Genomic DNA, 225,293 nt, shown 5'->3' with positions numbered 1-225,293 from the left:
GTGGGGTACCAATGGCATCGGCTACAACGTCGAGAAGGTCAAGGCCGCGCTGGGCATCGACAAGGTCGACTCCTGGGCCGTGCTGTTCGAGCCAGAAAACCTGAAGAAACTCAAGCAATGCGGCGTGGCCTTCATGGACTCGCCTGACGAGCTGTTCCCGGCCATGCTCAACTACCTGGGCATGAACCCACGCAGCGAAGACCCGAAAGACTACGCCAAGGCCGAAGCACGGCTGATGGAGCTGCGCCCGTACATCACCTACTTCCACTCCTCCAAGTACGTCTCGGACCTGGCCAACGGTGACGTGTGCGTGGCCTTCGGCTACTCCGGCGACGTGTTCCAGGCGGCCAACCGCGCCGTGGAAGCCAAGAACGGCGTGAAAATCGCCTACAGCATTCCCAAGGAAGGCAGCAACCTGTGGTTCGACCTGCTGGCCATCCCGAAAGACGCCAGCAATCCTGACCAGGCCCTGGCCTTCATCAACTACCTGCTCGACCCGAAAGTGATCGCCAAGGTCAGCGCCACGGTCGGCTATGCCAATGCCAACCCTGATGCCAAGGCGTTCATGGACAAATCGCTGGTGGAGAATCCCGAGATCTATCCGTCCCAGGAGGTTCTGGACAAGCTCTACGTCTCCAGCACCCCCAGCCCGCAGATCATGCGGGTGATGACCCGCTCCTGGAGCAAGATCAAGTCCAACCGCTGATTCGAGTGTTTCCAATGCCTCATCAAACCGAACACACCGCCTCCTACTACGCCGCCACGGCCCGTGCCACGGCGCCCTACCCCGAACTCGAAGGCGAGTTGAGCGCCGACGTGTGCGTGGTCGGCGGCGGCCTGACCGGCGTCAACACCGCGCTGGAGCTGGCCGAGCGTGGCCTGTCGGTGATTCTGCTGGAGGCCCGCCGCATCGGCTGGGGCGCCAGTGGGCGCAATGGCGGGCAGCTGATCCGTGGTATCGGCCATGACGTCTCGGGCTTTGCTCGCTACGTGGGCCAGGACGGCGTGCGTTACCTCAAGCAGGCAGGCCTGGACTCGGTCGAGCTGGTGGCCAGGCGCATCGAGCAGTACGGCATCGAGTGCGACCTGCGCTGGGGCTTCTGCGAGCTGGCCAACACCCCGGCGCAGTTCGCGGCGTTCAACGACGAACTGCAGGACCTGGCCGAACTGGGCTATCGCCATGAAACCCGGCTGATCGCCCCAACGCGCATCCACGACATCGTCGCCAGCGACCAGTACGCCGGCGGCCTGGTGGACATGGGCTCCGGCCACCTGCACCCACTGGACCTGGTACAGGGCGAGGCCCGCGCCGCCAGCAGCCTTGGCGTGCGAATCTTCGAGCAGAGCGCTGTGCAACGCATCGAACACGGGCCCACCGTCACCCTGCACTGCGCACGCGGCAAGGTACGGGCCAAGAGCCTGGTGCTGGGGTGCAATGCGCACCTGGACGAGCTGGAGCCGCGCTTGACCGGCAAGGTGCTGCCCGCCGGCAGCTACGTGGTGGCGACCGAACCGCTGCCCGAGGCTCTGGCGCGCAGCCTGATTCCGCAGAACATGGCGCTGTGCGACCAGAAGGTCGGCCTTGACTACTACCGCCTGACCGCCGACCGCCGCCTGCTGTTCGGTGGCGCCTGCCACTACTCCGGTCGCGACCCGAAGGACATCGCCGCCTACATGCGCCCGAAAGTGCTGAAGGTGTTCCCGCAACTGGCCGATGTGCGCATCGACTTCCAGTGGGGCGGCATGATCGGCATCACCGCCAACCGCTTCCCCCAGGTCGGCCGCCTGAGCCAGCATCCGAACGTGTATTACGCCCAGGGTTACTCCGGGCATGGCCTGAACGTGACCCACTGGACCGCCAAGCTGTTGGCCGAGGCCATCGCCGTCGGCCACAGCCAGGGCCTGGATATCTTCAGTGCCGTACCGCACCTGACCTTCCCCGGCGGCAAGGCCCTGCGCTCGCCGCTGCTGGCCCTGGGGATGTTGTGGTATCGCGTGCGGGAGGTGCTGGGGTGATCAGAGGATGGCCTGCAGGCCCTTGTCGGCAATGACATTGAGCAGTTTCAGCGCTGGCCCGGCTGGCCGTGTTTCACCCTGCTCCCATTTGCGTACGGTAGACGCACTGGTATGCAAATGCAGTGCGAAAACCGGCTGGCTGAAATTGAGCGCTTCGCGCAGGCGCCTGATATCTAAAGCGGTGAAGTCCCTGACAGGCGCAGGGCAGATGGCTTCGAATTCACGCATCGTCACCTTGCCGACAGCACCAGCCTGGTAAAGCACGGACAGATCGTCACGCAACGACTCAATCAACTTGCTGGTCACAAAGAGATCCTCAAAACATACCCGTAACGGGCATATATTTGCAGTCTTGCCGGTAATGTGACAGTACGACGGTTGAAGATTTCATGTGGGAATTCACATCACAGAACCAAGGGCGCATACCACTCCACCTGCAAACTGGCCAATCGCCAAGCACCTGCTAGCGTTGATCTGGCCTCCCCCTCAATGGACGCTACCCATCATGAAACCGCTGCCTCGCGCCACCCTGCTGTGCGCTGCCGTGCTTGCCCTGGCCGCCTGTTCCAGCAACCGCGTCGATCCGAGCCAGTATTCCGGGTTTCTCAAGGACTACAGCCGGCTCAAGCCGGCGGAAAGTGTTTCCGGGGCACCGGTAATGCGCTGGATCGACCCTGGGATCAAGGCCAGCCAGTATCGACAGGTCTATATCGAGCCCAGCCAGTTCTACCCCAGACCACAACCCACAGCGGTGATCTCGGCGCAGACCCTGCAAGCGATCACCCGCTACTTCGACGACGCCATGCGCCGGGAACTGGGCAGCGTGCTGACGGTGGTCAGCGCTCCTGGCCCGGGAACGATCGTGGTACGCCCGGCGATCACCGCGGTGTCAACCAAGACCGAGGGGCTCAAGCCCTATGAAGTGGTGCCCATCGCCCTGGTGGCCGCAGCGGTGAACACTGCGGCCGGTGGTCGTGACCAGGAAGTGGACATCGCCGTGGAGGCGGCCTTCCTCGACGGCGCCAACCAGAAGGTGCTGGCCCAGGTGGTGCGCAAGGGCACCGGCGAGGCGCTGGAGAACGATACCGCGCAGCTCAAGCTGGAGAACGTCAAGCCGGTGCTCGATGGCTGGGCCAGCGACATGCGCCGTAGCGTCGTGGAACTGCGCAAGAAGGGCCAGTAAACGGCGTCGGATCAGTCTTTCGCCACAGGCATGCCCGAGGTTTCAGTCGTGGTCTGGGCGCTGGCAACCGCGCCCGGGCTGCGGCTGATTACCGCCAACCGGTCCCTGTCGAGTTCGCCCTCCCAGGCTGCAACAGTCAGGGTCGCGACCGCATTGCCGATGATGTTGGTCAGAGATTGGTATTCGGCCATGAAGCGGTCGCCGCCCAGGATCAGCACCATTGCCGCGACCGGTACGCTCGGCACTACCGCAAGGCTTGCGACCAGCGCAACGAAACCCGCGCCGACAGCCCGTATCAGGCGTGCAGCAGGAACGGCAGGGCGTGCTCGAGCAAGGCTTGCGGGGCTTCTTCAGGAATGTAGTGACCACAGGGCAACTCGCTGCCGCGCACGTCCTCGGCACAGGCGCGCCATTCCTTGAGCGGTTCGAAGCACTTGCCGATGACGCCGTCACGACCCCACATCACCAGCAGCGGGGTCCTGACCGTGTTCCCGGCATCGAGATCGGCCTGGTCATGCTCCAGGTCAATGCCTGCAGCCGCCCGATAGTCTTCGCACACGCCACGCGCTGCGCCCGGTAGCGACAGGCAACGACGGTACTCGGCGAACGCCTCGTCGGTGAACGGCGCAAGGCCGGCGCTGCGTCCGCCCATGACGCTGCGCAGGTAGCCTTCCGGGTTGGCTTCGATGAGGGTTTCAGGCAGTGGCGCCGGGCGAATGAGGAAGAACCAGTGCCAGTAGGCACGGGCGAAGGCTTCGTTGGTCTGGCGATACATTGTCAGTGTTGGCGCGATGTCCAGCAGCACCAGGCGGGACAGGCGCTGGGGATGGTCGAGCGCCAGGCGGTGCGCGACCCGCGCGCCGCGGTCGTGGGCCATCAGGGCGAATTGCTCGAACCCCAGGGCATGCATGAGCCCGACCATATCTGCGGCCATGCGGCGCTTGGAATACGCCTCATGCCGGTCGTCGGCCTCAGGCTTGGCCGAATCGCCGTAACCGCGCAGGTCGGCAGCGACCACAGTGAACTGCTCGGCCAGCTTCTCGGCCACCTTGTGCCAGATCACATGGGTCTGCGGGTGGCCGTGCAACAGCAGCAACGCCGGCCCCTTGCCGCCGATACGGTAGGCGATCTCGATACCTTCGACGTGCTGGAAGGCTTTCTTGAAACCCTGGAACATGCCAATCACTCCGTTCGTGTGCACTCGGGCCGCAAGGCGACCCTTCAGGTGCCGAGCATAGCTGCGGCACCGAAGGCATCAAGAACACAAATGCAGAGCGAAGCAACACGAATCGTGAAGCATGGCCTCAGGCAAAGAAGCCGTAGAAAATCGCAGACAAGGTGATCAACCCCACCAGCACGACGAACACGTTCGACAGCGCGCCCGAGTACTTGCGCAGCGAAGGCACCTTGCGCACGGCATACATCGGCATCAGGAACAGCAGGCACGCCAGCACTGGGCCACCGAGGCTTTCGATCAGTCCGAGGATGCTCGGATTGAGGGTCGCCACGATCCAGCAGCCCAGCACCATGAACAGCGCGGTCACCCGCTCCAGGCGCTTGGCCGACCAGCTTTTACCGCGGCTGCGCAGGCTCTTGACGATCATGCCCTGGAAGCCTTCGCTGGCCCCGATGTAGTGACCCAGGAACGACTTGGTGATCGCCACCAGGGCAATCAGGGGGGCGACGAAGGCGATGACCGGCGTCTGGAAGTGGTTGGCCAGGTACGACAGGATCGAGATGTTCTGCACCTTGGCCGCTGCCAGGTCGGCAGGGCTCAGGGCCAGTACGCAACTGAAGCAGAAGAACATCACCGTCAGCACCATCATCACGTGGGCGGTGGCCAGGGTACGGCCGCTCTTGCGGTCGGCATCGGCGCCGTAGCGATGCTTCTGGTCGACGGCGAAGGCCGAGATGATCGGCGAGTGGTTGAACGAGAACACCATCACCGGAATCGCCAGCCACAGGGTCAGCAGCAGCTTGGAGGTGCTCAGGCCTTCGCTGGCCTGGGCGAAGAAGGCGCCGTTCCAGTTGGGGATCAGGCTCACGGCCAGCAGCAGGAGCGAGGCGACGAAGGGATAGACCAGCACGCTCATGACTTTGACGATGATCTGCTGGCCGCAACGCACCACCACCATCAGACCGGCGATCAACAGCAGCGACAACAGTGCACGCGGCGGCGCGGTCACATGCAGTTGGTGCTCGAGGAAGCTGGTCAGGGTATTGGTCAGGGCCACGCTGTAGACCAGCAGGATGGGGAAGATCGCCAGGAAGTAGAGCAAGGTGATGAGCTTGCCGGCACCCACGCCGAAATGCTCCTCGACCACCTCGGTGATGTCTTCATTGCCGCCACGGCGCCCGGAAAGCACGAAGCGGGTCAGCGCACGGTGCGCATAGAAGGTCATCGGGAAGGCCAGCAGCGCGAGGATCAGCAGCGGCCAGAAGCCCCCTACCCCGGCGTTGATCGGCAGGAACAGGGTACCGGCACCGATGGCAGTGCCGTACAGGCCCAGGGCCCAGGTGGTGTCGTGGCGGTTCCAGCTGCGCGTGGCTGTGGTCGAAGCCGGCGCAGCCGAATCCGCACGAACGGTCGTGGTGTTGTGTACATCAGTCATGGGTTTCGCCTTTGTAGTTGTTTTTGTTGCTCGGTGCAGCGGGTGTTGCAAATGGGTTCAGGCTTGTGGAGCCGGACGCCTACAGGAGCGGGTTTGAAGCAGAGAACTCAGCACTCGACAAAGGCAACGGCCAGGCCGCCGCGCGAGGTTTCCTTGTAGTTGGCGTGCATGTCCGCGCCGGTGTCGCGCATGGTGCGGATCACCCGGTCGAGGGAGATGAAATGCTCGCCATCACCCCGCAAGGCCATCTGCACGGCATTGATCGCCTTCACGGCGGCGATGGCGTTGCGCTCGATGCACGGCACCTGGACCAGACCGCCGACCGGATCGCAGGTCAGGCCGAGGTTGTGCTCCAGGGCGATTTCAGCGGCGTTTTCCAGTTGCGGCGGGGTGGCGCCGAGCACTTCGGCAAGGCCTGCAGCAGCCATGGAGCAGGCCGAACCGACCTCACCCTGGCAACCCACTTCGGCGCCGGAGATCGATGCGTTTTTCTTGCACAGGATGCCGACCGCCGCAGCGGCCAGCAGGAACGCCACCACGTCGTCGTCGCAGGCCGCGGGGTTGAACTTCATGTAGTAGTGCAGCACCGCCGGGATGATGCCGGCTGCGCCATTGGTCGGTGCCGTGACCATGCGCCCGCCAGCGGCGTTTTCTTCGTTGACCGCCAGCGCGAACAGGTTGACCCACTCCATCGCGCTCAGGGTCGAGCCGATCACGTTGGGCTTGCCCAACTCCTGCAAGCTGCGGTGCAGGCGCGCAGCGCGGCGCTTGACCTTGAGCCCACCCGGCAGGATGCCTTCATTACGCAGGCCGTTATCGACGCATTCGCGCATGGCGGCCCAGATGCTCAGCAGGCCGCTGCGGATCTCGTGTTCGCTGCGCCAGGCGCGCTCGTTGGCCATCATCAACTGGCCAACGGTCAAGCCATGGGTCTTGCACAGCGCCAGCAGCTCGGCGCCTGAGGAAAACTCGTACGGCAGCTCGACGTGCACGTCGGCACTGGCCGGCGCATCGATTTCGGCCTGCTCGATGATGAAGCCGCCGCCAACGGAGTAGTAGGTCTGGGTCAGCAGGCTGCCCTGCCCGCCCAGTGCTTCCAGGCTCATGGCGTTGGGGTGGTAGTCCAGGCTCTCGTCGAGCAGGCGCATGTCGCGGCTGTACTGGAACGCCACCGGATGCGAGCCATCGAGCATCAAGCACTGCTCCTGCATCAACTGGTCGATGCGCGGCTCGATGCTGTGCGGGTCGATGCGGTCCGGCCACTCGCCCATCAGGCCCAGCAGGCAGGCGCGGTCGGTGGCGTGACCGATGCCGGTGGCCGACAGCGAGCCATACAGGCGCACCTCCACCCGCTGCACCTGGGCCAGCAGGCCATGTTCGCGCAGCCGTTGGGCAAAGGTGGCGGCGGCACGCATGGGCCCCACGGTGTGGGAGCTGGACGGCCCGATGCCGATCTTGAAGAGGTCGAAAACACTGATAGCCATGCTAATGCCTGACCGCTGCGACGTTGTTTGCCGCTGCGCGGTCCTCCGGAAAAATTGATGGGTATTGCGAATTTGCGCGATACTGCCGCGCTCGCCTGACGATGACCAACGAAAATTCCTAAGCAAGCCTTTAGCGGGACTAAACAATGAAAGGGCAACTCAACGGCCAGGTATTCGTCTGGCTGCATGTGTTCTCCTGTGCGGCGCGGCATCTGTCGTTTACCCGCTGTGCCGAAGAACTGCACATCACCCCCGGGGCGGTCAGCCAGCAGATGCGCCAGCTTGAAGAGCGCCTGGGCTTCGCCCTGTTCCTGCGCCGCGCCCGTGGTGTGGAGCTGACCGCCGAGGGGCAGCGCCTGGCGCAGACTGTCGCCGAGGCCTATGGCAGCATCGAAGCCGAATTGCTGCGCCTGGACGCGGGTGAAATTCGCGGCACCTTGCGCCTGCGCTCGATCCCTTCGTTCCTCGCCAAATGGCTGACCCCGCGCCTGCCACGCTTCCAGCAGCGCTACCCGGACATCGAGCTGCGCCTGGTGGCCGAAGACAGCAAGCAGGCCCTGCATGACGGCGACTTCGATCTGGCGATCGACCTCAATGACGGCAGCTACCCCGGAATGCTCTCGACGCCGCTGCTGGACGAGCAGATCTTTCCGGTCTGCTCTCCCGCCCTGCTACGCGGTCGCCCGCCGCTGCACGGGCCGGCCGATCTGGTCCACTATCCGCTGCTGCACGACATCACGGCCTGGCGCGGCAGTTCGGAATACGCAGAGTGGGAGTTCTACCTGGAGGGCATCGGCGCGGGTGGCCTGAACGTGCGCCGCGGCCACACCTTCAACCGCAATCACCTGACCATCGAGGCGGCGATTGCTGGTATCGGCGTCGCGATTGCGCGCCGTACCTTGCTCAACGATGAACTGGAACGCGGCACCCTGATCGTGCCTTTCGGGGTGTCGATCCCCAATCACAAACGCTATGTGTTGCTCTACCCGCCAGGCGGCCTGACCCAACCCGGCGCCCGCGCGGTGCACGATTGGCTGGTGGAGGAAGCGCAGACCTTCCGGGCCCTGCATCCGCTGATGTAGTACCTTGGAGGTTCACAAGCGTCGCAGTGGGGCGCGCTTCCCCACCGCCACTCCCCTTTATCGGGAATCACCTGCGCAGCGCGTACTGGTTCACCGCCTTGGGCAGGCCAAGGTGCTCGCGCAGCGTGCTGCCCTGGTATTCGCGCCGAAACAACCCGCGCCGCTGCAGCAACGGCACCACTTCCTCGACGAACACCCGCGCGCCTGAAGGAAACATGTCAGGCATGATGTTGAAGCCATCTCCCGCCCCCGCCAGGAACCACTCGGCCAGGGTGTCGGCGACTTGCTCGGGCGTACCGACCGCCAGCCGATGGCCTACCAGGATGCGTCGCGACAACTGGCGAATGGTCAGGTTTTCGCGCCGGGCCAGGTTCAGTTGCGCCTCGAGAAAGCCATGGGAACCCTGCTCGAACGCAGCCACCGGGCCGATCCTGGCCCAGGGCAAGGGCGCATCCGGGTCCAGCTCGCGCGCATCGATACCGATGCGTCCGGCCACTTGCTGCAACAGGCCATGCTCGCCATGCCAGGCGTTGAGCTCGTCGAAACGCGCATGGGCCTCAGCCTCGGTGCTGCCGATCACCGTCGACAGGCCGGGCATGATCTTCAGGTGCCTCGGGTCTCGCCCCCAGGCCTTGGCGCGGGCTTTCATCTCCCGGTAGAAGGCCTGCCCGTCAGGCAAGGTGGTCTGGGTGGTGAAGATCGCATCGGCATAGCGCGACCCCAGCGCCTTGCCGCCTTCGGAAGAACCGGCCTGGACCAGGACCGGACGCCCCTGGGGCGAGCGCGGCAGGTTCAGCGGACCCTTGACCTGAAAGTGCCGGCCCTTGAAGTCGACGGTATGGACCTTGTCCGGGTCGGCGAAGCGCCCCCCTGCCCGGTCCCCGATCACTGCATCCTCTTCCCAGCTGTCCCACAGCTTGAGCGTCACCTCGAGAAATTCCTCGGCGCGGCCATAGCGATCGACATGCAGCGGCGCACCCGCCAGGCCGAAATTCTGCGCGGCCGCGTCGCCGGCGTTGGTGACCACGTTCCATGCGGCGCGCCCACCACTGATGTGGTCCAGCGAGGCGATGCGCCGGGCCAGGTTGAACGGTTCGTTGTAGGTGCTCGAACAGGTGGCGATCACCCCAATGCGCTCGGTGGCAGCGGCCACGGCGGTCAGCAGCAGGGTCGGCTCCAGCCGCCCGCCCGGCTGGCTGGCGACATCACCGGGCAGTGCCGGGCCATCAGCGAGAAAGATCGCATCCAGGCAGCCCTTTTCCGAAAGCCGGGCGATATCGCGGTAGTAGGCGACATCGACATATGCATCGATGGCCGCCTCGCCCTGGCGCCAGGCCGCAGCATGGGCGCCGAACCCGAGGATGTTCATGCCCAGGCTCATCTGCGCTTGATCTGTGCTCATGAGGCTCTCCCCGCACTCAGAATCGGAAGGCAACGCCAGTGGTCACGTTGAACGCGTCCCCTGGGTAGAAGTTCGCAGAGTCGCGCCCGCCTGCGTCATAGGCGGTGTTGGTGGCGCTGGCATAGCGCTGGTTGGTGAGGTTGCGCAGATCGGCGAACACTTCCCACTTGCGGCTCGGCGCCTGGTAGCCGAACTTGGCGCCCCACAGCAGGTACGAGGGCGTCTGCCAGGTGTTGGCGTAGTCGATGTAGTAGCTGGACGCGGCACGCAGGTTGAGCGAGGCGTAGAAACCGCTGGCCTGGCGATAGGCGAGCTCGGCCTGGTAGACCTGACGCGGCAGGCCGGGCAGTTGGTTGTCGCCGAAGCGTTCGTCGTGGCGGTACTTGAAGTCGTTGAGGGTGTAGGCCTGGCGCAGGTCGAGGGTGTCGCCGTTGGCACCGGTCCAGAGCAAGGCATTGAGCCCCGCTTCGATGCCTTGATGAAGGGTCGGGCTGGCATTGGAGGTGGCCGTGAGCTGGTCCTGGGTGGCGGTTGCCTGTTGCACGACCACGGTCAACAGCTCTTTCTGCACCCAGGAGCGGTACAGGGTCAGGCTGCCATCGAAGATCCCATGGCTGCCGCGTACCCCCACCTCGAAGGTCGTGGCCTTCTGCGGCCGGACATCGTAGAGGAAAGGATTGCTGGTGCTGCCCAATTGCCAGGTCACCGGCGGGTCGATGCTGCGGCTGACGTTGCTGAACAGCTGGAATTCGGGGTTGATCTGGTAGCGCAGTCCCAGCCGCGGCGCCAGGTCGTTCTCGACGTATTCGACGCGGGTGGGGAAGTTGCTGGGGTTGGCCGCGGTCAGGGTACTCGCCTCGATCTCGCCCTTGCGACGGATGTTGACGAACGACAGCCCCGACGACAACCACAGGTCATCGGCCAGTTGCAGCTCGTTGGCCAGTGTCAGCACGGTATCGCGCGAGCCGGTGTAGTTGGTTTCCTGGGTCTTGAGCCCGGTGGCGCGGCTGTGCGCCTTGACATCGGCCAGGTAGGCGCGGGTGTTGCTGAAGATCACGCTGCTGTCACTGGGCAGGCCGAGGAAGGTGTCGCCGGTACGCAGGTAGCGCAGGGTCAGGTTGATATCCTTCGAGCGCCAATCCTGCGGCGCCAGGGCATAGCGCCAGCCATTGAGCAGCGGGTAGTTGTTGTACGACGCGCCGACTTCGAGCCTGGCGCCATCGTCGAAGGTGTAGGTGGTCTTGTTGCCGATGAAAGTGGTGCCGTCCTTGCGCCGCCCAGTGGGCACCAGGTTGCTGCGCGGGTCATGCTTGAGCTGTGCGCGGGTCAGGGTGTTGCCGTTGATCAACTGCTCTTCGCGGTACTTGAAGAACATGCGGGTCTGCAGCTTGGGGCTGAATACGTGGCCGAAGTTGGCGGCTATGCCGCGACCTTCGTTACTGGCGTGATCCTGGTAACCGTCGCGCTCGTTGTGCAGCACGTTGATGTAGTAGTCGGTGTCGCCCACCACACCGCCCGTGCTCAGCTGCTGCTTGCGGTAGCCATAGCTGCCGACCTCGAAGCGTGCATAGTTGCCAGGGTCGGTACGGCCGGTCTTGCTGACCATGTTGATCGCCCCGCCCAGTGCCAACGCGCCGTACTCGTAAGCGTTGGCGCCGTAGAGCACCTCGGTGTGATCCACCGCCTGCATGTCGAGGAAGTCTTCCTGGGTGCCACCGGGGCCGGTGATCGGCAGGCCGTCGAAGAGAAACTTGGTGCCCAGTACATAGCCTTGGTAGAAGGTGTTGAGCCCCGAGCCGCGGATCGAGATCTTGTTCGCAGCCGTGCCGCTGGTGCCCTGGGCGAACACACCGGGCTGCAGCGCCAGTACGTCCTCGGCGTTGGCCGCACGGCCCTGCTCGACTTTGCGGTTGTCGACCACCGCCGTATTGCCAGCAACCTTCTGCAGGCGCTTCTGGTCCTGCTGGGCGCCGGTTGCCGCGGCGCCGGTGACCGTCACCGTGCCCAAGGTGGATTCCTCGGCGGCCAGCGTTGCCGGGCTGAAGGCAGCCAGTAACAACGGCAGGCTGGCGGCGGTCACCAGGCTGAAACGCGGCTGAGTGGAAAATCGAACTTTCGCACGCACTACTGATACTCCCCATTTATATATAAGGCCGTGTTTCGCTGTTGTTCACGAAGTACGGTCGGGCATTCAAATGGGGTTATTGCAGTTGTTGTGCCAAGGCACTGAATACACTATTTCAGCGATTCGCTTGTTGGAGGACGGGCTATTTGTGCAACCCGCTGTTCAATAAACAACAGTTCAAGGCCACACCAGGAACTTCAGCTGTGATTCGGGTATTTCGATATAACGACCGCTGTTCGAAACTCAACAACCGGTCAACAGAAGTTCTCTGGGAACACACAACGTTCAATCCTTCGCGCGCTGTATTGGGCGTTCCGGCGCTTTCGCGGGCAATCGAGGCGCCAAACCGCCGCACTGCAGCAGGTGGTGACCTGTCTGCAGGGGCGGGTTCATCAATCAACGCTGCTCGAACACCGGATACGACGCCTGCTCGATCGCTACCATGGCCTGCGCCTCGGTCATCACACCGGACTCGGCCAGGATCGCCAGCAGCGAGCGCCCTTCACGCACCGACTGACGCGCCAGCTTGCTGACCTGGGCATAACCCAGGCGCGGCACCAGGGCCGTCGCCACCGCCATCGAATCGGTCAAATGCGCCAGGTTGCGAGCTTCGTCAGCCTGGATGCCGGCCACGCACTTCTCACGAAAACGCTGGATGCCCTGAGTGAGCAAGGTGATGCTGTCGAACACTCGCGAGGCCACCACCGGCTCGAAATGGTTGATCTCGAGCTCGCCGTACTGCACTGCCTGAGCCACTGCCACATCGTTGCCAATGATCGCGAAGCTCAGCTGGATCATCGCCATCGGCAGCACCGGATTGACCTTGCCGGGCATGATCGAGGAGCCGGCCTGGGCTTCGGGCAGCTTGAGTTCGCCCATGCCGCCCACCGGCCCCGACGACAGCTTGGTCAGGTCGGCGGCGATCTTCGCCAGCGAGGTGGCGCAGGTACGCAGCTCGCCAGATACGCGGCCGAACACATCCATGTTCTGCATCGCATCGAAGGGGTTGGCTGGCGACTGGTAGGCGACACCGGTAATCGTCACCAGATGCCGGTAGACCGCCGCGCGGTAAGCCTTCGGCGCGCCGAAACCGGTGCCGATGGCGGTGCCGCCCAAAGGCAGTGTGTGCAGCTTTTCACGCACGGCGACCAGTTCGTCGGCCAGGCGGTGAGTCAGCGCGGCGTACCCCCCGAACAACTGCCCCAGGCGCATGGGCTGGGCGTCCTGCAGGCAGGTGCGGCCCAAGTGAAGGATATCGGCGAACTCCAGCGCCTTGGCATCGAACACCTGGGCCAGCAGGCGTACCTGCTCGATCAGCCCGGCAAGCATGGCGTGGGTGGCGATCTTCAACGCTGCCGGGTACACGTCGTTGGTGGACTGCGAGATGTTGACGTGGTCGTTGGGGTGCACCACCTCGTAGCTGCCCGGCGCATGGCCGAGGAACTGCTGGGCGCGGTTGGCGATGACTTCGTTGAAGTTCATGTTGGTCGAGGTGCCGCCTGAGCCTTCCAGCAGATCGACGATCAGCGAGTCGTCACATGCACCGGCGATCACCGCCTGGCAGGCTTGGGCAATGGCGTCGGCCTGGGCCTGGGCGATCACCCCGCATTCATGGTTGGCCAGCGCTGCGGCCCACTTGCACTGGGCAAAGGCATCGCGAAAGGCCGGGTAATGGGCGATGCTCAGCGGCGACACGCTCAGGTTGTCGAAGCCGCGCAGCGAATTCACGCCATAGAGCTTGTCGGCAGCAATGCGCACTTCGCCCACATAATCCTGCTCGACGCGTGCATCGAGGCGATCAAAAGTACTCACGGGTATTTCCCTCATCGAATTTGACTAATGCCTCGACGCCCTTGCCCAGCGCCGCCAGGCGCGGCAGGAAGCCATCGAGGATGACAGCACGCGCCGACTCGCAGGCATCTGCGAAGAAGGCACCGTATTCGTTGCGCCGCGCCACCAGGTAGAGCGAGCGCTCCAGGCTCAGCTCAGGGGTCAGGTGCGCGGTGACGTTGTCGACCCAGGGCATGGCCTGCAGAAAGCACATCGGGCTGGTCACCGCCCAGCCGATGCCTTCGGCGACCATCGCGGTCAGGGCGTCGGCGTTGTCCAGTTCCAGGCGGTTGGGCACCCGCACATTGAGGCCGCGCAGGTGCCGCTCGATCTGCAGGCCGACCTGCGACAGGCGATTGAAACGCACCACCGGCAGCACATTGGCCAGCGCCCGCACATCGTCGAGGCTGTGCAGCGCTCGCCCCAGCGCCTTGGGCGTAATCACGAAATAGCGCTCGGTGAACAAGCGATAGCGGATCACGTCGTTGGCATCCATCAGCGGATCGCTGGTGACGATCAGGTCCAGGTCGCGGCGCAGCAACGACTCGCCCTGCTGCGGGCTGAGGCCGGTACGCACCGACAACTGCGTGACCTGGCCAAGCATCTGCCGGGTGAACATCGAGCCACAGGTAGCGGCGAAGGAATCGACCAGGCCAATGCGCAGGTCGGGTTTGACCCCGCGCCCGGCATCGAGCACCTGCGCCTTGAGGTTGGACAGCTCCTCGCTGAGCAGCGCGCCTCGGTTGCGCAGGGCCAGGCCGAACGTAGTCAGGGTCAGCGGCCGCGTGGTGCGGTCCACCAGCACCACGCCAAGATCGTCCTCCAGCTGGCGTACCAGCTGCGATACCCCGGATTGGGAGATGCCCATGCGACTGGCCGCACCGGACATGCTGCCCTCCTCGGCCACAGCGATGAACACCTGGACCGCGTACATGTCGATGAGTCTGTTGCCAGGCATGCTCAAGCTCCCGTGTGGGTGATCAATGGGCGTTCAACGGCCGCTCTTCAGGTTTGCCGTCGCCCTCCTCCGGCGTGACCGCCGCCAGGCGCTCCTGGCTGGTTTCCGGGGCGAACAGGTGGCAGAACACACCGCCGAACAGCAGCACCCCGACGCACACGCCCAGCGCCGTGTGCACCCCCAGATGCTGCACGGCGATCGGCAACAGGAAGGTGGCGAACGCCGAGCCGAAGCGGCTGGCGGCCACGGCCAGGCCGATGCCCGAAGCACGCAGGTGGGTGGGGAACAGCTCCGGCGGGTAGACGAACTCCAGGTTGACCGCTGCCGCCAGCACGCACGCGAAGAAGCCGAACGCAATGATGGTGCCCAGCGCCCCGAAGTTCGCCCAGGCCAGTACGGCCAGGCCCACGGCGCTCAGGTAGAAGGTGCCGATCAGGAAGCTGCGGCGCGAAATGCGGTCGATGATCAGCAGGCCGAACAGAGCGCCCAGCATCAGCAACACGTTGTAGACCAGCCCGCCGACGAACTTGTCCTGCACGTTCAATGCTTCGAGCACACGCGGCGAGAAGGTGCCCAGGGCGAAGAAGGGAATCACCTGGCAGGTGTAGAACACGCAACCGACCAGCGTGTTCTTGCGCCAGCGGCGGCTGAACAGCTCGCTGAAGCTGCCGCGTTGCTGCGCCGCTGCCGGTGGCGCGACGGGCAAGGTCACGTGCGCACCGAACTTGGCCTGGACGATGGCCAGCGCCTCGGCACTGCGACCGCGCGCCATCAGCCAGATCGGCGATTCCGGCACACCCAGGCGCAACGGCAGGATCAACAAGGCCGGCACACCGCTCAAAGCCAGCATCAGGCGCCAGGCGTCCGGGCCGATATCACGGATGGCGAAGCCCACCAGGTACGCGGCGACGTAACCTGCGGCCCAGGCGGCGGCCAGTACACTCAGTAAACGCCCGCGATAACGGCGTGGGGCGAACTCGGTGACCAGCGACTTGCTCACCACATAGTCGAACCCCAGCACCAGCCCGAGCAGCAGGCGCAGGGCCAGAAGTTGCTCGGGCGAAGTAACGAAGAACTGCGAAGCTGAAATAACCGCGAACAGCAACATGTCCCAGGCAAAGATACGGCGCCTGCCGAACTTATCGGCCAAAGGCCCTGCAAACAAACTGCCGAGAAACAGACCGGCCAGTGACGCCGCGCCGAGCAAACCCATCCATAGCGCATTCAATTGCAACGGCCCCGCCGCCATGCTGACGGCAATGCCGATAATCCCTAGCACGAATCCGTCACTGAATTGACCGCCCGTACCACTGAACACCGTCTTGATATGAAAACGGCTGAGTGGGAGGTCTTCGAACGAAACTTGGCTACTCATTCGTGTCTCCACTTGCTTCTTGTAGTTGTGAGCCGGCTCGGGTGGCCGGTTACGAATAAGTCTACGGTCACAACTTCAGCAAAACAGCAGGTGCGCTGACAGTATCAAGAATGCTGATAGTGTAAGCCGCAATTGTTGATGAAGTCGGGCGGCCGATATGCGGTCGCTCGTCTGGCAATTGCTCGCAGGGGGAACTCTGGCCAATGGCCGCACCTCTTAATTGCATGCACGAGATCCCTTGGGCTGTGATGCTTCTGGAGGACTGATCATGCGTTATTCACTGCTTGTTCCGGCACTGCTGCTGTGCATTCCCGCAGGGTCCGCCCTGGCCCGTGTCGACGCGGGCGATGTGGCCACCTCGGCAGGGGTTTCTGCTTCGCTCTACTCCACATTCAAGGATGACAAACGGATCATTCCGGCGCGCGACGAGCTGTCTGCGTTCGTGGCCAGTGGCGGTGCGATTCGCGGGGCGTATGTGGAGTCGGCGCTGGAGCAGGTACGCCAGAGCCATCCAGGATTGCAGGCCAGTGATGAAGAACTGGCCAAGGCGCTGTTGTCGCAGGATGAGGTTGTCGCGGATCATTGATGACTGTGGTGTTCTTTTCGCGGGCAAGTCGCAGCGGCGGTTCACAGCTGCGACGTGCCCGCGAAAAGAATACCCATGATCTCAGGCTTCTCCACGCCACTGCGAAGGGCTCACCCCGGTCTTGCGCCTGAACACTCTCGCCAGCGCCGAAGGGCTCTGGTACCCCACCTCATCCGCCACCAGCGCCAGCGGCCTGCCCTCGCGGATACGCTTCTGCGCAAGCCCGATGCGCCAATCTGCCAGGTAATCCCCCGGGGTACTGCCCACCACCGCGCGAAAGTGCGCGGCAAAGCTCGCCCGCGACATCCCCGCCAACGATGCCAGCGCCTCCACGCTCCAGTTGTGCGCAGGGGCGTCATGCATCGCCACCAGCGCCCGCGACAGGCGCTTGTCGGCCAGCCCGGCCAACATGCCTGAAGCCATCTGGCCATCGCCGAGCAACTGTCGCAACAGCTGGATCACCATCAGCTCGAACAACCGGTTGAGCACCAGTTCGCGTCCGCAATCATCGCCGAAGGCTTCGGTGAACAGCCAGTCGCTGCTGGCCTGCAACCCGGTCAGGGCGCTCAGCGGGCTGACCAGCGCGTCCGGCAATGCACGGGTCAGCGGATTGTCCGGGCCACCGGTGAACGCCAAGGTGGCGCAGACCAGTTCGGCATTGTCCGACTCGCTGGCCAGCAGTTGGTGGGTCTGCGGACGTATCAGCAAAATCAGGCTGGGTTCTTCCAGCACCTGCTCGTGCCCGGCCGGGCCTCTGAAGCGCAGGCGCCCGGCGCGCAGCAGATGCACATGACCACTGCGCTGCTCGCCATCGAAACGCGAGAGGCCGCAGAAGCCGCCCTGATGGAACGTCGAGGCGTTGAAGTCGAAATGGTTGAGCAGCGTGGCGAGGCGGTCCATGGCAGATCCATATTTAGACGATCAGTCGCATAAACTGGACGATATGAACCCGAAAGGCAATTCCTGCTGGGTAATCTGTACCCAAGCTTGAACAGCAAGCTCCCACTCAGACAGGAGATTCACCATGACTCGCATTGCCGCCCTGACCATCGAACAAGCCCCTGAAGCCGCCCGCCCAGCCCTGCAAGGCGTGGAAAAAGGCCTGGGCTTCCTGCCCAACGCCTTCGCCACCATGGCCCACTCCCCAGCCGCACTCAACGGCTACATGGCCTTGGCCCAGGCCATGGGCAAGAACAGCCTGACCCCGGCCGAACGCGAGGTCGTGGCCCTGGCGGCATCCCAGGTCAATGGGTGTGAGTACTGCGTGGCTGCGCACAGCTTCTTCGGCGGTAAGTCGGGGCTGAGCGAGGCTGATATCCAGGCAGCACGCGCCGGCACCCTGAATCCGGTAGCCGTGCTTGCCCGCGCGGTGACGCTGAATCGCGGCCAGGTGCCCGACGGTGTGCTGGCCGAGGTACGCGCCGGAGGGTTGGACAATGCGCGGATCGTCGATGTGATTGCCCAGGTGACGCTGCTGACCTTGACCAACTACCTGAACAATGTGGCGCGGACCGAAGTGGACTTCCCACCACGCGGTGCCTGATCGGCCAAGAGCAGCAGCCCTCTCGCGGGACAAGCCGCGAGGGGGCTGCTCTGTCAGCGCACACTTTCAAAGAAAAGCCGAAAGTCTAACTTCCATAACGATGTTTTTCAGCCAAACCACGTTAGCTAAGGTATTCCCATCGCCCATCGATACCCAAGGAACCCCCATGAAAGCCATCGTCTTCACCGAACATGGTCTGCCCATCGACAGCGCCCAAGCCCTGTTCGACAGCGAACTGCCCCACCCCACCCCAGGCCCACGCGACCTGCTGGTGGAGGTCCAGGCCATTTCAGTCAACCCGGTCGACACCAAGATCCGCGCCGGCGCCGGCAAGACGGCCCCGCGGGTGCTGGGTTGGGATGCGGTCGGGACCGTCCGTGAAATCGGCACCGAAGTCACCCTGTTCCAGCCCGGTGACCAGGTCTATTACGCCGGAGCCATCGATCGCCCCGGCAGCAACAGCCAATTGCACCTGGTCGACGAACGCATCGTCGGCCACAAGCCACGCAGCCTGGACAACGCCAGCGCCGCAGCATTGCCGCTGACCTCGATCACCGCCTGGGAATTGCTGTTCGACCGATTGGGTGTCGTTGAAAACGCAGGCCACGGCCAGAGCTTGCTGATCATCGGCGCGGCTGGTGGCGTGGGTTCGATCCTGCTTCAATTGGCACGCCAGCTCACCGGCCTCACCGTGATCGGCACCGCCTCTCGCCCCGAAACCCGTCAGTGGGTGAGCGAGCTGGGCGCGCACCATGTGATCGACCACAGCCAGCCGCTGGTCGAGCAACTGAACGCCATCGGCTACCCCGAGGTCGACCTGGTGATCAGCCTGACCCACACCGACAGTCACTTTGCGCAACTGATCGCGGCGCTGCGCCCGCAGGGCAAGCTGGCGCTGATCGACGATCCGGCCAGCCTCGACGTGGTGCCGCTCAAGCGCAAGTCGCTGTCGCTGCACTGGGAACTGATGTTCACCCGTTCGCTCTATCAGACCAGCGACATGATCAAGCAGCACGAGTTGCTGGAGCGGGTGGCGAAGCTGATCGACGATGGTGTGCTCAAGACCACGCTGGGTGAGCATTTCGGCACCATCAATGCCGCCAACCTGCGCCGAGCCCACGCGCTGATCGAAAGTGGCCGGGCCAAGGGCAAGATCGTGCTGGAGGGGTTCGGGGACTGATTTCAGTCATGCGGTGAGGGGGTCGCGAGCACGTCGCAACGCCGCTGCCCCCCACTGCCACATGTGTCGCCATCGATAAACAGGCTCGACATATCATTCCGCGTGATAATGACCTTCGCGCCATTCGATTCGTTCCTGTAACGCAACACACTCATGATCCGCCCACTATCAATACAGTGGCGGAGTTCTCCATGGAATATTCATTCAAGGCCCTGCGCTATCCCCTCGCTGCCCTGGCAGTGGCGGTGATCAGCGCTTGCGGTAAAACCCCCGACGCCATGCAGGCTCCCGCCGCCCCCAAGGTGAGCGTGGCCAAGGTGATCGAGCAGCCGATCAACGAATGGGATGAGTTCACCGGACGCCTGGAAGCCCCGGAAACCGTGGAAGTCCGCCCGCGCGTCTCCGGCCAGATCGACCTGGTGGCCTTCACCGAAGGCGCTCAGGTCAAGAAAGGCGACCTGCTGTTCCAGATCGACCCGCGCCCGTTCCAGGCTGAAGTCCGTCGCCTCGAAGCCCAATTGCAACAGGCCAAGGCCACCGCCATCCGCAGCGCCAACGAAGCCCGCCGTGGCGAGCGCCTGCGCGACAGCAACGCCATCTCCGCCGAGCTTGCCGAATCGCGCACCAGCGCCGCCGCCGAGGCCCGCGCCGGGGTGGATGCGATCCAGGCCCAGCTCGACCTGGCCCGCCTGAACCTGAGCTTCACCCGCGTCACCTCGCCGATCAGTGGCCGCGTCAGCCGTGCCGACTTCACCGCTGGCAATATCGTCACCGCCGACGTCACCCCGCTGACCAGCGTGGTCTCCACCGACAAGGTCTACGCCTACTTCGACGCCGACGAGCGCGTGTACCTCAAGTACACCCAGCTTGCCCGCCAGGGCCAGCGCGGCCAGACCACCCCGGTGTACCTGGGCCTGACCAACGAGACCGGCAACCCGCACCTGGGCCAGATGAACTTCGTCGACAACCAGGTCAACCCGCGCACCGGCACCATCCGTGGTCGCGCCGTGTTCGACAACCGCGATGGCCAATTCACCCCAGGCCTCTACGCCCGCCTCAAGCTGGTCGGCAGCGCCAAGTACGACGCCGTGCTGATCAATGACGAAGCGGTCGGCACCGACCTTGGCAAGAAGTTCGTGCTGGTCATGGACAAGGACAACAAGGCCGCCTACCGCGCGGTGGAACTGGGTCCGAAGCTCGAAGGCCTGCGTATCGTGCGCAGCGGCCTGAGCAAGGACGACCGCATCGTGGTCAAGGGCCTGCAGCGTGTGCGCCCAGGCTCGCCGGTCACCCCGGAGGAAACCCCGATGGCCAGTGAAGAAACCCTCGCCACCCTCGCCCGTCAGCGCCAGGCGCTGGAAGCCAGCAATCCGGCACCGGCGGTGGCAGGTTCGAATGTGAAAGTCGCCAGTGCCCAGGCACCGCGCGGTTAAGGGACAACATCGATGAACTTCTCGAAATTCTTCATCACCCGCCCGATCTTCGCCGCCGTGCTCTCGCTCGTGCTGCTGATCGCCGGTGGCATCTCGCTGTTCCAGTTGCCGATCAGCGAATACCCTGAAGTGGTGCCACCGACCGTGGTCGTGCGCGCCAACTTCCCGGGCGCCAACCCCAAGGTAATCGGCGAAACCGTCGCCGCACCGCTTGAACAAGCCATTACCGGTGTCGAGAACATGCTCTACATGTCCTCGCAGTCCACCGCCGATGGCAAGCTGACCCTGACCATCACCTTCGCCCTGGGCACCGACCTGGACAACGCGCAGGTGCAGGTACAGAACCGCGTGACCCGGACCCAGCCCAAGCTGCCCGAGGAAGTGACGCGCATCGGTATCACCGTCGACAAGGCCTCGCCCGACCTGACCATGGTCGTGCACCTGACCTCGCCGGACCAGCGCTACGACATGCTCTACCTGTCCAACTACGCCATCCTCAACATCAAGGATGAGCTGGCGCGCCTGGGTGGTGTCGGTGACGTGCAGCTGTTCGGCATGGGCGACTACTCCCTGCGTGTGTGGCTGGACCCGAACAAGACCGCCTCGCGCAACCTGACTGCCAGCGACGTGGTCGCGGCGATCCGCGAACAGAACCGCCAGGTCGCTGCCGGTCAGTTGGGCGCACCGCCCGCCCCCGGCTCGACCAGCTTCCAGTTGTCGATCAACACCCAGGGCCGTCTGGTCAGCGAGGAAGAGTTCGAGAACATCATCATCCGCGCCGGCGCCGACGGCGAGATCACCCGCCTGAAAGACATTGCACGCGTCGAGCTGGGCTCCAGCCAGTACGCCCTCCGCTCGCTGCTGAACAACCAGCCGGCGGTAGCGATCCCGATCTTCCAGCGCCCTGGCTCCAACGCCATCGAGATCTCCGACGAAGTGCGGGCGAAGATGGCCGAGTTGAAGAAGGACTTCCCGGAAGGGATGGACTACAGCATCGTCTATGACCCGACCGTGTTCGTCCGCGGCTCGATCGAAGCGGTAGTGCACACCCTGTTCGAAGCCCTGGTGCTGGTCGTGCTGGTCGTGATCCTGTTCCTGCAGACCTGGCGCGCCTCGATCATCCCGCTGATGGCCGTACCGGTCTCGCTGATCGGTACCTTCGCGGTGATGCATCTGTTTGGCTTCTCGCTCAACGCCTTGTCGCTATTCGGCCTGGTCCTGGCGATCGGGATCGTGGTGGACGACGCGATCGTCGTGGTGGAGAACGTCGAGCGCAACATCGGCCTGGGCCTGCAGCCCATGGAGGCCACGCAAAAAGCCATGAGCGAGGTGACCGGCCCGATCATCGCCACCGCCCTGGTACTGTGCGCGGTATTCGTACCGGCGGCGTTCATTTCCGGCCTTACCGGGCAGTTCTACAAACAGTTCGCCCTGACCATCGCCATCTCGACCGTGATCTCGGCGTTCAACTCGCTGACCCTGTCGCCGGCCCTGGCCGCGGTACTGCTCAAGGACCACCACGCGCCCAAGGACCGTTTCTCGCGGTTCCTGGAAAAACTGCTGGGCAGCTGGCTGTTCACGCCGTTCAACCGCTTCTTCGACCGTGCCAGCAACAGCTACGTCGGTGGCGTACGCCGGGTCATTCGTTCCAGCGGCATCGCCCTGTTCGTGTATGCCGGCCTGATGGGCCTGACCTACCTGGGCTTCTCGTCCACCCCGACCGGCTTCGTCCCGGCGCAGGACAAGCAATACCTGGTGGCTTTCGCCCAGTTGCCTGACGCCGCAAGCCTCGACCGCACGGAGGCAGTGATCAAGCGCATGAGCGAAATCGCCCTCAAGCAACCCGGCGTTGCCGACTCGGTGGCCTTCCCGGGCCTGTCGATCAACGGCTTCACCAACAGCCCCAACAGCGGCATCGTGTTCACCCCGCTCAAGCCGTTCGATGAGCGCAAGGACCCGAGCCAGTCGGCACAAGCCATCGCCGCAGCGCTGAACGCGCAGTTCGCCGATATCCAGGACGCCTACATCGCGATCTTCCCACCGCCGCCGGTACAGGGGCTGGGCACCATTGGCGGCTTCCGCCTGCAGATCGAGGACCGCGGCAACCTGGGCTACGAGGCGCTGTACAAGGAAACCCAGAACGTCATCGCCAAGAGCCGCAGCGTGCCTGAGCTCGCCGGGTTGTTCACCAGCTACCAGGTCAACGTGCCGCAGGTCGATGCTGCCATCGACCGGGAAAAGGCCAAGACCCATGGCGTGGCGATCACCGACATCTTCGACACCCTGCAGGTCTACCTGGGCTCGCTGTACACCAACGACTTCAACCGCTTTGGCCGGACCTACCAAGTCAACGTCCAGGCTGAACAGCAGTTCCGTCTCGACGCCGAGCAGATTGGCCAGTTGAAGGTGCGCAACAACCTGGGCGAGATGATCCCGCTGGCGACCTTCCTCAAGGTCAGCGACACCTCCGGTCCCGACCGCGTGATGCACTACAACGGTTTCATCACCGCCGAAATCAACGGTGCCGCAGCCCCAGGCTACAGCTCTGGCCAGGCCGAGGCGGCGATCGAGAAGCTGCTGAAGGAGGAACTGCCCAACGGCATGACCTACGAGTGGACCGACCTGACCTACCAGCAGATCCTCTCGGGCAACACCGCGCTGTTCGTGTTCCCGCTCTGCGTACTGCTGGCCTTCCTGGTGCTGGCTGCCCAGTACGAAAGCTGGAGCCTGCCACTGGCGGTAATCCTGATCGTACCGATGACTCTGCTGTCGGCCATCACCGGCGTGATCATCTCCGGGGGTGACAACAACATCTTCACCCAGATCGGCCTGATCGTACTGGTGGGCCTGGCGTGCAAGAACGCGATCCTCATCGTCGAGTTCGCCAAGGACAAGCAGGCCGAGGGCCTGGACCCACTGGCCGCCGTGCTGGAAGCCTGCCGCCTGCGTCTGCGTCCGATTCTGATGACCTCGATCGCCTTCATCATGGGTGTAGTGCCGCTGGTGTTCTCCTCCGGTGCCGGTGCCGAGATGCGTCATGCCATGGGCGTGGCGGTGTTCTCGGGGATGATCGGGGTGACCGTGTTCGGCCTGTTCCTGACGCCGGTGTTCTTCAACCTGATCCGCCGTCACGTCGAACGTCGCCAGGCCCGCAAGGCCGAGCGAGTGCAAGCGCTGGAGAATCATGCATGAACCTGCTCAAACCCCTGACTCCTAGCCTTCTGGCGCTGGCCCTGGCGGCCTGCGCGGTAGGCCCGGACTACAAGACCCCAGACACCCAGCCTGCGCGTTTCGATACCGAAACGCCGGCCAAGGCCCTGGACCGCAGCCGCTTCGAGAGCAGCTGGTGGAAGCAGTTCGACGACCCGACCCTGAACCAGCTGGTGCAGGCATCGCTGCAGGGCAACCGTGACCTGCGCGTGGCCTTCGCCCGCCTCAAGGCCGCACGCTCGATCCGCGAGGACGTCTCCAACGACGACCTGCCGGTGGTCACCAGCCGTGCCAGCAGCGACATCGGCAAGGGCCAGGTACCCGGCCAGACCGATCGCCGAGTCAACACCGAGCGCTATGACCTGGGCCTGGACATGGCCTGGGAGGTCGACCTGTTCGGCCGCATCCAGCGTCAGATCGAGGCCAGCAAGGCTCAGGAGGACGCCGCCGAAGCCGACCTGCAACAACTGCAGGTCAGCCTGATCGCCGAGCTGGTCGATGCCTACGGTCAGCTGCGTGGCGCCCAGTTGCGCGAAAAGATCGCCCTGGCCAACCTCAAGACCCAGCAAGACTCGCGCAGCATCACCGTGACCCTGCGCGACACCGGGGTCGGCAACGAGCTGGATGTGGTGCGTGCCGATGCCCGCCTGGCGGCGGTCGAGGCCACCGTGCCGCAACTGCAGGCCGAGCAGGTGCGGGCACGCAACCGTATCGCCACCCTGCTGGGTGAGCGCCCGGACGCACTGAGCGTGGACCTGTCGCCCAAGCAACTGCCTGCAATCGCCAAGGCGCTGCCGGTGGGTGATCCGGGTGAACTGCTGCGCCGCCGCCCCGACATCCGCAGCGCCGAGCGTCAACTCGCCGCCGCCACCGCCAATGTGGGCGTCGCCACCGCCGACCTGTTCCCACGGGTCAGCCTGAGCGGCTTCCTGGGCTTCACCGCTGGGCGTGGCTCGCAGATCGGTTCGTCCGCTGCCAATGCCTGGGCACTGGGCCCGACCATCAGCTGGGCCGCCTTCGACCTGGGCAGCGTGCGTGCCCGCTTGCGCGGCGCCAAGGCCGACGCCGAAGGCGCGCTGGCGACCTATGAGCAACAGGTACTGCTGGCACTGGAAGAGTCCTCCAATGCGTTCAGCGATTACGGCAAGCGCCAGCAGCGCCTGCTGTCGCTGATCCGCCAGAGCGATGCCAGCGGCAAGGCGGCAGAACTGGCCTCGGTGCGCTACCGCGAAGGCACGGTGGATTACCTGGTGTTGCTCGATGCCGAGCGCGAAAAGCTTGCCGCCGAAGATGCCCAGGCCCAGGGCGAAGTCGAGCTGTATCGCGGCATCGTCTCGATCTACAAGGCCTTGGGTGGCGGCTGGCAGCCAGACACCGTGGCCAGCGTGAAGTAACCCTCACGCGACCCGTTGCAACGACTCCTTTGGTTGGTCCCTCCCCCAACCCTTTGCCCCGCCGACCTTGGTCCGCGGGGCTTTTTTTTGCAGCCCTGGCCGTGCGCACCGGCGTCAGGCTCATGACACCGCACGGATCAATGCCAGGATGTCGTCCCGACTTACCACCGTGCGGCTCAGCGCATTGTGAATGGTGAAGCCTTCGATCAGCGCATCCAGCGCCCGCGCGGTCTTCTCGTCGAAATGCACCTGCAACGCCGCCCGCGAGCGGGCCATCCAGTCGTCCATGATGTAGGTGTAGTCGGGGTGGCGCGAGACGAAGGCATAGAGTTCGAAGATCAGCAGCATCTGCCCGGAAGCTTTCCACAGCTCGCCACAGATCAGGTCGGCCAGCAGTTCGCGGGCATGCTCGGCATCACGCGCATCGCCCAGGCGGGTGAAGTACTGATCGGCGATGCGGTTGGTCATCTTGACGAAGGCTGCCGCGACGATCTCTTGGATGGTGCTGAAGTGGTAGGTCATGGTCCCTGGCGAAACCCCGGCCTCGCTGGCGATGCGCCGGTAGGTGGCGCACACCGAACCGTCGCGCTGGATCACCCGCAATGCGGCATCGATGATCTGTGCCTTGACGTCGCTGTCGCTGCTGTCCTGTTTTCGCGGCCTTGCCATGGTGGTCTCTTGAGGTGGGTTCGCTGCAGAGCATACCAGCCAGGACGCTCGCCCGGCATGCTGCACGATTCGTGCAGCACAGCATTACGTTGGCTGCGTTGTTCCACGATTCGAACGGAATAAGCTGGACCCAGGCGCTTACCGTGACGCCTACGCCCATGACCATTCGATCGCGAGTGACAGCCATGCATCGCCCCAGAACCCTCTACGACAAACACCTCGACGCCCACACCGTCTGCACCCTGGACGACCACGGCCATGTGCTGCTGTACATCGACCGCCAAGTCGCCAACGAATACACCAGCCCCCAGGCCTTCAGCGGCCTGCGCGAAGCCGGGCGGCAGGTCTGGCGCCCGGCCTGTACGCTGGCGGTGGTCGACCACGTCAACCCCACCGCCCCCGAGCGCATCGCCACCATGCCTGACGCTGGCGGCGCACTGCAGGTCTCCTACTTCGAGCAGAACTGCCGCGACTTCGGCATCGAACTGTTCGATGTGCTGGACAAGCGCCAAGGCATCGAGCACGTGGTGGCGCCCGAGCAAGGTTTCATCCTGCCCGGCATGGTGGTCGCGGCCGGCGACAGCCACACCACCACCTACGGCGCGCTGGGCGCCTTCGGTTTCGGCATCGGCACCTCGGAGATCGAGCACCTGCTGGCCACCCAGACCCTGGTCTACAAGCGCCTGAAGACCCTGCGCGTCACGGTGACCGGCGAACTGGGCGCAGGCCTGGTCTCCAAGGACATCATCATGCAACTGATCCGCCGCATCGGTGCCTCCGGTGCGACCGGCTATGCCATCGAGTTCACCGGCCCGACCATCAGCGCCCTCAGCGTCGAGGCGCGCATGACCATCTGCAACATGGCCGTGGAAGCCGGTGCCCGAGGTGCCTTCATGGCGCCCGACCAGAAGGTCTACGACTACCTTGCCGACAAGCCCCGCGCGCCCAAGGGCGAACTCTGGGAGCAGGCAGTGCAGCGCTGGCGCGACACGCTGTTCAGCGACCCGGGCGCGCAGTTCGATCTTGAGGTTGCCCTCGATGTCGGCGAGCTGGCGCCCATGGTGACCTGGGGCACCAGCCCCGACCAGGCCGCCCCTATCGACCAGCAGGTGCCCGACCCGCTGCACGAACCTGACCTGATCCGCCGCCAGGACCTGCAACGCGCCTTGCGCTACATGGACCTGACACCCGGCATGCAGCTTGACCAGATCCCCATCAGCCATGCCTTCATCGGCTCGTGCACCAACGCCCGCATCGAAGATCTGCGCGATGCCGCCCGCGTGGTGCGCGGACGCCAGGTCGCGGCAGGGGTGCGCGCAATGATCGTGCCCGGCTCCACCCAGGTGCGCGAACAGGCCGAGCGCGAGGGCCTGGCGCAGCTGTTCGTCGATGCCGGTTTCGAATGGCGCCAGTCGGGCTGCTCCATGTGCCTGGCAATGAATGACGACGTACTCAGCCCCGGTGACCGCTGCGCGTCGAGCACCAACCGCAACTTCGAGGGCCGCCAGGGCGCCGGTGCACGTACGCACCTGATGAGCCCAGCGATGGTCGCCGCCGCAGCCGTCAGCGGCCACCTGGTCGATGTCCGCACTTTTTCCCTGGAGGCCTGAGCCATGCAACCCTTCCTCACCGAAACGGGCATCGCCGCCCCATTCCTGGCCGCCAACGTCGACACCGACGTGATCATGCCCAAGCAGTTTCTCAAGGGCATCGATCGCAATGGCTTGGACCGTGGGGTGTTCTTCGACCTGCGCTTTGCCGCGGGCGGCGCGCCGAACCCTGAGTTCGTGCTCAACCAGGCACCCTGGCAGGACGCGCGCTTTCTGGTGGTCGGCCCCAACTTCGGCTGCGGCTCGAGCCGCGAACACGCGGTATGGGGCCTCAAGCAACTGGGGATCCGCGCGTTGATCGGCAGCAGCTTTGCCGGAATTTTCTTCGACAACTGCCAGCGCAACGGCGTGCTGCTGATCCAGCTCGAGGAGGCCCAAGTCAAAGAGATCGGGCAATGGGTCAGCGAGCCCGGCAGCGCTGAACTGAGCATCGACCTGGAGCGACAACGGATCGCGCTGCACGACGGTCGCAGCATCAACTTTGAGATCGATCAGTTGCGCAAGCAGGCGTTGCTGCTGGGGCTCGATGCCATCGGCAGCACGCTGCAACGTACCGAACAGATCCGCGCCTTCGAAGCACGGCATCTGCAGGCTAATCCGTGGCTGGCCTGAGCCGCCAGGGACGACACAAGCCCGCCCGGACACGGGCGGCGCTTCACGGCTCCTCGTACAACAACAAATAGAGGACATGCACATGAACAAGACTCTGGCGCCCAGCGCCGAACACACGCCCGTCCAGCGCCGGCTCAACGCGCTGCTCACCTACCCGATCGGTGTGATTCCCCTGCCCTATTTCATCGGCATCGCCCTGATCGTGTTCTGCTCGGCACACTTCGGTTACCTGCCCAAGACCATGATCGGCGGCCTGGCGGTGATCATGACCATGGGCGTGTTCTTCGGCCAGCTCGGCCAGCGCCTGCCACTGCTCAAGGAAATTGGTGGCGGTGCGATCCTCTGCCTGCTGTTGCCCTCGGTGCTGGTGTTCCATGGTTTCTTCGGCAGTGCCACGCTGGATGCGACGAAGATGCTGATGAAGGATGCCAACTTCCTTTATTTCGTCATCGCAAGCCTGGTGGTGGGCAGCATTCTGGGCATGAACCGCTTCATCCTGGTCCAGGGCATGATGCGCATGTTCGTGCCGCTGGTGGCCGGCACCCTGGCGGCGATCGCGGCGGGAATACTGGTGGGCGTGCTGTTCGGCTATTCGGTCCACCACACCTTCTTCTACATCATCGTGCCGATCATCGGCGGCGGCATCGGCGAAGGCATCCTGCCCTTGTCGCTGGCCTATGCACACATTCTCGGCGGCAGCCCCGAGCAGTACGTTGCGCAACTGGTGCCAGCAGCCGTGGTGGGCAACATCGTCGCGATCATCTGCGCCGGCGCCCTCGCGCGCCTGGCCGGCAAGCGCCCGCAGCTCAGCGGTGACGGCATGCTGATCCGCGCTCGCGAAGAAAACGACAAGTTCAAGGAGCAGGCCGACGACGAGGCCATCGACTTCCGCTACATGGGCGCTGGTGTGCTGCTGATCTGTACCTTCTTCGTCCTCGGCGGCCTGCTGGAGAAGCTGGTGCACATTCCGGGGCCGGTGATGATGATCGTGGTCGCGGTCCTGTTCAAATACCTGCGCGTACTGCCCACGCACCTGGAAAAAGGCAGCAAGCAGTTCTACAAGCTAGTGTCGACAGCCTTCATCTGGCCGGTGATGATCGGCCTGGGCATGCTCTATGTACCCCTGGAAAGCGTGATGGGCGTGTTCTCCATCGGCTATGTACTGGTCTGTGCCTCAGTGGTACTGGCCATGACCCTGGCAGGATTCCTGATCGGCAATCTGCTGAACATGTATCCGGTCGAGTCGGCCATCGTCACCTGCTGCCACAGTGGGCTGGGCGGCACCGGCGATGTGGCGATTCTTTCGGCGTGCAACCGCATGGGCTTGATGCCCTTCGCGCAGATCTCCACGCGCCTGGGCGGCGCCGCGACGGTGATCGGCGCAACCCTGCTGCTGGGCCTGTTCAACTGAACGCAACAGGGGCCACCCCGTGGCCCCTGGCTTCACCCCAGCAACACCTTGAAGTGCCGCTCGAGAAACTCCACGCACACGCGCAGTTTCGCCGAGTCCGCCAGGCGCGTCGGGTACACCGCCCAGACGTTGGCACTCTGGGTGTAGTCGTGCAGCACCTGCACCAGCCGACCGCTCTCCAGCAGTGGCCGTACATCCCAGTACGAACGCAGCAGGATGCCCCGCCCGCCCAGCGCCCACTGCAGAACGATCTCACCATTGTTCGACGATAGCGGCCCGCTGACCCGCACCGTTTCTTCGCGACCGGCATGCTGCAACTGCCACACACCGAACGGGTTGTTGCGCTCCTTGAGCACCAGGCAGTCGTGATTGTCGAGATCCTTGAGGCTCAGCGGCGTACCACGCTGGGCAAGGTATTCGGGCGTGGCGCACAGCACCCGCTGGTTGCTCGCAAGCTTGCGCCCGATGTGCTGTGCCGGCAGGTCGTCGCCGATACGGATTTCAAGGTCGAAGCCTTCGGCAACGATATCCACCACGCGGTCGAACACGTCCAGGCGAATCTCCAGGGCCGGATACGCCGCCGACAACTGCGCCACCGCAGGTGCGACATGGTTGCGGCCGAAGCCGAAGCTGCTGCACAGGTGCAGCACACCGCGCGGCTCCTGGCGTACCTGTTTCATCTCGCCGACGAAGTCGTCCATGTCGCCGAGAATGCGGATGGCCCAGCGCTGGGCACGCTCTCCGGCGTCGGTGAGGGCAATGCTGCGGGCGTTGCGGTGCAGCAGCCGCGTGCCCAGCGCCACCTCCAGCAAGCGGATGCGCTTGCTGACATAGGCTGGCGACAAGCCCAGTTCGTCCGCCGCCGCTGCAAAACCTGACTTGCGGATCACCGTAAGGAAGACCCGCAGGTCTTCCGGCAGCGGCGATTCGGCACGAGGTGTGTTCATTGGAGGGGCTCCCGAAGCGATTGATTCACGCTTCGGGCATGATGCCAGCCCTACCGGTTAGCGACAATCGATCCGATCGGGCCTAAAGCACCATCGCCGCTACCCAGCCAAACGCCAGCAGCGGCAGGTTGTAATGAATGAAGGTCGGCACCACCGTGTCCCAGATATGGTGATGCTGGCCATCGACGTTCAGGCCCGAGGTCGGCCCCAAGGTCGAGTCCGAGGCAGGCGAGCCAGCGTCGCCCAAGGCACCGGCCGTGCCGACGATGCACACCGTGGCCAGCGGGTCGAAGCCCAACTGCACACACAGCGGCACGAAGATCGCGGCAAGAATCGGCACGGTGGAGAAGGACGAGCCGATGCCCATGGTCACCAGCAACCCCACCAGCAGCATCAGCAAGGCACCGATACCCTTGCTGTGGTCGATCCACTGCGCCGAGGTCTCGACCAGGCTCTTCACCTCGCCGGTGGCCTTCATCACTTCGGCAAAGCCCGAGGCCGCGATCATGATGAAGCCGATCATGGCCATCATCTTCATGCCCTCGGTGAACAGATCGTCGGTCTCGCGCCAGCGCACGATGCCCGACAGCGAGAAGATCAGGAAACCGACCATCGCACCGATGATCATCGAATCCAGCCACAACTGGATGATGAACGCCGCAGCGATGGCTGCGCCGGCCACCAGCAACGTCAGTGGGTTGTACTGCACACTGACCTGCTCGACCTCTTCGATGCGCGCCAGGTCGTAGTCACGCTTGCGCCGGTAGCTGATGAACACCGCCACCAGCAGGCCAACGAGCATGCCCGCCGCCGGGATGGCCATGGCGTGGGTGACGTTGACGCCGCTGATGTCCACGCCCGCGCGGCTGACGTTGGCCAGCAGGATCTGGTTGAGGAAGATATTGCCAAAACCCACGGGCAGGAAGATGTACGGAGTAATCAGGCCGAAGGTGATCACGCAGGCGATCAGGCGCCGGTCGATGCGCAGGCGTGTCAGCACGTACAAGAGCGGCGGCACCAACAGTGGGATGAAGGCGATGTGAATCGGCAGAACGTTCTGCGACGACACCGCTACCACCAGCATCAGGCCGATCAACAGCCATTTGAGCTTACCGCCCTGTGCTTGCCCCTGGCGGTCGATCATCGCCAGGGCGCGGTCAGCCAGGGCATGGGCCAGGCCTGACTTGGCGATGGCCACGGCGAAGGCGCCGAGCAACGCGTACGACAACGCCACCGTCGCGCCACCGCCCAGGCCGCCATTGAAGGCCGCGAGCGTGCCCTCGATCCCCAGGCCACCGACCAGGCCCCCGGTCAGGGCGCCAACGATCAGGGCGATGACCACATGCACGCGGGACAGGCTCAGTACCAGCATGATACCGACCGCGGCGATCACTGCATTCATGGTGTGCAATACCTCATTACGACAGACAAAAAGCGGGCGCTCCGGCGACAAGCTGCGCTGGGCAGCGGCCGGACCAGGGGTGTTGTTATGGAGGGCGCACACTCTGAAGCACTGGGGGGAGGATGTCAAAACTGCCGAGGGATGGCGTTTGTATAGACGCTTTTATCTTTATTGAACGTTCATATAAAGAAAAACCCTATTGCGCCGAAACAGTCGTCAGCCCCAGCTCTACTATTACAAGGGATGTACACCATGCCGTTGCGTCAACTTTCCATCCAATGGAAGATCACCCTGCTCGCCGGGCTGTGCCTGGCCAGCATCGTCACATTGCTCGTCGGCCTCTCGTTGTATCGCATGGACCACAGCTCGGATCTGGTCAAAGCCAGCAGCTCGCAGATGCTCACCGAATCCGCCCAGGCCCGCATCGAATCTCAAGGCGAGGTCCAGGCGCTGAGCATTCGCCGTCAGTTCATGGACGCCTACCAGTACGGTGCTGGCTTCGCACGCCAGGTTCTGTTCCTGCGCGAACAGGCCGAAAAGCGCTTCATCGACGCCCACGACCTGCGCCAGGACATGACCGCCCAAGTCCGCGCCGCCCTGCAGGCCAACCCCGACCTGCTCGGTCTTTCGCTGGTATTCGAAGCCAACGCCCTAGACGGCAAGGACAAACTGTTCAGCGGCCTCGCCGAGCTTGGCAGCAACGAAACCGGGCGCTTCGCCCTGTACTGGTCGCAGCCGCGCGCGGGCCAGCTGACCGCCATGGCGTTGCCCGAGCGTGATATGGCCAACACCCAGATCGGCCCCAGCGGCGAGGCAGCCAATACCTGGTGGACCTGCCCGCGCAGCACCGGCAAGGTCTGCGTGATCGAGCCCTACTTCTATGAAATCGCTGGCCAGCAAGTGCTGATGACCAGCATCGTCTTCCCGCTGATGGTGGACGGCAAGGTGATCGGTACCTTGTCCATCGACACCAACCTGAACAGCTTGCAGGCCCTGAGCGAAGACGCCAGCCGCAGCCTCTACGAAGGTCGCACTAAGGTCGGCATCCTCAGCCCCGCGGGCCTGCTGGCCGGCTACAGCCCGGACGCCGGCAAGCTGGCCGAGCGCTTCGACCAGGTCGATACCCGCCAGGGCGCCGAGCTGGTGCGCAAGCTGACCGCCGGCAAGCTGCAGGTGCTCCACGACCAGCAACGCCTGAAGGTACTGGCCGCGTTCGCACCGATTCCCGGCGGCAAGCCTTGGGGTGTGCTGCTCGACGTACCGGAAAGCGCCCTGACCGGCCCTGCCGACGCGCTCAAGCGCGAACTCGACGTGCTCAACACCAGCGGCACCCTGCTCGAGCTGGGCCTGGGCCTGGCTGCGGCGATCGCCGGCCTGCTGGCGGTGTGGCTGATGGCGCGCGGGGTGACCCGGCCGATCCTCGGTGTAGCAGCGATGCTCAAGGATATCGCCAGCGGCGAAGGTGATCTGACCCGTCGCCTGAACTACGACAAGCGCGACGAACTGGGTGAGCTGGCCGGCTGGTTCAACCGCTTCCTCGACAAACTGCAACCCACCATCGCTGAGGTCAAACGCTCGGTGCAGGCAGCACGCGGCACGGCCGACCAGTCTGCTGCCATCGCCAGCGAAACCAGTGCGGGCATGGAGCAGCAGTACCGCCAGGTCGACCAGGTCGCGACAGCCTCCCACGAAATGAGCGCCACCGCCCAGGACGTCGCCCGCAGCGCGGCCCAGGCAGCGCAAGCCGCGCGCGATGCCGACCAGGCCACCCGCGAAGGCCTGGCCGTGATCGATCGGACCACTGACAGCATCGATGCGCTGGCCGCCGACATGAGCAGCGCCATGGCCCAGGTCGAGGGGCTGGCGCAAAACAGCGAGAAGATTGGTTCGGTGCTGGAGGTGATTCGCTCCATCGCCGAGCAGACCAACCTGTTGGCTCTCAATGCGGCCATCGAGGCCGCGCGCGCCGGGGAAGCCGGGCGTGGTTTCGCAGTGGTCGCCGACGAAGTCCGCAACCTCGCGCGGCGTACCCAGGAGTCGGTGGAAGAGACCCGCCAGGTGATCGAGTCGCTGCAGGCCGGCACCCGTGAAGTGGTTGGCGCCATGGACAGCAGTCATCGCCAGGCCCAGGGCGGCGTGGAGCAGGTCGGCCAAGCAGTCACCGCGCTGCAGCGCATCGGCCAGGCGGTCACCGTGATCAGCGACATGAATCTGCAGATCGCCTCGGCCGCCGAGGAACAGAGCGCGGTGGCCGAAGAGATCAACAGTAACGTGGCCACCATCCGCGACGTGACCGAATCGCTGTCAGGTCAGGCCAATGAGTCGGCGCGGGTCAGCCAGTCGCTGAACAGCCTGGCCAACCAGCAGCAGGGGCTGATGGACCAGTTCCGGGTCTGAACACGCCTGCGCGGTGCCAGCCTGGCATCGCGCAGGGATCGGCGCCAGCCGCCGAACCAAGCCACTGCCCTCGTCGTCTACACTTTGCCCGACCCCACGAATTGGCAATCGACGAGGCCATCATGAAGAAAATTCCAACCTTGCTGGCCGGCCTGATGCTTGCGCTGGGCCTGGCCAGTACCGACAGCGCCGCACGCGCCGAGTCAGCCAAACCCATCCAGTTCGGCGCCATTGGCTGGGAAAGCGGCGCCCTGACCACCGAAATCCTGCGCCTGATCGTCGAGAACGGTTACGGCTACCCCACCGATACCCTCCCCGGCAGCACCGTCAGCATGGAAGTCGCGCTGGCGAAAAACGACCTGCAAGTGATCGCCGAGGAATGGGCCGGACGCAGCCCGGCCTGGGTCGAGGCCGAGAAAAAGGGCGAGGTGTTCGCCTTGGGCGACACCGTGAAGAACGCAGTCGAAGGCTGGTATGTGCCGGCATACGTAATCGAAGGCGACCCGGCGCGCAACCTGAAGCCGCTGGCGCCAGAACTCAAGAGCGTCGCCGACCTCAAGCGCTATGCGCAGGTATTCAAAGACCCCGAGGCGCCGACCAAGGGTCGCTTCCTCAACAGCCCAAGCGGCTGGACTTCAGAGATCGTCAACAGCCAGAAGCTCAAGGCCTACGGGCTCGATGGGCTCTACAGCAATTTCCGCACCGGCTCAGGCGCCGCCCTCGACGCTGAGGTCAGCTCGGCTGTTCGCCGTGGCCAACCGGTGCTGTTCTATTACTGGAGCCCGACGCCACTGATGGGCCGCTTCGATTTCGTGCGCCTGGAAGAGCCCCCTTATAACGCCCAGGCCTGGGCCACCTTGACCGACCCGGCCAACCCCGCCCCACGTGGCAGCAGTTCGCTGCCCGCCAAACTGTCGATTGGTGTGTCGAAGGCCTTCAAGACCCAATACCCGGACCTGGTGGCCTTGTTCGAAAAGGTCGACTTGCCGATCGACACCCTCAACCAGGCCCTGGCCATCATGAGCGAGAAACGCCAGGACCCGCGGGAGGCGGCCAAGGTATTCCTGCGCGAACATCCGCAGGTCTGGAAAGCCTGGATGCCGCCCGCAGTGGCGCAGAAAGTCGGCGACGCGCTCGGGAAACCGTAATCAGGCAAAGAAATGTAACACCCCTCCCCCTTGGCTCCGGCACTCCATGGACTAGGCTTACACCCATGTGATGCCGGGCCCCTCTGACGGTTTGCGCCGCCATGTCGGAATCACTGTTGCCATGCAACGTCGACAATCAAGGAGGGGCTCATGACAGCTCTGCAGACATTCCTTACAACACCCCTGCTCGGCACCAGCACCTGGCTGTGGCTGGTATTCGTCACCATCGTCATCGCCCTGCTGGTCCTCGACCTGGGCGTGCTGCACCGCCAGGAACGCGAAATCGAAATGCGCGAAAGCCTGCTGCTGTACTCGGGCTATTTCAGCGTGGGCGTACTGTTCGGGGTATGGGTGTGGTACGAGCTTGGCGCCCAGTCGGCACTGGAGTTCTACACGGGCTTCCTGGTCGAGCAGTCGCTGTCGATGGACAACGTGTTCGTCATGGCGATGATCTTCAGCTTCTTCGCCATCCCTCGCCGTTACCAGCACCGCGTGCTGTTCTGGGGCATCCTCGGCGTGGTAGTCCTGCGTGCGATCATGATTGGCGTGGGCGCCGCGCTGGTACAGAACTTCGCCTGGGTGCTCTACCTGTTCGGTGCTTTCCTGCTGTTCACCGGGGTGAAGATGGCGCTTTCCAAAGAAGACAGCCATCCGGACCTGGCCAACAACCCGGTGCTGCGCTTCGTGCGCAGGCACATGCGGGTCACTGACCAGATCCACGGCAAGCACTTCTTCGTCCGTCTCACACCACCCGGCCAGAGCAAGGCGTTACGTTACGCCACCCCACTGTTCCTCGCCCTGGTGCTGATCGAGCTGGCCGACCTGGTATTTGCCGTCGACAGCGTGCCGGCGATCTTCGCCATCACCCAGGACCCGTTCATCGTCTACACCTCGAACATCTTCGCCATCCTCGGCCTGCGCTCGCTGTACTTCGCCCTGTCAGCCTTGATGCACCGCTTCGTCTACCTCAAGTACGCCCTGGCGTTGGTGCTGATCTTCATCGGTTGCAAGATCTTCTACCACGGGTTGGTGGGCAAGGTGCCGGCGCTGCTGTCGCTGGGCGTGACATTCGGGTTGCTGCTGGGCGGCGTGGTGCTGTCGCTGTTCAAGACCCGAGGCAGCGAAGGGCAAGAACCTGCCTTGGCCCAGGACAGCCCGAGCAAGGCCGAAGCTACCGCTGGCGACGCTGCGCCGAGGTCATCCACGGCCTCTACCACGAATCACACAGGTCCTTGACCGCAAGCACCTGCCCAGCGGGCTTACTGCCCGCCGCGCAGCATCTCCTTGGGCACATACTTGCCGATCTCGTACTTGCCGATCGCCGCCCGATGCACTTCGTCGGGCCCGTCGGCCAGGCGCAGGGTGCGCTGCATGGCATACATGTAGGCCAGCGGGAAGTCGCCGCTGACACCGGCACCACCATGAATCTGGATAGCGCGGTCGATCACCTTGAGCGCGACGTTCGGCGCCACCACCTTGATCTGGGCAATCTCGCTACGCGCCACCTTGTTGCCGGCGGTGTCCATCATGTACGCCGCCTTGAGGGTCAGCAGGCGCGCCATATCGATTTCCATCCGCGAGTCAGCGATCTTGTCGACGTTGCCGCCCAGCCGCGCCAGCGGCCGACCGAACGCGGTGCGGCTTACCGCACGCTTGCACATCAGCTCCAGGGCACGTTCGGCCATGCCGATCGAACGCATGCAATGGTGGATACGTCCCGGCCCCAGGCGCCCCTGGGCAATCTCGAAACCACGCCCTTCGCCCAGGATGACGTTCCCGTAAGGCACGCGCACGTTATCGAACAGCACCTCGGCATGACCATGGGGCGCATCGTCGTAGCCGAACACCGGCAGCGGGCGAACGATCTTCACCCCGGGCGCATCGGTAGGCACCAGCACCATCGAATGCTGCTGGTGGCGCGGGCCATCGGGGTTGGACAGCCCCATGAAGATCATCACCTTGCAGCGCGGGTCGCAGGCGCCGGAGGTCCACCACTTGCGTCCGTTGATTACCCACTCGTCACCATCACGCACGGCGGTGGCAGCCATGTTGGTGGCATCGGAGGAAGCCACATCAGGTTCGGTCATGGCAAAGGCCGAGCGGATCTCGCCACGCAGCAGCGGTTCGAGCCACTGCTGCTTCTGCGCCTCGCTGCCATAACGCACCAGCACTTCCATGTTGCCGGTATCCGGCGCCGAGCAGTTGAACGGCTCTGGCCCCAGCAGCGAGCGCCCCATGATCTCGGCCAGCGGTGCGTACTCCAGGTTGGTCAGCCCCGCGCCGTACTCGGACTCAGGCAGAAACAGGTTCCACAGCCCTTCAGTCCGGGCCTTGGCCTTGAGCTCTTCCATGATCGCGGTGGGCTGCCAGCGGTCACCCTCGGCAACCTGGCGCTCGAACACCGCTTCGGCGGGATAGACATAGGCGTCCATGAACGCAGTGACGCGCTCGCGCAGAGCCTGGACCTTGGGCGTATAGGCGAAATCCATCTGGGCTACCTTTGCGGAATGAAGAACATGCAGCAGAGCCTAGAGCAGTGCAGGTCAATCCACCTAGTCTATTTTCGGCGTGTATTAACATTCATAACCGATATATGATCGGCGAATAACATCAACAACACGTGGCGCCCTTATGAACCTCAGCAAGGTCGATCTCAACCTGTTCATCGTCTTCGACGCCATCTACACCGAAGCCAACCTGACCCGTGCCGGGCAGATCGTCGGCATCACTCAGCCTGCCGTATCCAATGCCCTGTCACGCCTGCGCGAAACCTTCAACGACCCGCTGTTCGTGCGCACCGCCCAAGGCATGGTGCCGACACCGATGGCACAGAACATCATCGGCCCGGTGCGTAATGCCCTGGCCCTGCTGCGTACCTCGGTGCAGGAAAGCCGAATCTTCAATCCGCAGCAGGCCAGCAAGACCTTCCGCATCAGCATGACCGACCTCACCGAAGCGGTGGTCCTGCCGCTGCTGTTCCAGCGTTTGCGCCGCCTGGCGCCGGGCGTGGTGATCGAGAGCTTCCTGTGCAAGCGGCGCGAGACCACCAAGGAGCTGGCCGCAGGTCGCCTGGACTTCGCCGTCGATGCCCCGCTGAACACCGATCCACAGGTGCGCCACGTCAAGCTGATGCAGGACCGCTATGTCTGTGCCCTGCGCCAAGGCCACCCCTTGGGCGAGGCCAAGCTGACCCTCGACAGCTACCTGGGCATGACCCATATCCATATTTCCAGCCGTCGCAACGGCCTGGGCTACGTCGATCTGGCACTGGGCAAGATGGGCGTGCAGCGCAAGATCGCGCTGCGCTCTCAGCACTACCTGATGGCCTCGCAGGTGCTGCAGCAGACCGACATGGTGATGACCGTCCCTGAGCGTTTCGCACGCCGCCATCAGTTGCGCTACCTGACGCTGCCGGTAGAAGTCCCGCCACTGGAAACGCACCTGTACTGGCATGAAAGCACTGACCAGGACCCGGCCAACCGCTGGATGCGCGAGCAGATCATCGAACTGTGCCAGCAGGTGGTGGCGCAGGATGAGCGAGAGATTGCCGCGCAGGCCGCTGCCGACTGAGCGAAGGCGGTGCATTCGATGATGGCACACTGGACGAACGGTGCCATCACCTCTAGCATCTGCGCCGCCCTCACCCAACGCTCAAGGACGATCATGCTCGCCACCGCAGCACGCTCCATCACTCTGGTTGCCGCTTGCGCACTGCTCGGCGCCTGCAGCTTCAACGGCACCTACCAGGACAGCAGCCGCACTGACGCGGCAAAACTGCGCTACGTCTCCAACACCTCCAACTCGACGCTGGATGTCTACCGGGGTCCCCGATGCGAGGGCAGCACCACCGGCCTGCTCAACAACTTCCTGGCCAGAGACACTCGCCGTCGCGCCGACATGCGCGTGCCGCCCGCCGCCGACACCCGTGGCTACCTGGAGATCCGCCTGGAGCCCGACCAACCACTCTATCTGTTTGTCAACACCTTGAGCACCGGTGGCGCGCCCTGCTCGATCGGGGTCACCTTCACCCCCGCCGCCGGTTCGGAGTACGAAGTGAGCGTCGACCGCAGCGACGGTTACTGCATGCTTCAACTCACCCGCCTGCAACGCATCGACGGCAAGGATGTACGCATCCCCTACCCGCTGAACGATGAGCCCCTGGCAAGCTGTAGCGGCACCTCGCCGCTGTTCCCGCTACCGCCCACTCCGCTGCCTGCCTCCGTGCAACGCAGCGCGATGATCGAAAGCCTCATCAATGACAGCCTGGCCTCGTCCGGCGCAGTGATCGACATACTGCAAGCCAGCAACCTGCAGCAACCTCCGGCCGATCAGCAGATCGCCGAACGTCGCAAGGCCTTGGGCAATGCCACGCTGCCCGATGCCTACTGGGACCAGTACCGCGCCAATCTGCAGCATTTCGAGCAAGCCCTTGGCCAGGTCAAGCCCCTCGCCCAGGCCAGATTCCGCGACAATAACCGAAAGTACCTCAACAGCGTGCAGGACCAGCAGTTGCAGATCTGGGCGGGTCTGGAGTTGGGTAACCGCTACAATAGCCGCGAGGTTCGCATGCGCGACATGAGCCGTTACTACGCGCGGGTTTACCGCCAGATCACCGCTGAAGCGAAGCTCGAACACCTGCGGGCCATGGCGCAGCTTGACCGGCAATACGGGGTTTGCGAACGCTTCGAAGGGTGCTGGAGGCTTTGATGCAACGGTCAGCCAGAATAGTTTTCTTCTGGCTGACCTAAAGGAGAAAAATATTTCTACTGAACACTGAGAAAGTCGAAAACAAGAAAAACTTCTTCCCTCGCGGCTCCCCTAGCATGCTCACATCATTCTTCAGCCTCTGCTCGCACGGACCCACCCATGCACAACTCGCCGCTGTACCTCGACTACGCCGCCACCACCCCAGTCGATGACCGGGTCATCGAAACCATGCTGGCCTGCATGGGCCGCCAGGCGCATTTCGGCAATCCTGCGTCCAGCGGTCACGCCTTCGGCCAGGCCGCCCGCGAGTTGGTGGAACAGGCCCGTCGCCAGGTCGCCGAACAGGTCGGCGCGGCGCCCGAATCGCTGGTATGGACGTCCGGTGCCACCGAGTCGAACAACCTCGCCCTCAAGGGCATCGCCCAGGGCGCCGGCCAGCCCGGTCACTTGATCACCAGCCAGTTGGAACACAAGGCCGTGCTCGACACGGCCGCCGAACTGGAGCGCCAGGGCTGGGCGGTCACAAGGCTGGCGCCGGATGCACAGGGGCTGATACAGCCCGCAGCCGTCCAGGCCGCCCTGCGTGCCGACACCCGCCTGGTATCGCTGATGGCGGTCAACAACGAGCTGGGCACCACCACCGACTTCGGCCGGATCGGCGAATGCGTACGCGCACATGGCGCACTGCTGCATGTGGATGCCGCCCAGGCCGTGGGCAAGGTCAGCATCGATCTGGCGCGCCAAGCCGTCGACCTGATGTCGTTTTCCGCCCACAAGGCTTATGGCCCCAAGGGCATTGGCGCACTGTACGTCGGCAGCCGCGCGCGCCCCTGCCTGCAGGCGCAGATGCATGGTGGCGGCCATGAAGGCGGGCTACGCTCCGGAACGCTGCCGGGGCATCAGATCGTCGGCATGGGAAGTGCCTTCGCGTTGGCCGGCGCCCTGGCCGCAAGCGAGCACGAGCGGATCAAGGCACTGTCGCAACGCCTGCGTGACGGCCTGCTGGCCTTGCCGGGTGTGAGCCTCAACGGTTGTGCCGAACAACGTATCCCGCACACCTTGAACCTGTGCATCGAGGCCAAGGGCTTCAGCAGTGCGGCATTGGCGAGCGAACTGGCCATTTCCACGACCTCGGCGTGCAACTCGGCCAGTAACGCTGCATCCCACGTGCTGCTGGCCCTGGGGCTGAGCGAGCAGCAGGCACGCAGCAGCGTACGCATCAGCCTGGGGCGCTACAGCACCGAGGCTGATGTGGACAAAGCGCTCGAGGTGTTCGGGCGGGTCATTGCAGCGGGCGCCGTGGCGCTCTGGTAGCGACGCCTTCTGTCAGGTACGGACAGTGAAGAAAAACCCACTGCCATGGCATCCGGCGCCGATTACTGGCATCTTGGCGCTTTCCCCTGCGAAGGACCGCGTTCCATGGCACTGCATCTCTGGCTGACGTTTTCCCTGGCCTACCTGATCACCTCGCTCACCCCGGGCCCCAACGTCCTGCTGACCGTACGCAACGCCCTGCGTTACGGCCCGTCCGGCATGGGCATGACGCTGCTGGGCAACCTCAGTGCGCAGTTGCTGCTGATCAGCGGTGTGGCGATGGGCGTCGGTGCGTTGTTGATCTCGCTGCCGGCGGCATTTCTGGCGTTGAAGCTGGTGGGTGCGGGGTATCTGATCTATCTGGGCCTGCGTCAGTTGCTGTCACGGGACAAGCCCAAGCTGCCCGCAGGCGAGATCCCCCCGGTAGCGCCGCGCGCGAAATGGCGGATCGGTGTCGAAGCCTTCCTGGTGTCGGCGAGCAACCCCAAGACCTTGGTGTTCTTCTGCGCCTTCCTGCCACAATTCCTTGAACCTGGCCGGCCAATCTTCGGCCAGTTCGCAGCAATGTTCATCAGTATCGCGGCCATCGTCGGGCTGGTGCATTCGTTCTACTGCTTCACCGCCTACCGCTTCGGCCAGCGCCTGAAGGCCTCGCGCCTGGCAGCCTGGTTCAAACGCGCCACCGGTGCGCTGTTCATCGGGCTGGGTGTGCGATTGCTCAGCACCAAGGCGGTGTAAGGCGCGTTATCTGAGCAATGCCTGGATCTGTTCATGCAGGGTGTCGAGGTCGAACGGTTTGGCCAGGATCGGCGCCTTGCGCGCGATCGGGCTGCCAGACTCGAGGATCTCCGCGGGATAGCCGCTGATGAAGATCACCTTGAGGTCCGGGCGCAGCTTGACCGCAGGCTCGGCGATATCAACCCCGGAAATCCCGCCTGGCAGGCGAAAGTCCGTGACCATCAGGTCCAGGTGCGGCTTGCTCGCCAGAATCGCGAACGCCTGCTCACCATTCTCGGCCACCAGCACGTGATAGCCCTCGCCCGCCAGGTAGTCGCGCAGGATCATCCGGATGACCGGTTCGTCCTCGACCACCAGCACCACATCTTGTGCATCTTCGCTCATGACAACGCCTTGAATTTCAAATAGTTGGCCATCTGACCACCAGGTCACACAGAGGTTGCCTGCGCCTGGTCACTTTGTTGATCGGCCGTCGCCAGCGGCAGCAGGATACTGAACGTCGCACCCTGCCCCTCTTGGCTCTCGACCTGGATTCGTCCACCGTGGGCCTGCACGATCTGCTCGGAAATATACAAGCCAAGCCCCAATCCACCACTGGCCTGGTGCGCCGCAACCCGCTCGAACTGCTGGAAGATCCGCTGCTGGTTGGCGGCACTGATGCCGATGCCGTGATCCTGGACCTGCACACAGGCCATGCCGGTTTGCTCGAACACCCGCACCTGGACCGGGCGTCGCTCGCCATAGCGCAAGGCATTGGATAGCAAGTTGGCGAGCACCTGCTCGATACGGAACTCGTCCCACTCCCCCTGCAGCGCGTCGCAGCGTTGCAGCTCGATGTGGGTGTCCAACGCCGTTGCCTGGGCCGAGAAGTTCTCCACCAGGCCGCGCACCAACTGCGACAGGTCGAACAGCCGCGGGCGGATCGACAGCTTGCCGGTGCGGATGCGCGACACGTCGAGCATGTCCTCGATCAGCCGAATCAAGCTGTTGATCTGCCGTTCGTCACGCTCGACCATCGCATGCAGGTGGCTTTCGCTGAACGCCGCGAGGTTGCCCCGCGACAAATGCATCTTGCGCAGCTGGGTCTCCAGGATCAGGCCGTTGAGCGGCGTGCGCACTTCGTGGGAAACGATCGACATGAAGTCATCGCGCATGCGCACCGCACGTTCCAGCTCGCTGCGTGCCACCTGCAGCTGGGCAAGCAGTTGCTCCTGCTCCTGCCGGCTGCGCTCGAGCGCTTCCAACTGACGCCCGAGCACCTGGCGCTGGCGATAAAGGTCGACGAACACCGACACCTTGCTCTTGACCGCCTGGGTGTCCAACGGCTTGTGCAGGAAGTCCACCGCGCCGCTCTCGTAGCCCTTGAAGGCATAGTTCATCTCGCGGCCAGCAGCGCTGACGAAGACGATCGGAATGTTCTTGGTCTTCTCCATGCCGCGCATCAGCTCGGCCAGCTCGAAACCATTCATGCCCGGCATCTGCACATCGAGGATGGCCAGGGCGAACTCGTGCTCGAGTAGCAGCGACAAGGCCTGCTCGGCCGACTGGGCGCGGTGCACCTCACGGTCCTCACCCTGGATCAGGGCATCGAGGGCCAGCAGGTTTTCCGGCAGATCGTCGACGATCAGCAGTTTGGCGATGATGTGGCTTAGCATGCGCTGGGTTCCAGGGTGGCGAGCAACTGCCCGATACCGCTCAGAGAAAGAATATGGTCGGGGCGATGCAGGGCCAGTGCGGCCTCGGGCATCAGCGCAACCTGTGCGTCGCGGGGGTCCTGGACCACGGTCCGGCCTCCGCACTTCTTGATGTAGGCAAGGCCCTCGGCGCCATCTTCGTTGGCACCGGTGAGCAGCACGCCGAGCAGCCCTTCGCCATAGGCATCGGCAGCCGAGGCGAAAAGGAAGTCGATCGCCGGGCGCGAAAAGTGTACCGGTGCCTCCTGGCTCAGCGACAGGCTCAGGTCGCGCTCCACCGACAGGTGATAACCGGGCGCTGCAACATAGATCTGCCCGGCCTCGATCCGTTCCTTGTCACGAGCCTCGCGCACCGGGCGATGCAACCGGCGCTGCAGCACCTCGGCCAGTTGGCTGTGGCGGTCATCCGGCAGGTGCAGCACACACAGCACCGGCTGGGCGAAGCCCTCTGGCAAGCCGCCAAGCACCTCGAACAAGGCCGCGACGCCGCCGGCCGAGGCGCCGATGACCACTGCGCGCACGCCGTTCATGTCTTGCGGTAGATCCGCTCGGGCCTTACCAAAGGCTCGAAGCGGTCGCTATAGGCCGAAAAATCCACCGATTCCTTACTGCCCAGGAACAGGAAGCCGCGATGGCACAACGACTCGTGGAACAGCCCCAGGGCACGGTCCTGCAAGTCTTTGTTGAAGTAGATCAGCACATTGCGGCATGACACCAACTGGGTTTCGGAAAACACGCTGTCGGTGGCCAGGCTGTGGTCGGCGAAAGTCACGTTGTCACGCAGGCTGCTGTCCATGATGGCGTTGCCGTAAGCAGCAGTGTAGTACTCGGAGAAGTCGCGCCGCCCTCCGGCCTTGCGGTAGTTCTCCTCGTACTCGCGCAGGCTTTGCATCGAGTAGATGCCCTGCTTGGCCTTCTCCAGCGAGCTGGGGTTGATGTCGGTGGCGTAGATGATGGTGCGCTCCAGCAACCCTTCCTCGCGCAGCAGGATGGCCATGGAGTACACCTCCTCTCCAGTGCTGCAACCGGCGATCCAGATCTTCAGTGAGGGCCAGGTGCGCAGCAGCGGCACCACCTCCTCGCGCAAGGCGAGGAAGTGGTCGGGGTCGCGGAACATCTCGCTGACCGGGATCGTCAGGTATTGCAGCAACTGCATGAACATGCCCGGGTCGTGCAGTACCCGCTCCTGCAGCGCAGTCACGGTACGGCAGTCGAACTGTCGCAGGGCATGGAGGATCCGGCGCTTGATCGACGCGCCTGAGTAGTCACGGAAGTCGTAGCTGTACTTGAGGTAGATCGCCTCGATCAGCAGCCGGATCTCGATATCGGTGTTGCGTTCGCTAGTCAAATTCGCTCCAGTTGCGGCAGCCAGACGCGGATCAGGGAGAACAGGCGATCAAGGTCGATCGGCTTGGCCAGGTAATCGTTGGCACCCGCCTGCAGGCAACGCTGCTGGTCATCCTTCATGGCCTTGGCCGTCACGGCGATGATCGGCAGCTTGCGCCAGCGGGGCTGCTGGCGGATCAGCCGGGTCGCTTCATAGCCATCCATTTCCGGCATCATCACGTCCATCAGCACCAGGTCGACATCATCGTGCTGCTCAAGGCGCTCCAGCGCTTCACGGCCGTTGCGCCCGATCTCGACGATAGCGCCCTTGTGCTCCAGGGCACTGGTCAGGGCGAAGATGTTACGCACATCGTCGTCCACCAGCAGGATCTTGCGCCCCTCGAACACCTTGTCGCGGCTGCGCGCGGTCTTGAGCATGCGCTGGCGCTCGTGGGACAGTTGCGACTCGACCTTGTGCAGGAACAGCGTCACTTCGTCGAGCAGACGCTCCGGCGAGCGCGCGCCCTTGATGATGATCGAACGCGAGTACTTGAGCAGGTCGGCTTCTTCTTCGCGGGTGAGGTTCCGCCCGGTGTAGACGATCACTGGCGGGAAGCTGCGGATGTCTTCGGCCGTCATGCGCTTGAGCAGCTCGTTGCCGAGCATGTCGGGCAGCTTCAGATCGATGATCATGCAGTCGTAGATGTTCTCGCGCAGCAGCTCCAGGGCCTCCTGGGCCATGGCCACGGCGGTGATCTCGATGTCGTCGTCGCCGATCAGGCGGGCGATGCTCTCGCGCTGCAGGTCGTCGTCTTCCACCAACAGGATGTGCTTGAGCTTCTGCGTCAGCTTGGCTTCCAGGCGGTTGAACACCTCCTTGAGCTCCTCGCGGCTGGCCGGCTTGACCGCGTAGCCCACCGCGCCCATGTGCATGGCGGCCTCGACGCGGTCTTCCACCGAGATGATGTGCACGGGGATGTGCCGGGTGTTGGCCTGTTCCTTGAGGCGCTGTAGCACAGTGAGCCCGGAATGGTCGGGCAGACGCATGTCCAGCAGCACGGCATCAGGCACGTACTGTGCCGCCAGGGCGAAGCCTTCGTCGGCGCCATGGGCGACCAGGCAGTTGTAGCCCAGTTCATGGGCCAGGTCGTAGAGGATCCGGGCGAAATTCGGCTCGTCCTCGATCACCAGGATGCAGCGATTGGCGAACGGCGCCTGCTCGCGATCGTCGGCAAATGCGGGAATCGGCAGCGGCTGTTGAGGTGCAGCCAGCGCGCGCGGTGGCGGCGGCAACTGATCGAGGGTCGGGCGCAGGCTGTGGGCCTCTTCCTGTCCATCCACCGATTCGTAGCGCTCGGGAATGATCAGGCTGAACACGCTGCCCTGGCCGGGACTGCTGTCGACGCTGATCTGGCCACCGAGCAAGTGCGCCAGGTCGCGTGAGATCGACAGGCCCAGACCGGTGCCACCATAGCGGCGGTTGCTGGTGCCGTCGACCTGATGGAAAGCACCGAAGATTGCCTGTTGCTGGTCGGCGGCGATACCGATGCCGCTGTCACGCACGGCAAAGACGATGCCCATGCCGACCTGATGACTGATGTTCAGGCTCACCTGGCCACGCTCGGTGAACTTGATGGCGTTGGACAGCAGGTTCTTGAGGATCTGCTCCAGACGCTGTCGGTCGGTGAACAGGGTCGCCGGCACCTGCGACTCCAGCTTCACCTCGAAACTCAGGCCCTTGTCATCGGCCAGCGGCTGGAACATGCCGCGCAGTCCTTCGACCAGGCGCACCATCTGGGTGGTCTCAGGACGCACTTCGAGCTTGCCCGCCTCGACCTTGGCGATGTCGAGAATATCGTTGATCAGGTTGAGCAGATCGTTGCCAGCCGAATAGATCGACTCGGCAAACTTGACCTGTTCCTGGCTGAGGTTGCCCTCGCCATTCTCGGCCAGCAGCTTGGCCAGGATCAGCGAACTGTTGAGAGGCGTGCGCAGCTCGTGGGACATATTGGCGAGGAATTCGGACTTGTACTTGCTGGAACGCTGCAAGTCCTCGGCACGCGCCTGCAGTTCCACTTGCGCAGCATTGAGCTCGCTGTTCTTGCGGTCCAGGGCGACGGTGCGCTCGGCCAGTTGCTCGTTGGTCTGCTCGAGCTCGGCCTGCTGGGTCTCCAGGTGGGCCTGGGACTCCTTGAGCACCCGCGACTGCTCTTCAAGCTCCTCGTTCGCCGTCTTGAGCTCCTCTTGCTGGACCTGAAGTTCTTCATTCAATTGTTGAGTTTCGGCAAGCACTTCCTGCAGGCGCTGGCGATAGCGCGCGCTCTCCAGGGAGATGCCGAGGTTTTCGCTGATCCGTTCCAGCAATTCGACATCACGCTCCTGCAGCGGTCGCAGGAAGCCCAGTTCGAGTACGCCATTGACCTGGTTGTTGTCACTGGCCGGCGCCAGCAAGGCACTGCGCGGCAGCCCGCTGCCCAGGCCGGAGCTCAGCCGGTAGTAATCCTGCGGCAGGTCATCCAGACGCAGCACGCGACGCTCGCGCACCACCTGGGCCAGCAGTCCATCGTGCTCGGCCATTACCTGCTCGCGCCCCTGCTGTTCGGCATCGAGCCCATAGCTGGCCACGCGCACCAGGCGCCCATGACTGTCACGGATATACAGTGCACCGACCACACTACCCAAGTAGCCGGCGAAGAAGCGCAAGATGTTGTCCCCCAGCATGGTCAGCGTCAGTTGCCCAATGACCTCCTGCCCCAACTGGGTCTGCCCGTTGCGCAACCAGGCCTGGTGTTCCAGACGCTCGGCCGAACGCTGCTGCGCCTGCAGGTTGCTGACATAGCTTTCGGACAGCGCCAACAGGTCACGCCGCCCCAAGTAGGCCAGCAGCGCACTGAGGCCGACGATGAACAGCACGAATGCGCTGATAGCGGTGATGGTGACCGTGCTGACCTTCTCGTTGCGCGCCATGCGCAACTGCTGTTCGGTGGCAACGAAGTCGTCGAATTCCTTGCGGATCTCGTCAGTGATGCGCTTGCCGCGACCATTGCCGATTATGCCGCGAAAATCGCCCTGGTCGCGGCGCACCTTGATCAGTTCGCTACCGAACTCGTTCCAGGCACGCTGAAGGGCCACCAGCCGGTCGATGCGATCGACCTGCGGTGGGTTGTCCAGGACCATGCCACGCAGGCTGTCCAGACTGCTGAAGATTCTCGGCTTGGCCACCTCGTAGGGGTCGAGGAAGCGCTCGTCGCCGGTGATCAGAAAACCGCGCATGCCGGTTTCCATGTCGATCGACAGCTTGACCGTTTCGTTGGCATTGCCAATCACCCGATCGGTGTGCTCGACCCACTGCATGGCCGAGAGCAAATAGTTGATCACCGCAACGAAGGCGACGGCGCCCAGCAGGCCGACACCCAACGGGAGGCCGACGTTACGGCTTAGCAGCTTGCGAAAACTGCGTTGATCCATGGAGGCTGCTTGAATCATCTGATAACGCCCGAGCGAAATAAGTCCATTGAACAGTGTGTGGCCACTACATTCAGTCATTGTTGTATGCCGCTGCCACCCCCGCACCTGGGGCGAGTCTAACCAGCTTTGCCTGATCTGACAGGGCATTTAGCCAGTATTTGAAGCTATCCGCAGCCAATCGTTCCATCCGATTGCAGGGGCCGCTATCCTGACGGAACTTCTGCCTGTGCAACAGGCACAGAGTAAAGACATTTCCCTTACGTGACAGGATTCAAACCATGCACCTTCTGGTAGTCGAAGACGACGACATCGTTCGTATGCTGATGGTCGACGTGCTCGACGAATTGGGCTACACCACCATCGAGGCGCAGGACGCCACCACAGCCTTAAGGATTCTCGAGGATGGCACGCAACCCCTGTCGCTGCTGATGACCGATGTCGGCCTTCCTGACATGCGCGGCGAAGCGCTGGCCGCCAAAGCCCGGGAAATCCGGCCGCTGCTGCCGGTGCTGTTCGCCAGTGGCTACGCCGAGAACGTCAATGTCCCCGAGGGCATGCACCTGATCGGCAAGCCATTCAGCATCGACCAACTGCGCGATAAGGTCGTGGAAATCCTCGGGACGCCCTGACGCGGGCCTCACCCCTCACGGCGCAACAGGTAGGTATCCATGATCCAGCCCTTGCGCCGCCGCGCGTCCTCGCGCACTTGCACGATCTGTGTCTTGACCTCCACCAGCTTGCCCGCCACCAGGATCTCGTCTGCCGTTCCCAGATAAGCCCCCCAGTAGATCGTCAGGCCCGGGTCGTCCAGCGCGGTGAACGCGCACTGTCCATCGAGCATCACCACGACGTTGTCGATCACTGCCTGCTCGGCCAGGCGCCGCGCCGGCAGTACGATCAGGGGTTCGCCAATGCGGTTCAGCGCGATCCGGTGTCGCGCGGCCAAGGCCTGGACACTGCTGATCCCAGGGATGATTTCAAGCTGCAGCGCCACCCCGCGTTCGCGCACCAGGTCAAGAATGCGCAAGGTGCTGTCATACAGCCCCGGCTCGCCCCACAACAGGAAGGCGCCGATATCGTCGGCTGCCAGTTCATCCTCGAGCATGCGGGCGTACAGGGCTGCGCGCGCGCGGTGCCAGTCCTGCACCGCACCGACATAGTCCTGGTGCTGCCCGTCCCGCCGCGGATCCTCCAGTTGCACCAGGCGATACCCACCCTCGGGGACATAGCGCTCGAGCATGAGTTTGCGCAGTTGCAACAGCTCATGCTTGTCGCCACCTTTATCGAGTACGAAGAACACCGTGGCGCGGCGCAACGCGTCGACGGCCTCGAAAGTGACCTGACGGGGGTCGCCCGGGCCTATACCGATCAACAGAAGTTGCTTCATGGCATTGCCTCGCTGCCCGTACCGCCGATCATTGTTCATCGCCCAGGGGTATTTGGCAAAGTGCGTCAGAACACCGCGAAGTTGTAACTGACGATGACCCGTGTCTCGTCCATGTCACGCGCCCATCGTTCGTAGTTGCTGCGATACGTGGAGTTGCGCAGACGCACGCTGAGATCTTTGAAGGTGCCGCTCTGGACCTGGTACTTGAGTTCGCTGTCACGCTCCCATTCCTTGCCTTGGGCGCTGCTGCCCGGCACCTGGATATGATCACCGTTGATATAGCGAGTGAAGAAGCTCAAGCCAGGAATGCCCAACGCCTTGAAATCGTAGTCATACCGCAATTGCCAGGAACGCTCACCGGCGGCTGCGAAGTCGTTGACCTGAGCATAATTGACCAGATAAGGGTTGCTGCCATCCAGATAAGGCATGGCGCTGTCGCCATACATGCGTTGCCAGCCGGCACTGAACTTGTGCCCGCCCAGGCTGTAGCCGAGCATGCCGCTGAACGCCCGATGCTCGATCTCACCGGCGCGTGCGTTGCCGATATCGTCGCTCTTGATCAGGCGCACGTCCGCAGAAAGCGCGCCCACCGCCAAAGGTTGCGTGGCGACCAGCCCGAGGAAGTGCTGGCGGTAGATATTCTCGAGCTTCGACACCTGGTACTGGGCACTGAGGCGATCATTGACGCGGTAATCGACGCCCGCCAGATCGAAGTGGTCGGCCTGGATATCGCAGGCGTAACGCTTGTTCTTGCAGTGCACGCGAATATCCTGGCGATCACTGGAGTCTCGCGCGGTGTACTTGTCCAGACGGGCCACGGTGAACTTCAGGTCGCGCAACTCTTCGGACGTCAGCATTGCACCGTGGAACATGGTGGGCAGCAGACGACCATCGTTGTACTTGAGCAGCGGCACGTCCGGCATCATCGCGCCATAACGCAGTACCGTCCGGGACACCTTCATCTTTGCCGCCACGCCCAGCTTGGCGTATTGATCGGCAGAATGGCGCGGGTCATGCCCACTCGAGGGCAGCAGACCACTGTTGCTGTCGGCGGGGCTGGAATCGAGCTTGAAACCTAGCATGCCCAGCGCATCGACACCGAACCCGAGCGTGCCGTCGGTGTAGCCGGAACGGGCATCGAGAATGAAACCCTGCGCCCATTCCTCGCGCTTGGAAGCACCCTGGGCGGAACTGCTGTGGCCGTCACGAAAGTCCCGGTTGAAATAGACATTGCGCGCCTCGACCTTGGCGTGACTGTCTTCGAAAAAACCATCGGCCTGCGCACCGGCTGCCGCGCACAACAAGGACAGGCCGGCAATACTGCGGCCAGGGGCGAGAGGAAAGGGAGAGCACATGCAGGGGAACATCCAGAAGAGGCGAGAAACATGCCGATGCACTATCGGGCACACATGCCGCGAGGCACTCGACATTAAACGAAGACGACGCGCCATTTTCACGCGGGCGCTCTAGTCGGGCCATTGGACCATGGTATGAAAGCTGTTGCAGAGGCCTGGAAAGCGCACTGAGTTTGCGGTTCGTGACGCCCAGAAAGTTCCTTACTTGCCGCTAAAAGTTTGAGGTTTACCGAACACTGGGCCACGTCTACACTCTTGTTCAGCGAACAGTTTCACCCATCCGCGTGGCCGGCGTTTATTACTGTTGCATGTTCGTCACGCCATGCCACGGCCGACTGACAGGAGTGATGAAAGTGTCCAGACTTGCAGAGTTTCGTGCGGCCGAAAAAGCACTTCAGGAGCAAATCGCGCAACTGGAGACAATGAAAAAGGATGCCAGCCTTAAACGCGAGATCGAGTTCGAGCAGAAACTACTCGGTCTGATGAAAAGCTATGACAAGGGCTTGCGCGACATTGTCGCGATCCTCGACCCCAAGGGCCTGAAAGCCAGCGCGAAAACCTCGACCAGCCCCGTCAAGCAGCAACGCCGTCCGCGCGTGGTCAAGGTCTACGAGAACCCGCACACCGGCGAGCTGATCGAGACAAAGGGTGGCAACCACCGTGGCCTGAAAGCGTGGAAGGAACAGTACGGTGCGGCCACGGTGGAATCCTGGGTACGCTGATGAAACATCCACGCCTGCTTCACAGTTTTTTCACATCGGCTGGGCGAGTATCGAACCAGCTAAAGGACTAGCGACCCCATCACGCGCCCGCACATGCGGGCCTCTAATTCCAGCGCCCTGCCTTCGTGCAGGGCGCTTTCATTTGCGCAATCGCTTCACTGCCGTATCATGGCCGTCCTGTTTTCACCGTCGGCGCGGTCTGCGCCGGCCTTGTCTCTGGAGCCCCCATGAGCCTGAACGATCTGCAAACCCTGCCCGGCGTCACCGCCCAGCCCGACACCGCCACCGCAAAATTCGTCTTCAATCACACCATGCTGCGGGTCAAGGATATCGAGAAGTCGCTGGACTTCTACACCCGCGTGCTGGGCTTTCGTCTGGTAGACAAGCGCGATTTCCCCGAAGCGAAGTTCAGCCTGTACTTCCTGGCCCTGGTCGACCCGGCGCAGATTCCTGCCGATGACGCCGCACGCCACCAGTGGATGAAATCCATTCCAGGCGTGCTGGAGCTGACCCACAACCACGGCACCGAGAGCGATGCCGAGTTCGCCTACCACAACGGCAACACCGATCCGCGCGGCTTTGGCCACATCTGCATCTCGGTGCCGGACGTACGTGAGGCCTGTGCACGCTTCGAAGCGCTGGAGGTGCCCTTCCAGAAACGCCTGCAGGATGGCCGCATGAACCACCTGGCGTTCGTCAAGGACCCGGATGGCTACTGGGTCGAAGTCATCCAGCCGACCGAACTGAAGGGCTGACCGACGCAGGTCACGCTCGTCGGGGCCGGGAACTTCCGGCCCCTCGCCGTGGTACATAGAGGTGAGCGCTTCCAAACCAGCACAGCGAGGTAAGGACGATGCAAACCCTTCACTGTGAGTACCGTGAGCACACCATCACCGCCAGTGTGATGCCCCACCCCGACTCTCCTCTGCCCTACGCCGCCGGCTGCCTGATCACCGATCCCGAAGGCCATACCAGCAGGCGCCTGTCGATGCCCATGAAGTTCTTCTCCGACCTGGAAAACGCCCAGCACGTTTCTCTGGCGCACGGCCGCGCCCTGGTGGACGAGCGACTGGATAAAGGGCAGAGGGTGTTCTGAGGGCATTCAAGCCATCACGGGGATCCCCGTGATGGCAACCGTTCAGGCTTCACGGGCGTAAGCGACCGCGGCCTCCACTTGCTCTACGGTCGGTCTGATACCGGTGTACAGCACGAACTGCTCCAGCGCCTGCAACGCAATCACGTCGAGCCCAGTGATCACCGGCTTGCCCAGCTCCTGGGCGAGAACGATCAGCGGGGTCATGGCCGGCATGGCCACTACGTCAAATACGAGTTGCGCAGCATCGACCGCCTCACGTGGGAAGGCCAGCTCCTGCGCCTGCGGCCCGCCGGCCATGCCAATGGGGGTCACGTTGACCAGCATCGGCGGACAGAGGTCGCCCAGCTCGCGCTGCCAGCGATACCCGCAGGTATCTGCCAGCTGCCGCCCGGCCTGCTCGTTGCGGGCAATGATCAGGCCCTCGCTGAAACCTGCGTCACGCAGCGCACTGGCCACCGCCTTGGCCATGCCGCCGCTGCCGCGCAGGGCAAAGGCGGTGGCCGGATCGACCTGGTGCGACTCCAGCAGTTGGCGCACAGCCAGGTAATCGGTGTTGTAGGCCTTCAAGTGACCGTTGGTGTTGACCAGCGTGTTCACCGACTCGATGGCTGCCGCGGAGGGATCGATCTCGTCCACCAGGGCCATGCACGCCTCTTTGTAGGGCATGGACACACCGCATCCGCGGATACCCAGGGCGCGGATGCCACCCACTGCCGCAGGCAGGTCCTGGGTGGTCATGGCCTTGTAGTAGTAGTCCAGCCCCAACTGTTGATAGAGGTGGTTGTGGAAACGCACGCCGAAAGTGCCCGGACGTCCGGCAAGGGAAATGCACAGTGTCGTGTCCCTGCTGGGTGCAATCGCCATATCTGCTCCTGTCGTTGATGACTGAATCGTTTCTGCGAGCGTATCAGACCTGACCGTCAATCGCCCCTTACACAACCTTTACCTTGCACCTGTGCTCTCTTTACCGATTTCGCGGTCTTATTGATAAGCCCCAAGTGTGGGGTTATCGCGAGGATTCATTCATGAACCGTCTCATCCCCGGAATCGCCCTGCTGGTCGGCGCACTGGCCGTCAGCGGGCAGGCAGCCGCCCATGGCGGCGGTTGGGGCCCAGGCCCTGTACTCGGTGCAGCCGTGGTCGGTGCCGTGGTCGGGGCAGCAGTATCCGGCGGCCATGACCGCACCGTCTATGTGGAGCGCCAACCGGCCTATTATCCGCCGCCTCCGGTCTATGTGCAGGCGCCACCGCCGCCGGTGTATTACCAGCCCTATGTCGTCGAGCGCTATGTACCCGCGCCGCCGCCAGTGTATCGCCGCTACTACGGCCCGCCGCCGGTGTACTACGGCCCGCCGCGCTGGTGACCTGCACTTGTCGTTGAAAAAAGTAATGACCACTATCGAGCAAGTTGATTTCAAACAGCGTCGGCTGCTGCGTAAGGTAGGGCCATGTTTCACAGGAGGTCCAACATGGCCACTATCCACATCATGTCTGTCGTCGGCAGTGCTGTCCCTGCTCCCTTGCGCGCTCAAGGCCTGCTGGCCTGCTGGTACCTGATGCGCAACGGCGAGCCCGTCAGCGGCCCTCTGGATTCCCGCGCCAAGGCCCAGGCCATGGCCGAACAGCTGCAGGCCGGCACCCTTACCGCCTGACCACCGTTTTTGTTGACCGTTTCATGTGTTGTGCGTTGCTCCTTACGCTTCTTTCTGCCCGCCTCTGGCGGGCTTTTTTTCGCCTGTGCGAAAGCGCGGGGACCATTTGTCGCAACAGGCGGGAAAAACCGATACAGCATGAAGGTTTTTTCATTTCGACGCTGGGACTGGACGAGCAATCGACAGCCGCTGAGCCATACTCCACAATGCAGCGGTTTTCGGGGGAAACCCTTGCACAGCCAACGACATACCAACTATTAGTGAGCCTCAACGTGAAAACTTCCCTGTCCATCCTCAGCCTGCTGCTGGCGCTCACAGGAACCGCGATCCTTCCGTCGACCGCTGCTGCACAATCCCCGGCCCAGGCCCAACGCGATCCTTCCAAACTGCACCTGGCTTCCGGCAGCGCCTTGCTGATCGACCTGAATACCAACAAAGAGCTGTACTCCAGCCACGCCGACCGCGTGGTGCCCATCGCCTCGGTCACCAAGCTGATGACCGCCATGGTAGTGCTCGACGCCAAGCTGCCGATGGACGAGATGCTCACCATGACCATCGCCAACAACCCTGACCTCAAGGGTGTCTTTTCCCGCGTCCGCCCCGGCAGCGAGCTGAACCGCCGCGAGACCCTGCTGATTACCCTGATGTCGTCGGAGAACCGCGCGGCCAACACCCTGGCCAACCACTATCCCGGCGGCTATGGCGCGTTCATCAAGGCGATGAACGCCAAGGCCCGCAGCCTGGGCATGACCCAGACCCGCTACGTCGAGCCGACTGGCCTGTCGACGCACAACGTCTCCACTGCCCATGACCTGGCCAAGCTGCTGATCGCCTCGCGCAACTACCCGATGCTCAGCGAGCTCTCGACCACCCGCGAGAAGACCGTAGCCTTCCGCAAACCCAATTACACCTTGGGCTTTCGCAACACCGATCATCTGGTGAACAAGAGCAACTGGGATATCAAGCTGACCAAGACCGGCTTCACCAACGAGGCGGGGCACTGCCTGGTACTGCTGACCAGGATGGACAACCGCCCGGTGGCGATGGTGATTCTCGACGCCTACGGCAAGTTCACCCACTTCGCCGATGCCGGGCGCCTGCGCCAATGGCTGGAAACCGGCTCGGCCAAGGCCGCGCCGGCGGTGGCGATGCAGTACAAGTCAGACCGCCAGAACCGCTCGCGCGTGGCGTCCGAGTAAGTCACCACGTTCAGGGCGGCCCGTTGCGGTCCGCCCTGCCCTCACCCTCAGGCAATGGTGCTGATCAAGTTGCCGGAGCTACTGCTGTTCAGCTTGCTCAAGGCCTGCAGCAACTGCGCGGTCGCCTGCTGGATCTGACCGCTGATGGTCGCGATCTGCGCCTGGACACCCGCCACCGCAGCCAACTTGGCCTTCTCGTCCATCGGTTGCGCCTGAACTTCGGACAGCCGCTTCTGGGCGTCGGCCAGTTGCTTCTGCATTTGCTTGATCAGCTCACGCAACTGGCGGATGTGTGACGGCTCGCTGCTGTTGTCGCTGCTCTTGGCCTTGTCGGCCTTGTCAGACGGTGCCGGCATGGCGACCTGGGCGCCGCCAGCCGCGCTGCTGCTCTTTTCAGTGTCGCTGGCCTGGGCGGCCGTCTGCAACGCAGACGATTGCCCATTCACGCCGGTGACATTGACACTTGTGATCCCTACCATTTCCCTTCTCCGCAAGGATTTTGACCTGACAGCTGTATCGGCCGCCAAACGCCATGCTTGAGCCTTCATGCTTCCGGCAACAGGCTGCGCTCGAACAGAAAGGGACCCACGCCTTGCGGCAGGTGCTCGTAAAGCTGTTGCGGCCGGCCCAGTCGCGGCTGATTGCGTTCGCCTGTATCACGCACCCAGCCTGCCTCCCTCAGACGCTCCAGGCGCTTGCGCAACGACGTGTTGTTCACCGGCCGCCCCAGGCACGCCTGCGCCGCACTCAACGCATCGAGCACCGTGAAACGCGTCGGCAGCAAGTACAGCGGCAGGCTGCTGTACAGGCTCTTGGCCGCCAGCCGCTCGCAGGTGCGCTGCACCAGCAGCCCATGATCGAACGGCAACAGCACTTTGCGGGTCGACAGACTGTCGAGGTCGAAAAAGGCCAATTGCTCCCCCGCGATGAATTGATCCGGGTCGAGCAATGCCAGGTAGTAGGTACTCAACGACCACCCGCGCGGATCACGAAAAGCGTTGCCTTCTGTACCGACCTGCTCCATGTGCCGAGGCAGAACCTGTGCCTTCTCTCGCAGCGCCCGCTCGGCCGCCGCATCCAGGCTATTGTCCGGTGTGCTGCCGTTGACGATGACACCCGGCAAGGCCCACTGGCCTCGATGCGGCTCTCGCTCGCGGCGGTGCAACAGCACCTGCAACCCCTGCAAGTCCGGGGCAAGGCGCAATGCAACGATGTCCACGCTGGCCAAGACTTCAACTGCGCTCATGTCGACTCCTTGTTCAATACGCCATATTCCACCAGGTGTTTTTTGTGATGCAAGCCCTAATCCCGAAAAAAGGCTGCTTGACACACTTATGATACCAGGTGAAATATATAGGCATTCCAGTGGAGGAACCTCCTGATGAAGATCGCCAGTTTCGACGTCGATGCCCAGAACGGCTTTACCGCTAACGCCCCGCAGGAGCTGCCGGTACCCGGCGGCCACCTGATTGCACCGGCGCTCAATGCCATGGCCCGTCGTGCTGACCTGCGCCTGGGCAGCAAGGATGCTCACCCTGCCAATGCCGCCTGGGTGGTGAGCGATGCCGCACAGATGCTTCAGCCACTGGCATTGACCAACGCCGACCTCACCTGGGTCAGCCACTGCGTGCCCGGCACACCCGGTTTCGAACTGCTGCCCGGCCTGCCTGCCCCGATCGATTACGACTATTTCGTCTGGAAAGGCGTGGAGCCTGACCTGCACCCCTACGGCGCCTGCTACCACGACCTGGCCGAGCACCGCTCCACCGGGGTCATCGAGTACCTCAAGGTTCACGCCGTCGAGGTCGTGCTGGTCGGCGGCCTGGCTTTGGATTACTGCGTGCGCACCACCGCGCTGCAACTGAACCGCGCCGGATTCCAGGTGCTGCTCTACCTACCGGCCTGCCGAGCACTGAGCGACGCCGGCGCCCAAGCTGCCTGCAGCGAGCTGGCTGCCGCCGGGGTAGTACTGTGCGCCAATGAGGAAGAGCTGGACCGCCAGCTCGCACTGTTCAAGGAGCCCCGCCCATGAGCGACGACGTTTTTGCCCCACGGATCATCCAGAACCTGCTGGATACCGACTTCTACAAGATCACCATGATGCAGGCGGTGCTGCACAACTACCCCAACGCCGAGGTGGAGTGGGAGCTGCGCTGCCGCAACGACGAAGACCTGTCGCCCTACCTTGCCGAAATCCGCTACCAGATCGAACAGTTGGCCGAGGTCTCGGTGACCCACGACCAGCTCGCCTACCTGGAAAAAATCCCCTTCATCAAGCCGGACTTCATCCGTTTCCTCAGCCTGTTTCGCTTCAACCTGCGTTATGTCCAGGTCGGACTGGACGATGCCGGGCAACTGGCGATCCGTATTCGCGGCCCCTGGCTGCACGTGATCCTCTATGAAATCCCGTTACTGGCAATCATTTGCGAGGTGCGTAATCGCTACCGCTATCGCGAAGTGACGATGGCACAGGTGGGCGAGCGCCTGTACCAGAAACTCGACTGGCTCAAGGCGCACGCCAGCAGCGATGAGCTGGCGGGCTTCCAGCTCGCTGACTTCGGTACCCGCCGACGCTTCTCCTATCCCGTACAGGATCAGGTGGTGCATATCCTCAAACGCGACTTCCCCGGGCGTTTCGTCGGCACCAGCAATGTCCACCTGGCCCGAGAATACGAACTCAAACCCATCGGTACCATGGCCCACGAATGGTTCATGGCCCACCAGCAGCTCGGCCCGCGCCTGGTCGATAGCCAGGTCGCAGCGCTGGAGTGCTGGGTGCGTGAATACCGAGGGTTGCTCGGCATCGCCCTGACCGACTGCATCGGCATGGACGCCTTCGTGAAGGACTTCGACCTGTATTTCGGCAAGCTCTTCGATGGTCTTCGCCACGACTCCGGCGATCCACTGGCCTGGGCGGAAAAAGCCATCGCCCACTATGAGCGCCTGGGCATCGACCCGCTGAGCAAGACCCTGATCTTCTCCGACGGCCTGGATTTCGCCAAGGCACTGCAGCTCTACCGCGCGCTGCACGGGCGGATCAACGTCAGCTTCGGCATCGGCACCAACCTGACCTGTGACATTCCTGGCGTGAAGCCGATGAACGTGGTGATCAAGATGACCGCCTGCAACGGAGCCCCTGTCGCGAAGATCTCCGACAGCCCTGGCAAGACGCAGTGCCGGGACGAAAATTTCGTCGCCTACCTGCGCCATGTGTTCAAGGTGCCCGCCTGAGCCATCGTGCACTGGCAATTGCCCAAGCGCCGAATCTTTGCCTCTCCCCCTCGTTGCCGCGTGCAATTGTCGGTATGGTGTTGTCAAAGAAGGATGTTTTACCCGCACAGGAAAGACTTAGATGCCCCAACGCAATGTCATCAACGCCTCCGTCAGCCCCAAAGGCAGCCTGGAGACGCTGTCGCAACGTGAAGTCCAGCAACTGAGCGAAGTCGGTACCGGCAGTCTCTACACCCTGTTCCGCCAGTGCGCCCTGGCTATCCTCAACACCGGCGCCCATGTCGACAATGCCAAGACCATCCTCGAGGCCTACAAGGACTTCGAGGTCCGCATCCACCAGCAAGATCGCGGCGTGCGCCTGGAATTGCTCAATGCCCCGGCCGATGCCTTCGTCGATGGCGAGATGATCGCCAGCACCCGCGAAATGCTGTTCAGCGCCCTGCGTGACATCGTCTACACCGAAAGCGAGCTGGCCAGCCAACGCATCGACCTGGAAAGCTCCCAGGGCATCACCGACTACGTATTCCACCTGCTGCGCAACGCACGCACCCTGCGTCCGGGCGTGGAACCGAAGATGGTGGTGTGCTGGGGCGGTCACTCGATCAGCAGCGAGGAATACCAGTACACCAAGAAAGTCGGCCATGAACTGGGCCTGCGCAAGCTGGACGTCTGCACCGGCTGCGGCCCGGGCGTCATGAAGGGCCCGATGAAGGGCGCCACCATCGCCCACGCCAAGCAGCGCATGCACGGCAGCCGCTACCTGGGCCTGACCGAACCGGGCATCATCGCTGCCGAGGCGCCGAACCCCATCGTCAACGAGCTGGTGATCCTGCCGGATATCGAGAAACGTCTGGAGGCCTTTGTCCGCGTCGGCCACGGCATCATCATCTTCCCCGGAGGCGCAGGCACGGCCGAGGAATTCCTGTACCTGCTCGGCATCCTCATGCATCCGGACAACCATGACCTGCCCTTCCCGGTCATTCTCACCGGCCCGCGCAGCGCCGAGCCGTTCCTGCAGCAACTGCATGCCTTCGTCGGTGCCACCCTCGGCGAAGCGGCGCAGCGCCACTACCAGATCATCATCGACGACCCGGCCGAAGTGGCCCGGCATATGGTCGAGGGGCTCAAGACGGTCAAGCAGTTCCGCCGCGAGCGCAACGACGCCTTCCACTTCAACTGGCTGCTGAAGATCGACGGTGGCTTCCAGCACCCGTTCGACCCGACTCACCAGAACATGGCCGATCTTGCCCTGCGTCGCGACCTGCCGCCCCATGAGCTGGCCGCCAACCTGCGTCGAGCGTTCTCGGGAATCGTCGCCGGCAACGTCAAGGACAAGGGCATTCGCCTGATCGAGGAGCATGGCCCGTACCAGATCCGCGGCGACCAGGCGATCCTCGACCCGTTGGGCAGGCTGTTGCAGGCCTTTGTCGACCAGCACCGGATGAAGCTGCCCGGCGGCGCGGCCTACGTGCCGTGCTACCAGGTCGTGACCTGACTCCGGTCGCGGCTCCAGCGCCAACCTGCGCGGATCAATCGCAGCGGTGAACTGCCACTGCGATTGATCCGCGCACGCGTCACCCCATCAGCAAACCTGTTAGCTGCAATATCTTGCAGACAATTCCCACCCAAAGCAGTGAACCTGCCTACAAAAAAACGGTCTTTCGCTGACGGTCAATCCACCGACCGCTTCACGGCCCAGTCACCGGGCCTCCAACCGTACTGTTTCAGCGAAGACCACCATGCCCGAATTCCGCCGCGCCACCCTCGCCCTCGCCGCCCTGCTCGCCACTGCCCCGTCCATCCACGCCGAAGAATCCTCCAGCGACGCACGCTGGGTCAGCGACAGCCTGAGCACGTATGTGCGCAGTGGTCCGACCGATGGCCATCGCATCGTCGGCACGCTCAAGTCCGGGCAGAAGGTGTCGCTGATCGGCACCCAGGGCAACTACAGCCAGGTTCGCGGCCAAAGTGGCGATCTGGTGTGGATTCTTACCAGCGACCTGCAGACGGTCCCCGGCCAGAACGAACGCCTGCCGCAACTCGATGCCCAGGTCGCAGACCTGTCCGGCCAGCTCAAGACCATCGACGACAGCTGGAAGACGCGCGTGCAAGGCATGCAGGAAACCCTGGATTCGCGCAAGGCGCTGATCGATGAGCTGGAGTCGCGCAACAAGGCCCTCAACGAACAGCTCGAGCAGTCGCAGTCGAGCCTGCGCGACACCCAGGCACGCCTGGGCGACGAGAACAAGCAGGTGATGATGCGGTACATGGTCTACGGCGGCAGCATCGCCAGCGCCGGCTTGCTGGCCGGTCTGATCCTGCCGGCGCTGACCCGCGGGCGCAAACGCAACGACCGCTGGTTCTGAAGCCCTCAGCAGGCGGGTAACTGCCCGCCCGCCACCAGAAAGTCGATGAACAGCCGCACCCGCAGCGGCATGTGCCGCGCCTGCGGATAGATCAAGGTGAATGGCCGCGCCGTGCCACCGAAGGCCGGTAGCACTTCGACCAGCTCACCGCTGTCCAGGGCGTCCTGCACGGTGAAGCGGTACGCCTGCATCAGGCCGGCGCCATGTCGCGCGAGGGTGGCGGTGGCGAGAAAGTCGCCCAGGCAGGTGATCGAGCCGCCGACCTCGATCTCCACCAGGCCACCGTCACGGCGAAAGGTCCAGGGCGCACTGCGTCCGCTGCTGGGGATCTCGAACAGGATGCACTCATGCCGCGCCAAGTCTTCCGGCACCTGCGGATGGCCTGCTCGCGCCAGGTAGCCCGGGGTGCCCACCACTACCAGCTCGGCGTTTTCCAGGCGCCGTGCCACCAGGCGCGAATCGGCAGGCTCGCGTCCGCGGACGGCCAGGTCGAACTGCTCTTCGGCGAAATCGACATTGCGATTGCTGACATGCACGTCCACCTGCACTAGCGGGTAGCGCTCGCGAAAACGCGGCAGCCAGGGCAACAGACGGTGATGGGCGTAAGGCGTCGGCGCACTGACCCGCAGGCGTCCACGCGGCTCGATCTGGCCACCTGAAACTTCGCGCTCGGCCTCTACCAGTTGCCCAAGCGCCAGGCGGCACTGCTGGTAGTACGCCTGGCCAGCATCGGACAGGCGCATCTGCCGTGTAGTACGCACGAACAACCGTACACCCAGGCGTTCTTCCAGGCGCGCCACCGAGCGGCTGACCGCCGCGGGCGTGACCCCGGCCTCGGTGGCGGCGGCAGTGAAGCTGCCAGTATCGGCAGCCAGGCAGAACAGCTCGAGGCTGCCCAGTTGAAGATCATCGAAATGGCGGGTCATGATGGCTCTATTGATTACATGAGGTATCGATTGAAATGCCATCCGCCTTATTTTTCAACTTCAGATGAGGTCTTAGAGTGGCTCCACCCACGAACCAGCCGGTTCGCTTATCTGGAGACCCACCATGAGCACTGCTAGAACCATCGTCATCACCGGCGCATCCAGCGGCTTGGGCTTTGCCCTGGCCAAGGCCTTTATCGAACGGGGCGACAACGTGGTCGGCAACGCCCGCACCCAGGCCCGCCTCGATCAGGCCGCCATCGAGCTGGGCAACCCGGCAGCCTTCGTCGGCGTCGCTGGCGACATCGCCGACGCCAGTACCGCACAACGCCTGTTCGATACGGCGCTGCAAGTGTTCGGCCGCGTCGATATCCTGGTCAACAATGCCGGGATCTTCATTCCCAAACCGTTCACCGACTACACCGAGCAGGACATCGACGCGCTGTTTGCCACCAACCTCAAGGGCTTCATCTACCCCTCCCAGGCCGCAGCGAAGACCATGAGCGCCCAAGGCCATGGACACATCGTCGCGATCACCGCCTCGGTCGCCATGCAGCCTAACGTGCGGGTACCCGCAGCGCTGCCGATCCTCGTCAAGGGTGGCCTGAACCAGGCGGTCAGGGGCCTGGCGCTGGAACTGGCCGGTAGCGGCGTACAGGTCAACGCCGTGGCTCCGGGGATCATCGAGACGCCCCTGCACAACAACGACGTCGCAGGCCTGGGTGTCTTGTCGCCGAGTGGGCGCACCGGCAAGCCGCAGGACATCGTCGATGCCGTGCTATACCTGACCGACGCACGTTTCGTCAGCGGCGTCGTACTTCCAGTAGACGGCGGCAGTACCGCCGGTACCTGGCACTGAAAACCCAAGGAGCCTGCCATGCCATACGTTCATATCCGTGTGACCGAAGAAGGGGTCACTGCCGAGCACAAGCGTCTGTTGATCGAAGGCACCACCGAACTGCTGCAACGGGTGCTGAACAAGCCGCCAGCGAGTACCTTCGTGGTGATCGAGGAAGTGCCCACCGACAATTGGGGAGTGGGTGGTGAGACGATAACGGCGGTGCGCAAGCGCGAGCGGGGTTGACCCACATCATCGCCGTGGTCTTTTGGCGGGCAAGCCTGGCCAAGGACCACGGCGGTGCATGCCCGTGTTGGCAGTCGACACAGACGGTCATTGCCGCAACCGTTCCAACGCCTCCAGCACATGCCCCGTGGCCCGCTCCACCTCACCTTCGCGGCAAGCGATTCCCAGCGCACGCCACAACCCCGGTCGCAACGGGCGTCGAGCGATGCGCCGATCCAGCTCAGGCGCCTCCCCCTCCTGGGGCAGTAATGTCGCACCATACCCCGCAGCCACCAGGCTCTTGATCGCATCGTTGTAGTTCAACTCGATGCGCGCCTCCGGGTACAGCCCGGCCGCCGCGAACCAATCGCTGGTCACCCGCGAAAGCTGCGTGCTGCTGTCGTTGAGAATCAGCGCGCGCTGCCCGAGCCAGGCCGGTGTGACCCGCGCCGGAGGCTGCCAGTCGGCAGGCAGGTAGGCCATGATCGGGTCGCGTCGCCACGGGGTGAGTTTCACCCCCTTCACTGCCACCTGCGGCAGCGCCACCAGGCCGATGTCCAGGCTCCCCTCACGCACACGCGCCAGTGATGCTTGCGACGTGAGCACCTGAACCTGCACATCGATCCCCGGATGCTCACTGCGCAGGGCCGCCAATGCACTGGGCAACAGATGAGCGATGGCGCCAGTGGAGGCGCCCAGGCGCACCCGCCCGGTCAGCCCGGCCACCTGGCGTTGCACTTCATCCAGCGCCTGGTCTGCATCGGCCAGCAGCCGACGGGCACGCGCCAGCAGGGTTTCTCCGACCACCGTGGGCCGAACCTGCCCGCGGGTACGGGTAAGCAGCGCAGCCCCCACCCTCGCTTCAAGCTCGGCGACATGCAGGCTGATGGTCGGTGGTGCCAGGTTCAACTGGCGAGCGGCCTCGGCGAAAGAGCCAAGGTCGGCGATCACCACCAGTGTGCGCAGGCGGTCGAGGCTGATTTCTCGCAGGGTGCTGCTCCTTATGCTGTTGAACGTCGTGATTCATTTAATCTGAACATCGTCGTCATGATATTCAAATTTTCTTCAGATAAAACAACAGCGAGGATACACCCACTTCCTTCCTGAACGGATCCCCACCATGCACCAGCCCCTGATATTCATCGACGGCGACCAGGGCACCACCGGCCTGCAGATCCACGCCCGCCTGCACGGTCGCAGCGACCTTCGCCTGCTGACCCTGCCCGAGACCGAGCGCAAGGACCCGCAGCGCCGCCGCGAGGCCATCAACAGCGCCGATATCGCCCTGCTCTGCCTGCCCGATGCGGCCGCACGCGAGGCCGTGGCGACGATTCACAACCCGGCAGTACGGGTGATCGACGCCAGCTCTGCGCACCGCACCACCCCAGGATGGGTCTACGGCTTGCCGGAGCTGGACGAGCAGCAGGCCGAACGCATCGCCCAGGCCACACGGGTCAGCAATCCCGGTTGCTACCCGACCGGTGCCATCGCCCTGCTGCGGCCGCTGGTGCGCGCCGGCCTGTTGCCTGCGGACTACCCGCTGAGCGTGCATGCCATTTCCGGCTACTCCGGTGGTGGTCGGGCTGCGGTCGAGCGTCATGAGCAGTCGGGTGGCGATCCTGCCCCAGCGCTGCAGCTCTACGGCCTGGAGTTGGCGCACAAGCATGTCCCGGAGATCCAGGCCCATGCTGGCCTGAGCGCACGTCCGGTGTTCCTGCCGGGCTATGGCGACTATCGCCAGGGCATCGTGCTGAGCATCCCGCTGCAGTTGCGGCTACTGTCGCCGGGCGTCACCGCCGAGCACCTGCAGGCCTGTCTCGAACAGCACTACCAGGGCGCGCGCCATGTCCAGGTAATGCCCCTGCACAAGCAAGGCCCAGCGACACCCTTGGACCCGCAGGCGCTGAACGACAGCAACGACCTGCGCCTGGCACTGTATGCCAACCCCGAGCACGGGCAGGTCCTGCTGACGGCCGTGTTCGACAACCTGGGCAAGGGCGCTTCGGGTGCCGCAGTGCAGAACCTCGACCTGATGCTGGCAGCGATGCGCCAGTGAGGCCAAGCCGGTAAAAGCGGTTAGACTGTGCACCCCGCGTCATTCAGGCGCGGGGTGAGTTCAACCGCCGGAGCCTGTCCCCCGATGTTCATCCTGAGCCGCCTCGACGGCGTGCCGCCCGAGTCCTTCCAGAACCAGATCCGCCAGCTGGTGATCGAACATGTCGGCGCGCTGAGCAGCGTCGCCATCACCGCAGACAACCCGCTGTATCCGCTGTACCAGTACGGTGTCGGCCTCGAAGTCCACCAATACCTGCAGGCCCTGGACGGCACCCGGGGCCTGGCCGTGGAGCTGGTCCTGGCGCTGGACGCCGACGCCCCGGACCAACTGCTGGGTTTCGCCCTCGCCTTGCCCGCCCAGGATGACGCACACGCCTGTGTTCTGGCGTTTCTCGCCGTATCTCCTGCCCATCGTCGCCAGGGTATCGCCCGCGGACTGCTGACAGACCTGCGGGCACGCTACCGTTGCGTGGAGATGAGCGCGTTCGCCCACGCCGTGCCCTGGTTCGAGGCCATGGGCCTGCAGGTCGTGAGCGCCACCGGGCCGCAGGTGCTGATGAGCAGCACCGGCAAGGCCAGCGGCGCGCTGGTCGGACGCTTGGACATCGCGCCCATCTACCAGACCCTGGAAGTGCGCCAGATTCACGCCTACCTGCTAAAGCAGCATGGCGAAGAGGCGATGATCGACGCCGAACGCCAGCGCGATGAGCACCTTGACGAACTGGCGTTGCAGGCCCAGGCCTGCGTGGCGATGCGCAAGCGCGTGCATTGAGCCGAAATCGGTCGCCGCTCGCGGCAATGGCCTGTGATGCCATCACCGCAGCGGCGACAGTCAATCAGCGAAGCGCGGTATGGCCAGCCCCAGGCTCTCCCTCAGGGTCGTCCCTTCGTAGGCCGTGCGGTAGACCCCTCGTTCCTGCAGCAACGGCACTACCTCCTGGGTAAAGCGGCGGAACTGCTCCGGATGCCCGATGTAGATATTGAAGCCATCCAGCGCCCGCGCTTCGAACCAGTCGGCCATCTTCGCCGCCACCGTCTGCGCCGAGCCCACGAAGGCACCCGGGCGTAGCTGGCGGCCGAACTCCACCGCCTGGCGCAGGCTGAAGCCCTTGTCCCGGGCCTGGTCGGCGATGCGCTTGGCATTGGTGAAGAAGCTGCTGCGGGCAAACTCAAGGCTCTGCTGCGGGAACGGCGCATCGAGGTCGTACTGGCTGAAATCGTGCCAACCGAAGTTACGCCCGAACTCCTTCAACGCCAGCTCGAAGCTGTGATCGGCCTGATGATAGTGACGCTCGATCTCACGGGCATGCTCGTCGGTGTCACCCACGTAGATCTCGGCGCCCGGCAGCACCAGCACCTGCTCAGGGTCACGCCCCAGGCGTGCGGCGCGAGCCTTCACGTCGCGGTAGAACGCCTGGCCCTGCTCGACGCTTGCGGCATGGGTGAAGATCACGTCCGCCGTGGCCGCCCCCAGGTCACGCCCCTGCTCGGAATCCCCGGCCTGGAAGATCACCGGCTGGCCCTGGGGTGAGCGCTGGATGTTCAACGGCCCGACCACCGAGAAGTGCTCACCCTTGTGGTTGAGGGTGTGCAGCTTGGCGGGGTCGAGGAAGCGCCCGCTCTGGCGATCCCGCGGGAAGGCATCGTCTTCATAGGAATGCCAGAGTTTCTGCACCACCTCGACATGCTCGTGGGCGCGGCTGTAGCGGGTGTCGTAATCGTAATGCTCGTCCAGCCCGTAGTTGCCAGCGGTGCCGGCATCGCCGCTGGTGACCACGTTCCAACCGGCACGCCCCTTGCTGATCAGGTCCAGCGAGGCCAGGCGCCGAGCGACGTTGAATGGCGCATTGTAAGAGGTGGTCAGGGTGCCGACCAGGCCGATATGACGGGTGCTGACGGCCAACGCCGAGAGCAATGTCAGGGGTTCGAGACGATTGAGGTAATGGGACGGCGAACCTGGCGTGATGAACTGGCTGTCGACGATGAAGATCAGGTCGAACAGCGCAGCTTCTGCCTGGCGGGCAATATCGATGTACCAGTCGATGTTGACGCTGGCGTCGGCAGGCAACGCCGGGTCCAGCCACAGGTTGTGCCGCCCTGGGCCGCCGCAGCCCATGGTCAGGGCACCCAGTTTGATCTGTCGTTTGCTCATGCCGGGGCCTCAGTGCTGGGTGACGGCGCTGTCCTGCAGCGCCGCCGAGAAGGAGGTGTCGAACAGACTTGCGGCCGGATAGCCCTTGATCAGGCCGATTCCGGCAAAGAAGTCCACGGTCTTCTGTGCATCGGTGATCACCTGTGCGTTGAGTGGTGCCAGGTCGGTGCGGGCGCGGGCGAACCAGGCGCGGGCGATGTCGCCGTCGGCACGGGTACGCTTGGCCCAGGCGTCGGCGTACGCTTCGGTGTGCGCCGGATCGCTCAGGGTCCATTGACGCGCCTTCTTCAGGCGCTGGAGGAAGTCGGCGATCTGCGCACGCTTTTCCTGCACGGCCTTGGCATTGGCGACCACGAAACTCTGCGCTGGGATGATGCCTTCGGCGGTGGCCAGCACCCGTGCACCCTGGCGCTCCTGCTGGGTGACATAGGGCTCCCAGGTGGCGATCACGTCGACCGATCCGCCATCCAGCGCGTGGGAGGCGTCCAGGGCGCTGAGGTAGCGCAGCTCCAGTGCATCGCGGGGTACACCGGCCTTGTCGAGGGCGCTGAACAGCAGTTGCTGGCTCCAGGAACCTTTCCAGATCGCCGCGCGCTTACCCTTGAGGTCGGCCAGGCTGTGGATGTCGGAATCTTTGCGCGCGAGGATCGCCACGCCCTCGAGGTTCTGCCGCGACACCGCCACCACCTTGATCGGCGCACCGAGTGCGCCAAGGAACAACGGTGGCGCATCCCCCAGCAGGCCCAGATCGAGACTGCCGACATTGAGTGCCTCGGCCACTGGAGAGCCGGCAGTGAACTGCTTCCATTCCAGGGTGTAGGGCAAATCTTCAAGCACACCGGCCGCTTCCATCACGGCACGGGCGTTGTAGCTCTGGTCGCCGACCACCAGGGTCTGCGCAGCCGCCGCAAGGCTGATCGAGGTGGCCAGCACACCGGCGGCCAGTTGTTTGAGATAACGCACGTTCGTCTCCAGATGCCACTTCGGGCAAGTCAGGGCGATCCGCGCGTGCGGTCTCGTCGCGTGTAACAGTGAATATCAGGCGTTGCGCGCTGCCACCTTGGCGCGGGTCAACGGGATCAGTTCGCGGCCATAGTCCTCGGCGTCAGCCAAAGGGTCGAAGCCGCGGATGAGGAAGCTGGTCACGCCCAGGTCGTAATAGGCCAGCAAGGCATCGGCGACCTGCTCGGCGGTCCCCACCAGCGCCGTGGAGTTGTGACCGCCGCCCACCAGCGCAGCGATGCCGGTCCACAGGCGTTCGTCGACCCGCTCCCCCTTGGCCACGGTGTCACGCAGGCGCTGGGCGCCCACGCTCTGCGGCTTGCTGGCGATCACCGGCCCTGCCAGCTCGAGGCGCTGACGAGCCTGACCGAGGATGCCCTCGGCCTTGGCCCAGGCCGCCTCCTCCGTGGCGGCGATGATCGGCCGGAAGGACACACTGAACTGCACCTGGCGACCATGACGCGCAGCCTGCTCGCGCACGGCGGCGATGGTTTCGGCGGTTTGCTCCAGCGATTCGCCCCACAAGGCGTATACATCGGCGTGCTTGCCCGCCACCGCCAGGGCCGCAGGCGAGGAGCCGCCGAAATAGATGGGCAGATGCGGCTGCTGCAGCGGCTTGATCGCCGAAAACGCCCCCGCGGCCTGGTAATGGTTGCCGTCATGGTCGAACGGCGTGTCATGGGTCCAGACCTTGCGCACCACATCGAGGAATTCATCGGTGCGGGCATAGCGCTGGTCGTGGGCCAGGTGGTCGCCGTCCTTGCGCTGCTCGATGTCGCTGCCGCCACTGATGATGTGCACCGCCAGGCGCCCGTCGAGCAGGTGCTCAAGGGTTGCCAGCTTGCGTGCGGCCAGGGTCGGTGCGACGAAACCCGGACGGTGCGCCAGCAGGAAATGAATACGCGAGGTGGCAAGCCCTGCCAGGGCAGTCACCAGGAAGCCGTCAGGCTGGTCCGACCAATAACCGACCAGGATGCGATCGAACCCAGCCTGCTCATGGGCCTGGGCAAAACGGGTGATGTAGTCCTTGTCGAAGACGGGCCCGCTGGGGGCCAGGATCTCCGATGACAGGCGATGGCCGATCATGCCGATGAATTGAACGCTCATTGCAGGTGCCCCAAGGTCAGAAAGGGTTTTTATAGCGTTTGAATCTAAATGCCGACTGACTTATACGCTAACCACTTGTTCACACCCTGTGAAATTCGTTTTAGGCATAACCTAATGCATTCAAAATGCAGAACTTGCAGATAATACTTCATCGTCGGTAAATGCTAGATTTGCATATTAGCTTATGAATAATTTGAATTTTGAGAATATTCAGGCAGTTGCTAGGGTTTGCCCATGACCGTCAGCCCGAGCCTGAACCATGAGCCAGACACTGCGCCTCGAGCGCCTGCGCCACTTCATTGGCGAACTCTCCGACCTGCTGGACCGCCACCCCGACGAAGCCACCCTGCTCGACCAGGGCCATACCCTGCTGCACAGCCTGATCGCCCATGACGACTGGTTGCCCGAAGCCCTTGCCCAGCCGGATCCCGCCCGCTACCAGCAATACCTGCTGCATTGCGATTCGCGCCAACGCTTCTCGGTGGTCAGCTTCGTCTGGGGGCCAGGCCAGAGCACGCCGATCCATGACCACCGTGTCTGGGGCTTGATCGGCATGTTGCGCGGAGCCGAGTACGCCCAAGGCTTCACCCGCGACGCCCATGGCGCCCTGGTGGCCCAGGGCGAGCGGCTGCGGATCGATCCTGGCCACGTGGAAGCGGTGTCACCGCGCATCGGCGATATCCATCAGGTCAGCAACGCCTTCGACGACCGCGTCTCGATCAGCATCCATGTCTACGGCGCCAACATCGGTGCGGTCAGCCGCGCCGTCTACCTGCCCGACGGTAGCGAGAAGCCGTTCATCTCCGGTTATTCCAACTCCAGCCTGCCCAACATCTGGGACCTGTCCAAAGAGAACCCTGCCCCATGACCCGCCTCAGCACACGCAGTTTCCATGACATTCGCTCCGCCCTGCTGGCCCACGAAGAAGTCGCGCTGATCGACCTGCGCGAAGAAGACCCCTTCGCCCAGGCGCATCCGCTGTTCGCGGCCAACATCCCGCTCTCGAAGCTGGAACTGGAAATCTTCGCCCGCGTGCCACGCCGTGACACCGCCATCACCGTCTATGACGATGGCGAGGGGCTGTCGGCCATCGCTGTCGAGCGTCTGCAGGCACTGGGCTATAGCGATGTGGCGGTGCTTGAGGGTGGGCTTGGCGGTTGGCGCGATGCCGGCGGCGAGCTGTTTCGCGACGTCAACGTACCCAGCAAAGCGTTCGGCGAGCTGGTGGAGAGTGTGCGCCACACCCCCTCGCTGGCCGCCGAAGAGGTCCAGGCCCTGCTCGACAGCCAGGCCGACGTGGTGGTGCTCGACGCCCGGCGCTTCGACGAATACCAGACCATGAGCATTCCCGGAGGCATCAGCGTGCCTGGCGCCGAACTGGTGCTGCGCGTCGCCGAACTGGCACCCGATCCGGCGACCCGGGTGATCGTCAACTGCGCAGGGCGCACCCGCAGCATCATCGGCACACAATCGCTGGTCAACGCCGGCATCCCCAACCCGGTGGCGGCGCTGCGCAACGGTACCATCGGCTGGACACTGGCCGGTCAACAACTGGCCCACGGCCAGGCGCAGCGCTTCGCCGAGGTCGGCGACAGCACCCGCAGCAGCGCTGCCGAGCGCGCCCGCGCCGTTGCCGACCGGGCCGGAGTGCAGCGCCTGGACCGTCAAGGTCTGGCCACCTGGCAGGCAGAGACTGCGCGCACCACCTATCTGTTCGACGTGCGCACACCCGAGGAATACGTTGCCGGTCACCTGCCCAACAGCCGCTCCACGCCCGGTGGCCAGTTGGTGCAGGAAACCGATCACAACGCCAGCGTGCGCGGCGCCCGCATCGTGCTGGTCGATGACGACGGCGTGCGTGCCAACATGAGCGCTTCGTGGCTCGCGCAGATGGGCTGGGAAGTGGCGGTGCTCGACGGTCTGAGCAAGGCCGACTTCAGCGAAACCGGCGAATGGCAGGCACCCCGCCCGGCACTTGCGCGCAATACCGAGATCGACGTCGAGCAATTGCAGGCCTGGCTGGCCGAGGAAGGCACCGTCTTGCTGGACTTCACCGCCAGCGCCAATTACGTCAAGCGCCACATCCCAGGTGCTTATTGGGCGATCCGCGCGCAGTTGCCCGAGGCCCTGGAGCGCCTGCCCAAGGCCGAGCGCTACGTGCTGACCTGCGGCAGCAGCCTGCTGGCAAGCTTTGCCGCCACCGACCTGCAAGCCCTGACGCGCACACCGGTCTATCTGCTGGCAGGCGGCACGGCAAGCTGGATCGCCGCCGGCAAACCCCTGGAATCAGGTGAAACGCGCCTGGCAGCGGAGCGTACCGACCGCTATCGCCGGCCATACGAAGGGACCGACAACCCGCGCGAAGCCATGCAAGGCTACCTGGACTGGGAGTTTGGTCTGATCGCGCAACTCGAGCGCGATGGCACCCACGGCTTCAAGGTGCTGTGACCTGAAGCGCAACGGCTGCAGGCGTATCCGCTCACGCGAGATAGGCCTGCAGCCGTTGCGCCAGAAACCCATGCAAGCGCCGCACTGCCGGGCTCAGCGACTGTCGGTGCGCGCATACCAGGTGCAGTGGCGCCGCCTGCCCTGCATGGTCCGCCAGCAACTCCACCAACCTTCCGGCGCGGATGTCCTCGAGCACATCCAGGCGCGACTTGTAGACCACACCAAGCCCCGCCACTGCCCAGCGTCGCACGATATCGGCATCGTCGCTGCAGCGATCGCCACTGACCAGCACCGTGCTCGTTGCCCCTGCATCCTCAAAACTCCAGCGATCGTGGGTCTGCTCCCCCATCACATAACGCAGGCAGTTGTGCCCGGCCAGCGCCTGCGGAGTCTGCGGCGCGCCATGCCGAGCGATGTAGGACGGTGCCGCGCACAACGTGCGGCGGTTATCGGCGGCCAGCGGCAAGGCCACCAGGCTGGAATCCCCCAGCAGCCCGTAGCGGATGCTGGCATCCAGTTGCTCGCCAAACAGGTCGGCCACCTGGTCGCTGACTCGCAGGCGCATGTCGAGTCGTGGGTATTCGGCCTGAAACTCCGTCAGCCAGGGCAACAGCAGGTTGCGCCCCAGGTCCGACGGCATCGACAGACGCAATGGCCCCGCCAGTTCGGCGCGTGCCTGCTCCAGCGCCATTTCGCCATCGACCAGCGCGTCCAGGGCCTGACGCGCGTGGGGCAGATAGCGCTCGCCATCGTCCGACAGGCGCAGCCGGCGTGTCGAACGCACCAACAGACGAATCCCCAGGCTGTGCTCCAGGCGCTGCAACGCGGCGCTGGCCAGGGCTGGCGAGATGTCCAGCTGTCGCGCTGCAGCTGAAAGCCCACCGGCCTCGACAGTGGTGACAAACACCTGCAGGTCGTCCATGCGCACCCGTTTCTTCATGCCACGACTCCTTCACGCCCCACGCGCCGTGCATCACGACGTATCGCCTGGGGCGGAATGCCGAACCCGCGTACAAAGGCCTCGCGCAAATGCCGACGGTCGCGAAATCCTGTCTCGCGCGCCACCACATCCAGGCTGTGCCGACTTTGTTCGATCATCAGCCGCGCCGCCTCCAGGCGCAGGCCCTCGATGGCCCGCGCCGGCGATTGCCCGGTTTCGGCACTGAACACGCGGCTGAACTGGCGCGGGCTCAGGTGCGCAACCTCGGCCAGCTCCTCGACGCTCAGCGGCCGCTGCAGGTGCTGGCGAGCGTAGTCGAGCACACTCTGCATGCGGTCGGTGCGCGGTGCCAGGTCGAGCAGCTGAGAATGTTGCGACTGGCCTCCCGAGCGGCGCTGATGCATCACCAGCCGATGCGCAACGGCTCGTGCGAGCTCATGGCCCTGATCCTGCTCGAGCATGCCCAGGGCCATGTCGATACAGGCGGTCATGCCGGCGGACGTCCAGATGTTGCCATCGGCAATGAAGATGCGGTCGTCCTCAACCTGGATCGCCGGGTGCATCTGCCGCAGCTCCCGGGCGTAGGCCCAATGCGTGGTCGCCCGACGCCCGTCGAGCAGGCCGGCTGCCGCCAAGGTGAAGGCCCCCGTACAGATCCCGGCGGTACGGCGCGCCTGCTCGCCCAGCCGACGCACCAGGTCCACGCTGGCCGTATCGGCAGGTGAAGCGATCGGCGACAAGGTGCCCGCCACCAGCCAGGTGTCGGCATGCCCCGGCGTATCGACCGCCTGGGTCTGCAACTGCATGCCCAGCGACGACACCAGCCCACCGCCGGCCACGCTGTAGTTGCCCAAGGCGTAAAGACGCTTGCCCGTCAGCACATTGGCGAACTCGAATACCGACTGCGACGCCAGCGCCATGACCTGGAACCCTTCACACAACAGATAGCCGACCCGATGCATGGCCCACCTCGCTTTATGTCCTGAAAACGTACTATATGCGTCATTTGCGCCACAATCAAAGGCGCGCATCATCGCTGCAACCCAACCCACGGAGCAGCAACCATGACTCGTACAGCCCTCATCACTGGCGCCTCTACCGGCATTGGCGCACTCTACGCCGAACACCTGGCCCGCCGCGGCCACGACCTGATCCTGGTCGCCCGCAACCGCGAACGCCTCAATCAACTGGCCTCTCGCCTGAGCAGCCAGACCGGACGCAGCGTCGAAGTCCTGCCGGCAGACCTGGCCGACAGCCAGGACCTGGCGCGCATCGAAACCCGTCTGCGCGAAGATGCCAGCATCGGCCTGCTGGTCAACAACGCGGGTATTGGGACCCACACCGCACTGCTGGAAAGCGACGTCGAACAGATGACCCGCATGATCGCGCTGAACATCACCGCCCTCACCCGCCTGACCTATGCCGCGGTGCCTGGCTTCGTCGAGCGCGGCGAGGGTGCGCTGATCAACATCTCCTCAGTGGTCAGCCTGCTGCCGGAACTGCTCAATGGCGTGTATGGCGGCAGCAAGGCATACGTCACCGCCTTCACTCAGAGCCTGCACAAGGAGCTGGCCGACAAGGGTGTGCAGGTCCAGGCCGTACTGCCAGGCGCCACCGCCACCGACTTCTGGAGCATCGGCGGCCTGCCGGTGGAGAATCTGGATCCTGCGATCGTCATGACTGCGCAGGACCTGGTGGAAGCGGCACTGGCCGATTTCGACGCCAAGCGCCTGATCTCGATTCCGTCGCTGCACGAAATCGAACGCTTCGAGGCGTTCGAGGCCAGCCGCCAGGCGTTGAACGGGCACCTGTCGAATCAACAGTTGGCGCCACGTTATCGTCAGGGTTGATCTGGGTGTGCGTGGGTAGGTTTTGTGATAGCAGGTTCTGTGGGGGCAGTCCATTTTGTGGGAGCGGGCTTGCCCGCGAAGCAGGCTCCGCCGATTTTCGAGCATTGAGCAGACTGTAGGCCTTTTCCAGGTTGAGATTCTGGAAATCATCTCAAGGTGTTCGAATGTGATCGCGTGAGGGCTGACAGGTGTTCGCCGACAGCTTTTTAGGGCCTGTGAGATCGAGCGCCGCCCGCGCGGCGCTTCGCGGGCAAGCCCGCTCCCACAGTTTGTTTCGGGCCAATGAGTCCTGTGGCATTTTCGCGCGACCCCTTTGGCGCACCGCGCGATATCGAGTCGTACACACCAGGCGGTCGCGCGCCTATGGCACAGGCATAACTGGCCCGAAACAAACTGTAGGAGCGGGCTTGCCCGCGAAGCGCCGCGCGGGCGGCGCTCGATCTCACAGGCGCTGAAGAACTCCCGCCAAGCAACAAAACTTGCGAGCCACCCCCCAAAATCGCAAGCTAGGCCGTCCCCCCATCCGGATAGCCCCATGGAACTACACATTCGCCTGGAGGGCCGCAAGGGCCTGGCCGAGCAGCTCTACCAGCAGCTGCGCAGCGCCATCGACAGCGGCCACCTGGCCGCCGGCACCCAGTTGCCGCCCACGCGCCTGCTGGCCGAGCAGTTGGGGATATCGCGCAAGACCGTGGCCGAAGCGTACTCGCGGCTGACCTACGACAACCTGCTCAGCGGCGTGGTCGGGCGTGGCACCTTCGTCAGCCCACGGCGGGCCCTGCAGGCCAGCGACGTCGAGCCGATTGCCCTGGCCGCCGCCAGCAGCCTCGAACGCTGGCAGCAACGCACCACCGTGCTCGGCCGCTCCGCGCTCGAGGCGCCCTCGCGTTACGACTTCGTCGGCGGCGTATCGGCCAAGAGCCAGTTTCCCTTCGACCAATGGCGCGCCTGCATGCAGTACGCCCTGCGCTGCAGCCAGCGCCACAGCGAGCGCCAGTTCCCGGCCCAGGGCCTGCCCGAGCTGCGCGAAGCCATCGCCCATCACATTGCCTTCGCCCGCGGCGTGCACTGCAGCGCCGCCGATGTGCTGGTGTGCAACGGCGCCCAGCAGGCGCTCGACCTGATCGCTCGGGTGCTGGTCGAACCCGGTACACGCGTGGCCATGGAGGATCCCGGCTATCCACCGGCACGCCAGCTGTTTCTGGCGATGGGCGCTGATTTGCAGTCGGTGCCGGTGGACGATGAAGGGCTGTGCGTCGAGCTGATCGCAGACGGCACCCGGCTGATCTACGTGACGCCCTCGCACCAGTTCCCGCTCGGCATGCCGATGAGCGAGCGGCGCCGACACGCTCTGCTCGCCCGCGCCGCTGAACTCGGAGCGCTGATCATCGAGGATGACTACGACTGCGAGTTTCGCTATCAGGGCCCGGCCAGCGATGCGTTGCAACGCCTGGATCGACACGGGTTGGTGGCCTATGTCGGTACCTTTTCCAAGACCTTGCTGTCGGAGCTGCGCCTGGGCTATGCGGTACTGCCTCCCACCGTCCTGCGCGCCGCCTGCGTGGCCAAGCACCTGAGCGACTGGCACAGCCCGAGCCTGCAGCAATGGGCGCTGGCGCGCTTCATCGGCGAAGGCCATCTGAACCGCCATATTCGTCGTTGCCACGACATCTATGCCGCACGGCGCGAGCGCATCCTCGCACGCCTGGAAAGCGACCTGGCGCCCTGGCTGAGCGCCGTACCGGCCAGCGCCGGCTTTCACCTCAGCGCCCTGGCCGCACCTGGAGTCGATGTGGAGCTGCTGGTCAGGCTGACTCGCCGGGTCGAAGTCGGCGTCTATTCACTGGCGCCGTTCTTCAACGACGTGCCAGTGCGTCCCGGGCTGCTGATGGGCTTCGGTGCCATCGAGCGGCTGGACATCGACCCGGCGCTGGACCGCGTCCGCGATGCCCTGCAGCAGCTCAGTTGAGCGTCGTCGCCTGCATCGAGCGCCCCCGCCGCGCCACGGCAGCGGTGTAGCCTCGGGGGGCAAAGCGTGCGGTCACCAGCAGCATCGCCACCACGGTCAGCGTCAGCAGCGTCCAGGCAGCCTGGAAATCGCCGGTGAACGCACGCAGCCAGCCCGTCACATAAGGCACGGTACCGGTGACGATGAAGCCGACACCCTGCACGAAGGCAGCCAGGCTCCCCGCCTCGCCCGGTGTTTTCAGATGCTCGAGGGTCAGGGTAAGGCTGAGGCTGAAGCACGCACCCAGCCCCAGGCCGATCAACGCCACCCAAAGCCCCATGGCCTGGGTAGGCGCCAGCAGCAAACCGAGAAACCCACCCAACTGGATCGCCAGCGCCAACCACAGACCAGGCCGCCGGTCATGCAGGCGCCTCAGCAGCAATGGCAGCCCCAGCGCACCACTGACCTGGAAGATGGTCATCAGCCCCACCAGCTCGCCACCGCCCTGAGCCGTACCGCCGTGCTCCAGGTGATAGGCCGGCAGCCAGGCGACCATGCTGGTATAGCCGCCGTTGATCAGGCCGAAATACAGCGCCAACAACCAGGCACGGCGATTACCGAACCAGTGACCGCCGCTGGCCGCGGCCAGGTGCGGCGTGTCGTGGCGCGGGCGTAGCCAGGCCCAGCCGCACAGCGCAAGTAGCGCGGGCACTGCCCAGATGCCAAGCCCCGCCTGCCAGCGCCCTGCCACCTCGCTGACAGTCGGCCCGAGCACCGCAGCCAGGCCGCCGCCGCTCATCAACGCTGCCGAGTACAGCCCCATCGATGCAGCCAGGCGGCTCGGGAACCAGCGATTGACCAACCCCGGCATCATGCCCTGCACCACCGCCACGCCAAGGCCGGCGACCACGGCGCTGGCGATCAGCGCCCAGGCGCTGTCCAGTTGCAGCCGCCACAGGCACGCCAGGGCGATGGCCGAAAGTCCGGCGAGCATCCCGCCATGCTCACTGATCCAACGCCGCAGCCAAGGCTGCAGCAAAGGCACCAACCCCATGCACAGCACCGGTAGCGCCGTGAGCAACGCCGCTTGCTGGTAGCCAAGCCCGGTGCTGCTGCGCATGGGTTCGAGCAAGGGGCCGATGCTGGTCAGGATCGGCCGCAGGTTCAGGGCCAGCAGGATCACCAGCAGCAGGTTCAACGCGCCTCTCATACCGGGTTCGCCTGCCGCCACTGCTGGTAGAGGCCGGCCTCACCCTCAGGCTTGAGCACGTGCAGTGGCAGGCTCTGCTGCTGCGGTGCACGTGCCATCTGCGCATAGACCGCTGCCGTAGACAGCCCGTAAGGCTCGCCCTCGTCGTTGTCATAGGCGAACCATGCCCGCTCGATGCCGCACAGGTGCATGGCGGCCAGGCACATCGGGCACGGGTGGCCGCTGGCGTAGATTTCGGCACCGTCCAGACGCGACCTGCCCAAGGCCTGGGCGGCTTTGCGGATCGCCTGCAATTCGGCATGGGCAGTCGGGTCCTGAGTGCTGTGGATCTCGTTGACCGCACGGGCGACGATCTGGCCCTGGTGCACCAGCACCGCACCGAACGGGCGACCACCCGCTTCGATATTGGCGCGGGCCAGTGCCAGTGCTTCACGCATGAAGGTTTCGTTGGACATGAATCGATACTCCTCGAACAACAGGCGGCCATTATCCCGGCTGCTGGCGCGCGGCAGAAATGAAGAGATTGGATGCAGGTCAGTGGCCGCACGAATGCCGGCATTGGTCTCCCGGCAAATAGCGGGATTGGCTATCGGGCCCTGCAGGCAACGGCGCTACGCTGGCACCACGAATCACCCCTGACTTGAACTGACTGGAGAATCACCATGCACGATCGAATCGAATGGGCCAGGCACGCCCCTGAAGCCTACAAGGCCATGGTCGGCCTGGAGCAGGTCCTGGCCAAGTGCGGCCTGGAGCATTCACTGCTCGAACTGGTGCGCCTGCGCGCCTCGCAGATCAATGGCTGCGCCTATTGCGTGAACCTGCACGCCAACGATGCGCGCAAGGCGGGCGAAACCGAGGCACGCTTGCAGACCCTGAGCGTGTGGCAGGAAACCCGTTTCTTCACCCCGCGTGAACGCGCCGCACTGGCCTGGCTGGAAAGCCTCACCCGCTTGCCTGAGCGCGGTGCACCGCAGGTCGAGTACGAAGCGCTGCTGGAGCATTTCGAACCGAGCGAGGTCGCCAACCTGACCCTGGCGATCGCCACCATCAATGCCTGGAACCGCTTTGGTGTCGGCTTTGCCATGGTGCCGGCTTGAGGTGAGCCTTTGGGGCCGCTATGCGGCCCCGGCGGTCTACGGGCTCACACCCAGCCGGGTCCGATAACTCCCCGGACTCTGCCCCGTCCACTTCTTGAACGCCCGGTGAAAGGCGCTGGGCTCCTGGAACCCGGTCTGCTCGGCGATCTCGGCAATGCTCAGTTGCCCCTCGCGCAAACGCTCGAACGCCATGGCCCGACGCACTTCGTCCTTGATCTGCTGGTACGAGCGCCCCTCGCGCTCCAGTTGCCGGCGAAAGGTACTGGCGCTCAGACCCTGGCGCTCGGCCATGGCCGTCAGGGTCGGCCACTGTCCGTAGCCACGGCTGCGCAGATGGCGATAAACCTCCGCCACCAGGTCGCCCTGGTTGCGAAAACGGATCACCAGGCCCTGCGGCGCGCTGCGCAGGAAGGTCTTGAGCGCCGCCAGGTCCTGCACCACCGGCAGGCGCAGCCAGGCGCTGTCGAACTCCACCTCGGTACGCCCACTGCCCAGGCGCAGGTCCGGCCCCCACAGCAGCGTGTCGTCGTCCTGCGCCGGGCGCGCCACGGCAAGCTCGGTGCGGTCGATGCTGATGCGTCGTCCGGCCAGCCAGCACAGCAGGCCGACCACCAGCACCAGGAAGGTTTCCTCGGCATAGACCCGTGTCAGCGGATCGCCGATATTCGACTGCACGCTGATCACCGCACGCCCGCCGCGCACCGCGAAACTGCCGCGCAAATCGCGCAGGAACAACGCGAAGTTGCCCAGGCACTGGCGCAGCGCCTTTTCCAGGGTCGGTTCCTGGATCAAGCCACGGCAGATCAGGGCGAAGCTGCCCATCGGCATGCCATGGCTGTCGAGACGGAAGAACTCGTCGTCCAGGTTTTCGATCAGCGCCAGCCACAGCCGGGCGAACGCCTTGGCCGGTACCCGCGCCTGGGGGCGGGCCAGCAGTGCCGGGTCGATGCCGACCGCACGCAGTTGCGCATCGCGCTCCTCGGGGCGATCGCGCAGGGCGTGGAGCATGGCATTGAGAAAGTACACCGCGACCGAATCGCTTTCGCGCATGACGGATATCCGCTGTCTATGCTGAGTGGCAAAAAATGCCAGGTTGACTGAGCAGTTTCGGCATAGGCCCGTTCCCGGCCTTTGCCTAGACTCGGACCCCATCCGCAACGGTCGCCATTCTCGCAGAGCCCGGCACCGTCCCGCCACGCCTTCGCAATCGGAGCTATATATGAGCAGCGCAGAAATCTATGTCGTCAGTGCAGTGCGTTCGGCCATCGGTGGTTTTGGTGGCTCACTCAAGGACCTGCCGCTGGCCGACCTCGCCACCGCCGTGACCCGCGCTGCCATCGAGCGCTCGGGCGTGGCCGCCGAGCAGATCGGCCATGTGGTGATGGGCAACGTGATCCCGACCGAACCACGCGACGCCTACCTGGGCCGAGTGGCGGCGATGAACGCCGGCATCCCCAAGGAAACCCCGGCATTCAACGTCAACCGTCTGTGCGGATCGGGTCTGCAAGCGATCGTATCCGCCGCCCAGGGCCTGCTGCTGGGCGATACCGACATTGCCCTGGCTGCTGGCGCCGAGTCCATGAGCCGCGGCCCTTACCTGCTGCCGCAAGCCCGTTGGGGGGCACGCATGGGTGACCTGCAGGGCATCGACTACATGGTCGGCATCCTCCAGGATCCGTTCGAAGGCTTCCACATGGGTATCACCGCCGAGAACGTCGCCGCCAAGCACGGCATCACCCGTGAAATGCAGGACGAACTGGCGTTGACCAGCCAGCGCCGCGCCGCCCGCGCCATCGCCGAAGGTCGCTTCGACAGCCAGATCGTGCCGATCGAACTGAAGACCCGCAAAGGCAGTATGCAGTTCGCCATCGATGAGCACGTGCGCGGCGATGTCAGTGCCGAGCAGTTGGCGGGCATGCGCACCGCCTTCAAGAAAGACGGCAGCGTCACCGCCGGCAATGCCAGCGGCATCAACGACGGCGCCGCCGGCCTGGTCCTGGCGACTGGCGATGCGGTGCGCCGCCTTGGCCTCAAGCCGCTGGCAAGGCTGGTGGCCTACGCCCATGCCGGTGTCGAACCTGAGCTGATGGGCCTGGGCCCGATCCCGGCCACGCGCAAGGTACTTGAAAAGGCGGGCCTGTCGGTCAAGGACCTGGACGTGATCGAATCCAACGAAGCCTTCGCCGCCCAGGCCTGCGCTGTGGCCCAGACGTTGGGCTTCGATCCGGAAAAGGTCAACCCCAATGGTTCGGGCATCTCGCTCGGCCACCCGGTCGGCGCCACTGGCGCGATCATCGCCACCAAGGCCATCCACGAATTGCAGCGCATTCAGGGGCGCTATGCGCTGGCGACCATGTGCATCGGTGGCGGCCAAGGCATCGCCGTGGTCTTCGAGCGCGTGTGACGGGAGCATTGACATGACCATCCAGCAGATCGCCGTGATCGGCGCCGGTACCATGGGCAACGGCATCGCCCAGGTGTGCGCGATAGCCGGCTTCCAGGTGTTGCTCATCGATGTCAGTGACGCAGCGCTTGAGCGCGGTGTCGCCACACTGAGCAAGAACCTGGAACGCCAGGTCAGCAAGGGTACCCTCGAGGCGGACACGGCCGAAGCCGCCCGGACGCGCATCCGCACCAGTACCGACTACGCGCAGCTGTCGAGCGCGCAACTGGTGATCGAGGCCGCGACCGAAAACCTGGCGCTCAAGCAGCGCATCCTCCAGCAGGTGGCCGCCAGTGTCGCTGCACAGTGCCTGATCGCCACCAATACCTCATCGCTGTCGGTCACTCAGCTGGCCGCCAGCATCGAGCACCCTGAGCGGTTCATCGGTGTGCACTTCTTCAACCCAGTGCCGATGATGGCCCTGGTCGAGGTCATCCGTGGCCTTCAGACCAGCGACACGACCTACGCCCAGGCGCTGCTGGTCACAGAGAAGTTGGGCAAGACACCGATCACTGCGGGCAACCGCCCCGGCTTCGTGGTCAACCGCATCCTGGTGCCGATGATCAATGAAGCGATCTTCGTGCGTCAGGAGGGCCTGGCCAGCGCCGAGGATATCGACACGGGCATGCGTCTGGGCTGCAACCAACCGATCGGCCCGCTGGCACTGGCCGACCTGATCGGCCTGGACACCCTGCTGGCGATCATGGAGGCCTTCCACGAGGGCTTCAACGACAGCAAGTACCGCCCTGCACCGCTGCTCAAGGAGATGGTTGCCGCCGGCTACCTCGGGCGCAAGAGCGGCCGTGGTTTCTTCACCTACTGAGGAGCGCGCGTCATGCCGGTCACCGCTGCCCTGCGCTGCGCCAATTTCGAGGAACGCCGCGACAGGGCCATGGCGCTGTTCGCCGAAAAAGGCTTCGGCCAGGTCAGCATGCGCGAACTGGCCGCGCATGTCGGGCTGACGGCGGGCTCGCTGTACCACCATTTCCCGAGCAAGCAGGACCTGTTGTTCGACCTGATCGAGGAGCTGTACGAAGAACTGCTGGCCACGCTCGACCAAGGCCGCCGCGCGCTGGCCAGAGGCAAGCCGGCATTGCCTGGCCTGATTGCCGCGCACTGGCAGTTGCACAGTGAGCGGCCCTTGCAGTTTCGTCTGGCAGAGCGGGATTTCTGCTGCCTGAGCGAGGCTCAGCAGGCACGCCTGGGCGAGCTGCGCCACGACTACGAAACCGGGTTGTTGCAATTGGTCGCGCCCAAGGCGCGCCATGGCGGCGAGGTGCTGGCAGCGGCCGGGCACGTGCTGGGCAGCTTGCTGAACCAGCTGCCGGGCGTGCTGCAAGCGCGTGGCGTGCCCGAGCTGCAAGGCGTCGGGCTGATGGAGAGCCTGGTGGCGGGCGGGATAGAGCGAGCGTTGGTGTGAACGGTACGCGCTTCGCGTCCCGCTCACACCACCCTCTGCGTCAGGACGCCGCCGAAGCTTCCTCGCCCACCACTTCCCGCGCTGCGTAGCGCTGCGCCAGCACCGCACACACCATCAGCTGGATCTGGTGGAACAGCATCAGCGGCAGGATCATCGCGCCGATCCCGCTCCCCACGAACAATACCTGAGCCATCGGCACCCCGGTGGCCAGGCTCTTCTTCGAGCCGGCAAACAGGATGGTGATGCGGTCTTCGACGCTGAAGCCCAGCACGCGCCCCAGCAAGCGGGTACCGAGCAGCACCACCGCCAGCAACACGCCGCAGGCGACGAACAGACCCAGCAGGTGCTGCGGCGAGACGGTATTCCACAAGCCCGTCACGACCGCTTCACTGAACGCGGTATAGACCACCAGCAGGATCGAACCCTGGTCGACGATCTTCAGCCAGCGTGCATTCTTCTTGACCCAGGCGCCGATCCAGCGACGGGCGATCTGTCCCGCCACGAAGGGCACCAGCAGTTGCAGGGTGATCTTAAGTACCGCATCGAGCCCCGAACCGGTATCGCCGTCAGCACCCAGCAACAGCATCACCAGCAGTGGCGTGAGGAAGATGCCCAGCAGGCTGGAGGCCGCCGCACTGCAGATCGCTGCCGGGACGTTGCCGCGTGCCAGCGAGGTGAAGGCGATGGCCGACTGCACGGTCGCAGGCAAGGCGCACAGGTAGAGCAGGCCCAGGTACAGCTCGTTGCCCACCAGCGGCACGAACAGTGGCTTGAACGCCAGGCCCAGCAATGGAAAGAGTACGAAGGTGCAGGAGAACACCAGGATGTGCAGGCGCCAGTGGCCGGCACCGGCGATGATCGCCTCGCGTGACAGCTTGGCGCCGTGCAGGAAGAACAACAGGCCAATCGCCAGGTTGGTCAGCCAGCCGAAGGCCACCGCGCCGTCACCCGAACAGGGCAGCAAGGTCGCCAGCAGGACCACCGAGAGCAGGGTCAGGGTGAATTTATCGAAAAGCATGCGCAGGTACTTCATGAAGTGTCCGTCTTGTCATGGTGCAAGGCCTGACGATAAGGTCTGCGCTCTCTCGGCGCTAACGCCGGAACCCCCGCCAGTGTCGCTGAACGGACATTGGCCCTCTTCCAGGCAAGGAAACCTACCGATGTACAACCTCCGCCCCGCCCTGCTCACCCTGGCCCTGGCGATGACCGCAACCCCGGCGCTGGCCGACGACCTGCAACACCAGGTCGACGCCATCGTCCAGCCACTGATGCAGGCACAACGCATTCCCGGCATGGCCGTGGCGGTCTACGCCAATGGCCAGGCGCACTACTTCAACTACGGCGTGGCCGACAAGGCCGACAATCGCCCCGTGACCCGCGACACGCTGTTCGAAGTCGGCTCGGTGAGCAAGACCTACACCGCCACCCTCGTCGCACTGGCCAGCGCCCGAGGCAAGCTCGACCTCGATGCCCCGGCCAGCCGCTACCAACCGGCACTGGAAAAGTCCGCGCTGGGCTCGGCGAGCGTTCTGGAACTGGGCGCCTATAGTGCTGACTGCCTGCCGTTGCAGTTTCCCGACGAGGTGAGCAACGACGCGCAGGCGCTGGTGTTCCTCCAGCAGTGGCAACAGAAAACCGAGCGCGGCACCCGCCGTTGCTATTCCAATCCGAGCCTGGGACTGTTCGGTAACCTCGCAGCGCAGGCGCAGAAACGCCCGTTTGCCGAACTGATGCGCCAGGACCTGCTCCCAGGCCTGGGTCTGAAGCACACCTACCTGCAGGTCCCGGCAGCAGAGCGCAGCCACTACGCCCAGGGCTACGACGCCAATGAGCGCCCGATTCGCGTCAGCCCGGGGGCCTTCGCCGACGAAGCCTACGGCATCAAGACCAGCGCCACCGATATGCTCGCCTACCTGCGCGCGCAGCTCGACCCGCAGGGATTGTCGGCCGATATGGCCAAGGCGATCGCCATCACCCACGGCGGCTACTTCCAGGTGGGCGACATGACCCAGGGCCTGGGCTGGGAACGCTACCCCTATCCGGTCGCACTCGACACTCTGGTCAAGGGCAACGGTGTGCAGATGATCCGTGAGGCACAGGCCACCAAACGCCTGCAGCCGGCGCAGCCGGACGCTCCTGGGTACTGGTACAACAAGACCGGTGCCACCACCGGGTTCGGCGCCTACGTCGCCTTTGTGCCTGCCAAGGGAATCGCGATCGCGCTGCTCGCCAATCGCAATTACCCCAACGATGAACGGGTTCGTGCGGCCCACGCGATCGTGTCTGTCGTAGCGCCGTGAGTGGCATGCCTTTCAAGGTGGTTGCGTAGAGGCTGGGAGGGTTCGCCGAAAGATTTTCTGCGCCTATGAGATCGAGCGCCGCCCGCGCGGCGCTTCGCGGGCAAGCCCGCTCCCACAGTTTGTTTCGGGCCAGTTATGCCTGTGCCACAGGCGCGCGACCGCCTGGTGTGTACGACTCGATATCGCGCCGTGCGCCAAAGGGGTCGCGCGAAAATGCCACAGGACTCATTGGCCCGAAACAAACTGTGGGAGCGGGCTTGCCCGCGAAGCGCCGCGCGGGCGGCGCTCGATCTCATAGGCGCTAAAAACCTCCCGGCAAGCACCTACCCGCCCTCACACAATCACCTGCGAACTCCTTGAAAGCAATAACCTCAAGTACACGCTATTCCCCTGAAAAAGCAGGATTGTCCGACAAGATGTAGTGAGAAAAAATTTTCACTACAAAACCATTGACGCCCTTCCCCAGCCTTGTGCATGATGAGGCCGTCTCCCTGATCGGGAGCGGTGGCAAGGGTATTCCAGACGGCCTGCGCGGTAACGCAGGCCGTTCGTGGAGAGGGAAACTGTCCAAAAGGCAGCGTGAGAAAGCCCCTGTTGCGATGCTGCTGTAGCAGCCTTGGTAGAGCGCTACACCGCTGTGGCGCCAACTGTGAAAATCACCAACGAATGGGTAATGGGGGCTTTATGATGAACTTGAACAACAATCCTACGATCGACCAATTGGCCCAGCTGTTCGCCGCGCGCAAGGACAGCCTCGACGACCACCTGCTGTGGGTCAGCCAGACCGGCGAGGTCCGCCTCGACCGCCTGCCGGCCAACACCGTCGAAGACGAATCCGACCTGCATATGCCCGACAGCATGTGCGCCCGTTTCAAGGTCTACCGCCGTGGCCAGGGCTACGTCGGCAAGAAGGCCGCCGCTGACACTCAGTTCGTCGAACGCGTGCTCATGACCCTGCAACAAGAATGGCCCGCTGCCCGTGAGCAGCAGGCCGTCAAGGTGATCGACCCACTCAACTGAGTTGTACACCGCTACTTGAGCCCGGCCCGCAAGGCCGGGCTTTTTCATGCCTGGCGCGGTCTCCCGCAATGGGATCAATGAGGCGTCAGGATGACTTCTTGACTGGCACCCGTGGCGTGAAACGCCCTTTCTTGCTGCGCTGCAAGTGGGCCGGCTGAAGCTGCTCGGATTCGTCGAGGGTCATGTTGGCAAAACCCAGGTGAAAGGCCGTCTGGCCGCAACGCACCTGGTTATTGATCGGGAATGCGTCGTTCAGGTCTTCGATATAGGACTCGCTCATGCCCTGTCTCCCTCCAAAGGCGTCCGCGTCGGCAAGCAACCTGCTTGCCCAGAGAAACACGGTCCGTAGAAATGAGACTAGTCGGTCATTTGCAGACCACTCGGACGAAAGTCCTTTGCCCGACCAATGGCACCTGGCCGCTATCTAAGGCGCACAGCCGTGCCGGTGGCGAACACCACGACCATTCCGCCCTGCACGGACGGCATGCTGATTTCGAAGTCCACGCCAACCACTGCATCGGCCTGCAAGCGACGTGCCCGCTCCAGCAGTTCCTCGGTGGCCTGCTCGCGCGCCTGGCGCAATGCGCTTTCCAGGGTTTGCGAGCGACCGCCGAAGAAGTCGCGCCAGCGTGCGAAGAAATCGCGCACGAAATTGACGCCCTGCACCGATTCGGCGCTGACCACGCCGAGGTACTCGGCGATCGGGCGACCTTCGAGCTGGCTGGTAGTGGAAATGATCATGGGCGCGGCTCCGTGGTTCTGGGAAACCCCAGATCCTAACAGAGCCTTGCACTGAACAACGCTAGTGCGCGCTGGCAGCTCGCAGGCGCTGGCTCAGGCGAGGCCCGAAGACATTGATCAGCAGCCCCAGCATCACCAGCAGCGCCCCCCAACCCTGCGCGGCGCTGAGGCGCTCGTCGAGCAGCCAGGCCGAGGAGCTCAGGCCGATCACCGGCACCAGCAGCGAAAATGGCGCGACCTTGCCGGCCGGGTGACGCGAGAGCAATTTGCTCCACAGGCTGTAGCCGAGCATGGTGGCGACCAGCGCCAGGTAGAGCAGCGCCAGCACCGAACTCATGCCGATGTTGGCCAGCGCATGGCCGATGCGCTCCGGCCCCTCCAACCACCACGACAGCGCCAGGAACGGCAGCGGCGGAATCAACCCGCCCCAGATCACCAAGGCCACCAGATCCACCGAGCCAAAGCGACGGGTAATGATATTGCCCATGCCCCACATGGCGCCGGCGCACAGGGTCAACAGCAGCGCCACAAATGGCACATGGCTGCTGTCTTCGCTGCCGATCACCGCAAGGCCGCCGGCCGCCACCAGCAATCCGAGTACACTGGCCGGGCGCAAGCGCTCGCCCAGAAACAGCGCGGCGAAACCCAGGGTGAAGAACGCCTGCGACTGCAGCACCAGCGAAGCCAGACCCGGGGGCATGCCGCTGTACATGGCCTGGAACAGGAAGGCGAACTGCCCCAGCGAGATGGTCGCGCCATAGGCAATCAGCCAACGCCAGGGCAGGTTCGGACGCTTGATGAAGAGGATTGCCGGAAACGCCACCAGCATGAAACGCAAGGCACCGAGCAGCATGGGCGGAAGGCCGTCGAGCCCGACCTTGATGACCACGAAGTTGACGCCCCAGGCAATGATCACCACCAGAGCGATCAGCAGGTCCTTGACTGGCATTTCGGTGTTCCTTCTCTCAGGCTTTACTAGACATATTTCGTTACAGCATAAGGGTATTCCGTCGACAGCGACCAGCACAGTTGCGGCCCAGGGTTGCGCAACAGTCAGCTGTTTGCGCAAGGGTTGAGCGGTTTTGCAGCGGTCGTCTCGCGGCAAGTCGGAGCGCCTAATCGCTGCTTGTGTCCGGAAAGGTGCCGCGTAGCGGGTCCAGGATCTGTGCAGATACACGGAGTATCAGGGGCTGCTGCGCAGCCCTTTCGCGACATGAGGCCACTCCTGCAGGGCCGATGGCCGTCGAGGGCAGAGACCGAAGTCACCCCGGCAACCGATACCGTTCGGCAAAGTACTGCCGGAAGAACTCCACCGCCACCCGCACCTTGGCCGATCCGGCCAGGGGCGCGGTGTACACCGCCCAGATGTCCGCCGCCTGCTGGTAATCCTCCAGTACCTGTACCAACCGGCCATCGACCAGGTTGTCGTGCACATCCCACCACGAGCGCAGCAGGATTCCGCGCCCATCCAGGCACCACTGGTGCGCCACCTCGCCATGGTTGCTCGACAGCGGCCCGGTCACCCGCACGCTTTCTTCGCCACTGGGGCCCTCCAGGTGCCACAGACCGAACGGATGATCGCGTTCCTTGATCACCAGGCAGTCGTGGCTGGCCAGCTCCGCCAAGGTGCGCGGTGTACCGTGCCGGGCCAGGTAGGCCGGCGCCGCGCAGAGCACCCGGCGATTGCGCGCCAGAGGCTTGGCAATCAGGTGCGGTGCGATGACGTTGCCCACGCGAATGTCCAGGTCGACACCTTCGGCGATCAGGTCCACCAGCCGATCGTGCACGTCCAGACGGATGTCCAGGCGCGGATAGCGCGCCGCTAGCTCCGACAGTGCTGGTGCCACGAAACGTCGCCCCAGCCCCAGGCTGCTGGCGATGCGCAGTTGCCCGGCAGGCTCGCGCTGGCCGGCGTTGAGATCGTCGTCCATGCCCTGGAGCGCATTGAAGATCTGTTGTGCCCACTGATAGACCCGTTCGCCCTCCTCGCTCACCGTCACCCGTCGCGTGGTGCGATGCAGCAGGCGTACGCCCAGGCTTTCTTCGAGCAGCCGGATACGCTTGCTGACGAACGCCGGCGACATGCCGCGCTCGTCCGCCACTGCAGCAAAGCTGGCACGACGGGCCACGTGCAGGAAGATATCGAGGTCGTCGAGGTTCGGCAGATTATTCACGATACGTACACTAAGAATAAATGAATGGATGGATTATCTCTGAATCGCCTCCTTATAGCATGAGCCACATCTGTTCCCACACACGAGATGCACGTCATGACCAAGACCTTCAAAATCGCCGCCATCCCGGGTGACGGCATCGGCAACGAAGTCCTCCCCGAAGGCATCCGCGTGGTCGAGGCCGCGGCACGCAAGCACGGCCTGGACCTGCAATTCGAGTTCTTCGAATGGGCCAGCTGCGACTACTACCTGGCCCACGGCAAGATGATGCCCGATGACTGGTTCGAACAGCTCAAGGGCTTCGATGCGCTGTTCTTCGGTGCCGTCGGCTGGCCAGACAAGGTTCCCGACCACATCTCGCTGTGGGGTTCGCTGCTCAAGTTCCGCCGCGACTTCGATCAGTACGTCAACATCAGACCCGTGCGCCTGTTCCCTGGCGTGCCCTGCCCACTGGCCAACAAGCAGCCGGGTGATATCGACTTCGTGGTGATCCGCGAGAACACCGAGGGTGAGTACTCCTCGCTCGGCGGACGCATGTTCGAAGGCACCGACAACGAATTCGTGTTGCAGGAGTCGGTGTTCACACGCCGCGGCGTCGACCGCATCCTCAAGTACGCGTTCGAAGTCGCCCAGACCCGCGAGCGCAAGCACGTGACTTCGGCGACCAAGTCCAACGGCATGGCCGTGAGCATGCCCTACTGGGACGAGCGCACCGCCGCGATGGCCGCGCACTACCCCGAGATCAGCTGGGACAAGCAGCACATCGACATTCTCTGCGCACGCTTCGTGCTGCAGCCAGAACGTTTCGACGTGGTGGTGGCCTCCAACCTGTTCGGCGACATCCTCTCCGACCTGGGTCCGGCGTGCGCTGGCACCATCGGCATCGCGCCCTCGGCCAACCTCAACCCCGAACGCAAGTTCCCGTCGCTGTTCGAGCCGGTACATGGGTCGGCGCCAGACATCTACGGCAAGAACATCGCCAACCCGATCGCGATGATCTGGTCCGGCGCGCTGATGCTCGAGTTCCTCGGCAAGGACGGCGACGACGCGCGCTACCAGGCCGCCCACGACGACATCCTCAAGGCCATCGAGACCGTGATCGCCAACGGCGACACCACCCGCGACATGGGCGGCAGCCGTTCCACCCAGGAGGTCGGCAATGCCATCGCCGAACTGCTCGGCGCCTGACCAGCAGTATGGATATCCGTGAGAGCGGCGGGTCGCCGCTCTCATAGGGATAGAGCGGGCTTCGCGCGCTCACCGGAACTGCACCAGCCGCGCTTTGACCACATCGCCACAAAACCCGCCATCAGGATTGTCCGACGATCCTCTTGCGGCCCTCGACAAATCCATGCACACTTTTCGTTAACCAATGGATTTGTGTTAATCAGTGGTTAACAGAGTAAAAAAGCCTCACCGATACGGACTTCCCCAACGCCTGACTCCTACTACAAGAAAAGCTCCAGGAGACAATTGATGTCCCCCGATAACAAAAAGATCGACGTGTTCCTGATTGCCATGAGCCTGCTTGCTGTACTGCTCACCGTGATCGGCCTCGCAGCCTTCCCTGTTCAGGCAGAAGGCATGGCCAACCAGCTGTTCGAACTGTCCACCCGTACCTTCGGCACCAGCGTTCAGGTGCTGGTGTTCGCCAGCACCCTCGCGGTGCTGTACATCGCCTTCAGCAAGTACGGCAACATCCGCCTGGGCAGTGGCAAACCCGAATATGCCACCACCACCTGGGTGTTCATGTTCATCTGCGCTGGCATGGGGTCCTCGACCCTGTACTGGGGCGTGATGGAATGGGCCTACTACTACCAGACACCCGGCCTGAACATCGCACCGATGTCCGCCCAGGCCCTGGAATACAGCGTCAGCTACTCGTTCTTCCACTGGGGCATCAGCGCCTGGTCGATCTACGCCTTGGCATCGCTGGCCCTGGCCTACCACTTCCACGTACGCAAGAAGACCGGCCTGAACCTGGCCTCGATCATCGAAGCGGTGACCGGCTTCAAGGCCACCGGCCCCGTTGGCCGCGCAGTGGACCTGATCTTCCTGCTGACCATGATGGGCGCGCTGACCGTGTCGCTGGCATTGACCGCCTCGACCCTGACCCGCGGCCTGTCGGACCTGGCCGGCACCCCCAACACTTTCACCGTGCAACTGCTGGTGATCGGCGCGGTGGCGCTGCTGTTCTCGCTCAGCTCCTACATCGGTATCGATGGCGGCCTGCAGCGCCTGTCGAAGATGGTCTGCATCGGCGCCCTGGTGTTCGCCGGCGTGGTGCTGCTGGTCGGCCCGACCCAGTTCACCATCAACAACACGGCCAACGCCGTCGGCCTGATGTTCCAGCACTACGTGCACATGAGCCTGTTCACCGACCCGGCCGGCGACGGCGCCTTCACCCGCAACTGGACAGTGTTCTATTGGCTGTGGTGGGTATCCTATGCCCCAGGCGTTGCCATGTTCGTCGCCCGTGTATCGCGCGGCCGGCAGATCAAGGAAGTGGTGTTCGCCCTGCTGATGGGCGGCAGCTTCGGTTGCTGGTTCTTCTTCGGCGCGCTGGAAAGCTACAGCATGCACCAGTTCATCAACGGTCAGATCGACGTGCCGAAGATGCTCAGTGAACTGGGCGGCGAAGCAGCGGTAACCGACCTGCTGCTGGCGTTGCCGTGGGGCACGCTGTTCCTGGCGGCATACCTGTTCATCATGGCCGTGTTCTGTGCCTCGCACATGGACGCCGCCGCCTATGCCGTGGCCGCGACCAGCACCCGCAACCTTCGTGAAGGCGATGATCCAAGCCCGACCCTGCGCCTGTTCTGGTGTGTAGTGCTGACCCTGGTACCGCTGGCCATGCTGTTCGCCAAGGCCTCGCTGTCGACCATGAAGACCGCAGTGGTCCTGACCGCGATACCGTTCATGGTGATCCTGCTGGTGAAGATCTACGGATTCTTCAAATGGCTTGCCGCGGACTACGGCGACATGCCGGCCTACCGCATCGAGGAAGAAGCGGCACGCCTGGCCGGTGAGCAAGCGCCCGCGAAAGCACCGCGCAGCGCGGCGACGGTTCACTGATCGCCGGTGAGTATGTGGTGAGTGGGCGGGCCCTTCGCGGGCAAGCCCGCTCCTACGAAGATGCTCGACACGGGATCGAAAATTTTTTTGCCCTGATTGTTAACTGACAGATACGCGTTAACCAAAATAAAACCGAGAGACAGCCATGAACGATTTCAAACGCCTGCCCGCCGACTTCTGCACCAACCCTGAAGAGGCCTATACCCTCCCGGCCAACTTCTATACCAAGGCCTCGGTGTTCGAGCACGAAAAGGAAGCGATCTTTGCCCGCAGCTGGATCTGTGTCGGCCACGGTAGCGAGGTTGCCGAGAAGAATGCCTACATCACCCGCGAAGTGATCGGCGAAAGCATCATCGTCGTGCGCGGCCGCGACGATGTACTGCGTGCCTTCTATAACGTCTGCCCGCACCGCGGCCATCAGTTGCTCGAAGGCAGCGGCAAGGCCAAGAACGTCATCACCTGCCCCTACCACGCCTGGACCTTCAAGCTCGACGGCGAACTGGCCCATGCGCGCAACTGCGAGAACGTGGTCAACTTCGACAAGCAGAACTCCACCCTGGTGCAGCTGCGCGTTGAAGAGTACGCAGGCTTCATCTTCATCAACATGGACAACGATGCAGGCTCCGTCGAAGGCCAGCTTCCAGGCCTGCAGCAGCGCATGCGCGCGGCCTGCCCGGTGATCGACGACCTGCACCTGGCGGCGCGCTTCGTCAGCGACACCCCGGCCAACTGGAAATCCATCGTCGACAACTACCTGGAGTGCTACCACTGCGCCCCGGCCCATCCTGGTTTCTCCGCGTCGGTCGACGTCGGCCAGTACAGCCATAGCCTGCACGGCAACTGGACCCTGCAGTACGGGGTGGCGACGCCCTCGGAGCAGTCGTTCACGTTCGACGAATCGGTCAAGGATCCGTCCTTCGCCGGCTTCTGGGCCTGGCCGTGCACCATGTTCAACGTCCCGCCAGGAGCCGACTTCATGACCGTGATCTACGAGTTCCCGGTCGATGCCGAAACCACCCTGCAACACTACGACATCTACTTCCTCAACAAGGACATCAGCGAAGAGCAGCAAAAACTCATCGACTGGTACCGCGAAGTGTTCCGCCCAGAAGACTTGCGCCTGGTGGAAAGCGTGCAGAAGGGCCTGAAGTCCCGCGGCTACCGTGGCCAGGGCCGGATCATGGTCGACCAGCAGCGCAGCGGTGTCAGCGAGCACGGTATTGCCCACTTCCACAACCTTATCGCCGTCGCCCACCTGGACGACTGATTTCCCTGAAGTTCGTCCCGCGCCAGGGCCTGGCGCGGGGCTTTGCTGTCGAGGTACGCCATGGCCAAGCAATACGAGATGTTCAAGGTAAAGGTCACCGGCGTGGAGCAAGCCACCCCGCTGATCAAGCGCTTCACCCTGGCCCGCGCCGACGGCGCCGCCCTGCCGGCCTTCACCGGTGGCAGCCACGTCATCGTGCAGATGCAAGGTGCCGACGGGCGCCAGTTCAGCAATGCCTACTCACTGATGAGCGATCCGCGCGAACTGTCCAGCTACCAGATCGGCGTGCGCCTCGAGGAGCAGTCCAAGGGCGGCTCGGCGTTCATGCATCACCAGGTGGAGGTGGGCAGCGAGCTGACCATCTCCAGCCCCAACAACCTGTTCGCCCTGGAGCCGGAGGCCGGTCGCCATGTGTTGATCGCCGGCGGCATCGGCATTACCCCGTTCCTGGCGCAGCTGCACGAACTCGAAGGCGGCGCGACGCCCTATGAATTGCACTACGCCTTCCGCGCCCCCGAGCACGGCGCCTTCCAGGCCGACCTGGAAAATGGCCCGCATGCGCACAGCACACGGTTCTACATCGACAGCCTCGAGCGCAAGCTTGACCTGGCCGCCCTCTGCGCCAACCTGCCCGATGATGCGCACCTTTATGTCTGCGGCCCCAAGCCGCTGATCGACGCAGTGATCGCCAGTGCCGCAGCGGCCGGGATCGCCGAGTCACGCGTGCACTGGGAGCAGTTCGCCGCTGCCGCCCCTGCCGCCGGCAGCGCTTTCACCGTGGTGCTGGCGCGCTCGGGCACCGAACTTGAAGTCGAGCAAGGCATGACCATCCTCCAGGCCATCGAGAAGTCCAAGGCGGCCAAGGTCGAGTGCCTGTGCCGCGAAGGTGCGTGCGGCACCTGCGAGACGGCCATTCTCGAAGGCGAAGCCGAACATTTCGACCAGTACCTGAGCGATGAGGAAAAAGCCTCGCAGCAGACCATGATGCTGTGCGTGTCGCGCGCGCGCAGCGCACGGCTGGTGCTGGACCTGTAAGGTACGCCACCCGGCAGCTCGGCACCGCGGCCTCGCCCGCGGTGCAGTACCATGTAGACGTCCTTCCAGCGTCGACATGCTCATGACCCATCCCGCCAGCTTCCCGGATACCCCCCACGTCTGCCACGACCTGCCGCGTCGGGTGCTGTTCCTCGCCTACCCGCAAATGGGCCTGCTTGACCTGACGGGCGCACAGACCGTGTTCTGGGCGGCGAGCAAGGCCCGCAACGAACGAGGGCTGCCAGGCTATGAAGTGCGTACGGCAAGTCTTGGCGGCGGGCTGATCACCACAGCCGAGGGCCTGGCGGTGGCCAGCGAATGCCTGCAAGTCCTGCTCGATCAGGCCCTGGATACGCTGGTGGTGCCCGGTGCTCCGCAGATGATCGGGCTGCTGCCCGACCAGGGCGAGTTGATCGAAGCCCTGCGACACGCCAGCCACAAGGCACGACGCACGGCATCGGTGTGCAGCGGCACCTTCCTGCTTGCCGCGGCCGGATTACTGCAGGGGCGTCGTGCCGCCACCCATTGGGCGATGTGCGACGACCTGCAGCGGCTGTTCCCTGAGGTACAGGTCGATGCCGAGTCGATCTTCGTCGAGCAGGAGCATTTGTGGACCTCGGCCGGCGTCAGCGCCGGCATCGACCTGGCACTGGCCTTGGTCGAGGCCGACTGTGGCCGGGAGGTCGCCATGCAGGTGGCACGGGAACTGGTGGTGTTCCTCAAGCGGCCCGGCGGCCAGACCCAGTTCAGCCAACTGCTCAAGGTCCAGGGTGAAGACAGCGCCGCCTTCGAAGCCTTGCACCTATGGATCAACGACAACCTGGGCGACCCGCGCCTGAGCGTGGAGCGCTTGGCGGACCAGGCGAACATGAGCCTGCGCAACTTCACCCGGGTGTACAAGCAAAAGACCGGTCGCACCCCGGCCAAGACCCTCGAGCTGTTTCGCGTGGAAGCCGCGCGCCGCCTGCTGGAGACCTCCGCGCAGCGTATCGAGCAGATCGCCCGCCTGTGCGGCTTCGGTAACGAAGAACGCCTGCGCCTGGCTTTTCAGCGCCACCTGCAGGTCAGCCCACGCGACTATCGCGCCCGTTTCGCCCGTAGCGTGCCACTGGCCGAAATCCAGGGATCTTTGACCTAGGGCCGCCCCGCCAGCGCACGTAGCATCGCCGTGACAGATCGAGCCTTGCGGCTACGCCTGTCGGGCCACGGCCGTGCAACGCCAGCAAGCCTCATCATCGACTTCGGCCAGTCAGGCGAACCGCACTGCGCCGCCAGCCGTTCGAGCGACCCTTCCTGCGTCATCGCATGCCATGCCCGTTTCCGACAACACCCATAATTTGCGGTATCCGGAATTTTCCAGGAGCACAACGATGAAACAGATCCTGATCCTCGGCGCAGGCTTTGCCGGCCTCTGGAGCGCCCTGGGCGCTGCGCGCCAGCTCGACCTGCACGGACGCGACGACGTCCAGATCACGGTGCTCGCACCACAGGCCGAGCTGCACATCCGCCCACGCTTCTACGAGCCTGACGTTCACCAGATGGCTGCACCGTTGCAGGCGCTGTTTGACGCAGTAAACGTGCGCTTCGTACAAGGTACGGCCCACCACATCGACGAGGCAGGTCAACGCGTCGGCTATCGCAGCGCAGATGGCAGCGAGGCGACCCTGGCCTACGACCGGCTGATCATGGCGTGCGGCAGCATCCTCAATCGTCCGGCGCTTGCGGGCATCGAGCGGGTATTCGATGTCGACAAGATCGACAGCGCCACACGCCTGGAAGAGCATCTCAAGTCGTTGCCGGCCCAACCCGATACACCGGCGCGCAATACCGTGGTGGTTGCCGGGGGCGGTTTTACCGGTATCGAGACGGCCACTGAACTCCCCGCGCGGCTGCGCAAGATCCTCGGCGACCCGGTGAAGCATCGTGTGGTGGTGGTCGATCGCGGTGCACGGATCGGTGCTGCGCTGGGCGACGGCATCAGCCCGGCAATCGTCCAGGCATCGCAAGCGTTGGGCGTGGAGTGGATCTGCGGCGCATCAGTAACCGCAGTGGACGCCGCCGGCGTCACGCTGGACGACGGGCAGCGCATCGATGCCAATACCGTGATCTGGACCGTCGGCTTCGTGGCCAACCCACTTACCGCACAGGTCAGCGGCGAGCACGACCGTCAGGGCCGTCTGCACGTGGACGGCACCCTCAAGGTCAAGGGCAATGCGGCGGTCTACGCGGCAGGTGACGTCGCCTATGCCGCCTGCGACGAGGTGGGCAATTTCGCGGTGATGTCGTGCCAGCACGCCATCCCGCTGGGTCGCTACGCCGGCAACAACGCCGCCGCCGAGTTGATCGGCGTGGCGCCGATGACCTACAGCCAGCCCAAGTACGTGACCTGCCTGGACCTCGGTGCGTGGGGCGCGGTATACACCGAAGGCTGGGACCGCAAGGTCAGCCCGCCGGAAGACAAGCACGAGGCCAAGGCACTCAAGAGCCAGATCAACAGCATCTGGATCTACCCACCAGCGGCCGAACGCGCGGCCGCCCTAGCCGCAGCCGACCCCTTGATCCCCGTGGCCTGATGCAGACCGCTGCGCGTCTGCAAGCCCCTGGCAGCCGCGCATCGGTTATAACCCCTGCGCAATACTTCACTTCCCTTGACCACTTCTCCTGCCCTAGTCTTGACCCATCGCACCCTGATCGCATCAGGCGATCGCAATGGGATCGAAGACCATCAGGAGATTTCATCGGATGAGCAACAGCCCCTACGTCCCACCGAAGGTCTGGAAGAACGACGCCGCAGCCGGCGGCCAGTTCGCCAGCATCAACCGCCCGATCGCCGGCCCCACCCACGACAAGGACCTGCCCGTCGGCAAGCATCCCCTGCAACTCTATTCGCTGGCCACGCCCAACGGCGTCAAGGTCACGGTCCTGCTCGAAGAGCTGCTGGCCCTGGGGCACAGCGGCGCTGAATACGACGCCTGGCTGATCCGCATTGGTGATGGCGACCAGTTCTCCAGCGGCTTCGTCGAGGTCAATCCGAACTCCAAGATCCCGGCCCTGCTCGACCGCAGCGTCGAGCCGCCGGTGCGGGTGTTCGAGTCCGGTTCGATCCTGCTGCACCTGGCGGAAAAGTTCGGTGCCTTCCTGCCGAAAGACCCAGCCGCCCGCGTCGAAAGCCTGAACTGGCTGTTCTGGCAGATGGGCTCGGCGCCTTACCTGGGCGGTGGTTTCGGCCACTTCTACGTGTATGCGCCGGAAAAGATCGAGTACGCCATCAACCGCTTCACCATGGAAGCCAAGCGTCAGCTCGACGTGCTCGAGCGACGCCTGGCGGTGAGCCGTTACCTGGGTGGGGACGAGTACAGCATCGCCGACATCGCCGTATGGCCGTGGTACGGGCAGCTGGTGCGCGGCAACCTGTACGGCGCGGCCGAATTCCTGGCGGTGGACGAATATCCGCACGTACAGCGCTGGGCCGAAGAAATCGCCCAGCGCCCGGCCGTGCAGCGCGGCACCCGGGTCAACCGCACCTGGGGTGACGAGCAAAGCCAGGTGCCGGAGCGGCACTCGGCGGCAGACCTGCGGTAACGGCTCTACCCGCGAAACCGGCCATCGTGATGGCCTTTTCGCGGGTAAACCCGCTCCCACAGGTACGCGTCAACGCACCAGGTGCAGGAAGTGCAGGTGCCGTTCGAAGTGATCGAGAATGTCGCCGATCACTTCGTCCTTCGACCAACCCATCACATCGTGGTCCTGCCCGCCCTCACGCAAGTGCACTTCGGCACGGAAGTACTTGCGCTCCTCCCCGGCGGCATCGCTCAGGACGAAGCTGGGCATGGCATAGGCGCGTGGGCGAATCTCGTAGACGAACACCTCATCGCTCGGCCCGACCTTGAGCGTCACTCGGCCAGCCTCGCCTTCCTCGACACTGCATTCATAACCCTGGCGACGCCACTCCTCGGCCACCGATTGGCAGGCCGGCAGCGCTACGTCAGCGATGAAGCGCTGCACATGTGAACGACGCGGGAACATCGCCAGGGTGCGCAGACGTCGCTGCCAGTTGCCCGCAGCACGCGAAGCGGTTGGCGAGATCGCCAGCGCCTGGTAGCGCAGGTCACGCTTGGTGGCGTCGAGCTTGAGCGCCTTGAGCAGCCCGCGCATGCTCAGCAGCAACGCCAGGGTAAACGGCAGCGCACTGGCGATGGTCGCGGTCTGCAGCGCCTTGAGGCCGTCGGCCAGCAGCAGTGCGATGGCGACGATACCCATGCTTGAGGCCCAGAAGATCCTCTGGCGGATCGGTGTGCCTTCCTTGCCGCCGGAGGCCAGCATGTCCACCACCATCGCGCCGGTATCGGCCGAGGTGACGAAGAACACCACCACCATGATCACCGCCAGGGTGCTGATGATGCTGGCGAAGGGGAAATGCTCGAGGAAGGCGAACAGCGCCAGCGACGTATCCTGCTCCACCGCCGCGGCCAGGTCGGTCAACCCCTCGTCAAGGATCATGTGGATCGCTGTGTTGCCGAACACCGTCATCCACAGCAGGGTGAACGCAGTCGGCACCAGCAGCACCCCGGTCACGAATTCACGGATGGTGCGCCCGCGCGAGATGCGCGCGATGAACAGCCCGACAAAAGGCGACCAGGCCAGCCACCAGCCCCAGTAGAACAGGGTCCAGCCGCCGATCCAGTCGGTGGGCTGATAGGCGTAGAGGTTGAGCGTGCGACTGACGATCTCGCTCAGGTAGCCACCCGTGTTCTGTACGAAGGTCTGCAGGATCAGCACGGTCGGCCCTAGCAGCATCACCATCAGCAACAGCAGCACCGCCAGGCCCAGATTTAGCTCGGACAACCGCCGAATGCCCTTGTCCAGCCCGGACATCACCGACAACGTGGCCAGGAACGTAGTACCGATGATCAGCGCGATCTGCACCGGAATGGATACCGGCACACCAAACAGGGCATTGAGCCCGGTGTTGATCTGCGACACGCCAAAGCCCAGCGAAGTGGCGACGCCGAACACCGTGCCGATGATCGCAAAGATGTCGACCGCGTGCCCCAGTGGCCCGTGGATGCGCTCGCCGATCAGCGGGTAGAGTGCCGAACGCAGGGTCAGCGGCAAGCCATGGCGATAGCTGAAATAGGCCAGGATCAACGCGACGATGGCGTAGATCGCCCAGGCATGGAGCCCCCAGTGGAAGAAGGTGATACGCATTGCCTCGCCCGCCGCCAGCACCGTGCCGCCCTCACCCAGCGGTGGCTTGAGGAAGTGCATCACAGGCTCCGCGACACCGAAGAACATCAGGCCGATGCCCATGCCTGCGGAGAACAGCATGGCGAACCAGGTGGCATTGTTGTAGTCGGGGGTGCTGTGGTCGGGGCCGAGCTTGATATCGCCGTAGCGACTGATGCCCAGAAACACCACAGTGCCGAGAATCAGCGCCACACCGAGAATGTAGAACCAGCTGACATTGACGATGATCCAGCCCTGGATATGTGCGAACAACGCCTGTGCATGGGCCTGGAACACGCTGGCGTACAGCACCAGAATCAGCAGCAGGACCGCGGAAATCCAGAAAACCGGTGGGTTGATGGTGGGCTTGCGAGGTTGTTCGGGCGGACTTGCCATGTACGGGTAATCTCCATCAGGGCGCTTCATGCGCACGGTTAGCTACGACAAACGGTAGACGCTGATGGTTTTGCCCGTCGTGACATATCGGATGTTTCTGAATTTTTCAAAGCGCGCCCTCCTGAGCACACGCCCTCCTGCCCGCACATGCCGTGCTGCAAACAGGTTTTTCCCTGGTGCAAACCTGCGCCCGCGCAGGGCTTCTTGTACACTCGCCTGCATAAAATCCACCTGTACATTTTGGTGACAGCATGATCGAGGTAACCGAGGTTTCCATTGCCGAGCTGCGCAACGCGCTCGAGTCCGGCCGCACGACGGCGGTCGAACTGGTCAAGGCCTACCTGGCCCGTATCGACGCCTACGATGGAGCCGACACCGCCACCGCGCTGAACGCCGTCGTGGTGCGCAACCCCGAAGCGCTCAGGGAGGCCGAGGCCTCCGACGCCCGTCGCGCCGCCGGCACCACGCTTGGCCCGCTGGACGGCATCCCCTACACCGCCAAGGACAGCTACCTGGTCAAGGGCCTGACCGCCGCCTCCGGCAGCCCGGCGTTCGAGCATCTGGTCGCCCAGCGCGACGCGTTCACCGTCGAGCGCCTGCGCGCTGCAGGGGCGATCTGCCTGGGCAAGACCAACATGCCGCCCATGGCCAACGGCGGCATGCAGCGCGGCGTCTACGGCCGCGCCGAAAGCCCGTACAACGCGGCCTACCTCACCGCCCCCTTCGCCTCTGGCTCCTCCAACGGCGCCGGTACCGCCACGGCGGCCAGCTACAGCGCCTTCGGCCTGGCCGAGGAAACCTGGTCGAGCGGTCGCGGGCCGGCGTCGAACAACGGCCTGTGCGCCTACACCCCATCGCGTGGGGTGATCTCGGTGCGCGGCAACTGGCCGCTCACGCCAACCATGGATGTGGTCGTGCCTTACGCACGGACCATGGCCGATCTGCTGGAAATTCTCGACGTGGTGGTGGCCGACGACGCCGACACCCGTGGCGACCTGTGGCGCATGCAACCCTGGGTGCCAATCCCGGCAGCCTCGAGCGTGCGCCCCGCCAGTTACCTCGACCTGGCCGTCGGCGCCGGCGCGCTCAAAGGCAAGCGCTTTGCCGTACCGCGCATGTACATCAATGCCGACGCCGAGGCCGGCACGTCGGAAAAACCCGGCATTGGTGGCCCGACTGGCCAGCGCATCAACACCCGCGCCAGCGTCATCGACCTCTGGGAGCAGGCCCGCAAAGCGCTGGAGGCGGCAGGCGCCGAAGTGGTCGAAACCGACTTCCCGTTGGTCTCCAACTGCGAGGGTGATCGTCCGGGTGCGCCGACCGTGTACAACCGCGGTATCGTCAGCAAGGAATTCCTGCATGACGAGCTGTGGGAACTGTCCGGCTGGGCCTTCGACGATTTCCTGCGCGCCAACAACGACCCCAAGCTGAACCGCCTGGCTGACGTCGACGGGCCGAAGATCTTCCCGCACGATCCGGGCACCCTGCCCAACCGCGAAGACGACCTGGCGGCCGGCATGGACGAATACGTCAACATGGCCAAGCGTGGCCTCAAGTCCTGGGACCAGATCGCTACCGTCCCGGACGGCCTGCGCGGCCTGGAGCAAACGCGCAAGATGGACCTGGAAGACTGGATGGACGAGCACAAGCTGGACGCCGTGCTGTTCCCCACCGTCGCCGATGTCGGCCCGGCTGATGCCGATATCAACCCAGTCTCGGCAGACATCGCCTGGAGCAACGGGATCTGGGTCGCCAATGGCAACCTGGCAATCCGTCATCTGGGTGTGCCGACAGTGACCGTGCCGATGGGCGTGATGGCCGACATCGGTATGCCAGTGGGCCTGACCTTCGCTGGCCGGGCCTATGACGACAGTAACCTGCTGCGCTTTGCCGCAGGTTTCGAAGCCACCGGCTCGCGCCGGGTGATTCCACCGCGCACGCCACCACTGAGCTAACGTTCGAGCGCAATCCACACTCGCCAGATTCAACTATTTGTGTAAAATTCAACACAATTAAGAATCTGGCGATTTCCCATGCCCGCACTCCCCCTTCAGCAAGAACGCCATCTCACCCTCACCGTCCTCAAGGCTGCGCTCCAGGCCTTGGGCAGCGTTGCGCCGCGCAACCTGGAAATCCTCCTGCACGACCTCGACAATCCCGAGCACTCGGTGATCGCCATCGTCAACGGCCATCTTTCGGGCCGTCGAGTGGGCAGCCCGATCCTGGCCGCACCGGAACAGGACCAAGGCTTCAAGGCACTGATGCACGCCGGCCGTACTCAGGACGGCTGCGAGCCGGTGGTGCTGCCGGACTACCCCACAACCCTCAAGGGGCGCACGCTGCGCAGCGCCACGGCAATCTTTCGCGACAGCGGTGGCCACCCGTTCGCCAGCCTGTGCGTGAACACCGACATCACCGGGCTCGATGCCGCCATGACCTTTCTCCAGCACTTTCAGCCACTCGGTGCCCTCCCGGACACACACCCGCCCCGTGAGGCGGCCGACATGACGCTGCTGATGAGCGAAATCATCCAGGACTCGCTGCAGCGCTCAGGCCGAGGGCGGATGAACAAGCAAGCCAAGGTCGAGGCCGTACGAGTGATGCAGGAGCGCGGCCTGTTCATCGTCAAAGGTGGCGTGGAGAAGGCTGCCGACGCTCTGGGCGTGACCCGCTACACCATCTACAACTACCTGGAGCAGCTGCGCGGCGACGCCACGCCGGCTGCCCGCGAACGCTGAATGCGGAGCCCGCCATGACCTTGCATATCCAGACCCCTTTGATCGAATCCCGCCCGCTGTCACTGGCCGCCGGCCTGTACCCTGTGGCTCAAGCTCGAGGCCCTGCAGCCCTCTGGCTCGTTCAAGCTGCGCGGCGTAGGCCATGCCTGCGAAGTGCACCATGCGCGTGGCGCCCGGCACTTCGTGTCGTCTTCCGGAGGCAACGCCGGCCTCGCCGTGGCCTATGCCGGGCGCAGGCTCGGCGTGCCGGTAACCGTGGTGGTGCCGGAAACCACCAGCACGCGCGCCATCGAACTGCTGAAACTCGAAGACGCCCAGGTCGTGGTCAAAGGCAGCTCGTGGCAAGAAGCCAACCAGCATGCGCAAGGCTTGCTGGGCGCGGGTGATGCATTCATCCACCCGTTCGACGACCCGCTGCTGTGGACCGGACATGCCAGCATGATCGACGAAGTCGCCCAGGCCGGACTCAAACCCGATGCAGTGGTGTTGTCGGTAGGGGGCGGCGGACTGCTCAGCGGCGTGGTCGAGGGGCTCAAGCGCAATGGCTGGCACGACGTGCCTGTGCTGGCGGTGGAAACCGACGGTGCCGCATCACTGCACGCCGCCATCGCTGCGGGCCATCCGGTGGAACTGCCGGCCATCACTTCGGTGGCCACCTCGCTGGGCGCCAAGCGTGTGGCGGACCAGGCGCTGGCCTGCGCACAAAACCACCCACTGCACAGCGAGCGAGTAACCGACCATGCGGCGCTCCAGGCCTGCGAGCGCTTCCTGCACGATCACCGAATACTGGTAGAACCTGCCTGCGGCGCAGCGCTGGCCCTGGCCTACGCACCCGAGCGCCTGGCGCAGTACAGCAACGTGCTGATGATCGTCTGCGGTGGCGCGACTGCCACGCTGGAGCAGATTCGCGACTGGCTTGCAGCCTAGCGGCCAGTGCTCGCGAAACAAGGCCACTCCTGCAAAACCTGCAGGAGTGGCCGTTTCTTCAGGCGTGGTTGATATCCCGGTCCTTGGTCTCAGGCAGGAAGAAGATACCCAGCACCGCGGTCATCACCGCGATGACGATCGGGTACCACAACCCGTAGTAGATATCCCCCGTGGCCGCCACCATGGCAAAGGCCACCGTCGGCAGGAAACCGCCGAACCAGCCGTTACCGATGTGGTAAGGCAGCGACATCGAGGTGTAGCGGATACGCGCCGGGAACAGCTCCACCAACCAGGCAGCGATGGGGCCGTAGACCATGGTCACGTAGATCACCAGAAGGGTCAGCAGCAGCAACACCATCGGGTAATGGATCTTCGCCGGGTCAGCCTTTTCGGGATAGCCGGCCTCCTTCAGCGCGCCGGTCAGGGTCGCGGTGAACGCATCGCCCTGGGCCTTGAGCTCGGCCGCCGCCAACCCTGTGCCTTCGAAGCTTGCAATGACCCGTTCACCGATACGCACCTGCGCCACACTGCCGGGCTGTGCACGTTCGTTGTCATAGGGAATGGCCCGCTTGGCCAGCAGGCTCTTGGCGATATCGCAGGAACTGGTGAATTTGGCCTTGCCCACGGGATCGAACTGGAACGAGCACTGCGCCGGGTCGGCCACCACCACGACGGGATTCTGCTCCTGAGCGACGAACACGTCCGGGTTGCCGTACTCGGTCAGGCCCTTGAAGATCGGGAAATAGGTGAGCGCGGCAATGATGCAGCCCGCCATGATGATCTTCTTACGCCCGATGCGATCGGACAGGCTGCCGAACAGGATGAAGAACGGCGTGCCGATCAACAGCGAACCTGCGATCAGCAAGTTGGCGGTCTGGGGGTCGATCTTCAGGGTCTGCAACAGGAAGAACAGCGCGTAGAACTGCCCGGTGTACCACACCACGGCCTGGCCGGCAGTGCCGCCGAGCAGCGACATGATCACCACCTTGAGGTTATCCCAACGCGCGAAGGATTCGGTCAGCGGCGCCTTGGACGCCTTGCCCTCGGCCTTCATCTTCAGGAACACCGGCGACTCGTTGAGCTGCATGCGGATGTACACCGAAATCACCAGCAGCAGGATCGAGATCAGGAACGGAATCCGCCAGCCCCAGGCTTCGAACGCTTCGGTACCCATCACCGTGCGGCAGGTCAGGATCACCAGCAGCGACAGGAACAGGCCCAAGGTGGCGGTGGTCTGGATCCACGACGTGAAAAAGCCACGCTTGCCAGGCGGTGCGTGCTCGGCCACGTAGGTCGCTGCGCCACCGTACTCGCCGCCCAGCGCCAGGCCTTGCAGCAGCCGCAGGGAGATGAGAATGATCGGCGCCGCCACGCCGATGCTGGCATAGCTGGGCAATATCCCGACCACGGCAGTGGACAGGCCCATGATGATGATGGTGATGAGGAAGGTGTGCTTGCGCCCGATCATGTCGCCGAGTCGGCCGAACACGATGGCCCCGAACGGCCGCACGGCAAAGCCTGCGGCAAACGCCAGCAAGGCGAAGATGAACGAGGTGGTTTCGTTGACGCCGGCGAAGAAGTGCTTGGCGATGATCGCCGCCAGCGAGCCGTAAAGGTAAAAGTCGTACCACTCGAACACGGTGCCCAGGGACGAGGCGAAGATGACCTTGCGCTCCTCCCGACTGATGCCGCGTTGGGGCGCACTGCCCGTCGATGTGCTGTCGATTGCCGCCATGGGTTGCCTCCGTCTTGTTCTTGTCAGGCCGGAGTACCTCAGAAAAACAGCATCGCACCCTGGCCCCGGGTCTAAGCAGGACTACGGTTGCGCGAAGCACGACAGGGCGGGCTGCCCAGAATCGCAGCAAGGTACGTTGAAGCATAATCGGGATTACGCGGATATCCACTGCGCCCTTGATGACGCTAGGGACGGGTAGCCTGCTCGCCAACAGGCCCTTTCAGCTCGACCTGGTTGCCATCGGGGTCATAACAGTAAAGCGACAGGCCCTCGCCCTCGGCGCCGTATCGCACTTCGGCGGCATCGACCGTAACCCCGGCGGCTTGCAGGTAGCGGGTCAACGCCTGCTCGTCGAACGGTTCGATGCGCAGGCAGAAGTGATGCAGGTTACGCCCGCTCTCGCCTGCCGCAGCACCGCCCGGGCGTCCCAACTCACCGTCCAGGCTCACCAGATCGATCATCGCGGTACCGGTGGCCAGATGGATCATGCCCAGGTCCGGCCGCTCCTTGCTCACCCGGCAGCCAAGCACGTCACGGTAAAAGGCGACACTGCGCTGAAGATCACGCACTCGCAGCACCAGATGATCGATATGACGAATAGCAAAGGGACGCATGGGGGCAGCTCCTGGTCGTCGCTTCGAAAGGGCATCGCAGCACCATAACCGATCCCTCGCAGACAGGACAATTCACGATCAGGTGCTAACCATCTACAGGCGCGCGCGCCCTGCAAGCCAGCCTTTCGGAGCGGAAGGGCATCAGCGGTTTCTGTCGCACACGAGGCGGCATACAACGCGCTGCGCGAAGAGCAGGCCAGCGTCGAGCGCGGCCTGTTCGACAGCCTGACCCGTGAGGTCGAAACCCCCTGACACTGTCCACCCTCACTGGCCGCGCAAGTCCTCGAAGAAGGCTTGCCGGCCCTGTACCTGGCTGGACGCACGATGCAGCGCCGCCGCCTCGCCGCTGACAGCGTCCACATGCCAATAGCAGTGCCTGATCGCCCGCGTCACCCCGACGTAGGCCAGGCGCTGCGCTTCGTCTTTCTGCGCGCTGTCGAACGGCTGTGCATCCCCGGTACGCCCTAACCCAGCCATGCGATACACCTGGTTCTTGTACGGTGAACTGGTCAGGTACTGACAATCACCAAGCATGAACACGGCATCGGCCTGCAGGCCCTTGGCGCTGTGATAGGTGAGCTGACGCAGGCGACGCTGCTCAGGTGGCAAGCTCGAATCAACCCTGACAACCGTTTCTATATGGTTTGAAATCAATAACTTATCGCTGCTTTTTCGAAACAACATCATCACCGTTTCGCCCCGTAGGTAATGCTCGATCAGGGTCTGCCCGAGAGCCGCTTCGTCGCGCTCGAACACCTTGACTGGCGACAGTGGCAGCGCGGCGGCACCACCGCAGGCCCTGGCTTTCTTGCCGTTGATCGCCGTTGTACCGCGCACAAGGTGTTCGGCCGCATCGATGATGTGTTGCTGGCTCCGGTAGTTCTCGACCAGCATCACCCGGGTATTGGCCGGTGATGGGAAGGTCTTGCCAAACTCCATGAAGTACTTCGGAGAACTGCCGCGCCAGCCATAGATCGACTGCCAGTCATCACCCACGCACATCAACGACGAATGCCCGGCGTTGCGCCCGGTATGCATGCCAGGGCCACGCCTGCGGATCTCGCCCAATGTAGCGCGCAGCCAACTGACGATCTGTGGCGAGACATCCTGGAACTCATCGATCATCAAGTGCGCCAGCGGGCGTAGCAGCGGGTCTGGCAACAGTTGCAGGTTCTCGGGGTTGTTCTCGCCGAACAGGGCGAACATGCGGTTATAGGTCATCACTGGCGGCGACTGCCCAAGCAGGTGAGCTTCCAATGCCTTCCAGTACAGGGCCAGGGCTTCGAAAAACGGCGCATCGCTGTCGCCTGGCGCAAAGCTCATGCGAGCCACGGCGCTCCCCACCTCGAGCCCCAGGTTCTCGATGAAGCTCGCCGCACCGACGAAGGCATCGAGCAACGGCGCAGGAGCCAGTTCGCCCTTGACCTTGAACTCGAACCCGGGCCCCGCCACCGCATCACCCGCCAGCGACGCGGCGAGACGTTTTGCCGAAGTATAGTTATCAAGCCAAATCAATGGCTTATCACAGAAAGCTTGAAACAACGTGCGCTTTACAGCCCACTCGGCACGCACCGACAGCTTGGCGTTGGCACGCTGGTACTGGGCGCTTTCCGACGGATCGAAGCCCAGCACCACCCAGGCATCGAGCCCTTCGAGACGCCCGTGCACATGGAAACGCTGGCCACGGATCTGCACGGTTTCCCGACAGGGCTCGATGCCCTTGATCGGCCAGGCGCCCGCAGCGAACCACAGGTCTTCGATCACGTCGCACAGTTCTTCGTCGCGCTGGGCAGCCAGTTGAGTCACCTGCACGCGCTTCTGCACATCGGGATGATCCGGATCGAGGGGCTTGAGCTGCAGGGCCTCGCGGCGCATCGTCGCGACCAGTTCGACAAAGCGTGGGCTGTCACGCAGCAGGTTGCTATAACACAGATTGAGCTGGTGGCGCTGGGCATCGTTCAGGCGCAGGTCGAAAGGATTACCTTCGCTCTCGGCTTCGCTGCCAGCCGGTAGGTCGTTGCCCAGTGTCTCGAATGCGCGCAGTTGGGAGAACCCCGGCAGGCTGCGCACCAGCGGCAGGATGCGCGAATGGAAGGTGCGAACCAGGTCACGAGCACGGGCCGGCGGCAGGTCGATCTGCCAGATGGCGAAGACCTGCACCAGCCGCTTGATGAAGTCCTTGCGCGACTCACGCGTGAAGGTGACCACGGTCATGGCGTCCAGCTCGAAGCCCAGGTAGTGGCGCAGCAGCAGGATACGCAGCACCAGCGAAGTGGACTTGCCAGCACCGGCACCCGCCACCACGCAGGTAGATGGCGTGTCGCTGAAGATCAGCTTCCATTGCGCGGCGCTGGGCTGGGCGTCGGCAGGCAGGCGCTGGACGACATCGGCCTTGAAGCGTTTCTTCAGCTCTGCTGTCAGCGGCAGGCGCCAGTCGTCGAACAGCTTGTCATCCTGGCCTGGCACTGCAGCGCTGTCAGGGCGGCTGTCGCGGATCACCAGGACCTGCCGCCCGGCCTCGTACCCTTCGGCACGGCCACGTTCGTAGCCGTCACGCAGGCCATCGGCGTGCCCGCTGCGTTGGCCGGTGGCGTGGCCGAGGAACCATGAGTCGCGGTGCTGCGCCTGCAAACGGCTCAATCCTCGCCCAAGCAGGCGTGCGGCCAGGCGGCGCAACCAGGGTAATTGCGCGGGCGGGGTCAGGTCCGGTGGCGCCGGGGGCTGCTCGAGAGACACGGTCACTCCATTGCTAATCGAATCAGTGGAGCATGTTCCACCGAACTGCTGAAAAGTGCCAGCTAATGCTTGCAGATCATGGGATTAGGCGATGAAACGCAGAAAGTACCATAACGAAAAACATCTATTTATCAGATAAAAACAAGCCGATATTTACGCTTATTTTCGATACTTAAAAGAGGCATCATGAGTCCATTCCCATCTACCGAGGACCCTGATCATGCTGCAACTGCGCCCCTTCGAAAGCCTCGGCCATGCCAACCACGGCTGGCTGGACGCCCATCATCACTTTTCCTTTGCCGAGTACTACGACACAGAACGTATGCACTGGGGCAACCTGCGCGTGTGGAACGACGACCTGATCGCCGCCGGCAGTGGCTTCCCGCCGCATCCGCACCGGGACATGGAGATCATCACCTACGTGCGCGAAGGTGCAATCAGCCACCAGGACAATCTGGGTAACAAAGGCCGCACCGAAGTCGGTGACGTGCAAGTGATGAGTGCGGGCACGGGCATCGTGCACAGCGAGTACAACCTGGAGAAGGTCGGCACCCGCATCTTCCAGATCTGGATCGTGCCGGACAAGGTCGGAGAGGCGCCGTCCTGGGGCACTCGGCCCTTCCCCAAAGGTGACCGCGGCGAAGGCTTCGTGACCCTGGCCAGTGGCCGTGTCGAGGATCAGGATGCCTTGCGCATCCGCGCCGACGCCCGGCTGGTGGCCGCGACCCTGCGCGCCGGCGAGAGCGCCGAGTACCGCTTCGATGCCGGACGACGTGGCTATCTGGTTCCGGCCAAAGGCGTGGTCGAGGCCAATGGCGTGCGCGCCAAAGCCCGGGACGGGGTTGCCGTGGAGGGTGAAGAAGTGCTGCGCGTCACGGCGCTCGAGGACAGCGAGATCGTGCTGGTGGACGTGGCCTGAGGCAGATGACCGAACCGTGCTTTTCGCGGGCTGGCCCGCGAAAAGCACGGTTCGGCATGCGCGTAGGCAATCAGCTGATGGCCGCATCCACCAGTGCCTGGGCCTCTTGCACCAGGCGCTGCAGATGCGCCTCGTCAATGAAGCTTTCGGCGTAGATCTTGTAGATGTCCTCGGTACCCGAAGGACGCGCGGCAAACCAGCCATTGGCGGTCATCACCTTCAGGCCGCCTATGGCCTGGCCGTTGCCCGGTGCGTGGCTGAGGATCTGCTGGATCGGCTCGCCGGCAAGCTCGGTGGACTTCACCTGCTCAGGCGCCAGCTTGCTCAGCAGCGATTTCTGCCGCGCATCGGCCTTGGCCTCGACGCGGGTGGCGTAGGGCTTGCCCAGGGCTTCGGTGAGATCGGCGTAGGCCTGGCTCGGATTACGTCCTGTGCGTGCAGTCATCTCGGCCGCCAGCAAGGCGGGAATCAGGCCATCCTTGTCGGTCGCCCAGACGCTCCCGTCCAGACGCAGGAACGAAGCACCGGCACTCTCCTCCCCACCAAAACCGAGCGAGCCCTCGAACAAGCCCTGGGCGAAGAACTTGAAGCCCACCGGCACTTCATGGAGCTTGCGCCCTAGCCGCTCGGTAACCCGGTCGATCATGCCGCTGCTGACCACGGTCTTGCCGACAGCGGCGTCGTTGCGCCACTGCGGGCGATGGCGGAACAGATAATCGATGGCCACGGCGAGGTAGTTGTTCGGCTGCAGCAGGCCGTCACTGGTGACGATACCGTGGCGGTCATGGTCCGGGTCGCAGGCAAATGCCACGTCGAAACGCTCGCGCAGGCCGATCAGGCCCTGCATGGCGTGTGGCGACGAAGGGTCCATGCGAATCTGCCCGTCCCAGTCGACGGTCATGAACCGGAAGGTCGGGTCGACCTCGGTGTTGACCACTTCAAGGTTCAACTGGTATCGCTCGGCAATCGCCGACCAATAGCGCACGCCCGCGCCACCCAGCGGATCTACACCCAGGCGCAGGTTGGCATTGCGGATGACCTCGAAATCGATGACGTTTTCCAGGTCTGCCACGTAGCTGTTCACATAGTCGTGACGCTGCGTGGTGGCAGCCTGCAGAGCCTGGGCGTAGTCAATGCGCTTGACACCCTCAAGGCCTGCGGCCAGCAGTTCGTTGGCCTTGGCTTCGACCCACTTGGTCACATCGCTGTCGGCCGGGCCACCATTGGGCGGATTGTATTTGAAACCACCGCTCTGGGGCGGGTTGTGCGAGGGGGTGATGACGATCCCGTCGGCCAGGCCCTGTTGACGCCCGCGGTTGTAGCACAGAATCGCATGGGACACCGCCGGGGTCGGGGTGTACTCGTCGTCCTTGGACAACCGCACCTGCACGCCATTGGCCGCCAGGACCTCCAGCGCGCTGGCCGTGGCCGGCGCCGACAAGGCATGGGTGTCAGCCCCGATGAACAGTGGGCCATCGATGCCCTTCTCCTGGCGGTACAGGCAAATCGCCTGGGTGATCGCCAGCACATGATGCTCGTTGAAGCTCAACTCGAACGAGGTGCCTCGATGTCCGGAAGTGCCGAAGGCCACGCGCTGCGACGCGACCGTAGCGTCCGGGCGACCGGTGTAGTAGGCGGTCAACAGGCGGGGAATATCGACCAGCACGCTGGCCGGAGCCGGCTTGCCTGCCAAAGGACTGAGCGTCATGCAAAACCTCGAGTTCAACGGATGTAGATGTTGGAACGCGCAGTGTACTGGGAGTTGCAACGGCGCGCGATGGGGCTGGGTCAGTTGATAGCGGTCTGCCACCAGATGGGAAACATCTGTTGCACCCGCGGCTCCTTGAAACGCTCATCGATCAGGAACAGCACGCCACGGTCCTGGTCGCCGCGAATGACCCGACCGGCAGCCTGGATCACCTTGCGCACGCCAGGGTACAGGTACGCGTAGTCGAACCCGCTGCCAAACTGCCGGGCCAGACGTTGCTTGAACTGTTCGTTGACCGGATTGACCTGAGGCAACCCCAGGGTGGCGACAAAAGCACCAATCAGCCGGGTGCCTGGCAGGTCCACCCCTTCAGCGAAGGCCCCACCCAGCACGGCGAAGCCTATCCCTCGCCCATCCGCCACGAAACGCGCCAGGAATCCCTCGCGTGCGGCCTCGTCCATGCCCGGCGCCTGCCGCCAGTACGGCACTTCAGGATAGCGTTCGGCAAACAGGGCCATCACCTGCTCCAGGTATTCGAAGCTGCTGAAGAACGCCAGGTAGTTGCCCGGCTGACGCTGGTACTGCTCGCCGATCAGCCCGACGATCGGCGCGAGGGACGCATTGCGCTGCTGAAAACGGGTCGAGATCTCACTGACGATACGCACCTGCAGCTGCTCGGCACGAAATGGCGCGGCCACATCCAGCCAGGCGGTATCTGCCGGCATGCCCAGCAAGTCGGCGTAGAACCGTCGTGGCCCCAGCGTCGCCGAAAACAGCGTGACACTGCGCGCCGCAGCCATGCGTGGGCCGAGCAGGCGCGCGGGCACCACATTACGCAGCGTCAGCGTCGCCAGACGACGGCTGCGCGGGCCGTTGCGCAGGCTGATATCGAACAGGAAATGCTCATCGAACAGCTCGGCCATACGGCTGAACTGCAGAGCCTGGAAGTAGAACTGCAGAACCTGCGGCTCGATGTGCGCAGGCGCCTGCTCCATGCCCTCCTGAATCAGGCCGATGCACTGTTGCAACGCCCGCAGGAACGCCTCGGGCAGTTGCTCACTCGCCTGGTACGGTGCCACCTGAGCCTTGTACAGCGCATTCCACTGGCGATTGAGACGATCCAGTGCACCGTTCAAGCCCGCCGGCTTGGTCTTGCGCAAGGCCAGCAGTTGCCCCTGGTCGAGGCTGGCGCTGTACATGGCGCGGCCGCGTTCCACCAGGTTATGCGCCTCGTCCACCAACACGGCGACTCGCCACTGGTTGAGCTGGGCCAGGCCGAACAGCAGCGCATGGGCGTCGAAGTAATAGTTGTAGTCAGCGACCACCAGATCGACCCAGCGCGCCATCTCCTGCCCCAGGTAGTACGGGCAGACCTGGTGTGCCAGCGCGACCTCGCGCAACCCGGCCCGGTCGAGCAACACCACCTGAGAGGCCGCTTCGCGAGCCGCTGGCAGCCGATCGTAGAACCCCTTGGCCAGCGGGCAGGACTCGCCATGACAGGCACTGCCCGGGTATTCGCAGGCTTTGTCCCGGGCGATCAACTCCAGCGCTCGCAGGCTAGGCTGTGCGGTGGTGTCGGTGATCTGACGCAGTGCATCGAGCGCCAACGCCCGGCCTGGTGTCTTGGCGGTAAGGAAGAACAGCTTGTCCAGTTGCTGCGGGGCCATGGCCTTGAGCAGCGGGAACAGGGTGCCGAGCGTTTTGCCAATACCGGTGCTGGCCTGGGCCATCAGGCAGCGACCGGTGGCCACCGCCTTGTACAGGGTTTCTGCCAGTTGGCGCTGGCCCTGGCGAAACTGTGGGTAAGGGAACGCCAGCCCCTGCAGGTCGTTGTCCCGCAGGCGCAGCCGTGCGGCCTGGGCCTGTGCCCAGCCAAGAAAGCGCTGGCACAAGGCCTCGAAGAACTGCTGCAACTGTGCGGCATTATGCGGTTCGCTGAACAAGGTCTGCCGGTCGCTGTCGACATCCAGGTAAACCAGCGTGACCTCGATCCGCTCCAGCCCACGCGACTGGCACAATAGCCAGGCGTAGACCCGGGCCTGCGCCCAGTGCAATTGCCGATGGTTGTCCGGCTGACGGTCGAGACTGCCACGGTGAGTCTTGATCTCTTCCACACGATTGCGCAGCGGATCATAGCCATCGGCTCGCCCCCGCACCCGCAATCCCTGGTACTCGCCCTCCAGCGACACCTCCGCCTCGTAGCCAGCCCCGCGCCGGGCAACGACCCGCCGATGGCCATCGATGCCCTGCTGGGCGGTGGGCGACGGCGTAAAGCGCAAGTCCAGGTCGCCGACCTTGGCAGCAAACTCACACAGCGCGCGCACCGCCACACTCAGACTCACGGCGCAACCTCGCACCACCGCACATGACATACCGCGACCGGCATGCCGTGCTCACGGCAGAAGTCCAGCCAGCGCAACTGGTTATCCTGCAGGCGATCACCCGGCCCCTTGACCTCGATCATGCGGTAGCGCCCTTGCCCCGGCCAGAACTGGACGAGGTCGGGCATGCCTGCGCGGTTGTTGCGAATATCCTGCAGCAGGCGCTGGAAACACCGCTTCAGATGCTCGGCAGGAATGCAGGCCAAGGCCTGCTCGAGCAGCACCTCGTTCAGTACCTGCCAGAACACGAACGGTGACTGCAGGCCGTGCTTGGTGGCAAAACATTCGCGTATCGCCTGTCGGTAGCTGCCATCGTCGAGCCGCCCCAGACAGGTTTCGAACAGCGCGGCGCGGCGCGTCAGGAAATCACTGTCGTGCAAATCCTGCGGCGCCGCCTGATAAGGGTGAAAGAAAGCGCCGGGCAGTGGCGCGAAAATCGCCTCCCAGCACAGGAGGCCGAACAGGCTGTTGAACAAGGTATTCTCGACATAGTGGACCTCGCCGTCAGCGTGCGCCAAGTGTAAGCGCACCGCCTCCTCCACACCCCGTTCGGCCATTTCCACGGGCAACTCCAGTTCGATGAGCGTTTGCGCGGCAGGCGACGGGCGGCGTCGGGGCGGCCCTCCGAGCTTGCGTGCAAGGCGCGGCAGCATGCGCGCCAACGCCTGGCTCTCAAGAGGATTGGCCACGGTCTGGGCCATGTGCGACGCCAGTGCCTGCGCCCTCTGCCACTGCTCGCTGCGCTCAAGCACGCGCACCTGACGAATGCGCGCCTCGGGGTGGTCGAGCCCATCGTAGACGCTCAAGGCCAGGTCCCACTGCCCAAGCCGCTCGCAGCGCTGGCCAATTGCAAACAGCAGACGTGCACGACGCCGGGCCAGCCAGGGGTTGGTGCTGTCGACCCGCTCCAGTGCCTGCAGCAACGTACTCGGCGCCTCTCCCTGCTCCAGACGCTCGGCGCAAGCATGCAAGGCCATCGCCAGATCGACCTCATCGCGCTGGCGCAAGGCGCGTGAATCCGCACTGAAGTTCACCTGCTCGTAGCGCAGCACGCCCAGGTCGGCCAGTACGAACTCCGACCAATCCTGATAAAGATTGCCAAAGAACAACAGGCGCAGGCGGTCGCACAGGGGTTGCAGGCGCCATTGCAGGATCTGCACCGGCGCCTGCGCGAACCAGGCAGAAAGAGGCCTGCCCGGCAGATCCAATGGCCGCAGCGTGGCCAGCAACTGGGTCTTGGTCGCGCGAGGATGGGCCAGGTGATCGGCAAAACAGGTAAGCAGTTCGTCCCGGCGCAACAAGGCGAACAGCTGTTCCAGACCCAGTACCGGCCTCGGGCAGACCCATCCCAGGGTGAGCAAAGGCTGCAAGGCCGCGTCCGTGTCGCCGATCTCGGCATACTCGAGCCGGTCGCCGCGAAACAGCTCGCCTTTGCGCATGACCATGCGCACCAGCAGTGCCTGCGTCGGCTGGGCTAGCCCGCTGAAGACTCGGAGAAAGTCTTGCTCGTGCGAGTCAAGGATATCGGCGTATCGGTGTTCGACCCACCTCAGTACCTGGCGGAAGTTATGCAGGTAATAGAGCGGATCTTCGACGGAATGGGCAATCACGGCATGGCGTCGCAGGCTGGCATGAGCACTGGTTATACATACAGATATAGCCGCCTGGCAAGCGCGCCGGATCGACGGTCAGTCCGACCTGTCCTTTGCGTTGGCACGCAAGCACTGCAACCGCTGCCCGAGTTCCCCGAGTGCATCCTCCAGCTCGCCTGCATCGTCCCCCTGCCAGGCCAGCAGCAGGTGGCGATCGTAACTCTCTTGCAAACTGAACAGATTTCCAGGCGCCGCCAGCAGCGCCGGGGTACTCGAGGCCTCCAACAACTGACGCACATCCACTGCCAAGTCCAGGCGACACCAGAGCACGCGTCCGCCTTCAGGCACACTGAACGCCAACAGGCTGCCCAGATGCTGTTCGACGGCATGGCATAAAATCGCCATGCGCAACTCCAGCCGGTCGCGCATTTGCTGCAGATGGCTGTCCACATCGCCTCGGGTCAGCAGACAGGCCACAGCCTGTTGGCGCCGAGGGGGCAACAAAAAGCTGCGGCGCACGAAAGCCTCACACACTGCTGGATGCCGACTCAGCACATAGGCATAGGGCGCTTCGGCACCGATCATTCCTTCCAGCGAACCCATGACCAGCAGCCAGTGCGGATCGACCCAGTCGCGCAGGCGTGTCGCTGGTGGCGCGGCAAAACACTGCTCGCTATCCAGGTCATTTTCCAGCAGCCATGTCGGATATCCCGCGAGCAGACGCGCCACTTCACGCTGTTCCTCAAGCGACATCAGGCGTCCGGGAGGTGTCGCCAGACACGACGGCATGAGCAGCAGGCGCACGGTTTCGCGCTTGAACAACTGCGCCAAGGTACCCAGGTCCAGCCCCCCCTGGTTATCCAACGGCCACTCGATAACCCGCATTCCCAGCTGTTGCAAGACCTGCAACTGCTGCCAGCAACAGGGCGTCGCCACCAGCACCGTGCCGCCCTGCAAGTCCAACGCAAGCAGCAATGTCTGCAGCAGCGCCTGGACATCCGTCGCCAGATGCACGTCCTCAGCCCGCCAGAACTGCCTGGAAGAACGGGTATGGCGGGCCGCCAGCGCACTGCGTAACAGCGCGTTGCCGGACTGCGTCGTCGCGGATTGACGCGCCAGACGCCGCTCATGCGCCAGCAACAGCGGCTCGAGCGCCCCACATGGCAATGGCGGGAGAATGAACGGTGCGCACTGGCCAGATCTGGCAATTGCCCTCGGCGCACTGGCACGTCCATCGACCGGCACCAGTGCAAAATATCCGGACTTGGGCACCGAATGTACCCGTCCCTCGCGCTCCAAGAGGCTGTAGGCATACTGCACCGTGGCCAGGGAAACCCGCAGGCGCCGGGCCAGGTCACGCAGCGATGGCAAGCGCGGGTCCCCTCCTTCGCAGGCATGGCTGATCAGCGTTTCGAGGTAGCGATAGACCGTTTGATAGGCGAACTCGCGCCGCACGGAACGGCCCATCAACTGGCGGCCTGCGCCATCTCGGCCCGGGGCGAGGGGCGCCCCAGCAATCGCAACCGCACATCGCGCCGTGTCAGCTTTGCCATCAGGCGAGATGCCGTCTGCGGCAGCTCACCCGAATAAATGACCCGCAGCTGTGCCAGGCTCAGCCCGCTGGTGCCAATCAGCCAATGGACCACGGATTCCGGGCAGGGTTGCCCCTGAAGCGCGCGGTGCAGATAAGGCAGTGCGACACGCATGGCCGGGTGACAATGCTGCAGGAATACCGGCAATCCACGGCCTTGCTCGGCGAACGGGGCCCACAACAGACAGGTCAACTGGTTGTCGTCGATCGCAAAGGCCTCCTGAAAAAGATGCCGGCCCTCCCCCGAGCGGACGGCGTCGCACTTGCCCAACTGGCATTGATCACGCAGCCGCTGCAGGTGTGTCAGGTACATCGGGTCGAAAAACGCGGCCAGCGGCTCTTCACAAGCCGACACAGGCAACTCGATACCCAGCATGTGAAACAACGTGTCGTCCGCTCGACTGTCATTGATCAGGTCATCGACCGCGATCACTCGCAAGGTTGCCTCGCACTGGCATGACGGAACTCTTGCCTCGGCATGCTCCCTCGGCCTGGCGACCAGCGTTCGCAGGCGCCCCAGCGTTTCGCACAACACCGCGGCGCACTGGTGTATGGCATGGCTTCCGCGCTCGCCGGTCAGGCGCATGAGCGTGCGACTCCACGCCAGGTACCGACGCCGCTGCCGCACCGGGATCGCCGTGACCAGCGCGCTGGGGAGCGTCCCTTGGGACAGGACGCAGCGCAGCGTCTCGGCCAGTTCAAGGTACAAACGGCTGCCTAGCAAGGATTCCGGGCGTCCGGCAGCAAGATGACCGAACGTCAGCAGCGCCTCGCGCCCCAGCGGTGTGCCGGCAACTGTCGCGGCGTGGCGGCTGAAAGGCTGCAGTTGTTGGCCGCCAGCCAGCAGTAACTCCACACGGGGGTCATCCTGCAGGAACAGTGCATTGAAGGTGCTCTCCAGGCCGCGAAGCACTGCTGCCCCCGGTGCGGGCTGGCACGCGACCACTACTTGCAGGCGAAAGGTATCGGGCGCTCGCAGCGCGATGCTCAGTTGCGCAGCACGTAAAAATGCCAGCAGGCGTGTGTTACATCGGTCATGCCCGTGTATGACCAGCACGCGAAAGTCCCCGATGTACTCCACGCCACCTGCCGCCACCAGCAGACGCTGGATCAGCAATTGCACGCAGGCCCGTTGCGCCTGGGACATATGCTCCAGCAGACGATCCAGTACCTGCTGATATATGTAGTGCATGGCCTGCTCATGGATATTACTCATATAGCCCACTCCATTCCTTGAGCACAAAGAAAGCCGGCATTAACCGACATAAGAAACAAGTAGCGATTCACTTCAAAGAACTTTCCCACAAACCATTAGGAAATTTCTAAGCAACAACAGGCCGGCATTCATTGGAAGCAAAGGCATTTACCATGCCCCTGCATGCGCCCTGTGCCTCAACAGCAGTGGCCACGTACTTGATTCCGCCGAGCCGCGCCAAGTATCACAGCGCCATTATCGAGGGTTGTCGACTGAATAAAAGATACAGATCCTGGTAAAAAAACCATTCAGTAGAGCAGCATTGATCTACAGACAATAAAGAAAAACCCAAGCGTGGAATCATGGCCGCAGTGGCAATTAACCGTCGTTGCCGCGGCAGTGTTATTACGTCGGATAGTTATTAATTTTTTGTAGGAAATATCAGAAAAAAACCGGGCCTAAGCCCGGTTTTTCATGCAACTCGACGCGCTGGAATCACGCAGATCCCATGTCCAGCACAATCCGCCCACCACATGGGCATTCATCCATCAGGCGATGGGCCTCGACAACCTGCTCGAACGGGTAGACCTTGATGATCTGTGGCGTCAGCAGCTTGTCGGCGGTGAACTGATTGATGTCTCGCAACGCCCGCTGCAGCGCGACCTGGTCCTGGGCAATACCCAGCTCCGGCTTGCCGGTGAAGTTGCCAATGCAGTGCACGTAGAACTGGATGTTCTTCTGGAATGCCGCACAAGCCGGGAATGGCGTCTGGTTACCACCCTGCAGGCCGTACAGCACCAGGCTGCCACGCGGCGCAAGCACATCGCCGAGCAGCGACATCTGCGGCCCACCCATGCCGTCCAGGACCATGTCCACGCCGCGGCCATCGGTGTATTTGCCGATCTGCATCAGCAGGTCCTGCTCCTCGGTGACGATCACCTTGTCAGCCCCCAGACCCAGCAGGTATTCACGCTGCTCCGGCTCCTTGGTGGCGGCGAACACCTTCAGGCCCAAGGCCTTGCCCAACTGCACGAAGGCGGGCCCTGCGCAATGGCTGGCATCGGTAACCAGCGCCGTCTGCCCAGCCTTGGCCCGCGCCAGGTCGACGTAGGCGAAGTAGGCGATCAGCAGCGGTGTGTAATGCACACTGGCCTCGACCGGGGTGAGGTGCTCGGGATAGCGGGTAATGGCCGTGCGGGGGAGCACGATCACATCCCCATAGACCGGATGCTCATTGGGGCTGGTCGCCGGGAAACTGGCAACACGGTCGCCCACGACGATATCGTCGACACCCTCCCCGACCTGCGTGACCACCCCGGCCATTTCGTGACCGATCCCTGCCGGCAGGCGCGCCTGCGACGGTGCCAGGTTCTGGCGCCAGAGCACGTCATACCAGCTCAGGCCGATGGCCTCGACGCGCACTTGCACCTCGCCCGCTGCGGGAGACGGCTCGGCCTGCTCCTCGCAACGGAGCACATCGGCCGGGCCGAACTTGTGGAAACGGATCATGCGGGACATCGCATACCTCGCCTTTGTGAACCTCGTATTACCACGGACTTTATCCGGGCTTTGCACGTTAGACCATCAGTGGCCGTTAATAGTCGACATGCCTGTCATTGATTGGGCTACGGGCAAATCGCTGCATTGGCACCCGTAAACCCGTGCAGGGTAACAGCCTTTGGCCTTAATATTCACCCCGACCCACCTGAGCAAGGCGAAACGCACCGATGAATCGTAACGACCTGCGCCGCGTAGACCTCAACCTGCTGATCGTGTTCGAGACGCTCATGCATGAGCGCAGCGTAACCCGTGCAGCCGAAAAATTATTTCTCGGCCAACCGGCGATCAGTGCGGCACTGTCACGTCTGCGCAACCTGTTCGACGATCCACTGTTCGTCCGTACCGGGCGCAGCATGGAGCCCTCGGCTCGCGCCCACGAGATCTTCGCCCTGCTCTCACCGGCCCTGGATTCGATCTCCACCGCCGTCAGCCGCGCCGCTGACTTCGACCCAGCCACCAGCACCTCGGTCTTTCGCATCGGTCTATCAGACGACGCCGAGTTCGCCTTGCTGCCGCAGTTGCTCAAGCGCATCCGCGCCGAAGCGCCAGGCATCGTCCTGGTGGTACGGCGAGTCAACTATTTGCTGATGCCGACGCTGCTCGCCTCTGGGGAGATCTCGGTGGGTGTGAGCTATACCGCCGACCTCCCGGCCAACGCCAAGCGCAAGGTGCTGCGGCGCAGCAAGCCGAAACTGCTGCGCGCCGACAGCGTACCGGGCAACATCACCCTCGACGACTTCTGCGCCCGTCCGCATGCACTGGTCTCGTTCGCCGGCGACCTCTCCGGCTTCATCGACGAAACCCTCGAGGAAATCGGTCGCAAGCGTCATGTGGTGCTGGCCGTGCCGCAGTTCAACGGCCTCGGTACCCTGCTCGCCGGCACCGACATCATCGCCACGGTACCGGACTATGCAGCAGAAACCCTCACCGCCGCCGGCGGCCTGCGCGCCGAAGACCTGCCATTGGATGTGCGTACCTTCGAACTGCACATGGCTTGGCGTGGGGCGCAGGACAACGACCCGGCGGAGCGGTGGTTGCGGTCGCGGATACAGATGTTCTTCGGGGATCCTGACAGCCTCTAGAGGACAATGTCACCGCGCATGCGCTTCCTGCTCTTCTGGGCCGTTGCCAAGAACGTCTGGTGATGTACTCGTGCAGAGAGGTGACAGAACCGCTCACCAAACAAGCCATTGAGGCCATGCGTAAGTATCACTAGCGGGGCCAGGAGTTCTACCCAAGCCAGGGCGGGCATTGATCGGCTTCGATGCCGCCCGTTGGGTGACGTGCCGCGAGCCGCCAGGCTGTGGCCTTCTGAAGCCGAAAAAAAGGCCCGCATCGAGGCGGGCCGAAGACCTGATGTGGAGAGTCGAACGAACTCTACAACTGTTCTGACGAACGCACTCATCAATGGTTTTGCATATCCGCGTCCCCCTCCGACGGGCGGATAACGCTTGATTGCCGCGGCATGGGTTGCGCTGGCGCGCTAACCCTCCCCCAGTCGGCCGAGTGCTGCAGTCTGATGACAGTGGGGGGGTCAGAGGCAGATGCTGAAGCCCCCAGTAGAGGATCTCCTCCCAGCGTTGCTGGAATTGCAAAATGCCCGTCCAGATTAAAGACCGATCAGATGGAGACTACCTGAGCCGTTGCGCGGCTCGAGCTCGGCAAGCGGCTCCAAACGCCTCGAAAATCGCGCGATATTGCGGATAGAACATCACCTGCCACTCCGGATGCCACTGCACCCCAAGGGCGAATGAGCGACTGTCTTCCACCGACAACGCTTCGACGAGGCCATCCATTGCCACAGCCTCAATACGCAAACCTTCACCGACCCGTTCTATACCTTGCCCATATACCGAGTTGACTTCGATCACCTCGGGAAACCCCAACCCGTGTAACACCCCACCTGATCGTACCGTGAGCCTGTGAGCGGGCGCGTACTGGTCTTCAATAGGTTCGTTGCTTGGGGGCTCATGCTCTACCCCAGGTTGATGGAGCTGCTGAACGAGCGTGCCGCCGAACGCCACATTCATCTCCTGAAAACCCCGACACACACCTAGCACTGGCAGCCCTTCTTTTATTGCCGCACGCCAAAGCGGTAGCGTGAGGTGATCACGAGCAGCATCTTTTTTAGTACCAGGCGGGCTCGGGGGGCCATCGTAATGGTGAGGCTCGATATTGGACGGTGAGCCGGTGAAGAACAGCCCATCCAGTCCATCGATTATGTCTGCAATGTTCAGCAACTCTGGAAACATTGGCAGAATCAACGGTAATCCATTGGCAGCAGTGGCTACTGCCCGGGCATTCTTGTCGTCATTCAATTGCACTGCATGCGGGCCGACCTTATAACTACAGGCCGTCACCCCGATTATTGGCAGCCGAGACATCTTCTCCCCCTAGTCATGTCTCCTGTCGGTGCAGCCGGTGCGCATGGCTGCACTCTAGTAATCAGCACCGGCAATTGCTTTGAGAAAGGCCCTGTCTGCGAGCTTGCGCAGGTCTCGCCATTCGCGCCAGTCCACCAATCCAAGGCGGTCCATTTCGTCGGCTTGACGCAGCAGTTCTTCATGATGGGTGCTGGGGCAATCACGTCTTTGCTCCACGTCGTCGTAACGCAGAAACCACCTATTGATCGCAACGAGTCGGCGCTCTTCCTGGTCTATCTGTCCGCTGATCGCGTTCATGCTGATAACCCGTCAGGGTTGCTAGTGGTGTCCTGGCGATGTGCCGGGCTTGTGGTCATGCACGACACGCTGAACTTGCACATCGGTGAACGATGACGCTTCGTTACGATGCAAACCCTGTAAATACTCGCGCGCAGCCTCGCGAGTAAAGCCCTCCTCGTGACTCCGGAACTCGCAGGTGTCCGGTTGGTTGTCGAAGATGTAGCTGATCAAGTACAGGTATTTGGCCATTTTGAGGATCCCACGGCAGAGATAGAGTGAGACGCGATCTACTGGGTTGAGCCTGACGCAGTGGCATCCGTTCACCCCGATTGACGATTGGCGTATCCGCAACGCTTCCATGGGCCGTACGTGCGTGGTTCATTAGAGCTATGGCTTTCAGCCCCCCAACGGCGACTCGGTCCGCAGCTTCATGGCTTCAAGTACCAAATGATCAGGGGCTGACAGCTCTACCGAAGCAGCGCCGTCACCACCATCAACGGCAGAGAAAGGATTTTCGACGTACTCCCACGCCTCCCCTTAATTCCAAGGGGCCCGCCGTCTGGTCCACCCGACATATTGAAATACTTATTGGTGGATAGGCGTGTTGAAGAAAGAATTGGGTGCAAAGCGCAATCAAAAACGAACGGAACACGCGAGAAAGTTCAGATCGGCTACGCAAATAAGCCGACCCAAATAGTTTGCGCGCCAAACCATTCGTCAGGCCACTTGAACACGTGCTGGCGACAGAAATTCTCAATTACTCTGGCATAACGGAGAACTATCATGACTCAGCCTACCGAGAACCTTCTTGATTGGTTGCGCGACGCCCACGCAATGGAACAGCAAGCGGAAAAAATGCTTAAAGCCCAAGCGGAACGGCTGGAGCATTACCCAAAATTGCGCGAGCGTATTGTTCAGCACATCACCGAAACCGAGGGGCAACAGCGATTGCTAGTTGAGTGCATTGAACGCTTGGGAGGAAGCACCTCAACCCTGAAAGACCTGGCAGGAAAGCTTATGGCGTTTGGACAGGCTGTGGGCGGCATGACGATGAGCGATGAAGTGGTCAAGGGCGCGATGTCCGGTTACGTGTTTGAAAATCTAGAGATCGCTTCTTACACCGTGCTTATTGAAGCGGCCAACTTCTCTGGTGATGAGCTGACCGCAGAAGCCTGCCGGTCGATTTTGAAAGAAGAGATCGCCATGGCTGACTGGTTAAGGGAGCACCTACCCGAAATAACTCGAGCGTTCCTTAGCCGCTCGGCTACACCCGGGGAGGAAGCGAAACGGTGAGCAGCGCTCGCGGCCGCATCGCATGCTCATGCGTGCGGCCAACACACCAATTGAAGGGCCGAAGATGAGAATCTCAAAAAGAAAGGCCCGCTATGGAAAACCTTGAGCTTCAGCGTCCTGCACTTCGGCATCGCGTTCACAGTCGCATACTTACTCACCGACTCGGCCCTAATAGGCGGACTGATAGCTGTAATTGAACCCGCCTGCAATACTGTCGCTTTTTATTTCCACGAGAGAATATGGCGCCAGCTTGAGCATAGTTAAAAAGACACGCGAAATTGCACATTGGTAATGCAACATGAACCAGCATGTTCACCACTCCTTGAGTACCCAAAGACTAGCACTGTCAAGCCGCAGTCCTGTAGCGAGCATGCTCGCTCCTACAGCCGTGTGTGTTCCCGTTGCAGGGTCGTGCATTAAGTTTTATTCGGCAGAGAAGCACCCCGGCCCGACGCGACGAAATCTCCTGTTGCGTGTATCGCAATGTATCCACGCAGCCCTCCGATACAGTCCCCGTAATTTCCCAGCTTCCCCGAACACAAAGTAGATACAAAGCTGCGCTGAACTATGCAGGCTGTTTGACCGTTCTCGGGCTGCCTCAGCCGGCAGCCGTTCGCGCCTGATTCCCAAGGGGACCACAATGACAACGCCTGTTCCTGATTCCACCCTCAATGTCACGCCGGTCGACCGCCTGCGGGTCGATCAATACACCCATGGAATCATCGGGCCGAGCCTGGCTATGCTCGGCCCGCTGGCTGATGGCGGTACCCTGATCACCGGCACTCCGCCGGGCTGCTGGGGACCGATGATCACCCCGGACTTCGAGGGCGGCCATGAGGTGACGCAACCGGTGGCCATTGACGGCGCTGAAATCGGCGATGCCGTGGCGATCAAAATCAAAACCATGCGCGTCACCTCCCTGGCCACGTCGTCCGGGGTCATGTCGTTCGTCGAGGGTCGCTACAATGGTGATCCGTTCGTTTCCAAGTTCTGCGCCAATTGCGGCACCGAACACCCAGCCAGCCATGTCGAAGGCATCGGCGAAGACTCGATTCGCTGTAACCACTGCGGCGCCGAGGTCAGTGCGTTCCGCTTCAGCCATGGTTACGTTATCGTGTTCGATGCGCAGAATCAGGTCAGCCTGACGGTCAATCAGGACATCGCCAATCGTCTGGCAGGCAAGGCGTCTGAAATGTCAGCACTGCCGGAATTCGCCGCCCAGCATTCGATCCTGTCCCTAGCCCGCGCCGATATCCCTGGTGTCGCCGCGCACATGCGGCCGTTTCTCGGCAATATTGGCACCCTGCCGTCGCGAGACTTGCCCGATTCCCATAACTGCGCGGATTTCGGCCAGTACCTGATCAGCGCCCCGCACCGTTTCGGTATGACAAGAGAAGAGCTGCACGCGGCCAAGACCGATGGCCACATGGACACCAACTCGGTCCGCGAGGGTTGTGTGCTGATCTGCCCGGTGAAAGTGCCAGGCGCCGGGGTGTACATGGGCGACATGCACGCCCAGCAGGGCAACGGTGAAATTGCCGGGCATGCCACCGATTGCTCCGGGGAAACCGAAGTGGTGGTGGAGGTGGTGAAGAACCTGACGCTGGAAGGTCCGATCCTCCTGCAAAACATCGATGATCTGCCGCCGATGGCGCGGCCGATGAATGCCCGTCAGCGCGCTGATGTCCGTGCGCTGAGCGAGCACTGGGGCCAGCAGGAAATCGAGCAGAGCGGTCCGATCACCTTCATAGGCAGCGGCGAAAATCTCAACCTGGCTGTGGAAAACGGCCTGCAGCGCGCCGCTAATGTCACTGGCCTGCCGTATGACGAAATACTTAATCGCGCGACCATCACCGGCTCCATCGACATCAGCCGCCTGCCCGGTACGGTGCGCGTGACTTTTCTGTGCCCCATGAGCGTGTTGGAACGCATGGGCATCGCTCATCTGGTGCGTGAGAAATACGATTTGGCGTAATGGCCTAGTCCGAGGCCGAGCCGTCAGCGCCCGGTGATACCGATTCATTGCTGGAGCGTCCGTTGACGGTATCGCCCCAAGGCCTGCCCCTTGGCATCAAGCGTGTCTGATCGGCCCGGTGACACACAGACTTGCCAGGCAAATCAAAATCGAAACCAACTGGATACGCTAGTGAAATTGGCTGGCGCCCTACCCTGATATTCAGAGCTTGCTGACATGATCATTCGCTCGAAACTCAAGACCGCACGCATCCCCACCGGCTGGATATCAGCTCTCGCCTTGATCGCACTCCATTCGCAGTTTTCAGCGGCTGCCACTTCACCTGGCGGCGATGCGGTCGTGACAACCACAAATGCGCCAGCCGCCATAGGGCCCTATTCACAAGCGATTCGCGCTGGAGATACGCTTTATCTTTCTGGGCAACTGCCAATTGACCCGGCGACCGGAAGCCTGCCTATAGATGACACTATCGAATCACAGACTCGGCAATCACTGGAAAACATCAAATCCATTCTTGCAGCCGACAGGCTGAAGATGAGCGACATCGTGTCCACCACCGTCTACCTCACGGACCTGGAAGATTTTGGCAAAATGAACGAGGTGTATGGCACCTATTTTTCAACTGCCTATCCCGCCAGGGTCACTGTTGGAATCACACGCCTGCCGAAAGGGGCGAAGGTCGAGATCGCATCGGTTGCAAGCCGACATAAATAATCCAAGGCCGAGCCAAGGAGCTCGACCTTCACCGCTTTAGCTGTCTAACTGTCAAGGCTACAGCCATACCGAAGTGGCCCGTTCGAAAGGCTTCTTCGGGTCGGCACTGCGCCGATGGGTTAATCAGCTTCAGCAGGAGCGCGGCGGCGTTCTTTGCCGAGTTGAGCACAATGTCGATAGCCTGGTCAGGACGGTCATTACACTGGGTCTGGCCCCCTGGTTCAGCCAGCCCAGTACCGAAGACCCCGGAGAATGATACGGGATCATTTCACGCCGGCGTGGGTTCGTTGGTGAACTGGTCCACGACCTTCACCAACCCCTGAACAGCCATCATCACCAACTGCCGGCCCTTTTCCGGCGAAGCCTGGCCTGGGTCAGACCCCATTCGCCCGTCCGGGTGGCGCGCGCGAAAATCCAGTGCTTCGCGGATGGGGCCCCAGTTGGCGACCTGCGGCGCATAGTCGGCTGTCTTGATACACGCTGGGTATGCCCATTGGGTCACGGCAATTTCCGACGGCGTGGCATGGATGCCATGCCCGGTCGGGAACTGTTCCTTGACGAGCGCTTCCACCCCGTCCAGATCCCACCAGTTGCACAGCTTCAAAGCAAACCCTGCCGGTCGGCCGGCAAAGCTGGCCTCGGTGTAGATTTCCGAAAACGCCGCCTCGATCGAGGCCACGTTGCCGCCATGGCCGTTGAGAAAGAGGATTTTCTCGAAACCATGCACCGCCAGCGAGCGGATCCAGTCGGTGATAGCGGCAATGAAGGTCGATGGTCTGAGCGAGATCGTGCCGGGGAAACCGAGATGGTGCTGGGCCATGCCGATGTTGAAGGTCGGGGCGATAAGGATGTCGGCCGTCTTCTGCGCCTCAAAAGCGATGATTTCCGGGCACATCCAGTCGGTACCCAACAGCCCCATCGGCCCATGCTGCTCGTTGGAGCCGATCGGGATGACGATGGTTCGGCTGCGCTGTAGGAATCGTTCGGTTTCAACCCAGGTCGATTGATGTAGGAGCATCTTGGTTTTCTCTTGGGAAAGGTGGTTGACCGGTTACGCCTGCCCAGTGATAGCACCCTCACACCTGGCCCGACAGCATACGAAGGTATCGATGCCGCTCCCGCAATCCGCGGCTAATAACAGCTAACAGCAAATAACGGGCAGTCCGCTGCCTGGCGCCTCACGCTGGAGGCCAGAGTACGGATCACGAGAATTACCCATGCTGAATGTCGAAAAATTTCTGTACAGCGCACGCACCCAGCCCTGCTGGTGCAGGCGGCCAACCAGAATTGCCCCTCCCCCAAGGCGACACGGGACAACATTACCGTGACGCTGAGCCTTGCACCGACACCTTGATGTAATGGCGCAACACTCAGGCAACCGCTAGAAGTGCGTGCCTCAAGGTTCAAGACGCAAAAGGTAGCGCAGATGGAACACGTGGATCACATCCTGATCGTAGACGACGATCGCGAGATCAGGGAGCTGGTGGGCAACTACCTGCGCAAGAACGGCCTGCGCGCCACGGTCATGGCCGACGGCAGGCAGATGCGCAACTTCCTGGAGTCAAACCGTGTCGACTTTATCGTGCTTGACATCATGATGCCTGGCGACGATGGCCTGGTGCTCTGCCGCGAACTGCGTGCCGGCAAGCACAAGGCTACGCCAGTGCTGCTGCTGACCGCGCGCAACGAAGAGGCCGACCGCATCGTCGGCCTTGAGATGGGCGCGGACGATTACTTGGTCAAGCCTTTCGCCGCCCGCGAACTGCTGGCGCGCATCAACGCGATACTGCGTCGCACGCGCATGCTGCCACCCAATCTGATCGTCAGCGAGGCCAACCGGTTGCTGGCGTTTGGCGCCTGGCGGCTGGACACTACGGCGCGTCACCTGCTCGACAGCGAGGACACCGTCGTGGCCTTGAGCGGCGCGGAATACCGCCTGTTGCGGGTATTCGTCGACCATCCACAGCGGGTGCTGAGCCGCGACCAGTTGCTCAATCTGACCCAAGGCCGTGATGCCGACCTGTTCGACCGCTCGATCGACCTGCTGGTCAGCCGCCTGCGCCAGCGCCTGGGCGATGACGCCCGCGACCCGGCCTATGTGAAGACCGTGCGCAGCGAGGGCTATGTGTTCTCCTACGCTGTGCAGATCCTGGGGGAACCCGCATGAAGCCCACGCGCTGGCCACGCACCCTCGCCTCCCGACTGTCGCTGATCTTCCTGGTCAGCCTGGTGATCGCTCACGGTCTGTCTTTCGGCCTGCAGTTCTATGAGCGCTACCAAAGCGCCAAGACCCTGATGCTGGGCAACCTGGAGCAGGACCTGACCACCACCGTAGCCATGCTCGAACGCCTTCCAGCCGAAGAGCGCCAGGCGTGGCTGCCGCGTTTCGTACACCCCAACTATCGTTACCAGCTGGATGAGGGCTTACCCGGCAAGCCTCTGGACATGGCGTCGTCGCCCGAATTCGTGCGATCCATGGAGGCGACCCTGGGCCGCGAGTACACCTTGAACTACATCCAGCTGGAAGACCTGCGCCCTCACTATCAGGCCCACTTGCGCTTGCACGACGGCAGCCCCTTGACCATCGATGTGCGACCTTCAATTTCACCGCTCTCAGCCTGGCTGCCGCTGGTGCTGGTCGGCCAGTTGCTACTGCTGCTGGGCTGCACTTGGCTGGCGGTGCGCACGGCCATTCGCCCGCTGACGCACCTGTCGAAAGCCGTCGACAGCCTCGACCCAAACGGCGCCGGCACACGCCTGGATGAGTCGGGCCCGGTGGAGGTCGCCTACGCCGCTGTCGCCTTCAACACCCTGCAAGCACGCATTGCCGCCCATGTGAAAGAGCGTATGCAACTGTTGGCGGCCATCTCACATGACCTGCAAACGCCCATCACGCGCATGAAGCTGCGCGCCGAGCTGATGGACGATTCGCCCGAAAAAGACAAGCTGTGGAGCGACCTGAGTGAAATGCAGCATCTGGTCCAAGAGGGCGTGGCCTACGCCCGCAGCATGGATAGTTCGACCGAAGTAAGCCGCCGCATTGATGTGCAGGCTTTCCTGGAGAGCCTGGTGTTCGATTACCTCGACACCGGCAAACACATCAACCTCGACATGGCTTGCGAGGCTGTACTCGACACCCGCCCCCATGCCCTGCGTCGGCTGCTGGTGAATCTGCTGGACAACGCCCTGAAATATGCTTCAGACGTCGAGATCGCGGTAACGAGACCCGGCGCTGGGAGCCTGACCATCCAGATTCTTGACCGTGGCCCCGGCATTCCCGACGAGTTGCTGGCCGAAGTGCTCAAGCCTTTCTATCGCCTGGAGAACTCTCGCAACCGCGACACAGGCGGAACCGGGCTCGGCCTGGCCATCTCCCAGCAACTGGCGATATCGCTGCAAGGCACGCTGGTGTTGCGCAACCGTGAGGGCGGTGGGTTGTGCGCTCAGTTGAGCCTCCCTGCCCTCGTTACCGAGCAGGTCAAAGCGTTGACCAACAGCTGACACCGTCTTCAGCGCGCAGCCATGAACGCACTGGGCGAATCACCCATCACCCGACGGAACATGCTGCTGAACGCGCTGACGCTGGAATAACCGAGCGCCTTCGCAACGACGCTGATCGCCTCGCCATTGTCGAGCCGGTCCAGGGCGCTGGCCAAACGTACCTGCTGTACCCAGCTGCGGAATGTCATGCCGGTCTGTTTGAGGAACAGACGGATCAGCGTGCGCGAGCTGGCTCCGACCTTGTCCGCCCAGTATTCGATGGTACGGGCATGCCCTGGTGCCTCAAGGATCGCATTACAGATCACCAACAAGCGTCGATCGGCCGGCCAGGGAATCTGCAGCGGCAAGGTCCGGGCAGACTCCAGTTCACTGAGGATCAGCGCGACCACGTGGGCATTACGCCCCTCCAGGTCATATTCGATGGGTTGGCTGGCCAGGATAAGGATCAGCTCGCGCAACAGCGTGGAAACCTCTAGCACCCGGCAGCGTTCACCGTAGCGGGCGGCGAGATCGGCCTGGATGTAGATAGAGCGCATGCTGACCGCACCCAGCATCAGCTGGTCATGCACCACGCCCGCCGGGATCCACAGGGCGCGCCTGGGAGGCAAAAACCATAGCCCGTCGTCCGTCGCCACGCGCATGACACCATGAGTGGCGTAGAGCAATTGGCCGTGGCGGTGGGTATGCGGTGCGTTGCAGGCGCCGGCGGGCTGGTTGCGCAAGAGCGCCGTCATCGGCAGCGCGACGTCCTGATAGTCGCGATAGTCCTCACTACGCCCACACAACGCATCGGTGTCGTCCCGCGCCCGTGCTTCTTTGTTCATCTCATACCCTTTGAGGTTGTCACTTGGCCGATACATTTTGGCACTTATCATCGCCAATGCCTCGTTACGATCCTTTGCAACCACCCGATACAAGGCGCGTCAACATGGCATCCGACAAACATCATCTACAGGCCGTCATCGGTCTGCTGGTGCTTTCCCTGGCACTGCGCCCGGCGATCGTCTCCATCGGCCCGATCCTGCTGCCGATCCAGCAGCACTTCGGCCTGAGCTTCACCCAGGCAGCCTTGCTAACCGCCATCCCGGACGTGTGCATGGGCCTCATGGCCTTGCTGGCGCCCAGCCTGGCCCGACGTCACGGCACCGATCGCTGCGTGGTTGCCGCACTGGTTCTGCTCGGCGCCGCTTGCCTGCTGCGAGCGTTGGCCGACACCACGATGCTGCTGTTGTTCAGCACCTTCCTGGTCAGTGTCGGCATCGCCATCGCCGGAGCGCTGATCGGTGGCTGGATCAAAACACACTTTCCCCAGCGTCCGGCATTGTTCATGGGTATTTACGCCGCCGGCCTGAGCGTCGGGGCCAGCCTGTCAGCAGTCCTGACCGCGCCCATTACGGCGCTTGCGCAAAGCTGGCGCGTAGGCAGCGGGATTTGGAGCATGCTGTGCGTGAGCGCGGTGCTTAGCTGGCTGTGGATGGGCAGGCGCTTGAGCGTAAGCACTCCGATAGTCGCACCGCTCGACAACCAGCCGACCAGGTTGCCCTGGACCGAGCCGCAAGCCTGGCGGGTAGCGCTGCACTTCGGCGCCAGTCAGTTCGTGGTCTATGCGCTGTTCGCCTGGCTGGCGCCGGCGTCCAGTGAACGGGCGCTGACATCCCTGCCTCCCGGCATTCTGCTCGGCCTGTTCACTGCGGTGTTTGCCGTAGCGAGCATCGTCGCCGGAGTGGTTCCCGGTAACCCCGAGGACCGTCGCGGTGTGCTGGCGCTGTCGACCTTGCTTGCCCTGGCCGGCGCTGCCGGCATGGCTTTCGCCCCTGCCGCAGCGCCGACGCTGTATGTGCTGCTGGTCGCTACCGGTCTGGGCATGGGTTTCACCGTGGGCATGACGCTGCCACTGGACCATGCGCAAACACCTGCGCAGGCCAGCGCCTGGACCGTTTTCATGCTGTTCATCGGCTATCTGATCGCCGCACTGGGACCCATCTGCTTCGGCGCCCTGCGCGATTACACCGGCAACCATGACCTTGGGTTCGAGCTGCTGTTTGCCGTGCTCGTCTTGATGCTGTGCCTCACCACGGCGCTCAAACCGGCCCGCTCAGGCGCAGAAGGATTGAATCAGCTAACAGAAGCTGACAGGGCATAACGGGTAGTCGCCGGCATCGGCCCTCACTCTGGGAACTCGCCACTCTGTGCGCTGGCAAGCAGTGGCATCGACCTGTTACTTGCCATCGGACGACTGTGCGAAATTCTGTCGCCCAGCGTGGCCTGCTTGCTACTCGAGGCCCAGTGGACATCACAGCATCTGCTCAATCTGTACACCGCCAGCCTGCTGTTGGCGTCCCTGCTGGTCTGGTGCAGCTACCGGTCGCGCAGTGACACCTAGGTATCTATCGGCACATTTCCCGCCGCAGTGCACGCTCACTCGGCGGTGCCCGCAACACAGAGAATCGTCATGCCCAACGAACCAGACCTAAGCCACCTAATCAATGCCGTGCCCGGCTTCGTCTGGAGCGCCGACGCCAATGGCGAGGTCAATTTCATTAACCAGCGCTGGTGCGATTACACCGGCATGTCGCAAGAGCAGGCACGTGGCCAAGGCTGGACCGCATCGCTGCACCCGGACGACGCCGGAGGACTGCAGCAGTACTGGGTGGCCTTGATGCAGGCTGGCACGCCAGGTGAATACGAAGCTCGGCTAAGACGCCACGACGGTGCCTTTCGCTGGTTCCTGATCCGCGCCGTGCCGCAACGTGATGACGACGGAGCAGTGGTGTGCTGGTACGGCGAAAACACCGATATCGAAGACCGCAAGCAGGCTGAAGAAGCGCTGGACAAAGTCCGATCGGAAATGGCCCACCTGGCACGGGTAGCAAGCCTCGGCGCGCTCACGGCCTCCATTGCCCATGAGGTCAATCAGCCGCTGGCAGGCATTGTCACTAACGCCAGCACCTGCCTGCGCATGCTCGGTGCCACCCCACCCAACGTCGATGGCGCGATGGAGACCGCGCGGCGCACCATTCGTGACGGCAACCGTGCTGCGGATGTGATCACGCGCCTGCGCGCTTTGTTCGCCAGGCAAAGCGTGATGACCGAGGCAGTCGATGTAAACGAGGCAGCGCACGAAGTCATCACATTGCTGCTCGGCGAGCTACGGCGCAACGGCGTTGCGCTACAGGTGCAGTTTGCCAAGGGGCTGCCAGCGGTCATGGGGGACCGCGTGCAGCTGCAGCAGGTGATCCTCAACCTGATCATCAACGCCATCGAAGCCATGCGCAAAGCGGCCGGCACCGCACGGCAGCTGCTGGTGACCACGGTTCTGGACGGCCAGCATGGCGTGCACCTGGCTGTACGCGACAACGGCAGCGGTTTCGACCGCCAGGCCATGGAACGCATGTTTGAGACGTTCTACACCACCAAGGAATCCGGGATGGGTATCGGCCTATCCATCAGCCGCTCGATCATCGAACGCCACAATGGGGAGCTCTGGGCCACACTCAATGATGGCCAGGGGGCAACCTTTCACTGTGCCATTCCTCTGCCGACAGCCAGCAGCGAAGCAACAGCCGACGGTGTCACCAAGGAGGTAAACGGATGAAAGGGCCCTTGCTCGTAGCAGTGGTCGATGACGACGAGTCGGTCCGCGAGTCACTGCCCGACCTGCTTAGAGAGTTCGGGTTCGCGGTAGAAGCATTCGCCTCGGCCCAGTCTTTCCTGAGCGCGTCTGGCCTGCAGCAGATCCGCTGCCTGATCCTGGATGTGCTGATGCCCGGCATGTCAGGCGCGGAGCTGCTCCAGGCCCTGCAAGCCTGCGGCAATGCCATGCCGGTGATCCTCGTCACCGCCAACACCGATGCTTGCCGGGACCCGCGCCTGCAGGGCGCCGGCGTGGTCGACTGCCTGGCCAAGCCTTTTAGCGAGGCACAACTGCTCAAGGCACTGAGTGCCGCGTTGCCGGTTGGTTGATCAAGGACTTCAAGGAGCTGACCCGATGCTCGCCCGCCCCCTCACAGCCCCCGTGACGGCCACGGCAACGCCTGTGGTGTATGTCGTGGACGACGATATTTCCGTGCGCGAGTCGCTGGAACCGCTGATCCGCTTCGCCGACTGGCAGCCGCGGCTGTTCGCCTGTGCCCAGACCTTTCTCGCTCACCCCCGGGAGGTCGTGCCCAGTTGCCTGGTGCTGGATATCAATCTGCCGGGCCTGAACGGCTTGGACTTGCAGGCCAACCTGACCGGCGCGCAGCCGACCATGCCGATCATTTTCATCACCGGCTACGGCGATATTCCAGGCACGGTTCGCGCCATGAAGGCCGGCGCGCTGGAGTTCCTGACCAAGCCGTTCGACGCTGACATTCTGCTCGCGGCCATCAGCGCCGCGCTGGAAAAAAGCCGCAGCGCGCTGGAGCGCGAAGAGCACCTGCACGACCTTCGCATGCGCCATGCGTCATTGACCCCTCGCGAGCGGGAGATCATGAACCGGGTGGTGGCTGGCTGCATGAACAAGGTCATCGCCGCGGACCTCGACATCAGCGAAATCACGGTGAAGGCCCACCGCGGCAAGGTCACCCGCAAGATGAAAGCACGTTCGGTGGCTGAGCTGGTGCGCATGGCGTCACAGCTGACGGGGCCCACTGCTGACGAACAGTGAGCCCCGCGCCTGCGTGGCAGGCGTTGGTGGTTCCGGGTTTACCAATTCATGGCTGCGCTCCTGTAGACGGATCGAGTCGGTTGTTGATTTCAGTTTTCACCGATGCAGTTACTGGAAAGGGTACGGTAGTTCATCACTTGGGTCTGATTGTGCGAGTCGAGGTAGGTCAGCCGGGCATTGACCGGTCCGCAGGTCGGCGCATCATCCTGGCTGGTCGACACCACCTTCTTGATATCCAGCGGAGTGCCGTAGGTGTAGTTGCGCACGTTGTCGGCCGCTTCTGCGCGGGCAGCCAGGGTGCAGACATTCAGTGCGGCGAACAGGCAGGCGGCGTAGACGGTTTTGCGGTTCATGGTCGGGTTCTCCAGGCTTCAATGGGCTGTTCGTTTGAACCGAGGCGTTGCTGCTTCGCTTCGATGGAGCCCATTTAAAGCCGGCAAAGTACCTGGCCTGTGTCACGAACCCGGATTAATCGATCACAAGGTATCAACGCCGCCTGCCAATACGCTGTGATACAAACCCGCTGATACTGCTCGATCTAAACCAAAAACGAATCTGTCGAGCAGACTGCGGGCGTCCAGTCACCCCAAACCCCAGGTAGCGGAAAATCTCGCTAAGCGCTAACCGGGTTTAGCGCCCGGTCACCTGAGCGGATATTCAAAGGCGGGCTTTCCTGTCGACCTCGGCCAGACGCTTTTCAATCTGGCGCGTCTTTTCCTCCTGTTCCTTGATGGAGGTGGGCGTAATGATCTTGTCCACCGCCTCGGTATCCCGATCCGGGCGCTCAAGCACCGGGCCTGGCACCCGCTCGCCTTGCTGTGCTTCTTCAGAAGAGAGCGGCCGTGGGACTTTGTCGCCGTTCTTGCCATCGTCAGCTTTCATGGGCTGTTCCTCGCGGTCTAATGTGTTCTCAGAAGAGCCCTAATGCAGCCAAAAAGTTTGATCCGGTTTGCATCAGCGCAGATACCGCTCAAGCGTCAGCGCGTTACCCAGTGCTGCACCGGAGGCGGTGTTGTCGAAGATGCACCAGGTATCTACACCTGCAGCGTGGCTCCGCTGCAGCCGCTCAGCCAGCTGTTGCAGGTATTGTTGGGAATACTCGCTGTGGTAGATCCGCGGCTCGCCGTGCAAGCGCCAGTAGACCAATCCAGGCCAGCCAGCGGGTTGTGCGTCGGCAGCGAAGCGTGAAGGGCTCGCCGCCACCTGGGCAATACGCAAGTCGATCAACATTGATTGCGCCGCTTGCCAACTGGCGTGCCTGGGCTCGACCGCGACCGGCCCGGCATAGTGTTCGCGCAGGACTTCAAAGAAACGCCGGTCGCGCCCGGCATCATGGGCGAGCGACGGCGGCAACTGAACGAGCAGGCAACCCAGACGGTCCCCCAATTGCCGGCACTGGCCAAGAAACGCATCAAGCGCAACCTCGCAACCTTCCAGGCGTAGCTCGTGGGTGATGAGCCTGGGCAGCTTGACGGCGAAGCGAAAATGTTCCGGAACCGAGCAAACCCAACGCGCATAGGTCGCAGGTAGATGCGCACGGTAGAACGAACTGTTGATCTCCACGGCATCAAGCCGCGCGGCATAGCGCTGCAGGTGGCTGCCCGGCAGCCGGAACTCGTCGGCGTACTGGCGGGACAAGCTCCAGCCCGCGCACCCCAGATGAATCATCATGGCATTCCAAATGCACTGTGTTGCTGCAATGGAGTCGTCAAGGTACGTCGTCGTTCAATAAGCGCAAAGCGCCGAGCAAGAGGCGCCAGAGACGAGTCGGCGCTCTGCCTGGCTTATTTCGATTATCGCGTTCATCCCGGCAACCCCTCAGGGTTGCTGGTAGTGTCCTGGCGATGTGCCGGGCTCGTGGTCATGCTCAAGACGCTGCACTTGCACATCGGTGAATGAAGAAGCCTCGTTGCGGTGCAGGCCCTGCAAGTATTCGCGCGCAGCTTCGCGGCTCAGGTCTTCCTGGTCACTGCGGAACTCGCAAGTACCGGGCTGGTTGTCGAGGATATAGCTGATCAAGTACAGGTAGCTGGGCATTTTGAAGGTCCTAGGGCAGGTGGAGTGAGAAGCGAATCTTCCAGGTTGAGCCTGACTCCGTTGCCTCCGTTCACCCCAATTGACGACTGGCGTTGCCATAACGGCTTAATGCGCCATACCGCAGGGGTCCAACTGCTGCGCCTGCCCCTTCACCATGCTCTCAGGTTGTCGAGGGAACCAGCTTCGAAGTGTTTGTCACGTCATCCATGCCTGCATCACACCACCACTGAACCAGTTGCTCTGAACTTTGCCCGCCTAACAGCCTTCCCCTGCATACCCCCCACGTTTTAGGGAGCTTGCACCATGATTGATCAAGCAACAGGCATGAAGCCAGGTGAACGGTACAACGTTGAAAACCTTGAACGCGCCCATCAGTTCCCAGGCTTTTTCCAAGACGGCAAGTATTACCTCAGCCCAGAGCTTTTGACGGCTATCGGATGGCTGGAAGGCGACCGATTCATCTACGACAGTCTCGATGCTGAAGGCGAGCCCATTTTCCCTGGGCGGGTGGCCGGCACCATCAGCGACTTGACCTTGAATCTTGTGGACGGTACCTCCCTCCAGCTCTCGCGCATCGAAGCCAGTGAGACCTTCACGGCGCCGATAAGCGAGCCCATTTCACCCGCCGATGAGCCGCCCCCGTTGACTCACTCGCCGATCAGAGGCCCGCTGCGCGGCAAGGTGGTGGTGATCACCGGAGCGTCCAGTGGCATAGGCCGCGCCGCAGCCCATGCCTTTGCCTGCAAAGGCGCGCGTCTGGTTCTGGCCGCACGAGATGAGCAGGCGTTGTTCGAAACGCTGGATGAATGCACCGATTGCGGCACCGATGCTGTCGCCGTAACGACCGACATGACCCAGAGCGATCAGGTACTCGCCTTGGCGGAACGTGCTGCAGAGTTTGGTCATGGCCGAATAGACATCTGGATAAACAACGCGGGCGTGGGTGCGGTGGGCAGTTTCGAGGAGACGCCGCTCGAAGCCCATGAGCAGGTCATCCAGACCGACTTGGTGGGTTACCTTCGAGGGGCCTACGTAGCGCTCCCCTACTTCAAGAAACAGGGCAGCGGTACGCTGATAAACACCTTGTCGCTAGGGAGCTGGGTTGCACAACCCTATGCCGCAGCCTACTCAGCCAGCAAATTCGGCTTGCGCGGGCTCACTCAGGCACTCAGGGGCGAGCTCACTGAATTCCCCGACATCCACGTCTGTGACATCTACCCAGCCGTAATGGATACCCCTGGCTTCCGCGATGGCGGCAACTACACAGGGCATGCGCTCAAACCGCCAGGGCCCATCTACGATCCAGAGCTCGTGGCAAAGGCGATGGTGGCCTGCGCTATTGCACCTCACGCCAACACCACTGTCGGTGCAAGCGCCCGCCTCGCGCATTTGGCCAGCTATCTGATGCCCGGGTTACCGGCGCTGTCGGGATGGCTCACGCGCTGGGGATTGAACCGTAGCCCTGGCGCAGCGAAGTCTTCAGGCAACCTCTTTGAACCGCCGATTGGTCGGCGAAGTATCGAAGGCGGATGGAGAACCCCGAAGGCCAGACCCCCTTTGCTGCTGAGTGCCGCAGTGATCGGGTTCCTCGCCGGGTTCGTCATTACCCATGCCCAACGTCGGCGCCGGTGAACGATCTTGATGACGCAAAGATTCGGCTGGCCAGCTGATCTCGCCTGGGTTTCTCTCAAGCGGAAATCCAGGCGTTCTTTTGACGCGTTTGCTGCTGATCACTGCCAGAGCCTCATCAGCGCACCATGTACGCCCGTCACCGGGTCTTGCTCCGGGTGCGGCACTCGGGCAATACGCGCCAGCGCCTGCTGGTGAGCGCCGGTTTCGGGTCGCTGGGTATCGTAATCTTCCTGCCCCTGGGGATAGGCGCCCACGACCAGGAATTCGTCGCTGGACGAGATGCAACGATGGCCTGTCCCTGCCGGCAAAACCAGAACATCGCCCGCCTTGACCGTCAGCGCCTGACCCGCTGCGCCGCCCAGCATGATCCGAGCCTGGCCGCGGGCAACGCCGAGCACCTCGTGTGCATTGGGGTGGAAATGGTGGTAGTCGAAAATCCCGGCACGCCACAGCGGGGTCCACTGATGAGCGGCGAACAAGGACTCGAACGCGCTGGCGTTGTCATGCGCAGGCGCAAGTTGCAGCTGGTAGAGCAACACGGGGAAACGGCTATTGGGTGTCGCGCCGTCGTCCTCGAATCGCAAGGCCTGGATGGGCTGGGCGCTACTGTCGATGGCAATCATGAGGGCATCCTGATCAGGCTGGTAATGTCCTTGAGAAGCCATACCCGTGCCGAGGTTCCTATGGACTGACCACCTACAACCTGTTGAAACTTTACCCTCCGCGGCCCAGTCCAGACCCTATTGATCACAGATAGGGAGAAGACGATGACAACGACGGTAGGCGACTTCCTGGTCGAGCGCTTGTACCAGTGGGGCGTTCGACGCATCTTCGGCTACCCGGGGGACGGCATCAATGGCGTATTTGGTGCATTGAGCCGAGCCAACGGGAAGATTGAATTCATCCAGGCCCGCCATGAAGAGATGGCCGCATTCATGGCCAGCGCTCACGCCAAGTTCACCGGTGAGCTCGGTGTGTGCATCGCCACTTCCGGACCCGGCGCCTCGCACCTGCTGACCGGCCTCTACGATGCACGAATGGATCACCAGCCGGTACTGGCCATCGTCGGCCAGCAAGCGCGTGCGGCGCTAGGCGGGCATTACCAGCAAGAGCTCGACCTGTTGTCGATGTTCAAGGATGTGGCCGGAGCCTTCGTACAGCAGGCCTCGACCCCGGAGCAAGTGCGGCACCTGCTCGACCGTGCAGTGCGTACCGCCGTCGGCGAACGTCGGGTCACCGCCATCATCCTGCCCAATGACTTACAGGACCTGCCCTATCAGGAGCCGGCGAGGGCACACGGCACGGTGCATTCGGGCATCGGCTACAGCAAGCCCAAGGTCGTGCCGTTCGACGCTGACCTGCAGCGGGCGGCCGAGGTGCTCAATGCCGGGAAAAAGGTGGCGATCCTGGTCGGTGCCGGCGCCTTGCAGGCCACCGAGCAGGTCATCGCCGTCGCCGAAAAGCTCGGCGCCGGCGTGGCCAAGGCACTACTGGGCAAGGCCGTGCTGCCTGACGACCTGCCCTGGGTCACCGGTGCCATCGGCCTGCTCGGTACGGAACCGAGCTACCAGTTGATGAATGAGTGCGACACCTTGCTGATGATCGGCTCAGGCTTTCCCTATGCCGAGTTCCTGCCCAAGGAAGGTCAGGCCCGTGGCGTGCAGATCGACCTGCAACCGGACATGCTCAGCCTGCGCTATCCAATGGAAGTCAACCTGGTCGGCGATGCCAGCGAAACCCTGCAAGCATTGCTGCCCTTGCTGCAGCACAAAAGCGAGCGGCGCTGGCGCGGCAAGGTCGAACGCTGGCGCACACAGTGGGACAAGACCCTGGAAAAGCGCGCGCTGGCCAAGGCCGACCCGATCAACCCGCAACGCGTGGTGTGCGAACTCTCCCCGCGCCTTCCGGACCACGCCATCGTCACCAGCGACTCTGGGTCGTGCGCCAACTGGTTCGCCCGCGACCTGAAGATCCGCCAAGGGATGCAGTGCTCATTATCCGGCGGCCTTGCCAGCATGGGCGCGGCGGTACCTTATGCCATCGCGGCGAAGTTCGCCCACCCTCAGCGCGCGGTGGTGGCGTTGGTGGGTGACGGCGCGATGCAGATGAACAACCTGGCCGAGCTCATCACCGTGGCCAAATACTGGCGCCAGTGGGACAACCCGCAGTGGATCTGCGCGGTGTTCAACAACGAAGACCTCAACCAGGTGACCTGGGAACAACGGGTCATGGAAGGTGACCCCAAATTCGAGGCCTCGCAATCGATCCCGGACGTGCCCTATCACCTGTTCGCCATTTCCATTGGCCTGCAAGGCATCTATGTGGAGCGTGAAGAAGACATTGCCAGCGCCTGGGAGCGCGCCCTGGCAGCCGACCGACCGGTGCTGATCGAGTTCAAGACGGACCCGGACGTCCCGCCGTTGCCACCCCACATCAAGCTTGAGCAAGCGAAGAAGTTCGCCAGCGCGTTGCTTCATGGCGATCCGAATCAGGGTGGTGTCATCGTCCAGACTGCCAAGCAAGTGTTCAGCTCAGTACTGCCGAGTAAAAAATAGACCCTGCCCGAGACCCGCGCTCAGGCGCGGGTTGCGGTTCAGCTATCCGGGGCGGCGCTCATCTTGTGGATGAGGCGTCGGACCGCTTGTCAGGATGCGGATCTATCAGATATTCGACGAGCGTGACGGCACAGGCCGAGATTCCTTCCAGCAGGACCATCTCGAAACCATGGGTATTTTCGGTCGGGATCGCGATGCAGCCAGCCTTGGCATCAATACCTGTACTCAACACCGCGCTGGCATCGGATGCAAAATCTACCAGCAATGCGGTTTGAGGAACGTACCCTGCCCGCCGAGCGGCGGTCATCAGCGCCTGCACCACGGTGCGGCTGTAGTATCCCTTCTGATCGCCGGTATTGATGATCGGGTTGGCCGTCAGCTCCGTTCCATATTCTTCAAGCACCGGCCCGACCTCGACCGCAATGGTGGTCTCTCCCGGTAACCTGGCTGCGGCGTAGAGCGCACCGGCATTGGATTCCTCTTCCAGCGTGGTCAAGACGAACCACACATCCTGGTGCAATTCCTCACGCCTTGCTCGCAGCAAACGGGCGCACTCGATCACCGCAGTGAGCGGTGCACGGTCATCAAGAAAATGGGCAGCCACACAGTCATGGACAGTGAACGGTTTGCGCCAATGCTGACTGAGCACCACGCGGGTGCCGGGGCGCACGCCAGCGCCTTGCAGCTCGCGCTTCGACATGCGCGTGACTACGTATACATCCTTCCACTGAACATTGCCTGCGAGCACATCTCTCCCGTTGGAAGTCCGACCACTGTTGTGCATCGAGCCATAGGACAGAACACCGGGCAGGTTTTTTTCATCGCCAAGGATATCGACAGGGCAGACACCGAAGCTGATCGGCTGAGCACCACCCAAGGCCAAAACTTCCAGCGTTCCGTTCTCGCGGACGTTCTTGACGATCATTGCAATCTCATCAAGGTGTGCCATGACCCTGATGGCGTCTTCTGGATTACAGGAATGCCCCGCTCGAACCACGCCCACGACATTGCCAGCCCCGTCAATACGCGCATCGTCGCACGAAGAAGCCAATTCGCGCTGACAGATGGCCCTTACCTCATCTTCCTGGCCGCCAGGGCCGCGAGCATTCAGCAGCTCGGTCAATAACGCATGGATTTCCACCGCTCACCCTCCTCACTCCATCGCCAGTTGTTGACCCTGCCCCACCAGCCCGCGTTCAGCCGATTGGCTGGTATTGCAGGCATTTCTTTGAGCAACCACCTTTGGTGGAAACAATGCCAGAGGACTCATGAGTAGCGCTCCAGGCTACTTGCGGCGCAGGCTCTAGGACACATGAAATAAAGCGCCTAATACTTCATGCGTTTCGTCCGGTGGATGCGAATTTGTGGGAGTGATTGCCTCCAGGCTAGCGGTCGAAGTTGAACACAGACTTTCCTGTGTGACTGACATGAGGTGAAAGATCATGGCTAACAACCAAACCAATCGCGGGCATCAAGGCGGCACTGCACAGAATAACCCCGGCAATTTTGCCAACGACCGAGAGAAAGCGTCCGAGGCGGGGCGCAAGGGTGGCCAATCCTCGGGCGGCAACTTTGCCAACGACCGTGAACGCGCCTCGGAGGCTGGCCGCAAGGGCGGACAAAACAGCCACGGAGGCGGTCGCAACAGCTAAGGCCGCTGGCCAATGTTGAAGGTGCCAGGGCGAGAACTCGCCCTGGCGCTCTTCAGAGAGATTGGCCATCGTCTTCGATGTCTTCCTCAGCCTCTGCAGCACCAGTGGCGTCAGCGTCATTCAAAGGCGGTGAAGTCGGTTTTTCCGGATCGTTGATGAACGGCACACCACTTGGGCCGTGCTCTTCAAGACCTTCGGTTTTTGGTTGCATAGCAAAGCCTCCCGGCAATATTACTCATGTGCCTGTGAGGGACGAAGGACGAGAAAAATTCAAAGGAAACGCTAGGCGGCAAAATACGACGCCACGCCAGCAATCACGCCTGCAATTTTTTTCAATTGCTGCCCATTGGTCAGCTTGACGCGATTCGAAGCATCGTCTTTGAACTTCGCGGGTGATGGAATGGCCTTCCCTTTCAGGTCCATCGTAAACGGAGAATTCACAATGAATGCGCAACTGAGCGGCAAACGCGTGGCTTTCCTGGTCACTGACGGGTTTGAACAGATAGAGCTCACCGGCCCGCGTGACGCCCTGGAAAAAAGTGGCGCCGTGGTCGACATCCTGAGTGACAAGGAGGGAACTGTACGCGGCTGGAACCATGACAAGCCGGCAGACGAGTTTGCCGTGGATGCAACGTTCGACAGTGCCCACCTGGATCTCTATGACGCCATTGTGCTGCCGGGCGGCGTGCAGAATTCCGACACCATCCGACTGATACCCGGCGCCCAGAAGCTGGTGAAAAGCCACGACTCTGCAAACAAGCCATTGGCGGTCATCTGTCATGGCGCCTGGCTGCTGGTGTCGACCGGCCTGGTCCAAGGCAAGCGGATGACCAGCTACAAGACGCTGCAGGACGATATTCGCAATGCAGGCGGTGACTGGGTTGATGAAGAGGTAGTGGTGGATGGCAACCTGATCACCAGCCGCCAGCCGGACGATATCCCGGCATTCAACGAGCAACTGATCAAGATGCTGGTCGGTTGAGCCCTCTCTCAGCACACCGAAAAAGGCAAGGCGCGCTGACACCATCAGCCTTAAAAAATCCGTGGCACAACCGCAGGAGCTTTTACCATGCGAGACTTCCCTACGCCGCCCTTTCCTTCGCAACCGCAAAGCGTCCCCGGCTCACAACGCAAGATGGAGCCCTATCCAGATTGTGGTGAGCACTCCTATACCGGCCACAACCGCCTGGAAGGCAAGATTGCGCTCATCACCGGTGCTGACAGTGGCATCGGGCGGGCAGTCGCTATCGCCTATGCACGCGAGGGTGCTGACGTCGCCATCGCTTACCTCGACGAACATGAAGATGCGCAGGACACTGCGCGCTGGGTCGAAGCAGCAGGTCGAAAATGTCTTCTGCTCCCTGGAGACTTGGCGCAGAAACAGCACTGCCATGACATCGTCGAGAAGACCGTCAAACAGTTCGGGCGCATAGACATCCTGGTCAACAACGCTGCCTTCCAGATGGCCCATGAGACCCTGGAGGAGATCAGCGATGACGAATGGGTGAAAACCTTCGATACCAACATCACCGCTATCTTCAGGATCTGCAAAGCAGCATTACCCTCCATGCCCAAGGGCAGCTCGATCATCAACACGAGTTCGGTCAACTCCGACGACCCATCCCCCAGTTTGCTGGCCTACGCCACGACCAAGGGCGCCATTGCCAACTTCACGGCTGGGTTGGCTCAGCTACTAGGGAAGAAAGGGATTCGAGTCAACAGCGTTGCGCCCGGCCCCATCTGGACGCCTTTGATCCCGGCTACCATGCCCGACGAGGCCGTAAGAAACTTCGGCTCCAGCTACCCCATGGGGCGGCCAGGACAGCCGGTGGAGGTCGCGCCAATCTACGTGCTGCTCGGCTCCGACGAGGCGAGCTACATCAGTGGTTCACGGTACGCCGTTACCGGCGGGAAACCGATCCTCTGACGAAAAAGAGGCTCGCCGAAGGCGAGCCTACTTCCTGATTTTCGGGATGGAATCAGCGTTGTGCTACCCCTCCTCACGTGCTGGTTTTTGCGCCGTGGACACCGATTGCGCTGAACCAATCACCGCTTGATTGCGTCCACCGCACAACAACAAGCGAGTCATGTCTTATGGCAAGCGAACCCGTATTGACTGCCCTCAGCTATCTCAAAGACAACAAGTTGATCCTGACGACCGCAGAGTCGTGCACGGCAGGCTGCATGGTGGCGCTTCTGGCTGCGGTGCCAGGCACCGGGGAGGTGCTGGAAAGTGGCTATGTGGTCTACTCCCCCAGCGCCAAGAAACGCTTGCTTGGCGTCAGCGCCGAAACCATCGAACGCTACGGCCTGACCAGCGAGCCAGTAGCCTGGGAAATGGCGCTGGGGGCCTTGAGAGACAGCGATGCCAATGTCGCGATCGCTACCACTGGCGTCGCGGGGCCCGCGCCTGAGTCTGGTGTGCCACCGGGCACCCTGTGCTTTGCCTGGGCTTTTGCCGGGGAGCCCACAGCCGTATTTACCCGTACCCAACGTTTCTTCGGTGAGCGGTCTGAGGTCATGCGCCAGGGAGCGTTGTTCGGGCTGACGCGGCTTGCTCACTATCACCAACGCTGGCTTCGCGGCGAGCGCGCCTGAGGGCAAGGGATCATGCCGGAAGACGAATGGGCGTCCAGACGCAATCCTGTTCAAGAAGACATGTCGATGCAGCAACGCGTCTGGCGCTTCGAGCGCGTTGGCTGGTATGTGCTCGTCATCGTCGTCCTGCTGGCCTTGGCAGGGCTGTTCGGCAACGGCCCGCTCAGCGATGCTGAGGTGGTCAGCCCGGATGGTCGTGTCAAAGTCGAGTATCAGCGCCTCAGTCGCAGTGGTACGACCGACAACCTCTACATCACTGTTCGAGGCGAGCCTGGGCAGCCGGTAGAGGTAGAGCTCGAGGGCTCTTTACTTCGCGCAGCCAGTATCGAGACCATGCAGCCGGAACCGCAACGTTCGATGTCGCACGGACCTGCCCTGTTACTGCAACTGGGTACCCGCAACGACGGCGTGGCCACCTTGTACCTGACGCTTCGAAGTGATCACGTGGGTACCCTGGAGGGCGTCGTCAGGGCAGGCCCCCGAAGCGCTGTCCACTTCTCCACATTCCTTTACCCATAGGAGTGCGTCATGGATTCGATCCTCCGCGCAGCTGGGATGTACCTGGCCCTTATGCTGCTATTCCGCGTAGCCGGACGACGCTCTCTGGCCGATTTGACCACCTTCGACTTCGTCTTGCTGCTGATTATTGGGGAGGCGACTCAACAGGCGCTGCTGGGTGAGGATTTTTCGTTCACCAACGCCATGCTGGTGATTGCTACGCTGATCGTCCTCGACGTAGGGCTGTCATTGGCGAAGCTCAACTCCAAGCCCTTGGCGCGGCTTCTGGATGGGCACGCTACCCTGGTCGTCGAAAACGGGCGCTTTCTGCATCACCGAATGCGCCGCGCGCGCCTCACGGAAGACGACATTCTTGAGTCGGCGCGGGATAGCCAGGGTATCGAGAACATCGAGCAGGTGAAATTTGCCATCGTGGAGCGCAATGGCAAGATCTCGATCATTCCAGCCGACTAAAGCACCCATATCGCCTGGGCATGATCGATGCTGGGAACGGGCATCCTGTCGCGATGGGACATCAACCACTCGCACATACGTTCGGCATCGAAAATCTGCCCCTCTTCCATCATCATCAGAATGAGTGAATGGGACATCCGGTAACAACCACATCGGGAGCATCGCCGCTCCTCCCAACCGCTGATGCATTCGACGGACTCAGCCTGACCCGCGCAGATTAGACAGCTCATGTAAGCCCCCTTTTGTTCTTGTTCAGTTGAGGGTGGGTGAAAGGATCTGGCGCATTCAATGTCTCTCGCATGACATATGATTTCCACGCCACGCCTAAATTCCTTCTACTTGGCACCCCATCACAAGACCTTATCCACCTGGCTGTTAATCGGGCAGCGCTGGTCATCGCTGATCAGTGCCCGGATCGCTTATGCCACCCATCGTGAACGTTGAACCCCGCCGCTTCGCCGTGACTCAACCCCAGGCAAGTTTTGTATTCTCAACCCGTGATGAGGTAACGCCATGAACGCTATCGATTTGCTGATTCAGGATCACAAGCTGGTGAAGAAGCTTCTTGAAGAACTGTCCGCCACCACAGAGCGAGCCGTGAAAAAACGTGCCGAGCTACTGCAGAGAATCGAGCAGGAATTGCAGATTCACACGGCGCTCGAGGAGGAAATCCTCTACCCGGCCATCAAGGAAGCCGGGGGCAAGGAAGAAGCGAAGATGTACTACGAGGCCAAGGAGGAGCACCGCACTGTCGACTCCCTCGTCATCCCTGACCTTCTCGGCACTGACACCGGCACCGTTGAGTTTGCCGGTCGGGTCAAGGTCATGAAAGAGCTGCTGGAGCATCACATCGAGGAAGAAGAAGGCGAACTCTTCCCGACCGCCAAAAAACTCCTTGGCAAAGACATGCTGGAACAGCTCGGGCAAACCATGGAAACCCAGAAAAAGTTGCTCAAGGGCGAGCAGCGGGCCGCCTGATGGGGCCATTCCCTGCCAGCCTGATGAAGCTGGCAGGGAATTTCTCATCGAGCTTGTGTCCCAGGAGGCAGTTGCAACGGCTCAGGCAGCAGGTCTGAGCGCCCCGAGCTGGCTTGCTCAGGCGCTGGGGGTGAGCTTGATGCCACCACAGCGACCCCGAGTCAGCAGGTAATCCACCTGCCTGGCCCGATTGACCGCCACGCGGATTTCACAGCTGGCCGAGTTGACCACATCGCCCCAATACTCGGTATGCACCAGTTGGCCGTTCTGCGGACCGGTGTAGGTACCCAGCGCTTCACGCGACACATAAGAGGTGTCGCGGCGATAGATCAGCACCACCCAGTCCTTCTCCGGTGCCAGCGCGATCTCGCTGGGTGTACCGAAGTGATCGACCGCCTGGGCCACCGGGCGGTTCTTCCAGTAACTGCGGGCCTGGGCTTCGGGCAGGGTCGGAATGGCAGAGCAGCCGACGAGCAGCAGTGCGGTGATCATCAGCGAGAGCAGTGTTTTCATCGCACCACCTCCTTGGCAGGTGCATTCCGGGCGGGCATCTGGTCGAAGGCCTGATCGACCATCTTCAGGATGAGGTCCCTGCCATGCTCTCGGTTACGCAACTGGAACAGGCCTGGAGCGGTCGCCACCATCTGGGTGGGCAGCATCTTGCCCATCGGAATCATGAACTTGGCCTGGCGCTGGCTTGGCTGGCAAAGAAAGTCACGGCTCTGCGCCAACCACGTCTCGGGCTTCTTCTGCCACTGAGTGGAGACCTTCACCGGCCGGATATCGTTGTAGAACTTGTCGACGTTCTGCGCACCCTTGAGGCGCACACGATTTTTGGCGCAATCGACCTCGACGTCATAGGCGGTCATGGTCGACTTGGCGCCCTCTTCGTAAAGCCTGAATACCCCAAGCGAACGGATACCGCCCGGGCGCTGGAAGATATTGGCAGGCTCGCCATCGACGACGAAGGCTTCGTTCTTGTACATGCCGCCTTGCTGGTGGATGAGCCAGTAGTCGCCGACCGAGGAAGGTTCGGCTTGTGCAGTAACTGCACCGCAGCAGAGCAATGCCGCAAGCCCGTGCTTGAGGGAAATGGTCATGACGCAACAGTCCTTGTCAGTGTTATCGCCCAGACGCAGCGCATCGGAGGAAGTAGGCATGGAAAGCTAGTTGCCTGACAGGGTTACGTCAAATCAAGTGTCGACGACTGTGAGCGGGAGCACACATGGTTGCGGCGTCAGCATGCTGCGAGCATCACTTGACGAAGCGCGCATACCGCCGAGCAATCAACGAAGCGCTATGCCAACATATGCCCCCCTGACCCGTACCACAGGCTCACCCATGCTCTACGTAGTCATGCTCGGAGGAAGACATCCTCGGGCCAGCATCGAAGTCCACGACGTGGTCTTCGCCCACGCCGACACGCTCGACCAGACCTACCCGCAGCTGCGCAGCGCCTGGTTCGGCAGCCGCAAAGGCCTGCACATCGATTCCTGGCTGGAAGTCCACGGTGTGGATGGCTATCGCGTCGAGCTCGGCCACGCCGCACCACCGCCCGGCGCCATGCGCTTGTTCTTGCTGAACCTGGGAGGCTACGCACCTGGCGTGTTTGGCGAGGATCACCGCTACTTGCTGGTAACGGCTACCGACAAGGCCGCCGCCAAGCAGATTGGCAAGCGACGCATGGCAGCCGGTTGGCTGAAGCCGCATACCGACACAGTGGTGGATGTCGACGACTGCCTGCCGGTGGACCTGGTCGACGGTCGCTACGTGCACCTGGTCGAGGGCGAACATCGAGGCACGTTGCAGCGCAGCGACTACATCGTCATCTGAGCGACGGTATCGACCGAAACGCTGACCGCTAACGTTGCTGGCGGCGCCTGCCCAGTTCGATCCAGACCGGCGCATGATCGCTGGCCTTGGCCTCGTTGCGTACCCAGGCATCCACACCCGCCCGTTTCAGATAGCGGGCGAGGTCGGGATTGAGCAGCAAGTGGTCGATCCGCAGTCCGGCATTGCGTGCCCAGTGATTGCGAAAATAATCCCAGAACGTGTAGATGCGCTGCTCTGGGTACAGGTGGCGAACAGCATCGACCCAGCCTTGCGCCAGCAACTGCTCGAAACACGCCCGTGACTCAGGTTGCAGCAGCGCGTCCTTCAGCCACGAACGTGGGTTGTAGATATCCAGATCAGTCGGCACGACATTGAAATCGCCCGCCAGCACCGTGGGATGGCTGCTGCCATGCAGTGCCTGGGCATGCTTGATCAGGCACTCGAACCAGCGCAATTTGTACTCGAACTTCGGGCCGGGTTGCGGGTTGCCATTGGGCAGATACAGACAGCCCACCAGCACGCCATGCACCGCAGCTTCGAGATAGCGGCTCTGCTCATCGTCCTCCATGCCGGGCAGGCCACGACGGACCTCCAGTGGTTCGCTATCGCGCCCCAGGATTGCAACGCCGTTCCAGGAGGGTTGCCCTTGGTAAAGGCAGCCATAACCCGCCGCTTCAAGCGCCTCGCGAGGAAACTGTTGGTCGGCCGCCTTCAATTCCTGCAGGCAGACGATGTCCGGTTGCTCCCGCGCCAGCCAGGCCAACAACGCGGGCAGGCGGCTGCGGATGCCATTGATATTGAAGGTGGCAATCTTCAGCGCTTTCATGCGTCAGGGTCGTTCACATGGGCCTGGACGGCGTCTTCCAGTGCCCGGACATGGGCCTGATCGGCCAACGCCTTAAGCGCCAGCCAGTCATCCCAGTCGATGGCACCATCGTCACGCAGCGCCTCGGCGGTGCGAACCAGTTCATGGTGGTAGGCATCCGGCGACTCGCGCCGGTAACTGACGTCGTCGTACTGTGCGTACCAGGCTTCAAGTTCAGGAATGCTGCGTTCGATGCTCATGATGACGGCCTCGTTGTACCCCTCTTTGTGAGAGCCCGCCCTGCGCGCAACGTTCCAATGAGCATTGGATCGGGACCGCTGGTGCTGGCCGGATGCAGCCTGTTCCCGCTTACCCCGATCGAACAGAAGCCGCTATTTAGTGAGTCAGTATTTAGCACCACCGGACTTACTCACCTGAACTTTGCTGACTGTCATGGCTTCCCCTGCATACCTACCACGCAAACATGCACTTGCAGGAGCAGACACTCATGAGAGCATTGACCTACCACGGAGCACACGACGTCAGGGTCGATAACGTCCCTGATCCCATCATCCAGGAACAAGACGACATCATCCTCAAGGTGACCGCCACCGCCATTTGCGGCTCCGATCTGCACCTCTATCGAGGCAAAATCCCGCAAACCGAAGCGGGCGATATTTTCGGGCACGAGTTCATGGGTATCGTCGAGGACACCGGCAGTGCCGTTACCAACCTGAAGATCGGCGATCGCGTCGTGATCCCCTTCGTGATCGCCTGCGGCAGTTGCTTCTTCTGTCAGCACGATCTGTTCGCGGCTTGCGAGACTACCAACACCGGGCGCGGCGCGATCATCAACAAAAAAGGCATTCCCCCAGGAGCTGCCCTGTTCGGATACAGCCATCTGTATGGCGGTATCCCTGGCGGCCAAGCCGACTATGTCAGGGTGCCCAAAGGTAATGTCGGCCCGTTCAAAGTGCCCACGAACCTTGCCGATGACAAGGTGCTGTTTCTTTCCGACATTCTGCCGACCGCCTGGCAGGCGGTGATCAATGCCGACATCGGCCAGGGTTCGTCAGTGGCTATCTACGGGGCCGGGCCAGTGGGCTTGTTGAGTGCTGCCTGCGCGCGGATGCTCGGCGCCCAGACCATCTTCATGGTCGACGACAACGATTACCGCCTGGCGTATGCCCAGGAGGCCTACGGAGTCATACCCATCAACTTCGAGCAGGACGACGACCCTGCAGACAGCATCATCCGTCAGACACCCGGCATGCGCGGCGTGGATGCCGTGATCGACGCGGTCGGCTTCGAGGCCAAGGGCAGCACTGCAGAAACGGTGATGACAGCGCTGAAAATCGAAGGCAGCAGTGGCAAGGCGCTACGCCAGAGCATTGCTGCGGTTCGCCGTGGCGGGGTTGTCAGCGTCCCCGGTGTGTACGCCGGCTTCATCCACGCCTTCATGTTCGGCGACGCCTTCGACAAGGGCCTCACCTTCAAGATGGGTCAGACCCATGTCCAGAAATACCTGCCAGAACTGCTGCAGCACATCGAAGCAGGACGCCTGCAACCGGAACTGATCGTCACCCACCGCCTGGCGCTCGAGGAGGCGGCGATGGGATACAAGATCTTCGATCAGAAGCAGGACAACTGCCGCAAGGTCATCCTCGTGCCAGGCGCTGCGGCGGGCACCCTGGGCCCTGACTACGTGTAGAGGAGGCAAGGTCATGAACGGTTTAGCCAGTTACTTCTGGATTGCCGTGGCGGCAATTCTTCTACTCATCGACCTGTGGGCAATCGTCAGCGTGTTCAGGAGCGACAAGACGGATGCCGTCAAAGCGGCCTGGGCCCTGCTGATCCTGGCGCTACCGCTCGTGGGTCTGGGGATCTGGGGCGTTGCTGGCCCACGAGGCATCAAACGAGGCACCGGGCCCACTTCTGACGAGCACAGCAAAGGCTGACGTTACTGAGGTTGGCGCTACGGCACACCTCGCCCGCTGAGCCCGCGTCGAGCCCTGGATGCTCGAACCGAACGTCCAGGATCGACGCGCTCAGGCCAGTTGGATGTAGACCGAGTAGCTACCCAGCAGCACCCAGAAGACCAGAAAGATCCACGGCGTGCGTAACGAAAACAGCAGTGATTTTCGATGCCCTGCACGAGAGGTCTCTGCCTCGGAGAACAGCGGCGACTCGTCGTAGGCCAACCCCATCAACGGCTCGCTGCGCAGCAGGTGGCTTTGCTTGAGCTGCCAGTGATCGATGATGTTGTACGCAGCCCGGATGCCAGGCCAGGCGTTGAGCGAGCTCAATACCCCGAGCAAGGCAAGGAACGCCGGCACGATCAGGGTGAACATTTCGCCCCACCCTTGATTGAGGTTGCCCATGGAAGAAACGAACGCGATGACCAGGAAAGATTGCGCCGCCAGGTAGGCATCCGTGCGATTGGCCAGGATGCTGGTTTCGTACTGGATCTCGCGGCGGTAGAAGTCCAGGCGCTCCTTGGGAGAGCCAAACATCCTCGCATTGTGCTCGTTGATCTCGTGTTCAGGGGTGGTTGGGGTAATGATTCGAGGCATTCGCTGCTCCGGAAAGTGGGGTCCGAGCTACGAGATGAGCCAGGAGCTGAGTCCGGTAGAACAGGCGATGGGACCGAGAATTCCATTGAATTGACGTCTCACCTGCGATTTCCCTGCCCCGCCCCAGCGGCTCGCCAACGTAGTGAGCCTCAACCCTGTCGGGTGGCAGTTTCAGCGTTTGTGCTGACCATGATCACGGGCCGTTTTCTGCGCCGTCGAGTCATGTGACGTACCGGTAGATCCGTCCGGACGATGGGCGTCGTTGTCTCGCTCCTCCTCCCCCTGAGTCCCGGTCTGCGCCCCCGGCTTTTGAGTCTGGGTCTCTTTTTTCATGCTGCTCTCCTCAGCTTGGCCTTTGAACAAGGGAAGCCAATCCATGGGGCAAAGTTCCATGTTTGGAGCCCAGACCCGCTAAAGGTCAAGCGCGCCACGGTGCAACGCACTCAGCCTGCGCGCAGCGTCAACGCCTCCCTCGTCCAGCAGGCATAACGGGATTCCGCTCAACGCATGCAGCGAATCAGCCAACCCCTCGCCAACCAAGGCCAGCGGGCAGGCAATGTCCATCTGCAAGGTACGCAAGCGCCTGGCCAAGGCGGGGCTCACCGGCGCCTGGACTTTTATCACCAGAGCCGCAGGCTGCATGGCGGTGCAGAGCAACGGCAACTCTTCCAACGACTGTCCGCAGCCCAATACGTCGATGCGCTGTTGCTCGCTGCTCAACATCAGCCCAGCGCACAGCACCTCGAATTCAGCCAGCCCCTCGGTGCTTGCCAGCAGCACCCGCGGCGCGGGGATCTGATTCAAGTGCAGACGCGCCAGCAAGCGGGCACGCAGGAACGTATCGAGAAACAGCCATTGGCTACGCCGGCCTGGAGCAGCCCCTGAAGCCAACTCATACCAAACCGGCATCAGCACTTCGCGCAGCACGGAGGTCTTGGGGAACAGGGTGAACAACTGGCCATGAATCCCCTCCAACGCCTGTGCATCGAATGCCTCGGATGCACGCACCACAGCGTCTCGCCATTCGTCGAAGGCCGAGGCCTGCTGCACTGGCGCCTCAGGCCGGCCGGTGAGCCTGTCGCCGACCTTGCTGATAGGCAGGCCGTTGGCAGTCCAGCGCAGGATGTCGCGTATGCGTTGCACATCCCGGGCGGTGTACAAGCGATGGCCGCCCTCGGTGCGCTGCGGGCGTATCAACCCATGGCGCCGCTCCCAAGCGCGCAACGTGACCGGGTTGATGCCGGTCAAGCTGACCACATCGCGCATGGGTAGCAAATTGGGTGGGGTGGTGTTAGTCATAATCAGAGAATATCCGGGAGATCGAGCATTCTAAACTCATATGGACTTTCTGCGGCGAGCCTCCATGGTCCATCATGCAGACAACGGCGCCGAGGTCTTCCACACAGAAGCAATCTGCGCATCTCGCATATAAAACGCCTGTAGGTGGGCCCTATGATCACCGCGAAACTCCTTCAACTGATGGTCGAGCATTCGAACGATGGCATCGTCGTTGCCGAGCAAGAGGGCAACGACAGCATCCTCATCTACGTCAACCCCGCTTTCGAGCACCTGACCGGCTATTACGCCGACGACATCCTCTATCAGGATTGCCGTTTTCTGCAGGGCGAGAATCATGACCAGGAAGGCCTCGCAAGCATCCGCGATGCGATCCGTGAAGGCCGCCCCTGCCGCGAGGTGCTACGCAACTATCGCAAGGATGGAAGCCTGTTCTGGAACGAATTATCCATCTCGCCCGTGTACAACGAGGCAGACCAGCTGACCTACTACATCGGCATCCAGCGCGATGTGACAGCGCAGGTTTGCGCCGAAGAAAAGGTGCGCGAGCTCGAGGCCGAAGTGGCCCGCTTGCGCCGCCAGCTCGGCCAGGACGAGCGCTAAAAAAAAGCTATACACAGCCCTCATTCTGTATAGATTAATCTCGGCGCTTCAGCTATACCTGTACAACAAATATATTTTGTACAGGATTTCCTGGAGCCCACATGTCAGCATACCTACAGCAATTCGCCGAGCGCTTCGCCAGCCTCGATGGGGCTAACCTCGGCACGCTGGAAAACCTGTACAGCGAAGACATCACTTTTCGCGACCCTCTGCACCACATACAGGGCCTGCCGGCGCTGCGAGCCTATTTCGAGCAGCTGTACGCCAACGCCACCGATATCCGCTATGCCTTTCTCAGCGCCGACGAAGTGAGTCCCGGACAGGGTTACCTGCGCTGGACCCTGCAGTTCCGCCACCCACGCCTGGCCAGCGGGCGGCAGATCTCGTTGCAAGGTTGCAGTTGCCTGCACTGGCGCGACCGTGTGCATTTTCACCAGGACTATTTCGACGCCGGCGCCCTCATTTATGAACACCTTCCCATCATGGGCGGCGCCATTCGCTGGCTCAAAGGCAGGCTGGCATGAGCCGCTGCTGGTTGACCGGCGCCAGCAGCGGTATCGGTGCCGAGCTCGCTCGCATCCTGCTGGAGCAAGGCCATCAAGTGGCCCTGGGCGCACGCCAGGCCGATCGCCTTGCACCCCTGGCCGAACAGTTTCCTGGGCAGGTACTGCTGGCCATCGGCGATCTTGGCAACCCTGAGGATATCGCCGCGATCGCCGCGCGGATCGAGCAGGCCTGGGGCGGGCTGGACATGGCCATTTTCAATGCCGGCACCTGCGAATACCTGGAGCCGGGGCAGTTCGATCCGGCGCTGGTCGAGCGCGTGATGCGCACCAACCTGCTCAGTGTCGCCTATTGCCTGGCATCGGCACTGCCCCTGCTTCGCAAGGGCGAGCGCCCTCACCTGGTGGTGATGGGCAGTTCGGTGACCTGGCTGGCGTTGCCCCGCGCCGGTGCCTACGGCGCCTCCAAGGCAGCGGTGCGCTACTTGATGGAGTCACAGCGGATCGACCTGGCTCGCGAAGGTATCGCAGTCACCTTGATCAGCCCTGGCTTTGTCGACACACCTTTGACACGCCGCAACGATTTCCCTATGCCGCAGCTGTGGAGTGCGCAGCGCGCCGCCCGACACATCGCCAGGCGCTTGCCCCACCGCCCCGTGGAAATCAACTTCCCCGGTCTTTTCACCTGTGTACTGCGCCTGCTCGGTGCGCTACCTGCGCGCCTGCGTCTGGCCCTGGGGCAACGCCTCGCCCGTCATGAACAGGAAGGTTGATTCATGCGTATAGCAATCATCGGCAGCGGCATCGCCGGGCTGACCTGCGCCCATCTGCTGTCACGCAACCACCAGGTCACGGTTTTCGAAGCCGAGCGCTGGATCGGTGGCCACACCCACACCCTCGATGTGCTCTGGAAGGGCCAGCGCCATGCAATAGACACCGGCTTCATCGTGTTCAACGACTGGACCTACCCCAACTTCATTCGACTGCTCGACCAGCTCAAGGTCACCTCACAGCCCACCGAAATGAGTTTTTCCGTGCATGACCCGGCCACAGGCCTCGAGTACAACGGCCACGACCTGAACACACTGTTCGCACAACGCCGCAACCTGATTTCTCCAGGGTTCTGGGGAATGCTGCGGGATATTCTGCGCTTCAACCGCCAGGCACTGTCCGACCTGGACAACCAGCGTATCGATGCCAGCACCACGCTGGGTAGCTACCTTCAGGCACAGGGCTATGGGCAGCGCTTCATCGACCACTACATCGTGCCGATGGGATCGGCCATCTGGTCGATGTCCCGCGCCGACATGCTCCACTTCCCCCTCGCGTTCTTCGTCCGCTTCTGTCGCAACCACGGCTTGCTGTCGGTCAACCACCGTCCACAGTGGCGGGTCATCAACGGTGGTTCGAGCAGCTACATCGCGCCACTGTGCCGCCCCTTCGCTGAGCACATCCGCCTTGACTGCAAGGTTCACCGGGTCAGCCGCGACGAAGGTGGGGTAACCGTGGTGAGCGCGGCCGGCACCGAACGCTTCGACAATGTGGTGTTTGCCTGCCATAGCGACCAGGCCCTGGCAATGCTGGAAAGCCCCAGCGCACAGGAGCGTGCCGTGCTCGGGGCCATCGGCTACGCCAGTAACGACGTCGTACTGCACACCGACACCCGCCTGCTGCCGCGCCGCAAGCGCGCCTGGGCGAGCTGGAACTACCGCCTGGGAGGCCCACAGCAGGCTCCCGCCGCGCTGACCTACAACATGAATATCCTGCAAGGTATTCAGGCACCGACCACCTTCTGCGTGAGCCTCAACCAGACCGCATTGATAGACCCTGCGCAGGTGATTGCCCGCTTTCAGTACGCCCATCCTCAATACAGCCTCGCGGCATCCGCGGCGCAGGCTCGGCAGTCAGAGCTGCAAGGTCAGCAGCACAGCTACTTCTGTGGTGCCTACTGGGGAAATGGCTTTCACGAGGACGGTGTGGTCAGTGCGCTGAAGGTGGCCGCGCATTTCGGGGTGCAACTGTGAACAGCAGCCTTTGCCTGGGCTGGATCAGCCACCATCGCCTGACGCCGCGCGCCCACGCGTTCCGCTATCGAACAGGCATGTTCTACCTGGATCTGGACGAGCAAACCTGGCTGATGAGCCTGTCACGCTGGCTAGGGCGCTGGCGACTGGCACCGCTCAGCTTTCGCCAGACCGACTACCTGCCAGCGCTGACCCAGCAGGGACACACGTTGGCACAGGCCGCGCGCTTGATCGTCCACCAAGCCACGGGGCATATGCCCGAAGGCCCGGTCCACCTGCTCACGCAATTGCGCTGCTGGGGGCTGTCGTTCAACCCGGTGAGTTTCTATTTCTGCCATGACCGGGACGCGAACCTGGCGGCGATCCTGCTGGAAGTACGAAACACCCCCTGGCGTGAACGCTTCCACTACGTGCTGCCGGTCCACGACAACCTCGGCACACCCTTCAAGGTGGCCAAGGCCTTCCATGTGTCGCCGTTCATGCCACTGGACATGGACTATCGCTTTAACTTCTCCCTGAATGCGCAACATATACGTATCCACATGGAGAACCACCAACACGAGCGCACGGTGTTCAAGGCAGACCTCGCCTTGCAGCGCCAGCCTTTGGACCGCACCAGTCTGCATCGATACATCCTGGCCTTCCCGTGGATGAGCCTGCGCACCCTCTCGGCTATCTACTGGCAAGCACTGCGCCTGCTGTTCAAACGCACCCCCATCCATGACCACACTGCCCGCCAGAATCACTTGGCGCTCGGCCACTCCTGCGAGGACACGAATGATGTCGAATCACACCCTGAGCGTTAGCAAGTTCGCCGGCCTTGCGCCGTTGCTCGGCGGTCTGGCACGAAGCGCCGTACTCGCCCGGATGGGCAAGCTGCGCCACGGTCACTTGCGCCTGCTGTGCCACGGCCAGCAGTGGAGTTTTGGCGATGCCGAGAGCCCGTTGCAGGCCGAAGTGGAGGTGCTCGATGACGCCACCTGGAGCCTGATCGCCGGCAATGGCTCGATCGGTGCCGGCGAAGCCTATATTCACGGCTACTGGCGCAGCCCGGACCTTGCACGGGTGACGCGCCTGTTCGTCGCCAACCTTGAAGTGCTCGACGCGCTCGAGGGCGGCCTGGCACGCCTCGGCCGCCCTGCCCTGCGGCTGTTGCACCAGCTCAACCGCAATAGCAAGCGCGGTTCCCGGCGTAACATTCTGGCGCACTACGACCTCGGCAACGCCCTGTTCGAGCGACTACTGGACCCCACCATGATGTATTCGGCAGCCCAGTTCGAGCATCCCGGGCAGACACTGGAACACGCACAGGTGCACAAGCTGGAGCGTATCTGCCAGAAACTTGAGCTATGCCCTGACGATCACCTGCTGGAAATTGGCTGCGGTTGGGGCTCCCTGGCGATTCACGCCGCCACCCGATACGGCTGCAAGGTCACCACCACCACGCTCTCCGAAGCGCAGTACAGCCATACCCTGGACCGCGTTCGGGCGCTGGGCCTGGAGCAGCGCATAACGGTACTTCGCGAGGACTACCGCGACCTGGAAGGCCGTTTCGACAAATTGGTTTCGATCGAGATGATCGAGGCGGTAGGCCATCGTTATCTGCCGGTGTACTTCCGCCAGTGCGCCGCGCTGCTCAAGCCCGATGGCCTGATGCTGCTGCAAGCCATCACCATTCGCGACCAACGTTACGACCAGGCACGGCGCTCGGTGGACTTCATCCAGCGCTACATTTTCCCCGGAGGCGCCCTGCCTTCGCTGAGCGTGATGCTCGATACCGCCAGCCGGCACACCGCGCTGAACCTTGTACATATGGAAGATTTCGGCCAGGACTACGCCCTCACCCTGCAGCATTGGCGGGAAAATCTGCGCCAGGCACGCACAGCGCTGGCCGACCTGGGCTACGACGACATGTTCCAGCGCCTTTGGGAATTCTACTTGTGCTACTGCCAAGGCGGCTTCGAGGAGCGCGCCATCGGCGTTGCCCACCTGCTGTTGGCCGCGCCCCAGGCACGTCGTGCGCCCTTGCCAGGCCTTGCCTGATGCACGGCGGCAGGCTGGTCGCCAATGCCCTTTGGTTGCAGGTTGGCTGGTGGGCCTGCGTACTGGGTGCCGAACGGCCCTGGCTCTTGCTGCTGGTGATCCTCGGCCTGGGCGTGCACCTGCGCCTGCGCCGGGACGTCAGCGGCGAGTTCAAGGCGCTGTGGCGCGTTACCTTGGCCGGCTGCCTGCTCGATACGGTGCTGGGAGCGCTGGGGGTATTCGCGTTCGATGCCTGGCCGCTGCCACTGTGGCTGGCGCTGCTGTGGCTGGTGCTGGCCAGTGGCATGCGCCACAGCCTGGCATGGATCGCCAGGGACTGGCGGCTTGGTGCACTGCTAGGCGCGATCGGCGGCCCACTGGCTTACCTGGCGGGCGCCAGGCTGGCCGGGGTGGGATTGCCGTTGGGCACGCTGGAAACCGGCCTGCTACTGGCGCCCATCTGGGCCTTCACCTTGCCCCTGCTCTTGCGCCTGGCGGCGTGGCGCTGACCTGCGGCATCGCTCAGAGCAATAGCGCACCTCTTCCCAGCAGCGCGCCCAGCGCTTGCGCCAGTTGAACGGCCGGCCGCACACCACACAGACTTTGCTGGGCAACAGGCTCTTCTTCATATTGCCTGCCCGGCATCCAGTCGCGCCAACAACGACTGGCCGCGTTGCCACACGGCATCGCGACGGCTGGCCGACATGCCATCGAGCCCACGATAGGCCAGAGCCAGCCGCGGGTTAGCCGACAGCAAGGTGCGATGGCGAATGAGAAAATGCCAGTACAGAGCATTGAACGGGCAAGCATCCTCCTCGGTTACCTGACCAACCCTGTAACTGCAGGACGCGCAATGGTCGGACATGCGCTGGATGTACCGACCACTCGCACAATAGGGCTTGGAGCCCAGGTAGCCACCGTCGGCATGCATCACCATGCCAAGCGTGTTGGGCAGCTCGACCCAGTCGAAGGCGTCCATGTAGACCGCCAGGTACCACTCACAAATCGCCGTTGGCACGATACCGGCCAGCAAGGCGAAGTTGCCGGTGATCATCAGCCGTTGGATATGGTGTGCGTAGCCCAGCCGCAAGGTCTGCCCGATGGCTTGCGCCATGCAGCGCATACGGGTTTGCCCGGTCCAGTAGAATTCCGGCAACGCGCGCTCGTTGCCCAGGTGATTGAGCCCGGCATATTCCGGCATGCGCAGCCAGTAGATCCCGCGCACATACTCGCGCCAGCCTATCAACTGGCGGATGAACCCCTCGGCTGCATTGAGCGGCACTCGCCGCTCGCGCCACGCCCTGTCGACGTCGTCACACAGGCAACGCACATCCAGTAGCCCGATGTTGAGCGCCGCACTGATGCGTGCATGAAACAGGTAAGGCTCGCCCTCGGCCATCGCATCCTGGTAGTCCCCGAAAGCCGCCAGGCCAAACTCCAGAAAGTGTTTCCAGAGCTGCTGGGCCTGGGCATGGGTTACTGGATAGTCGAAGCCGTCGGAGGCCCCGTAGTGATCGCTGAAGCGCTGCCCTACCAGCGCCTGTACCGCTGCTGTGATCTCGTCTTGCGCAAAATGCGCAGCGAATGGGCCACGTAGCTGACGCGGCAACGGCTTGCGATTGTCGGCATCGAAATTCCAGGCCCCACCTGCCGGGCTGCCATCGAGCTCCATCAGCAGGCCGGTACGCTTGCGCATGCCACGGTAGAAGTGCTCCATGCGCAGTTGGCGCCGCTCGCCGGCCCAGCGCGCAAAGGCTTCGCGCGAGCACAGAAAACGCCGGTCACGGTGCCACACCAGCGGCAACCCGGCATCACGCAATGCCTGCTCCAGACGCCACTCGCCGCACTCGGTCAGGTGGATCTGCGTAGCGCCCAAGGCCTGCTGCCAGCGACACAACTCGCCAACGATGCTGCCGCTGTTGCCTGCCGCATCGAGCTCGACATAGTGCACTTGCCAACCCCGCTCGCGCAGGCAGCGAGCGAAGTGCCGCATGGCGCTGAAGATCAGAACGATCTTCAGTGGATGGTGCGGCACGTACCGGGCCTCACCCTCCACCTCCGCCATCAAGATAGCGTCCCGGGCAGGATCGAGAGCGCTCAGGCTCGCCAGGTCGAACGACAGCTGGTCACCCAGCACCAGGCCCAGGCGCATCGTTTCGCCTACCACTGGCTGGCGAGCGTTATCGGGACGCGTAGTGGTTCGATGGGGCCGTCACGTTGCCCGCACATCTCATCATGTACAACGTGCTGCACCAGCGTGCAGGGCACGGCTGGCAGGCCCGTCAGCAACTGGCGTAGCTCGGTGGTGGAGCGCACGCGCAAGGGCTGCCCATGGGCATCGTTCAGAGTCACGGGGCCAGCGTCGGTCAAGGCACGCAGAAGGTAGAAGCCGCCCTCCAGCGACAGCAGTTCCAGCGCCTTCGCTTCGCCGGTCGAGACCCATTGAAACAGCGTGACCAGGTTCACGGCGTACCCTCCGGGAGGCGGCGGAAGAACAGGGTGATCTGGCCGATTTCCACGCCCAGCTTGCTCATACTCGAGCGATTGATCAGGGTGTCGTCATCCATCAGGTACATCCAGTCGTCCAGGTCCACTTGCCAGTTACGCCCATCGACAGGCAGGTCAAGCTGATAACGCCAGCGCAACGCGTTACCCGCCACTTCCCCCCTCGCCTCGCCAATGACGTCCCCCGCCGTTCCGCGCCAGCGGCCAGGGCCGTCGGGCACCAACCGCCAGGTGCGTTCCTGGCGGGTGCCATCGCTGTAGAGAAAATGTTCTTCGAGGATCAGATGCTCACCTTCACGACGGCTATCGATGCGCACATGAAAGCGCTTGACCACTTCACCGGAGCGCTTCTGGAACATCCCCCAGGCCTGTACCGGCCGCGAGAAGAACGCCATCAGGTCGAGCTTCGGCTGCTCCTGGGCATAGCGTTCGACCCCGACATTGCCACAGCTGCCCAGAAGCAGACACAACGCCAGCAACAGTGCTTTGTACATATTCAGCGTCCTCGTTCACTGCCAGTCAGCCCGAGCAGGCGCTGACGCAGTTGTGGGTCCCTGGCACGCGGATCGAGCCAGATGGCAAAGAATGCCCGGGCAAAGGCCGGGTCGTTGATTTCGCGGCTCAATTCACCCTCGACGTAAAAGCGGCACCCCTGCCCCGGCAGGTACAAGCCTGTAATTCGCATCCCGGGGCGCACGTCCACGAATGCCGCTTCGAGCGCCTGGGTCCAAGCCGGGCGTTGCTGTGGCGCGATGCCGCCAGCGTTGAGACGATCCATTTCCTCGAGGCTGGCCTGTACCAGCGTGTCCTTTGACAACGACCGGTGATAGAGAAGCTCGAGGGCGAACGGCCGGTTCCAGTCCAGCGCCGGCCCCAGCGTCCATAGCTGGGCGGTGTAAAGACGCAGGCCGAACCAAGTGAACTCACCGGCACCCAACCGCTGCGCTCCGGGCAACTGCGAGCGCCAGTCCGCCGTCGCCGAAAACGCAACGATCAGCAGGAACAGGCACGTCCAACGAGCAGGGTGAACCATATTGACCTCAAGCGCGGCCTAATACTGTACAAAGATAGCATGATGTACAGATATTCTATCTTCATGTACAGATTTTGCCATTTGTCCCCAGGCCACGGGCACAGTCGTTGGTCGCCGCCGAAATAGAAAAGAGCCATCCGGTCAAAACGTTCGCACTAATTTGCCTGCGCGGTAGTCATAGGTCTGAATACCACCTCGCCTACCGGAGCTCCCATGCCCATGACCCGCGCCTGCCAACAGCTCGCTCTGGAGCAGAATCGCCGGCTGTTCGCCAGCGCCTATGAACTCGACCGCGCAGCCTTTGCCCTACTCGAAGGCGTCGGGCTCGACGCCTTTGACTTCGACCATTACCAGGGGCTGCGGCGCAAGGCCGCCGAGCGTTATCAGGAGGCCATCGAGCATTTGGCCCTCATCGAGGGCAACCGCTCATCGCCAAAGTGAGCGCCAGCCTATAATCTGCGCCCAGTGCCCGGCGATTCGCCCCAGGCCATTTCCCGGTCCGTACAAGGCTGATGCCATGAAGTCGTCCAGCAAAACGTCCCTCGCCTCGCCGCACAACTCGGCGCTCAGCCCCAGCCACCTGGACTTCCCCGTGGTCGGCATCGGCGCCTCAGCCGGCGGCTTGGAGGCGATCCGTCGTTTCTTCCAGCACGCCCCGGACGACTCCGGCATGGCCTTCGTCGTCGTTCTACACCTCTCACCGGACCACCAGAGCCAGGCCGACCGGATCATCCAGGCTGTCACCCGCATGCCGGTACGCCAGGTCAGCGAGCCGGTGCCGATCGAACGCAACCATGTCTACGTGATCTCGCCGGCCAATCGCCTGTCCACCAACGACGGCTACCTGCGGGTAACCCCGGCCAAGCGCAGCCGCGGCGATCACGTGGCCATCGACCTGTTTTTTCGCGATCTGGCCGACGTGCACAAGGACCATGCGTTCTGCGTCGTGCTCTCGGGAACCGGTAGCGACGGCGCCGTAGGCCTGACGCGCATCAAGGAGCAAGGTGGCGTGACCCTGGTGCAGGCACCCGATGATGCCGAGTACCCCGACATGCCCCGTGCAGCGCTGGCCACCGGTATGGTCGACATGCTGCTGCCAGTGGCTGAAATGCCTGGGCGCCTGGTCGAGTTGTGGCGCACGGCGCGCCAGGTGAAACTGCCGGAAATCGAGGACGACAGCCTGCCGCCGCCACTGGGAGAGCGTGAAGGCGACCCGGCGGCAAGTGACCCGTTGCTGGATGAGATCCTGCTGACGCTGCAAGGCGATACCGGGCACGATTTCAGCCATTACAAGCGCGCCACCGTACTGCGCCGTCTCGAACGCCGCCTGCATGTCACCGGCCAGACAGAGCTGGCCGGCTACCTCGACTTCCTGCAACGCCATCCGGAGGAGTCGCGGGCACTGCTGGCCGACATGCTGATCGGAGTGACCAATTTCTTCCGCGACCGCGAAGCGTTCGAAGCGTTGCAGCGCCATGTCATGCCCGGCCTGGTCAACAAGGATGCCAGCGAAGAGTCCGCGCACGAGGTACGCCTCTGGTCAGCGGGCTGCTCCACCGGCGAGGAGGCCTACAGCCTGGCGATGTTGGTGACCGAACAGTTGGCGGTGGAACAGCGCAGTGCCCAGGTGCAGGTATTCGCCACCGACCTCGACGAACGCGCCATCGCTATCGGTCGCGCCGGCCGGTATCCGGATGCCATCGCCACCGACGTGTCACCGGCGCGCCTGCGCCAGTTCTTCATCAAGGAAGAACAGCACTTGCGGGTACGCAAGGAAATCAGGGAAAAGGTCCTGTTCGCCCGTCACAACCTGCTATCCGACCCGCCGTTCTCCCAGCTTGACCTGATCGTCTGCCGCAACCTGCTGATCTACCTGGACCGCGAGGTGCAGCGCGATATCCTGCGTCTGTTCCATTTCGCCCTGCGTCCAGGCGGCCATCTATTCCTTGGTAGCTCCGAGTCGACTGACCTTGCGGCCGAGCTGTTCGTCGCCGTGGACAAACGCAACCGTATCTTCCGCGCCCGAGAAGTGCCGACCACCAGCCATCCGCCGCGCCTGCAGGCCCCGGAGCCTGCGCTCGCGCCACCGGCCCGCGCGCGTAGCACTCGCCGATTGTCCTACGCCGAGATCCACCACCGCGCACTCGCCCGCTGCACGCCGCCCAGCCTGGTGGTCGATAGCGAGGGCAATATCCTGCACATGAGTGAAGGTGTCGGGCGCTTCCTGCGCCATGCGGGTGGCGAGCTCAGCCACAACCTGCTCAGCCTGATCATCGCGCCTTTGCGGCCGGCCCTGCGCAGTACCATGCTGCAAGCGCAAGGCAGCGGCCAGGCGGTGACCTCGCGCAGTGTCGCGGTCAACCTCGACGAACACCCCACTACCGTGCAAATCCTGATTCAGCCGCACCAGGACGACCCCAGTGGTACCGATTGCCTGCTGGTGGTGTTCCAGACGGTAGAAGTCGATAGCAGCGCCAGCACCAACGCAGCCGTCGAGCAGACCGAAGGCATGGTGTTGAGCAACCTGGAGCGCGAACTGCACCGCACGCGGCTGCAACTGCAGGAAACCATCGAGCAATCGGAGTTTTCCAGCCAGGAGTTGACCGCCTCCAACGAGGAAATGCAGGCGATCAACGAGGAACTGCGCTCGGCCAGCGAGGAACTGGAAACCAGCAAGGAGGAGCTGCAGTCGATCAACGAAGAGCTGCTGACGGTCAACTACGAGCTCAAGACCAAGGTCGAGGAGACCGACAAGGTCAACGACTACCTGAGCAACCTGATCGCCTCGACGGACATCGCCACGGTCTTCGTCGACCGTAACCTGTGCATCCGCTGGTTCACCCCACGGGCCACCGACATTTTCAGCATGCTGCCGGTGGACACCGGGCGCTCGCTACTCGATATCACCCATCGTCTCGACTACCCCGGCCTGGCCGACGACGCCCGTGCGGTGGTCGAGCGCGAGACCACCATCGAACGCGAGGTGGTCGGCCACAACCAGCACTGGTACCTGGCCCGCTTGCTGCCCTACCGGGCCAGCGAGCGCAATGTCGATGGCACCGTACTGACCTTCATCGACATCAGCCAGAGCCGCGCCGCGGAAGAACGCTTGCGCCAGGGCGAGGAACGCATGCGCCTGGTGGCCGAAAGCACCCATGACTTCGCCATCATCCTGCTTGACGAGCAAGGTCTGATCACCGACTGGAACACCGGCGCCGCGCTGATTTTCGGTTATGGCAAGGACGAGGTCCTCGGCCAGCACTATCAGCTGATCTTCACCGAACAGGATCAGGCCAGCGGTGTGCCGGAACACGAGCTGCGCAGCGCCCGCCTCCATGGCCGCGGCCAGGACGAGCGCTGGCACGTGCGCAAGGATGGCAGTCGCTTCTACTGCAGCGGCGAGGTCTCCCGCCTCAAGGGCAGCAGCCTGCGCGGCTACGTGAAGATCGCCCGCGACCTCACCGGCCACAAGCGCCTGCACGACGAGCAGAGCAAGCAACTGGCCGAGTCGCAGAGCAGCAGCCACATGAAGGACGAGTTCTTCGCCGTCATGTCCCACGAGCTCAAGCATCCCCTGAATCTGATCCAGCTCAACGCCGAGATCCTGCGCCGCTCGCCGGCGGTGAAGTCTGCCAGCGCCGCCAGCAAGGCTGTCGGGATCATCTGTGACGCAGTATCCAGTCAGGCGCGGATCATCGACGACCTGCTCGACGTCGCCCGCATCCGCACCGGCAAGCTCAAGCTCAAGACCCAGTTGATCGACCTGTGCGCAGTGCTACAGGGCATCCATGCGGTGGTGCTCAACGAGCAGCATCCTTGCACCGTGCGCCTGGCGTTGCCGGCCGATGGCGCGCCGGTCTACGTCGATGCCGATGGCACGCGGCTCGAACAGATCATCTGGAATCTGCTGAACAACGCCTTGAAATTCAGCCCCGCAGGCAGCGAGATTCGCGTGGCGCTCGCCAGGCGAGACACACAAGCCCATCTGGAAGTGATCGACCAGGGCGTGGGCCTGACCGCGGATAGCCTCGAGAGCGTTTTCGACCTGTTCACCCAGGCTGCCCCGCAGTCGTCCGGCAACCACCGCGACGGGCTGGGCATCGGCCTGTCGCTGGTGCGCCAGTTGGTCGAGGCCCATGGCGGGACGGTGGCGGCTTATTCTCCGGGGCTTGGTTGCGGCACCACCTTCACGGTCTCCCTGCCATTGACCGCACCCGAGCACCAGGCCCCGCCAGACGCGCCCGAGCAGCCCAGCGACGGCCGCCTGGACGGTATCAAGGTGCTGCTGGTAGACGATTCAAAGGAAATCCTCGAGGTCATGCAGCAGTTGCTGGAGATGGAAGGTGCGAACGTCGAGGCCTACAGCGACCCGCAAGCAGCGCTCGAGGCCGCCGCCGGCGGACGCTACGAGATCATCCTGTCCGATATCGGCATGCCGATAATGGACGGCCATGCCCTGATCAAGGCGCTACGGGGCCTGGAGCACCTGCGCTACACACCGGCCATTGCCCTGACCGGCTACGGCGCCAGCGCCGACCAGTACCGCTCACGCCAGTCAGGCTTCGATCGCCATCTGAACAAGCCGGTGGGCTATGACGAACTGGTCGAGGCCATAGAGACACTGTGCGGTTCGGTGCCCTATTGACCTGGCGCTGCGCCGTCAAAGCGCGGGCCACGGGCACCTGGCTGGATTCGCCGCCCAGTGTGGCGATGTTCATTCGCCCCTACTGCAGTGCCGTGGAACAGCGCTTTTAGAAGAGATCACGGAGTCGATCGGGTCAGTTAGGTGAATCATTTGACTGGCCCGGTCTTCTTCCAGGCTCAGTCAGACGTGTCCTTTTCCTGAGCATCACGGCTCGCTTTTGCCGAGTCGTGCTCACCCATCCGCTGGTAATGCTTGCGCAGCGCATGCAGTTCAGCCGGCCCCATGTCCTCAAGGTCCAGCAGCGCCTTGTGCGCCCGCTTGGTGGTGCGCAGCAGCTCGTCGATCTTAATGTGCAACTCGTCGTTGTCGCGGTTCTGGGTATTCTGGATCAGGAACACCATCAGGAAGGTGATGATGGTGGTAGAGGTGTTGATCACCAGTTGCCAGGTATCGTTGAAGTCAAACAACGGCCCGCTCACCCCCCAAACAATGATGAGCACTAGTGCGATGGCGAAGGTCATCGGACGTCCACTGCGGTTGGCCAACCATTGGGCAAATCGATCGAATTTCATGGTTTACCTCGATGTGTGCTCCTGCATGCGGTGGAGCCCCTTAGCACGGGCAAAGTTCCGGTTTTCTTCCCCCACCGGCGAGCGTGCTCGCGATGCAGGCCACGCGCAGTACTGCTGTTGTTCACCCGCTAAATGTTTGTCCCGCGGTCCTTCAGGCAATTGGTCTGGAAATCCGAGAATCTTTGCAGTGCGATGACTCGCGCCCTGGTCACAGCTGAACACAGGCGTTCCTGTGTTCGACCAGAGGTGACCCCTCATGGCTGACAAAAGCGACTGACCTACCTGCCCAGGAGACCGACCATGAGCGACCCCAATCATCCAGATCCTTATGTCGATGAAGTCCCACACGATCCCGGCGAGAAGATACCCGCGCCCGACCCGCAACAAGAGGCACCCGACTGGCCGGAAGGCCAGGTACCTCCAGAAGAACAATCCGATGGCTGAAGGCCCCGCGCTTTCCAGGTAACGCCACTCGTCAATCCTGCTGAACCCTCTCGATCCGCCACGGGTCGCTACTGATGAGTACATCAATCCAGGGGGCTGTGGTGAGCGAGATCCGCATTGGCATTTCCGGTTGGCGCTATGGCCCATGGCGCAAGGATTTCTACCCCAAGGGGCTGCGTCAGGACGACGAACTGGCGTTCGCCTCGCGGGCAGTCAACAGCATCGAGATCAATGGCTCGTTCTACGCGCTGCAGACCCCTGAACGCTACGAGCGCTGGCGTGACGAGACGCCCGACGATTTCGTGTTTTCGGTCAAGGCGCCACGCTATATCACCCATGTGCGCAGGCTTCGCGAGATCGACGAAGCGCTGGCCAACTTCTTCGCCTCGGGCCCCTTGCTGCTGGGTGACAAGCTTGGGCCTTTTCTCTGGCAGTTTCCCCCAAACCTGAAATTCGACGTGCAGCGGTTCAGCGATTTTCTCGCCAAGCTCCCACATGACCGCTCGGCCGCCCGCCGCATTGCCCGAGACGCCGCCGAGCGCCTGCAAGGCAGCGGTGGGACTGCCATCAAGGGCAACGCACGCCTGCGCCACGCCGTGGAAATCCGCCACCCCAGCTTCCTTTGCGACACCTTCATCGACCTGTTGCGCAAACACAAGGTCGCCTTGGTGGTCGCCGACAGCGCGGGCAAATGGCCTTATGTCGAGGAGGTCACGGCCGACTTCATGTACCTGCGCCTGCATGGCGATGTCGAGCTCTACAGCAGCGGCTATACCGCCAGCGCGCTGCGCCGCTGGCGCATGCGTATCCAGGCCTGGGCGGCAGGCGGTCAGCCGGAGGATGCCCAGCGCGTCGTGCGTCGCGCGCCGGCAAAACGTGCCTCCCGTGACGTGTACTGCTACTTCGACAATGACCAGAAGGTGCATGCCCCTTACGATGCCCGCCGCCTGCTGGGCAAGCTCGGCCTTGACGGCGAGCTGGTGACCGAGCCCGGCGTCGAACCGCAGGAGTCGCTATGAACGGAACCTTGCCCGCCCCACGCTGCATCATCGACAAGGTGACCGCCGTGCACCGCCTGACGGTGCTGACCCTCAACGTGCATAAGGGCTTCACCCTGTTCAATCGCCGTTTCATCCTGCCGGAACTGCGCGAGGCGGTGCGCGCGACCGGGGCCGACCTGGTGTTCCTGCAGGAAGTACACGGCAGCCATCAGCAACATGCCGAGCGCCACCCGACCTGGCCGACGGCACCTCAGTACGAATTCCTCGCCGACAGCATGTGGCCGCAGTTCGCCTACGGACGCAACGCGGTCTATCCCCATGGCGACCATGGCAATGCCCTCCTGTCCAAATTTCCGATCCGCGCCCACGATAACCTTGACGTCACGATCCGCGGCAACGAGGAGCGCGGCCTGCTGCATTGCCAGCTCGAAGTGCCGGGCCACGAGCAGGTGCACGCGATCTGCGTGCACCTCGGGCTGCGCGAGGAGCACCGGCAGCAACAGGTCGACCTGCTGCTGGCGTTGCTGGACAGCCTGCCCTCGGACGAGCCGGTTATCGTCGCAGGTGACTTCAACGACTGGCGCCTGAAAGCGGATGTGCGGCTCTCGGGGCATCTGGTCGAAGCCTTCGGCAAGCCGGCGCGCAGCTTTCCCGCGCGCCTGCCGCTGCTGCGCCTGGACCGCATCTACCTGCGCAACGCACAAGCCAGCGACGCCCGGGTACTGTCCAGATACCCGTGGTCACACCTCTCCGACCATGCCCCGCTGGTCGCGCAGGTGACGCTATGAAGCTGCCCTGGAGCGAAGGCAATCACGTCCAGTTGCTGGTCAACGGCGAGCAGTACTATCCGCGCGTGCTCGAGGCCATGGCTCAGGCTCGTGAGGAAATACTGCTCGAGACCTTCATCATCTACGACGACAAGGTCGGCCAGGCCTTGCGCCAGGCCCTGATCGACGCCGCTCGGCGCGGGGTAAGGGTCGAAGTCGCCGTGGACGGTTACGGCACCGCCGACCTGCCCGACGCATTCATCGCCTCGATGACCGAGGCCGGGGTCCGTTTCCATTCGTTCGATCCGCAACCACGATTGGCCGGCATGCGCACCAACCTGTTCCGTCGCCTGCACCGCAAGATCCTGGTGATCGACGGACAACGCGCGTTCATCGGCGGTATCAACTACAGCGCCGACCACCTCGGTGATTTCGGCCCACAAGCCAAGCAGGACTACGCCGTGGAGGTCGTCGGCCCGGTAGTGGGCCAGGTGCACGCGTCCTCCTGCCGAATGCTCGCCCCCGTGCTGGATGCCGCCAGCCGAGTCCAGCCGAACAACATCGCCGCAGGCCCGGCCAGCGCCGTGCTGGTGGAGCGCGACAACCGGCGCCACCGCACCGATATCGAGGTCTGTTATCTGCAAGCCCTGCGCGAAGCCAGGCAACGTATCGTCGTGGCCAACGCCTACTTCTTCCCCGGCTACCGCCTGCTGCGCGAATTGCGCAACGCCGCTCGGCGCGGGGTCGAGGTGACCCTGATCCTTCAGGGGCAACCGGATATGCGCTGGGTCCGCGCACTCTCCCGGCTGCTCTACAACTACCTGTTGCGTGACGAGGTGCGCATCTACGAATACTGCCAGCGCCCGCTGCACGGCAAGGTAGCGTTGGTGGACGACGAGTGGACCACGGTGGGCTCGAGCAACCTCGACCCACTAAGCCTGTCGTTCAACCTCGAAGCCAACCTGCTGATCCGCGACCGGGCGTTCAACGAAATGCTCTACCAACACTTGAGCGAACTGACCCGCGAACACTGCAAGGCCGTGACGCTGGAGCGCATGGTGCGCGGTTACTGGTGGCGTGCCCCCTTGATCTTCCTGGGCTTCCATATCACCCGCTATTTCCCGCGTATCGCCGGCTGGTTCCCTGCACACCGGCAACGCCTGCAGTCGCTGCAAAGCGAAAGCGAGGCTCCGGCCGACTACCAAGAGGGCAAGACCTGATGGCCACGCCACGCTGGAAGACCTGGGGCAAACCCCTGCTGACCGTGCTGTTCATGGTATTGATCCCGGTGCTGCTATTCACCCTGGCGCGCAACCTGGACTGGAACGAAGTCAGCCAGTCGCTGCGGGCCTACCGGCCCTCGACGTTGGTCCTGGGGTTGCTGCTGGCGCTGTGCAGCTACCTGGTGTTCGCCAGCTACGACCTGCTCGCCCGCGCCTATACCGGCCACCGCCTGCCAGCTCGGCAGGTGCTGCCGGTGGCATTCGTCTGCTATGCGTTCAACCTCAACTTCACCACCTGGGTCGGTGGCGTGGCCCTGCGCTATCGGCTGTATGGCAGGCTGGGCCTGGATACCCCGACCATCACCCGCATCCTCACCCTGGGCCTGTTGACCAACTGGATGGGCTACCTGCTGTTGGCCGGCACCGTATTCGCCTTGGGCCTGGTCAAGCTGCCGGAGAACTGGACGGTAGGCGCTGGCGGCCTGCGGCTGATCGGCGTGTTGATGGTCGTGGTCGCGTTGGCCTACCTCTTCGCCTGTGCCTTCGCCAAGCGGCGCACGTGGGACCTGCGCGGGCATGAAGTCACCCTGCCGAGTCTGCGCCTGGCGTTGTGCCAGGTGGCCCTGGGTGCAAGCAACTGGGCGTTGATGGCGGCGTTGATCCATCTGCTGCTGCCACCGGAGCTGTTCTATCCCTCGGTGCTGGGTGTGTTGCTGATCAGTTGCGTGGCGGGCGTGGTCGCCCATATTCCCGCCGGGCTTGGGGTGCTGGAGGCCGTTTTCCTGGCCCTGCTCCATGGCCAGCTCGGCCAGGGCACGCTGGTGGCCGCGTTGCTGGGTTATCGAACCTTGTACTACCTGATCCCGCTGCTGTTGGCGGTGGTCACCTACCTGATCCTCGAGAAACGCGCCAAGGCCTTGCGCCGACAGGTCGAGCCAGCCCTCGACAAGCGCTGATGGGCCGTGGGGCCCGGGAGGTACATCATGCGGATCGTTCCATGTATTGCACTGCTGGCCACCCTGGCCAGCGGCCAGGCAATGGCCGAAGGCTGCGACGTGGTCACGCGCTCATCCAGCGAGGCGGTCAACCCGGTGCAGCAGCATACCTGCTACAGCTACGCCAACATGCCGGCCGAAGCGATTGCCTGGTCGTGCAGCAATGAAAGCAAGGAGATGCTCAACAGCCAGAAACGCCGAGTCGAGCGTTGCGCCGACGGCAGCGTCGGCAGCTGCATCGCACCGCTGACCCAGGAAACCCTGGCCAACCCCGATGCCGCGGGGCGCAGCGAGCCTTCCACCCGCCCCACCGTGCCCAAGGACGCGCGGATCATCACCTACTACTACGACACCCCCAGCCTGGGCCAGGCGCGTAGCGATTGCGAACGCAGCAACGGTGTCTGGCAGACCCACTGACGTAGAGGAGAACGACCATGCCACGTGGAGAAAAAGACAAGTACACCGATAAACAGAAACGCAAGGCCGAGCATATCGAACAGAGCTACGAGGCCAAGGGCGTGTCCAAGGACGAAGCCGAAGCCCGCGCCTGGGCCACGGTCAACAAGCAGTCCGGAGGGGGTGAGCGCAAAGGCGGTTCGGGGCAACGGAAAAGCCCGACGGCCAAGGCCACGGCACGGGAGTCCTCGGCCCGGCGTGCTGTCGCGACGAAGCATGGCGTGCCCCGTTCCGGACAACAGCTGGAGGACATGACCAAGGCCGAGTTGATGGACCGTGCGCGTAAACAGCACATTGCCGGTCGCTCGACCATGCGCAAGGGAGAGTTGATCGAGGCCTTACGCAAAGTGGCTTGAGCCGCACCGGCGTCCTTACAGGGCAATCTCAGTGCTGTTGCTGATCAAGAATCCAGCGTCATACCCCACTAGCGACAGCTGCGTCAGCCCAGTCACCGCCCGCACCTCCGCGACTTCAGGAGGCCGAACGCAGGACTTGCGAAGGGAGGTGACGGGCATGGATGCCCGTCAAGCGCTGGGGCCCAGGATGGGCCCTGCAGCGCGGTCCTCCCGGGAGCAAGGCCGGAGTGAGGGAACCCGGAGCGAAGCGCAGGGCCGGATGAATGGAGCGCAGCGTTTTTTGGTTACTTTTTGTCGCGTCTGACAAAAAGTGACTCGCCGTAAGGGCGAAAAGGTGACTAAGCGTCAACCTCGCAAACGGATATGCTCACAACTGTAAAAACCCACCCCTCCAGCATTCAACTTTCAAAGTGTGTGTTTTGAAAGTTATAAACACATTCATTTACGAGGGAGACGCAGAGTCACCTTTTCGCCTTTACGGCGACCTTCTTTTGCACGCGGGCAAAAGAAGGCAAAAACCGCTAGCTCCATTCATCCGGCCCCTACGCTTCGCTCCGGGGTTCCCTCGCTCCGTTCTTGCTCCCGGGAGGACCGCGCTGAACGCCCCCTCCTGGGGCGCAGCGCTTGACGGGCATCCCTGCCCGTCACCTCCCTCCGCAAGAACTCCACTCGGCCTCCTGAAGTCGCGATTGGCGGCGCCTGATCCATCGTGCGCTTAGAAGCCTTACGCAAAATGGCTTGAGCCGCGCCTGCGTCCTTACAAGGCAATCTCAATGCCGTTGCCATTGCCGATCAAGAATTCAGCCTCATACCTCACGAGCGACAGCTACGCCAGCCCAGGCACCGCCCGTACCTCCGCGACTTCAGGAGGCCGAACGCAGGACTTGCGGAGGGAGGTGACGGGCATGGATGCCCGTCAAGCGCTGGGGCCCAGGATGGGCCCTGCAGCGCGGTCCTCCCGGGAGCAAGGCCGGAGTGAGGGAACCCGGAGCGAAGCGCAGGGCCGGATGAATGGAGCGCAGCGTTTTTTGGTTACTTTTTGTCGCGTCTGACAAAAAGTGACTCGCCGTAAGGGCGAAAAGGTGACTAAGCGTCACCCTCGCGAACGGATATGCCCACAACTGTAAAAACTCACCCCTCTAGCATTCCACTTTCAGAGTGTGTGTTTTGAAAGTTATAAGCACCTTCATTTACGAGGGAGACGCAGAGTCACCTTTTCGCCTTTACGGCGACCTTCTTTTGCACGCGGGCAAAAGAAGGCAAAAACCGCTAGCTCCATTCATCCGGCCCCTACGCTTCGCTCCGGGGTCCCCTCGTTCCGTTCTTGCTCCCGGGAGGACCGCGCTGAACGCCCCCTCCTGGGGCGCAGCGCTTGACGGGCATCCCTGCCCGTCACCTCCCTCCGCAAGAACTCCACTCGGCCTCCTGAAGTCGCGATTGGCGGCGCCTGATCCATCGCGCGCTTAGAAGCAAGATCAAGAGCATCCAGCCTCATACCCCACGAGCGACAGCTACGCCAGCCCAGGCACCACCCGTACCTCCGCGACTTCAGGAGGCCGAACGCAGGACTTGCGGAGGGAGGTGACGGGCATGGATGCCCGTCAAGCGCTGGGGCCCAGGATGGGCCCTGCAGCGCGGTCCTCCCGGGAGCAAGGCCGGAGTGAGGGAACCCGGAGCGAAGCGCAGGGCCGGATGAATGGAGCGCAGCGTTTTTTGGTTACTTTTTGTCGCGTCTGACAAAAAGTGACTCGCCGTAAGGGCGAAAAGGTGACTAAGCGTCACCCTCGCGAACGGATATGCCCACAACTGTAAAAACTCACCCCTCTAGCATTCAACTTTCAAAGTGTGTGTTTTGAAAGTTATAAACACATTCATTTACGAGGGAGACGCAGAGTCACCTTTTCGTCTTTACGGCGACCTTCTTTTGCACGCGGGCAAAAGAAGGCAAAAACCGCTAGCTCCATTCATCCGGCCCCTACGCTTCGCTCCGGGGTCCCCTCGTTCCGTTCTTGCTCCCGGGAGGACCGTGCTGAACGCCCCCTCCTGGGGCGCAGCGCTTGACGGGCATCCCTGCCCGTCACCTCCCTCCGCAAGAACTCCACTCGGCCTCCTGAAGTCGCGATTGGCGGCGCCTGATCCATCGCGCGCTTAGAAGCAAGATCAAGAGCATCCAGCCTCATACCTCAGCGCGCATGAATGGGCACGATCCGTACGCCTATCTCAAGGACGTTCTGATGCGGCTGCCGACCCCGCGGGGCCAGTAAAATCGGGCACTTGCTACCGCATCAGTGGGGGCCTGCCGCTACTTTCATAGGCAGAGCTGTGATCACATCATCTGATGACATGACCTGGGCATATTCGGTGCCCAGTATGGCCAAGGTCAGCTCATAAACGGTTGAGGCGTCCCAACACGTTCCTTGCGGCCCGATTACGGGTACAGCAGTCGTGGCATCCGCAGGAAGAATAATTTCGTACCCAAGCGCTTTCCCGGCTCGAATAGTGGCATCCATGCTGTTATGAACCACAACACCGGTCAACACAATGCGTTTTACTTGCATGCTTTTGAGAATGGCATCCAATTGAGTTCCTATGAATGCGCAGTTCTCATGTTTGATGATGACAATCTCGCCCTCTATCGGAGCCACTTCTTTCTTGATCCCATTCCAAGGGCCATGAACGTGATAGCTGGAGGTGGGATTCTCTTCATCATGCTTCACATGAAGGACAGGCCAGCCATTTGATCGCCAGTGCCGCAGAAGGCGTTGGATTACGGACAAATAGCCAGGGTGGCTTTTACCATTCCAAACAGGCTGATCGATAGCATCCTGAACATCGAGGATAATCAGGGGGATGCTCGGCGTATCCTTCATGTGGGGTCGTCTCCTTACGTTGGACACTTAGTGTGCTGCAACGTCTTCCAGTCAACAAGCAGCGCAGTCTCGCTAGGGTGCCGGAGCTGACAAAGAGGCCACTAAGGACGGGTTGCTACTCCGTAGGTGGATTCCGGCCCAGCTCACGCAAGGTGAGTTGGGCGGACGCTTACATACCTCATGAGCGACAGCTACGTCAGCCCAGACACCGCCCGTACCTCAGCGACTTCAGGAGGCCGGAGTGAGGGGACCCGGAGCGAAGCGTAGGGCCGGATGATTGGAACGCAGCGTTTTTTGGTTACTTTTTGTCGCGTCTGACAAAAGTGACTCGCCGTAAGGGCGAAAAGGTGACTAAGCGTCACCCTCGCGAACGGATATGCTCACAACTGTAAAAACCCACCCCTCTAGCATTCAATTTTCAAAGTGTGTGTTTTGAAACTTATAAACACATTCATTTACGAGGGAGACGCAGAGTCACCTTTTCGCCTTTACGGCGACCTTCTTTTGCACGCGGGCAAAAGAAGGCAAAAACCGCTAGCTCCATTCATCCGGCCCCTACGCTTCGCTCCGGGGTTCCCTCGTTCCGTCCTTGCTCCCGGGAGGACCGCGCTGAACGCCCCCTCCTGGGGCGCAGCGCTTGACGGGCATCCCTGCCCGTCACCTCCCTCCGCAAGAACTCCACTCGGCCTCCTGAAGTCGCGATTGGCGGTGCCTGATCCATCGCGCACTTAGAAGCAAGATCAAGAGCATCCAGCCTCATACCCCACGAGCGACAGCTACGCCAGCCCAGGCACCGCCCGTACCTCCGCGACTTCAGGAGGCCGAACGCAGGACTTGCGAAGGGAGGTGACGGGCATGGATGCCCGTCAAGCGCTGGGGCCCAGGATGGGCCCTGCAGCGCGGTCCTCCCGGGAGCAAGGCCGGAGTGAGGGAACCCGGAGCGAAGCGCAGGGCCGGATGAATGGAGCGCAGCGTTTTTTGGTTACTTTTTGTCGCGTCTGACAAAAAGTGACTCGCCGTAAGGGCGAAAAGGTGACTAAGCGTCACCCTCGCAAACGGATATGCTCACAACTACAAAAACCCACCCCTCTAGCATTCAACTTTCAAAGTGTGTGTTTTGAAAGTTATAAACACATTCATTTACGAGGGAGACGCAGAGTCACCTTTTCGCCTTTACGGCGACCTTCTTTTGCACGCGGGCAAAAGAAGGCAAAAACCGCTAGCTCCATTCATCCGGCCCCTACGCTTCGCTCCGGGGTTCCCTCGCTCCGTTCTTGCTCCCGGGAGGACCGCGCTGAACGCCCCGTCCTGGGGCGCAGCGCTTGACGGGCATCCCTGCCCGTCACCTCCCTCCGCAAGAACTCCACTCGGCCTCCTGAAGTCGCGATTGGCGGTGCCTGATCCATCGCGCGCTTAGAAGCCTTACGCAAAATGGCTTGAGCCGCGCCAGCGTCCTTACAAGGCAATCTCAATGCCGTTGCCGTTGCCGTTGCCGATCAAGAATCCAGCCTCATACCTCACTAGCGACAGCTACGCCAGCCCAGGCTCCGCCCGTACCTCCGCGACTTCAGGAGGCCGAACGCAGGACTTGCGAAGGGAGGTGACGGGCATGGATGCCCGTCAAGCGCTGGGGCCCAGGATGGGCCCTGCAGCGCGGTCCTCCCGGGAGCAAGGCCGGAGTGAGGGAACCCGGAGCGAAGCGCAGGGCCGGATGAATGGAGCGCAGCGTTTTTTGGTTACTTTTTGTCGCGTCTGACAAAAAGTGACTCGCCGTAAGGGCGAAAAGGTGACTAAGCGTCACCCTCACAAACGGATATGCTCACAACTGTAAAAACCCACCCCTCTAGCATTCAACTTTCAGAGTGCGTGTTTTAAAAGTCATAAGCACTTTCATTTACGAGGGAGACGCATAGTCACCCTCGCAAACGAATAAGCTCACATCTGTAAAAACCACCCCGCTCGCAAAGCAATCCTACGGCGAAATAGGATCACTCGCCGGGAACGTTTCATCCAGCGCATTATCGACCGAGCTATCCTTCGGCTGGGTCAGCTCACCACAATTACAGTCCGCCATACGACAAGGCTCGCCATTGCGATGCCCCGTAGCACAGGCCTCGCAGCAATAAGCCTTGCCATCCTGGACCACAGTATTGGCATCCACGGTGCAAGAACAGTGGTTGCAGGAACAACGTTGCTCGTTCATCAGGGTTCTCTCCTGTCATCTTCAGAGCTCACCTCATCGGTCCACGGCTCACCGTCCAACGGCGCCGAGCGAGCCAGCTCCGCCTCGTCCAGCCCGATGCCGCCTCCGATCTCGTGAGCGTCCACATGCCGCAGGGTCTGGTCAGCAGGTCTGCTACCGCTACCAGGCTCATCAGGGTCGCGAGCACCGGTTTCATCGAACAACGTGTCCGGGCTCAGGTCGTCCAGGGTGACGTTGTCCTCGTGCAAGCTGTCGCTCAAGGCCTCGCCACCGGTCATGCCGCTTTCGGCGACACGTCGGGGCGGATAATCCTCGGCGATCTCGCGCGCCGGACGCTCGTCACCGACACGCCCTTGGCGTTCATCACGACGCTCACTGAAATCCAGCTCGTGGACGCTTCCCATGCGGTCCTCGGTGTCGTCGATCTCGACCTGCGGTCTTGGGTCATCAGGTAGGGTCATGAGCGTTCTCCTTTTGTGGGCTTCACTCGGTCGACTCCGCGCACACACAAATGATTCAGAGTTTCTTGCCGCGCCCTACCCCGCGCTTTTTTTGAACTCCGCGCCGCCTCGCCGCCTCCCAATCTTGAGACCCGCGAACCCTCCCGGAGCCCGCCATGGCCAAGCCCCTGCAGGAGTACCATCGCAAGCGCGACTTCAACGCCACATCCGAACCGGTGGGCAAACACGCCAGAACACGGTCGGGCCACGCGCTGCAGTACTGCATTCAGAAACACGACGCCAGCCACTTGCACTACGACTTTCGCCTGGAACTCGACGGCACCTTGAAAAGCTGGGCGATCCCCAAGGGACCCTCACTTGACCCGAAGGTCCGGCGCCTGGCGGTGCATGTCGAGGACCACCCGCTGGACTATGCCAACTTCGAAGGGCACATCCCGGAGGGTCACTACGGCGCTGGCGATGTGATCGTCTGGGACCGGGGTATCTGGGAGCCCGAAGGCGATCCGCATCAAGCCTATGCCAAAGGCAAGCTGCGCTTTCGCCTGCAGGGCGAGAAGCTGTCGGGGGTCTGGAACCTGTTCCGCACCCAACTGGCCGGCAAGAAGGAACAATGGATGCTGGTCAAGTCAAATGACGGGCAGGCGCGCAGCGAGGTCGACTACAGCATCGTCGAAGCCCTGCCGGACAGTGTCCTCAGCGAGCGCAGCCTGCCGCCAAGGCGTCCGGCCAAGACAACCTCCGCTACCCCGCGCAAGCACAAGGCCCGCGCCAAAGCCCTGCCCGACAAGCTCCAGCCGCAACTGGCCACCTTGGTCGACTCCCCGCCCAGCGGCGACTGGCGCTATGAAGTCAAGTTCGATGGCTACCGCATCATGGCGCGCATCGACGGTGACGACGTACGCCTGTTCACCCGCAATGGCCACGACTGGAGTGCGAAAATGCCCCGTCAGGTCGAGGCGCTCAAGGCGCTTGGGCTCGACGCCGCGTGGCTGGATGGCGAAATGGTGGTGGTCGATGACAACGGTGTCGCCGATTTCCAGGCGTTGCAGAATGCCTTCGACACCGAGCACGACGAACGCATCACCTATTACCTGTTCGACCTGCCCTGGCTGGGGCGCGAAGACCTGCGCGAACTACCGCTGAAGGCGCGTCGGGACACCTTGGCCCGGCTGCTGGAAGATAATGCATCACCGATGCTCAGGTACTCCGCAGACTTCGAGGAGCCGGTCGACTCGCTGCTCGACAGCGCCTGCCGGCTGGAGCTGGAGGGCCTGATCGGCAAGCGCGCCGACAGCCCCTACGTGGGGCGACGCAGCAGCGACTGGATCAAGCTCAAGTGCAAGCAGCGCCAGGAATTCGTGATCGTCGGCTACACCGACCCCAAAGGCAGCCGCCAGGGTTTCGGCGCCCTGCTGCTGGCCCTGCATGACCACGATAGCGGTCAGCTGCGCTACGCCGGCAAAGTCGGCACCGGCTTCAGCGCCGCCACCCTGGACAGCATCCTCGCCCGCCTGAAGCCGCTGCGGGTCGCCAAAGCGCCGTTGCCCAGCCCCCCCACCGGCGCCGAAGCCCGCGGGGTGCACTGGCTCAAGCCGCACCTGCTGGCAGAAGTGGCCTATGCCCAGATGACCCGCGAAGGCATCGTGCGCCACGCGGTGTTCCACGGCCTGCGCGACGACAAGCCCGCCACCGCCATCGATCTGGAGAAAGCGATGCCCGCCAAGCGCGCAGCACAGCCACAACCCGAAGGCCTGGACACCCTGCGCCTGACCCACCCGGACCGCGTGGTCGACGCAACCATCGGTGCAACCAAGCGCCAGGTCGCCGAGTACTACGCGCAGGTCGCCGACTGGCTGCTGCCACAGCTCAAGGATCGGCCCGTCGCCCTGGTCCGGGCACCGGATGGCCTGGCTGGCGAGCTGTTCTTCCAGAAGAATGCCGGCCAGCTGCATATTCCCAAGGTGCTCAGCTACAGCAAGGCCCAGGCCGGCCAGGCGGCCATGGTACTCAACCGCGCCGACAGCCTGTTAGGCGCGGTACAGATGAATACCCTCGAACTGCACACCTGGAACGCCACCAACAAGGACTTCGACAAGCCCGACCGCTTCGTGCTCGACCTGGACCCTGATCCCGCGCTGCCCTGGAAAGCCATGCTCGAGGCCACCCAACTGACCCTGACCCTGCTCGATGAACTGGGCCTGAAGGTCTTTCTCAAGACCAGTGGCGGCAAGGGGATGCACCTGGTCGTGCCGCTGACCCGGCGTGCTGGCTGGGACGAGGTGAAGGACTTCAGCCATGCCTTGGTCGAGCACATGGCCGGGCTGTTCCCTGATCGCCTCAGCGCGGTTTCCGGCCCGAAGAACCGCGTCGGGCGGATCTTCATCGACTACCTGCGCAACGGCAAGGGCGCGACCACCGTGGCGGCCTATTCGCTGCGCGCTCGTGAAGGCCTGCCGGTTTCGGTGCCGATCTGGCGCGAAGAGCTGAGCCAGCTCAAAGGTGCCGATCAATGGAATATCGGCAACCTGCACGAGCGCCTTGCGCAGGTCGAGGATCCTTGGTCCGAGATGGCCAGCACCCGCCAATCGATCACCGCGCGCATGCGCAAGCAACTGGGGATCGATTGATGGAGCGAATGCTGGATCTGCTGCAATGGCCCGCCATGCTGCTGACCATCGCGGCGGCATGGTGCATCGGCTCGCGCCGTCCACGACGCAGACGCATCGGCTTCTGCTGCTTCATCGCCAGCAATGCGCTGTGGGTGGTCTGGGGCTGGCAGGTACAAGCCTGGGCACTGATCGTCCTGCAGTTCTGCCTGTGCATCATGAACCTGCGTGGCTGGAAGAAGAACACCCAAGGAGCGCCAAGCCCATGAGCATCGCCCATGACTTCGACCTGGAGCGCCTCGACCACCTGTTGCGCCCTTTCAGCGCGCGAGCGCTGGCCATCGACCTCGACACCCAGTTGCCAGAGCTGCTGCACCTGCTGCAGGCCGATCATCTCGACCGACTGCCACGGCCTGGCCAGGGTCGCACCCTGGAGCGCTGGAGGACCCTGGCGCGGGTCGCCGGTTGCGACCTGACCCTGGCCAAGCTCTACGAGGGCCACACGGACGCTTTGGCAATCCTCAGCGAATGCGCCGCCGAGCACCACGCCGGCAACGGGATCTGGGGCGTGTGGGCCGCCGAGCCACCGGATGCCCGCACCCGCATCGTCGCCCGCGACGGCGATCAAGTCCGGCTGCAAGGCTGCAAAGCCTGGTGTTCGGGGGCGTTGCAGATCGATCGCGCGCTGGTGACCGCCTGGGAAGGCGAGCAGCCACAGTTGGTGGCCATCGAGCTGTCCCATCCCAGCCAGCGCATTCAGGCCGAGCACTGGCAGGCGGTGGGCATGGCCACCACCGCCAGTGTCACCCTCGCATTCGATGATTCGCCGGGCCTGGCGATCGGCGCGCCCGGCCAATACCTGTCCCGCCCGGGATTCTGGCAAGGCGGCGCTGGCATCGCCGCCTGCTGGTATGGCGCGGCCGAAGCCCTCGCGGATTACCTGCGCGAACACTGCGCTAAACCTCGGCCCGACCCGCACGCCGACGCCCACCTGGGCGCGGTGGATGCCGCCTTGCTCGGGGCCCGCGCCGCCCTGCGCGAATGCGCCGCCTGGATCGACCGGCACCCTCAGGACGATGCCAGTTTCCAGGTGCGCCGCACCCGCGCTCATGTCGAGCACGCGGTCGAGCAGGTCATTCGGCATGTCGGCCGAGCGCTGGGCGCCACGCCGTTCTGCCGCAGCAGCCATTTCGCCCGGCTCAGCGCCGACCTGCCGATATACCTGCGTCAAAGTCACGCGGAGCGCGACCTCGCCGAATTGGGCCAGCAACTGACCGGCATGCCGGCAGGGGCATGGCAACTTTGAACCCGCACCTGCCTCAGCCGACCACCGGCTGCATCCCTTGGAACCGGTCTTGCCCCTCAATGGAGTCACCATGAGCCTCGATGCGCAGTATTTCGCCGACCTGTATGCCGGCAACGATGACCCATGGGCCTTTCGTACCCGCTGGTACGAACGGCGCAAACGCGACCTCACCCTGGCCAGCCTGCCTCGCCAGTGCTACGAACGCGTGTTCGAGCCGGCGTGTGCCAACGGCGAGCTCAGTGTGCTGCTGGCCGAGCGCTGCGCCGACCTGCTGTGCCAGGACATCGACGCCACCGCCGTGGCGCTGGCCCGCCAGCGACTGGCGGGCGTAAGCCACGCCCGCGTCGAACAGGGGCACCTGCCGGGCGACTGGCCCGGCGGACAGTTCGACTTGATCGTGCTCAGCGAAATCGGCTACTACCTCGATCCCACCGACTGGCTGCAGGTGATCGAACAATCGGTGGCCAGCCTGACCTACGACGGCGGCCTGCTGGTGTGCCACTGGCGCCATCCCATCGCCGGTTGCCCCCAGGATGGCCGTGAGGTCCACGCCCTGCTTGCCCGGCATCTGCCGCTGTACCCGCTGTTACGCCACGAGGAGGCGGATTTCCTGCTCGAATACTGGTCGTGCCAACCCAGCGTCGTGGACCTGGACGAGACCTGCCTATGATCGCCGTCATCATTCCCGCTCACAACGAAGCCCGCCGCCTCGGACACTGCCTGCGCGCCGTCAAGCGGGCGGTGGCACGGGCCGAGGCGGCGGGCCTGGTGGTCGAGGTGCTGGTGGTGCTCGATCGCTGCATCGACGCCAGCGCACGCATCGCCCGCCGTCATGGCGTGCACATCCTGGAACTGCAGGCCGGCAACGTCGGCATTGCCCGGCGCGTGGGCGCCGAGTGGATGATCGAGCGCGGTGCGCAGTGGCTGGCCTTTACCGACGCCGACAGTCGCGTGCCCGAGCACTGGCTGGTGTCGCAGTTGCAATGGCACGCCGACGCAGTCTGCGGCACCGTGCACATCGAGCGCTGGCAGCCTTGGCAGAACGCCGCGCTGCGCCAGCTATACCGCAGCCGTTACCAGGCTCGGGACGGGCACCGGCACATCCATGGCGCCAACCTGGGCGTGTGTGCCAAGGCCTATGAGCGCGCCGGCGGATTCCAACCATTGCCAGCCGATGAAGATGTGCAACTGGTGCTGGCCTTGGAGGCCAACGGCGCGCAGATCGTCTGGACCGCAGCGCACAGCGTGGCCACCAGCAGTCGGCGGGACAGCCGGGCTCGCCAAGGCTTCGGCGATTACCTGAGCGCTCTGGAGGGACTGGTGCGGTAGCGTTCGCAACACACAACTAGGACGCTTTGCGCGGTCGCTTGCTCGCCGGCTTCTTCGCCTTGGTCTTGCCGCCAAGACTGCGCTTGAGCAGCTCGGTGAGGTCGATGATGTCGGCGCCCTTCTCCGCCGTTGTCCCCTCACCTTTGTCCACCGTCGCGATCTTGCCTTTGCTGGCCTTCTCTTCAACCAGGTCGAGGATGGTCTGGCGGAACGCGTCGTGGTACTCGTCTGGCTTCCATGGCCCACTCATGTCCTCCACCAGTTTCTTGGCCATGTCCAGTTCGCGCTTGTCGATCTTGGTGTCGGTCACGCTCTTGTCCAGCTCCAGCGACTCCAGGCCACGGACTTCCTCGGGCCAGCGCAGGGTAATCAGCACCAGCGCATCCTCCAGCGGGCGCAACAGCGCCAGGTGCTGGCGGGTGTGCAGCACCACGGTGGCCAAGGCCACCTTGCCGGTGCTGTGCAAGGTCTCGCGCAACAAGGCATAGACCTTGCCGCCACGACGGTCGGGGCTCAGGTAGTAGGGCGTGTCGAACTGTTGCAGCGGGATCTCACCGGCGTCGACGAAGGAAAAAATATCGATGGTCTGGGTCGCCTCGGGCCGCGCCTTGCGAATCTCCTCTTCGCTGATCACCACATAGCGGCCCTTCTCGTACTCCACACCTTTGACGATGTGTTCCTTGTCGATCTCCTTGCCAGTCACCTTGTTTACCCGCTTGTAGCCCACCGGCTCCATGCTGCGCTTGTCGAGCCAGTCGAAATCCACGCGCTCGGTGCGCACGGCGGTATTGAGAGAGACAGGGATATGCACGAGGCCGAAGCTGATCGCGCCTTTCCAGATTGCCCGGGCCATGGTCGGTTCCTACGCATCGAATGGTTGGCCGGGCTGGCTGTAGCGCAGCGCGCCGCAGCGTTCGCAGCACTGGCAGTCAAGCCCGGCGATTTCACGGATCAAAAGGCTGCGCCACTGGCAGCCACGCAGCAGGCAGACGAGTTTCATCAGCCACCTCCCTGGCCCGCATGAAGGGCCTCTTACAATGACTGACTGCGCGGCGCGGCCAAGGTTTACTCGACGTTGCCCTATGGCAGTGGATCGCCGCCGGTGACGCCGAACACCTCACCGGTGATATAGCTCGACTCCTGGCTAGCAAGCAGTACGTACAACGGGGCGCACTCGGCGGGCTGGCCCGGGCGTTTCATCGGGGTATGCCCACCGAAGTCGGGGATCTTTTCCGGTGGTTGGCCGCCACTGGGCTGCAGCACGGTCCAGATCGGGCCTGGGGCCACCGCGTTGACGCGGATGCCGCGCTCGATCACCTGCTTGGCCAGCGCCTTGGTGAAGGCCACGATGGCCGCCTTGGTGGTGGCGTAGTCCAGCAGCGTCGCCGAGGGCTGGTACGACTGGATCGAGGCGGTGTTGATGATGGTCGCTCCGGCCGGCATCAGCGGCACTGCTGCCTGGCACAGCCAGAACAAGGCGTAGACGTTGGTCTTGAGGGTGTGATCGAACTGCTCATGGGTGATCTGGCCGATGTCCTTGCGCGCCTCCTGCTTGCCGGCAACGTTGACCAGGATATCCAGGCCGCCGAGCTGTTCGTGGGCCTGGTCCACCAACTGGCTACAGAAGCGCGGGTCCTTGAGATCACCGGGAAGCGCCACGGCCTTGCGGCCTTCGCGCTCGATCAGCTGGACCACTTCACGGGCATCTCGCTCCTCCGTGGGCAGGTAGTTGAGCGCAATGTCGGCACCCTCGCGGGCGAAGGCGATGGCCACGGCGCGTCCGATACCCGAGTCGGCGCCAGTGATCAGGGCGCGACGTCCGGCCAGGCGCCCGAAACCTTTGTAAGTGGTTTCACCGTGGTCGGGCTTGGGCTGCATGTGCGCATCCAGGCCCGGGGCGGCTTGGCCCTGGGCCGGAAAAGGCGGATGGGGGTATTGGGTCAGGGGATTTTGCAGGGTGAATTGATCCTGGGGCTTGCTGGGCATGGGTTGGACTCCTTCTGGTTTGGCTGGGTTGCCTGATCGCGAATCACACTGCGTTCGAGGCAAACGATCTGCGGATGGTTTACTCAACCCATCCCGGGCACCGACAACTGGTGCTCCATCACCTGTTTCACCACGTTGCGCATCGCCTGTCGGTCATTCAGGCCCTGCTCGCGGGCCAGCGCATAGGTGTCACGCTGGTGGTCGGCACTGGTCCCGTCGCGCAGGATGCGCCGGGCGTGCATGAAGGCGCGGTCAGCGTCGGCGGTGTCGGGCGGACATTGCATCTGCAGTTGCGTCAGCCAGCCTTCGGCGTTCACCGCCTGTTGGTCGTGAACGCCGATGAACGTGCCCCGACGGCCCTCACGCAGGGCGCGCCAATAGTTTTCGTGGGTGATCCAGCGCATTTCACGACTGGCGATAGCGTCGTTGCGCTGCACTGCATGCTCGACGAGATGGCGAAACAGCGCGGCGATGGCCAAGGCATCGTCCAGCCGGGGGCAGCCATCGCAGATGCGCAGTTCGACTGTCGGAAACCGCCGCGAGGGCCTGATCGCCCACCAGAAGTCACCATCCTCGGCCAGGCTGCCAGTGCGTTGCAGCAGCGCCCGGTAACGCTCGTAGGCGCGCCAGTCCGGTAGCGGTTCGGGCAGCCCCATGTGCGGCCACTCCCCGCACAACACGCGTCGGTAGCTCATGTAGCCGGTGTCCTGTCCGCCCCAGTACGCGGAGGAGGTGCTGAGTGTCAGCAGCAGGGGTAACCAGTACAGCACCCGGTTGATCACCTGCATGCGATCGACGCCCTGCGGCACGCCGACGTGCACGTGCAGGCCGTTCAACAGGCTACGCCGGGCCACCAGCCGATAATCGTCGAACAGCTGGCGGTAGTGGGGGGTTTCCCGCGGGAGCTGGCGCAGCCATTGGGCACTGGGGTGGCTCCCCGCGCCGTAGAAGCCGACGCCCTCGCCCGCCAATGCCTGACTCAGGCGCTGGCGCTGCTCGGTGAAAAAATCACGGGCCTGGTGCAGCGTATCGAACACCGGCGAGGCGATCTCCACCTGGCTGCGAAACATCTCCTCGGCGAACCATGGCCCCAGCGCATCGCGGCAACAGCGGGCCACGGCCGTGGGCGGCGCGGCCATGACCCGCCCCGTGGCCAGATCCACCAACAGGTATTCCTCCTCGATGCCGAACGTGCAAGGCCGCGCCATGGGCATCAGCCTCGGCGGGTGACGGTCAGGGCCACGGCAGCGATGCGTTCGACCTGCTCGTATCCTGGCTCGAGCAACTGCTCGCCGAATACGTCGGGGTCCAGTTCCCGGTAGGACCAGCCGAACGCAGGCCCGGCCAGGCGCAGGCGAACGGCTTCGAGCAGCGCGTCGCGCCCCTCGACGATGGCGACACCGGTGTACAGCAGCAACGTGCCGCCGACCGACAGCCGCTCACGGGCCTGCTCGACAATCCGTAGCGACAGTTCGGCGCCCAGCGCGCCACCCCCGTGGCGGTAGGCGCGCTCGCCGACGTCGAGCATGTAGGGTGGATTGGCGACGATCAGGTCGAACGTTCCGGCGATGCCGTCGAGCAAATCGCTGAGCTCTACCGAGACATTGGCCAAACCGGCCAGCGCGGCATTGACAGCGGTATGACGCAAGGCCACAGGGTTGATGTCCACCGCAGTGACCTGCGCATGCTGCGCGGCTCGGGCGATCAGCAACGCGCCGACGCCACTGCCGCAACCGATGTCGACGGCATGCTGCACACGCTGGGGGCTGTGCTGCAGATGATCCTGGATCACCTGGGCGAACCGGTAGCTGTCCGGGCCGAAGAACACCGCGTCGCGGCTGTCGGTCGGCCAGGCGGAGTGCACCAGCAGCAGGTCGTCCAGGTTCGACCAGCGCACCCTGCTGCGCCACAGCGCACCCTGTGGCTCCAGCACGCCAGCGATACGCAGTTGTTCCAGTTCGTCGGCGCTGAGCAGAGACGCTTCGAACGGTCGACTCCAGCCAAACACATCGCGCAGGGTTCGAGCCTGGTGCGCTTCGCTACGCGCATTGACCCTGGCCTGGGTCGCCGGGGTCACGCAGGTGAAACGATAGCCGTCGGCGCGCAGCCGACGTCCCAGCTGGAGCAATGCCTCGTCGGCATGCCTCTGGTCTTGGTCGAGCAGCATCAGTTCGGCCCTCCGCTCATCAACCCGGTAGCCTGGATGAATGCGCGGGTGGCGCGCAGGCCCTGGGGCGTGGAATGTCGATTGCCGGCCATCGCTTCGATCAGCACAGCCATGTCCGCCGCCTGCGCTTCGCCGGGCGCCTCTTCCTCCAGTTGCAACGCCTGCTCCCACTGCCCCGGCGGCACCCGACGCATCGCAGCACCCTGCCAGGTGCCGGCGATCCAGTCGTGCCAGAGCTGCTTTTCATAGGCATCGAACACACCGAACATGGCTGCCACCGGACCGTCGATCAGCGCCCAGAAGCGGCTTTCCCTGGGATCGCTGTCGCGCTTGATCCAACCCTGGGCTTGCAGTGCATCCAGGAAACCAGGCATCGCGCCGGGTTCGGCGAGCCACTGATTGATGGTGCGCCCTTGCAGGCGGCATCTGTCCGAATGCATGCACTGCCCGTACACACGCTTGCGTTCCAACGCGCCGAGCAACTCGGCCTGCAGGTCGAACGAAGCGATCAGCGACGGTGTGTCGATACCCAGGTCATTGAGCCGATAGCCATGCCGGACACGCTCGTAGAACGCCGGCCCCTGGTCCTGGCCAAGTTCGGCGAAGCACTCCAGGGCGCGCCGCGCATGACCGCTCGCAGCATTGTCGATGGTCACATGCAACTGGAAGTAATGAGCGTCGATGCCCAGCTCGGCCAACTCATGGGTGGTGATCAGCAGGTGTAGCGGGGGCTGCTCATACCCCAGGTTGTAACCGATCACTTCCGGCAGGAAGCGCTCGCAGTGCTGCCCCAGGGCCAGTTGCAGCGTGCCCTGCAGGTAACGTTCAGCGGCCAGCGGTGCGCTCTGCAGGCAGCCAAGACGGCTGAGCAGGCGCTGGTAGATCAGCACGTGGTTGCGGCGCAGGTCGCCATCACCCAGCTCTTCGAGGAAGGTGCGAATCAATCCATGGAACCGTGGGTCGCGCCAGTGCCACAGGGTGCCGTGCAGCCATGCGCCATCGACCGCCTTGGTCGGGGCGACCTGCTGCAGAAACCACAAGGCCTGCGCCCGGTTCTGGAAGTACCGGCGTGGGGCCCCTTGACGCCGTTGTTCAAGATAGGCCGCGTGTTCACTGGCGACCCGCTGCGCATGGGCAGCGGCCCAGTCCGGCAGGTGCCGAGGATCATCCGGCAAGTCGTCCGCCAAGGTGCGGACATGGCTCAGTTGCTCGCTCAGCCAGGCCTCGGTTTTGGGGTCACTGCCCTCGAGCAGTGCCCGATAGCGATGTTCAAGGTCATCGGTCGCCTTGCTGGTTGCCGCCCTACCCTTTGTCAGCTCCACCATGCCCGCTACCTCGCTCATTGATTTTGCGGTTTGGTCTCGGGGGACGGATTGGTCGTGGGTGTATCGGGCTGCTGCATCTGCAGCGAAGGTTTGCTTGGATCGGCGTCCTTGGCCGGGTGGTCGTTATCACGGTCGAAACAGCCACCGAGCAAGGTAAAGCAGGCAGTTAGCAGCGCTGTGGCCAGTAGATTGGTTTTCATGGGGGTTCTCGCTTTTTTATGAGGGCCTACATAAGCGAGTTCGATACACCCAGAAGGATTCGTTTTAATTGCGGCGCAACGGATGAGCGGTGCTACGGATGCCAGCCACCCTTTCGCCGCGCGGGCTCAAAACGCGCCCTGTGCGGCGAGATTGCAATACTGCCCCTTGAAATACAGCAAAGGCGTTGCTGCGGCTGCCTCCTGCAGGCTCACCGCTTTCACTTCACCGATCACGATCAGGTGATCGCCCGCAGGATGCTCGGCGTGAATTTCGCAGTCCAGCCAGTGCAGGCTGTCGCGGATGATCGGGTTCCCCAAGGGTGAAACCTGCCATTGCACGCCGTGCCACTTGTCCGTGCCCCGTCGAGCGAACTGGTTGGAGAGGTCATGCTGCCCACACGCCAGGATATTTACCGCAAAGCGGCCAGCCTGGCGGATCTTGGGGTAGCTGGCCGAATTGGACATGACGCTGAATGACACCAGCGGCGGGCTCATCGACACGCTATAGAACGATTGGCAAGTGAACCCAACCGGCTCGTCATCGAGCCGAGAGGTGATCACCGTGATGCCGGAGGCGTAGTGCCCGAGCGCGTGGCGAAAGCGCGATGGCTCGACAGCCGTACAGGGAAGTGACATGCGTAGATCCTGGATAAGGGGCCGTTCGCAACGGTCAGGGGAGGCCTGAAAGCGCCCGCCTTCGGCCTCCCGAATTCATCATGCGTTCAACAGTTCTCGCCGAACGATGTCTGCACCCGCCGTCAGTGCCCTCAACTTCCCACTGGCAACGTGACGTGGCAAAGGCGCCATGCCGCAGTTGGTGCAGGGGTAGAGTTTGTCGGCATCTACGAACTGCAGGGCTTTGCGCAGGGTGTCGGCGACTTCCTCAGGCGTTTCGATGGGGGAGGTGGCCACATCGATGGCCCCGACCATTACTTTCTTGCCGCGAATCAGCTCGATCAGGTCCATGGGCACACGCGAGTTGTGGCATTCCAGCGAAACGATATCAATGCTGGATTTCTGCAACTTGGGGAACGCTTCCTCGTATTGCCGCCACTCCGAACCCAAGGTCTTTTTCCAATCGGTGTTGGCCTTGATGCCGTAGCCGTAGCAAATGTGCACCGCGGTTTCACATTTCAGCCCTTCGATGGCCCTCTCCAGGGTGGCCACGCCCCAGTCGTTCACCTCATCGAAGAACACATTGAATGCCGGCTCGTCGAACTGAATGATATCGACGCCTGCAGCTTCCAGCTCCCGGGCTTCCTGGTTGAGAATCCTGGCGAATTCCCATGCCAGTTTTTCGCGGCTTTTGTAGTGGCTGTCATACAGCGTGTCGATCATCGTCATGGGCCCCGGCAGCGCCCACTTGATCGGCTGCTGGGTTTGCTGGCGCAGGAACTTGGCGTCCTCGACAAACACAGGCTTCTGCCGAGCCACGGCACCCACGACCGTCGGCACGCTCGCGTCGTAGCGATCACGAATCCTGACCGTTTCCCGCTTCTCAAAATCCACACCGCTCAGGTGCTCGATAAAGGTCGTGACAAAGTGCTGACGGGTTTGCTCGCCATCGCTGACGATATCGATACCGGCCTGCTGCTGCTCTTGCAGCGACAAACGCAAGGCATCTTGCTTGCCCTCGATCAACTCCGCGTCCTGCAACTTCCAGGGGGACCAAAGGGTTTCAGGCTGGGCCAGCCACGAAGGCTTGGGCAAGCTGCCTGCGGTTGAAGTGGGTAACAGCTTTTTCATGACAGATAAACCTTATGCATTTTGTTCAATCAGAGCGCGCACTGGGACGACCACTGTTCAAGCACCGCCTGGTACGGCTTGATGAAGTGTTCCTCGGCGAACTTGCCCTGCTCGATCGCCAGCCGACTGCGCTCTTCACGGTCGTAGACGATGCGCGTCAGTGAGTAATCCTGATGTTCGAGGCTTGGCCGGTAGGCTTTGCCTGCCGACGAGTTCGCGTTGTAGATCTCCGGACGATAGATCTTCTGGAAGGTGTCCATCGTGCTGATGGTGCTGATCAGCTCGAGCGGGCTGTAGTCCTCCAGCAGGTCGCCGGCAAAGTAGAAAGCCAACGGCGCGACGCTGTCAGGCGGCATGAAGTAGCGGACCGTCAGGCCCATTTTCTTGAAGTATTCATCGGTCAAGGAATAGGCGTCCTGCTGGTACTCGACGCCCAATACCGGGTGCTGGTTGTCCGTGCGGCGATAGGTCCTGCTGCTCGACACGCTCAGGCAGATCACCGGTGCCTTGGCAAAATGCGCTTTATAAGCACTGGAGTTCACGAACGCCTTGAACAACTTGCCGTGCAAATCGCCGAAGTGCTCGGGAATACTGAAGTCGGGCTGGCCTTTGTTATGCCCCAGCAACAGCACGCTGAAATCATAATCGCGCACGTAGGACGAGAAGTTGTTGCCAACAATGCCCTCGATACGCGCCTTGGTTTTCTGGTCGACGATCGTCGTTTTCAGCAACTCGATCAGCGGAAGGCTGTGATCGGCCTGCGGGTCCTCCATGGTCATCTCGACCGAAATGATTTCAAGTTCAAGCCTGTAGCGGTCGCCCTCGGGATTGTCCCAGTGCGCCAAGGCATTGAACCGGTTGTCGATCATGCTCAAGGTGTTGTGCAGGTTTTCCTGGCGATTGCGCCCACGGGCCAGGTTGGCAAAGTTTGTCGTGGTACGCGTGTTTTCCGCGGGGCAATAGTCTTCATCGAAACGCGTGCGTTTGATGGCAAAGGTAAATTCGTTGTTCATCGGTCTCTGACATCCTGTTGGGCGGTGATGGCCTGCATCACCTCACCGGGGCAGCGAACGGCTGCCTACCCTGGGGGGAAATTCGATGGGGGGATTGTCAGGATCATCGCACCTTGAGACAAACTCATTTTTTTCGAGATGATCTGCAATTTTATTCATGATCGTTCTGAGCGCTTGCTAAATGCGAGGTCTGGACGGCGGCCAACCTCCCCGACGCCATGACACGGGTGTTACCGGCATGACCCTTGAGGTTATGCTGCGTACCCCCGCCCTTTGCCACGAGACTGTCATGTCGTCCGCTGCCGTACCGGCGCAAACCCTGCGCGCCGACCGAGATTCGCGCAACGCCGCCCAGGTACTCGGCCTGTGCCTGCCCAGTGACGTACTGCTCTATCTGCTACTGCCCATGTACGCTTCGGACTTCGGCGTGACCCTGGTCGAGGCGGGTGTATTGCTGGCGGCCAATCGCCTGGTACGGATCATCGGCTATGGCTGGGTGGTGCGGTTCTATGCACGCCATGGCGATCGTGCGGCGTGCAGCCTGGCGGCCTTTGCCGCAGCGGTGTGTGCACTGGGTAACGCCACCCTTGGCGGATTCGCCGCACTGCTGGTGCTGCGCCTGGTCTGGGGGCTGTGCTTTGCGACCTTCAACCTCAGTACCCAGACGCTCGCCACTGCCGAAGCACAAGGTGCAGCCCGCCGCGCCGGGCGCTCGCGGGCAACCCTGGCCATCGGCCCCATGCTGGCCTTGCCGCTGGGGGCGCTGATGGCCCAGGTCTACGGCCCGCGCGCTGTGTTCTACGTACTGTGCATCAGTGCCCTGTGCGGCCTGTGGCGTGCCCGCGCCTTGCCTTGCGGCGGCCATGACATTGCCGCGCGCAGCGGTCGGCGTCTGCGCCTGCCGGACAGCATCGCCACCTGGTCCTTCATTGAAGGGGTGACGCTGGACGGCCTGTTCATATTCGGCCTCTCGCTGTATGCGCAAGGCCATATGGGCGAGTCGGGGGTACTGGTGGCCGGTGTATTGATGGCGGTGCGCTATCTGAGCGAGATGCTCTTCAGCCCCTTTGGCGGACGCCTGGCAGACCGCTTCGGCGCACTGCGCATGTTGGTGGTGCTGTCGCTGGCCACTTCACTGGCGCTGCTGGTATTCGCCAGCCATTGGCTGTTCATCGGCGCCTTCTTCGTGTTGGTGCTGCGCGCCTTGCAGTTGCCGCTGGTGATGACCCTCGTCGCGCTGCGCAATCCGCACGCGCGCATTCAGGCGCTGGCCAGCAATGCCGTGTGGCGCGACATCGGTGCCGGGCTCGGGCCGATGCTGGCCGGTGTGCTGCTGCCGCAGGTGCCAGCGATCTGGGCTTACGCCGGGGCGGCGCTGGCGGTCGCCGTGGCGGCACTGAACTGTGCCAGGCCGCCACGGCATTGAACGCTGCGCCCGAGATCAGCGCAGCTGGATCCAGGTGGTCTTCAACTGGGTGTACTTGTCGAACGCATGCAGTGACAGGTCACGCCCAAAGCCCGACTGCTTGTAGCCGCCGAACGGGGCGACCACATCGAGCGCATCGACGGTGTTGACCGAAACGCTGCCGGCCCTGAGCTGCCTGGCAACCCGATGCACGCGGTTCAGGTCGTCGCTCCAGACCGACGCGGCCAACCCATAGAGGCTGTCGTTAGCCAGGCGGATAGCCTCCTCTTCAGTGTCGAAGGCCGTCACTGCGAGTACCGGGCCGAAGACCTCGTCACGCGAAAGCGACGACTGCGGGTCGACATGGGTGAAAATCGTCGGTTCGATGAAGTTGCTGGAGCCGTTGTGGCTGAGTTGACGCCCACCGGCCACCAGAGACGCCCCCTCCTCGTGTGCACGGCCGATTGCGGCCATGATCTGCGAAGTCTGCTGCGCATCGACGATAGCGCCGGCGCGGCTGGCCGGATCGAGCGGATCACCGGGTTGCCACTCGCGCGCCTTGGCGATCAGACGCTCGATGAACGCGTCATGGATCGAGCGCTGCACGTAAAGTCGCGAGTTGGCCGAGCAGACCTCACCCTGGTTGAAGAAGATGCCGAATGCGGCTTTCTCTGCGGCCAGGTCCAGGTCCTTGCAGTCATCGAACACCAGGTTCGGGCTTTTTCCACCGCACTCCAACCACACCTGTTTCAGGTTCGACTGCGCCGAGTACTGCATGAAGTACTTGCCCACCTGGGTGGAGCCGGTGAATACCAGGCAATCGACGTCGGGGTGCAGGCCCAGTGCCTTGCCGGCGATCTCGCCCAGCCCCGGCACGACGTTCAACACCCCTTCGGGAATGCCCGCCTCCAGTGCAAGCTCGGCCAGGCGCAGCGCCGAAAGCGGCGACTGTTCGGCGGGCTTGAGCACGACGCTGTTGCCCGCTGCCAAGGCCGGGGCCAGTTTCCAGGCCGCCATGTCCAGCGGGAAGTTCCACGGCACCACGGCTGCGACCACACCGATCGGTTCACGGGTGATGGTGACCACGGCATCGGCCGCAGTGGGCGCAACCTGGTCGTAGAGTTTGTCGAGCGACTCGCCATACCAGGCGAAGACATGGGCGGCGCCCGGCACATCGATGTTGTAGGCGTCGAGCACCGGCTTGCCCATGTTCAGCGACTCGAGCAGCGCCAGTTCCTCGCGGTGAACCAGCATCAACTCGGCCAGGCGCAGCATCACACGCTTGCGCTGGGTCGGCGCCATCCGGGCCCACGGGCCTTGCTCGAACGCCTGCCGAGCACTGGCCACGGCACGGTCTACGTCCTCATCGGAACAGGCGGCGACCCGCGCCAGCAGCTGGTTGGTGGCAGGGTTGATCGCATCGAACGTTGCGCCACCTGTGGCGGCCACGAAGCGGCCGCCGATCATGGCTTGATCGCGAAAAGTCAGGTTGGCGGCTCGATGCCGCCAGTAGGTTGAATCGTGCACGTTGTGCTCCAGGAACCGTGGGTAGGAAAGGTAGCGCAGCCGCTTCAGAGCTTGCCCAGGGCCTGCGCGGTGCGGTCGACCGCTTTGCGGGTCTTCTCCACCAGCTCGTCCAGCTCGCTGTGGTTGGCCACCAGCGCAGGCGCCATGATCATCCGCCCCAAGGTCGAACGAATGATCACACCCTCTTCGAAGCCGAAGGTCCGGCACTGCCAGGCCAGCTCGTTCTCGTTGGCGTAGCGCTTGCGGCTGGCCTTGTCCTCGGCGAACTGCAGTGCCGCCACCAGCCCGGCGCCCTGTACCTGGCCAATCAGGGGATGATTGGCGAACACCTCGCGCACGATGCGCTGCAGGTAGGGCCCGGTGTCGTCTTTCACCTGGCGGACGATGCCTTCGTCACGCAGGGCCTTGAGGTTGGCAATCGCCACCGCAGCGGCCACCGGGTGCCCGGAATAGGTCAGGCCGTGAGCGAATACGCCGCCGCGCTCGACCAGTGCTTCGGCGATGCGCTTGCTCAGCACCAGCCCGCCCATCGGCACGTAGCCCGAGGTGAGGCCCTTGGCGATCGACAGGGTGTCGGGCTCGAAACCGAAGTATTCATGGGCGAACCATTCGCCGGTACGACCGAACCCGCCAATCACCTCGTCGGCGCACAGCAGCACATCGTACTGGCGGCAGATGCGCTGGATTTCCGGCCAGTAGCTTTCTGGCGGGAAGATCATGCCGCCGGCGCCCTGGAACGGCTCGGCGATGAAGCCGGCGACGTTCTCGGCCCCAAGCTCAAGGATTTTTTCTTCCAGCTGCAAGGCGCAGCGGCGACCGAACTCGGCCGGACTCAGCTCGCCACCGGCGGCATACCAGTAGGGCTCATCGATGTGCGCCACATCCGGAATCAGCCCGCCCATCTCGTGCATGAACTTCATTCCGCCCAGCGCCGTGGCCGCCAGGGTCGAGCCGTGGTAGCCGTTCCAACGGCCGATCATGACCTTCTTGTTCGGCCGGCCAAGCACCTGCCAGTAGCGGCGCACGGTACGGATCAGCACCTCGTTGGCCTCGGAGCCGGAGTTGGTGTAGATCGCGTGGCTGTAGTGCCCCGGCAGCAAGCTGAACAGCAGCTCGGACAACTCGATCACCGCCGGGTGAGTGGTGTGGAAGAACATGTTGTAGTAGGCCAGCTGGTCCATCTGCGCCGCCGCGGCCGCGGTCAGGTCCTTGCGCCCGTAGCCGAGCTGGGTGCACCACAGGCCCGACATACCGTCCAGGTAGCGCTTGCCGTCGCTGTCCCACAGATGCAGCCGCTCACCGCCGACGATTACCCGGGGGCCTTCGGCGTTGAGCACCTTCTGGTCGAGGAAGGCATGGATATGGTGTGCAGCATCGGCGGCCTGGTAGTCACGGGTCTGGCGTTGGGGTACGAAAGGCGCGTTCATGGGCGGTTTTCCTTGTTGGTATGGAGACGCCACTGAAGCTTGCAGCAGCCAGCAACCGTGTGAAATCACCCGTTGGGGTGAGGTCTCCAGCCCCGTCACCGGCTCACCCCAACGGGTGATTTCGAAGGCGAATCGGCTATGGGAGCATGCGCCAAGGCCCCCAGATACGGCCTTACCTTTCGTGCCAGGTCAATAAAGAGAACAACGCCATGAACGCACGCTTCATCACCTCACGTCGCACCCGCTCCCGCCCTCGAGATAGCCACAGCGCCTGAACGAAGGTCCGCCTTCAGCCCAATCGCCCTCTCCCTCGACAGTATCGAGCTCGCTCGCATACTGCGGCGTCCTGCACCCGGAGTCAGCCATGCATACAACAACCACAACCGCTGCGCATTCCACGGCACATTCGAGCGCTGCCAGTACCCGCTTTCGCAAATCCATGGGCATGACCGCCCTGGTGCTCTTCGGCCTCGCCTACATGGTGCCGCTGGCAGTGTTCTCCGCCTACGGACTGGTTGCCCAGATCACCAAGGGCCACCTGCCAACCGCCTACCTGCTGACCCTGGGCGCCATGCTCTTCACCGCCTACAGCTACGGCCGCATGGTCCAGGCGCATCCCTACTCGGGCTCGGTCTATACCTACACGCGCAAAGCCTTCGGCGCCCACGCAGGGTTCATGGCGGGGTGGACGCTGCTGCTCGACTACATTTTCCTGCCACTGCTCAGCTACCTGCTGATCGGCATCTACATGTCGGAATACTTCCCGACGGTCCACGCCTGGGTGTGGGTACTGGGCGCCATCGGCGCGGTGACCTTCCTCAACCTGATCGGCATCGAGTCGGTGACCCGGGTCAACGGCATTCTGGTGGTCGCGCAACTGGTATTCATCGTGGTGTTCGTGGCCTTGTCCATCAACAGCCTGTCTACCCAAGTGCAGCCGATATCGCTGACCGCGCCCTTCTACCATGAAGGTTTCAGCGCCTCGGCGATCATGGCCGGCGCTGCCGTGCTGTGCCTGTCGTTCGTGGGCTTCGACGCAGTCTCGACCATGGCCGAGGAAACCAGCGACCCGACCCGGCGCATCCCGCGGGCAATCATGGCGGTGTCGCTGATCGGCGGCCTGCTGTTTCTGGTGGTGTCCTACTTCGCGCAACTGGTGCACCCGGACTGGAGCAGCTTCGCCAACCCGGACTCCGCCCCGGTAGAGGTGATGAACAGCGCAGGCGGGCGCCTGCTGGCCAGCGCCTTTACCGCCACCTATGTGGCAGGCTGCTTCGCCTCGGCAATGGCCTCCCAGGCCAGTGTGTCGCGGGTGCTGTTCGCCATGGGCCGTGACGGCGCCCTGCCCCGTGCCTTCGGCCAACTGGTGACGAAAAAACGCGTCCCGGCCTTCGCAATCCTGGTGGTTGGCCTGGTCTCGCTGAGTGCGCTGTTCATCAGCCTGGACACCGTCGCCAACATGATCAGCTTCGGCGCGCTGTTCGCCTTCTCGGCGGTCAACCTGGCGGTGGTCAAGCACTACCTGGCCGACCAGAAACTGCGCGGTACGGCAAACTGCATGCGTTACGGCCTGATCCCGGGGTTGGGTTTTCTCAGCACGCTGTGGCTGTGGACCAGCCTGTCGAGCATGTCCTTCACCATCGGCCTGTGCTGGATGGCGCTGGGCCTGGTGTTGCTGATCGGCCTTACTCGCGCGTTCCGGGTGAAGCTGCCTGAGTTGCAGATGGCCGATTGACCAGCGTCAGGCTGACCTTGAATGACAACGCCGACGATGACTCGTCGGCGTTTTCGCGTCAGCGCGGCTTGCTCATGTAGCTTTCCAGCGGATCACGCTCCAGCACCCCATGGGCATTGGCCAGCGCATCGATGAACAGGGAAAACAGCTCGGACTGCGTACCAATGTCGAGCTTGGCGTAGACATGCTTGCGGTGGGACTTGATGGTGTCTTCGGAAACCTTGAGACGCTCGGCCAGCGACTTCGTCGAATGCCCGCGCAGGATGAGCTGGGCAATCCGGCACTCGCGCTCGGTCAGCAAGGACGAACCGAAATTGCTCAAGGCTGCATGTACACGCTGCTCCCAGACCTTCTCCTCGCGCCCGCCACGGCCCTGGTACCCCTCGAAATGCTTGGTCAGCACCGCCAGCACCCACGGGCTGATGCACTTGAAACGTGACTTTGCCGCCTCGTCGAGCTCGTCGGTGAAGGCCAACGACACCGCCAGGCTCAGGCTCTCGTCCAGCTGCAGGAGGTAGTTGATCTCGTCCTCCAGGTGCGAGTGCCGGTAGAACGCCAGGTAGTACTCGCTGAGCTTGAAGTGATCAGGTGCAACATCGGCCAGCGTATAGCAGCCTGAGTCGGACCTTTCCATGCACTGGTCGTAGAACGGATCGAGCAGGTAGAAACCGGACAGGTATCGCCGTACGTTGCCTTCCGGCCGCCATGGGCCAGGCCCATCGCATTCCGACCAGGCCGATGGCAAGCCCTCGCGCGGGTAGAGGTAGACCGTGCTGGCCTTGACCGGGCCGACCAAGGCCAGCGCGTCGAACAGCGCCGTGGCGAAACCCTGGGCGCCGATGGCGGCGGTGACTTTCGCCATCGCCTCGAACCATGGGACTGATGAGAGCTGATCGATTTGCACGTCTGTAACCCCTGGAATTCCGCTGGTCGGATGGTGCCATGGGCTTGTGCGTCGGGGAATCACCCGTTGGGGTGAGCGGGTCGGGATCGCCGGCCAGACGCTGGCGCACTGTCAGGACAACAGTGCCTCGGAGGATGACTGGACTGGCACCTGGTGCCTGAGCGGCTGCTGCCAGGCCAGCTTTGCCTGGACATCGACGGCAGCGTCCATGACCTTCTGCGCCCAGTGCTTATCCTTGGGGCAGACTACGACAACGCGAAAACCATGGTCGTCGCCTTCGATGCGCACGCCTTCGGAATCATCGACATGCAGGTCGATATCGAATGCCGGCGGGAATTTCGAGGGAGGGTTTTCAAGACCGTTGACGTTCAGCACATGCTGGTGCCGGTCGCTGTTGACAACGCCATCGACGCGGATGCCGTAGAGCAACAGCCACCGACGGATGTAGGAAGGTGTGCGGCCGGACGAGGTATAGATCCAGACGCTATAGCCCTGGCGACGCAGATCGCGAATCAACGCGCGGGTGCCGATGCGCAGCGGCTCGCCCAGCCAACGGTGAACGAAGCCCGGCAGCTTGCTGTGCTCTTCGGGGCTGTGGTGCGGCAGGCAAGCCAGCGTGTCGTCGATGTCGAACGAGATACGTACCCGCGGGCGCCTGAAGGCCCGGGTAACGCCCTGCCAGGCCTGGCGGCTGCCGGCGCGCCATTGCTTGAGCATCGGGTAGCGACCCATCAGCGAACCTCCCGGCAGGCAGGCGTTGCGGCCTCGCCCAGGAAGAATTTTTCCGGATCGGGCGACTGCGCTTCCAGGAACGCCGCATACTTTTTCTTGATCTTGGGCAATTCGTACAAGGCCTTTACACCATGCTTGGCAGAGTTGCGTATGACCGAGGACGGGTTGAAATAGCCCTCGGCGTTGTCCAGCGTCAGCACGAACGGCGGTAGCCCTGCGCGCATCAGCAGATAACTGACGATGAGCGACCCCGTGCGGTTGTTGCCTTCAATGAACAGCTGCGGCTTGCTCAGGATGCGAACATACACGCCTGCTGCGCGTTTCCACACCGAATCGCTGCCATACGAGCAATACCAGTTGTACAGGTCCTTGATGCCGCCTTCGACGTTGTTGAAGAAGTGTTCTTCGGTGGCGATCAGGTGCTGGGCGAACTCCACTCGACGTTCAGGATCGCTACCACACAGCACCGTGGCGTTGATCTCCAGCATCAGGTTCAACTGCTGCAAGTCGAACAGGTCGATACCCCGCGCGACATAGTCGTCAATCAGGGCATAGCCTTCAAGCACATTTTGCAGCACCTCATCGGTGAACGGGTCACGCGGTTCGGTAAAGTGCTTGCTGAGCTCGGTGAAACGCCGCTGCACATCCCGCAGTGCACGTTCTACCGCTGACAGGTCAAGACGACGCGTCGCACGCATAAGTAATCTCTGGAAACACTAAAAAAGTAAAAGCGGTCGGACTGTCGCAGCGGCCATCCTGGCCTGCGACATCCAACCGCTTCGGTCGAGTGAACGATCAGCTGAACTTGCCGCTGATGTAGTCACTGGTCAGTTGTTCGCGCGGGTTCTGGAAGATCTGGGTGGTTGGACCCATCTCGACCAGGTAGCCGGTGCGCGAGCCTTGCGAGATGTCCACCGAGAAGAACGCGGTGGTGTCGGCAACACGGATCGCCTGCTGCATGTTGTGGGTCACCAAGGCGATGGTGTAGTCCTTCTTGAGCTCCACCATCAGCTCTTCGACGCGCCGGGTCGCGATCGGGTCGAGTGCCGAGCAGGGTTCGTCAAGCAGCAGCACTTCCGGCTCTGTGGCAATGGCACGGGCGATGCACAGGCGCTGCTGCTGCCCGCCGGACAGCGACAGGCCGCTGACCTTGAGCTTGTCCTTCACTTCGTCCCACAGCGCTGCACCTTGCAGGGCATGCTTGACGCGGTCGCCCAGGTCGCCCTTGTAACGGTTCAGGCGGAGGCCGAATGCGACGTTGTCGAAGATGCTCATCGAGAACGGGTTCGGTTGCTGGAACACCATGCCGATGTAGCGGCGCACCACCACCGGGTCCACACCCTTGCCATAGACATCCTGGCCGAGGAAGTGCACGTGGCCTTCGAAACGGAACCCCTTCACCAGGTCGTTCATGCGGTTGAGGCTACGCAGCACGGTACTCTTGCCGCAGCCGGACGGGCCGATGAAACCGGTGATCTTGTTCTTTTCGATCGGTACATGGCTGTCGCGGACCGCCATGAAGTTGCCGTAGAAAATCTTGTCCAGTTTGCAGTCCATGACCACTGGTGCCTGGTTGACCAACGGAGCGGCTCTTTGCGCAGTCGATACGTTCAAGTTGGATGCTCCCGTTCTCAATACTTAGGCTTGCCGAAAACACGGCTGAGAATATTCACGACCAGCACGATCATCACCAGTACCAGCGAGGCCGCCCAGGCGAGCTCCAGCTGGTTGTCGAAAGGCATGCCGGAGAAGTTGTAGATCAGTACCGCCAGCGAGGCCGTGGGGTTCATCACCGCCAGGCTGCCATCGTGGTAGATCCAGTAGTTGCTGAACAATGCGGTGAACAGCAGCGGCGCGGTTTCGCCTGCGGCGCGGGCCACGGCGAGCATGACGCCCGTAAGGATGGCCGGCATGCCGGTCGGCAGGATGATCTTCCAGATCACCTGGGCGCGGGTACAGCCCATGCCGTAGGCGGCGTCCTTCATGATCTTGGGCACCATCTTCATCGCCTCTTCGGCGGTCAGCACGACGATCGGCAGCATCAGTACCGCCAGCGCCACACCACCGGCCGGTGCGGAATACGTGCCGGTGGTCATGACCACCAGGGCATAGGCGAACACGCCAGCCAGGATCGACGGCAGGCCGGTCAGCATCTTGGCGGCAAAGCGCGACGCATTGGCAAGCTTGCTGTCCGGACCGAGCTCGGCGAGGAAGATCGCCGCCAGGATGCCGACCGGCACCGCGATGGCAGCGGCGATACCGACCATGACGAAGGTACCGGCCATGGCGTTGCCGAAACCACCGCCCATCTCGAAGCCGGTGGGCGGCAGCTCGGTGAACACCTCCAGGCTCAGGCGTGCACCGCCGCGGGTGATCAGCATGTAGAGCACGGAAATCAGCGGCACGCTGGCCAGCAGGGCCACGCACCAGACCATCGTGGTCAGGGTCAGGCTGCGCAGGGCGCGGCCCTCGAACCGGCGCTGCAGGCTGGGCAATGCAGTTGCAGGGGTCGTGAGGTCGGTCATTATTTATTACCCCGCTGGGCGTAGAGCATGATCAGCGATCCGATGACGTTCACCAGCAGGGTGATGAACATCAGTACCAGCGCCGCGTACATCAGCACCTCGACCTCGTTCGGCCCGGCTTCAGGGAAGTTCAGGGCCAGCAAGGCCGCCAGCGTGTTGGCCGGGGCGAACAGGGAAAGCGTGATGGTGTTGGCGTTGCCCACCAGCATGGCCAGCGCCATGGTCTCGCCAAGGGCACGGCCCAGGCCGAGCACCAGGGAGCCGAAGATGCCAGTGGCGGCAGACGGCACCATCACCTTGAGGATGGCTTCCCAGTGGGTGGTGCCCATGCCGTAGGCTGCCTGCTTGGTCTTCATCGGCACGCTGGTCAGCGCATCCTGGGACACGGCGGCCACGGTGGGCAGAATCATGATGGCGAGCACCAGTGCTGCTGGCAGCAACCCGGGCCCACTCAAGGAGGAACCGAAGAACGGAATCCAGCCCAGTTCGCTGTTCAACCATGCGGTCAGCGGACGGATCGCCGGGATCACCACATAGATGCCCCACAGGCCGTAGACGACGCTGGGGATGGCGGCGAGCAGCTCGACGATGGTGCGAAACACCGCAGCGAGTTTTGCGGGCAGGAAATCCTGGGTGAGGAAAATCGCCATGCTGATACCGAAGAAACCGGCGATCAGCAATGCAATCAGGGCGCTGTAGAGCGTGCCCCAGATCGCCGGCAGAATGCCGTATTTGCCTTGGTTAACGTCCCACACGCTGCCGAAGAGCACATCGAATCCGTGCTTTTCCATACCCGGCAGCGCCTTGCGCCCTACTTCGTAGACCAGCGCAAAGACCAGTGCCAGCACCAGCACCACGCCGATACGTGCAAGTACACGGAACGTACGGTCGACCAGGAAATCCTTGGTTGACGGCGGCTGGCATGCAGAGTCGGGGTTATCCGGAATGGCAAAAGGTGTGTTCATGGATTATTTCCGGGACAGGGGCAGAGGCGCCCGGCATGCCTGCAAGGCAGGCCGGGCGCAACCTGGCAGTCTTACTGGATGTTCTGGGCCGCTTTGCGCACCTGGTCGACAACCGACTGCGGCAGCGGGATGTAGCCCATCGAGTCGGCGATCTTCTGACCTTCGGTCAGGCTGTACTCGATCATGTCGCGCATGGCCTTGGCCTTGGCGGGGTTACCGTTGTCCTTGCGGAAGATCATCCAGGTGTACGAGGTGATCGGGTAGGACTTGGCACCGTCCGGGTCAGGCAGCCAGGCCACCAGGTTTTCCGGCATCTTCACTGCTGCCAGTGCTTCGGCACCGCTTTCGGCGTTCGGTACGACATACTGGCCGGCCTTGTTCTGCAGGGCAGCGAAGTCGACCTTGGCCAGCTTGGCGAAGCCGTATTCGATGTAGCCGATGGCGCCCGGAGTCTGGCGTACGGTGGCGGTCACGCCGTCGTTCTTCGGCGACTTGATGAACTTGTCGGTCGCCGGCCAGTTCACGGTGTTGCCCTCGCCCAGCGCTTCCTTGAAGCCAGGGTTGATAGCCGACAGGTGCTTGGTGAAGACGGCGGTGGTACCGCTGGAATCTGCACGCACGACCACGGTGATCGGGGTGGCAGGCAGCTTCAGCTCAGGGTTGGCAGCGGCGATCTTCGGATCGTTCCACTGGGTGATCTTGCCCAGGAAGATGTCGGAGTAGACGTCGCGCGGCAGCTTCAGGCCCTTGGGGTTGCCTGGCAGGTTGTAGGCCAGGACGATCTCGCCCGCAGTCATCGGCAGCAGTTGAACGCCCTCGCCGACCTTGGCAATTTCTTCGTCTTTCATGGCCGAGTCGCTGGCGGCGAAGTCGACGGTCTTGTTCAGGAAGTCCTGGACACCGGCACCACTCCCCTTGGACTGGTAATCGACGGTGACCCCATCGGTCTTCTTGCTGAAATCCTTGAACCAGGTCAGGTAGATCGGTGCAGGGAAGCTCGCGCCGGAACCGGTCAGGCGGACGTTTTCTGCGGCGAAGGCCGAAGTGGCGCTAAGCGAGACGGCAACGGCGAGTGCAGCAGACTTCATCAGGCGTATCATGGAAAAGCGCTCCGTGTGATGGCCGGAACACTTTGCAGCAGCTGTATTACAACTTTGTGACCATTGGGTGGCAAACCACCTGCTCAGCCCCCATGAATCGGGCCGACAAGGCAATTTGATGCCATTTCGTAGTAACTAAATGTGACTAGTACCCAGCGGCAGTCACCAGCAACTGAAAATCAAATGACCTTCACCGAACGCCCGATGAACTTCACAGGGCCAGTCGGCCGGCCCGTGGGTGAGCCGCCCGCCTTCTCCAGCGTCAGTTCGAACAACTGATTGGGTTCAAGAGGCGGCAGGTCGCGCAGCGGAACGCGATACTGCTCGCCAGGCTTGACCAAGCCCAGGGAGACTGGCGCCTGCCATTGCTCACCCTTGGTCCAGAATTGCAGGGTCATCCCTTCGGGCACCTGATCCCGACCCAGCGGGACCAACGCGATGGTCTGCGCATCGCTGGCCTGCACGACCCAGCCGGGCACCTGATCGGTCGGCGCTACCAGCACCACCAGGTAATGGGTCGTCGCAGGACGGGTGGTCAGCAGGGCCAGGCTCAGCAGCACCGTCGCCGCCAGACCGGCGACGCTCACGCCTTGCCATAGGGCCAGACGACTCCACCATCGGTTTGTCGGACGCACCTGGCGGGCCTGCTCCGAAATACTGCGGTCGATCCGTCGCCACAGACGCGTGCTTGGCTTTTGCGGCTCGGCCAGCGTGGTCAACTCGAGCAGGCGCGCTTCCCAACGGTCGACAGCCGCCCGCAAGTCCGGCTCGCGGTCCAGTCGCGCAAGCACCGCAGCGCGCTGTTCGGCAGACAACGTCCCCAACACATACTCCCCCGCCAGCACGTCGAGCAGTTGCTTAGGGTCATCGGTTGAACCCGGCGTCATGTCATGCACTCCCGCAGCGCCTCGAGGCTTCGCTTGATCCACGCCTTGACCGTCCCCAGCGGCGCCCCCATCAGGCTGGCGATTTCCGCGTGGCTGCAGCCGTCTACATAGGCATGCAGGACACACCGCTGCGGTGCAGGCTGCAGTTGCTCAAGGCAGCGATAGATCTTCGCGGAGCCTGACCAGATGGCGCCCTCGTCGAATTCCCCAACCAAGGTCGCGATGTCCGCGTCGTCCAACGCCGTCTCCGGTCGGCTGTCGCGCACGGCATTCAAGGCCAGGTGGCGGTTGATGCTGTAGATCCAGCCCCGGGCCGAACCTCGCGTCGCATCGAAGCTGGTCGCCCGCGTCCAGATGCGAATGAACGCGTCGTGGACGATATCCTCGGCCATGGCATCATCGCGCACGATGCGCCGCACCACCCCGAGCAAACGCGAACCTTCATGGTCGTAGAGCGCCTGCAAGGCGCTGCGGTCACCCCGCGCGCAAGCGGCAAGGCAACCCTGGAAATCGAAAGGCGTAACGGATGAATTCACTCTCGGCACGGTCCTGTGTCGGCGCTGACACCCGGCCTTGCGGCCGGGGCTCGTAGAGCAGCGTAGATGATCCATTGCCAAGCGTGGGTTCAACCACGCGTCATTTTGCAGACCAGAAGATGTAGTCGGCCTGGTACTTGACGATCTGCTGCGCCCCCTTGTTCTGCGCTGTACAGGCCATTGCCGGCGCCACACCGCCCTGGGTGGCGAGGCGCTGGATGTAGCTGACCCCGTGCATTGCCCCTTTACCCTCGGCCGGATTCGCCTTGACCAGTTGATACGGCAGATCGCCTTTGCCCGCAGGGGCTACGGCAAGCTGGGTGCCGGTGACTTTCGAGCCGTCCTTGGCCTGCCAGGTGGCGGGCGGGCCAAAGTAGTCGCCGACAGCCTTGCCACTGCGGTCGCTGAGGGTCGCCTTGGGACCGACGAAGAACCACTCGGTCTCGCCCGGCGCATTGCTTTTGTCCCGGCACTCGTAGGTGATTTCACCGACGCCGACGGTTTCGAGCATGACCGTGTGCCCTGCGGGCACCTTGATGGCATCGGGCACCGCAGCATGGGCAGCCTGTTGCGCGAGCGTGAAGCTCGATACGAGCAGGATCGAGGCAAACGGGATTTTCATGGGATGGACTCCTGGTGGGCACTCGGTTGGACAGTCGATGACTGTTGTCTTCCTGTACCCGCCAGCAGCCGTTGTGGATGCAGGCGAGGCGTTCCTGGCGACGAACGGTCGCAGGACGCCTATTCGGTGGACTCCACCACGCCCTGATCCTCGCCCAGGAACCCACCGCTCTGATGCTGCCACAACCGCGCATAGGTGCCGTTTCTGGCCAGCAGTTCAGCGTGGGTGCCCTGCTCGATGATGCGCCCTTCATCCATCACGATGAGCCTGTCCATGGCCGCGATGGTGGACAGCCGGTGAGCGATGGCGATCACCGTCTTGCCCTGCATCATGTCATCGAGGCTTTCCTGGATGGCGACCTCGACCTCCGAGTCCAACGCACTGGTGGCCTCGTCGAGCAGCAGGATCGGGGCATTCTTGAGCATCACCCGCGCAATCGCGATGCGCTGGCGCTGGCCACCGGACAGCTTGATGCCACGCTCGCCGACCAAGGTGTCGTAGCCGGTGTGCCCTTGGCGGTCGCTCAACTGGCTGATGAAGCCATCGGCCTGGGCACTGGCGGCAGCACGACGGATCTGCGCCTCGCTCGCCTCGGGGCGACCGTAGGCGATGTTGTCGCGAATCGAACGGTGCAACAGGGAGGTGTCCTGGGTGACCATGCCGATCGCGCTACGCAGGCTGTCCTGGGTGACCTGGGCAATGTTCTGCCCATCGATGCGGATCTCGCCGCTGTCCACGTCATAGAAACGCAGCAGCAGGTTGATCAGCGTCGACTTGCCCGCACCGGAGCGGCCGACCAGGCCGATCTTCTCGCCGGGGCGGATCTCAAGGCTCAGGCCATCGAGCACCTGGCGCTCGCCGTTATAGTTGAACCGCACATTATCGAAGCTCACCGCCCCGCCGTGGGTCACCAGCTCTCCCGCGTTCGGCACATCCTGGACCTTGGGGCCGGTGGTCAGGGTCACCATGCCGTCCTGCACGGTGCCGATGTTCTCGAACAGCGAGGTCATCTGCCACATGATCCAGTGCGACATGCCATTGACGCGCAGTGCCATGGCAGTGATCGCCGCCACTGCGCCGGCGCCCACTTCGCCCTGGTGCCACAGCCACAAGGCGTAACCTCCCGCGCCCATGATCAGGCCGACCACCAGCGCCTGGTTGGCGATCTCGAACAGGCTGACCAGGCGCATCTGGCGAAAGCCGGTCTGCTTGAAATCTTCCATCGCCGCACGGGCGAAGTGTGCCTCGCGCCGGGAGTGGGAAAACAGTTTCACCGTGGTGATGTTGGTGTAGGCATCCGAAACCCGCCCTGTCATCGACGAGCGGGCATGGGCCTGTTCCTGGCCGACCTTTCCCAGGCGCGGGACGAAATACACCATGGTCAGGCCGAACAGCACCACCCAGGCAATGAACGGCAACATCAGCTTGAGCGCGAAGCCGCCAGCCAGGGCAATGATCGCCACGAAGTACACGCCGATACCCGGCAGGATCTCGATCAGGGTGAACAGCACCTCACGCACCGCCAGCGCCGTCTGCATCACCTTGGTGGTGACCCGGCCAGAGAACTCGTCGGAGAAGAACGACAAGCTCTGGCGCAGCATCAGGCGATGGAAATCCCAACGCAGGCGCAGCGGCAGGTTGATCGCTAGCACCTGATGCTGCACCAGCGTGCGCCCCGCCACCAGGGCGATACTGACCAGCAGCACGGCCCCCGCGCCCCACAGCACCCTCGCTTCCTCGGCGGTCACCGCATCGCCCACTTTCCAGGTCGAAAGCAGGTCCACCACCTGGCCGAGGAAGGCGAACAGCCAGGCCTCGTAGATCGACACTGCCGCGCTGAGCAGCGCCAGCGCCACGATATAGCCCCGGGCGCCGCGCGTGCAGGCCCACATGAACCGTGCCAGGCCCATGGGCGGTGGTGGGGCTTCGTCGGGTGGGAAGGGGTCTAGCCAACGCTCGAATATGCGCAGCATGGAAGTCTCCGAATAAGCCAAACAAGGGATTGTGCCAGTTCATGACGCCAGGTGGCGGAAATTGACATCGACAGCGGTGCGCAGCCGGCGACCAGGCGCCAGCGGTCAGATGAAGGAATTTTCATTTTCCACGCCAGCGCGCTGCTACCGGGGTGAGCGGCACGTCACGCTGCTCGCTGGCCATGACCGACCTTGAGCCGACCGCCGAGCTTGCGTAGCATCCCCGGCCCTTGGGGCCGCAGACGGCCCACTGCGGGCCAGCCCTCGCCTTCACTCGTCATCACTTCACCGAGCCCCCATGCCACAGCCGATTCCCCTCAAGGACCACGAAAAGGAAAAGCAGCTGGTCAACCGCCGGCTGCTGGTCTGCGCCGCGCTGACCCTGGGCCTGGTTGCCGTGCTGATCGGCAGGCTGTACGTCTTGCAGGTGCTGCAGCACGACCAGCAATCGGCGGTCTCGGAGAACAACCGCGTGCACGTGCTGCCCATCGCCCCCGAACGCGGGTTGATCTACGACCGTAACGGCGTGGTGCTGGCCGACAACAAGCCCAGCTTCAACCTCACCATGACCCGCGAGCGCACCAACGGCCAGACCCCCGCCGTGCTCGATGCCCTGGCCAAGATCCTGAACCTCTCCGACGACGACCGCGCCCAGTTCGACAAAGACCTGCGCCGTGGCCGCAAGCCGTTCGAACCAGTCACCCTGATGTTCGGCCTGAGCGAAGAGCAGATCGCGCTGATCGCGGTCAATCAGTTCCGCCTGCCCGGCCTGGACGTCGAGCCGCAGTTCATTCGCGAATACCCGCTGGCCGAACACTTCGCCCATTCGGTCGGCTACGTCGGACGGATCAACGAAAAGGAAGCCAAGACCCTCGACAGCACCGAGTACCGCGGCACCCAGTCGATCGGCAAGACAGGCGTCGAGCGCTTCTACGAAAACGAACTGCACGGCCATGTGGGGTATGAGGAAGTCGAGACCAATGCCCAGGGGCGGGTCATGCGCGTGCTGCGCCATCACGATCCGGTGCCGGGCAAGGATATCGTCCTGAGCCTGGACGCCAAACTGCAGCAGGCCGCCGAAAAGGCCCTGGGCGATCGCCGCGGCGCGGTGGTGGCGCTGGATCCAGCCACGGGCGACGTGCTGGCGATGGTCAGCAACCCCAGCTTCGACCCCAACCTGTTCGTCAAGGGCATCAGCTTCAAGCAATACGCCGCGCTGCGCGACTCGATCGACCGTCCGCTGTTCAACCGCGTGCTGCGCGGGCTGTATGCGCCAGGCTCGACGGTCAAGCCGGAAGTGGCCATCGCCGGCCTGGACAGCGGCGTGATCAACCCAGGTAGCCGCGTGTTCGACCCCGGCTACTACGAGCTACCCAACTACGACCACAAGTACCGCAACTGGAACCGCAGCGGCGATGGCTGGGTGGACATGTACACCGCCATCATGCGTTCCAACGACACCTACTTCTACGACCTGGCGCACAAGCTGGGCATCGACCGCCTGCACGACTACATGGCCGAGTTCGGCCTGGGCCAGAAGGTCTCGCTGGACATGTTCGAGGAAGCGCCCGGCCTGATGCCGTCTGCACAATGGAAACGCGCCACCCGCCGCCAGGCCTGGTTCCCCGGCGAAACCTTGATCCTCGGCATCGGCCAAGGCTACATGCAGGTCACCCCGCTGCAACTGGCGCAGGCCACCAGCCTGCTGGCCAGCAAGGGGGTGTGGCACCGTCCGCACCTGGCCATGACCGTGGGTGGCGAGCACCCGGTCGACCCGAACCCGATGCCCGACATCGTGCTGCATGACAAACGCGCCTGGGACCAGGTCAGCCAGGGCATGCAGATGGTCATGCACGACCCGCGTGGCATCGCCCGTGCGGCCGCCGCTGGCGCGCAGTACCGGATTGCCGGCAAGAGCGGCACCGCGCAAGTGGTGGCGATACGCCAGGGCGAGCGCTACAACCGCGACAAGACCCTGGAGCGGCACCGCGACAACGCCCTGTTCGTGGGTTTCGCCCCCGCCGAGCATCCCTCCATCGTGGTGGCGGTGATGATCGAGAACGGCGAGGCTGGCGGCCGGGTGGCCGGACCTGTGGTGCGCGAGATCATGGATGCCTGGTTGCTGGATGACCAAGGGCACCTGAAGGAGCAGTACGCCGGGAGCGCGGGCAAGGGCGCGGTACCGCACGGCTGATGCCAGGCTGCCCGCCTCCTGTGGACGCGGGTTCCCCCATCACCGCAACGGATACAGCGCCTCGTCGAACTGCTCCAGACGCGGGAACACCAGTGGCTGGTCATCCGAAAGCTGTTCCAGACGCTGACGATACTGCACCAGGAACTCACCCCGCGCCTCGTCGCTGATATAGGGCACGTGCCAGGCCACGAACGGCGCCAGCACCTCGAAACCGACATAGGCCAAGGTGCCGCGCAGGATCGGCCGCAGCATGTCTTCCAGCGGCCCGTGGATCGCCCCCTCGCCGAACATGTGCTCACGCCCGCCCAGGGTCACGGTCACCAGCGCCTTCTTGCCCGCCAGGCCACCCTGGTCGTAGAAGCGCTTGCCGCCATAGCACACCCCCGACACCAGCACCCGGTCGATCCAGCCCTTGAGCATGGCCGGGGCGGAGAACCAGAAGATCGGGAAGTTCAGTACCAGCAGATCGGCCCACAGCAGCTTGTCCAGTTCCTGCTGGATATCCGCGGCGATGGAGCCGCTCTTGACGCCCAGGCGCTGTTCCAGCGCATAGACCAGATACTCGGGGTTCTCACGGGTGCTGAAATCCTCGGCGCTGGCCACCGGATTCCAGCCCATGGCGTACAGGTCGCTGACCTGCACCTGGTGTCCCTGGGCCTTGAAAGTCTCCACCGCCTGGTCGCGCAGGGCGGCGGTGAAGGAATGCGGTTCAGGGTGGGCGTGGACGATCAGTACGTTCATGGAAGCTGTCCTTCGGCAATTGGCTGGGTAGTGGCAGCGGCGCGACCGGCCAGCAGGCGGTCGAGCCAGTCCGGGTCCATCTGCGGTTCGGAAGAGAACAGCAGCCCGGTGTAATCCTGATAAGGCGGAGTGAAGATCGACTCGCGCCGCCCCTGGTCCACCACCCTGCCCCGCTGCATCACCATCACCTCGTCGGCGATGGCGCGCACGGTGGCCACATCGTGGGTGATGAACAGGTAGGCCACGCCCAGCTGGCGCTGGATGCGGTCAAGCAGCTTGAGCACGCCTTCGGCCACCAGCTGATCGAGGGCCGAGGTCACCTCGTCGCAGATGATCAGTTGCGGCTCGGCGGCCAGGGCCCGGGCGATGCATACCCGCTGCTTTTGCCCGCCGGACAGTTCGCGGGGCTGGCGCTCCATGAACCTGGCAGGGTCCAGCTCGATCATCTCCAGCAGTTCGGCGACTCGCTCACGCAGCGCCCTGCCCTTGAGCCCCAGGTAGAACGCCAGTGGGCGACCGATGATGTCGACGATACGCTGGCGTGGATTGAGCGCGGTGTCGGGGATCTGGTAGATCATCTGGATGCGTCGCAACTGTTCCTTGCTGCGCCGCCGGTAGTCGGCCGGCAAGGCTTCACCGTCGTACAGCACCTGGCCGCTGCTCGGTTGCAGGAGCCCGGTAATCAGCCGCGCAGTGGTGCTCTTGCCGCTGCCGGACTCGCCAATCACCGCCAGCGTCTGGCCGCGCTGCAGCTTGAGCGACACATCGTGCAGCACCGGCTGGGCGCCGTAGCTGGCCGAGGCATTGCGCACCTCGAGCAGTGGCCGGGCCTGCGCCTGGCTGGGCTTGGGTTCGGTATGGAAGCTGCGCACCGCCCACAGCGAACGGGTGTAGTCCTGGCTCGGGGCGCCGAGCATGGTGCGGGTGGCAGCCTCCTCGACCAGGCTGCCGTGGCGCAGCACCATGATACGGTCGGCGATCTGCGCCACCAGGGCCAGGTCGTGGCTGATGTACAACGCTGCGCTGCCGAAGCGCTTGACCGCATCGCGAATGGCGGCGATCACCTCGATCTGGGTGGTCACGTCGAGCGCAGTGGTCGGCTCGTCGAACACGATCAAGTCCGGGTGGCAGGCCATGGCCATGGCGGTCATCACCCGCTGCAGTTGGCCACCAGACACCTGGTGCGGGTAGCGCCGGCCGATGTTCTCCGGGTCCGGCAGGCGCAGCACGCGGTACAGTTCGACCGCCTCGGCCTCGGCGGTGGCACGGTCGATTCCGCCGTTGATCACGGCGGTTTCCACATGCTGGTCGATCAACCGATGCGCCGGGTTGAACGACGCCGCAGCGCTCTGCGCCACGTAGGCCACCCGTAGGCCACGCAGCTTGCGCAGTACTTCGGGGGCCGCGCCGACCAGTTCCTGGCCGTCGAAGCACACCGAGCCACGAGCGATGCGGCAGCCGTCGCGCACGTACCCCATCGCAGCGAGGCCAAGGGTCGACTTGCCCGCCCCCGACTCACCGATCAAGCCCAGTACCTCGCCGCGCTGCAGGGTCAGGTCGATGCCCTTGACCAGCGGGTGCCAGGCGTCGTCGGAGTGACCTTCGATATGCAGGTCGCGGATTTGCAGTAGCGGTTTCATGCTCAGCACTCCTTCAGGCCGCTGGACTTGTGCAGCACCCAGTCGACGACGAAATTCACGCTGACGGTAATCAGCGCCACCGCCAGCGCCGGCAGCAGCGGGCTGACATCGCCGAAGGTGATCAGCACGGCGTTGTCGCGCACCATGCTGCCCCAATCGGCGGTGGGCGGCTGGATGCCCAGGCCGAGGAACGACAGTGCACTGATGAACAGGAAGACAAAGCAGAAGCGCAGGCCGAACTCGGCGATCAGCGGCGCTGCGGCATTGGGCAGCACCTCGCGGGTGACCAGCCACCACAACCCTTCCCCGCGCAGCCGCGCCGCCTCGACGAAGTCCTGCACCACCACGCTCATCGCCACCGCCCGCGACAGGCGGAACACCCGGGTGGCATCGAGCAGCGCGATCACCAGCACCAGCGAGGTGGTGGTGGTGCCGACCACGCTGAGAATCAGCAAGGCGAAGATCAGTTGCGGGATGGCCATGAGGATGTCCACCACCCGCGACATGCCCTGGTCGATCCAGCCACCGCGAATAGCCGCCACCAGCCCGCAGAAGCCGCCCAGGGCGAAGGCCAGCACGGTGGTCAGGAAGGCGATGCCAAGAGTATTGCGTGCGCCGTAGACCAGGCGGCTGAACATGTCGCGGCCCAGGTTGTCGGTGCCGAGCAGGAACTGACCGCCCCAGGGTGCGAAGCCCTCGCCGACCACTTCGGTTTCGCCGAACGGCGCCACCAGCGGCGCGAACAGCGCCACCAGCACATACAGCAGGATCACCAGCAGGCCGAACTTGGCGCTCAGCGGCGCACGGCGCAATTGCGTGTACAGGCTCATGGGCTACCCCTTCGGATGCATCAGGCGCGGGTTGCTGGCGATCGACAGCACATCGGCACTGGTGTTGAGCAGGATGTAGGTGGCGGCGAAGATCAGGCTGCAGGCCTGCACCACCGGGATGTCGCGCTTGGCCACCGAGTCGACCAGCAACTGGCCCAGGCCCGGATAGACGAACACCACCTCGACCACCACCACGCCAACCACCAGGTACGCCAGGTTCAGCGCCACCACGTTGACGATCGGCGCCAGGGCGTTGGGCAAGGCATGGCGGAAGATGATCCGCGCCTGGCCGATACCCTTGAGCCGGGCCATCTCGATGTAGGGGCTGGCGAGCAGGTTGATCAGCGAGGCGCGGGTCATGCGCATCATCTGCGCCACCACCACCAGGCTCAGGGTCAGCACCGGCAGCAGCGAGCGCTCCAGCACCTCGCCCAGGGAGGCATCCGGGGAGAGGTTGGAGATGCTTGGCAGCCAGCCCAGCTTCACCGCAAACACCAGGATCAGGATGTAGGCGACGAAGAACTCCGGGAACGACACCGCACTCAGGGCGCTGGTGTTGAGCAGCCGGTCGAACCAGCTGTTGCGGTACAGCGCCGCCAGCATGCCCAGCAGCAGCGCCAGTGGCACCGACACCAGGGCCGCCAGCAGCGCCAGGCTGAAGGTGTTGCCCAGGCGTGCGCCGATCAGCTCGGCGATCGGCCGCTGGTTGGCCAGCGACACGCCGAGATCGCCTTGCAGCAGTTGCCAGCCCCAGTGGAAGAAGCGCGTCAGCGCTGGCTGGTCCAGGCCCAGCTGGAGGCGCAGCGCAGCCACGGTTTCCGGGGTGGCGGCCTGACCGAGCATGGCCTGGGCCACGTCGCCCGGGAGCATGCCCACCGCCAGGAAGATGATCACCGACACCGCCAGCAGCGACAGCAGGCCCAGGGCCAGGCGCTGGGCGAGCAGTTTGCAGAGACTATTCACCGTACGGTCCTCGCGACGAAAGGGGGATTCAGGCCTGCCACCAGCGCTCGATCAGGCGCAGGCCGTCCAGCTCGCCGTAAGGAGCGGTGACACCGCCGTGCATCACCCGCCGGGAGCGCGCCGCGACGGAGCTTGCGAACAGCGGCACGATGGCGCCGCCATCGTCGCGGCACAGCGCCTGCATTTCGTTGTACATCTCCTGGCGCAGCGGAGCGTTCATCTCGCCACGGGCAGCGTTGAGCAACTGGTTGAAGCGCGGGTTGTCCCAGTGCGTCTCGTTCCACGCCGCGCCCTTGGCGTAGCCGATGCTGAACATGCGGTCGGCGGTCAGGCTCGAGTACCAGAACGAGGTGGTGAACGGCTGCTTCATCCACACGTTGGTGAAGAAACCATCGGCCGGCTCGCGTACCACGTCGATGTCGATACCGGCCTTGCGCGCCTGTTCCTTGAACAGCACCGAGGCGTCGACCGCACCGGTATAGGCAGCGTCGGAGGCCTGCAGGCGCACCTTGAGGCTGTCCATGCCGGCCTGCTTGAGGTAGAAGCGCGCCTTGTCGGCGTCGTATACCCGCTGCTCCAGGGCCGTGTTGATGAAGCGGCTGCCAGGCTGGATCGGGTGGTCGTTGCCGATCTGGCCGTATCCGTACAGCACCGAGGTCAGCAGGGCCTGGCGGTCGATGGCGTGCTTGAGCGCCAGGCGCACGTTGTTGTCCTGGAACTGCGCGGTGTCGCAGAGCATGGGGAAGGTGTAGTGCTGGGCGCCTCTGGTTTCCTCGATCACCAGTTGCGGGTTGCGCTTGAGCAGCGCCACGGTCTTGAGGTCGACCTTGTTGATCACATCCACCTGGCCTGTGACCAGGGCATTGACCCGCGCCGCGCCGTCGGCGATCGACAGCAACTCGGCCGTGGCGAAATGCGCCCTGCCCGGCTTCCAGTAGTCGGGGCTGCGCACCAGGTCCATACGCACGCCCGGCTCGAAGTGCTTGAGGCGATAGCCGCCGGTGCCGATGCCGGCCTGCCAGTCGGCGGCGCCGTCCTTGGCGGGCATGATCACCAGGTGGTAGTCGGCGACCACATAGGGGAAGTCGGCGTTGCCCGAGTGCAGCTCGAACACCACGGTGGCGGCGTCCTGGGCACGCACCACGGCAACATCGCCGAGGACGGTCTTGGCCGCCGAGGTGGATTTCTCGCCCAGGTGATGCTGGATCGAGGCGACCACATCGCCGGCATCGAGGCTCTTGCCATCGTGGAAGGTCACGCCCTGGCGCAGGAAGAAGGTCCAGACCTTGGCATCCGGGCTGGACTCCCAGCGCTCGGCCAGCTCCGGGATGGCGGTGCCGTCGAGGCTGATTTCGCTGAGGGTGTTGTAGACCGCCGAGAAGCCGACGAAGGTGAAGGTGTCGGCCCAGGTGCCGGGGTCACGCGAGTCAGTGGTGCTGCCCCCGGCCAGCCCCATGCGCAGGGTGCCGCCAGCCTTGGGGGTGACCTCCTCGGCCCAGCCCGGCAGGGGCAGGCCCAGGGAGAAGGCGCCGGCGAAGGTCGCCGCTGCCGCGCTGTACTTGAGGAACTCCCGACGTGGCAGGCCGCCGCCGGGCATCGCTTGAGTGATCTTGTTGTTCTTATCGCTCATGGCATTGCCCCTGTTGAACCGCTGAAAGAAGGATCGCAGGCATCGATGACCGAATATTTGTAATTGTCATCGTGACAAATACATTAGACTCATTGGCATGCCCCTGCCAAGATGGATTTTCACAGGGACACCGACTTTGCGATTCACCAGGGATTTTTACCGATGAGCCAATCGACCCGCCTGATCACCGCCTCGTACATCCTCTCGTTCGTGGCCGCCAACGCGCCGCAGAAACTGCGCACCGAGACCATCGCCAAGTGGGTCAAGGTGCACCCCACACGGGTGCGCAGCCTGGCTTCGCAGATGGTCAAGGCCAACATTCTCAAGTCCTGGCGCGGCGCCCAGGGCGGCCTCACCCTCGCCCGTCCCGCCAGCGAGATCACCCTGCGCGAGGTGTACGACGCAGTGCAGGAGAGCTCGCTGATCGCCGAGAAGATCGACAACCCGTTCTCGGGGATGGAGGATCATTGCAAGGTGTTCGAGGTGTTCACCCGGCTGTTCGCGATGCTGGAGGCGAACATGCGCCTGGACCTGGGGGCGATTACGGCGGACCAGTTGTTCGTTGCGTTCGATCGGCCGGTTGAGGGGGCTGTGGAAGGTTGATTGGCAGGGCCGGCCTTTTCGCGGGCAAGCCCGCGAAAAAGGCGATCCGCCTCAACCTGTAACTACCCTGCCCTCCAGCACCTGCGAAGCACACTGGGCAATCCGCCGGCAAGCCTCGCTCAACGCCTCGGCCCCCAGCACCAGCCCCAGGCGAATATGCCCCGCCGCACTCGGCCCGAACGCCTCCCCCGCCAGTACCGATACGCCATGTTCCTCCAACAGCAGGCTGGAAAACGCCTGGGCGCTGAGGCCGGTCTGGCGGATATCGACCATCACGAACATCCCGCCATCAGGCTTGAGTGCCTTCACCCCCGGGCAATCGGCCAAGCGTTCGCAGACCAGGTCGCGCCGCTGTCGATAGGCCTCGCGCATCGCTTCGAGCTCCGGCAGGCGCTGCTCCAGCGCCACCACGGCGGCATCCTGGATGAAGTCCGGCGAGCCATACAGCATGCACAGCGCCAGGTTCTCCAGATGGCTGGCCAGCGCTGGCGAGCCGACCACCCAGCCAACCCGCCAGCCCGTCATGGCGTGGGACTTGGACAGGCTGTTCAGGGTCGCGGTCCGGTCGGCCATGCCTGGCAGGCTGCCAGGGCTGATGTGCTCGCCTTCGTACAACAGCTCGCTGTACACCTCGTCGCTGATCAGCCACAGGTCATGGGCCACGCACAGTTCGGCCAGCGCCTCCCAGGTGCTGCGCGGCAGGCTGGCACCGGAGGGGTTGTGCGGGCTGTTCAGCGCCAGCGCGCGGGTACGCGGGGTGATGCGCGCGGCAACATCCTCGGCCTGCACGCGAAAGCCATGCTCGGGCTTGACCGGCACCGGCACCACCGTGGCGCCACAGGCGCCGAACACGGCCTCGTAGGTGACGTACATCGGCTCGGCGACGATCACCTCGTCACCCGGGTCGAGCACGCACTGGGCCACGCAGAACAACGCGCACTGGGCACCGGCCAGCACCGTCACCTGGTCGGCATCGACGGCTTGGCCGCTGCGCTGCTGGTGGCGCCGGGCGATGGCCTGGCGCAGGGCGAGCTTGCCGCGTACATCGGAGTAATGGGTGTGGCCGTCCTGCAGGCTGTCGATGGCGGCCTGGACGATCGGCGCCGGGGTATCGAAATCCGGATCGCCCACCGACAGCAGCAGGATGTCGCGGCCCTGAGCCTGCAGCTCAAGGGCGCGGTAATGAATCTCCCAGGCCGCAGCGCCGTCACCGGCGATGCGCTGGGTCAGCTTGGAAAAACGCATGAAAAGCCTCCATCAATGGGCGCAGGCATGCCTGAGTTCGATCAGGGTGACGCCGTTGCGCGCGAATCCGTTCCTGAGTTCCTGCTCCAGTTCATCGAGGCTGCCGGGCTGCGCCACGGCGCAACCGAAGGCGCGGCCCAGGCCGATGAAGTCGGGGTTGCGCGGCAGCACGCCGATGGGCTCGATATCCAGGCCCAGCATATCGTCGCGGATCTGCCCGAGCGCATCGTTGTTCCACAGCAATACCACCAGCGGCCGGTCCAGCTCCTCGACCGCCGTGGCCAGTTCCTGCGCGGTGTACAGGAAGCCGCCGTCACCCACCAGCACCAGGCCCGGACGCTCGCCACCGGCGAACATGCCGCCGATGCCCGCCGGTAGACCATAACCCAGGGTTCCGTACCCCGTGGGATGCAGCCAACTGCGCGGCGCCTTGCTGGGGAAGGCGTAGTTGCCGGTATAGGCCAACTGCGTCATGTCGGTACTGATGAAGGCATTGTCCGGCAATGCCCGGCCCACACGATCGAGAATGCCTTGGTGCAGCCGCTGCAATGGACCATGCCCCGCCCTCACCGCCTCGCGCAGGCCGGCAACCGCCTGGATGACCGCCGTGGCGTCGCGACGAACCTGGGGAAGATGCTCCAGCACCCCGGCCAGGGTGAGGCGCGCATCACCCGGCAGCGCCAGCGCGCAAGGGTAGAAATCGTTGAACTTGCGCGGGTCGATGTCGATGCGGATCAGTTCGCCGTTGATCGGCAGGCGCTCGCGCCAGAAATCGGTGTCGGCCATCTCGGTCCCCACCGCCAGCACCACGTCAGCCTCGGCGATCATCTGCCAGCCAGGCTCCACACACAGGCTCGCGCCGGCACTGAGCGGCGCTTCAGGCGGCAGCAGCCCCTTGCCTGCCACGCTGGTGAACACCGGTGCCGCCAGACGCTCGCTCAGCGCGGCCAGTTCAGCCCCCGCCTGCAATGCCCCACCGCCAGCGATGATCATCGGGCGCTTGGCCGCCGCCAGCCTGGCCGCTGCCTGATCCAGCACCGTGCGATCCGGCACGCTGCGACCAGGACGGCGTACCACCTCGGCGCTCCAGTCACGCGCCACCGCTGCCGACAGCACATCCAGCGGCACCGAAATATGCACCGGCCGCGGTCGCTCGCTGTCGAACACCGCCCAGGCGCGGGCGATCAGCTCAGGCAGGTCTTCCGGGCTCAGGGCCAGCGCCGAGAAGGCGGTGATCGGCGCGGTCATCGCGCGTTGGTCCTGGGTCTCGTGCAGGCAACCCCAGCCCTTGCCCAGGCTGGCGCTGTGGTTGACGCTGGAAATCACCAGCAACGGAATCGAGTCGGCATGGGCCTGGCCGATGGCGGTGGCGGCATTGGTCACACCGGGGCCGGTGATGACGAAGCACACACCCGGCTTGCCACTGATGCGCGCATAGCCGTCGGCCATGAAGCCAGCGCCCTGTTCATGGCGGGTCAGCACATGGCGGATGCCACTGCCAGGCAGGCCGCGATACAGCTCCAACGTGTGCACGCCGGGGATGCCGAACACGGTGTCGACGCCATAGTTGGCCAGCAATCGGACCAGGGCCTGGCCGCCGGTCAAGGGTTTGTCATGCATGTTCATCTCCTCAGGCCTGGCCCAGGCGGATCAGCGCATCGACCGCCGTGGTGGCGTTGGCGCCGACCATCAATGGGTTGACGTCCAGTTCCAGCAACTGGCTGGCGTTTTCGCAGGCGTAGTCGGCCACCGCGCGTATCGCGGCCACCAAGGCATCCAGATCGGCCGCCGGGCGCCCGCGGAAGCCCTGCAGCAATCCGGCGCTGCGCAGCCCGAGCAAGGCGGCGCGGATGGCGCCATCGGTGGTGGGCAGCAGCAGGCTGGTGCTGTCCTTGAGCAGCTCGACCAGCACCCCGCCAGCACCAATGATCAATGCCAGGGCAAAGCCGTTCTCGCGTTTGATGCCGACGATCAGCTCGGCCAACGCGGGCTCGGCCATCGGTTCGAGCAGTACTCGATCGAACGGCACCTGCGGCGCATGGGCGTGGATACGTTCGCGCATCTGGTGCAGCGCGGCCTCGAGCGCGCGGCCATCACGCAGGTTCAGCGCCACCGCGCCGGCTTCGGTCTTGTGCGGCAACTGCGCGCTGACGGCCTTGAGCACCAGCGGAAAACCGACAGTGGCCGAATCGGCCAGCGCTGAACCAGGGGTGCTCAGCCGACCGTCCGGGACCGGCAAACCAAAGGGCCGCAGGGCCTGCTTGGACTGCCACTCGTCCAGCAAGCGCGCCTTGCCAGTCAGCGCCTGCGGGCACAATGGCACCAGTGCGGACTCGCCCAATGCCAGCAGGCGCTGTCGATTGGCCTGGTACGCCACGATCCGCCCCCAGGCCGCCAGGCCATCTTCCACGCCCTGTAACGCCGCAATGCCATGGGCATGCAGATGCTCACGGGCGCTGGCCGGCAGCAGCTCGGGGAAGGCCGAGGTGACGAAGCCGATCTTGCCGTGACGCGCCAGGGCCTGGCAGTACAGCGCCAGCAGCAGGTCGCACTCCTTGCGCTCGCCGGTGAACTCGGCCGGATAGTCGAGCACCAGCATCGCCGCATCGGCATCGCTGCGCAGGGCGCTGTCGAGCATACGCTGCAGCGCCTCGCCGTCGCCCCAGATGGCCGTGGTGAAGTCCAGCGGGTTGACCAGGTTAGCGTAGCTGGGCAGCACCTGGGCCAGTTCCTCGACCTGGCACTGCTCAAGTTTGGGCAGGCTTAGCTGATTGCGCTCGGCATAGTCGGCGATCAGCCCGGCATCACCGCCCGAGCAGGCCAGGGCGATCAGCCGTCCGCCTTGGGGCAACTGCCCGCAGGCGGCGGCCTTGAGGGTTTCGACGAAGCTTACCGGGCCGCTTACGCGGATCACGCCCAGGCGCTTGAACAAGGCGTCGTACAGCGCGTCGGAGCCGGACAACGAACTGGTGTGGCTGAGCGCAAGTTCGGCACCGATCTGCGACACGCCAGTCTTCAGCGCGATGATCGGCGTGCCGCGCTCCAGCGCCTTGTGCGCGGCGCGGGCAAAGCCAGGCACATTCTTCAACCCTTCCAGGTGCAGGCCGATGGCGGTGACGCGCGGATCGTCCAGCAGCACGTCCATCAACTCGGCCACGCCCAGTTGCGCCTGGTTGCCGACCGAAGCCATATAGGCCACCGGCAGCGAGCGGTCGCTCATCGACAGGTTGTAGGCGAAGTTGCCGCTCTGGGTGAGGATCGCCACGCCCTTCTCGACCGTCTTGCCGCCATGGGCGACCGGCCACAGCGCAGCGCTGTGCAGGTAGTCGAGCAGGCCATAGCAGTTGGGCCCGAGCAGGGCCATGTTGCCGGCCGCCTGCAGCAGGCGCTGCTGCAAGGCCTCGCCCTCGGCGCCGCTTTCGGCAAAGCCCGAGGCGTAGCAGATAGCCCCACCGGCACCGAGCGCGGCGAGTTGCTCGACGCAGGCCAGGGTCAGCTCGCGGTTGGTGGCGATGAACACGGCATCCGGGCCGCACGGCAGCTCGGCGACGGTGGCCACGCACGGGATGCCATCGATGCTGAGGTGCTGCGGGTTGACCAGCCACATCGGGCCCTGGAACCCGCCTTCGGCGCAGCGCTTGAGGGCGCGGGCCATGCTGCGGCCACCAACGAAGGCCAGGTGCCGCGGCGCCAGCAGGCGCTTGAGGTTGTCACGAATCGACTGCGACATGAGTATTCTCCAGCCCGATCAGCGCAGCAGAGGGCGCAACAGTTCGCGGGAAATGATGTGCCGCTGGATCTCCGACGTGCCCTCCCAGATCCGCTCGATCCGCGCATTGCGCCAGATCCGCTCCACCGGTCCCTCGTCCATCAGGCCCATGCCGCCAAAGATCTGTACCGCTTCATCGGCGACTTTGCCCAGCACTTCGCTGGCGAACAGCTTGGCCATGCCGGCCTCGCCATCGGTCATGCTGCCCTGGTCCATTTTCCAGGCGGTGTGCAGGGTCAGCAGCTCGGCCGCGCGAATCTGCGTGGCCATGTCGGCAAGCTTGAACGACACGCCCTGATAACTGCCGATCGGTTGGCCGAACTGCTTGCGATCCGCCGACCACTGCAGCGACAGGTCCAGTGCACGCTGGGCCTGGCCGACGCAGTTGGCGGCGACCATCACCCGCCCAGCGGTCAGCCAGGCGTTGGCCACTTCCCAGCCCTTGCCGACCTCGCCCAGCACCTTGCTGGCGGGCACCTTGCAGTCGTCGAAGAACAGCTCGTAGGTGTGATAGCCGCGATTGCTCACGCACTTGGGCCCACGGCGGATGGTCATGCCGGGTGTGCCGCGATCGACCAGGAAAGCGGTCACGGCATTGCGCTTGCGGCCGTTGTGTTCGTAGGTGCCGGTAACGGCGAAGACGATGGCGAAGTCGGCATGCCCAGCATGGCTGATGAAATGTTTGCTGCCATTGATGACGAAGTCGTCGCCCTGGCGCACGGCGCGGGTCTTGATGGCGTTGGCATCGGAACCGGCGCCAGGCTCGGTGAGGGCGAAGCAATCGATCTTCTCGCCCTGCACGCTGGGCAGCAGGTAGTCGTTGATCTGCTCGTGCTTGCAGGCCATGAGAATTTTCGAAGGGCGTGCGACGAACACGTGCACGGCCCAGGACACCTTCGACAACTCACGCTCGATCAGCGCCTGGGACAGGTAATCAAGCCCGCCACCGCCGACCTCTTCGGGCATGTTGAAGGCATAGAAACCTGCGGCGATGGCCTTGCCGCGGATCTGCGCCGCCAGCTCGGGCGACACCGCGTCGGCGCGGTCGACCTCTTCCTCGTGGGGCAGCAGCTCCTTGGCAACGAAACTGCGTACCGCTTCCACCAACATTTCTTGTTCTTGGGTCAGTTGGAAATTCATCTGGCATGGTCCTGGAGAAGGTACTGAGGGAGGTGCTGGAAGGTCATTTGCCGACGAAGCGCGCGGGCCTGCGCTCGACGGAGGCGCGCAGAGCCTCGGCACCGTCCTCGCTGCGCCCGCACAGCAGCCCGGCGGCCAGTTCTGCAGACAATTGCTCGGCCAGGGTGCGCTGGGCACCGTCGCGGATCAGGCGCTTGGTCTGGGCGAAGGCGAAAGTTGGGCCCTGGGCCAGGCGCGAGGAGAGTTCTGCGGTCACGGTCAGCAGTTGATCGTCGGCACAGACTTCGCCCACCAGGCCTGCGGCGAGCGCCCGTTCGGCGCCCCACAGCTCGTCGAGGAACAGCAGGCGCTTGGCCTGCTCGCTGCCGATCAACCGCGGCAGGTGCCAACTGGCGCCCGCGTCAGGGCTGTAGGCCATGCTGGTGTAGCCGGCCTTGAAGCGCGCCGAAGCGGCGGCGATGCGCAGGTCGCAGCACAGGGTCAGGTCCATGCCGGCGCCGACGGCGGTGCCGTTGATCGCGGCGAGGGTGGGTTTGTCGAGGGTGTGCAGGCGCTGCATCAAGGCATGGGCGGTTTCGGTCCAGCCGTAGCTTTCCAAGGCGCCGCGAGCCTCGGCCTCGGCCCATTCGGCAAGGTCGGCGCCAGCGCAGAAGCTGCGCCCACTGCCAGTCAGTACCACCACGCGCACGGCGGGGTCGGCGTTGAAGTCTTCGAGCAGGCTGTGCAGGTGCTTGAGGGTGGGGATGTCCAGGGCATTGCGCTGGTCGGGGCGGTTGAGCGTGATCCAGGCGACACCGGCTTCGAGAGTGGTCAACAGGCTGGTCATGGGAAGCCTCGAGTTGTTGTGGTTGGGGTGGGCTTGGAGAAGATACTAAACGAGTGTTCAACAAGGCGGCAATTGGCGCATATGGGGCTGTTACAACTTCGAACAATCGGGGTTTGGGGGTGTTGCGGAGGGCCTCATCGCGGGACAAGCCCGCTCCTACAGAGATCGCATCTGTAGGAGCGGGCCGCGCGATAGGGCCAGTGGTTTCAGCGAAGATTCAAACCCCAGGCGCCGTCGGCACGAAGGTCTGCGAGCGCTTGCGGTTCATCACGAAGTACGCCAGGTAGCACAGGGCAATGAAGCCAAAGCCCCAGTACAGCGACGGCCTCTGCGTTTCATCCAGCGCCAGGAACACGAACAGCGAGCTGCACAGGGTGATGCACAGCAGCGGGATCAGCGGGTACAACGGCGCGCGGTACTTGATGTCCTCGAGCTTGCCGCCCTCGCGCAGGAACGCACGGCGGAAGCGGTACTGCGCCAGGGCGATGACGATCCAGGTCACGGTCCCGGACATTCCGCTCACCGCCATCAGCACCATGAACAAGGTGTCGGCGGCAATGAAGCTGGTCATCAGCGACACCAGGGCAAAGCACAGGGTGATGCTCAGCGCTCGCAGCGGCACACCGCGCGAACTCAACGGCGACAGGCTTTTCGGGGCCATGCCGCTCTTGGACATGGCCCAGAGGATGCGCGTGGAGGCGTACAACCCCGAGTTGCCCACCGAGAGAATGGCGGTGAGGATGACGAAGTTCATCAGGTCGGCCGCGTACGGGATACCGACCATGTCGAACACCTGCACGAACGGGCTCTCCATCAGCCCCGCCTGCTGC

Annotated in this window: 213 protein-coding genes and 5 pseudogenes (2 of these 218 only partly in view); 106 read left to right on the top strand and 112 right to left on the bottom strand. The window is 63.3% G+C overall.

Annotated elements, in window-relative coordinates; all coding sequences use genetic code 11:
- Both ACMGGG_RS10340 and ACMGGG_RS10335 read left to right on the top strand, forming a co-directional pair.
- Positions 1-706, top strand: partial view of a polyamine ABC transporter substrate-binding protein gene (locus tag ACMGGG_RS10340; protein ID WP_414155416.1) — the 3' portion only. Its footprint begins 383 nt before the window's first position; the window shows 706 of its 1,089 coding nt (coding positions 384-1,089); its start codon lies off the left edge, out of view; the stop codon is at positions 704-706.
- 14 nt (positions 707-720) lie between these two features.
- The gene (locus tag ACMGGG_RS10335; RefSeq protein ID WP_414155415.1) at positions 721-2,016 is read left to right on the top strand and encodes an NAD(P)/FAD-dependent oxidoreductase; all 1,296 of its coding nucleotides are present in this window, start codon (positions 721-723) and stop codon (positions 2,014-2,016) included.
- On the opposite strand, the gene ACMGGG_RS10330 is transcribed toward ACMGGG_RS10335, so the two are convergent.
- On the bottom strand, positions 2,017-2,322 hold the full coding sequence (locus tag ACMGGG_RS10330; protein ID WP_065862824.1) for a helix-turn-helix domain-containing protein: 306 nt from the start codon (positions 2,320-2,322) through the stop codon (positions 2,017-2,019).
- 199 nt (positions 2,323-2,521) lie between these two features.
- Between ACMGGG_RS10330 and ACMGGG_RS10325 the strand changes: the two genes are divergently transcribed.
- Entirely contained in the window at positions 2,522-3,199 is a 678-nt protein-coding gene (locus ACMGGG_RS10325) for a DUF3313 domain-containing protein (RefSeq protein WP_151924755.1), read from the top strand.
- An 11-nt stretch (positions 3,200-3,210) separates the two neighbouring features.
- On the opposite strand, the pseudogene ACMGGG_RS10320 reads toward ACMGGG_RS10325, so the two are convergent.
- From ACMGGG_RS10320 to ACMGGG_RS10305, 4 genes and pseudogenes are all read right to left on the bottom strand, one after another.
- Positions 3,211-3,486, bottom strand: a pseudogene (locus ACMGGG_RS10320) (C4-dicarboxylate transporter DctA); the annotation flags it as partial.
- 8 nt (positions 3,487-3,494) lie between these two features.
- Entirely contained in the window at positions 3,495-4,376 is an 882-nt protein-coding gene (locus ACMGGG_RS10315; RefSeq protein WP_414155414.1) for an alpha/beta fold hydrolase, read from the bottom strand.
- Positions 4,377-4,503: 127 nt separating this feature from the next.
- A complete protein-coding gene (locus tag ACMGGG_RS10310) occupies positions 4,504-5,811 on the bottom strand; it encodes a serine/threonine transporter (protein WP_414155413.1) in 1,308 nt (435 codons plus the stop codon).
- A 107-nt stretch (positions 5,812-5,918) separates the two neighbouring features.
- Complete coding sequence (locus ACMGGG_RS10305; RefSeq protein WP_323454235.1) at positions 5,919-7,295, bottom strand: L-serine ammonia-lyase; 1,377 nt, start codon at positions 7,293-7,295, stop codon at positions 5,919-5,921.
- Between the two features lie 146 nt (positions 7,296-7,441).
- Here ACMGGG_RS10305 and ACMGGG_RS10300 point away from each other — a divergent pair, with 146 nt between their 5' ends.
- Positions 7,442-8,377 (top strand): LysR substrate-binding domain-containing protein, encoded by a 936-nt coding sequence (locus tag ACMGGG_RS10300; RefSeq protein WP_054891304.1) that lies wholly within the window; start codon positions 7,442-7,444, stop codon positions 8,375-8,377.
- A 67-nt stretch (positions 8,378-8,444) separates the two neighbouring features.
- On the opposite strand, the gene ACMGGG_RS10295 is transcribed toward ACMGGG_RS10300, so the two are convergent.
- The 5 genes from ACMGGG_RS10295 to ACMGGG_RS10275 form a co-directional block, all read right to left on the bottom strand.
- Complete coding sequence (locus ACMGGG_RS10295; RefSeq protein ID WP_372822713.1) at positions 8,445-9,779, bottom strand: LLM class flavin-dependent oxidoreductase; 1,335 nt, start codon at positions 9,777-9,779, stop codon at positions 8,445-8,447.
- Positions 9,780-9,795: 16 nt separating this feature from the next.
- Positions 9,796-11,904, bottom strand: a complete 2,109-nt coding sequence (locus ACMGGG_RS10290) for a TonB-dependent receptor family protein (protein WP_414155412.1) — start codon at positions 11,902-11,904, stop codon at positions 9,796-9,798.
- Positions 11,905-12,300: 396 nt separating this feature from the next.
- Positions 12,301-13,716, bottom strand: a complete 1,416-nt coding sequence (locus ACMGGG_RS10285) for an aspartate ammonia-lyase (protein WP_414155411.1) — start codon at positions 13,714-13,716, stop codon at positions 12,301-12,303.
- Positions 13,703-14,692: a LysR family transcriptional regulator gene (locus tag ACMGGG_RS10280; protein ID WP_054891300.1), complete on the bottom strand. Its 990-nt coding sequence runs from the start codon at positions 14,690-14,692 to the stop codon at positions 13,703-13,705. Before ACMGGG_RS10280 ends, ACMGGG_RS10285 begins: the two co-directional genes overlap by 14 nt.
- A gap of 22 nt (positions 14,693-14,714) precedes the next feature.
- Positions 14,715-16,067, bottom strand: coding sequence for an MFS transporter (locus tag ACMGGG_RS10275; RefSeq protein WP_065862813.1), 1,353 nt, complete (start codon positions 16,065-16,067; stop codon positions 14,715-14,717).
- 268 nt (positions 16,068-16,335) lie between these two features.
- Between ACMGGG_RS10275 and ACMGGG_RS10270 the strand changes: the two genes are divergently transcribed.
- A complete protein-coding gene (locus ACMGGG_RS10270) occupies positions 16,336-16,653 on the top strand; it encodes a DUF2388 domain-containing protein (protein ID WP_054891299.1) in 318 nt (105 codons plus the stop codon).
- A gap of 81 nt (positions 16,654-16,734) precedes the next feature.
- Here ACMGGG_RS10270 and ACMGGG_RS10265 read toward each other — a convergent pair whose 3' ends face one another.
- The gene (locus tag ACMGGG_RS10265; RefSeq protein WP_063544809.1) at positions 16,735-17,553 is read right to left on the bottom strand and encodes an AraC family transcriptional regulator; all 819 of its coding nucleotides are present in this window, start codon (positions 17,551-17,553) and stop codon (positions 16,735-16,737) included.
- Positions 17,554-17,677: 124 nt separating this feature from the next.
- Between ACMGGG_RS10265 and ACMGGG_RS10260 the strand changes: the two genes are divergently transcribed.
- The 5 genes from ACMGGG_RS10260 to ACMGGG_RS10240 all read left to right on the top strand — a co-directional run bounded on the left by ACMGGG_RS10260 (position 17,678) and on the right by ACMGGG_RS10240 (position 25,413).
- Positions 17,678-18,196, top strand: coding sequence for a carboxymuconolactone decarboxylase family protein (locus ACMGGG_RS10260; protein WP_054891297.1), 519 nt, complete (start codon positions 17,678-17,680; stop codon positions 18,194-18,196).
- A 166-nt stretch (positions 18,197-18,362) separates the two neighbouring features.
- Complete coding sequence (locus ACMGGG_RS10255) at positions 18,363-19,376, top strand: zinc-binding alcohol dehydrogenase family protein (RefSeq protein ID WP_414160018.1); 1,014 nt, start codon at positions 18,363-18,365, stop codon at positions 19,374-19,376.
- 191 nt (positions 19,377-19,567) lie between these two features.
- A complete protein-coding gene (gene mexE / locus ACMGGG_RS10250) occupies positions 19,568-20,809 on the top strand; it encodes a multidrug efflux RND transporter periplasmic adaptor subunit MexE (RefSeq protein ID WP_065862810.1) in 1,242 nt (413 codons plus the stop codon).
- 12 nt (positions 20,810-20,821) lie between these two features.
- Complete coding sequence (locus tag ACMGGG_RS10245) at positions 20,822-24,001, top strand: efflux RND transporter permease subunit (RefSeq protein ID WP_112898166.1); 3,180 nt, start codon at positions 20,822-20,824, stop codon at positions 23,999-24,001.
- Positions 23,998-25,413 (top strand): efflux transporter outer membrane subunit, encoded by a 1,416-nt coding sequence (locus tag ACMGGG_RS10240; RefSeq protein WP_054891293.1) that lies wholly within the window; start codon positions 23,998-24,000, stop codon positions 25,411-25,413. Before ACMGGG_RS10245 ends, ACMGGG_RS10240 begins: the two co-directional genes overlap by 4 nt.
- 120 nt (positions 25,414-25,533) lie before the next feature.
- Here the strand turns inward: ACMGGG_RS10240 and ACMGGG_RS10235 are convergent, their stop codons facing one another.
- Entirely contained in the window at positions 25,534-26,082 is a 549-nt protein-coding gene (locus ACMGGG_RS10235) for a TetR/AcrR family transcriptional regulator (RefSeq protein ID WP_063544805.1), read from the bottom strand.
- A 185-nt stretch (positions 26,083-26,267) separates the two neighbouring features.
- On the opposite strand from ACMGGG_RS10235, the gene leuC reads away from it, so the two are divergent.
- The 3 genes from leuC (at position 26,268) to ACMGGG_RS10220 (ending at position 29,715) form a co-directional block, all read left to right on the top strand.
- Positions 26,268-27,692, top strand: a complete 1,425-nt coding sequence (gene leuC, locus ACMGGG_RS10230; RefSeq protein WP_414155409.1) for a 3-isopropylmalate dehydratase large subunit — start codon at positions 26,268-26,270, stop codon at positions 27,690-27,692.
- 3 nt (positions 27,693-27,695) lie between these two features.
- Positions 27,696-28,304, top strand: a complete 609-nt coding sequence (gene leuD, locus ACMGGG_RS10225; RefSeq protein ID WP_414155408.1) for a 3-isopropylmalate dehydratase small subunit — start codon at positions 27,696-27,698, stop codon at positions 28,302-28,304.
- Positions 28,305-28,386: 82 nt separating this feature from the next.
- A complete protein-coding gene (locus tag ACMGGG_RS10220) occupies positions 28,387-29,715 on the top strand; it encodes a 2-hydroxycarboxylate transporter family protein (RefSeq protein WP_414155407.1) in 1,329 nt (442 codons plus the stop codon).
- Positions 29,716-29,747: 32 nt separating this feature from the next.
- Here the strand turns inward: ACMGGG_RS10220 and ACMGGG_RS10215 are convergent, their stop codons facing one another.
- Positions 29,748-30,662 carry a LysR substrate-binding domain-containing protein gene (locus ACMGGG_RS10215; RefSeq protein ID WP_054891288.1) on the bottom strand — a complete coding sequence of 305 codons (915 nt, stop codon included), beginning with the start codon at positions 30,660-30,662 and terminating at the stop codon, positions 29,748-29,750.
- A gap of 82 nt (positions 30,663-30,744) precedes the next feature.
- Positions 30,745-32,064, bottom strand: coding sequence for a Na+/H+ antiporter family protein (locus tag ACMGGG_RS10210; RefSeq protein WP_197889634.1), 1,320 nt, complete (start codon positions 32,062-32,064; stop codon positions 30,745-30,747).
- A gap of 243 nt (positions 32,065-32,307) precedes the next feature.
- Here ACMGGG_RS10210 and ACMGGG_RS10205 point away from each other — a divergent pair.
- From ACMGGG_RS10205 to ACMGGG_RS10190, 4 genes and pseudogenes are all read left to right on the top strand, one after another.
- Positions 32,308-33,603, top strand: a pseudogene (locus tag ACMGGG_RS10205) (HAMP domain-containing protein); the annotation flags it as partial.
- A gap of 102 nt (positions 33,604-33,705) precedes the next feature.
- Positions 33,706-34,461 (top strand): methyl-accepting chemotaxis protein, encoded by a 756-nt coding sequence (locus ACMGGG_RS10200; RefSeq protein ID WP_371105596.1) that lies wholly within the window; start codon positions 33,706-33,708, stop codon positions 34,459-34,461.
- 122 nt (positions 34,462-34,583) lie between these two features.
- A complete protein-coding gene (locus tag ACMGGG_RS10195) occupies positions 34,584-35,609 on the top strand; it encodes an ABC transporter substrate-binding protein (RefSeq protein ID WP_414155406.1) in 1,026 nt (341 codons plus the stop codon).
- Between the two features lie 150 nt (positions 35,610-35,759).
- Complete coding sequence (locus ACMGGG_RS10190; protein WP_414155405.1) at positions 35,760-36,845, top strand: TerC family protein; 1,086 nt, start codon at positions 35,760-35,762, stop codon at positions 36,843-36,845.
- A 23-nt stretch (positions 36,846-36,868) separates the two neighbouring features.
- Here the strand turns inward: ACMGGG_RS10190 and ACMGGG_RS10185 are convergent, their stop codons facing one another.
- Entirely contained in the window at positions 36,869-38,098 is a 1,230-nt protein-coding gene (locus tag ACMGGG_RS10185) for an acyl-CoA dehydrogenase (RefSeq protein WP_414155404.1), read from the bottom strand.
- Positions 38,099-38,240: 142 nt separating this feature from the next.
- Between ACMGGG_RS10185 and ACMGGG_RS10180 the strand changes: the two genes are divergently transcribed.
- The 4 genes from ACMGGG_RS10180 to ACMGGG_RS10165 all read left to right on the top strand — a co-directional run bounded on the left by ACMGGG_RS10180 (position 38,241) and on the right by ACMGGG_RS10165 (position 42,368).
- The gene (locus ACMGGG_RS10180) at positions 38,241-39,179 is read left to right on the top strand and encodes a LysR family transcriptional regulator (protein ID WP_054891282.1); all 939 of its coding nucleotides are present in this window, start codon (positions 38,241-38,243) and stop codon (positions 39,177-39,179) included.
- Between the two features lie 93 nt (positions 39,180-39,272).
- Positions 39,273-40,316, top strand: a complete 1,044-nt coding sequence (locus ACMGGG_RS10175; protein ID WP_414155403.1) for a hypothetical protein — start codon at positions 39,273-39,275, stop codon at positions 40,314-40,316.
- Positions 40,317-40,475: 159 nt separating this feature from the next.
- A complete protein-coding gene (locus ACMGGG_RS10170; protein ID WP_414155402.1) occupies positions 40,476-41,630 on the top strand; it encodes a cysteine desulfurase family protein in 1,155 nt (384 codons plus the stop codon).
- Between the two features lie 105 nt (positions 41,631-41,735).
- On the top strand, positions 41,736-42,368 hold the full coding sequence (locus tag ACMGGG_RS10165; RefSeq protein ID WP_054891279.1) for a LysE family translocator: 633 nt from the start codon (positions 41,736-41,738) through the stop codon (positions 42,366-42,368).
- 6 nt (positions 42,369-42,374) lie between these two features.
- On the opposite strand, the gene ACMGGG_RS10160 is transcribed toward ACMGGG_RS10165, so the two are convergent.
- The 5 genes from ACMGGG_RS10160 to ACMGGG_RS10140 are packed head-to-tail and all read right to left on the bottom strand — an operon-like array spanning position 42,375 to position 48,874.
- Positions 42,375-42,752: a response regulator gene (locus ACMGGG_RS10160; RefSeq protein WP_054891278.1), complete on the bottom strand. Its 378-nt coding sequence runs from the start codon at positions 42,750-42,752 to the stop codon at positions 42,375-42,377.
- Positions 42,753-42,796: 44 nt separating this feature from the next.
- Positions 42,797-44,023, bottom strand: coding sequence for a hybrid sensor histidine kinase/response regulator (locus ACMGGG_RS10155; protein WP_054891277.1), 1,227 nt, complete (start codon positions 44,021-44,023; stop codon positions 42,797-42,799).
- On the bottom strand, positions 44,017-44,592 hold the full coding sequence (locus ACMGGG_RS10150) for a chemotaxis protein CheB (RefSeq protein WP_063544793.1): 576 nt from the start codon (positions 44,590-44,592) through the stop codon (positions 44,017-44,019). The genes ACMGGG_RS10155 and ACMGGG_RS10150 overlap by 7 nt, the downstream gene beginning before the upstream one ends.
- Positions 44,589-45,410, bottom strand: coding sequence for a CheR family methyltransferase (locus ACMGGG_RS10145; protein ID WP_063544792.1), 822 nt, complete (start codon positions 45,408-45,410; stop codon positions 44,589-44,591). Before ACMGGG_RS10145 ends, ACMGGG_RS10150 begins: the two co-directional genes overlap by 4 nt.
- Positions 45,407-48,874: a response regulator gene (locus ACMGGG_RS10140; protein ID WP_323454219.1), complete on the bottom strand. Its 3,468-nt coding sequence runs from the start codon at positions 48,872-48,874 to the stop codon at positions 45,407-45,409. The genes ACMGGG_RS10145 and ACMGGG_RS10140 overlap by 4 nt, the downstream gene beginning before the upstream one ends.
- Before the next feature lie 260 nt (positions 48,875-49,134).
- Here ACMGGG_RS10140 and ACMGGG_RS10135 point away from each other — a divergent pair, with 260 nt between their 5' ends.
- Complete coding sequence (locus ACMGGG_RS10135) at positions 49,135-49,485, top strand: response regulator (RefSeq protein ID WP_063544790.1); 351 nt, start codon at positions 49,135-49,137, stop codon at positions 49,483-49,485.
- 8 nt (positions 49,486-49,493) lie between these two features.
- On the opposite strand, the gene cobF is transcribed toward ACMGGG_RS10135, so the two are convergent.
- Together cobF and ACMGGG_RS10125 are read right to left on the bottom strand one after the other, a co-directional pair.
- Positions 49,494-50,243 (bottom strand): precorrin-6A synthase (deacetylating), encoded by a 750-nt coding sequence (gene cobF / locus ACMGGG_RS10130; protein ID WP_063544789.1) that lies wholly within the window; start codon positions 50,241-50,243, stop codon positions 49,494-49,496.
- A gap of 65 nt (positions 50,244-50,308) precedes the next feature.
- Positions 50,309-51,598 (bottom strand): OprD family porin, encoded by a 1,290-nt coding sequence (locus ACMGGG_RS10125; protein ID WP_414155401.1) that lies wholly within the window; start codon positions 51,596-51,598, stop codon positions 50,309-50,311.
- A 353-nt stretch (positions 51,599-51,951) separates the two neighbouring features.
- Here ACMGGG_RS10125 and ACMGGG_RS10120 point away from each other — a divergent pair, with 353 nt between their 5' ends.
- The 3 genes from ACMGGG_RS10120 to ACMGGG_RS10110 all read left to right on the top strand — a co-directional run bounded on the left by ACMGGG_RS10120 (position 51,952) and on the right by ACMGGG_RS10110 (position 53,416).
- Positions 51,952-52,320 (top strand): histone-like nucleoid-structuring protein, MvaT/MvaU family, encoded by a 369-nt coding sequence (locus tag ACMGGG_RS10120; RefSeq protein WP_054891428.1) that lies wholly within the window; start codon positions 51,952-51,954, stop codon positions 52,318-52,320.
- Positions 52,321-52,547: 227 nt separating this feature from the next.
- Positions 52,548-53,075: a lactoylglutathione lyase gene (gene gloA, locus ACMGGG_RS10115; RefSeq protein WP_054891270.1), complete on the top strand. Its 528-nt coding sequence runs from the start codon at positions 52,548-52,550 to the stop codon at positions 53,073-53,075.
- A 98-nt stretch (positions 53,076-53,173) separates the two neighbouring features.
- On the top strand, positions 53,174-53,416 hold the full coding sequence (locus ACMGGG_RS10110) for a hypothetical protein (RefSeq protein ID WP_063544787.1): 243 nt from the start codon (positions 53,174-53,176) through the stop codon (positions 53,414-53,416).
- A 42-nt stretch (positions 53,417-53,458) separates the two neighbouring features.
- Here the strand turns inward: ACMGGG_RS10110 and ACMGGG_RS10105 are convergent, their stop codons facing one another.
- Positions 53,459-54,280: a shikimate 5-dehydrogenase gene (locus tag ACMGGG_RS10105; protein ID WP_414155400.1), complete on the bottom strand. Its 822-nt coding sequence runs from the start codon at positions 54,278-54,280 to the stop codon at positions 53,459-53,461.
- Between the two features lie 161 nt (positions 54,281-54,441).
- Here ACMGGG_RS10105 and ACMGGG_RS10100 point away from each other — a divergent pair, with 161 nt between their 5' ends.
- From ACMGGG_RS10100 to pbpG, 3 genes are all read left to right on the top strand, one after another.
- Positions 54,442-54,780, top strand: a complete 339-nt coding sequence (locus tag ACMGGG_RS10100) for a hypothetical protein (protein ID WP_054891267.1) — start codon at positions 54,442-54,444, stop codon at positions 54,778-54,780.
- 105 nt (positions 54,781-54,885) lie between these two features.
- Positions 54,886-55,068, top strand: a complete 183-nt coding sequence (locus ACMGGG_RS10095; protein ID WP_054891266.1) for a hypothetical protein — start codon at positions 54,886-54,888, stop codon at positions 55,066-55,068.
- Between the two features lie 272 nt (positions 55,069-55,340).
- Entirely contained in the window at positions 55,341-56,267 is a 927-nt protein-coding gene (gene pbpG / locus ACMGGG_RS10090; protein ID WP_153773534.1) for a D-alanyl-D-alanine endopeptidase, read from the top strand.
- 47 nt (positions 56,268-56,314) lie between these two features.
- Here the strand turns inward: pbpG and ACMGGG_RS10085 are convergent, their stop codons facing one another.
- Positions 56,315-56,746: a hypothetical protein gene (locus ACMGGG_RS10085; protein WP_054891264.1), complete on the bottom strand. Its 432-nt coding sequence runs from the start codon at positions 56,744-56,746 to the stop codon at positions 56,315-56,317.
- A gap of 65 nt (positions 56,747-56,811) precedes the next feature.
- The gene (locus ACMGGG_RS10080; protein ID WP_151924774.1) at positions 56,812-57,513 is read right to left on the bottom strand and encodes an NrtR DNA-binding winged helix domain-containing protein; all 702 of its coding nucleotides are present in this window, start codon (positions 57,511-57,513) and stop codon (positions 56,812-56,814) included.
- Positions 57,514-57,648: 135 nt separating this feature from the next.
- Between ACMGGG_RS10080 and ACMGGG_RS10075 the strand changes: the two genes are divergently transcribed.
- The 4 genes from ACMGGG_RS10075 to ACMGGG_RS10060 all read left to right on the top strand — a co-directional run bounded on the left by ACMGGG_RS10075 (position 57,649) and on the right by ACMGGG_RS10060 (position 61,864).
- The gene (locus ACMGGG_RS10075) at positions 57,649-58,299 is read left to right on the top strand and encodes a nicotinamidase (RefSeq protein WP_112898154.1); all 651 of its coding nucleotides are present in this window, start codon (positions 57,649-57,651) and stop codon (positions 58,297-58,299) included.
- On the top strand, positions 58,296-59,498 hold the full coding sequence (gene pncB / locus ACMGGG_RS10070; RefSeq protein ID WP_372822695.1) for a nicotinate phosphoribosyltransferase: 1,203 nt from the start codon (positions 58,296-58,298) through the stop codon (positions 59,496-59,498). Before ACMGGG_RS10075 ends, pncB begins: the two co-directional genes overlap by 4 nt.
- Positions 59,499-59,619: 121 nt before the next feature.
- A complete protein-coding gene (gene ppnN / locus ACMGGG_RS10065; protein ID WP_054925383.1) occupies positions 59,620-60,993 on the top strand; it encodes a nucleotide 5'-monophosphate nucleosidase PpnN in 1,374 nt (457 codons plus the stop codon).
- A 244-nt stretch (positions 60,994-61,237) separates the two neighbouring features.
- The gene (locus ACMGGG_RS10060; RefSeq protein ID WP_414155399.1) at positions 61,238-61,864 is read left to right on the top strand and encodes a TIGR04211 family SH3 domain-containing protein; all 627 of its coding nucleotides are present in this window, start codon (positions 61,238-61,240) and stop codon (positions 61,862-61,864) included.
- Between the two features lie 5 nt (positions 61,865-61,869).
- Here the strand turns inward: ACMGGG_RS10060 and ACMGGG_RS10055 are convergent, their stop codons facing one another.
- Positions 61,870-62,790, bottom strand: coding sequence for a LysR family transcriptional regulator (locus ACMGGG_RS10055; RefSeq protein WP_414155398.1), 921 nt, complete (start codon positions 62,788-62,790; stop codon positions 61,870-61,872).
- A gap of 124 nt (positions 62,791-62,914) precedes the next feature.
- Between ACMGGG_RS10055 and ACMGGG_RS10050 the strand changes: the two genes are divergently transcribed.
- Together ACMGGG_RS10050 and ACMGGG_RS10045 are read left to right on the top strand one after the other, a co-directional pair.
- Entirely contained in the window at positions 62,915-63,649 is a 735-nt protein-coding gene (locus ACMGGG_RS10050) for an SDR family NAD(P)-dependent oxidoreductase (RefSeq protein ID WP_414155397.1), read from the top strand.
- A gap of 18 nt (positions 63,650-63,667) precedes the next feature.
- Positions 63,668-63,874: a tautomerase family protein gene (locus ACMGGG_RS10045; RefSeq protein ID WP_054895394.1), complete on the top strand. Its 207-nt coding sequence runs from the start codon at positions 63,668-63,670 to the stop codon at positions 63,872-63,874.
- 87 nt (positions 63,875-63,961) lie between these two features.
- Here the strand turns inward: ACMGGG_RS10045 and ACMGGG_RS10040 are convergent, their stop codons facing one another.
- Positions 63,962-64,843 (bottom strand): LysR family transcriptional regulator, encoded by an 882-nt coding sequence (locus ACMGGG_RS10040; RefSeq protein WP_063544776.1) that lies wholly within the window; start codon positions 64,841-64,843, stop codon positions 63,962-63,964.
- A gap of 130 nt (positions 64,844-64,973) precedes the next feature.
- Here ACMGGG_RS10040 and argC point away from each other — a divergent pair, with 130 nt between their 5' ends.
- On the top strand, positions 64,974-65,909 hold the full coding sequence (gene argC, locus ACMGGG_RS10035; protein ID WP_414155396.1) for an N-acetyl-gamma-glutamyl-phosphate reductase: 936 nt from the start codon (positions 64,974-64,976) through the stop codon (positions 65,907-65,909).
- Positions 65,910-65,993: 84 nt separating this feature from the next.
- The gene (locus tag ACMGGG_RS10030; RefSeq protein WP_063544772.1) at positions 65,994-66,680 is read left to right on the top strand and encodes a GNAT family N-acetyltransferase; all 687 of its coding nucleotides are present in this window, start codon (positions 65,994-65,996) and stop codon (positions 66,678-66,680) included.
- A 60-nt stretch (positions 66,681-66,740) separates the two neighbouring features.
- Here ACMGGG_RS10030 and ACMGGG_RS10025 read toward each other — a convergent pair whose 3' ends face one another.
- From ACMGGG_RS10025 to ACMGGG_RS10015, 3 genes are all read right to left on the bottom strand, one after another.
- Positions 66,741-68,060 carry an LLM class flavin-dependent oxidoreductase gene (locus tag ACMGGG_RS10025; protein ID WP_054895390.1) on the bottom strand — a complete coding sequence of 440 codons (1,320 nt, stop codon included), beginning with the start codon at positions 68,058-68,060 and terminating at the stop codon, positions 66,741-66,743.
- Positions 68,061-68,069: 9 nt separating this feature from the next.
- Positions 68,070-69,023: an ABC transporter substrate-binding protein gene (locus ACMGGG_RS10020; protein ID WP_054895389.1), complete on the bottom strand. Its 954-nt coding sequence runs from the start codon at positions 69,021-69,023 to the stop codon at positions 68,070-68,072.
- Between the two features lie 75 nt (positions 69,024-69,098).
- The gene (locus tag ACMGGG_RS10015; protein WP_414155395.1) at positions 69,099-70,169 is read right to left on the bottom strand and encodes an LLM class flavin-dependent oxidoreductase; all 1,071 of its coding nucleotides are present in this window, start codon (positions 70,167-70,169) and stop codon (positions 69,099-69,101) included.
- A 259-nt stretch (positions 70,170-70,428) separates the two neighbouring features.
- Between ACMGGG_RS10015 and ACMGGG_RS10010 the strand changes: the two genes are divergently transcribed.
- Both ACMGGG_RS10010 and ACMGGG_RS10005 read left to right on the top strand, forming a co-directional pair.
- Positions 70,429-71,037, top strand: a complete 609-nt coding sequence (locus ACMGGG_RS10010; protein WP_372822691.1) for a cysteine dioxygenase — start codon at positions 70,429-70,431, stop codon at positions 71,035-71,037.
- Entirely contained in the window at positions 71,034-72,617 is a 1,584-nt protein-coding gene (locus ACMGGG_RS10005) for a rhodanese-related sulfurtransferase (protein ID WP_414155394.1), read from the top strand. Before ACMGGG_RS10010 ends, ACMGGG_RS10005 begins: the two co-directional genes overlap by 4 nt.
- A gap of 31 nt (positions 72,618-72,648) precedes the next feature.
- Here ACMGGG_RS10005 and ACMGGG_RS10000 read toward each other — a convergent pair whose 3' ends face one another.
- Both ACMGGG_RS10000 and ACMGGG_RS09995 read right to left on the bottom strand, forming a co-directional pair.
- Positions 72,649-73,557 (bottom strand): LysR family transcriptional regulator, encoded by a 909-nt coding sequence (locus ACMGGG_RS10000; protein ID WP_372822689.1) that lies wholly within the window; start codon positions 73,555-73,557, stop codon positions 72,649-72,651.
- Entirely contained in the window at positions 73,554-74,519 is a 966-nt protein-coding gene (locus ACMGGG_RS09995; protein WP_112898145.1) for a GlxA family transcriptional regulator, read from the bottom strand. The genes ACMGGG_RS10000 and ACMGGG_RS09995 overlap by 4 nt, the downstream gene beginning before the upstream one ends.
- 102 nt (positions 74,520-74,621) lie before the next feature.
- On the opposite strand from ACMGGG_RS09995, the gene ACMGGG_RS09990 reads away from it, so the two are divergent.
- Both ACMGGG_RS09990 and ACMGGG_RS09985 read left to right on the top strand, forming a co-directional pair.
- Entirely contained in the window at positions 74,622-75,407 is a 786-nt protein-coding gene (locus ACMGGG_RS09990; protein WP_112898144.1) for an SDR family NAD(P)-dependent oxidoreductase, read from the top strand.
- A 535-nt stretch (positions 75,408-75,942) separates the two neighbouring features.
- Positions 75,943-77,376, top strand: coding sequence for a PLP-dependent aminotransferase family protein (locus ACMGGG_RS09985; RefSeq protein WP_414155393.1), 1,434 nt, complete (start codon positions 75,943-75,945; stop codon positions 77,374-77,376).
- Here ACMGGG_RS09985 and ACMGGG_RS09980 read toward each other — a convergent pair.
- Both ACMGGG_RS09980 and ACMGGG_RS09975 read right to left on the bottom strand, forming a co-directional pair.
- Positions 77,369-78,565 carry a cyanate transporter gene (locus tag ACMGGG_RS09980; protein ID WP_414155861.1) on the bottom strand — a complete coding sequence of 399 codons (1,197 nt, stop codon included), beginning with the start codon at positions 78,563-78,565 and terminating at the stop codon, positions 77,369-77,371. The genes ACMGGG_RS09985 and ACMGGG_RS09980 overlap by 8 nt on opposite strands.
- Positions 78,562-79,020: a nucleoside deaminase gene (locus ACMGGG_RS09975; protein ID WP_063544752.1), complete on the bottom strand. Its 459-nt coding sequence runs from the start codon at positions 79,018-79,020 to the stop codon at positions 78,562-78,564. Before ACMGGG_RS09975 ends, ACMGGG_RS09980 begins: the two co-directional genes overlap by 4 nt.
- Positions 79,021-79,227: 207 nt before the next feature.
- Between ACMGGG_RS09975 and ACMGGG_RS09970 the strand changes: the two genes are divergently transcribed.
- Positions 79,228-79,665, top strand: coding sequence for a carboxymuconolactone decarboxylase family protein (locus tag ACMGGG_RS09970; protein ID WP_054895379.1), 438 nt, complete (start codon positions 79,228-79,230; stop codon positions 79,663-79,665).
- Between the two features lie 36 nt (positions 79,666-79,701).
- Here the strand turns inward: ACMGGG_RS09970 and ACMGGG_RS09965 are convergent, their stop codons facing one another.
- Positions 79,702-80,715 (bottom strand): AraC family transcriptional regulator ligand-binding domain-containing protein, encoded by a 1,014-nt coding sequence (locus ACMGGG_RS09965; RefSeq protein ID WP_414155392.1) that lies wholly within the window; start codon positions 80,713-80,715, stop codon positions 79,702-79,704.
- A 169-nt stretch (positions 80,716-80,884) separates the two neighbouring features.
- Here ACMGGG_RS09965 and ACMGGG_RS09960 point away from each other — a divergent pair, with 169 nt between their 5' ends.
- Genes ACMGGG_RS09960 through ACMGGG_RS09950 form a run of 3 tightly spaced genes read left to right on the top strand, consistent with a single transcriptional unit; the run spans position 80,885 to position 83,528 of the window.
- Positions 80,885-82,069, top strand: coding sequence for an acetyl-CoA C-acyltransferase family protein (locus ACMGGG_RS09960; RefSeq protein WP_414155391.1), 1,185 nt, complete (start codon positions 80,885-80,887; stop codon positions 82,067-82,069).
- Positions 82,070-82,082: 13 nt separating this feature from the next.
- On the top strand, positions 82,083-82,931 hold the full coding sequence (locus ACMGGG_RS09955) for a 3-hydroxybutyryl-CoA dehydrogenase (protein ID WP_414155390.1): 849 nt from the start codon (positions 82,083-82,085) through the stop codon (positions 82,929-82,931).
- A 12-nt stretch (positions 82,932-82,943) separates the two neighbouring features.
- On the top strand, positions 82,944-83,528 hold the full coding sequence (locus tag ACMGGG_RS09950; protein WP_063544744.1) for a TetR/AcrR family transcriptional regulator: 585 nt from the start codon (positions 82,944-82,946) through the stop codon (positions 83,526-83,528).
- A gap of 40 nt (positions 83,529-83,568) precedes the next feature.
- Here the strand turns inward: ACMGGG_RS09950 and ACMGGG_RS09945 are convergent, their stop codons facing one another.
- Positions 83,569-84,561: a bile acid:sodium symporter family protein gene (locus ACMGGG_RS09945; protein WP_054895374.1), complete on the bottom strand. Its 993-nt coding sequence runs from the start codon at positions 84,559-84,561 to the stop codon at positions 83,569-83,571.
- 127 nt (positions 84,562-84,688) lie between these two features.
- Here ACMGGG_RS09945 and ampC point away from each other — a divergent pair, with 127 nt between their 5' ends.
- Both ampC and ACMGGG_RS09935 read left to right on the top strand, forming a co-directional pair.
- Positions 84,689-85,828 carry a class C beta-lactamase gene (gene ampC / locus ACMGGG_RS09940; protein ID WP_414155389.1) on the top strand — a complete coding sequence of 380 codons (1,140 nt, stop codon included), beginning with the start codon at positions 84,689-84,691 and terminating at the stop codon, positions 85,826-85,828.
- Between the two features lie 684 nt (positions 85,829-86,512).
- The gene (locus ACMGGG_RS09935; RefSeq protein WP_054893774.1) at positions 86,513-86,848 is read left to right on the top strand and encodes a hypothetical protein; all 336 of its coding nucleotides are present in this window, start codon (positions 86,513-86,515) and stop codon (positions 86,846-86,848) included.
- An 85-nt stretch (positions 86,849-86,933) separates the two neighbouring features.
- Here the strand turns inward: ACMGGG_RS09935 and ACMGGG_RS09930 are convergent, their stop codons facing one another.
- From ACMGGG_RS09930 to ACMGGG_RS09915, 4 genes are all read right to left on the bottom strand, one after another.
- Positions 86,934-87,128 (bottom strand): hypothetical protein, encoded by a 195-nt coding sequence (locus ACMGGG_RS09930; protein ID WP_414155388.1) that lies wholly within the window; start codon positions 87,126-87,128, stop codon positions 86,934-86,936.
- Positions 87,129-87,268: 140 nt separating this feature from the next.
- A complete protein-coding gene (locus ACMGGG_RS09925; RefSeq protein ID WP_063544738.1) occupies positions 87,269-87,589 on the bottom strand; it encodes a YbjQ family protein in 321 nt (106 codons plus the stop codon).
- Between the two features lie 61 nt (positions 87,590-87,650).
- Positions 87,651-88,538 (bottom strand): EamA family transporter, encoded by an 888-nt coding sequence (locus ACMGGG_RS09920; RefSeq protein WP_065862761.1) that lies wholly within the window; start codon positions 88,536-88,538, stop codon positions 87,651-87,653.
- Between the two features lie 313 nt (positions 88,539-88,851).
- Positions 88,852-89,763 carry a LysR substrate-binding domain-containing protein gene (locus ACMGGG_RS09915; RefSeq protein ID WP_153774647.1) on the bottom strand — a complete coding sequence of 304 codons (912 nt, stop codon included), beginning with the start codon at positions 89,761-89,763 and terminating at the stop codon, positions 88,852-88,854.
- 96 nt (positions 89,764-89,859) lie between these two features.
- Here ACMGGG_RS09915 and ACMGGG_RS09910 point away from each other — a divergent pair, with 96 nt between their 5' ends.
- From ACMGGG_RS09910 to yghU, 7 genes are all read left to right on the top strand, one after another.
- Positions 89,860-90,951: a tartrate dehydrogenase gene (locus ACMGGG_RS09910; protein WP_414155387.1), complete on the top strand. Its 1,092-nt coding sequence runs from the start codon at positions 89,860-89,862 to the stop codon at positions 90,949-90,951.
- 288 nt (positions 90,952-91,239) lie between these two features.
- A complete protein-coding gene (locus ACMGGG_RS09905) occupies positions 91,240-92,838 on the top strand; it encodes a BCCT family transporter (protein WP_063544732.1) in 1,599 nt (532 codons plus the stop codon).
- Between the two features lie 145 nt (positions 92,839-92,983).
- A complete protein-coding gene (locus ACMGGG_RS09900; protein WP_414155386.1) occupies positions 92,984-94,105 on the top strand; it encodes an aromatic ring-hydroxylating oxygenase subunit alpha in 1,122 nt (373 codons plus the stop codon).
- A 60-nt stretch (positions 94,106-94,165) separates the two neighbouring features.
- Positions 94,166-95,140 (top strand): PDR/VanB family oxidoreductase, encoded by a 975-nt coding sequence (locus ACMGGG_RS09895; protein ID WP_414155385.1) that lies wholly within the window; start codon positions 94,166-94,168, stop codon positions 95,138-95,140.
- 82 nt (positions 95,141-95,222) lie between these two features.
- Positions 95,223-96,278 (top strand): GlxA family transcriptional regulator, encoded by a 1,056-nt coding sequence (locus tag ACMGGG_RS09890; protein ID WP_153774650.1) that lies wholly within the window; start codon positions 95,223-95,225, stop codon positions 96,276-96,278.
- Between the two features lie 232 nt (positions 96,279-96,510).
- On the top strand, positions 96,511-97,713 hold the full coding sequence (locus tag ACMGGG_RS09885) for an NAD(P)/FAD-dependent oxidoreductase (protein WP_414155384.1): 1,203 nt from the start codon (positions 96,511-96,513) through the stop codon (positions 97,711-97,713).
- A 169-nt stretch (positions 97,714-97,882) separates the two neighbouring features.
- Positions 97,883-98,722: a glutathione-dependent disulfide-bond oxidoreductase gene (yghU, locus tag ACMGGG_RS09880; protein WP_112898132.1), complete on the top strand. Its 840-nt coding sequence runs from the start codon at positions 97,883-97,885 to the stop codon at positions 98,720-98,722.
- A 69-nt stretch (positions 98,723-98,791) separates the two neighbouring features.
- On the opposite strand, the gene ACMGGG_RS09875 is transcribed toward yghU, so the two are convergent.
- Entirely contained in the window at positions 98,792-100,762 is a 1,971-nt protein-coding gene (locus ACMGGG_RS09875) for a BCCT family transporter (RefSeq protein WP_414155383.1), read from the bottom strand.
- 251 nt (positions 100,763-101,013) lie between these two features.
- Between ACMGGG_RS09875 and ACMGGG_RS09870 the strand changes: the two genes are divergently transcribed.
- The 3 genes and pseudogenes from ACMGGG_RS09870 to ACMGGG_RS09860 all read left to right on the top strand — a co-directional run bounded on the left by ACMGGG_RS09870 (position 101,014) and on the right by ACMGGG_RS09860 (position 104,427).
- Positions 101,014-102,717, top strand: coding sequence for an amidase (locus ACMGGG_RS09870; RefSeq protein WP_112898130.1), 1,704 nt, complete (start codon positions 101,014-101,016; stop codon positions 102,715-102,717).
- Between the two features lie 78 nt (positions 102,718-102,795).
- Positions 102,796-103,500 carry a transcriptional regulator gene (locus ACMGGG_RS09865; RefSeq protein WP_063544716.1) on the top strand — a complete coding sequence of 235 codons (705 nt, stop codon included), beginning with the start codon at positions 102,796-102,798 and terminating at the stop codon, positions 103,498-103,500.
- Between the two features lie 14 nt (positions 103,501-103,514).
- Positions 103,515-104,427: pseudogene (locus tag ACMGGG_RS09860) on the top strand (pyridoxal-phosphate dependent enzyme).
- A 58-nt stretch (positions 104,428-104,485) separates the two neighbouring features.
- Here the strand turns inward: ACMGGG_RS09860 and ACMGGG_RS09855 are convergent.
- The 3 genes from ACMGGG_RS09855 to ACMGGG_RS09845 form a co-directional block, all read right to left on the bottom strand.
- Complete coding sequence (locus ACMGGG_RS09855; RefSeq protein ID WP_414155381.1) at positions 104,486-106,162, bottom strand: MFS transporter; 1,677 nt, start codon at positions 106,160-106,162, stop codon at positions 104,486-104,488.
- A gap of 185 nt (positions 106,163-106,347) precedes the next feature.
- Positions 106,348-106,776: a VOC family protein gene (locus tag ACMGGG_RS09850; protein WP_414155380.1), complete on the bottom strand. Its 429-nt coding sequence runs from the start codon at positions 106,774-106,776 to the stop codon at positions 106,348-106,350.
- A gap of 264 nt (positions 106,777-107,040) precedes the next feature.
- Positions 107,041-109,512, bottom strand: coding sequence for a UvrD-helicase domain-containing protein (locus tag ACMGGG_RS09845; RefSeq protein ID WP_414155379.1), 2,472 nt, complete (start codon positions 109,510-109,512; stop codon positions 107,041-107,043).
- Between the two features lie 220 nt (positions 109,513-109,732).
- Between ACMGGG_RS09845 and ACMGGG_RS09840 the strand changes: the two genes are divergently transcribed.
- Positions 109,733-110,431, top strand: a complete 699-nt coding sequence (locus ACMGGG_RS09840; RefSeq protein WP_414155378.1) for a pirin family protein — start codon at positions 109,733-109,735, stop codon at positions 110,429-110,431.
- A 70-nt stretch (positions 110,432-110,501) separates the two neighbouring features.
- Here ACMGGG_RS09840 and pgm read toward each other — a convergent pair whose 3' ends face one another.
- The 6 genes from pgm to ACMGGG_RS09810 all read right to left on the bottom strand — a co-directional run bounded on the left by pgm (position 110,502) and on the right by ACMGGG_RS09810 (position 120,416).
- Entirely contained in the window at positions 110,502-112,139 is a 1,638-nt protein-coding gene (gene pgm, locus ACMGGG_RS09835) for a phosphoglucomutase (alpha-D-glucose-1,6-bisphosphate-dependent) (RefSeq protein WP_414155377.1), read from the bottom strand.
- Between the two features lie 80 nt (positions 112,140-112,219).
- A complete protein-coding gene (locus ACMGGG_RS09830; RefSeq protein WP_414155376.1) occupies positions 112,220-114,481 on the bottom strand; it encodes an ATP-dependent DNA helicase in 2,262 nt (753 codons plus the stop codon).
- A complete protein-coding gene (locus tag ACMGGG_RS09825; protein WP_414155375.1) occupies positions 114,478-116,130 on the bottom strand; it encodes a VRR-NUC domain-containing protein in 1,653 nt (550 codons plus the stop codon). The genes ACMGGG_RS09830 and ACMGGG_RS09825 overlap by 4 nt, the downstream gene beginning before the upstream one ends.
- A gap of 78 nt (positions 116,131-116,208) precedes the next feature.
- Complete coding sequence (locus ACMGGG_RS09820) at positions 116,209-117,579, bottom strand: aminotransferase class I/II-fold pyridoxal phosphate-dependent enzyme (RefSeq protein ID WP_414155374.1); 1,371 nt, start codon at positions 117,577-117,579, stop codon at positions 116,209-116,211.
- Positions 117,579-118,919: a hypothetical protein gene (locus tag ACMGGG_RS09815; RefSeq protein ID WP_414155373.1), complete on the bottom strand. Its 1,341-nt coding sequence runs from the start codon at positions 118,917-118,919 to the stop codon at positions 117,579-117,581. The genes ACMGGG_RS09820 and ACMGGG_RS09815 overlap by 1 nt, the downstream gene beginning before the upstream one ends.
- A 474-nt stretch (positions 118,920-119,393) precedes the next feature.
- On the bottom strand, positions 119,394-120,416 hold the full coding sequence (locus tag ACMGGG_RS09810) for a zinc-dependent alcohol dehydrogenase family protein (RefSeq protein ID WP_063544696.1): 1,023 nt from the start codon (positions 120,414-120,416) through the stop codon (positions 119,394-119,396).
- Between the two features lie 209 nt (positions 120,417-120,625).
- Here ACMGGG_RS09810 and ACMGGG_RS09805 point away from each other — a divergent pair, with 209 nt between their 5' ends.
- Positions 120,626-121,540: a LysR family transcriptional regulator gene (locus ACMGGG_RS09805; RefSeq protein ID WP_054893748.1), complete on the top strand. Its 915-nt coding sequence runs from the start codon at positions 120,626-120,628 to the stop codon at positions 121,538-121,540.
- Between the two features lie 549 nt (positions 121,541-122,089).
- On the opposite strand, the gene ACMGGG_RS09800 is transcribed toward ACMGGG_RS09805, so the two are convergent.
- From ACMGGG_RS09800 to ACMGGG_RS09790, 3 genes and pseudogenes are all read right to left on the bottom strand, one after another.
- Positions 122,090-122,842, bottom strand: coding sequence for a gamma-glutamyl-gamma-aminobutyrate hydrolase family protein (locus ACMGGG_RS09800; RefSeq protein ID WP_414155372.1), 753 nt, complete (start codon positions 122,840-122,842; stop codon positions 122,090-122,092).
- 54 nt (positions 122,843-122,896) lie between these two features.
- Positions 122,897-123,139 carry a hypothetical protein gene (locus tag ACMGGG_RS09795; RefSeq protein ID WP_414155371.1) on the bottom strand — a complete coding sequence of 81 codons (243 nt, stop codon included), beginning with the start codon at positions 123,137-123,139 and terminating at the stop codon, positions 122,897-122,899.
- Between the two features lie 393 nt (positions 123,140-123,532).
- Positions 123,533-123,714 (bottom strand): annotated as a pseudogene (locus ACMGGG_RS09790) (manganese catalase family protein); the annotation flags it as partial.
- A 190-nt stretch (positions 123,715-123,904) separates the two neighbouring features.
- On the opposite strand from ACMGGG_RS09790, the gene ACMGGG_RS09785 reads away from it, so the two are divergent.
- From ACMGGG_RS09785 to ACMGGG_RS09770, 4 genes are all read left to right on the top strand, one after another.
- Positions 123,905-124,414 (top strand): ferritin-like domain-containing protein, encoded by a 510-nt coding sequence (locus ACMGGG_RS09785; protein WP_063544688.1) that lies wholly within the window; start codon positions 123,905-123,907, stop codon positions 124,412-124,414.
- 102 nt (positions 124,415-124,516) lie between these two features.
- Entirely contained in the window at positions 124,517-124,678 is a 162-nt protein-coding gene (locus ACMGGG_RS09780) for a DUF2061 domain-containing protein (protein WP_414155370.1), read from the top strand.
- A gap of 376 nt (positions 124,679-125,054) precedes the next feature.
- On the top strand, positions 125,055-126,389 hold the full coding sequence (locus tag ACMGGG_RS09775; protein ID WP_197889719.1) for an acetamidase/formamidase family protein: 1,335 nt from the start codon (positions 125,055-125,057) through the stop codon (positions 126,387-126,389).
- A 282-nt stretch (positions 126,390-126,671) separates the two neighbouring features.
- Entirely contained in the window at positions 126,672-127,103 is a 432-nt protein-coding gene (locus tag ACMGGG_RS09770) for a RidA family protein (protein WP_239502763.1), read from the top strand.
- Positions 127,104-127,371: 268 nt separating this feature from the next.
- Here ACMGGG_RS09770 and ACMGGG_RS09765 read toward each other — a convergent pair whose 3' ends face one another.
- Positions 127,372-128,121, bottom strand: a complete 750-nt coding sequence (locus tag ACMGGG_RS09765; protein WP_414155369.1) for a creatininase family protein — start codon at positions 128,119-128,121, stop codon at positions 127,372-127,374.
- A 408-nt stretch (positions 128,122-128,529) separates the two neighbouring features.
- Here ACMGGG_RS09765 and ACMGGG_RS09760 point away from each other — a divergent pair, with 408 nt between their 5' ends.
- Positions 128,530-129,270 carry a response regulator gene (locus ACMGGG_RS09760; protein WP_054893741.1) on the top strand — a complete coding sequence of 247 codons (741 nt, stop codon included), beginning with the start codon at positions 128,530-128,532 and terminating at the stop codon, positions 129,268-129,270.
- Positions 129,267-130,604, top strand: coding sequence for a sensor histidine kinase (locus ACMGGG_RS09755; RefSeq protein ID WP_414155368.1), 1,338 nt, complete (start codon positions 129,267-129,269; stop codon positions 130,602-130,604). The genes ACMGGG_RS09760 and ACMGGG_RS09755 overlap by 4 nt, the downstream gene beginning before the upstream one ends.
- Before the next feature lie 8 nt (positions 130,605-130,612).
- Here ACMGGG_RS09755 and ACMGGG_RS09750 read toward each other — a convergent pair whose 3' ends face one another.
- Complete coding sequence (locus tag ACMGGG_RS09750) at positions 130,613-131,428, bottom strand: AraC family transcriptional regulator (RefSeq protein ID WP_414155367.1); 816 nt, start codon at positions 131,426-131,428, stop codon at positions 130,613-130,615.
- 104 nt (positions 131,429-131,532) lie between these two features.
- Here ACMGGG_RS09750 and ACMGGG_RS09745 point away from each other — a divergent pair, with 104 nt between their 5' ends.
- The 4 genes from ACMGGG_RS09745 (at position 131,533) to ACMGGG_RS09730 (ending at position 135,252) form a co-directional block, all read left to right on the top strand.
- Positions 131,533-132,747, top strand: a complete 1,215-nt coding sequence (locus tag ACMGGG_RS09745; protein WP_414155862.1) for a CynX/NimT family MFS transporter — start codon at positions 131,533-131,535, stop codon at positions 132,745-132,747.
- Positions 132,748-133,056: 309 nt separating this feature from the next.
- Positions 133,057-134,199, top strand: coding sequence for an ATP-binding protein (locus tag ACMGGG_RS09740; RefSeq protein WP_414155365.1), 1,143 nt, complete (start codon positions 133,057-133,059; stop codon positions 134,197-134,199).
- Complete coding sequence (locus ACMGGG_RS09735; RefSeq protein WP_414155364.1) at positions 134,196-134,567, top strand: response regulator transcription factor; 372 nt, start codon at positions 134,196-134,198, stop codon at positions 134,565-134,567. The genes ACMGGG_RS09740 and ACMGGG_RS09735 overlap by 4 nt, the downstream gene beginning before the upstream one ends.
- Before the next feature lie 25 nt (positions 134,568-134,592).
- Positions 134,593-135,252 (top strand): response regulator transcription factor, encoded by a 660-nt coding sequence (locus ACMGGG_RS09730; RefSeq protein ID WP_151924525.1) that lies wholly within the window; start codon positions 134,593-134,595, stop codon positions 135,250-135,252.
- An 89-nt stretch (positions 135,253-135,341) separates the two neighbouring features.
- Here ACMGGG_RS09730 and ACMGGG_RS09725 read toward each other — a convergent pair whose 3' ends face one another.
- From ACMGGG_RS09725 to ACMGGG_RS09710, 4 genes are all read right to left on the bottom strand, one after another.
- Entirely contained in the window at positions 135,342-135,605 is a 264-nt protein-coding gene (locus ACMGGG_RS09725; RefSeq protein WP_153774677.1) for a DUF2790 domain-containing protein, read from the bottom strand.
- Between the two features lie 304 nt (positions 135,606-135,909).
- A complete protein-coding gene (locus ACMGGG_RS09720) occupies positions 135,910-136,134 on the bottom strand; it encodes a hypothetical protein (protein WP_414155363.1) in 225 nt (74 codons plus the stop codon).
- A 72-nt stretch (positions 136,135-136,206) separates the two neighbouring features.
- Complete coding sequence (locus ACMGGG_RS09715) at positions 136,207-136,920, bottom strand: DUF72 domain-containing protein (RefSeq protein ID WP_414155800.1); 714 nt, start codon at positions 136,918-136,920, stop codon at positions 136,207-136,209.
- Between the two features lie 150 nt (positions 136,921-137,070).
- Entirely contained in the window at positions 137,071-137,289 is a 219-nt protein-coding gene (locus tag ACMGGG_RS09710) for a hypothetical protein (protein WP_054893733.1), read from the bottom strand.
- 303 nt (positions 137,290-137,592) lie between these two features.
- Here ACMGGG_RS09710 and ACMGGG_RS09705 point away from each other — a divergent pair, with 303 nt between their 5' ends.
- Positions 137,593-138,921, top strand: a complete 1,329-nt coding sequence (locus ACMGGG_RS09705) for an SDR family oxidoreductase (protein ID WP_112898101.1) — start codon at positions 137,593-137,595, stop codon at positions 138,919-138,921.
- Between the two features lie 98 nt (positions 138,922-139,019).
- Here ACMGGG_RS09705 and ACMGGG_RS09700 read toward each other — a convergent pair whose 3' ends face one another.
- On the bottom strand, positions 139,020-139,544 hold the full coding sequence (locus tag ACMGGG_RS09700) for a cupin domain-containing protein (protein WP_112898100.1): 525 nt from the start codon (positions 139,542-139,544) through the stop codon (positions 139,020-139,022).
- Positions 139,545-139,688: 144 nt separating this feature from the next.
- Here ACMGGG_RS09700 and ACMGGG_RS09695 point away from each other — a divergent pair, with 144 nt between their 5' ends.
- Positions 139,689-141,476, top strand: a complete 1,788-nt coding sequence (locus ACMGGG_RS09695; RefSeq protein WP_063544672.1) for a thiamine pyrophosphate-requiring protein — start codon at positions 139,689-139,691, stop codon at positions 141,474-141,476.
- A gap of 58 nt (positions 141,477-141,534) precedes the next feature.
- Here the strand turns inward: ACMGGG_RS09695 and ACMGGG_RS09690 are convergent, their stop codons facing one another.
- Complete coding sequence (locus tag ACMGGG_RS09690; protein WP_112898098.1) at positions 141,535-142,617, bottom strand: M28 family peptidase; 1,083 nt, start codon at positions 142,615-142,617, stop codon at positions 141,535-141,537.
- A 301-nt stretch (positions 142,618-142,918) separates the two neighbouring features.
- Here ACMGGG_RS09690 and ACMGGG_RS09685 point away from each other — a divergent pair, with 301 nt between their 5' ends.
- On the top strand, positions 142,919-143,128 hold the full coding sequence (locus tag ACMGGG_RS09685) for a general stress protein (protein WP_051096970.1): 210 nt from the start codon (positions 142,919-142,921) through the stop codon (positions 143,126-143,128).
- A 52-nt stretch (positions 143,129-143,180) separates the two neighbouring features.
- Here ACMGGG_RS09685 and ACMGGG_RS09680 read toward each other — a convergent pair whose 3' ends face one another.
- A complete protein-coding gene (locus tag ACMGGG_RS09680; RefSeq protein ID WP_172964773.1) occupies positions 143,181-143,339 on the bottom strand; it encodes a hypothetical protein in 159 nt (52 codons plus the stop codon).
- A gap of 231 nt (positions 143,340-143,570) precedes the next feature.
- Here ACMGGG_RS09680 and ACMGGG_RS09675 point away from each other — a divergent pair, with 231 nt between their 5' ends.
- From ACMGGG_RS09675 to ACMGGG_RS09650, 6 genes are all read left to right on the top strand, one after another.
- Entirely contained in the window at positions 143,571-144,110 is a 540-nt protein-coding gene (locus ACMGGG_RS09675; RefSeq protein ID WP_112898097.1) for a type 1 glutamine amidotransferase domain-containing protein, read from the top strand.
- An 87-nt stretch (positions 144,111-144,197) separates the two neighbouring features.
- Positions 144,198-145,055 carry an SDR family oxidoreductase gene (locus ACMGGG_RS09670; RefSeq protein ID WP_112898096.1) on the top strand — a complete coding sequence of 286 codons (858 nt, stop codon included), beginning with the start codon at positions 144,198-144,200 and terminating at the stop codon, positions 145,053-145,055.
- Between the two features lie 167 nt (positions 145,056-145,222).
- On the top strand, positions 145,223-145,726 hold the full coding sequence (locus ACMGGG_RS09665) for a CinA family protein (protein WP_054893726.1): 504 nt from the start codon (positions 145,223-145,225) through the stop codon (positions 145,724-145,726).
- 12 nt (positions 145,727-145,738) lie between these two features.
- A complete protein-coding gene (locus ACMGGG_RS09660; protein WP_204360760.1) occupies positions 145,739-146,245 on the top strand; it encodes a hypothetical protein in 507 nt (168 codons plus the stop codon).
- A 9-nt stretch (positions 146,246-146,254) separates the two neighbouring features.
- The gene (locus ACMGGG_RS09655) at positions 146,255-146,698 is read left to right on the top strand and encodes a DUF421 domain-containing protein (RefSeq protein WP_414155362.1); all 444 of its coding nucleotides are present in this window, start codon (positions 146,255-146,257) and stop codon (positions 146,696-146,698) included.
- A 513-nt stretch (positions 146,699-147,211) separates the two neighbouring features.
- Positions 147,212-147,676 carry a hemerythrin domain-containing protein gene (locus tag ACMGGG_RS09650; protein ID WP_054893723.1) on the top strand — a complete coding sequence of 155 codons (465 nt, stop codon included), beginning with the start codon at positions 147,212-147,214 and terminating at the stop codon, positions 147,674-147,676.
- Between the two features lie 117 nt (positions 147,677-147,793).
- On the opposite strand, the gene ACMGGG_RS09645 is transcribed toward ACMGGG_RS09650, so the two are convergent.
- Entirely contained in the window at positions 147,794-148,189 is a 396-nt protein-coding gene (locus ACMGGG_RS09645; protein ID WP_063544660.1) for a hypothetical protein, read from the bottom strand.
- Entirely contained in the window at positions 148,186-148,776 is a 591-nt protein-coding gene (locus ACMGGG_RS09640) for a hypothetical protein (RefSeq protein ID WP_414155361.1), read from the bottom strand. Before ACMGGG_RS09640 ends, ACMGGG_RS09645 begins: the two co-directional genes overlap by 4 nt.
- 241 nt (positions 148,777-149,017) lie before the next feature.
- Here ACMGGG_RS09640 and ACMGGG_RS09635 point away from each other — a divergent pair, with 241 nt between their 5' ends.
- The gene (locus tag ACMGGG_RS09635) at positions 149,018-149,509 is read left to right on the top strand and encodes a DUF1543 domain-containing protein (RefSeq protein WP_414155360.1); all 492 of its coding nucleotides are present in this window, start codon (positions 149,018-149,020) and stop codon (positions 149,507-149,509) included.
- Between the two features lie 28 nt (positions 149,510-149,537).
- Here ACMGGG_RS09635 and xth read toward each other — a convergent pair whose 3' ends face one another.
- The gene (gene xth / locus ACMGGG_RS09630; protein ID WP_414155359.1) at positions 149,538-150,335 is read right to left on the bottom strand and encodes an exodeoxyribonuclease III; all 798 of its coding nucleotides are present in this window, start codon (positions 150,333-150,335) and stop codon (positions 149,538-149,540) included.
- Positions 150,332-150,574, bottom strand: coding sequence for a hypothetical protein (locus ACMGGG_RS09625; protein WP_054894654.1), 243 nt, complete (start codon positions 150,572-150,574; stop codon positions 150,332-150,334). The genes xth and ACMGGG_RS09625 overlap by 4 nt, the downstream gene beginning before the upstream one ends.
- Before the next feature lie 248 nt (positions 150,575-150,822).
- Between ACMGGG_RS09625 and ACMGGG_RS09620 the strand changes: the two genes are divergently transcribed.
- Both ACMGGG_RS09620 and ACMGGG_RS09615 read left to right on the top strand, forming a co-directional pair.
- A complete protein-coding gene (locus ACMGGG_RS09620; RefSeq protein ID WP_414155358.1) occupies positions 150,823-152,025 on the top strand; it encodes a zinc-dependent alcohol dehydrogenase in 1,203 nt (400 codons plus the stop codon).
- A gap of 13 nt (positions 152,026-152,038) precedes the next feature.
- Positions 152,039-152,272 (top strand): PLDc N-terminal domain-containing protein, encoded by a 234-nt coding sequence (locus ACMGGG_RS09615; RefSeq protein ID WP_054894652.1) that lies wholly within the window; start codon positions 152,039-152,041, stop codon positions 152,270-152,272.
- Between the two features lie 90 nt (positions 152,273-152,362).
- Here ACMGGG_RS09615 and ACMGGG_RS09610 read toward each other — a convergent pair whose 3' ends face one another.
- The 3 genes from ACMGGG_RS09610 to ACMGGG_RS09600 form a co-directional block, all read right to left on the bottom strand.
- On the bottom strand, positions 152,363-152,887 hold the full coding sequence (locus ACMGGG_RS09610; RefSeq protein WP_054894651.1) for a hypothetical protein: 525 nt from the start codon (positions 152,885-152,887) through the stop codon (positions 152,363-152,365).
- A 171-nt stretch (positions 152,888-153,058) separates the two neighbouring features.
- A complete protein-coding gene (locus ACMGGG_RS09605) occupies positions 153,059-153,220 on the bottom strand; it encodes a hypothetical protein (RefSeq protein ID WP_414155357.1) in 162 nt (53 codons plus the stop codon).
- Between the two features lie 78 nt (positions 153,221-153,298).
- Positions 153,299-154,186 (bottom strand): MerR family transcriptional regulator, encoded by an 888-nt coding sequence (locus tag ACMGGG_RS09600; RefSeq protein WP_414155356.1) that lies wholly within the window; start codon positions 154,184-154,186, stop codon positions 153,299-153,301.
- Positions 154,187-154,339: 153 nt separating this feature from the next.
- Between ACMGGG_RS09600 and ACMGGG_RS09595 the strand changes: the two genes are divergently transcribed.
- From ACMGGG_RS09595 to ACMGGG_RS09565, 7 genes are all read left to right on the top strand, one after another.
- Positions 154,340-154,786, top strand: a complete 447-nt coding sequence (locus ACMGGG_RS09595; protein ID WP_414155355.1) for a PAS domain S-box protein — start codon at positions 154,340-154,342, stop codon at positions 154,784-154,786.
- 101 nt (positions 154,787-154,887) lie between these two features.
- Entirely contained in the window at positions 154,888-155,310 is a 423-nt protein-coding gene (locus tag ACMGGG_RS09590; RefSeq protein ID WP_054894648.1) for a nuclear transport factor 2 family protein, read from the top strand.
- Positions 155,307-156,062 carry an SDR family NAD(P)-dependent oxidoreductase gene (locus ACMGGG_RS09585; RefSeq protein ID WP_054894647.1) on the top strand — a complete coding sequence of 252 codons (756 nt, stop codon included), beginning with the start codon at positions 155,307-155,309 and terminating at the stop codon, positions 156,060-156,062. The genes ACMGGG_RS09590 and ACMGGG_RS09585 overlap by 4 nt, the downstream gene beginning before the upstream one ends.
- A gap of 3 nt (positions 156,063-156,065) precedes the next feature.
- Positions 156,066-157,313 (top strand): NAD(P)/FAD-dependent oxidoreductase, encoded by a 1,248-nt coding sequence (locus ACMGGG_RS09580; protein WP_414155354.1) that lies wholly within the window; start codon positions 156,066-156,068, stop codon positions 157,311-157,313.
- Positions 157,310-158,119 (top strand): DUF1365 domain-containing protein, encoded by an 810-nt coding sequence (locus ACMGGG_RS09575; RefSeq protein WP_414155353.1) that lies wholly within the window; start codon positions 157,310-157,312, stop codon positions 158,117-158,119. Before ACMGGG_RS09580 ends, ACMGGG_RS09575 begins: the two co-directional genes overlap by 4 nt.
- A complete protein-coding gene (locus ACMGGG_RS09570) occupies positions 158,094-159,356 on the top strand; it encodes a class I SAM-dependent methyltransferase (protein ID WP_414155352.1) in 1,263 nt (420 codons plus the stop codon). Before ACMGGG_RS09575 ends, ACMGGG_RS09570 begins: the two co-directional genes overlap by 26 nt.
- Complete coding sequence (locus ACMGGG_RS09565; RefSeq protein ID WP_414155351.1) at positions 159,356-159,844, top strand: DUF2878 domain-containing protein; 489 nt, start codon at positions 159,356-159,358, stop codon at positions 159,842-159,844. The genes ACMGGG_RS09570 and ACMGGG_RS09565 overlap by 1 nt, the downstream gene beginning before the upstream one ends.
- Here ACMGGG_RS09565 and ACMGGG_RS09560 read toward each other — a convergent pair.
- From ACMGGG_RS09560 to ACMGGG_RS09540, 5 genes are read right to left on the bottom strand one after another with little or no spacing between them, the layout of a single operon-like run.
- Positions 159,782-159,964, bottom strand: coding sequence for a DUF2256 domain-containing protein (locus ACMGGG_RS09560; RefSeq protein WP_081255232.1), 183 nt, complete (start codon positions 159,962-159,964; stop codon positions 159,782-159,784). The two genes, ACMGGG_RS09565 and ACMGGG_RS09560, sit on opposite strands and share 63 nt — an antisense overlap.
- Positions 159,961-161,487: a cryptochrome/photolyase family protein gene (locus ACMGGG_RS09555; protein ID WP_063544634.1), complete on the bottom strand. Its 1,527-nt coding sequence runs from the start codon at positions 161,485-161,487 to the stop codon at positions 159,961-159,963. The genes ACMGGG_RS09560 and ACMGGG_RS09555 overlap by 4 nt, the downstream gene beginning before the upstream one ends.
- A gap of 8 nt (positions 161,488-161,495) precedes the next feature.
- A complete protein-coding gene (locus ACMGGG_RS09550; protein ID WP_063544632.1) occupies positions 161,496-161,801 on the bottom strand; it encodes a DUF6482 family protein in 306 nt (101 codons plus the stop codon).
- Complete coding sequence (locus tag ACMGGG_RS09545; RefSeq protein ID WP_063544630.1) at positions 161,798-162,334, bottom strand: DUF3833 domain-containing protein; 537 nt, start codon at positions 162,332-162,334, stop codon at positions 161,798-161,800. The genes ACMGGG_RS09550 and ACMGGG_RS09545 overlap by 4 nt, the downstream gene beginning before the upstream one ends.
- Positions 162,335-162,336: 2 nt before the next feature.
- Complete coding sequence (locus tag ACMGGG_RS09540) at positions 162,337-162,873, bottom strand: chalcone isomerase family protein (protein WP_414155350.1); 537 nt, start codon at positions 162,871-162,873, stop codon at positions 162,337-162,339.
- A 213-nt stretch (positions 162,874-163,086) separates the two neighbouring features.
- Here ACMGGG_RS09540 and ACMGGG_RS09535 point away from each other — a divergent pair, with 213 nt between their 5' ends.
- Positions 163,087-163,314, top strand: coding sequence for a hypothetical protein (locus tag ACMGGG_RS09535; RefSeq protein WP_414155349.1), 228 nt, complete (start codon positions 163,087-163,089; stop codon positions 163,312-163,314).
- Positions 163,315-163,390: 76 nt separating this feature from the next.
- A complete protein-coding gene (locus tag ACMGGG_RS09530) occupies positions 163,391-167,518 on the top strand; it encodes a CheR family methyltransferase (protein WP_414155348.1) in 4,128 nt (1,375 codons plus the stop codon).
- 176 nt (positions 167,519-167,694) lie between these two features.
- On the opposite strand, the gene ACMGGG_RS09525 is transcribed toward ACMGGG_RS09530, so the two are convergent.
- The gene (locus ACMGGG_RS09525; protein WP_054894636.1) at positions 167,695-168,090 is read right to left on the bottom strand and encodes a low affinity iron permease family protein; all 396 of its coding nucleotides are present in this window, start codon (positions 168,088-168,090) and stop codon (positions 167,695-167,697) included.
- Positions 168,091-168,390: 300 nt separating this feature from the next.
- On the opposite strand from ACMGGG_RS09525, the gene ACMGGG_RS09520 reads away from it, so the two are divergent.
- The 8 genes and pseudogenes from ACMGGG_RS09520 to ACMGGG_RS09485 all read left to right on the top strand — a co-directional run.
- Positions 168,391-168,534 carry a hypothetical protein gene (locus ACMGGG_RS09520; protein ID WP_153774704.1) on the top strand — a complete coding sequence of 48 codons (144 nt, stop codon included), beginning with the start codon at positions 168,391-168,393 and terminating at the stop codon, positions 168,532-168,534.
- 74 nt (positions 168,535-168,608) lie between these two features.
- Positions 168,609-169,553: a DUF72 domain-containing protein gene (locus ACMGGG_RS09515; protein WP_239502749.1), complete on the top strand. Its 945-nt coding sequence runs from the start codon at positions 168,609-168,611 to the stop codon at positions 169,551-169,553.
- Complete coding sequence (locus tag ACMGGG_RS09510) at positions 169,550-170,323, top strand: endonuclease/exonuclease/phosphatase family protein (protein WP_112898062.1); 774 nt, start codon at positions 169,550-169,552, stop codon at positions 170,321-170,323. Before ACMGGG_RS09515 ends, ACMGGG_RS09510 begins: the two co-directional genes overlap by 4 nt.
- Positions 170,320-171,522, top strand: coding sequence for a cardiolipin synthase ClsB (gene clsB / locus ACMGGG_RS09505; RefSeq protein WP_414155347.1), 1,203 nt, complete (start codon positions 170,320-170,322; stop codon positions 171,520-171,522). Before ACMGGG_RS09510 ends, clsB begins: the two co-directional genes overlap by 4 nt.
- A complete protein-coding gene (locus tag ACMGGG_RS09500; RefSeq protein WP_414155346.1) occupies positions 171,522-172,481 on the top strand; it encodes a lysylphosphatidylglycerol synthase domain-containing protein in 960 nt (319 codons plus the stop codon). Before clsB ends, ACMGGG_RS09500 begins: the two co-directional genes overlap by 1 nt.
- 27 nt (positions 172,482-172,508) lie before the next feature.
- On the top strand, positions 172,509-172,937 hold the full coding sequence (locus ACMGGG_RS09495; protein WP_414155345.1) for a hypothetical protein: 429 nt from the start codon (positions 172,509-172,511) through the stop codon (positions 172,935-172,937).
- Positions 172,938-172,954: 17 nt separating this feature from the next.
- The gene (locus tag ACMGGG_RS09490; RefSeq protein WP_414155344.1) at positions 172,955-173,332 is read left to right on the top strand and encodes a Rho termination factor N-terminal domain-containing protein; all 378 of its coding nucleotides are present in this window, start codon (positions 172,955-172,957) and stop codon (positions 173,330-173,332) included.
- Positions 173,333-175,515: 2,183 nt separating this feature from the next.
- Positions 175,516-175,624, top strand: a pseudogene (locus ACMGGG_RS09485) (transposase domain-containing protein); the annotation flags it as partial.
- Here the strand turns inward: ACMGGG_RS09485 and ACMGGG_RS09480 are convergent.
- From ACMGGG_RS09480 to ACMGGG_RS09470, 3 genes are all read right to left on the bottom strand, one after another.
- Positions 175,618-176,202 (bottom strand): isochorismatase family protein, encoded by a 585-nt coding sequence (locus tag ACMGGG_RS09480; protein WP_054895655.1) that lies wholly within the window; start codon positions 176,200-176,202, stop codon positions 175,618-175,620. The pseudogene ACMGGG_RS09485 and the gene ACMGGG_RS09480 sit on opposite strands and share 7 nt — an antisense overlap.
- Before the next feature lie 1,972 nt (positions 176,203-178,174).
- Positions 178,175-178,405 carry a metallothionein gene (locus tag ACMGGG_RS09475; protein WP_081255230.1) on the bottom strand — a complete coding sequence of 77 codons (231 nt, stop codon included), beginning with the start codon at positions 178,403-178,405 and terminating at the stop codon, positions 178,175-178,177.
- Positions 178,405-178,866, bottom strand: a complete 462-nt coding sequence (locus ACMGGG_RS09470) for a hypothetical protein (protein ID WP_054894177.1) — start codon at positions 178,864-178,866, stop codon at positions 178,405-178,407. Before ACMGGG_RS09470 ends, ACMGGG_RS09475 begins: the two co-directional genes overlap by 1 nt.
- 155 nt (positions 178,867-179,021) lie before the next feature.
- Here ACMGGG_RS09470 and ligD point away from each other — a divergent pair, with 155 nt between their 5' ends.
- The 5 genes from ligD (at position 179,022) to ACMGGG_RS09445 (ending at position 184,107) form a co-directional block, all read left to right on the top strand.
- Positions 179,022-181,493 (top strand): DNA ligase D, encoded by a 2,472-nt coding sequence (gene ligD / locus ACMGGG_RS09465; RefSeq protein ID WP_414155343.1) that lies wholly within the window; start codon positions 179,022-179,024, stop codon positions 181,491-181,493.
- Positions 181,493-181,741, top strand: a complete 249-nt coding sequence (locus ACMGGG_RS09460) for a hypothetical protein (protein WP_112898056.1) — start codon at positions 181,493-181,495, stop codon at positions 181,739-181,741. The genes ligD and ACMGGG_RS09460 overlap by 1 nt, the downstream gene beginning before the upstream one ends.
- On the top strand, positions 181,738-182,778 hold the full coding sequence (locus ACMGGG_RS09455) for an acyl-CoA dehydrogenase (RefSeq protein WP_414155342.1): 1,041 nt from the start codon (positions 181,738-181,740) through the stop codon (positions 182,776-182,778). Before ACMGGG_RS09460 ends, ACMGGG_RS09455 begins: the two co-directional genes overlap by 4 nt.
- Before the next feature lie 70 nt (positions 182,779-182,848).
- Positions 182,849-183,448 (top strand): class I SAM-dependent methyltransferase, encoded by a 600-nt coding sequence (locus ACMGGG_RS09450; protein ID WP_151924494.1) that lies wholly within the window; start codon positions 182,849-182,851, stop codon positions 183,446-183,448.
- Positions 183,445-184,107, top strand: a complete 663-nt coding sequence (locus tag ACMGGG_RS09445; RefSeq protein ID WP_414155341.1) for a glycosyltransferase — start codon at positions 183,445-183,447, stop codon at positions 184,105-184,107. Before ACMGGG_RS09450 ends, ACMGGG_RS09445 begins: the two co-directional genes overlap by 4 nt.
- Positions 184,108-184,123: 16 nt before the next feature.
- Here ACMGGG_RS09445 and ACMGGG_RS09440 read toward each other — a convergent pair whose 3' ends face one another.
- The 10 genes from ACMGGG_RS09440 to ACMGGG_RS09395 all read right to left on the bottom strand — a co-directional run bounded on the left by ACMGGG_RS09440 (position 184,124) and on the right by ACMGGG_RS09395 (position 192,544).
- A complete protein-coding gene (locus ACMGGG_RS09440; protein WP_063544596.1) occupies positions 184,124-184,960 on the bottom strand; it encodes a Ku protein in 837 nt (278 codons plus the stop codon).
- Positions 184,961-184,969: 9 nt separating this feature from the next.
- Entirely contained in the window at positions 184,970-185,107 is a 138-nt protein-coding gene (locus ACMGGG_RS09435) for a PSPA7_2676 family Cys-rich small protein (protein WP_172964775.1), read from the bottom strand.
- A gap of 80 nt (positions 185,108-185,187) precedes the next feature.
- Positions 185,188-186,093, bottom strand: a complete 906-nt coding sequence (locus tag ACMGGG_RS09430; RefSeq protein WP_054894170.1) for an SDR family oxidoreductase — start codon at positions 186,091-186,093, stop codon at positions 185,188-185,190.
- Positions 186,094-186,176: 83 nt separating this feature from the next.
- On the bottom strand, positions 186,177-187,301 hold the full coding sequence (locus ACMGGG_RS09425) for a carboxylate-amine ligase (protein WP_063544594.1): 1,125 nt from the start codon (positions 187,299-187,301) through the stop codon (positions 186,177-186,179).
- A 5-nt stretch (positions 187,302-187,306) separates the two neighbouring features.
- The gene (locus tag ACMGGG_RS09420; protein ID WP_414155340.1) at positions 187,307-188,260 is read right to left on the bottom strand and encodes a methyltransferase; all 954 of its coding nucleotides are present in this window, start codon (positions 188,258-188,260) and stop codon (positions 187,307-187,309) included.
- On the bottom strand, positions 188,260-189,585 hold the full coding sequence (locus ACMGGG_RS09415; RefSeq protein ID WP_414155799.1) for an iron-containing redox enzyme family protein: 1,326 nt from the start codon (positions 189,583-189,585) through the stop codon (positions 188,260-188,262). Before ACMGGG_RS09415 ends, ACMGGG_RS09420 begins: the two co-directional genes overlap by 1 nt.
- 14 nt (positions 189,586-189,599) lie before the next feature.
- Positions 189,600-189,785 (bottom strand): hypothetical protein, encoded by a 186-nt coding sequence (locus tag ACMGGG_RS09410; RefSeq protein WP_054894166.1) that lies wholly within the window; start codon positions 189,783-189,785, stop codon positions 189,600-189,602.
- 126 nt (positions 189,786-189,911) lie between these two features.
- Positions 189,912-190,421, bottom strand: a complete 510-nt coding sequence (locus ACMGGG_RS09405; protein WP_112898050.1) for a flavin reductase family protein — start codon at positions 190,419-190,421, stop codon at positions 189,912-189,914.
- A 78-nt stretch (positions 190,422-190,499) separates the two neighbouring features.
- Positions 190,500-191,531 carry a methionine synthase gene (locus ACMGGG_RS09400; protein ID WP_414155339.1) on the bottom strand — a complete coding sequence of 344 codons (1,032 nt, stop codon included), beginning with the start codon at positions 191,529-191,531 and terminating at the stop codon, positions 190,500-190,502.
- 29 nt (positions 191,532-191,560) lie between these two features.
- Entirely contained in the window at positions 191,561-192,544 is a 984-nt protein-coding gene (locus ACMGGG_RS09395; protein ID WP_414155338.1) for a DUF1852 domain-containing protein, read from the bottom strand.
- 289 nt (positions 192,545-192,833) lie between these two features.
- On the opposite strand from ACMGGG_RS09395, the gene ACMGGG_RS09390 reads away from it, so the two are divergent.
- Positions 192,834-193,970 carry an MFS transporter gene (locus ACMGGG_RS09390; protein ID WP_063544582.1) on the top strand — a complete coding sequence of 379 codons (1,137 nt, stop codon included), beginning with the start codon at positions 192,834-192,836 and terminating at the stop codon, positions 193,968-193,970.
- A gap of 15 nt (positions 193,971-193,985) precedes the next feature.
- Here the strand turns inward: ACMGGG_RS09390 and ACMGGG_RS09385 are convergent, their stop codons facing one another.
- Positions 193,986-195,416, bottom strand: coding sequence for an aldehyde dehydrogenase (locus tag ACMGGG_RS09385; protein WP_414155798.1), 1,431 nt, complete (start codon positions 195,414-195,416; stop codon positions 193,986-193,988).
- 104 nt (positions 195,417-195,520) lie between these two features.
- Entirely contained in the window at positions 195,521-196,903 is a 1,383-nt protein-coding gene (locus tag ACMGGG_RS09380) for an aspartate aminotransferase family protein (protein ID WP_414155337.1), read from the bottom strand.
- Between the two features lie 364 nt (positions 196,904-197,267).
- Between ACMGGG_RS09380 and ACMGGG_RS09375 the strand changes: the two genes are divergently transcribed.
- The gene (locus ACMGGG_RS09375) at positions 197,268-198,638 is read left to right on the top strand and encodes an APC family permease (RefSeq protein ID WP_063544576.1); all 1,371 of its coding nucleotides are present in this window, start codon (positions 197,268-197,270) and stop codon (positions 198,636-198,638) included.
- A gap of 58 nt (positions 198,639-198,696) precedes the next feature.
- Here the strand turns inward: ACMGGG_RS09375 and ACMGGG_RS09370 are convergent, their stop codons facing one another.
- From ACMGGG_RS09370 to ACMGGG_RS09320, 11 genes are all read right to left on the bottom strand, one after another.
- Complete coding sequence (locus ACMGGG_RS09370) at positions 198,697-199,500, bottom strand: helix-turn-helix domain-containing protein (RefSeq protein ID WP_112898045.1); 804 nt, start codon at positions 199,498-199,500, stop codon at positions 198,697-198,699.
- A gap of 153 nt (positions 199,501-199,653) precedes the next feature.
- Complete coding sequence (locus ACMGGG_RS09365; protein ID WP_063544570.1) at positions 199,654-200,274, bottom strand: hypothetical protein; 621 nt, start codon at positions 200,272-200,274, stop codon at positions 199,654-199,656.
- The gene (locus ACMGGG_RS09360) at positions 200,274-200,972 is read right to left on the bottom strand and encodes a hypothetical protein (protein ID WP_153773923.1); all 699 of its coding nucleotides are present in this window, start codon (positions 200,970-200,972) and stop codon (positions 200,274-200,276) included. Before ACMGGG_RS09360 ends, ACMGGG_RS09365 begins: the two co-directional genes overlap by 1 nt.
- 97 nt (positions 200,973-201,069) lie before the next feature.
- Entirely contained in the window at positions 201,070-201,831 is a 762-nt protein-coding gene (gene pstB, locus ACMGGG_RS09355) for a phosphate ABC transporter ATP-binding protein PstB (RefSeq protein WP_054894178.1), read from the bottom strand.
- 74 nt (positions 201,832-201,905) lie between these two features.
- On the bottom strand, positions 201,906-202,799 hold the full coding sequence (gene pstA, locus ACMGGG_RS09350) for a phosphate ABC transporter permease PstA (RefSeq protein WP_054894155.1): 894 nt from the start codon (positions 202,797-202,799) through the stop codon (positions 201,906-201,908).
- The gene (gene pstC / locus ACMGGG_RS09345) at positions 202,799-203,764 is read right to left on the bottom strand and encodes a phosphate ABC transporter permease subunit PstC (RefSeq protein WP_414155336.1); all 966 of its coding nucleotides are present in this window, start codon (positions 203,762-203,764) and stop codon (positions 202,799-202,801) included. The genes pstA and pstC overlap by 1 nt, the downstream gene beginning before the upstream one ends.
- Positions 203,765-203,835: 71 nt before the next feature.
- Positions 203,836-204,864 (bottom strand): phosphate ABC transporter substrate-binding protein PstS, encoded by a 1,029-nt coding sequence (gene pstS, locus ACMGGG_RS09340; protein ID WP_054894153.1) that lies wholly within the window; start codon positions 204,862-204,864, stop codon positions 203,836-203,838.
- Between the two features lie 179 nt (positions 204,865-205,043).
- Entirely contained in the window at positions 205,044-205,751 is a 708-nt protein-coding gene (locus tag ACMGGG_RS09335) for an anti-sigma factor domain-containing protein (RefSeq protein WP_063544566.1), read from the bottom strand.
- Positions 205,748-206,287: a sigma-70 family RNA polymerase sigma factor gene (locus tag ACMGGG_RS09330; protein ID WP_063544564.1), complete on the bottom strand. Its 540-nt coding sequence runs from the start codon at positions 206,285-206,287 to the stop codon at positions 205,748-205,750. Before ACMGGG_RS09330 ends, ACMGGG_RS09335 begins: the two co-directional genes overlap by 4 nt.
- Before the next feature lie 100 nt (positions 206,288-206,387).
- Positions 206,388-206,909, bottom strand: coding sequence for a DUF3455 domain-containing protein (locus ACMGGG_RS09325; RefSeq protein ID WP_414155335.1), 522 nt, complete (start codon positions 206,907-206,909; stop codon positions 206,388-206,390).
- 119 nt (positions 206,910-207,028) lie between these two features.
- The gene (locus ACMGGG_RS09320; RefSeq protein ID WP_151924480.1) at positions 207,029-208,882 is read right to left on the bottom strand and encodes an ABC transporter ATP-binding protein; all 1,854 of its coding nucleotides are present in this window, start codon (positions 208,880-208,882) and stop codon (positions 207,029-207,031) included.
- A 298-nt stretch (positions 208,883-209,180) separates the two neighbouring features.
- On the opposite strand from ACMGGG_RS09320, the gene mrdA reads away from it, so the two are divergent.
- Positions 209,181-211,076, top strand: a complete 1,896-nt coding sequence (gene mrdA / locus ACMGGG_RS09315) for a penicillin-binding protein 2 (RefSeq protein WP_414155863.1) — start codon at positions 209,181-209,183, stop codon at positions 211,074-211,076.
- A gap of 39 nt (positions 211,077-211,115) precedes the next feature.
- Here mrdA and ACMGGG_RS09310 read toward each other — a convergent pair whose 3' ends face one another.
- Genes ACMGGG_RS09310 through ACMGGG_RS09290 form a run of 5 tightly spaced genes read right to left on the bottom strand, consistent with a single transcriptional unit; the run spans position 211,116 to position 216,880 of the window.
- Positions 211,116-211,817, bottom strand: a complete 702-nt coding sequence (locus ACMGGG_RS09310) for an NAD(P)H-dependent oxidoreductase (protein WP_063544558.1) — start codon at positions 211,815-211,817, stop codon at positions 211,116-211,118.
- Positions 211,814-213,457 carry an ABC transporter ATP-binding protein gene (locus ACMGGG_RS09305; RefSeq protein ID WP_372821030.1) on the bottom strand — a complete coding sequence of 548 codons (1,644 nt, stop codon included), beginning with the start codon at positions 213,455-213,457 and terminating at the stop codon, positions 211,814-211,816. The genes ACMGGG_RS09310 and ACMGGG_RS09305 overlap by 4 nt, the downstream gene beginning before the upstream one ends.
- Positions 213,458-213,459: 2 nt before the next feature.
- Positions 213,460-214,287, bottom strand: a complete 828-nt coding sequence (locus ACMGGG_RS09300; protein WP_054894145.1) for an ABC transporter permease — start codon at positions 214,285-214,287, stop codon at positions 213,460-213,462.
- 3 nt (positions 214,288-214,290) lie between these two features.
- A complete protein-coding gene (locus ACMGGG_RS09295) occupies positions 214,291-215,250 on the bottom strand; it encodes an ABC transporter permease (RefSeq protein WP_414155333.1) in 960 nt (319 codons plus the stop codon).
- Between the two features lie 28 nt (positions 215,251-215,278).
- Positions 215,279-216,880, bottom strand: a complete 1,602-nt coding sequence (locus ACMGGG_RS09290) for an ABC transporter substrate-binding protein (RefSeq protein WP_414155332.1) — start codon at positions 216,878-216,880, stop codon at positions 215,279-215,281.
- Between the two features lie 162 nt (positions 216,881-217,042).
- Here ACMGGG_RS09290 and ACMGGG_RS09285 point away from each other — a divergent pair, with 162 nt between their 5' ends.
- Complete coding sequence (locus ACMGGG_RS09285) at positions 217,043-217,483, top strand: RrF2 family transcriptional regulator (protein WP_063544552.1); 441 nt, start codon at positions 217,043-217,045, stop codon at positions 217,481-217,483.
- A gap of 51 nt (positions 217,484-217,534) precedes the next feature.
- Here ACMGGG_RS09285 and ACMGGG_RS09280 read toward each other — a convergent pair whose 3' ends face one another.
- From ACMGGG_RS09280 to ACMGGG_RS09255, 6 genes are all read right to left on the bottom strand, one after another.
- Complete coding sequence (locus ACMGGG_RS09280; RefSeq protein ID WP_063544550.1) at positions 217,535-218,728, bottom strand: pyridoxal phosphate-dependent aminotransferase; 1,194 nt, start codon at positions 218,726-218,728, stop codon at positions 217,535-217,537.
- Between the two features lie 12 nt (positions 218,729-218,740).
- Entirely contained in the window at positions 218,741-220,348 is a 1,608-nt protein-coding gene (locus ACMGGG_RS09275; protein WP_414155331.1) for a 5-guanidino-2-oxopentanoate decarboxylase, read from the bottom strand.
- Between the two features lie 10 nt (positions 220,349-220,358).
- Entirely contained in the window at positions 220,359-222,458 is a 2,100-nt protein-coding gene (locus ACMGGG_RS09270; protein ID WP_414155330.1) for an acetate--CoA ligase family protein, read from the bottom strand.
- A gap of 18 nt (positions 222,459-222,476) precedes the next feature.
- A complete protein-coding gene (locus ACMGGG_RS09265; RefSeq protein WP_414155329.1) occupies positions 222,477-223,637 on the bottom strand; it encodes an acyl-CoA dehydrogenase family protein in 1,161 nt (386 codons plus the stop codon).
- Between the two features lie 43 nt (positions 223,638-223,680).
- Positions 223,681-224,463 (bottom strand): enoyl-CoA hydratase/isomerase family protein, encoded by a 783-nt coding sequence (locus ACMGGG_RS09260; protein WP_112898035.1) that lies wholly within the window; start codon positions 224,461-224,463, stop codon positions 223,681-223,683.
- 217 nt (positions 224,464-224,680) lie between these two features.
- A protein-coding gene (locus tag ACMGGG_RS09255) for an amino acid permease (RefSeq protein WP_054894136.1) crosses the window boundary here: on the bottom strand, positions 224,681-225,293 show its end. 800 nt of this gene lie beyond the right edge of the window; only the last 613 of its 1,413 coding nucleotides appear in the window; the start codon falls outside the window, past its right edge — the gene reads right to left on this strand; the stop codon is at positions 224,681-224,683.

The sequence above is a fragment of the Pseudomonas sp. BNK-44-b genome, from assembly GCF_047456245.1.
GTDB lineage: Bacteria > Pseudomonadota > Gammaproteobacteria > Pseudomonadales > Pseudomonadaceae > Aquipseudomonas > Aquipseudomonas machongensis.
Note: the sequence above shows the minus strand (reverse complement) of the source record. Positions and strands in the feature narration are given on the sequence as shown.

Coding starts and splice junctions, on each gene's coding strand:
- ACMGGG_RS10335 (WP_414155415.1), top strand. CDS start 721: ATGCCTCATCAAACCGAACACACCGCCTCCTACTACGCCGCCACGGCC.
- ACMGGG_RS10325 (WP_151924755.1), top strand. CDS start 2,522: ATGAAACCGCTGCCTCGCGCCACCCTGCTGTGCGCTGCCGTGCTTGCC.
- ACMGGG_RS10315 (WP_414155414.1), bottom strand. CDS start 4,376: ATGTTCCAGGGTTTCAAGAAAGCCTTCCAGCACGTCGAAGGTATCGAG.
- ACMGGG_RS10310 (WP_414155413.1), bottom strand. CDS start 5,811: ATGACTGATGTACACAACACCACGACCGTTCGTGCGGATTCGGCTGCG.
- ACMGGG_RS10305 (WP_323454235.1), bottom strand. CDS start 7,295: ATGGCTATCAGTGTTTTCGACCTCTTCAAGATCGGCATCGGGCCGTCC.
- ACMGGG_RS10300 (WP_054891304.1), top strand. CDS start 7,442: ATGAAAGGGCAACTCAACGGCCAGGTATTCGTCTGGCTGCATGTGTTC.
- ACMGGG_RS10295 (WP_372822713.1), bottom strand. CDS start 9,779: ATGAGCACAGATCAAGCGCAGATGAGCCTGGGCATGAACATCCTCGGG.
- ACMGGG_RS10280 (WP_054891300.1), bottom strand. CDS start 14,692: ATGCCTGGCAACAGACTCATCGACATGTACGCGGTCCAGGTGTTCATC.
- ACMGGG_RS10275 (WP_065862813.1), bottom strand. CDS start 16,067: ATGAGTAGCCAAGTTTCGTTCGAAGACCTCCCACTCAGCCGTTTTCAT.
- ACMGGG_RS10270 (WP_054891299.1), top strand. CDS start 16,336: ATGCGTTATTCACTGCTTGTTCCGGCACTGCTGCTGTGCATTCCCGCA.
- ACMGGG_RS10265 (WP_063544809.1), bottom strand. CDS start 17,553: ATGGACCGCCTCGCCACGCTGCTCAACCATTTCGACTTCAACGCCTCG.
- ACMGGG_RS10260 (WP_054891297.1), top strand. CDS start 17,678: ATGACTCGCATTGCCGCCCTGACCATCGAACAAGCCCCTGAAGCCGCC.
- ACMGGG_RS10255 (WP_414160018.1), top strand. CDS start 18,363: ATGAAAGCCATCGTCTTCACCGAACATGGTCTGCCCATCGACAGCGCC.
- mexE (WP_065862810.1), top strand. CDS start 19,568: ATGGAATATTCATTCAAGGCCCTGCGCTATCCCCTCGCTGCCCTGGCA.
- ACMGGG_RS10245 (WP_112898166.1), top strand. CDS start 20,822: ATGAACTTCTCGAAATTCTTCATCACCCGCCCGATCTTCGCCGCCGTG.
- ACMGGG_RS10240 (WP_054891293.1), top strand. CDS start 23,998: ATGAACCTGCTCAAACCCCTGACTCCTAGCCTTCTGGCGCTGGCCCTG.
- ACMGGG_RS10235 (WP_063544805.1), bottom strand. CDS start 26,082: ATGGCAAGGCCGCGAAAACAGGACAGCAGCGACAGCGACGTCAAGGCA.
- leuC (WP_414155409.1), top strand. CDS start 26,268: ATGCATCGCCCCAGAACCCTCTACGACAAACACCTCGACGCCCACACC.
- leuD (WP_414155408.1), top strand. CDS start 27,696: ATGCAACCCTTCCTCACCGAAACGGGCATCGCCGCCCCATTCCTGGCC.
- ACMGGG_RS10220 (WP_414155407.1), top strand. CDS start 28,387: ATGAACAAGACTCTGGCGCCCAGCGCCGAACACACGCCCGTCCAGCGC.
- ACMGGG_RS10215 (WP_054891288.1), bottom strand. CDS start 30,662: ATGAACACACCTCGTGCCGAATCGCCGCTGCCGGAAGACCTGCGGGTC.
- ACMGGG_RS10210 (WP_197889634.1), bottom strand. CDS start 32,064: ATGAATGCAGTGATCGCCGCGGTCGGTATCATGCTGGTACTGAGCCTG.
- ACMGGG_RS10200 (WP_371105596.1), top strand. CDS start 33,706: ATGGAGCAGCAGTACCGCCAGGTCGACCAGGTCGCGACAGCCTCCCAC.
- ACMGGG_RS10195 (WP_414155406.1), top strand. CDS start 34,584: ATGAAGAAAATTCCAACCTTGCTGGCCGGCCTGATGCTTGCGCTGGGC.
- ACMGGG_RS10190 (WP_414155405.1), top strand. CDS start 35,760: ATGACAGCTCTGCAGACATTCCTTACAACACCCCTGCTCGGCACCAGC.
- ACMGGG_RS10185 (WP_414155404.1), bottom strand. CDS start 38,098: ATGGATTTCGCCTATACGCCCAAGGTCCAGGCTCTGCGCGAGCGCGTC.
- ACMGGG_RS10180 (WP_054891282.1), top strand. CDS start 38,241: ATGAACCTCAGCAAGGTCGATCTCAACCTGTTCATCGTCTTCGACGCC.
- ACMGGG_RS10175 (WP_414155403.1), top strand. CDS start 39,273: ATGCTCGCCACCGCAGCACGCTCCATCACTCTGGTTGCCGCTTGCGCA.
- ACMGGG_RS10170 (WP_414155402.1), top strand. CDS start 40,476: ATGCACAACTCGCCGCTGTACCTCGACTACGCCGCCACCACCCCAGTC.
- ACMGGG_RS10165 (WP_054891279.1), top strand. CDS start 41,736: ATGGCACTGCATCTCTGGCTGACGTTTTCCCTGGCCTACCTGATCACC.
- ACMGGG_RS10160 (WP_054891278.1), bottom strand. CDS start 42,752: ATGAGCGAAGATGCACAAGATGTGGTGCTGGTGGTCGAGGACGAACCG.
- ACMGGG_RS10155 (WP_054891277.1), bottom strand. CDS start 44,023: ATGCTAAGCCACATCATCGCCAAACTGCTGATCGTCGACGATCTGCCG.
- ACMGGG_RS10150 (WP_063544793.1), bottom strand. CDS start 44,592: ATGAACGGCGTGCGCGCAGTGGTCATCGGCGCCTCGGCCGGCGGCGTC.
- ACMGGG_RS10140 (WP_323454219.1), bottom strand. CDS start 48,874: ATGATTCAAGCAGCCTCCATGGATCAACGCAGTTTTCGCAAGCTGCTA.
- ACMGGG_RS10135 (WP_063544790.1), top strand. CDS start 49,135: ATGCACCTTCTGGTAGTCGAAGACGACGACATCGTTCGTATGCTGATG.
- cobF (WP_063544789.1), bottom strand. CDS start 50,243: ATGAAGCAACTTCTGTTGATCGGTATAGGCCCGGGCGACCCCCGTCAG.
- ACMGGG_RS10125 (WP_414155401.1), bottom strand. CDS start 51,598: ATGTGCTCTCCCTTTCCTCTCGCCCCTGGCCGCAGTATTGCCGGCCTG.
- gloA (WP_054891270.1), top strand. CDS start 52,548: ATGAGCCTGAACGATCTGCAAACCCTGCCCGGCGTCACCGCCCAGCCC.
- ACMGGG_RS10110 (WP_063544787.1), top strand. CDS start 53,174: ATGCAAACCCTTCACTGTGAGTACCGTGAGCACACCATCACCGCCAGT.
- ACMGGG_RS10105 (WP_414155400.1), bottom strand. CDS start 54,280: ATGGCGATTGCACCCAGCAGGGACACGACACTGTGCATTTCCCTTGCC.
- ACMGGG_RS10100 (WP_054891267.1), top strand. CDS start 54,442: ATGAACCGTCTCATCCCCGGAATCGCCCTGCTGGTCGGCGCACTGGCC.
- ACMGGG_RS10095 (WP_054891266.1), top strand. CDS start 54,886: ATGGCCACTATCCACATCATGTCTGTCGTCGGCAGTGCTGTCCCTGCT.
- ACMGGG_RS10085 (WP_054891264.1), bottom strand. CDS start 56,746: ATGGTAGGGATCACAAGTGTCAATGTCACCGGCGTGAATGGGCAATCG.
- ACMGGG_RS10080 (WP_151924774.1), bottom strand. CDS start 57,513: ATGAGCGCAGTTGAAGTCTTGGCCAGCGTGGACATCGTTGCATTGCGC.
- ACMGGG_RS10075 (WP_112898154.1), top strand. CDS start 57,649: ATGAAGATCGCCAGTTTCGACGTCGATGCCCAGAACGGCTTTACCGCT.
- pncB (WP_372822695.1), top strand. CDS start 58,296: ATGAGCGACGACGTTTTTGCCCCACGGATCATCCAGAACCTGCTGGAT.
- ppnN (WP_054925383.1), top strand. CDS start 59,620: ATGCCCCAACGCAATGTCATCAACGCCTCCGTCAGCCCCAAAGGCAGC.
- ACMGGG_RS10060 (WP_414155399.1), top strand. CDS start 61,238: ATGCCCGAATTCCGCCGCGCCACCCTCGCCCTCGCCGCCCTGCTCGCC.
- ACMGGG_RS10055 (WP_414155398.1), bottom strand. CDS start 62,790: ATGACCCGCCATTTCGATGATCTTCAACTGGGCAGCCTCGAGCTGTTC.
- ACMGGG_RS10050 (WP_414155397.1), top strand. CDS start 62,915: ATGAGCACTGCTAGAACCATCGTCATCACCGGCGCATCCAGCGGCTTG.
- ACMGGG_RS10045 (WP_054895394.1), top strand. CDS start 63,668: ATGCCATACGTTCATATCCGTGTGACCGAAGAAGGGGTCACTGCCGAG.
- argC (WP_414155396.1), top strand. CDS start 64,974: ATGCACCAGCCCCTGATATTCATCGACGGCGACCAGGGCACCACCGGC.
- ACMGGG_RS10030 (WP_063544772.1), top strand. CDS start 65,994: ATGTTCATCCTGAGCCGCCTCGACGGCGTGCCGCCCGAGTCCTTCCAG.
- ACMGGG_RS10025 (WP_054895390.1), bottom strand. CDS start 68,060: ATGAGCAAACGACAGATCAAACTGGGTGCCCTGACCATGGGCTGCGGC.
- ACMGGG_RS10015 (WP_414155395.1), bottom strand. CDS start 70,169: ATGAGCGTTCAATTCATCGGCATGATCGGCCATCGCCTGTCATCGGAG.
- ACMGGG_RS10010 (WP_372822691.1), top strand. CDS start 70,429: ATGAGCCAGACACTGCGCCTCGAGCGCCTGCGCCACTTCATTGGCGAA.
- ACMGGG_RS10005 (WP_414155394.1), top strand. CDS start 71,034: ATGACCCGCCTCAGCACACGCAGTTTCCATGACATTCGCTCCGCCCTG.
- ACMGGG_RS10000 (WP_372822689.1), bottom strand. CDS start 73,557: ATGAAGAAACGGGTGCGCATGGACGACCTGCAGGTGTTTGTCACCACT.
- ACMGGG_RS09995 (WP_112898145.1), bottom strand. CDS start 74,519: ATGCATCGGGTCGGCTATCTGTTGTGTGAAGGGTTCCAGGTCATGGCG.
- ACMGGG_RS09990 (WP_112898144.1), top strand. CDS start 74,622: ATGACTCGTACAGCCCTCATCACTGGCGCCTCTACCGGCATTGGCGCA.
- ACMGGG_RS09985 (WP_414155393.1), top strand. CDS start 75,943: ATGGAACTACACATTCGCCTGGAGGGCCGCAAGGGCCTGGCCGAGCAG.
- ACMGGG_RS09980 (WP_414155861.1), bottom strand. CDS start 78,565: ATGAGAGGCGCGTTGAACCTGCTGCTGGTGATCCTGCTGGCCCTGAAC.
- ACMGGG_RS09975 (WP_063544752.1), bottom strand. CDS start 79,020: ATGTCCAACGAAACCTTCATGCGTGAAGCACTGGCACTGGCCCGCGCC.
- ACMGGG_RS09970 (WP_054895379.1), top strand. CDS start 79,228: ATGCACGATCGAATCGAATGGGCCAGGCACGCCCCTGAAGCCTACAAG.
- ACMGGG_RS09965 (WP_414155392.1), bottom strand. CDS start 80,715: ATGCGCGAAAGCGATTCGGTCGCGGTGTACTTTCTCAATGCCATGCTC.
- ACMGGG_RS09960 (WP_414155391.1), top strand. CDS start 80,885: ATGAGCAGCGCAGAAATCTATGTCGTCAGTGCAGTGCGTTCGGCCATC.
- ACMGGG_RS09955 (WP_414155390.1), top strand. CDS start 82,083: ATGACCATCCAGCAGATCGCCGTGATCGGCGCCGGTACCATGGGCAAC.
- ACMGGG_RS09950 (WP_063544744.1), top strand. CDS start 82,944: ATGCCGGTCACCGCTGCCCTGCGCTGCGCCAATTTCGAGGAACGCCGC.
- ACMGGG_RS09945 (WP_054895374.1), bottom strand. CDS start 84,561: ATGAAGTACCTGCGCATGCTTTTCGATAAATTCACCCTGACCCTGCTC.
- ampC (WP_414155389.1), top strand. CDS start 84,689: ATGTACAACCTCCGCCCCGCCCTGCTCACCCTGGCCCTGGCGATGACC.
- ACMGGG_RS09935 (WP_054893774.1), top strand. CDS start 86,513: ATGATGAACTTGAACAACAATCCTACGATCGACCAATTGGCCCAGCTG.
- ACMGGG_RS09930 (WP_414155388.1), bottom strand. CDS start 87,128: ATGAGCGAGTCCTATATCGAAGACCTGAACGACGCATTCCCGATCAAT.
- ACMGGG_RS09925 (WP_063544738.1), bottom strand. CDS start 87,589: ATGATCATTTCCACTACCAGCCAGCTCGAAGGTCGCCCGATCGCCGAG.
- ACMGGG_RS09920 (WP_065862761.1), bottom strand. CDS start 88,538: ATGCCAGTCAAGGACCTGCTGATCGCTCTGGTGGTGATCATTGCCTGG.
- ACMGGG_RS09910 (WP_414155387.1), top strand. CDS start 89,860: ATGACCAAGACCTTCAAAATCGCCGCCATCCCGGGTGACGGCATCGGC.
- ACMGGG_RS09905 (WP_063544732.1), top strand. CDS start 91,240: ATGTCCCCCGATAACAAAAAGATCGACGTGTTCCTGATTGCCATGAGC.
- ACMGGG_RS09900 (WP_414155386.1), top strand. CDS start 92,984: ATGAACGATTTCAAACGCCTGCCCGCCGACTTCTGCACCAACCCTGAA.
- ACMGGG_RS09895 (WP_414155385.1), top strand. CDS start 94,166: ATGGCCAAGCAATACGAGATGTTCAAGGTAAAGGTCACCGGCGTGGAG.
- ACMGGG_RS09890 (WP_153774650.1), top strand. CDS start 95,223: ATGACCCATCCCGCCAGCTTCCCGGATACCCCCCACGTCTGCCACGAC.
- ACMGGG_RS09885 (WP_414155384.1), top strand. CDS start 96,511: ATGAAACAGATCCTGATCCTCGGCGCAGGCTTTGCCGGCCTCTGGAGC.
- yghU (WP_112898132.1), top strand. CDS start 97,883: ATGAGCAACAGCCCCTACGTCCCACCGAAGGTCTGGAAGAACGACGCC.
- ACMGGG_RS09875 (WP_414155383.1), bottom strand. CDS start 100,762: ATGGCAAGTCCGCCCGAACAACCTCGCAAGCCCACCATCAACCCACCG.
- ACMGGG_RS09870 (WP_112898130.1), top strand. CDS start 101,014: ATGATCGAGGTAACCGAGGTTTCCATTGCCGAGCTGCGCAACGCGCTC.
- ACMGGG_RS09865 (WP_063544716.1), top strand. CDS start 102,796: ATGCCCGCACTCCCCCTTCAGCAAGAACGCCATCTCACCCTCACCGTC.
- ACMGGG_RS09855 (WP_414155381.1), bottom strand. CDS start 106,162: ATGGCGGCAATCGACAGCACATCGACGGGCAGTGCGCCCCAACGCGGC.
- ACMGGG_RS09850 (WP_414155380.1), bottom strand. CDS start 106,776: ATGCGTCCCTTTGCTATTCGTCATATCGATCATCTGGTGCTGCGAGTG.
- ACMGGG_RS09840 (WP_414155378.1), top strand. CDS start 109,733: ATGCTGCAACTGCGCCCCTTCGAAAGCCTCGGCCATGCCAACCACGGC.
- pgm (WP_414155377.1), bottom strand. CDS start 112,139: ATGACGCTCAGTCCTTTGGCAGGCAAGCCGGCTCCGGCCAGCGTGCTG.
- ACMGGG_RS09820 (WP_414155374.1), bottom strand. CDS start 117,579: ATGGGCCGTTCCGTGCGGCGCGAGTTCGCCTATCAAACGGTCTATCGC.
- ACMGGG_RS09815 (WP_414155373.1), bottom strand. CDS start 118,919: ATGAGTAATATCCATGAGCAGGCCATGCACTACATATATCAGCAGGTA.
- ACMGGG_RS09810 (WP_063544696.1), bottom strand. CDS start 120,416: ATGTCCCGCATGATCCGTTTCCACAAGTTCGGCCCGGCCGATGTGCTC.
- ACMGGG_RS09805 (WP_054893748.1), top strand. CDS start 120,626: ATGAATCGTAACGACCTGCGCCGCGTAGACCTCAACCTGCTGATCGTG.
- ACMGGG_RS09800 (WP_414155372.1), bottom strand. CDS start 122,842: ATGTCTCGGCTGCCAATAATCGGGGTGACGGCCTGTAGTTATAAGGTC.
- ACMGGG_RS09795 (WP_414155371.1), bottom strand. CDS start 123,139: ATGAACGCGATCAGCGGACAGATAGACCAGGAAGAGCGCCGACTCGTT.
- ACMGGG_RS09785 (WP_063544688.1), top strand. CDS start 123,905: ATGACTCAGCCTACCGAGAACCTTCTTGATTGGTTGCGCGACGCCCAC.
- ACMGGG_RS09775 (WP_197889719.1), top strand. CDS start 125,055: ATGACAACGCCTGTTCCTGATTCCACCCTCAATGTCACGCCGGTCGAC.
- ACMGGG_RS09765 (WP_414155369.1), bottom strand. CDS start 128,121: ATGCTCCTACATCAATCGACCTGGGTTGAAACCGAACGATTCCTACAG.
- ACMGGG_RS09760 (WP_054893741.1), top strand. CDS start 128,530: ATGGAACACGTGGATCACATCCTGATCGTAGACGACGATCGCGAGATC.
- ACMGGG_RS09755 (WP_414155368.1), top strand. CDS start 129,267: ATGAAGCCCACGCGCTGGCCACGCACCCTCGCCTCCCGACTGTCGCTG.
- ACMGGG_RS09750 (WP_414155367.1), bottom strand. CDS start 131,428: ATGAACAAAGAAGCACGGGCGCGGGACGACACCGATGCGTTGTGTGGG.
- ACMGGG_RS09745 (WP_414155862.1), top strand. CDS start 131,533: ATGGCATCCGACAAACATCATCTACAGGCCGTCATCGGTCTGCTGGTG.
- ACMGGG_RS09740 (WP_414155365.1), top strand. CDS start 133,057: ATGCCCAACGAACCAGACCTAAGCCACCTAATCAATGCCGTGCCCGGC.
- ACMGGG_RS09735 (WP_414155364.1), top strand. CDS start 134,196: ATGAAAGGGCCCTTGCTCGTAGCAGTGGTCGATGACGACGAGTCGGTC.
- ACMGGG_RS09730 (WP_151924525.1), top strand. CDS start 134,593: ATGCTCGCCCGCCCCCTCACAGCCCCCGTGACGGCCACGGCAACGCCT.
- ACMGGG_RS09725 (WP_153774677.1), bottom strand. CDS start 135,605: ATGAACCGCAAAACCGTCTACGCCGCCTGCCTGTTCGCCGCACTGAAT.
- ACMGGG_RS09720 (WP_414155363.1), bottom strand. CDS start 136,134: ATGAAAGCTGACGATGGCAAGAACGGCGACAAAGTCCCACGGCCGCTC.
- ACMGGG_RS09715 (WP_414155800.1), bottom strand. CDS start 136,920: ATGATTCATCTGGGGTGCGCGGGCTGGAGCTTGTCCCGCCAGTACGCC.
- ACMGGG_RS09710 (WP_054893733.1), bottom strand. CDS start 137,289: ATGCCCAGCTACCTGTACTTGATCAGCTATATCCTCGACAACCAGCCC.
- ACMGGG_RS09705 (WP_112898101.1), top strand. CDS start 137,593: ATGATTGATCAAGCAACAGGCATGAAGCCAGGTGAACGGTACAACGTT.
- ACMGGG_RS09700 (WP_112898100.1), bottom strand. CDS start 139,544: ATGATTGCCATCGACAGTAGCGCCCAGCCCATCCAGGCCTTGCGATTC.
- ACMGGG_RS09695 (WP_063544672.1), top strand. CDS start 139,689: ATGACAACGACGGTAGGCGACTTCCTGGTCGAGCGCTTGTACCAGTGG.
- ACMGGG_RS09685 (WP_051096970.1), top strand. CDS start 142,919: ATGGCTAACAACCAAACCAATCGCGGGCATCAAGGCGGCACTGCACAG.
- ACMGGG_RS09680 (WP_172964773.1), bottom strand. CDS start 143,339: ATGCAACCAAAAACCGAAGGTCTTGAAGAGCACGGCCCAAGTGGTGTG.
- ACMGGG_RS09675 (WP_112898097.1), top strand. CDS start 143,571: ATGAATGCGCAACTGAGCGGCAAACGCGTGGCTTTCCTGGTCACTGAC.
- ACMGGG_RS09670 (WP_112898096.1), top strand. CDS start 144,198: ATGCGAGACTTCCCTACGCCGCCCTTTCCTTCGCAACCGCAAAGCGTC.
- ACMGGG_RS09665 (WP_054893726.1), top strand. CDS start 145,223: ATGGCAAGCGAACCCGTATTGACTGCCCTCAGCTATCTCAAAGACAAC.
- ACMGGG_RS09660 (WP_204360760.1), top strand. CDS start 145,739: ATGCCGGAAGACGAATGGGCGTCCAGACGCAATCCTGTTCAAGAAGAC.
- ACMGGG_RS09655 (WP_414155362.1), top strand. CDS start 146,255: ATGGATTCGATCCTCCGCGCAGCTGGGATGTACCTGGCCCTTATGCTG.
- ACMGGG_RS09650 (WP_054893723.1), top strand. CDS start 147,212: ATGAACGCTATCGATTTGCTGATTCAGGATCACAAGCTGGTGAAGAAG.
- ACMGGG_RS09645 (WP_063544660.1), bottom strand. CDS start 148,189: ATGAAAACACTGCTCTCGCTGATGATCACCGCACTGCTGCTCGTCGGC.
- ACMGGG_RS09640 (WP_414155361.1), bottom strand. CDS start 148,776: ATGACCATTTCCCTCAAGCACGGGCTTGCGGCATTGCTCTGCTGCGGT.
- ACMGGG_RS09635 (WP_414155360.1), top strand. CDS start 149,018: ATGCTCTACGTAGTCATGCTCGGAGGAAGACATCCTCGGGCCAGCATC.
- xth (WP_414155359.1), bottom strand. CDS start 150,335: ATGAAAGCGCTGAAGATTGCCACCTTCAATATCAATGGCATCCGCAGC.
- ACMGGG_RS09625 (WP_054894654.1), bottom strand. CDS start 150,574: ATGAGCATCGAACGCAGCATTCCTGAACTTGAAGCCTGGTACGCACAG.
- ACMGGG_RS09620 (WP_414155358.1), top strand. CDS start 150,823: ATGAGAGCATTGACCTACCACGGAGCACACGACGTCAGGGTCGATAAC.
- ACMGGG_RS09615 (WP_054894652.1), top strand. CDS start 152,039: ATGAACGGTTTAGCCAGTTACTTCTGGATTGCCGTGGCGGCAATTCTT.
- ACMGGG_RS09610 (WP_054894651.1), bottom strand. CDS start 152,887: ATGCCTCGAATCATTACCCCAACCACCCCTGAACACGAGATCAACGAG.
- ACMGGG_RS09605 (WP_414155357.1), bottom strand. CDS start 153,220: ATGAAAAAAGAGACCCAGACTCAAAAGCCGGGGGCGCAGACCGGGACT.
- ACMGGG_RS09600 (WP_414155356.1), bottom strand. CDS start 154,186: ATGACTAACACCACCCCACCCAATTTGCTACCCATGCGCGATGTGGTC.
- ACMGGG_RS09595 (WP_414155355.1), top strand. CDS start 154,340: ATGATCACCGCGAAACTCCTTCAACTGATGGTCGAGCATTCGAACGAT.
- ACMGGG_RS09590 (WP_054894648.1), top strand. CDS start 154,888: ATGTCAGCATACCTACAGCAATTCGCCGAGCGCTTCGCCAGCCTCGAT.
- ACMGGG_RS09585 (WP_054894647.1), top strand. CDS start 155,307: ATGAGCCGCTGCTGGTTGACCGGCGCCAGCAGCGGTATCGGTGCCGAG.
- ACMGGG_RS09580 (WP_414155354.1), top strand. CDS start 156,066: ATGCGTATAGCAATCATCGGCAGCGGCATCGCCGGGCTGACCTGCGCC.
- ACMGGG_RS09570 (WP_414155352.1), top strand. CDS start 158,094: ATGTCGAATCACACCCTGAGCGTTAGCAAGTTCGCCGGCCTTGCGCCG.
- ACMGGG_RS09565 (WP_414155351.1), top strand. CDS start 159,356: ATGCACGGCGGCAGGCTGGTCGCCAATGCCCTTTGGTTGCAGGTTGGC.
- ACMGGG_RS09560 (WP_081255232.1), bottom strand. CDS start 159,964: ATGAAGAAGAGCCTGTTGCCCAGCAAAGTCTGTGTGGTGTGCGGCCGG.
- ACMGGG_RS09555 (WP_063544634.1), bottom strand. CDS start 161,487: ATGCGCCTGGGCCTGGTGCTGGGTGACCAGCTGTCGTTCGACCTGGCG.
- ACMGGG_RS09545 (WP_063544630.1), bottom strand. CDS start 162,334: ATGTACAAAGCACTGTTGCTGGCGTTGTGTCTGCTTCTGGGCAGCTGT.
- ACMGGG_RS09540 (WP_414155350.1), bottom strand. CDS start 162,873: ATGGTTCACCCTGCTCGTTGGACGTGCCTGTTCCTGCTGATCGTTGCG.
- ACMGGG_RS09535 (WP_414155349.1), top strand. CDS start 163,087: ATGCCCATGACCCGCGCCTGCCAACAGCTCGCTCTGGAGCAGAATCGC.
- ACMGGG_RS09530 (WP_414155348.1), top strand. CDS start 163,391: ATGAAGTCGTCCAGCAAAACGTCCCTCGCCTCGCCGCACAACTCGGCG.
- ACMGGG_RS09525 (WP_054894636.1), bottom strand. CDS start 168,090: ATGAAATTCGATCGATTTGCCCAATGGTTGGCCAACCGCAGTGGACGT.
- ACMGGG_RS09520 (WP_153774704.1), top strand. CDS start 168,391: ATGAGCGACCCCAATCATCCAGATCCTTATGTCGATGAAGTCCCACAC.
- ACMGGG_RS09515 (WP_239502749.1), top strand. CDS start 168,609: ATGAGTACATCAATCCAGGGGGCTGTGGTGAGCGAGATCCGCATTGGC.
- ACMGGG_RS09510 (WP_112898062.1), top strand. CDS start 169,550: ATGAACGGAACCTTGCCCGCCCCACGCTGCATCATCGACAAGGTGACC.
- clsB (WP_414155347.1), top strand. CDS start 170,320: ATGAAGCTGCCCTGGAGCGAAGGCAATCACGTCCAGTTGCTGGTCAAC.
- ACMGGG_RS09500 (WP_414155346.1), top strand. CDS start 171,522: ATGGCCACGCCACGCTGGAAGACCTGGGGCAAACCCCTGCTGACCGTG.
- ACMGGG_RS09495 (WP_414155345.1), top strand. CDS start 172,509: ATGCGGATCGTTCCATGTATTGCACTGCTGGCCACCCTGGCCAGCGGC.
- ACMGGG_RS09490 (WP_414155344.1), top strand. CDS start 172,955: ATGCCACGTGGAGAAAAAGACAAGTACACCGATAAACAGAAACGCAAG.
- ACMGGG_RS09480 (WP_054895655.1), bottom strand. CDS start 176,202: ATGAAGGATACGCCGAGCATCCCCCTGATTATCCTCGATGTTCAGGAT.
- ACMGGG_RS09475 (WP_081255230.1), bottom strand. CDS start 178,405: ATGAACGAGCAACGTTGTTCCTGCAACCACTGTTCTTGCACCGTGGAT.
- ACMGGG_RS09470 (WP_054894177.1), bottom strand. CDS start 178,866: ATGACCCTACCTGATGACCCAAGACCGCAGGTCGAGATCGACGACACC.
- ligD (WP_414155343.1), top strand. CDS start 179,022: ATGGCCAAGCCCCTGCAGGAGTACCATCGCAAGCGCGACTTCAACGCC.
- ACMGGG_RS09460 (WP_112898056.1), top strand. CDS start 181,493: ATGGAGCGAATGCTGGATCTGCTGCAATGGCCCGCCATGCTGCTGACC.
- ACMGGG_RS09455 (WP_414155342.1), top strand. CDS start 181,738: ATGAGCATCGCCCATGACTTCGACCTGGAGCGCCTCGACCACCTGTTG.
- ACMGGG_RS09450 (WP_151924494.1), top strand. CDS start 182,849: ATGAGCCTCGATGCGCAGTATTTCGCCGACCTGTATGCCGGCAACGAT.
- ACMGGG_RS09445 (WP_414155341.1), top strand. CDS start 183,445: ATGATCGCCGTCATCATTCCCGCTCACAACGAAGCCCGCCGCCTCGGA.
- ACMGGG_RS09440 (WP_063544596.1), bottom strand. CDS start 184,960: ATGGCCCGGGCAATCTGGAAAGGCGCGATCAGCTTCGGCCTCGTGCAT.
- ACMGGG_RS09435 (WP_172964775.1), bottom strand. CDS start 185,107: ATGAAACTCGTCTGCCTGCTGCGTGGCTGCCAGTGGCGCAGCCTTTTG.
- ACMGGG_RS09430 (WP_054894170.1), bottom strand. CDS start 186,093: ATGCCCAGCAAGCCCCAGGATCAATTCACCCTGCAAAATCCCCTGACC.
- ACMGGG_RS09425 (WP_063544594.1), bottom strand. CDS start 187,301: ATGGCGCGGCCTTGCACGTTCGGCATCGAGGAGGAATACCTGTTGGTG.
- ACMGGG_RS09420 (WP_414155340.1), bottom strand. CDS start 188,260: ATGCTGCTCGACCAAGACCAGAGGCATGCCGACGAGGCATTGCTCCAG.
- ACMGGG_RS09415 (WP_414155799.1), bottom strand. CDS start 189,585: ATGGTGGAGCTGACAAAGGGTAGGGCGGCAACCAGCAAGGCGACCGAT.
- ACMGGG_RS09410 (WP_054894166.1), bottom strand. CDS start 189,785: ATGAAAACCAATCTACTGGCCACAGCGCTGCTAACTGCCTGCTTTACC.
- ACMGGG_RS09405 (WP_112898050.1), bottom strand. CDS start 190,421: ATGTCACTTCCCTGTACGGCTGTCGAGCCATCGCGCTTTCGCCACGCG.
- ACMGGG_RS09400 (WP_414155339.1), bottom strand. CDS start 191,531: ATGAAAAAGCTGTTACCCACTTCAACCGCAGGCAGCTTGCCCAAGCCT.
- ACMGGG_RS09395 (WP_414155338.1), bottom strand. CDS start 192,544: ATGAACAACGAATTTACCTTTGCCATCAAACGCACGCGTTTCGATGAA.
- ACMGGG_RS09390 (WP_063544582.1), top strand. CDS start 192,834: ATGTCGTCCGCTGCCGTACCGGCGCAAACCCTGCGCGCCGACCGAGAT.
- ACMGGG_RS09385 (WP_414155798.1), bottom strand. CDS start 195,416: ATGATCGGCGGCCGCTTCGTGGCCGCCACAGGTGGCGCAACGTTCGAT.
- ACMGGG_RS09380 (WP_414155337.1), bottom strand. CDS start 196,903: ATGAACGCGCCTTTCGTACCCCAACGCCAGACCCGTGACTACCAGGCC.
- ACMGGG_RS09375 (WP_063544576.1), top strand. CDS start 197,268: ATGCATACAACAACCACAACCGCTGCGCATTCCACGGCACATTCGAGC.
- ACMGGG_RS09370 (WP_112898045.1), bottom strand. CDS start 199,500: ATGGCGAAAGTCACCGCCGCCATCGGCGCCCAGGGTTTCGCCACGGCG.
- ACMGGG_RS09365 (WP_063544570.1), bottom strand. CDS start 200,274: ATGGGTCGCTACCCGATGCTCAAGCAATGGCGCGCCGGCAGCCGCCAG.
- ACMGGG_RS09360 (WP_153773923.1), bottom strand. CDS start 200,972: ATGCGTGCGACGCGTCGTCTTGACCTGTCAGCGGTAGAACGTGCACTG.
- pstB (WP_054894178.1), bottom strand. CDS start 201,831: ATGGACTGCAAACTGGACAAGATTTTCTACGGCAACTTCATGGCGGTC.
- pstA (WP_054894155.1), bottom strand. CDS start 202,799: ATGACCGACCTCACGACCCCTGCAACTGCATTGCCCAGCCTGCAGCGC.
- pstC (WP_414155336.1), bottom strand. CDS start 203,764: ATGAACACACCTTTTGCCATTCCGGATAACCCCGACTCTGCATGCCAG.
- pstS (WP_054894153.1), bottom strand. CDS start 204,864: ATGATACGCCTGATGAAGTCTGCTGCACTCGCCGTTGCCGTCTCGCTT.
- ACMGGG_RS09335 (WP_063544566.1), bottom strand. CDS start 205,751: ATGACGCCGGGTTCAACCGATGACCCTAAGCAACTGCTCGACGTGCTG.
- ACMGGG_RS09325 (WP_414155335.1), bottom strand. CDS start 206,909: ATGAAAATCCCGTTTGCCTCGATCCTGCTCGTATCGAGCTTCACGCTC.
- ACMGGG_RS09320 (WP_151924480.1), bottom strand. CDS start 208,882: ATGCTGCGCATATTCGAGCGTTGGCTAGACCCCTTCCCACCCGACGAA.
- mrdA (WP_414155863.1), top strand. CDS start 209,181: ATGCCACAGCCGATTCCCCTCAAGGACCACGAAAAGGAAAAGCAGCTG.
- ACMGGG_RS09310 (WP_063544558.1), bottom strand. CDS start 211,817: ATGAACGTACTGATCGTCCACGCCCACCCTGAACCGCATTCCTTCACC.
- ACMGGG_RS09305 (WP_372821030.1), bottom strand. CDS start 213,457: ATGAAACCGCTACTGCAAATCCGCGACCTGCATATCGAAGGTCACTCC.
- ACMGGG_RS09300 (WP_054894145.1), bottom strand. CDS start 214,287: ATGAGCCTGTACACGCAATTGCGCCGTGCGCCGCTGAGCGCCAAGTTC.
- ACMGGG_RS09290 (WP_414155332.1), bottom strand. CDS start 216,880: ATGAGCGATAAGAACAACAAGATCACTCAAGCGATGCCCGGCGGCGGC.
- ACMGGG_RS09285 (WP_063544552.1), top strand. CDS start 217,043: ATGAGCCAATCGACCCGCCTGATCACCGCCTCGTACATCCTCTCGTTC.
- ACMGGG_RS09280 (WP_063544550.1), bottom strand. CDS start 218,728: ATGCGTTTTTCCAAGCTGACCCAGCGCATCGCCGGTGACGGCGCTGCG.
- ACMGGG_RS09275 (WP_414155331.1), bottom strand. CDS start 220,348: ATGCATGACAAACCCTTGACCGGCGGCCAGGCCCTGGTCCGATTGCTG.
- ACMGGG_RS09270 (WP_414155330.1), bottom strand. CDS start 222,458: ATGTCGCAGTCGATTCGTGACAACCTCAAGCGCCTGCTGGCGCCGCGG.
- ACMGGG_RS09265 (WP_414155329.1), bottom strand. CDS start 223,637: ATGAATTTCCAACTGACCCAAGAACAAGAAATGTTGGTGGAAGCGGTA.
- ACMGGG_RS09260 (WP_112898035.1), bottom strand. CDS start 224,463: ATGACCAGCCTGTTGACCACTCTCGAAGCCGGTGTCGCCTGGATCACG.